At 70.6% G+C, this 228,278-nt stretch carries 199 protein-coding genes and 3 tRNA genes (1 of these 202 running past the window's edge); 110 read left to right on the forward strand and 92 right to left on the reverse strand.

Annotated elements, in window-relative coordinates; all coding sequences use genetic code 11:
• Positions 1–398 precede the first annotated feature (398 nt).
• Positions 399–1,226 (reverse strand): aldo/keto reductase, encoded by an 828-nt coding sequence (locus ACFVTX_RS09520; protein WP_386899426.1) that lies wholly within the window; start codon positions 1,224–1,226, stop codon positions 399–401.
• Positions 1,227–1,314: 88 nt separating this feature from the next.
• Here ACFVTX_RS09520 and hrpA point away from each other — a divergent pair, with 88 nt between their 5' ends.
• Positions 1,315–5,373 (forward strand): ATP-dependent RNA helicase HrpA, encoded by a 4,059-nt coding sequence (gene hrpA / locus ACFVTX_RS09525; protein WP_386899428.1) that lies wholly within the window; start codon positions 1,315–1,317, stop codon positions 5,371–5,373.
• Positions 5,374–5,504: 131 nt separating this feature from the next.
• Here hrpA and ACFVTX_RS09530 read toward each other — a convergent pair whose 3' ends face one another.
• Both ACFVTX_RS09530 and ACFVTX_RS09535 read right to left on the reverse strand, forming a co-directional pair.
• A complete protein-coding gene (locus ACFVTX_RS09530) occupies positions 5,505–6,890 on the reverse strand; it encodes a glycine--tRNA ligase (protein WP_386899430.1) in 1,386 nt (461 codons plus the stop codon).
• Positions 6,891–6,993: 103 nt separating this feature from the next.
• Complete coding sequence (locus tag ACFVTX_RS09535; protein ID WP_386899432.1) at positions 6,994–8,304, reverse strand: alpha-hydroxy-acid oxidizing protein; 1,311 nt, start codon at positions 8,302–8,304, stop codon at positions 6,994–6,996.
• Between the two features lie 77 nt (positions 8,305–8,381).
• Here ACFVTX_RS09535 and ACFVTX_RS09540 point away from each other — a divergent pair, with 77 nt between their 5' ends.
• Both ACFVTX_RS09540 and ACFVTX_RS09545 read left to right on the forward strand, forming a co-directional pair.
• Positions 8,382–8,786, forward strand: coding sequence for an NUDIX domain-containing protein (locus ACFVTX_RS09540; RefSeq protein WP_386899434.1), 405 nt, complete (start codon positions 8,382–8,384; stop codon positions 8,784–8,786).
• 20 nt (positions 8,787–8,806) lie between these two features.
• On the forward strand, positions 8,807–10,333 hold the full coding sequence (locus ACFVTX_RS09545; RefSeq protein ID WP_386899436.1) for an alpha/beta fold hydrolase: 1,527 nt from the start codon (positions 8,807–8,809) through the stop codon (positions 10,331–10,333).
• On the opposite strand, the gene ACFVTX_RS09550 is transcribed toward ACFVTX_RS09545, so the two are convergent.
• The 4 genes from ACFVTX_RS09550 to ACFVTX_RS09565 all read right to left on the reverse strand — a co-directional run bounded on the left by ACFVTX_RS09550 (position 10,299) and on the right by ACFVTX_RS09565 (position 14,860).
• Positions 10,299–11,204, reverse strand: coding sequence for a hypothetical protein (locus ACFVTX_RS09550; RefSeq protein WP_386899438.1), 906 nt, complete (start codon positions 11,202–11,204; stop codon positions 10,299–10,301). The two genes, ACFVTX_RS09545 and ACFVTX_RS09550, sit on opposite strands and share 35 nt — an antisense overlap.
• Before the next feature lie 121 nt (positions 11,205–11,325).
• Entirely contained in the window at positions 11,326–11,853 is a 528-nt protein-coding gene (locus tag ACFVTX_RS09555; protein WP_386899440.1) for a GNAT family N-acetyltransferase, read from the reverse strand.
• Between the two features lie 13 nt (positions 11,854–11,866).
• A complete protein-coding gene (locus ACFVTX_RS09560; protein WP_386899442.1) occupies positions 11,867–12,775 on the reverse strand; it encodes a serine hydrolase in 909 nt (302 codons plus the stop codon).
• Between the two features lie 96 nt (positions 12,776–12,871).
• Positions 12,872–14,860, reverse strand: coding sequence for a M13 family metallopeptidase (locus tag ACFVTX_RS09565; RefSeq protein WP_386899444.1), 1,989 nt, complete (start codon positions 14,858–14,860; stop codon positions 12,872–12,874).
• Between the two features lie 44 nt (positions 14,861–14,904).
• Here ACFVTX_RS09565 and ACFVTX_RS09570 point away from each other — a divergent pair, with 44 nt between their 5' ends.
• The 5 genes from ACFVTX_RS09570 to ACFVTX_RS09590 all read left to right on the forward strand — a co-directional run bounded on the left by ACFVTX_RS09570 (position 14,905) and on the right by ACFVTX_RS09590 (position 20,260).
• Positions 14,905–15,276, forward strand: a complete 372-nt coding sequence (locus tag ACFVTX_RS09570) for a YccF domain-containing protein (protein WP_386899446.1) — start codon at positions 14,905–14,907, stop codon at positions 15,274–15,276.
• A 136-nt stretch (positions 15,277–15,412) separates the two neighbouring features.
• The gene (locus tag ACFVTX_RS09575) at positions 15,413–17,143 is read left to right on the forward strand and encodes a sensor histidine kinase (RefSeq protein WP_386899448.1); all 1,731 of its coding nucleotides are present in this window, start codon (positions 15,413–15,415) and stop codon (positions 17,141–17,143) included.
• Entirely contained in the window at positions 17,131–17,787 is a 657-nt protein-coding gene (locus ACFVTX_RS09580; RefSeq protein ID WP_386899450.1) for a response regulator, read from the forward strand. The genes ACFVTX_RS09575 and ACFVTX_RS09580 overlap by 13 nt, the downstream gene beginning before the upstream one ends.
• A 116-nt stretch (positions 17,788–17,903) precedes the next feature.
• Positions 17,904–18,824 (forward strand): alpha/beta fold hydrolase, encoded by a 921-nt coding sequence (locus tag ACFVTX_RS09585; protein ID WP_386899452.1) that lies wholly within the window; start codon positions 17,904–17,906, stop codon positions 18,822–18,824.
• 44 nt (positions 18,825–18,868) lie between these two features.
• The gene (locus ACFVTX_RS09590) at positions 18,869–20,260 is read left to right on the forward strand and encodes an MATE family efflux transporter (protein ID WP_386899454.1); all 1,392 of its coding nucleotides are present in this window, start codon (positions 18,869–18,871) and stop codon (positions 20,258–20,260) included.
• A 21-nt stretch (positions 20,261–20,281) separates the two neighbouring features.
• On the opposite strand, the gene ACFVTX_RS09595 is transcribed toward ACFVTX_RS09590, so the two are convergent.
• The 9 genes from ACFVTX_RS09595 to ACFVTX_RS09635 form a co-directional block, all read right to left on the reverse strand.
• A complete protein-coding gene (locus ACFVTX_RS09595; protein WP_386899456.1) occupies positions 20,282–21,394 on the reverse strand; it encodes a LacI family DNA-binding transcriptional regulator in 1,113 nt (370 codons plus the stop codon).
• Between the two features lie 154 nt (positions 21,395–21,548).
• The gene (locus ACFVTX_RS09600) at positions 21,549–22,736 is read right to left on the reverse strand and encodes a glycine C-acetyltransferase (protein WP_386899458.1); all 1,188 of its coding nucleotides are present in this window, start codon (positions 22,734–22,736) and stop codon (positions 21,549–21,551) included.
• A 2-nt stretch (positions 22,737–22,738) separates the two neighbouring features.
• A complete protein-coding gene (tdh, locus tag ACFVTX_RS09605; protein WP_386899460.1) occupies positions 22,739–23,782 on the reverse strand; it encodes an L-threonine 3-dehydrogenase in 1,044 nt (347 codons plus the stop codon).
• Between the two features lie 127 nt (positions 23,783–23,909).
• Positions 23,910–25,100, reverse strand: coding sequence for a Gfo/Idh/MocA family protein (locus ACFVTX_RS09610; RefSeq protein WP_386899462.1), 1,191 nt, complete (start codon positions 25,098–25,100; stop codon positions 23,910–23,912).
• Positions 25,101–25,200: 100 nt separating this feature from the next.
• Entirely contained in the window at positions 25,201–27,009 is a 1,809-nt protein-coding gene (locus ACFVTX_RS09615; RefSeq protein ID WP_386899465.1) for a beta-galactosidase family protein, read from the reverse strand.
• Positions 27,006–28,115, reverse strand: coding sequence for a LacI family DNA-binding transcriptional regulator (locus ACFVTX_RS09620; protein WP_386899466.1), 1,110 nt, complete (start codon positions 28,113–28,115; stop codon positions 27,006–27,008). The genes ACFVTX_RS09615 and ACFVTX_RS09620 overlap by 4 nt, the downstream gene beginning before the upstream one ends.
• 3 nt (positions 28,116–28,118) lie before the next feature.
• On the reverse strand, positions 28,119–29,021 hold the full coding sequence (locus ACFVTX_RS09625; RefSeq protein WP_386899468.1) for a carbohydrate ABC transporter permease: 903 nt from the start codon (positions 29,019–29,021) through the stop codon (positions 28,119–28,121).
• A complete protein-coding gene (locus tag ACFVTX_RS09630) occupies positions 29,014–29,985 on the reverse strand; it encodes a carbohydrate ABC transporter permease (RefSeq protein WP_386899470.1) in 972 nt (323 codons plus the stop codon). The genes ACFVTX_RS09625 and ACFVTX_RS09630 overlap by 8 nt, the downstream gene beginning before the upstream one ends.
• Positions 29,986–29,989: 4 nt before the next feature.
• The gene (locus ACFVTX_RS09635; RefSeq protein WP_386899472.1) at positions 29,990–31,264 is read right to left on the reverse strand and encodes an ABC transporter substrate-binding protein; all 1,275 of its coding nucleotides are present in this window, start codon (positions 31,262–31,264) and stop codon (positions 29,990–29,992) included.
• Between the two features lie 414 nt (positions 31,265–31,678).
• On the opposite strand from ACFVTX_RS09635, the gene ACFVTX_RS09640 reads away from it, so the two are divergent.
• The 5 genes from ACFVTX_RS09640 to ACFVTX_RS09660 all read left to right on the forward strand — a co-directional run bounded on the left by ACFVTX_RS09640 (position 31,679) and on the right by ACFVTX_RS09660 (position 39,935).
• On the forward strand, positions 31,679–33,991 hold the full coding sequence (locus ACFVTX_RS09640) for a M9 family metallopeptidase (RefSeq protein WP_386899474.1): 2,313 nt from the start codon (positions 31,679–31,681) through the stop codon (positions 33,989–33,991).
• A gap of 133 nt (positions 33,992–34,124) precedes the next feature.
• The gene (locus ACFVTX_RS09645) at positions 34,125–35,375 is read left to right on the forward strand and encodes an MFS transporter (RefSeq protein ID WP_386899476.1); all 1,251 of its coding nucleotides are present in this window, start codon (positions 34,125–34,127) and stop codon (positions 35,373–35,375) included.
• 9 nt (positions 35,376–35,384) lie between these two features.
• Entirely contained in the window at positions 35,385–36,080 is a 696-nt protein-coding gene (gene nucS / locus ACFVTX_RS09650; RefSeq protein ID WP_386899478.1) for an endonuclease NucS, read from the forward strand.
• An 81-nt stretch (positions 36,081–36,161) separates the two neighbouring features.
• Positions 36,162–36,836: an HAD hydrolase-like protein gene (locus ACFVTX_RS09655; protein ID WP_386899480.1), complete on the forward strand. Its 675-nt coding sequence runs from the start codon at positions 36,162–36,164 to the stop codon at positions 36,834–36,836.
• Between the two features lie 231 nt (positions 36,837–37,067).
• A complete protein-coding gene (locus tag ACFVTX_RS09660) occupies positions 37,068–39,935 on the forward strand; it encodes an immune inhibitor A domain-containing protein (protein WP_386899482.1) in 2,868 nt (955 codons plus the stop codon).
• A gap of 96 nt (positions 39,936–40,031) precedes the next feature.
• On the opposite strand, the gene ACFVTX_RS09665 is transcribed toward ACFVTX_RS09660, so the two are convergent.
• Complete coding sequence (locus ACFVTX_RS09665) at positions 40,032–40,988, reverse strand: DUF389 domain-containing protein (protein WP_386899484.1); 957 nt, start codon at positions 40,986–40,988, stop codon at positions 40,032–40,034.
• Between the two features lie 51 nt (positions 40,989–41,039).
• On the reverse strand, positions 41,040–41,666 hold the full coding sequence (locus tag ACFVTX_RS09670; RefSeq protein ID WP_386899486.1) for a TetR/AcrR family transcriptional regulator: 627 nt from the start codon (positions 41,664–41,666) through the stop codon (positions 41,040–41,042).
• 135 nt (positions 41,667–41,801) lie between these two features.
• On the opposite strand from ACFVTX_RS09670, the gene ACFVTX_RS09675 reads away from it, so the two are divergent.
• A complete protein-coding gene (locus ACFVTX_RS09675) occupies positions 41,802–43,355 on the forward strand; it encodes an SPFH domain-containing protein (protein ID WP_386899488.1) in 1,554 nt (517 codons plus the stop codon).
• Positions 43,356–43,569: 214 nt separating this feature from the next.
• On the opposite strand, the gene ACFVTX_RS09680 is transcribed toward ACFVTX_RS09675, so the two are convergent.
• The 5 genes from ACFVTX_RS09680 to ACFVTX_RS09700 all read right to left on the reverse strand — a co-directional run bounded on the left by ACFVTX_RS09680 (position 43,570) and on the right by ACFVTX_RS09700 (position 49,007).
• Entirely contained in the window at positions 43,570–44,103 is a 534-nt protein-coding gene (locus ACFVTX_RS09680) for a GNAT family N-acetyltransferase (RefSeq protein WP_386899491.1), read from the reverse strand.
• Positions 44,100–44,801 carry a tyrosine-protein phosphatase gene (locus ACFVTX_RS09685; RefSeq protein ID WP_386899493.1) on the reverse strand — a complete coding sequence of 234 codons (702 nt, stop codon included), beginning with the start codon at positions 44,799–44,801 and terminating at the stop codon, positions 44,100–44,102. Before ACFVTX_RS09685 ends, ACFVTX_RS09680 begins: the two co-directional genes overlap by 4 nt.
• Before the next feature lie 44 nt (positions 44,802–44,845).
• Positions 44,846–47,827 carry an AAA family ATPase gene (locus tag ACFVTX_RS09690; RefSeq protein WP_386899495.1) on the reverse strand — a complete coding sequence of 994 codons (2,982 nt, stop codon included), beginning with the start codon at positions 47,825–47,827 and terminating at the stop codon, positions 44,846–44,848.
• Between the two features lie 43 nt (positions 47,828–47,870).
• The gene (locus tag ACFVTX_RS09695) at positions 47,871–48,056 is read right to left on the reverse strand and encodes a hypothetical protein (protein WP_386899497.1); all 186 of its coding nucleotides are present in this window, start codon (positions 48,054–48,056) and stop codon (positions 47,871–47,873) included.
• Between the two features lie 261 nt (positions 48,057–48,317).
• Positions 48,318–49,007, reverse strand: coding sequence for a pyridoxamine 5'-phosphate oxidase family protein (locus ACFVTX_RS09700; RefSeq protein WP_386899499.1), 690 nt, complete (start codon positions 49,005–49,007; stop codon positions 48,318–48,320).
• A 77-nt stretch (positions 49,008–49,084) separates the two neighbouring features.
• Here ACFVTX_RS09700 and ACFVTX_RS09705 point away from each other — a divergent pair, with 77 nt between their 5' ends.
• From ACFVTX_RS09705 to ACFVTX_RS09715, 3 genes are read left to right on the forward strand one after another with little or no spacing between them, the layout of a single operon-like run.
• Positions 49,085–50,614 carry a PLP-dependent aminotransferase family protein gene (locus ACFVTX_RS09705; protein ID WP_386899501.1) on the forward strand — a complete coding sequence of 510 codons (1,530 nt, stop codon included), beginning with the start codon at positions 49,085–49,087 and terminating at the stop codon, positions 50,612–50,614.
• A 48-nt stretch (positions 50,615–50,662) separates the two neighbouring features.
• Positions 50,663–51,130: a LysM peptidoglycan-binding domain-containing protein gene (locus ACFVTX_RS09710; RefSeq protein WP_386899503.1), complete on the forward strand. Its 468-nt coding sequence runs from the start codon at positions 50,663–50,665 to the stop codon at positions 51,128–51,130.
• 11 nt (positions 51,131–51,141) lie between these two features.
• A complete protein-coding gene (locus tag ACFVTX_RS09715) occupies positions 51,142–51,537 on the forward strand; it encodes a hypothetical protein (protein WP_386899505.1) in 396 nt (131 codons plus the stop codon).
• A gap of 30 nt (positions 51,538–51,567) precedes the next feature.
• Here ACFVTX_RS09715 and efeB read toward each other — a convergent pair whose 3' ends face one another.
• The 3 genes from efeB to efeU are packed head-to-tail and all read right to left on the reverse strand — an operon-like array spanning position 51,568 to position 55,079.
• On the reverse strand, positions 51,568–52,968 hold the full coding sequence (gene efeB, locus ACFVTX_RS09720) for an iron uptake transporter deferrochelatase/peroxidase subunit (RefSeq protein ID WP_386899506.1): 1,401 nt from the start codon (positions 52,966–52,968) through the stop codon (positions 51,568–51,570).
• A gap of 1 nt (position 52,969) precedes the next feature.
• Entirely contained in the window at positions 52,970–54,175 is a 1,206-nt protein-coding gene (gene efeO, locus ACFVTX_RS09725) for an iron uptake system protein EfeO (RefSeq protein ID WP_386899508.1), read from the reverse strand.
• 34 nt (positions 54,176–54,209) lie between these two features.
• On the reverse strand, positions 54,210–55,079 hold the full coding sequence (gene efeU, locus ACFVTX_RS09730) for an iron uptake transporter permease EfeU (protein WP_386899510.1): 870 nt from the start codon (positions 55,077–55,079) through the stop codon (positions 54,210–54,212).
• Between the two features lie 176 nt (positions 55,080–55,255).
• Here efeU and ACFVTX_RS09735 point away from each other — a divergent pair, with 176 nt between their 5' ends.
• Complete coding sequence (locus ACFVTX_RS09735; protein ID WP_386899512.1) at positions 55,256–57,391, forward strand: S9 family peptidase; 2,136 nt, start codon at positions 55,256–55,258, stop codon at positions 57,389–57,391.
• A gap of 49 nt (positions 57,392–57,440) precedes the next feature.
• Here the strand turns inward: ACFVTX_RS09735 and ACFVTX_RS09740 are convergent, their stop codons facing one another.
• Positions 57,441–58,049, reverse strand: coding sequence for a dihydrofolate reductase family protein (locus tag ACFVTX_RS09740; protein WP_386899514.1), 609 nt, complete (start codon positions 58,047–58,049; stop codon positions 57,441–57,443).
• 123 nt (positions 58,050–58,172) lie between these two features.
• Here ACFVTX_RS09740 and ACFVTX_RS09745 point away from each other — a divergent pair, with 123 nt between their 5' ends.
• Complete coding sequence (locus ACFVTX_RS09745; RefSeq protein WP_386899516.1) at positions 58,173–59,489, forward strand: FAD-binding oxidoreductase; 1,317 nt, start codon at positions 58,173–58,175, stop codon at positions 59,487–59,489.
• 31 nt (positions 59,490–59,520) lie between these two features.
• Here ACFVTX_RS09745 and ACFVTX_RS09750 read toward each other — a convergent pair whose 3' ends face one another.
• Genes ACFVTX_RS09750 through ACFVTX_RS09760 form a run of 3 tightly spaced genes read right to left on the reverse strand, consistent with a single transcriptional unit; the run spans position 59,521 to position 61,640 of the window.
• Positions 59,521–60,132, reverse strand: a complete 612-nt coding sequence (locus ACFVTX_RS09750; protein ID WP_386899518.1) for a DUF1349 domain-containing protein — start codon at positions 60,130–60,132, stop codon at positions 59,521–59,523.
• Positions 60,133–60,141: 9 nt separating this feature from the next.
• Positions 60,142–60,948, reverse strand: coding sequence for a type II CAAX prenyl endopeptidase Rce1 family protein (locus ACFVTX_RS09755; protein ID WP_386899520.1), 807 nt, complete (start codon positions 60,946–60,948; stop codon positions 60,142–60,144).
• Between the two features lie 23 nt (positions 60,949–60,971).
• On the reverse strand, positions 60,972–61,640 hold the full coding sequence (locus ACFVTX_RS09760; protein ID WP_386899522.1) for a hypothetical protein: 669 nt from the start codon (positions 61,638–61,640) through the stop codon (positions 60,972–60,974).
• Positions 61,641–61,759: 119 nt separating this feature from the next.
• Here ACFVTX_RS09760 and ACFVTX_RS09765 point away from each other — a divergent pair, with 119 nt between their 5' ends.
• The 3 genes from ACFVTX_RS09765 to ACFVTX_RS09775 all read left to right on the forward strand — a co-directional run bounded on the left by ACFVTX_RS09765 (position 61,760) and on the right by ACFVTX_RS09775 (position 63,605).
• Positions 61,760–62,350 (forward strand): GIY-YIG nuclease family protein, encoded by a 591-nt coding sequence (locus tag ACFVTX_RS09765; protein WP_386899523.1) that lies wholly within the window; start codon positions 61,760–61,762, stop codon positions 62,348–62,350.
• A gap of 92 nt (positions 62,351–62,442) precedes the next feature.
• Positions 62,443–63,096, forward strand: coding sequence for a DedA family protein (locus ACFVTX_RS09770; RefSeq protein WP_386900370.1), 654 nt, complete (start codon positions 62,443–62,445; stop codon positions 63,094–63,096).
• A 41-nt stretch (positions 63,097–63,137) separates the two neighbouring features.
• Positions 63,138–63,605, forward strand: coding sequence for a MarR family winged helix-turn-helix transcriptional regulator (locus ACFVTX_RS09775; protein WP_386899525.1), 468 nt, complete (start codon positions 63,138–63,140; stop codon positions 63,603–63,605).
• Between the two features lie 6 nt (positions 63,606–63,611).
• Here the strand turns inward: ACFVTX_RS09775 and ACFVTX_RS09780 are convergent, their stop codons facing one another.
• Positions 63,612–64,535: an NAD(P)-dependent oxidoreductase gene (locus tag ACFVTX_RS09780; RefSeq protein WP_386899527.1), complete on the reverse strand. Its 924-nt coding sequence runs from the start codon at positions 64,533–64,535 to the stop codon at positions 63,612–63,614.
• Between the two features lie 75 nt (positions 64,536–64,610).
• Positions 64,611–65,441, reverse strand: coding sequence for a DNA/RNA non-specific endonuclease (locus ACFVTX_RS09785; protein WP_386899529.1), 831 nt, complete (start codon positions 65,439–65,441; stop codon positions 64,611–64,613).
• 69 nt (positions 65,442–65,510) lie between these two features.
• On the opposite strand from ACFVTX_RS09785, the gene ACFVTX_RS09790 reads away from it, so the two are divergent.
• The 3 genes from ACFVTX_RS09790 (at position 65,511) to ACFVTX_RS09800 (ending at position 69,363) form a co-directional block, all read left to right on the forward strand.
• A complete protein-coding gene (locus ACFVTX_RS09790; protein ID WP_386899531.1) occupies positions 65,511–67,280 on the forward strand; it encodes a cation:proton antiporter in 1,770 nt (589 codons plus the stop codon).
• A gap of 88 nt (positions 67,281–67,368) precedes the next feature.
• Positions 67,369–67,638 (forward strand): hypothetical protein, encoded by a 270-nt coding sequence (locus tag ACFVTX_RS09795; RefSeq protein WP_386899533.1) that lies wholly within the window; start codon positions 67,369–67,371, stop codon positions 67,636–67,638.
• A gap of 213 nt (positions 67,639–67,851) precedes the next feature.
• The gene (locus ACFVTX_RS09800) at positions 67,852–69,363 is read left to right on the forward strand and encodes an amino acid permease (protein ID WP_386900372.1); all 1,512 of its coding nucleotides are present in this window, start codon (positions 67,852–67,854) and stop codon (positions 69,361–69,363) included.
• A 39-nt stretch (positions 69,364–69,402) separates the two neighbouring features.
• Here ACFVTX_RS09800 and ACFVTX_RS09805 read toward each other — a convergent pair whose 3' ends face one another.
• Genes ACFVTX_RS09805 through ACFVTX_RS09820 form a run of 4 tightly spaced genes read right to left on the reverse strand, consistent with a single transcriptional unit; the run spans position 69,403 to position 73,334 of the window.
• Entirely contained in the window at positions 69,403–69,732 is a 330-nt protein-coding gene (locus tag ACFVTX_RS09805) for a DMT family transporter (RefSeq protein WP_386899535.1), read from the reverse strand.
• Between the two features lie 35 nt (positions 69,733–69,767).
• A complete protein-coding gene (locus tag ACFVTX_RS09810; RefSeq protein ID WP_386899537.1) occupies positions 69,768–70,334 on the reverse strand; it encodes a TetR/AcrR family transcriptional regulator in 567 nt (188 codons plus the stop codon).
• A gap of 46 nt (positions 70,335–70,380) precedes the next feature.
• Positions 70,381–72,594 carry a YhgE/Pip family protein gene (locus ACFVTX_RS09815; RefSeq protein WP_386899539.1) on the reverse strand — a complete coding sequence of 738 codons (2,214 nt, stop codon included), beginning with the start codon at positions 72,592–72,594 and terminating at the stop codon, positions 70,381–70,383.
• The gene (locus ACFVTX_RS09820) at positions 72,594–73,334 is read right to left on the reverse strand and encodes an ATP-binding cassette domain-containing protein (protein ID WP_386899541.1); all 741 of its coding nucleotides are present in this window, start codon (positions 73,332–73,334) and stop codon (positions 72,594–72,596) included. Before ACFVTX_RS09820 ends, ACFVTX_RS09815 begins: the two co-directional genes overlap by 1 nt.
• 253 nt (positions 73,335–73,587) lie before the next feature.
• Here ACFVTX_RS09820 and ACFVTX_RS09825 point away from each other — a divergent pair, with 253 nt between their 5' ends.
• Both ACFVTX_RS09825 and ACFVTX_RS09830 read left to right on the forward strand, forming a co-directional pair.
• Entirely contained in the window at positions 73,588–74,967 is a 1,380-nt protein-coding gene (locus tag ACFVTX_RS09825; RefSeq protein ID WP_386899543.1) for a pyridoxal phosphate-dependent decarboxylase family protein, read from the forward strand.
• Positions 74,968–75,026: 59 nt separating this feature from the next.
• A complete protein-coding gene (locus ACFVTX_RS09830) occupies positions 75,027–75,470 on the forward strand; it encodes a hypothetical protein (RefSeq protein ID WP_386899545.1) in 444 nt (147 codons plus the stop codon).
• A 31-nt stretch (positions 75,471–75,501) separates the two neighbouring features.
• Here ACFVTX_RS09830 and ACFVTX_RS09835 read toward each other — a convergent pair whose 3' ends face one another.
• From ACFVTX_RS09835 to ACFVTX_RS09850, 4 genes are all read right to left on the reverse strand, one after another.
• Positions 75,502–77,976 (reverse strand): HAD-IC family P-type ATPase, encoded by a 2,475-nt coding sequence (locus tag ACFVTX_RS09835; RefSeq protein ID WP_386899547.1) that lies wholly within the window; start codon positions 77,974–77,976, stop codon positions 75,502–75,504.
• Between the two features lie 80 nt (positions 77,977–78,056).
• A complete protein-coding gene (locus ACFVTX_RS09840) occupies positions 78,057–79,163 on the reverse strand; it encodes a phosphatidylserine/phosphatidylglycerophosphate/cardiolipin synthase family protein (protein WP_386899549.1) in 1,107 nt (368 codons plus the stop codon).
• 96 nt (positions 79,164–79,259) lie between these two features.
• On the reverse strand, positions 79,260–80,252 hold the full coding sequence (locus tag ACFVTX_RS09845; RefSeq protein WP_386899551.1) for an acetylxylan esterase: 993 nt from the start codon (positions 80,250–80,252) through the stop codon (positions 79,260–79,262).
• Positions 80,253–80,278: 26 nt separating this feature from the next.
• On the reverse strand, positions 80,279–81,199 hold the full coding sequence (locus ACFVTX_RS09850) for an SMP-30/gluconolactonase/LRE family protein (protein ID WP_386899553.1): 921 nt from the start codon (positions 81,197–81,199) through the stop codon (positions 80,279–80,281).
• 136 nt (positions 81,200–81,335) lie between these two features.
• On the opposite strand from ACFVTX_RS09850, the gene ACFVTX_RS09855 reads away from it, so the two are divergent.
• Both ACFVTX_RS09855 and ACFVTX_RS09860 read left to right on the forward strand, forming a co-directional pair.
• Positions 81,336–82,229, forward strand: a complete 894-nt coding sequence (locus ACFVTX_RS09855; protein ID WP_386899555.1) for a dihydrodipicolinate synthase family protein — start codon at positions 81,336–81,338, stop codon at positions 82,227–82,229.
• Complete coding sequence (locus ACFVTX_RS09860; protein WP_386899557.1) at positions 82,226–82,945, forward strand: SDR family NAD(P)-dependent oxidoreductase; 720 nt, start codon at positions 82,226–82,228, stop codon at positions 82,943–82,945. Before ACFVTX_RS09855 ends, ACFVTX_RS09860 begins: the two co-directional genes overlap by 4 nt.
• A 58-nt stretch (positions 82,946–83,003) precedes the next feature.
• Here ACFVTX_RS09860 and ACFVTX_RS09865 read toward each other — a convergent pair whose 3' ends face one another.
• A complete protein-coding gene (locus ACFVTX_RS09865; RefSeq protein ID WP_386899559.1) occupies positions 83,004–87,035 on the reverse strand; it encodes a hypothetical protein in 4,032 nt (1,343 codons plus the stop codon).
• Between the two features lie 110 nt (positions 87,036–87,145).
• On the opposite strand from ACFVTX_RS09865, the gene ACFVTX_RS09870 reads away from it, so the two are divergent.
• A complete protein-coding gene (locus ACFVTX_RS09870) occupies positions 87,146–88,111 on the forward strand; it encodes an acetylxylan esterase (RefSeq protein WP_386899561.1) in 966 nt (321 codons plus the stop codon).
• 104 nt (positions 88,112–88,215) lie between these two features.
• Here ACFVTX_RS09870 and ACFVTX_RS09875 read toward each other — a convergent pair whose 3' ends face one another.
• From ACFVTX_RS09875 to ACFVTX_RS09885, 3 genes are read right to left on the reverse strand one after another with little or no spacing between them, the layout of a single operon-like run.
• Positions 88,216–89,523, reverse strand: a complete 1,308-nt coding sequence (locus tag ACFVTX_RS09875; protein ID WP_386899563.1) for an extracellular solute-binding protein — start codon at positions 89,521–89,523, stop codon at positions 88,216–88,218.
• A gap of 52 nt (positions 89,524–89,575) precedes the next feature.
• On the reverse strand, positions 89,576–90,433 hold the full coding sequence (locus ACFVTX_RS09880) for a carbohydrate ABC transporter permease (protein WP_386899566.1): 858 nt from the start codon (positions 90,431–90,433) through the stop codon (positions 89,576–89,578).
• Positions 90,430–91,263 (reverse strand): carbohydrate ABC transporter permease, encoded by an 834-nt coding sequence (locus ACFVTX_RS09885; RefSeq protein WP_235511284.1) that lies wholly within the window; start codon positions 91,261–91,263, stop codon positions 90,430–90,432. Before ACFVTX_RS09885 ends, ACFVTX_RS09880 begins: the two co-directional genes overlap by 4 nt.
• Positions 91,264–91,597: 334 nt before the next feature.
• On the opposite strand from ACFVTX_RS09885, the gene ACFVTX_RS09890 reads away from it, so the two are divergent.
• Genes ACFVTX_RS09890 through ACFVTX_RS09900 form a run of 3 tightly spaced genes read left to right on the forward strand, consistent with a single transcriptional unit; the run spans position 91,598 to position 94,537 of the window.
• Positions 91,598–92,401: an IclR family transcriptional regulator gene (locus tag ACFVTX_RS09890; protein WP_386899569.1), complete on the forward strand. Its 804-nt coding sequence runs from the start codon at positions 91,598–91,600 to the stop codon at positions 92,399–92,401.
• 58 nt (positions 92,402–92,459) lie between these two features.
• Positions 92,460–93,644 (forward strand): mandelate racemase/muconate lactonizing enzyme family protein, encoded by a 1,185-nt coding sequence (locus tag ACFVTX_RS09895; RefSeq protein WP_386899571.1) that lies wholly within the window; start codon positions 92,460–92,462, stop codon positions 93,642–93,644.
• A gap of 17 nt (positions 93,645–93,661) precedes the next feature.
• Entirely contained in the window at positions 93,662–94,537 is an 876-nt protein-coding gene (locus ACFVTX_RS09900; RefSeq protein WP_386899573.1) for a carbohydrate kinase family protein, read from the forward strand.
• A gap of 71 nt (positions 94,538–94,608) precedes the next feature.
• Here ACFVTX_RS09900 and ACFVTX_RS09905 read toward each other — a convergent pair whose 3' ends face one another.
• Together ACFVTX_RS09905 and ACFVTX_RS09910 are read right to left on the reverse strand one after the other, a co-directional pair.
• Positions 94,609–96,939 carry an LLM class flavin-dependent oxidoreductase gene (locus ACFVTX_RS09905; RefSeq protein WP_386899575.1) on the reverse strand — a complete coding sequence of 777 codons (2,331 nt, stop codon included), beginning with the start codon at positions 96,937–96,939 and terminating at the stop codon, positions 94,609–94,611.
• A gap of 183 nt (positions 96,940–97,122) precedes the next feature.
• Entirely contained in the window at positions 97,123–97,575 is a 453-nt protein-coding gene (locus ACFVTX_RS09910) for a hypothetical protein (protein ID WP_386899577.1), read from the reverse strand.
• Between the two features lie 138 nt (positions 97,576–97,713).
• Here ACFVTX_RS09910 and ACFVTX_RS09915 point away from each other — a divergent pair, with 138 nt between their 5' ends.
• Positions 97,714–98,550 (forward strand): flavin reductase family protein, encoded by an 837-nt coding sequence (locus ACFVTX_RS09915; protein ID WP_386899579.1) that lies wholly within the window; start codon positions 97,714–97,716, stop codon positions 98,548–98,550.
• The gene (locus tag ACFVTX_RS09920) at positions 98,547–99,587 is read left to right on the forward strand and encodes an NAD(P)H-dependent flavin oxidoreductase (protein ID WP_386899581.1); all 1,041 of its coding nucleotides are present in this window, start codon (positions 98,547–98,549) and stop codon (positions 99,585–99,587) included. The genes ACFVTX_RS09915 and ACFVTX_RS09920 overlap by 4 nt, the downstream gene beginning before the upstream one ends.
• A gap of 28 nt (positions 99,588–99,615) precedes the next feature.
• Here the strand turns inward: ACFVTX_RS09920 and ACFVTX_RS09925 are convergent, their stop codons facing one another.
• Entirely contained in the window at positions 99,616–100,533 is a 918-nt protein-coding gene (locus tag ACFVTX_RS09925) for a DNA-3-methyladenine glycosylase family protein (RefSeq protein WP_386899583.1), read from the reverse strand.
• Between the two features lie 87 nt (positions 100,534–100,620).
• Here ACFVTX_RS09925 and ACFVTX_RS09930 point away from each other — a divergent pair, with 87 nt between their 5' ends.
• Entirely contained in the window at positions 100,621–101,217 is a 597-nt protein-coding gene (locus ACFVTX_RS09930) for a GNAT family N-acetyltransferase (protein WP_386899585.1), read from the forward strand.
• Between the two features lie 98 nt (positions 101,218–101,315).
• Positions 101,316–101,852 (forward strand): YbaK/EbsC family protein, encoded by a 537-nt coding sequence (locus ACFVTX_RS09935; RefSeq protein ID WP_386899587.1) that lies wholly within the window; start codon positions 101,316–101,318, stop codon positions 101,850–101,852.
• Positions 101,853–101,869: 17 nt separating this feature from the next.
• Here the strand turns inward: ACFVTX_RS09935 and ACFVTX_RS09940 are convergent, their stop codons facing one another.
• Complete coding sequence (locus ACFVTX_RS09940) at positions 101,870–102,313, reverse strand: DUF2871 domain-containing protein (protein WP_386899589.1); 444 nt, start codon at positions 102,311–102,313, stop codon at positions 101,870–101,872.
• Positions 102,314–102,400: 87 nt separating this feature from the next.
• Positions 102,401–102,763, reverse strand: coding sequence for an EamA family transporter (locus ACFVTX_RS09945; RefSeq protein ID WP_386899591.1), 363 nt, complete (start codon positions 102,761–102,763; stop codon positions 102,401–102,403).
• A 44-nt stretch (positions 102,764–102,807) separates the two neighbouring features.
• Here ACFVTX_RS09945 and ACFVTX_RS09950 point away from each other — a divergent pair, with 44 nt between their 5' ends.
• Positions 102,808–103,011 (forward strand): hypothetical protein, encoded by a 204-nt coding sequence (locus ACFVTX_RS09950; protein WP_386899593.1) that lies wholly within the window; start codon positions 102,808–102,810, stop codon positions 103,009–103,011.
• 495 nt (positions 103,012–103,506) lie between these two features.
• On the opposite strand, the gene ACFVTX_RS09955 is transcribed toward ACFVTX_RS09950, so the two are convergent.
• The 3 genes from ACFVTX_RS09955 to ACFVTX_RS09965 form a co-directional block, all read right to left on the reverse strand.
• The gene (locus ACFVTX_RS09955) at positions 103,507–105,027 is read right to left on the reverse strand and encodes a flotillin family protein (RefSeq protein ID WP_386899595.1); all 1,521 of its coding nucleotides are present in this window, start codon (positions 105,025–105,027) and stop codon (positions 103,507–103,509) included.
• A gap of 103 nt (positions 105,028–105,130) precedes the next feature.
• Positions 105,131–106,165, reverse strand: a complete 1,035-nt coding sequence (locus ACFVTX_RS09960; RefSeq protein ID WP_386899597.1) for a hypothetical protein — start codon at positions 106,163–106,165, stop codon at positions 105,131–105,133.
• Between the two features lie 167 nt (positions 106,166–106,332).
• A tRNA-Leu gene (locus ACFVTX_RS09965) sits at positions 106,333–106,416 on the reverse strand.
• Positions 106,417–106,652: 236 nt separating this feature from the next.
• On the opposite strand from ACFVTX_RS09965, the gene ACFVTX_RS09970 reads away from it, so the two are divergent.
• The 9 genes from ACFVTX_RS09970 to pknB all read left to right on the forward strand — a co-directional run bounded on the left by ACFVTX_RS09970 (position 106,653) and on the right by pknB (position 118,882).
• On the forward strand, positions 106,653–107,444 hold the full coding sequence (locus ACFVTX_RS09970; RefSeq protein ID WP_386899599.1) for an HAD family hydrolase: 792 nt from the start codon (positions 106,653–106,655) through the stop codon (positions 107,442–107,444).
• A complete protein-coding gene (locus ACFVTX_RS09975; RefSeq protein ID WP_386899601.1) occupies positions 107,441–109,960 on the forward strand; it encodes a glycoside hydrolase family 65 protein in 2,520 nt (839 codons plus the stop codon). The genes ACFVTX_RS09970 and ACFVTX_RS09975 overlap by 4 nt, the downstream gene beginning before the upstream one ends.
• A 65-nt stretch (positions 109,961–110,025) precedes the next feature.
• Positions 110,026–110,772, forward strand: coding sequence for an FhaA domain-containing protein (locus ACFVTX_RS09980; RefSeq protein ID WP_386899603.1), 747 nt, complete (start codon positions 110,026–110,028; stop codon positions 110,770–110,772).
• Positions 110,769–111,311, forward strand: a complete 543-nt coding sequence (locus ACFVTX_RS09985) for an FHA domain-containing protein (RefSeq protein ID WP_386899605.1) — start codon at positions 110,769–110,771, stop codon at positions 111,309–111,311. Before ACFVTX_RS09980 ends, ACFVTX_RS09985 begins: the two co-directional genes overlap by 4 nt.
• 3 nt (positions 111,312–111,314) lie before the next feature.
• Positions 111,315–112,547, forward strand: a complete 1,233-nt coding sequence (locus ACFVTX_RS09990) for a PP2C family protein-serine/threonine phosphatase (protein ID WP_386899607.1) — start codon at positions 111,315–111,317, stop codon at positions 112,545–112,547.
• 91 nt (positions 112,548–112,638) lie between these two features.
• The gene (locus tag ACFVTX_RS09995; RefSeq protein WP_386900374.1) at positions 112,639–113,973 is read left to right on the forward strand and encodes an FtsW/RodA/SpoVE family cell cycle protein; all 1,335 of its coding nucleotides are present in this window, start codon (positions 112,639–112,641) and stop codon (positions 113,971–113,973) included.
• Complete coding sequence (locus tag ACFVTX_RS10000) at positions 113,970–115,424, forward strand: peptidoglycan D,D-transpeptidase FtsI family protein (protein ID WP_386899609.1); 1,455 nt, start codon at positions 113,970–113,972, stop codon at positions 115,422–115,424. The genes ACFVTX_RS09995 and ACFVTX_RS10000 overlap by 4 nt, the downstream gene beginning before the upstream one ends.
• Positions 115,421–117,127, forward strand: coding sequence for a protein kinase (locus tag ACFVTX_RS10005; RefSeq protein ID WP_386899611.1), 1,707 nt, complete (start codon positions 115,421–115,423; stop codon positions 117,125–117,127). The genes ACFVTX_RS10000 and ACFVTX_RS10005 overlap by 4 nt, the downstream gene beginning before the upstream one ends.
• 60 nt (positions 117,128–117,187) lie before the next feature.
• The gene (gene pknB / locus ACFVTX_RS10010) at positions 117,188–118,882 is read left to right on the forward strand and encodes a Stk1 family PASTA domain-containing Ser/Thr kinase (RefSeq protein WP_386899613.1); all 1,695 of its coding nucleotides are present in this window, start codon (positions 117,188–117,190) and stop codon (positions 118,880–118,882) included.
• Between the two features lie 72 nt (positions 118,883–118,954).
• Here the strand turns inward: pknB and ACFVTX_RS10015 are convergent, their stop codons facing one another.
• The 3 genes from ACFVTX_RS10015 to ACFVTX_RS10025 are packed head-to-tail and all read right to left on the reverse strand — an operon-like array spanning position 118,955 to position 120,571.
• Positions 118,955–119,596, reverse strand: a complete 642-nt coding sequence (locus ACFVTX_RS10015; protein ID WP_386899615.1) for an anthranilate synthase component II — start codon at positions 119,594–119,596, stop codon at positions 118,955–118,957.
• Positions 119,593–119,751 (reverse strand): hypothetical protein, encoded by a 159-nt coding sequence (locus ACFVTX_RS10020; protein WP_386899617.1) that lies wholly within the window; start codon positions 119,749–119,751, stop codon positions 119,593–119,595. The genes ACFVTX_RS10015 and ACFVTX_RS10020 overlap by 4 nt, the downstream gene beginning before the upstream one ends.
• A gap of 1 nt (position 119,752) precedes the next feature.
• Positions 119,753–120,571: a class E sortase gene (locus tag ACFVTX_RS10025; protein ID WP_386899619.1), complete on the reverse strand. Its 819-nt coding sequence runs from the start codon at positions 120,569–120,571 to the stop codon at positions 119,753–119,755.
• Between the two features lie 71 nt (positions 120,572–120,642).
• Here ACFVTX_RS10025 and ACFVTX_RS10030 point away from each other — a divergent pair, with 71 nt between their 5' ends.
• Positions 120,643–120,885 carry a cell division protein CrgA gene (locus ACFVTX_RS10030; RefSeq protein WP_386899621.1) on the forward strand — a complete coding sequence of 81 codons (243 nt, stop codon included), beginning with the start codon at positions 120,643–120,645 and terminating at the stop codon, positions 120,883–120,885.
• Between the two features lie 219 nt (positions 120,886–121,104).
• On the opposite strand, the gene ACFVTX_RS10035 is transcribed toward ACFVTX_RS10030, so the two are convergent.
• A complete protein-coding gene (locus ACFVTX_RS10035; RefSeq protein ID WP_386899623.1) occupies positions 121,105–121,977 on the reverse strand; it encodes a rhomboid family intramembrane serine protease in 873 nt (290 codons plus the stop codon).
• A 7-nt stretch (positions 121,978–121,984) separates the two neighbouring features.
• Positions 121,985–122,524, reverse strand: a complete 540-nt coding sequence (locus ACFVTX_RS10040) for a peptidylprolyl isomerase (RefSeq protein ID WP_386899625.1) — start codon at positions 122,522–122,524, stop codon at positions 121,985–121,987.
• 120 nt (positions 122,525–122,644) lie between these two features.
• Between ACFVTX_RS10040 and ACFVTX_RS10045 the strand changes: the two genes are divergently transcribed.
• Positions 122,645–123,157: a DNA helicase gene (locus ACFVTX_RS10045; RefSeq protein WP_386899627.1), complete on the forward strand. Its 513-nt coding sequence runs from the start codon at positions 122,645–122,647 to the stop codon at positions 123,155–123,157.
• An 84-nt stretch (positions 123,158–123,241) separates the two neighbouring features.
• Here the strand turns inward: ACFVTX_RS10045 and ACFVTX_RS10050 are convergent, their stop codons facing one another.
• From ACFVTX_RS10050 to ACFVTX_RS10070, 5 genes are read right to left on the reverse strand one after another with little or no spacing between them, the layout of a single operon-like run.
• On the reverse strand, positions 123,242–124,906 hold the full coding sequence (locus ACFVTX_RS10050; protein ID WP_386899629.1) for a dipeptide ABC transporter ATP-binding protein: 1,665 nt from the start codon (positions 124,904–124,906) through the stop codon (positions 123,242–123,244).
• The gene (locus ACFVTX_RS10055) at positions 124,903–125,763 is read right to left on the reverse strand and encodes an ABC transporter permease (protein WP_386899631.1); all 861 of its coding nucleotides are present in this window, start codon (positions 125,761–125,763) and stop codon (positions 124,903–124,905) included. The genes ACFVTX_RS10050 and ACFVTX_RS10055 overlap by 4 nt, the downstream gene beginning before the upstream one ends.
• Positions 125,760–126,797, reverse strand: coding sequence for an ABC transporter permease (locus tag ACFVTX_RS10060; RefSeq protein WP_386899633.1), 1,038 nt, complete (start codon positions 126,795–126,797; stop codon positions 125,760–125,762). The genes ACFVTX_RS10055 and ACFVTX_RS10060 overlap by 4 nt, the downstream gene beginning before the upstream one ends.
• A complete protein-coding gene (locus tag ACFVTX_RS10065) occupies positions 126,784–128,427 on the reverse strand; it encodes an ABC transporter substrate-binding protein (protein ID WP_386899635.1) in 1,644 nt (547 codons plus the stop codon). The genes ACFVTX_RS10060 and ACFVTX_RS10065 overlap by 14 nt, the downstream gene beginning before the upstream one ends.
• Before the next feature lie 32 nt (positions 128,428–128,459).
• Positions 128,460–130,190 carry an amidohydrolase gene (locus ACFVTX_RS10070; RefSeq protein ID WP_386899637.1) on the reverse strand — a complete coding sequence of 577 codons (1,731 nt, stop codon included), beginning with the start codon at positions 130,188–130,190 and terminating at the stop codon, positions 128,460–128,462.
• 162 nt (positions 130,191–130,352) lie between these two features.
• On the opposite strand from ACFVTX_RS10070, the gene ACFVTX_RS10075 reads away from it, so the two are divergent.
• Together ACFVTX_RS10075 and ACFVTX_RS10080 are read left to right on the forward strand one after the other, a co-directional pair.
• Entirely contained in the window at positions 130,353–131,090 is a 738-nt protein-coding gene (locus ACFVTX_RS10075) for a TetR/AcrR family transcriptional regulator (protein ID WP_386899639.1), read from the forward strand.
• Between the two features lie 495 nt (positions 131,091–131,585).
• Positions 131,586–131,834, forward strand: a complete 249-nt coding sequence (locus ACFVTX_RS10080; protein WP_386899641.1) for a hypothetical protein — start codon at positions 131,586–131,588, stop codon at positions 131,832–131,834.
• Between the two features lie 183 nt (positions 131,835–132,017).
• On the opposite strand, the gene ACFVTX_RS10085 is transcribed toward ACFVTX_RS10080, so the two are convergent.
• A complete protein-coding gene (locus tag ACFVTX_RS10085) occupies positions 132,018–132,461 on the reverse strand; it encodes an NUDIX hydrolase (RefSeq protein WP_386899643.1) in 444 nt (147 codons plus the stop codon).
• A 66-nt stretch (positions 132,462–132,527) separates the two neighbouring features.
• Positions 132,528–132,917, reverse strand: coding sequence for a PLD nuclease N-terminal domain-containing protein (locus tag ACFVTX_RS10090; protein WP_386899645.1), 390 nt, complete (start codon positions 132,915–132,917; stop codon positions 132,528–132,530).
• 150 nt (positions 132,918–133,067) lie between these two features.
• Here ACFVTX_RS10090 and ACFVTX_RS10095 point away from each other — a divergent pair, with 150 nt between their 5' ends.
• Positions 133,068–133,715, forward strand: a complete 648-nt coding sequence (locus ACFVTX_RS10095; RefSeq protein WP_386899647.1) for an IMPACT family protein — start codon at positions 133,068–133,070, stop codon at positions 133,713–133,715.
• Positions 133,716–133,799: 84 nt separating this feature from the next.
• On the opposite strand, the gene ACFVTX_RS10100 is transcribed toward ACFVTX_RS10095, so the two are convergent.
• From ACFVTX_RS10100 to dnaA, 9 genes are all read right to left on the reverse strand, one after another.
• A tRNA-Ala gene (locus ACFVTX_RS10100) sits at positions 133,800–133,872 on the reverse strand.
• 43 nt (positions 133,873–133,915) lie between these two features.
• Positions 133,916–133,989, reverse strand: a tRNA-Ile gene (locus ACFVTX_RS10105).
• Between the two features lie 66 nt (positions 133,990–134,055).
• Positions 134,056–134,460 carry a DUF3566 domain-containing protein gene (locus ACFVTX_RS10110; protein ID WP_386899649.1) on the reverse strand — a complete coding sequence of 135 codons (405 nt, stop codon included), beginning with the start codon at positions 134,458–134,460 and terminating at the stop codon, positions 134,056–134,058.
• Entirely contained in the window at positions 134,453–137,017 is a 2,565-nt protein-coding gene (gene gyrA / locus ACFVTX_RS10115; protein ID WP_386900376.1) for a DNA gyrase subunit A, read from the reverse strand. The genes ACFVTX_RS10110 and gyrA overlap by 8 nt, the downstream gene beginning before the upstream one ends.
• A 64-nt stretch (positions 137,018–137,081) precedes the next feature.
• The gene (gene gyrB, locus ACFVTX_RS10120; protein WP_386899651.1) at positions 137,082–139,109 is read right to left on the reverse strand and encodes a DNA topoisomerase (ATP-hydrolyzing) subunit B; all 2,028 of its coding nucleotides are present in this window, start codon (positions 139,107–139,109) and stop codon (positions 137,082–137,084) included.
• Positions 139,110–139,232: 123 nt separating this feature from the next.
• Positions 139,233–139,724 carry a DUF721 domain-containing protein gene (locus ACFVTX_RS10125; protein ID WP_386899653.1) on the reverse strand — a complete coding sequence of 164 codons (492 nt, stop codon included), beginning with the start codon at positions 139,722–139,724 and terminating at the stop codon, positions 139,233–139,235.
• Positions 139,717–140,943 (reverse strand): DNA replication/repair protein RecF, encoded by a 1,227-nt coding sequence (gene recF, locus ACFVTX_RS10130; protein WP_386900378.1) that lies wholly within the window; start codon positions 140,941–140,943, stop codon positions 139,717–139,719. Before recF ends, ACFVTX_RS10125 begins: the two co-directional genes overlap by 8 nt.
• Positions 140,944–141,135: 192 nt before the next feature.
• On the reverse strand, positions 141,136–142,287 hold the full coding sequence (dnaN, locus tag ACFVTX_RS10135) for a DNA polymerase III subunit beta (RefSeq protein ID WP_386899655.1): 1,152 nt from the start codon (positions 142,285–142,287) through the stop codon (positions 141,136–141,138).
• A gap of 670 nt (positions 142,288–142,957) precedes the next feature.
• A complete protein-coding gene (gene dnaA / locus ACFVTX_RS10140) occupies positions 142,958–144,391 on the reverse strand; it encodes a chromosomal replication initiator protein DnaA (protein ID WP_386899657.1) in 1,434 nt (477 codons plus the stop codon).
• A 439-nt stretch (positions 144,392–144,830) separates the two neighbouring features.
• Here dnaA and rpmH point away from each other — a divergent pair, with 439 nt between their 5' ends.
• From rpmH to ACFVTX_RS10190, 10 genes are all read left to right on the forward strand, one after another.
• The gene (gene rpmH / locus ACFVTX_RS10145; protein WP_022889115.1) at positions 144,831–144,968 is read left to right on the forward strand and encodes a 50S ribosomal protein L34; all 138 of its coding nucleotides are present in this window, start codon (positions 144,831–144,833) and stop codon (positions 144,966–144,968) included.
• A 7-nt stretch (positions 144,969–144,975) separates the two neighbouring features.
• Entirely contained in the window at positions 144,976–145,332 is a 357-nt protein-coding gene (gene rnpA, locus ACFVTX_RS10150) for a ribonuclease P protein component (protein ID WP_386899661.1), read from the forward strand.
• Between the two features lies 1 nt (position 145,333).
• Entirely contained in the window at positions 145,334–145,786 is a 453-nt protein-coding gene (gene yidD, locus ACFVTX_RS10155) for a membrane protein insertion efficiency factor YidD (RefSeq protein WP_386899663.1), read from the forward strand.
• Positions 145,787–145,795: 9 nt separating this feature from the next.
• A complete protein-coding gene (gene yidC / locus ACFVTX_RS10160; RefSeq protein ID WP_386899665.1) occupies positions 145,796–146,764 on the forward strand; it encodes a membrane protein insertase YidC in 969 nt (322 codons plus the stop codon).
• A 2-nt stretch (positions 146,765–146,766) separates the two neighbouring features.
• A complete protein-coding gene (locus ACFVTX_RS10165; protein ID WP_386899667.1) occupies positions 146,767–147,261 on the forward strand; it encodes a protein jag in 495 nt (164 codons plus the stop codon).
• A 22-nt stretch (positions 147,262–147,283) separates the two neighbouring features.
• Complete coding sequence (gene rsmG / locus ACFVTX_RS10170; RefSeq protein ID WP_386899669.1) at positions 147,284–147,922, forward strand: 16S rRNA (guanine(527)-N(7))-methyltransferase RsmG; 639 nt, start codon at positions 147,284–147,286, stop codon at positions 147,920–147,922.
• Between the two features lie 166 nt (positions 147,923–148,088).
• On the forward strand, positions 148,089–148,451 hold the full coding sequence (locus tag ACFVTX_RS10175; RefSeq protein WP_386900379.1) for a pyridoxamine 5'-phosphate oxidase family protein: 363 nt from the start codon (positions 148,089–148,091) through the stop codon (positions 148,449–148,451).
• Positions 148,452–148,984: 533 nt separating this feature from the next.
• The gene (locus ACFVTX_RS10180) at positions 148,985–149,425 is read left to right on the forward strand and encodes a hypothetical protein (RefSeq protein ID WP_386899671.1); all 441 of its coding nucleotides are present in this window, start codon (positions 148,985–148,987) and stop codon (positions 149,423–149,425) included.
• Between the two features lie 1,229 nt (positions 149,426–150,654).
• Positions 150,655–151,548, forward strand: coding sequence for a ParA family protein (locus tag ACFVTX_RS10185; RefSeq protein WP_386900380.1), 894 nt, complete (start codon positions 150,655–150,657; stop codon positions 151,546–151,548).
• Positions 151,549–152,547: a ParB/RepB/Spo0J family partition protein gene (locus tag ACFVTX_RS10190; protein ID WP_386899673.1), complete on the forward strand. Its 999-nt coding sequence runs from the start codon at positions 151,549–151,551 to the stop codon at positions 152,545–152,547.
• 112 nt (positions 152,548–152,659) lie between these two features.
• Here ACFVTX_RS10190 and ACFVTX_RS10195 read toward each other — a convergent pair whose 3' ends face one another.
• The 6 genes from ACFVTX_RS10195 to ACFVTX_RS10220 all read right to left on the reverse strand — a co-directional run bounded on the left by ACFVTX_RS10195 (position 152,660) and on the right by ACFVTX_RS10220 (position 160,735).
• Positions 152,660–153,625 (reverse strand): D-alanine--D-alanine ligase, encoded by a 966-nt coding sequence (locus ACFVTX_RS10195; protein WP_386899675.1) that lies wholly within the window; start codon positions 153,623–153,625, stop codon positions 152,660–152,662.
• 61 nt (positions 153,626–153,686) lie between these two features.
• The gene (locus tag ACFVTX_RS10200) at positions 153,687–155,012 is read right to left on the reverse strand and encodes a PLP-dependent aminotransferase family protein (protein ID WP_386899677.1); all 1,326 of its coding nucleotides are present in this window, start codon (positions 155,010–155,012) and stop codon (positions 153,687–153,689) included.
• A 165-nt stretch (positions 155,013–155,177) separates the two neighbouring features.
• Positions 155,178–155,501 carry a thioredoxin gene (gene trxA, locus ACFVTX_RS10205; RefSeq protein ID WP_022889105.1) on the reverse strand — a complete coding sequence of 108 codons (324 nt, stop codon included), beginning with the start codon at positions 155,499–155,501 and terminating at the stop codon, positions 155,178–155,180.
• Between the two features lie 72 nt (positions 155,502–155,573).
• Entirely contained in the window at positions 155,574–156,563 is a 990-nt protein-coding gene (trxB, locus tag ACFVTX_RS10210) for a thioredoxin-disulfide reductase (protein WP_386899680.1), read from the reverse strand.
• A gap of 163 nt (positions 156,564–156,726) precedes the next feature.
• A complete protein-coding gene (gene murJ / locus ACFVTX_RS10215; protein WP_386899682.1) occupies positions 156,727–158,352 on the reverse strand; it encodes a murein biosynthesis integral membrane protein MurJ in 1,626 nt (541 codons plus the stop codon).
• Complete coding sequence (locus tag ACFVTX_RS10220; RefSeq protein ID WP_386899684.1) at positions 158,345–160,735, reverse strand: DUF6049 family protein; 2,391 nt, start codon at positions 160,733–160,735, stop codon at positions 158,345–158,347. The genes murJ and ACFVTX_RS10220 overlap by 8 nt, the downstream gene beginning before the upstream one ends.
• 112 nt (positions 160,736–160,847) lie before the next feature.
• On the opposite strand from ACFVTX_RS10220, the gene ACFVTX_RS10225 reads away from it, so the two are divergent.
• From ACFVTX_RS10225 to dnaB, 6 genes are all read left to right on the forward strand, one after another.
• Positions 160,848–162,284: a CCA tRNA nucleotidyltransferase gene (locus ACFVTX_RS10225; RefSeq protein WP_386899686.1), complete on the forward strand. Its 1,437-nt coding sequence runs from the start codon at positions 160,848–160,850 to the stop codon at positions 162,282–162,284.
• A gap of 170 nt (positions 162,285–162,454) precedes the next feature.
• On the forward strand, positions 162,455–162,826 hold the full coding sequence (gene rpsF / locus ACFVTX_RS10230) for a 30S ribosomal protein S6 (RefSeq protein WP_386899689.1): 372 nt from the start codon (positions 162,455–162,457) through the stop codon (positions 162,824–162,826).
• A 5-nt stretch (positions 162,827–162,831) separates the two neighbouring features.
• A complete protein-coding gene (locus ACFVTX_RS10235; RefSeq protein WP_386899690.1) occupies positions 162,832–163,344 on the forward strand; it encodes a single-stranded DNA-binding protein in 513 nt (170 codons plus the stop codon).
• Between the two features lie 45 nt (positions 163,345–163,389).
• Complete coding sequence (gene rpsR / locus ACFVTX_RS10240; protein WP_022889097.1) at positions 163,390–163,650, forward strand: 30S ribosomal protein S18; 261 nt, start codon at positions 163,390–163,392, stop codon at positions 163,648–163,650.
• Positions 163,651–163,661: 11 nt separating this feature from the next.
• Complete coding sequence (gene rplI / locus ACFVTX_RS10245) at positions 163,662–164,114, forward strand: 50S ribosomal protein L9 (RefSeq protein WP_386899692.1); 453 nt, start codon at positions 163,662–163,664, stop codon at positions 164,112–164,114.
• 570 nt (positions 164,115–164,684) lie between these two features.
• Entirely contained in the window at positions 164,685–166,058 is a 1,374-nt protein-coding gene (dnaB, locus tag ACFVTX_RS10250; protein ID WP_386900382.1) for a replicative DNA helicase, read from the forward strand.
• A gap of 1 nt (position 166,059) precedes the next feature.
• Here dnaB and ACFVTX_RS10255 read toward each other — a convergent pair whose 3' ends face one another.
• Positions 166,060–167,247, reverse strand: coding sequence for a TetR/AcrR family transcriptional regulator (locus ACFVTX_RS10255; protein ID WP_386899694.1), 1,188 nt, complete (start codon positions 167,245–167,247; stop codon positions 166,060–166,062).
• A gap of 86 nt (positions 167,248–167,333) precedes the next feature.
• On the opposite strand from ACFVTX_RS10255, the gene ACFVTX_RS10260 reads away from it, so the two are divergent.
• Positions 167,334–168,596 (forward strand): MFS transporter, encoded by a 1,263-nt coding sequence (locus ACFVTX_RS10260; RefSeq protein ID WP_386899696.1) that lies wholly within the window; start codon positions 167,334–167,336, stop codon positions 168,594–168,596.
• Between the two features lie 77 nt (positions 168,597–168,673).
• Positions 168,674–174,334, forward strand: a complete 5,661-nt coding sequence (locus ACFVTX_RS10265; RefSeq protein ID WP_386899698.1) for a family 1 glycosylhydrolase — start codon at positions 168,674–168,676, stop codon at positions 174,332–174,334.
• A 321-nt stretch (positions 174,335–174,655) separates the two neighbouring features.
• Here the strand turns inward: ACFVTX_RS10265 and dinB are convergent, their stop codons facing one another.
• Positions 174,656–175,852 (reverse strand): DNA polymerase IV, encoded by a 1,197-nt coding sequence (gene dinB, locus ACFVTX_RS10270; protein ID WP_386899700.1) that lies wholly within the window; start codon positions 175,850–175,852, stop codon positions 174,656–174,658.
• Positions 175,853–176,103: 251 nt separating this feature from the next.
• Positions 176,104–177,075 (reverse strand): hypothetical protein, encoded by a 972-nt coding sequence (locus ACFVTX_RS10275; protein WP_386899702.1) that lies wholly within the window; start codon positions 177,073–177,075, stop codon positions 176,104–176,106.
• A 203-nt stretch (positions 177,076–177,278) separates the two neighbouring features.
• Here ACFVTX_RS10275 and ACFVTX_RS10280 point away from each other — a divergent pair, with 203 nt between their 5' ends.
• The 6 genes from ACFVTX_RS10280 (at position 177,279) to ACFVTX_RS10305 (ending at position 180,979) form a co-directional block, all read left to right on the forward strand.
• Positions 177,279–177,617: a PadR family transcriptional regulator gene (locus ACFVTX_RS10280; protein ID WP_386899704.1), complete on the forward strand. Its 339-nt coding sequence runs from the start codon at positions 177,279–177,281 to the stop codon at positions 177,615–177,617.
• A 2-nt stretch (positions 177,618–177,619) separates the two neighbouring features.
• Positions 177,620–177,985 (forward strand): DUF1048 domain-containing protein, encoded by a 366-nt coding sequence (locus tag ACFVTX_RS10285; RefSeq protein ID WP_386899706.1) that lies wholly within the window; start codon positions 177,620–177,622, stop codon positions 177,983–177,985.
• Complete coding sequence (locus ACFVTX_RS10290; RefSeq protein WP_386899708.1) at positions 177,982–178,764, forward strand: ABC transporter ATP-binding protein; 783 nt, start codon at positions 177,982–177,984, stop codon at positions 178,762–178,764. The genes ACFVTX_RS10285 and ACFVTX_RS10290 overlap by 4 nt, the downstream gene beginning before the upstream one ends.
• Positions 178,764–179,528, forward strand: coding sequence for an ABC transporter permease (locus tag ACFVTX_RS10295; RefSeq protein ID WP_386899709.1), 765 nt, complete (start codon positions 178,764–178,766; stop codon positions 179,526–179,528). The genes ACFVTX_RS10290 and ACFVTX_RS10295 overlap by 1 nt, the downstream gene beginning before the upstream one ends.
• A 156-nt stretch (positions 179,529–179,684) precedes the next feature.
• Positions 179,685–180,395, forward strand: a complete 711-nt coding sequence (locus tag ACFVTX_RS10300) for a VOC family protein (protein ID WP_386899711.1) — start codon at positions 179,685–179,687, stop codon at positions 180,393–180,395.
• Positions 180,386–180,979, forward strand: a complete 594-nt coding sequence (locus ACFVTX_RS10305) for a GNAT family N-acetyltransferase (RefSeq protein WP_386900384.1) — start codon at positions 180,386–180,388, stop codon at positions 180,977–180,979. The genes ACFVTX_RS10300 and ACFVTX_RS10305 overlap by 10 nt, the downstream gene beginning before the upstream one ends.
• Positions 180,980–181,072: 93 nt before the next feature.
• On the opposite strand, the gene ACFVTX_RS10310 is transcribed toward ACFVTX_RS10305, so the two are convergent.
• Entirely contained in the window at positions 181,073–181,438 is a 366-nt protein-coding gene (locus ACFVTX_RS10310; RefSeq protein WP_386899713.1) for a cupin domain-containing protein, read from the reverse strand.
• Between the two features lie 64 nt (positions 181,439–181,502).
• Here ACFVTX_RS10310 and ACFVTX_RS10315 point away from each other — a divergent pair, with 64 nt between their 5' ends.
• From ACFVTX_RS10315 to ACFVTX_RS10350, 8 genes are all read left to right on the forward strand, one after another.
• Complete coding sequence (locus ACFVTX_RS10315; RefSeq protein WP_386899714.1) at positions 181,503–181,946, forward strand: YdeI/OmpD-associated family protein; 444 nt, start codon at positions 181,503–181,505, stop codon at positions 181,944–181,946.
• Between the two features lie 33 nt (positions 181,947–181,979).
• The gene (locus ACFVTX_RS10320; RefSeq protein WP_386899716.1) at positions 181,980–182,510 is read left to right on the forward strand and encodes a putative immunity protein; all 531 of its coding nucleotides are present in this window, start codon (positions 181,980–181,982) and stop codon (positions 182,508–182,510) included.
• Positions 182,503–183,429, forward strand: coding sequence for a methyltransferase family protein (locus ACFVTX_RS10325; protein WP_386899718.1), 927 nt, complete (start codon positions 182,503–182,505; stop codon positions 183,427–183,429). The genes ACFVTX_RS10320 and ACFVTX_RS10325 overlap by 8 nt, the downstream gene beginning before the upstream one ends.
• 162 nt (positions 183,430–183,591) lie before the next feature.
• Positions 183,592–185,103, forward strand: a complete 1,512-nt coding sequence (locus ACFVTX_RS10330) for an MATE family efflux transporter (RefSeq protein ID WP_386899720.1) — start codon at positions 183,592–183,594, stop codon at positions 185,101–185,103.
• A 92-nt stretch (positions 185,104–185,195) separates the two neighbouring features.
• The gene (locus tag ACFVTX_RS10335) at positions 185,196–185,567 is read left to right on the forward strand and encodes a hypothetical protein (RefSeq protein ID WP_386899722.1); all 372 of its coding nucleotides are present in this window, start codon (positions 185,196–185,198) and stop codon (positions 185,565–185,567) included.
• Positions 185,568–185,666: 99 nt separating this feature from the next.
• The gene (locus tag ACFVTX_RS10340) at positions 185,667–186,065 is read left to right on the forward strand and encodes a PadR family transcriptional regulator (protein WP_386899724.1); all 399 of its coding nucleotides are present in this window, start codon (positions 185,667–185,669) and stop codon (positions 186,063–186,065) included.
• Positions 186,062–187,591, forward strand: a complete 1,530-nt coding sequence (locus ACFVTX_RS10345) for an HAAS signaling domain-containing protein (protein WP_386899726.1) — start codon at positions 186,062–186,064, stop codon at positions 187,589–187,591. Before ACFVTX_RS10340 ends, ACFVTX_RS10345 begins: the two co-directional genes overlap by 4 nt.
• 127 nt (positions 187,592–187,718) lie before the next feature.
• Positions 187,719–189,632: an FAD-binding monooxygenase gene (locus ACFVTX_RS10350; protein ID WP_386899728.1), complete on the forward strand. Its 1,914-nt coding sequence runs from the start codon at positions 187,719–187,721 to the stop codon at positions 189,630–189,632.
• 48 nt (positions 189,633–189,680) lie between these two features.
• Here ACFVTX_RS10350 and ACFVTX_RS10355 read toward each other — a convergent pair whose 3' ends face one another.
• Positions 189,681–190,121, reverse strand: a complete 441-nt coding sequence (locus ACFVTX_RS10355) for a hypothetical protein (protein WP_386899731.1) — start codon at positions 190,119–190,121, stop codon at positions 189,681–189,683.
• Positions 190,122–190,270: 149 nt separating this feature from the next.
• Positions 190,271–190,984: an IclR family transcriptional regulator gene (locus tag ACFVTX_RS10360; protein WP_386899733.1), complete on the reverse strand. Its 714-nt coding sequence runs from the start codon at positions 190,982–190,984 to the stop codon at positions 190,271–190,273.
• A 408-nt stretch (positions 190,985–191,392) separates the two neighbouring features.
• On the opposite strand from ACFVTX_RS10360, the gene ACFVTX_RS10365 reads away from it, so the two are divergent.
• The 4 genes from ACFVTX_RS10365 to ACFVTX_RS10380 all read left to right on the forward strand — a co-directional run bounded on the left by ACFVTX_RS10365 (position 191,393) and on the right by ACFVTX_RS10380 (position 195,423).
• A complete protein-coding gene (locus ACFVTX_RS10365; RefSeq protein WP_386899734.1) occupies positions 191,393–192,964 on the forward strand; it encodes a Re/Si-specific NAD(P)(+) transhydrogenase subunit alpha in 1,572 nt (523 codons plus the stop codon).
• A gap of 70 nt (positions 192,965–193,034) precedes the next feature.
• Positions 193,035–194,378 (forward strand): Re/Si-specific NAD(P)(+) transhydrogenase subunit beta, encoded by a 1,344-nt coding sequence (pntB, locus tag ACFVTX_RS10370; RefSeq protein ID WP_386900386.1) that lies wholly within the window; start codon positions 193,035–193,037, stop codon positions 194,376–194,378.
• A 161-nt stretch (positions 194,379–194,539) separates the two neighbouring features.
• Positions 194,540–195,133 (forward strand): HdeD family acid-resistance protein, encoded by a 594-nt coding sequence (locus ACFVTX_RS10375; RefSeq protein ID WP_386899735.1) that lies wholly within the window; start codon positions 194,540–194,542, stop codon positions 195,131–195,133.
• Positions 195,130–195,423, forward strand: coding sequence for an ABC transporter ATP-binding protein (locus ACFVTX_RS10380; protein ID WP_386899736.1), 294 nt, complete (start codon positions 195,130–195,132; stop codon positions 195,421–195,423). Before ACFVTX_RS10375 ends, ACFVTX_RS10380 begins: the two co-directional genes overlap by 4 nt.
• A 78-nt stretch (positions 195,424–195,501) precedes the next feature.
• On the opposite strand, the gene purB is transcribed toward ACFVTX_RS10380, so the two are convergent.
• Positions 195,502–196,884 (reverse strand): adenylosuccinate lyase, encoded by a 1,383-nt coding sequence (gene purB / locus ACFVTX_RS10385; protein WP_386899738.1) that lies wholly within the window; start codon positions 196,882–196,884, stop codon positions 195,502–195,504.
• A complete protein-coding gene (locus ACFVTX_RS10390; protein ID WP_386899740.1) occupies positions 196,881–197,408 on the reverse strand; it encodes a low molecular weight protein-tyrosine-phosphatase in 528 nt (175 codons plus the stop codon). The genes purB and ACFVTX_RS10390 overlap by 4 nt, the downstream gene beginning before the upstream one ends.
• A gap of 74 nt (positions 197,409–197,482) precedes the next feature.
• Between ACFVTX_RS10390 and ACFVTX_RS10395 the strand changes: the two genes are divergently transcribed.
• The 3 genes from ACFVTX_RS10395 (at position 197,483) to ACFVTX_RS10405 (ending at position 200,479) form a co-directional block, all read left to right on the forward strand.
• Complete coding sequence (locus ACFVTX_RS10395) at positions 197,483–198,391, forward strand: aminoglycoside phosphotransferase family protein (RefSeq protein WP_386899742.1); 909 nt, start codon at positions 197,483–197,485, stop codon at positions 198,389–198,391.
• A 142-nt stretch (positions 198,392–198,533) separates the two neighbouring features.
• Positions 198,534–198,968, forward strand: coding sequence for a hypothetical protein (locus tag ACFVTX_RS10400; protein WP_386899744.1), 435 nt, complete (start codon positions 198,534–198,536; stop codon positions 198,966–198,968).
• Positions 198,965–200,479: a hypothetical protein gene (locus ACFVTX_RS10405; protein WP_386899746.1), complete on the forward strand. Its 1,515-nt coding sequence runs from the start codon at positions 198,965–198,967 to the stop codon at positions 200,477–200,479. The genes ACFVTX_RS10400 and ACFVTX_RS10405 overlap by 4 nt, the downstream gene beginning before the upstream one ends.
• Here ACFVTX_RS10405 and ACFVTX_RS10410 read toward each other — a convergent pair whose 3' ends face one another.
• Entirely contained in the window at positions 200,480–200,863 is a 384-nt protein-coding gene (locus ACFVTX_RS10410; RefSeq protein ID WP_386899748.1) for a phage holin family protein, read from the reverse strand.
• Between the two features lie 52 nt (positions 200,864–200,915).
• Here ACFVTX_RS10410 and hisC point away from each other — a divergent pair, with 52 nt between their 5' ends.
• The 4 genes from hisC (at position 200,916) to ACFVTX_RS10430 (ending at position 205,727) form a co-directional block, all read left to right on the forward strand.
• On the forward strand, positions 200,916–202,025 hold the full coding sequence (hisC, locus tag ACFVTX_RS10415; RefSeq protein WP_386899750.1) for a histidinol-phosphate transaminase: 1,110 nt from the start codon (positions 200,916–200,918) through the stop codon (positions 202,023–202,025).
• Positions 202,026–202,041: 16 nt separating this feature from the next.
• On the forward strand, positions 202,042–203,175 hold the full coding sequence (locus ACFVTX_RS10420) for a thiamine pyrophosphate-dependent dehydrogenase E1 component subunit alpha (RefSeq protein WP_386899752.1): 1,134 nt from the start codon (positions 202,042–202,044) through the stop codon (positions 203,173–203,175).
• Positions 203,176–203,288: 113 nt separating this feature from the next.
• Positions 203,289–204,248 (forward strand): alpha-ketoacid dehydrogenase subunit beta, encoded by a 960-nt coding sequence (locus ACFVTX_RS10425; protein WP_386900388.1) that lies wholly within the window; start codon positions 203,289–203,291, stop codon positions 204,246–204,248.
• Positions 204,249–204,305: 57 nt separating this feature from the next.
• On the forward strand, positions 204,306–205,727 hold the full coding sequence (locus ACFVTX_RS10430) for a dihydrolipoamide acetyltransferase family protein (protein ID WP_386899754.1): 1,422 nt from the start codon (positions 204,306–204,308) through the stop codon (positions 205,725–205,727).
• 23 nt (positions 205,728–205,750) lie between these two features.
• On the opposite strand, the gene ACFVTX_RS10435 is transcribed toward ACFVTX_RS10430, so the two are convergent.
• A complete protein-coding gene (locus ACFVTX_RS10435; RefSeq protein WP_386899756.1) occupies positions 205,751–206,239 on the reverse strand; it encodes a GNAT family N-acetyltransferase in 489 nt (162 codons plus the stop codon).
• A 146-nt stretch (positions 206,240–206,385) separates the two neighbouring features.
• On the opposite strand from ACFVTX_RS10435, the gene ACFVTX_RS10440 reads away from it, so the two are divergent.
• Genes ACFVTX_RS10440 through ACFVTX_RS10460 form a run of 5 tightly spaced genes read left to right on the forward strand, consistent with a single transcriptional unit; the run spans position 206,386 to position 210,551 of the window.
• The gene (locus ACFVTX_RS10440; RefSeq protein WP_386899758.1) at positions 206,386–207,498 is read left to right on the forward strand and encodes a metal ABC transporter substrate-binding protein; all 1,113 of its coding nucleotides are present in this window, start codon (positions 206,386–206,388) and stop codon (positions 207,496–207,498) included.
• A gap of 5 nt (positions 207,499–207,503) precedes the next feature.
• Complete coding sequence (locus tag ACFVTX_RS10445; protein ID WP_386899760.1) at positions 207,504–208,289, forward strand: metal ABC transporter ATP-binding protein; 786 nt, start codon at positions 207,504–207,506, stop codon at positions 208,287–208,289.
• A gap of 47 nt (positions 208,290–208,336) precedes the next feature.
• Positions 208,337–209,290 carry a metal ABC transporter permease gene (locus ACFVTX_RS10450; protein ID WP_386899762.1) on the forward strand — a complete coding sequence of 318 codons (954 nt, stop codon included), beginning with the start codon at positions 208,337–208,339 and terminating at the stop codon, positions 209,288–209,290.
• Positions 209,290–210,132 carry a metal ABC transporter permease gene (locus ACFVTX_RS10455; protein ID WP_386899764.1) on the forward strand — a complete coding sequence of 281 codons (843 nt, stop codon included), beginning with the start codon at positions 209,290–209,292 and terminating at the stop codon, positions 210,130–210,132. Before ACFVTX_RS10450 ends, ACFVTX_RS10455 begins: the two co-directional genes overlap by 1 nt.
• Positions 210,129–210,551, forward strand: a complete 423-nt coding sequence (locus tag ACFVTX_RS10460) for a Fur family transcriptional regulator (protein WP_386899766.1) — start codon at positions 210,129–210,131, stop codon at positions 210,549–210,551. The genes ACFVTX_RS10455 and ACFVTX_RS10460 overlap by 4 nt, the downstream gene beginning before the upstream one ends.
• A gap of 22 nt (positions 210,552–210,573) precedes the next feature.
• On the opposite strand, the gene ACFVTX_RS10465 is transcribed toward ACFVTX_RS10460, so the two are convergent.
• Positions 210,574–213,438 (reverse strand): hypothetical protein, encoded by a 2,865-nt coding sequence (locus tag ACFVTX_RS10465; protein ID WP_386899768.1) that lies wholly within the window; start codon positions 213,436–213,438, stop codon positions 210,574–210,576.
• A 229-nt stretch (positions 213,439–213,667) separates the two neighbouring features.
• Here ACFVTX_RS10465 and ACFVTX_RS10470 point away from each other — a divergent pair, with 229 nt between their 5' ends.
• The 3 genes from ACFVTX_RS10470 to ACFVTX_RS10480 all read left to right on the forward strand — a co-directional run bounded on the left by ACFVTX_RS10470 (position 213,668) and on the right by ACFVTX_RS10480 (position 217,639).
• Complete coding sequence (locus ACFVTX_RS10470; RefSeq protein WP_386899770.1) at positions 213,668–215,044, forward strand: glutamate decarboxylase; 1,377 nt, start codon at positions 213,668–213,670, stop codon at positions 215,042–215,044.
• Positions 215,045–215,056: 12 nt separating this feature from the next.
• Positions 215,057–216,604 (forward strand): amino acid permease, encoded by a 1,548-nt coding sequence (locus ACFVTX_RS10475; protein WP_386899772.1) that lies wholly within the window; start codon positions 215,057–215,059, stop codon positions 216,602–216,604.
• A gap of 342 nt (positions 216,605–216,946) precedes the next feature.
• Complete coding sequence (locus tag ACFVTX_RS10480; RefSeq protein ID WP_386899774.1) at positions 216,947–217,639, forward strand: hypothetical protein; 693 nt, start codon at positions 216,947–216,949, stop codon at positions 217,637–217,639.
• Positions 217,640–217,666: 27 nt separating this feature from the next.
• Here ACFVTX_RS10480 and ACFVTX_RS10485 read toward each other — a convergent pair whose 3' ends face one another.
• Positions 217,667–219,385, reverse strand: a complete 1,719-nt coding sequence (locus tag ACFVTX_RS10485) for a hypothetical protein (protein WP_386899775.1) — start codon at positions 219,383–219,385, stop codon at positions 217,667–217,669.
• Between the two features lie 304 nt (positions 219,386–219,689).
• Between ACFVTX_RS10485 and rpmB the strand changes: the two genes are divergently transcribed.
• The 6 genes from rpmB to ACFVTX_RS10515 all read left to right on the forward strand — a co-directional run bounded on the left by rpmB (position 219,690) and on the right by ACFVTX_RS10515 (position 225,720).
• Positions 219,690–219,926, forward strand: a complete 237-nt coding sequence (gene rpmB, locus ACFVTX_RS10490) for a 50S ribosomal protein L28 (RefSeq protein WP_157423720.1) — start codon at positions 219,690–219,692, stop codon at positions 219,924–219,926.
• On the forward strand, positions 219,926–220,093 hold the full coding sequence (gene rpmG / locus ACFVTX_RS10495; protein WP_157423719.1) for a 50S ribosomal protein L33: 168 nt from the start codon (positions 219,926–219,928) through the stop codon (positions 220,091–220,093). The genes rpmB and rpmG overlap by 1 nt, the downstream gene beginning before the upstream one ends.
• A 3-nt stretch (positions 220,094–220,096) precedes the next feature.
• Positions 220,097–220,402: a 30S ribosomal protein S14 gene (gene rpsN / locus ACFVTX_RS10500; RefSeq protein WP_022889040.1), complete on the forward strand. Its 306-nt coding sequence runs from the start codon at positions 220,097–220,099 to the stop codon at positions 220,400–220,402.
• Positions 220,403–220,556: 154 nt separating this feature from the next.
• Positions 220,557–223,079, forward strand: coding sequence for a collagen binding domain-containing protein (locus ACFVTX_RS10505; RefSeq protein WP_386899778.1), 2,523 nt, complete (start codon positions 220,557–220,559; stop codon positions 223,077–223,079).
• A 238-nt stretch (positions 223,080–223,317) separates the two neighbouring features.
• Positions 223,318–223,605: an HU family DNA-binding protein gene (locus ACFVTX_RS10510; RefSeq protein ID WP_386899780.1), complete on the forward strand. Its 288-nt coding sequence runs from the start codon at positions 223,318–223,320 to the stop codon at positions 223,603–223,605.
• 105 nt (positions 223,606–223,710) lie between these two features.
• Positions 223,711–225,720, forward strand: a complete 2,010-nt coding sequence (locus ACFVTX_RS10515; RefSeq protein WP_386899782.1) for a cytochrome c oxidase assembly protein — start codon at positions 223,711–223,713, stop codon at positions 225,718–225,720.
• Positions 225,721–225,915: 195 nt separating this feature from the next.
• Here ACFVTX_RS10515 and ACFVTX_RS10520 read toward each other — a convergent pair whose 3' ends face one another.
• Positions 225,916–226,962, reverse strand: coding sequence for a hypothetical protein (locus ACFVTX_RS10520; RefSeq protein WP_386899784.1), 1,047 nt, complete (start codon positions 226,960–226,962; stop codon positions 225,916–225,918).
• Between the two features lie 191 nt (positions 226,963–227,153).
• Between ACFVTX_RS10520 and ACFVTX_RS10525 the strand changes: the two genes are divergently transcribed.
• Positions 227,154–228,278, forward strand: the 5' portion of a protein-coding gene (locus ACFVTX_RS10525; protein WP_386900389.1) for an ATP-dependent RecD-like DNA helicase. The gene runs 183 nt beyond the window's last position; 1,125 of the gene's 1,308 nt are visible here — the first part of the coding sequence; it begins with the start codon at positions 227,154–227,156; its stop codon lies beyond the right edge, outside the window.

Consider the following 228,278-nt stretch of genomic DNA (forward strand, 5'->3'; position numbering starts at 1 on the left):
GGAATCCCACCGGACCAAAAGGACCAGTTGGGGTTCAATAAATTGGCATTGAACATAGTGCACGCTGTTGAGTTCTCAAGGAACGGACGCACCCGAGTCAGACACCCGAACCAAACGCCGGGCCCGCCCTCAGGGCAACCAAAACACGCCACCACCAGCGCCGAAAACCGACGAAAACTGGAAGGGGCTTCTCATCCTAGACTTGAAATCACCGAGTCGCAAATTGCTGCGCCTTCGAGGTTATTTGGCTAGAACCACCACCACCCGACCAGACCCGCTCTCTCGCGCTTCCCGGCCGCCGTGGCGACAAGAGAAGAATCTACGCCACCACACACCACCACACAAATCCAACCCACAACCCGGGCGTGTCGCGAGTCACGAGGCGATGAAACCCCTGATCAGTTGACCTCATCGGGGTGCGCGCTCACACGCCCCTCGCGCTCCAGTGCGGTGATCGCCTGCATCTCGCCCTCGGAGAGCTCGAAGTCGAAGACCTCGAAGTTCTCGACCATCCGCGCGCGGCTCGACGACTTCGGGAAGAGGATGTGCCCCCGCTGCAGATGCCAGCGGATGACGACCTGAGCCGGCGTCCTGCCGTGCGCGGCGGCGGCCTCGGCCACCTCGGGCAGCTCGAAGAGCGGGTACTTGCCCTGCCCGAGCGGACCCCACGCCTCGATGGCGATCCCGTGCTCCTCCGCGAATGCGGCGGTGGCCGGCTGCTGATGGGCGGGATGCAGCTCGATCTGGTCGACCGCCGGCACGACCTCGGTCTCCTCGAGCAGCCGCTCGAGGTGCGGCACGAGGAAGTTGGAGACCCCGATCGAGCGCACTCGACCCGAGCTGCGCAGCTCGGCGAACTCGCGCCAGCTCTCGACGTAGAGGTCGCGTGCGGGGCTCGGCCAGTGGATCAGGTAGAGGTCGACGTACTCGAGGCCCAGTCGCTCGAGGCTGGCGTCGAAGGCGTCGCGCGTCCGCTGCGCACCCTGGTCGTCGTTCCAGAGCTTCGTCGTGATGAAGAGCTCCTCGCGCGGGATGCCCGACGCGGCGATCGCACGGCCCACGCCCTCCTCGTTGCCGTAGATCCGCGCGGTGTCGAGATGCCGGTAGCCGACCTCGAGCGCCTCGCTCACGATGCGCTCGGTCTCGGCGGGGTCGACCTTGAAGACCCCGAACCCGAGCTGAGGGATCGAGTGGCCGTCGTTGAGCTGGATGCGGGGAACCGTCATCCCGCCATCCCATCACGACGCACCCGCGGCACGGCACCCGTTCGCTCCCCGCGAATCGGGTGCCGTGCCGCAATACGATGAAGGGCTGATGACTTCGCCGCTTCCGATCCCCGTGATCACGTACCCCGCCGAACTGCCCGTCTCCGCGCAGCGCGAGGAGATCGCGCGCGCGCTCGAGTCGCACCAGGTCGTGATCGTCGCGGGCGCCACGGGCTCGGGCAAGACCACGCAGCTGCCGAAGATCTGCCTCGAACTCGGCCGCACCTCCATCGCGCACACGCAGCCCCGCCGCATCGCGGCGCGCACGATCGCCGAGCGCATCTCGGAGGAGCTCGACGTCGAGCTCGGCGGGCTCGTCGGCTACCAGGTCCGCTTCACCGACCAGGTGAGCGAGGCGACCCGCATCAAGGTGATGACCGACGGCATCCTGCTGAACGAGATCCACCGCGACCGCGAACTGCGCCGCTACGACACGATCATCATCGACGAGGCGCACGAGCGCAGCCTCAACATCGACTTCCTGCTCGGCTACCTGAAGCGGCTCCTCCCCCGCCGCCCCGACCTCAAGGTGATTGTCACGAGCGCGACGATCGACCCTGAGAGCTTCGCGAAGCACTTCGCGACTGTGCCGGCTGAGGGTGGCACGGGCACGCCCGCTCCCGTCATCGAGGTCTCGGGGCGCACCTACCCCGTCGAGGTGCGCTACCGCCCCCTCGTCGCCGAGGCGTCGGGTGCGACCGGCGAGGACGCCGACGACGAAGGGGCCGCCGCCGAGGACAAGGACGTGCAACGGGGCATCCTCGACGCCCTCGACGAACTCGACCGCGAGTCGCGCGGCGACGTACTCGTCTTCCTCTCGGGAGAGGGCGAGATCCGCGACGCCGAGCAGGCGGTGCGCGGGCACTACTCGAGCACCGGCAGAGGCGGCGGCGAGACCGAGGTGCTGCCGCTCTACGGCCGGCTCTCCTCGGCCGACCAGCACAAGGTGTTCGAGCCGTCGAAGGTCGCGGGGCTCCGCCGCCGGGTCGTGCTCGCCACGAACGTCGCCGAGACCAGCCTCACGGTGCCGGGCATCCGCTACGTCGTCGACGCGGGTACCGCGCGAATCAGCCGCTACTCGGTGCGTTCGAAAGTGCAGCGCCTCCCGATCGAGGCGATCTCGCAGGCCTCGGCGAACCAGCGCTCGGGCCGCTCGGGCCGAACCAGCGACGGCATCGCGATCCGCCTCTACTCCGAGGAGGACTTCGAGCGCCGGCCCGAGTTCACCGACCCCGAGATCCTGCGCACGAACCTCGCGGCGGTCATCCTGCAGATGGCCTCGCTCGGGCTGGGGCCGATCGAGGAGTTCCCGTTCCTCACGCCGCCCGACAGCCGCGGCATCCGCGACGGGCTCGAGCTGCTGCGCGAGCTGGGGGCGCTGGAGGGTCTCGAGACGCGTCCTCCTTCGTCGGGCGCTCCTCGACCGGCGGATGGGGGGCCGCGGCTCACGAAGGTGGGGCGCCAGCTCTCGAGGCTGCCGATCGAGCCGCGCTTCGCGCGCATGGTGCTCGAGTCGAAGGCGCAGAACGTGTCGCGCGAAGTACTCGCGATCGTCGCCGGTCTCACCGTGCAGGACCCGCGCGAGCGTCCGCTCGACCGGCGCGAGCAGGCCGACGGCTTCCACGCCCGGTTCGTCGACCCGACGAGCGACTTCCTCACCCTGCTGAACCTCTGGAACCACCTCGAGGAGAAGCAGCGCGAGCTGTCGGGCAGCGCGTTCCGCCGCATGTGCAAGTCGGAGTTCCTGAACTACCTGCGCGTCCGCGAGTGGCAGGACCTGTACCGCCAGCTCGTGCGGCTCGCGAAGCCGCTCGGCCTGCAGGTCGCGCGCGAGGCATCCGAACCGAACCCCGACGGCATTCACAAGGCGCTGCTCTCGGGCCTCCTCTCGCAGCTCGGGCTCCGCGACGACTCGAAGACGAGCAGCGGGCGCGGCGGCGCAGGGGCCGCCCGCGACGCCGAGCGCCGAGGGCGCCGCCCGCAGGCCGAGTACCTCGGCGCCCGCAACGCGCGCTTCGTCGTGTTCCCCGGGTCGGCGCTCGCGAAGAAGCCGCCGGCCGCGCTCATGAGCGCCGAGCTCGTCGAGACCAGCCGCCTGTTCGCCCGCACCAACGCGGCGATCGACCTCGCCTGGGCCGAGCCGCTCGCAGGCGCCCTGGTGAAGCGCAGCCACAGCGAACCGCACTGGGAGAAGCGCCAGGGTTCGGCCGTCGCGTACGAGAAGGTCACGCTCTACGGGGTGCCGATCGTCGAGCGCCGACGCATCCAGCTCGCCCGCATCGACGCGCCCTACGCACGCGAGCTGTTCATCCGCCACGCGCTCGTCGAGGGCGACTGGCCGAACGAGACCCGGCGCGACCCGCTGTTCGAGTTCGACCGGCGCAACCGCCGACTGCGCGCCGAGCTCGAGGCGGTCGAGGAGCGCAGCCGTCGGCGCGACATCCTCTTCGACGACGAGGCGGTCTTCGACTTCTACGACGCTCGCATCCCGGCCGACGTCACCTCGACGCGGCTCTTCGAGACGTGGTGGCGTGACGCGAAGAAGGTCGACCAGGGCCTGCTCACGATGACGGCCGAGACGCTCGCGCCCGACGACGCGCCCGCGATCGACGACGAGGCGTTCCCGCCGACCTGGCAGCAGGACGACCAGACGCTGACCCTCCGCTACCGCTTCGAGCCCGGGGCATCCGACGACGGCGTGACCGTGCAGGTGCCGCTCGTGCTGCTCGCGCGCCTCCGGCCCGAGGGCTTCGACCGGCAGGTGCCGGGGCTCCGCGCCGAGCTCGTGACCGCGATGATCAAGGCGCTGCCGAAGGTGATCCGGCGCAACGTCGTGCCCGCGGCCGACTGGGCGGCGAAGATCGTCGGCGAGCTCGACGGGCAGGATGCCACGGCGCAGGCCTCGTTCGCCGACGAGGTCGCCGGCGTCATCAAGCGACTGACCCACACGCCGGTCACGGGCGCCGACTTCGCGATGGACCGGATCCCGCCGCACCTGCAGATGTCGTTCCGGGTGGTCGAGGGCCGCGGCAGGCAGCTCGGCGTCGGCAAGGACCTGCGGGCGCTGCAGGCGCAGTTCTCGGAGAAGGCGCGCGACGCGGTCGCCGGCACCTTCGCGGGCGGCGCCGACGGCCCGGGCGGTCGCCGCCGCGGCCCGCGCCAGGTCGACGTGGCAGGTGGACAGGGGCCGATCTCCCCCTCCGCACTCGGCGTCGGAGCCGGCACGACCGGCGGCGGCCTCGAGCGCAGCGGGCTCACGAAATGGGACTTCCCCGAGCTGCCGCGGCACGTCGACACCGACGTCGGCGGCAACCGCGTGCGCGCCTACCCGGCGCTCGTCGACGATGGCGAGACGGTGAGCATCCGGCTGCTCGCGACGCCCGAGGACCAGGCGCGGGCGATGCCCGGCGGCATCCGCAGGCTGCTCATGCTCGCGACCCCGTCACCCGTGAACTACGTGCAGCAGCACCTGACCGGCAACGAGAAGCTCGTGCTCGCCACCAGCCCGTACCCGAACACGGCGGCGCTCTTCGCCGACTGCCTCGTCGCGTGCGTCGACGACGTGCTCTACCGGGTGAAGCCCGACGGCATGCTCTTCACGAAGCTCGAGTTCGACACCGTGCGCGACCGGGTCTCGGGCGTCGTCATGAACACCATGTTCGAGACCGTCTCGCTCGTCGCGAGCGCCCTCGTGGCGCTGCGCAACGCCGAGAAGGCCGTGAAGTCGGCGACGAGCCTCGCCCTGCTGCCCGCGCTGGGCGACGCCCGGGCGCAGCTCGACGGGCTCGTCTTCACGGGCTTCGTCTCGCGCACCGGGCTCGAACGGCTGCGGCACGTGCCCCGCTATCTCGAGGGCGTCACCATGCGCGTCGCGAAGCTCGAGCAGAACCCCGGCCGCGACCGCGTCTGGATGAACGAGGTGCAGGCCGCGCTCGGACGCTTCGCCGACGCGGGCGGCACGATCCCCCTCGCACCGGATGCCCCGGCCCACCTCGTGCGGGCGCGCTGGCTCATCGAGGAACTGCGGATCAGCCTCTTCGCACAGGAGCTGCGCGCCGCCGAGAGCGTCTCGCTGCAGCGGATCACGAAGGTGCTCGCCGGGAAGTAGAGCCCGGCGGTCGAGGAGCGGAGCGTCTCGAGACCCGGTCACCAGGTCTCGAGACGCGTGCTTCGCTCGCTCCTCGACCAGCGGTGGGGTCGCGTGCTTCGCTCGCTCCTCGACCAGCGGGGATGCGTGGACTACGCGCCGAGGAGGCGCGCCGCGAGGAAGCCCTCGAGCTCGGCGAGCGGCACCCGCTGCTGCTCCATGGTGTCGCGGTCGCGCACTGTCACGGCGTTGTCGTCGAGCGAGTCGAAGTCGACCGTGATGCAGAACGGGGTGCCGATCTCGTCCTGACGGCGGTAGCGGCGCCCGATCGCGCCGGCGTCGTCGAAGTCGACGTTCCAGTGCTGGCGCAGCGACGCGGCGACCTCGCGGGCGAGCGGCGAGAGCTTCTCGTTGCGGCTGAGCGGCAGCACCGCGGCCTTGACCGGCGCCAGGCGCGGGTCGAGCTTCAGCACGGTGCGGGTGTCGACGCCGCCCTTCGCGTTCGGCACCTCCTCGACGTGGTACGCGTCGACGAGGAACGCCATGAGCGAGCGGGTGAGGCCCGCCGCGGGCTCGATGACGTACGGGATCCAGCGCTCGTTCTTCGACTGGTCGAAGTAGCTCAGCTCCTTGCCGGAGTGCTCGGAGTGCGTCGAGAGGTCGAAGTCGGTGCGGTTCGCGACGCCCTCGAGCTCGCCCCACTCGCCGCCGGTGAACCCGAAGCGGTACTCGATGTCGACGGTGCGCTTCGAGTAGTGGGAGAGCTTCTCCTGCGGGTGCTCGAAGCGGCGCAGGTTCTCGGGGTCGACGCCGAGGTCGACGTACCAGTTCCAGCGGTAGTCGAGCCAGTACTCGAACCAGTGGTCGTCGGTACCGGGCTCGACGAAGAACTCGAGCTCCATCTGCTCGAACTCGCGCGTGCGGAAGATGAAGTTGCCCGGCGTGATCTCGTTGCGGAACGACTTGCCGATCTGGCCGATGCCGAACGGCGGCTTCATGCGGGCGGCCTGCAGCACGTTCGCGAAGTTCGTGAAGATGCCCTGCGCCGTCTCGGGGCGGAGGTAGTGCATGCCGCTCTCGTCCTGCACGGGGCCGAGGTAGGTCTGCAGCATCATGTTGAAGTCGCGGGGCGGGGTCCACTGGCCGCGCGTGCCGCAGTTCGGGCAGGCGATGTCGCCCATGCCGTTCTCGGGGGCGCGGCCCTTCTTCTCCTCGAAGGCCTCGAGCAGGTGGTCCTCGCGGAAGCGCTTGTGGCAGTGCAGGCACTCGACGAGCGGGTCGGTGAAGACGCCGACGTGGCCCGAGGCGACCCAGACCTGCTTGGGCAGGATGACGCTCGAGTCGAGGCCGACGACGTCGTCGCGGCGGGTGACCATGTAGCGCCACCACTGGCGCTTGATGTTCTCCTTGAGCTCCACGCCGAGGGGGCCGTAGTCCCACGCCGAACGGGATCCGCCGTAGATCTCCCCGGCCTGGAAGACGAAGCCCCGGTGCTGGGCGAGGGCGATGACGGATTCGAGACGGCTGGGTGCGGCCACGGTGGCTCCAATGGTCGGGGGTGTGGAGATCTCGGGCGGACAGCCCGGCGGTGCCACCATCCTACGGGCGGTCGCGCATCGGCTCGAACGGATGCCGCAGCCGTCAGGCGGCCTCGCGCAGCGAGTCCGGCCCGATCTCCGCGACCGAGCGGTGGCCCGCCAGTCCCATCGTGAGGTCGAACTCGGCGATGTGATTGCGCACGACCTCGCGGACTCCCTTGGCTCCCGCGACCGCGAGCCCGTACGCGTAGGGGCGGCCGATGCCCACCGCGGTCGCTCCGAGCGCGAGCGCCGTGAAGGCGTCGGCCCCGCCGCGCACCCCGCTGTCGAGGATCACGGGCACCCGCCCGCCCACCCGCTCGACGACGCCGGGCAGCGCATCGAGCGTCGCGACCGATCCGTCGATCTGGCGACCGCCGTGGTTCGACACCACGAGACCGCCGACGCCGTGGTCGAGGGCCTTCGCCGCGTCATCGGGATGCATGACGCCCTTGAGGAGCACCGGCAGCGAGGTCCACTCGCGCAGCTTCGCGAGCGACTCCCAGGTGAGCGACGGATCGCTGAAGACGTCGAGGAAGGTCTCGACCGCTGCGCGCGGCAGCGGCGAGCGCAGCGCCTCCCGGACGCCGCCGTCGACGAGCCGCGTGTGCGCGCCCGAACGCGCGATCGCGAACGCCGAGGCGAGCAGGGTCGGGGTGACCTTCGGCCTGGCCGATCCGCCTCCCGAGCCCGCTCGGGCGACCCGCTCGCGCACGAGCTCGGCGAAGACCGGGTCGCTCGTGTATTGCGCGATGCCCTGCCCGCGCGTGAACGGGAGGAACGCGGCGTCGAGGTCGCGCGTGCGCCACCCGAGCAGGTGGGTGTCGAGGGTGACGACGATCGCCTCGCAGCCGGCCGCCTCCGCGCGCCGCACGAACGATGCGTTCAGCTCGTCGGAGGCGCTCCAGTACAGCTGGAACCATCGCGAGCGCGAACCCATCGCCGCAGCGACCTCCTCCATCGGGCGGGACGCCTGGTTCGAGAGCACGTACGGCACGTCGAGGGAGGCCGCCGCGCGGCCGACCGCGACGTCGGCCTCCGCGTGGGCGAGTTCGGCGACCCCGATCGGCGAGAGGACGAACGGGGTCGCGCGGCGCCGCCCGAGGAGCTCGATCGACAGGTCGCGGGTCGACACGTCGCGGAGCACGCGCGGCCAGATCTGCCTGCGGGCGAATGCGGCACGGTTCGCGGTCATGGTGGACTCGGCGCCGGCGCCGCCGGCGAGGTACGCGAAGGCCTCGGCCGAGAGGGCCTTGCGTGCGGCACGCTCGAGCGCCTCGGCGTCGACCGGCACCGCGGGCCGGATGCCCGAGAGACCCGCCCGGTACACCTCGGACTGCCGCGCGCGCCCGTACCCGCGATCGTCGTCTGCCATCGGTTCGCTCCTTCGCGATCGTCGACGCCCTGCACGTGCGAGTCAGCGTAGCGGCGGCGGCGCCTAGGGTGGAACCGATGCTGCTCCCAGATCTCCTCGTCTCGGCCGTCGCGCTCGTGCGCGATCGGCGGGTGCTCATGGTGACCGCGCGCGACCGCGAGGTCTACTACATGCCGGGCGGCAAGATCGACCCTGGCGAGACCGCCGCACAGGCCGCCGCCCGCGAAGCGCACGAGGAGGTCGCGCTCCGGCTCGACCCCGATGCGCTCGACGAGCTCTTCGAGGTCGTCACTCAGGCGCACGGCGAACCCGACGGCCGGCTGGTCCGCATGACGGTCTTCCAAGCCTTCACGGATGCCTCGCCGGCACCCTCCGCGGAGGTGGGCAGCCTGCACTGGGTGACCACCGCCGACCTCGACCGCTGCCCACCCGCGGGCGCCGAAGTGCTGCGCCGCCTCGCGGCATCCGGCCTCATCGACTGAGCCGCGCTTAGACTTCGGTCATGTCGCCGACCCGCGAATTCCGCCGCGGCGAGAACGTGGTCGTGATCCACGAGTCGGGCCGTCCCGACGGTCCCGACTACGTGCTCGTGCACGGGCTCGGCATGGCGCACGACTACTGGTCGGATCTCGCCGCCGTGCTCGAGCCCACCGGCACCGTCCTCGCCCTGGACCTGCCGGGATTCGGAGATGCGCCCGAACCACGCGCACCGCTGAGCATGCCCGCGGCCGGCGAGCTCCTCGCCGAGCTCCTCGTCGCCGAGCGGATCGACCGGGCGGTGCTCGTCGGCCACTCGACGGGGGCGCAGGTCGTCGCAGAGACCGTGGCGCGGCATCCGGAGCTCGTCGACCGCCTCGTGCTCATCGCCCCGACCGTCAACCCGCGGGAGCGCACCCTCGCGAAGCAGACCATGCGGTTCATGCAGGACCTCGCCCTGGTGCATCCGAAGGCCCTGGGCTACGGCATCGCGCTCTACGCGAAGGCCGGCCCGCGCTGGTACGCGGCGAACCTGGTCCCGATGCTCGACCACCGCATCGAACTGGTCCTCCCCGAGATCACCGCGCCCACGCTCGTCATCCGCGGCGAGCACGACCGCATCGTGCCCCGCGACTGGGCGGAGGAGGTGGCCCGCCTCGTGCCCGACGGCCGCTACGCCGAAGTGCCGGGTCGCGGGCACGAGACGATGATCCGAGCGGGTCGCCGCGTCGGAGAGCTCATCGTGCGCCATGCCAAGGGGCTGCCTGCTGGCCGACCGGTCTCGCTCGTCGACCCTCAACCGACCGGGCTTCCGCTCGGGCCCGTCTCCGCACTCGGCACCATGGCGCGCGACTACGCGTATGCGGGCCTGCATCAGTTGGCGCTCCTCACCACCCGTCGAACGCCGCACGCCTGGCGGAACGGCGAGCCCGGTGCCGCGCAGGTCGTGCTGCTGCCCGGCGTCTACGAGCACTGGTCGTTCATGCGCCCCATCGGCGACGCCCTCAGCGCAGCCGGCCACCGCGTGACCGTCGTGCACGGTCTGCGTCTGAACCGCCGACCGATCGCCGAAACCGCGGCCCGCGTCGCGAAGGCCCTCGCGCGCTCGGCACCGCCCGCCGCGGGGCGCGTCATCGTCGCGCACAGCAAGGGCGGGCTCATCGGCAAGCACCTCCTCATCGACGACGAAGGCGAGCAGCTCGGCGTGCGCGGACTCGTCGCGATCTGCACGCCGTTCGCCGGCGCGCGCCGCGCACGGCTCTTCGGCGACCCGAGCATCCGCGCGCTCCTCCCGAGCGATGCGACGATCGTGCGGCTCGAGGACGCGGCATCCGTGAACGCGCGCATCGTGTCGGTCTTCGGCACCTTCGACCCGCACGTGCCCGACGGCAGCGCGCTCGAGGGCGCGATGAACGTGCAGGTGCCCGTCGCGGGCCACTTCCGGGTGCTCGGGGCTCCCGAGACCGCTGCGGCGGTGCTCGCCGGCATCGCCCGGCTCACCGACGACGCCCGCGGGGCTACGGGATCAGCACCTTCGTCGTCGACACGCTGATGCTGTGCACCGTGCCGAGCAGCGACGACCAGAGCTTGATGTCGTCGCCCGGCTGCTTGACGTACGGCGCGCCGCGCCGGTCGAGCAGGGTGTGCCCCATCTGCACCTCGAAGCTCACCCCGACGGCGTAGACGTGGCCGCCCTGCAGCTGCACGGTGGCGCCGAGGTCGGCGAAGGCGTGCTTCGTGCTCACGATCGCACTGCCGCCCTGGCCCTGCTGGCTGAGCGCGAAGAGGGTGCGCACGCCGAACGGGCGCACGAGCTCCCAGCGCCCGGTGACGAGGTCGATCTCCCACACCGCGAGGTACGCCGTGCCGCGGTAGTCGACATTCGAGTAACCCGCGTCGGTGCCCGGCAGGTACCACCATCGCCGCTCGGCGACGAGATCGATGTCGGCCCCGATCCGCACGTACGACAGGCTCGAGGTCGGCGCGAAACGGACCCCGGTGCCGGCGTAGCCCGTGTACCCGGGAGCGAGCCCCGAGACGTTGACCCAGGCGAAGAGGCGGCCGTCCTTCTCGGAGGCGTGGCTGCCGGCGGGCTGCCCTCCGATCGTGTTCGCCCAGCTGTAGCGGTAGCGGCGGTCGGCCGGGGCCTCGGTGAACCAGTACTTCCTCGAGTCGGCCTCCGACGGGATGTAGAGGCCGTCGGGCCAGGCGAGCGTGAAGACCGGCCGGTCGGTGAAGTAGTCGCGGAAGATCAGGTCGCGAAGCTCGGCGAGCTGGTCGAGCGGGATCTGCTCGTCCATGACGGCCAGCTCGAGTCGGTCGTGGAGGGCCGCGACACCGGGCGGCGGCGAGAAGGTGAGCGGCCCGATCGGCTTGCCGTCATCGGCGCCCGCCGCCGTTCCGTGCTCTGCGGAGATGGACATGGTGCCCCCTGTTTCCGCTCACGCCGAAGAACGCGAGCAATACTCGGTTCGATTCGGGTTCAGCGTACGGCGGGCCGCCGCCGGCCGACAGGGGGCAGGCCCTGAGCTTCGCGCCGACGGCTCAGAGCTCGGTGAACGGCGTGGCGTAGCGGAACGCGCCGACCGGCGCCTCGGCCTCATCGAGCCGCACGGCCTGGAAGTACGCACCCCAGGCCGGCTCGGGCGCCACGATGCCGAGCTCGGTGCTCGGCACGAAGCCGAACCGGCCGTAGTACACCGGGTCGCCGAGCAGCGCGACGACCCGTTCGCCGCGCCCGGCGGCGAGCCGCAGGGTCTCGCGCACGAGCGCCGACCCGATGCCGCCGCCCTGCACCGACGGGTCGACCCCGATCGGCCCGAGTCCGAGCGCCGGGGCGTCGCCCACCCACGCGCGCGTCGTGATGCAGTAGCCCGCGACCGCCTCATCGGCCAGGGCGACGAGCGCGAGCTCGGGGATGAACTCGGCCGATGCGCACAGCGCCGAGTTGAGTCCGACCTCGATCGGCGGCGACGCCGCCGGCGACCCGTCGGGCTGCGGCCCCGAGAACGCCTCGGCGAGCAGCCGGTCGACGACCTCGCGATCGGCTTCGCGGAACGCTCGGATCAGCATCTCGCCCGGAGGTTCAATGCACGAACTCCAACAGGTCCATCCCGACCTGGCGCATGCCGTCGAGCACCGCGAGACGCGACGAGAGCGCCGTGTCGGCGTAGTACATCGACACCGCGTACGCGACGCTCGCGCGCGGGCCGCGCAGCACGCCCACCTCGCTGCGCACCCCGCCGTCGGTGCCCGTCTTGTTCATGAGCAGGATGCCGTGGTCGGGCGTGCGGTGCGCGAGCGGGTCGAGCCCGAACGCCGACGCCACCATCGACAGGTCGGCGTTGAGCGAGAGCCACGCGACGACGCGCTGCGACACCTCGGGCGACACGATCTCGCCGCGCGCGAGCGAGGCGAACAGCCACGTCAGCTCTTTCGCCGAGCCGATCGAGAGCTGCGGGGCGTCGTCGGGGCCGCGGTGGTCGCGCACGAGGTCGAGCAGCGCCGTGCGGGTCAGGCCGAGGGCCTCGGTGCGGGCACGCACCGCCTCGAGGCCGATGTGGCGCAGCAGCACGTTCGTCGCGAGGTTGTCGCTCGTCGCACCGATGAGGGCCGCGAGATCGGCGATCGGCAGCGACGGCGACTGCAGGTGCTGCCAGATGCCCGAGTCGCCGACGGCGTCGCGAGGTGCCCGGTCGAGTACGGTGAACGACTCGGCGCTCGCCCCGACGAGCCGCGAGGCGACCTCGACGAGCAGGAGGACCTTGCCGATCGACGCCGTCGGCATGACGACGTGGTCATCGACCGAGAACAGGACCTTGCCGGTCGCGAGATCGGTGGCCCGCGCCGAGACCTGCACCCCGGCGAGCGCGAGCTCGCCGAGCGATGCGAAGCCGCGGGCGAAGTTCTCGTTGGGCTCCTCCGTGCGGTGCTTGCCCTTGCGGAGGTCGGCATGACGTGCGCGTCGCTCTGACCCTTGCGACGACGTCACCACGGTGCTTGCACGCTCTTCCTCGGACGGTCGGCGCTCCCCCACCGCGGATCGCGGCGCGCACGAGTTTGTTCGGATACTCGGACTTCGGATCTGTGATTACCAGATGGTCACGCGCTCGGCAGGGTCGAGCCAGAGGGCATCGTCGGCAGTCACTCCGAACCCAGTGTAGAACTCATCGATGTTGCGGACGATCTGGTTGCAGCGGAACTCGTTCGGCGAGTGCGGGTCGATCGCGAGCAGGCGCACCACCTCTTCGTCGCGGCCCTTCATCTGCCACGCCTGCGCCCAGGAGAGGAAGAAGCGCTGCGCCGCGGTCAGCCCGTCGATGACGGGCGCGTCGTCGACGCTGCCGCCCTGCGAGATGACGTACGCCTTCCACGCGATGGCGAGCCCGCCGAGGTCGCCGATGTTCTCGCCGATCGTGAGGGCGCCGTTCACGTGCGGCTCGTCGCCCGTAGCATCCGCGCCGCCGAGCTGGGCCGGGACGAGCGCGTCGTACTGCTCGATGAGCGCCTTGGTGCGCGCCTCGAACGCGGCGCGGTCGTCGGCCGTCCACCAGTCGGTGAGCCGGCCGTCGCCGTCGTACTTCGAACCCTGGTCGTCGAAGCCATGGCCGATCTCGTGCCCGATGACGGCGCCGATCGCGCCGTAGTTCGCGGCCGAGTCGCGGCCCTCGTCGAAGAACGGGTACTGCAGGATCGCCGCGGGGAACACGATCTCGTTGAACCCCGGGTTGTAGTACGCGTTGATCGTCTGCGGCGTCATGAACCACTCGTCGCGGTCGATCGGCTTGCCGATCTTGCCGAGCTCGCGGTTGAACTCGAACTCGGCCGTCGCACGCACGTTGGCGACGAGGTCGGCGGCGTCGATCTCGAGCACCGAGTAGTCGCGCCACTTCACCGGGTAGCCGATCTTCGGCGTGAACTTCTCGAGCTTGTCGAGCGCCTTGGCACGGGTCTCCTCGCCCATCCACTCGAGCGCCTCGATCGACTCGCGGTACGCGAGCACGAGGTTCGCGACGAGCTCGTCCATCGCCTCCTTCGCGGCGGGCGGGAAGTGCCGTTCGACGTAGATGCGGCCGACGGCCTCGCCCATGGCGCCCTCGACGAGCGAGACGCCGCGCTTCCACCGCTCGCGCATCTGCGGGGTGCCGGTGAGCGTACGGCCGTAGAAGTCGAAGTTCGCCTCGACGAGGTCGCTCGAGAGGTACGCGGCGCTCGAACGCACGACCTGCCAGGCCAGCCAGTCCTTCCACGCGGGGAGGTGCTCGTCGGTCAGGAGCGCGCCGAGACCGGCGAGGAACGAGGGCTGACGCACGACGAGCTCGTCGAAGGCGTAGGCGGGCACGCCCATCGCGTCGCGCCAGATCGCGAGATCGACGGATGCCTCGTCGACGACGCCCTGCCAGGGCTTCAGGTTGTAGGTCTTCTCGCTGTCGCGGGACTCCACGTTGTTCCAGTGGACGGCGGCGATCGCCGTCTCGAGCTCGAACACGCGGGCCGCGCGCTCGGCCGGCTCGTCGAGCTGCGCGAGCCGCAGCATCCGCTCGAGGTGCGAGGCGTACGCCTCGCGAACGCTCGCGAAGCGCTCTTCGCGGAAGTAGCTCTCATCGGGCAGGCCGATGCCGCCCTGCTCGACGAACACGAGGTAGCGCTCGGGGTCGCCCGGGTCGTTGTCGACGTAGAGCTGGGCGAAGCCCGCGACGCCCTGGCGCTCGAGCCGGCCGAGCGTGTCGAGGAGGCTCGGCACCGAGTCGACGAAGGAGACCTCGGCGAGCTGGGCGGCGATCGGGGTGACGCCGAGCATCTCGGCGCGCTCCTCGTTCATGAAGCTCGAGAACAGGTCGCCGACCTTGCGGGCCTCGGTGCCCTCCTCGGCCTCCTGCGACTCGTGGATGATGTCGCGGACCGCCCGCTCGGCCTCCTCGTGCAGCTCGATGAAGGAGCCGTAACGCGCCTTGTCGGCCGGGATCTCGGTGCGTGCGATCCACTTGCCGTTGACGTGACGGAAGAGGTCGTCCTGCGGCCGCACCGCCGCATCGAGTTCGTCCTGCTTGATTCCGGAGGGGAGCGCGACGTCGGTCATCCCCCCAGCCTAAGCCGGGGCGGACGTGCTTGGATGTTCCCGACATGAACACGCTGCTCAACATCATCTGGTTGGTGCTCTCCGGCATCTGGCTGTTCCTCGGCTACGTCCTCGCCGGCGTCATCATGTGCGTCCTGATCGTGACGATCCCCTGGGGCATCGCCTCGTTCCGCATCGCCGGGTACGCGCTCTGGCCGTTCGGGCGCACCGTCGTGCAGAAGCCGACCTCGGGCGCCTGGTCGTTCATCGGCAACGTCATCTGGGTGATCCTCGCGGGCTGGTGGCTCGCGCTCGAGCACCTCGTCGCCGGGGTGCTGCTCTGCATCACGATCATCGGCATCCCCCTCGGCATCGCGAACTTCAAGCTCGTGCCCGTATCGCTCGCGCCGCTCGGGAAGGAGATCGTCGACGCCTAGATCGCCGCCGACGTGGCGACAGACCGCCGGGCGACACCCGACCTGGGTCCATATCGCTCGGGCCGCGACTCGGCCAGAATGGGCCTGAGCCGCGTCACCGGGGGTCGGTGGCACCGGCGCGCGTGAGCGAGGCGGCATGGCACATGGGTGGTCGGCACCGCCGCTCGCGCGCTCGCTCGGCGCGGCGCTCTCCGTCATGTTCGTCATCGGCACCCTCCTCGCCGCGCTCGAGTTCGCGCTGCTCCTGCCGATCCCGCCCGAGTTCTGGGTCATCGGCATGTTCCCCGCCGTCGCCCTCGTGTGGTTCATCGCCGGCACGATCGCGTGGCGTCGCCGACCGAGCAGTCGCACGGGCCTCCTGATCTGGGTCGGCGGGGTCGCGATCCTCGCCGCGGGCCTCATCAACACCGAACTCCCGTTCGGCGTCGTCATCGGCTACGTCTTCTCGACCGCGATGGTCGCGGTCACCGTGCACCTGCTCCTCGGGTTCCCGAGCGGGCGCCTCCCCGACACGCGTTCGCGCGTGATCGTCGTCGCCGCCTATCTCGTCGCCCTGGTGCTGCAGGCCCCGCGCTACGTCTTCGGGTCGGGGCTGTTCGCGCCGACGATCCCGGCGAACCCCGGGCTCGCCGCCGTCGGCTCGGAGGTGCAGCGTTGGACGGGCTACGCCGTCGTCTTCGCCACGGCCGTGCTCCTCGGCCTCCGGCTGCGGGCCGCCTCCCCCGCGCGACGGCGGGTCCTCGCCCCGCTCTACGGCTACGGCATGGCCTCGGTCGTGCTCATCCCGTTGATCCCGACCCTGCTCCGATCCGCGCCGATCACGGTGATCGTCGCCGTGCAGCTCTCGCTCATCGCAGGGGTCGCGATCGCCTTCACCGTGGGTGTGCTCCTCGGCGGCTTCGAACGCACCGCCGAGCTCGAAGAGCTCGCCGCCTGGCTCGGCACCGAGTCGGGTCGCGAACCGCTGCGCTCGGCCATCGCGCGAGCCCTCGGCGACCCGAGCGTCGAACTCGTCTACTGGCTGCCGGTGCGCGACGGCTTCGTCGACGAGCGCGGCGTCGGCGTCGACCCGCCCGACCCCGGCGAGCGTGGCTTCGAGGTGATCGAGTCGGAGGGCGCCCCGATCGGGGCGATCGTCTACGACGCGAGACTCGTCGCCGACCCGTGGCGGGTGCGGGCCGTCGGCCGGGTCGCGGCCATCGCCCTCGCCCGCGAGCGGCTCACGACCGAGCTGCGGACGAGCCAGACAGCACTACGGCACTCGCGCGTGCGGCTCGTCGAGGCCGCCGACCGGGAGCGTACCCGGATCGCGAAAGACCTGCACGACGGCCTGCAGGTGCAGCTCGTCCTCCTCGCCCTCGAGGCGGGCCGCATCGAGGAGGACGCCGGCTCCGACGCCGAACGCGAGCGCGCGATGCGGCTTCGCCGGGGCATCGAGGAGGCTGCCGACGAACTTCGCCGGCTCGTGCACGAGGTCATGCCGTCGGCGCTCGTCGAACGCGGGCTCGTGCTCGCCGCCGAGGACCTCGTCGACCGGATGCCGATCCCCACGACCTTCACCGCCGACGGGCTCGAGGCCGAGCTCGCCCCGACGATCGCGAACGTCGCGTACTTCGTCGTCGCCGAGGGGCTCGCGAACACCGTGAAGCACGCCGGCGCCGTCTCGGCCTCGGTCCGGCTCGCGCGCACCGGCGACGTGCTCACGATCGAGATCGCCGACGACGGCGTCGGGGGCATCTCACCCCGCAACGGCCGGGGGCTCTCGGGCCTCGCCGATCGCATCGATGCCGTCGGCGGGCGGATGTCCCTGGACAGCACGCCGAGCGGCGGCACCCGACTCAGCGCGGAGCTGCCGTGCGGGTCGTGATCGCGGAGGACGAGACCCTGCTGAGGCAGGGTCTGCGACTCCTGCTCGAAGAGGGCGGGTTCGAGGTCGTCGCCGCCGTGCCCGACGCCGAGCTCCTGCTCGCGGCGGTCGGCGAGCACCGGCCCGATCTCGTCATCACCGACATCCGCATGCCGCCCGACCATCGCGACGAAGGGCTGCACGCGGCCCTCCGAATCCGGCACGAGCACCCCGACATCGCGATCGTGGTGCTCTCGCAGTACGTGCAGCGGCGCTACGCGATCGAACTCATCGGCGGCCGCGCCGCGAGCGTCGGCTACCTCCTCAAGCAGCGCATCGCCGATGTCGGGGCGTTCCGCGGCGACCTGCGCCGGGTCGCGGGCGGCGGCACCGCGCTCGACCCCGAGGTCGTCGCGGTGCTCATCTCGCGGGCGGGTCGCGGCGACGGCGTCGTGCGCGGGCTCACCCGCCGCCAGCAGGAGGTGCTCGCCTTCATGGCCGAGGGCCGCAGCAACGCCTGGATCGGCCAGCGGCTCGTGCTCACCGAGAAGGCGATCGTGCAGCACACCTCGGGCATCTACGACGCGCTCGGCCTGCCCGTCACACCCGACGACCACCGTCGGGTGCTCGCGGTGATCCGCTACCTCGACGGCGCGGCCGACTGACCCCCGTTCTGGGACCCGGCGAGCGCGCGAAGGGCGACATGGGTCCATGTCGGCGCCCGCCAGGCGCGGCCAGAGTGAGGATGCCCCTGACCGGGCCCACACCGGAAGGATCACCCATGGCTCTGTCGACCTCCGTCACCCTGCGCCGCACCACGGTCGGTGCGGTGCACGCCGCCGATCGCCTCTCCCCGGCCCTCGCCGCGGCCCTCTCCGCCCCCGTCTTCGAACGTGCCCGCCCGCCCCGCGAGGTCCGGCCGGGTGAACAGCCCGTGCACCTCGCGGCCTCCCGCAGCCGGCTGCAGCTGCCGCACGGCGACGGCGTGCTCTACGAGTGGGGCGCCGGCCCCCGCACCGTGCTGCTCGTGCACGGGTGGCGGGGACGCGCCTCGCAGTTCGCACCCATCGTCCGCGAGCTGCGCGCATCCGGATGCCACCTCGTCGCCTTCGACGCGCCCGCCCACGGCGACGCCCCCGGGCACCGCACCGACATCCGCTCGTGGGTGGAGGCGATCAACCGCCTGCACCTCGAGTTCGGCCGCTTCGAGGCGATCGTCGGGCACTCGCTCGGCTCGCTCGCGGCGATGGCCGCCGTGCGCGACGGCGTCTCCGTCCGAGGCATCGTCGGAATCGCGCCGATGGCCTCCGGGCGTTACCTCTTCGACGCCTTCGCCGACGGCATGGGGCTCAGCGCCGCCGCCGCGGCCGCGCAGCGGGAGCAGTACACGCGACGCGTGTTCCCGCACGCCGTCGACCCGTGGCGGCGGTTCGACTCGATCGCCGCGCCGCTGCCGCGCGACGTCGGGCTGCTCCTCCTCCACGACCGCGACGACCGAGAGATCGACGCCGCCCAGAGCGAACTGCTGCACGCCGCGCACGGCGAACGTTCACGGCTGATCGTGTCGACCGGCTCGGGGCACTCGCGGCTGCTCGCCGCCGATCGCACCCTCGACGCGGTCGCCGCGTTCGTGGACGGCGGCGTCAGCGGCATCGACCGGCTCGAGCGGGGCGAGGAGCGGAGGGTCACGACGGCGGCCTGAACGGGCGCCGTCGCGTCGGCGGCGAGGCCTACGCTCGAAGGGACATGAGCACCGAGCCCACCGCACCCGAGTCCGAGCCCGCGCCCGCCGCACCCGCCGCCGCGCCGACGTCCGCGAACCGCACCGTCGACCGCGACATCCTGCGGCTCGCCGTGCCCGCGCTCGGCGCGCTCATCGCAGAACCGCTCTTCCTGCTCGCCGACACCGCGATGGTCGGCCACCTCGGGGCGACCTCGCTCGCCGGGCTCGGGCTCGCGAGCGCGGTGCTGCAGACGATCATCGGGCTCATGGTGTTCCTCGCCTACGCGACCACGCCCGCGGTCGCCCGACGGGTCGGCACGGGCGATCTGCGCGGCGCCGTCGCGGCCGGCATCGACGGACTCTGGCTCGCGCTCGGCATCGGCGTCGTGCTCGCCGTCGCGGGCTGGTTCGCGGCGCCCTGGCTCGTCGACGCGTTCGGGGCGACGAGCGAGGTCGCGGCCGAGGCATCCGTCTATCTCTCGATCTCGATGCTCGGGCTGCCGGCCATGCTCATCGTGTTCGCCGCGACCGGCCTGCTGCGCGGTCTGCAGGACACCCGCACCCCGCTCTGGGTCGCGGGCATCGGCTTCGCCGTCAACATCGTGCTCAACTACCTGTTCATCTACGTCGCCGGGTGGGGCATCGCGGGCTCGGCCGTCGGCACCGTCGTCGCGCAGTGGGGCATGGTGCTCGTCTACCTCGTCGTCGTCCAGCGGCACGCGGCGCGCGCCGGGGCGAGCCCCTGGCCGCACCACGCCGGCGTGCTGCGCGGCGCCGCGTCGGGCGGGTGGCTGCTGCTGCGCACCGCGAGCCTGCGCGTCGCCCTGCTGCTCGCCACGTGGGCGGCGACCGCGCTCGGTTCGAACGAGCTGGCGGCGTTCCAGGTCGCGATGACGATCTACTTCACCCTCGGCTTCGCCCTCGACGCCCTCGCGATCGCCGCGCAGGCACTCATCGGGCGGGCGCTCGGAGCCGGCGACGTCATCGTGGTGCGGCAGATCCTGCGGCGCTGCATCGAATGGGGAATCGGCTCGGGCGCCGTGCTCGGCGCCGTGCTCGTCGCGAGCGCCTGGGTGCTGCCCGGGCTGTTCACGAGCTCGGCCGAGGTCGCCGCGCTGCTGCCGCCCGCGCTCGTCGTGCTCGGGCTCTCGGCCCCGCTCGGCGGGCTCGTGTTCGTGCTCGACGGCGTGCTGATCGGCGCGGGCGACGCCCGCTACCTCGCGTGGACGGGCCTCGTGAACCTCGCCGTGTTCGTGCCGCTCGCGCTCGGCGTCGTCGCCGTCGCTCCGCCCGGCGCGGCCGGCCCGGCGTGGCTCATGGCGGCGTTCGCGATCGGGTACCTCGCGGCCCGCGCCGTGACGCTCTCGCTGCGCGCCCGCGGCGACCGCTGGCTGGTCACCGGCGCCCCGGCCTGAGCCGCCCCGGCGGCCGAGTGCTCAGCGCGGGGGCGCGGCCGTCGTGTCGCCGACGTGGAGCGTGCTCGTGAAGCACACCGAGTCGGGCTGCTCGCCCGCGAGGAGGCTCACCACGGCCTCGCCCGCAGCGCGACCCTTCGCGACCGAGGGCTGCACGAGCGTCGTCAGGTCGTGCTGGAGCCCGTCGACGCGGATGCCGTCGAAACCGACCACGCTGAGCTCGGCGGGCACGGCGATGCCGAGCTCCTCGGCGGCGAGGATCACGCCGGCCGCGAGGAGGTCGCTCTGCGCGATGATCGCGGTCGGCCGTGCCGACGGGTCGGCGAGCAGGGCGAGCGCCGCGTCGCGCCCCTCCTCGATCGAGCTCGCCCCTGCGACCTGTGCGGGAGCCTCGGGGAACACCGTCCGGGCGCCCGCCAGCCGTTCGCTCGTCACACCCACGGCGCAGTCGCGCTCGAGCTCGGGCGTGAGCGGGCCGCGCGTGCGCGCCGCATCGACGGGGAGGGTCACGATCGCGACGCGGGTATGCCCGAGCTCCCGGAGGTACTCGGCGCCGCGCCGCGTCGCCGGCAGGTTGTCGATCGAGATCTCGGGAACCCCGTCGTCGGCGGCTCCCTCGATGGCGACGGCCGGGATGCCACGCCGCCGGAGCACCTCGACCGACTCGGCCAGCCGCGGGCTGCACCCGACGAGCACGACCGCGTCGACGGGCGCGCTCTCGATGCTCACCGCATGCTCACCGGCGCCGCCTGCCCCGCCCGAATCGGTGAGCAGCAGCAGCCCCGCGCTGAGCGGGGCGATGCCCTCGGCGATGCCGTCGAGCATCTGGATCTTCACCGGGTCGAGGAACGCCGTGCGCACCCGCTCTTCCAGCACCACCCCGACGATGCCCGAACGACCGCGCCGCAGTGAGCGGGCGCGCGGGTCGGGGCCGCCGTAGCCGAGTGCGGCGGCGGCGTCGAAGACGCGCTGCTTCGTGGCATCCGACACGGGACCCGAACCGCTGAAGGCGAGCGAGGCCGTCGACGCGGAGACGCCGGCGTGCGCGGCGACGTCGGCGAGCGTCGGACGCGACGGGGGCTGCGCCGGCGCGGTGACCGGTGCGGAGGCTGGCTCGGCAGGTTCGGGCTGCATGCGCCCGATTCTAGGCCGAATCGATTCGAATGGGGTGCGGGGGTTTCGAGACGCGCGCTCCTGCGTCGCTCGCTCCTCAACCAACGGGAACGGGCGCCGGGTTTCGAGACGCGTGCTCCTGCGTCGCTCGCTCCTCGACCAACGGGAACGCTCCTCAGGCGACGGGGACGACCGCGTCGCGCGCCTCGACGAAGGCCGCGACGCAACGCCGGATCTCGTCCTCCGTGTGGGCCGCCGAGAGCTGCACGCGGATGCGGGCGGCCCCCTTCGGCACGACGGGGTACGAGAACGCGGTGACGAACACGCCGCGGGTCTGCAGCTCGGCTGCGATGCGCGCGGTGAGGGCGGCGTCGCCGAACATGACCGGCACGATCGGGTGCCGGCCGGGCAGCAGCTCGAAGCCCGCGGCATCCATCAGCTCGCGGAACAGCGCCGCGTTCGCGTTCAGCCGCGTGCGCAGCTCGCCCGACGACGAGAGCAGCGACAGCGCCTCGATCGTGCCCGCGACGATCGCGGGCGCGAGCGTGTTCGAGAAGAGGTACGGGCGCGCGCGCTGGCGCAGCAGGTCGACGATCTCCTGCCTCGCGGCCACATAGCCGCCGGATGCCCCGCCGAGCGCCTTGCCGAAGGTGCCGGTCGTGATGTCGACCCGCCCCTCGACGCCGCAGAGCTCGGGGGTGCCGCGGCCGTTCGCGCCGACGAAGCCGACCGCGTGCGAGTCGTCGACGAAGACGAGCGCGTCGTAGCGGTCGGCGAGGTCGCAGATCTCGGCGAGGGGGGCGATGTAGCCGTCCATCGAGAAGACGCCGTCGGTGACGATCACGCGGCGGCGCGCATCGGCCGCGGCGACGAGCTGCGCCTCGAGGTCGGCGAGGTCGCGGTTCTTGTAACGGAACCGGCGAGCCTTCGACAGGCGGATGCCGTCGATGATCGAGGCGTGGTTCAGCTCGTCGGAGATGATCGCGTCGTCGGGCCCGAACAGGGTCTCGAAGACCCCGCCGTTCGCGTCGAAGCAGGAGGAGAAGAGGATCGTGTCGTCGTAGCCGAGGAACTCGGAGACGCGCTGCTCGAGCTCGAGGTGGAGCTCCTGCGTGCCACAGATGAAGCGCACGCTCGCGAGCCCGTACCCCCACTCGTCGAGCCCGTCGTGCGCCGCCGCGATGATGCGCGGGTCGTTCGCGAGCCCGAGGTAGTTGTTGGCGCAGAAGTTCAGCACCTCACGGCCGGCGACCGCGATCTCGGAGGACTGCGGACCCTGGATGCCGCGCTCGCGCTTCGTGAGGCCGGCGGCCTCGATCTCGTCGAGCTCGGCGCGCAGCTGATCTCTCACCGTTCCGTACATGCTCAGACCTCCGTCCAGTCGAGGATGACCTTGCCCACGCCGCCGGAGGCGGCCACGTCGAACGCTTCGCGCCAGTCGCGCGCGGCGAAGCGATCGCTGATGATGGATGCCACGCGCTCGCGCAGCACCTCGCTCGTCTGCAGCATCGCGCTCATCGAGTTCCACGTCTCGAACATCTCGCGTCCGTAGATGCCCTTGAGCGTCAGCATGTGCGTGACGACCTTGCCCCAGTCGATCGCGTAGGGCTCGCTCGGCAGGCCCAGCATCGCGATGCGGCCGCCGTGGTTCATGTTCTCGATCATCTCGGGCAGCGCCTTCGGCGCCCCGCTCATCTCGAAGCCGACGTCGAAGCCCTCGCGCATCCCGAGCCGGGTCTGCGCCTCGCGCACGCGCTCCGTCGAGACGTCCACGACGTCGTCGGCGCCCAACTGCCGGGCGAGCTCGAGGCGCGCGGGCGAGACGTCGGAGGCGACGATGAAGCGAGCGCCCACGTGACGGGCGACCGCGATCGACATGAGGCCGATGGGGCCGCAGCCGGTGACGAGCACGTCCTCGCCGACGACCGAGAACGCGAGCGCCGTGTGCACGGCGTTGCCGAAGGGGTCGAAGATCGCGCCGACCTCGGGGTCGACCGGCGAGTGGTGCACCCACACGTTCTGGCCCGGGATGACGATGTACTCGGCGAAGGCGCCGTCGCGGTGCAGGCCGACGCCGAGGGTGCGGATGCACATCTGCCGGCGGCCGGCGCGGCAGTTGCGGCACATGCCGCACACCACGTGGCCCTCGCCGGAGACCCGGTCGCCGACGGCGACGTCGTGCACCAGGGGGCCGACCTCGACGACCTCGCCGTAGAACTCGTGCCCGGCGATGAGCGGCGTCGCGATGTTCGACGCGGCCCAGTCGTCCCACTTCTCGATGTGCAGGTCGGTACCGCAGATGCCGGTGCGCAGCACCCGGATCTTCACGTCGGCGGGACCGGGGGTCGGTTCGGGCCGTTCGACGAACTCGAAACCGGCGCCGGGGGCGGCTTTGTAGAGGGCCTTCATCGCTGGAGAACTCCGTTGTTTCGGCGCACGAACCGCTGGGTGCGGCGGTTCATGCGGTTGGTCCGGTGGGTGCGCCGGATGACTCGAACATCGTATCGGCGCGAGGCGGTGGATCGCCTCGGATGACTCAGGCTCGCGCCGCGGCGGGCTCGACCTGCCCCGCGTCGAAGTACGCGACGAGCTCGGGGTCGAGCTGCGGCACCTCGAGGGTGCCGGCCTCGCCGCGCAGCGACTCGGTCGCGCGGATGCCGACGGCGACGGCCTCGCGTGCGGCGACCGGCGACGTCTCGGTCAGCCCGCCGTCGCGCACGAAGCGGAAGAACTCGGCCACGAGCAGCGCGTCGGCGCCGTCGTGCCCGACGTCCTCGGGCGATTCGGGGACGATGAAGGTCTCGTCGGCGGGCGCCGCGCCCTGGTGCCGGCGGTTCCAGAGCCGCACCTCCGACCCCGAGACATCCCCGAAGTTCTCGATGCGGCCCTCGGTGCCGATGACCGTGTAGTTGCGCCAGTAGTCGGGCGTGAAGTGGCACTGCTGGTAGCTCGCGAGCACTCCGTTGCCGAGCCGCATGTTCACCATCGAGATGTCCTCGACGTCGATGACCGGGTTGAGGCCGGTCTGCGCCGTCGGCGGCCAGTTGTCGAGACTGAACCAGTCGCGCATGCGCTCGCCCGAGCGGTCGCGGCGGTCGTCGATGTCGCCGTAGACGCTGAGCGAGCCCATCGCCTGGACTTCGGTCGTGTAGGCGCCCGCCAGCCAGTGGATGACGTCGAGGTCGTGCGCGCCCTTCTGCAGCAGCAGGCCCGTCGTCTTCTCGCGCTCGGCGTGCCAGTCCTTGAAGTAGTAGTCGCCGCCGTTGCCGACGAAGTGGCGGCACCAGACCGCCTTCACCTCGCCGATGCGCCCCTCGAGGATGAGCCGGCGCATGAGCAGCACCACCGACATGTGACGCATGTTGTGGCCGACGTACAGGCGCGTGCCGGTGCGGCGGGCGGTCTCGAGGATCGCGTCGGCGTCCTCGACCGTCACGGCGAGCGGCTTCTCGCAGAAGACGGGCACCCCCGCCTCGAGCGCCGCGATCGCGACGGGCGCGTGCTGGTGGTCGGGGGTGAGCACCATGACCGCGTCGATTCCGCTCGCGAGCAGCTCGTCGAGCGAGTCGGTGACGGATGCCTCGGGCAGCGCCTCGCGGGCTTCGGCCCGCGAACGCTCGGAGAGGTCGCAGACGGCCGTGACGCGGGAACCGCGACCCGGACGGTGGGCCTCCTTCGCGAGCGTCGCGCGGGCGCCGTAACCGACGATGCCGATGTTGAGATCCACGGGTGACTCCTTGCAGATGGTGAGAATGTTCGTTCGCGGCGCAGCCTGCCGGCCGGGTGAGTGACGGGGCCGGCGGGTGCGGCGGCAGGATGGGTGAGGGTCAGCGACCGGCTTCGGGGGCCGGTTCGGGTGCGAGGACGGGGTTCGGGGTGAGCACGACGGTGCCCGGGGTGCTTCCGGGACCCGCCCCGTCGAGGTCGAGCAGCACGATCTCGTTGACGCCCTCGCGGAGCACCGTCCACGGGACGTACAGCGAGAGCTGCGGCCCGCGCTCCCAGTAGCGGCCGAGGCAGAAGCCGTTGACCCAGGCGTAGCCCTTCGACCAGCCCGAGAGGTCGAGGTGGCCGTCGCCGGCGGCGGTGAGCTCGAGGGTGCCCCGGTGGAAGGCGGGGCCGGGCCGCGACGGGCTCGCCGACGCGGAGCCGGCGTGTGCGCCCCAGTCGATCGCCGGGAGCTCGGGGAGGGGCAGCGCGTCGACGACGAATCCGCCGAGCTGCTGCTCCCGGTGCCGCACGGCGCCGAGGCCCTTCGTCTCGCCGAGACGCGGGCCGTAGTTCACCCGCCCCATCGACTCGACGACGATCTCGAGCTCGGCGGGCCCGGCGACCCCGTCGACGACCGGGGCGTCGCCGTCGACGATCGCCCGGAGCTCGCCGTCGACGAAGACGTGCGCACGATCGCGCAGGCCCTCGAGGGTGAGCGGTCGCGGCGCCCGCGGGCCGGGGATGGTCGTGCGGTACCGCACGAGCCCGTGGTCGAGGCCGAGCTGTTCGAAGCTCGGCGGGTAGGCCCACGAGCCCCCGTCGAGGGTGAACTCGAGCGGTGCGCGCGACGTCATCGCGACCTCGGCGCGCTCGACGAGCGGCGGCAGCTCGGGCAGTGAGGGCAGCTCCCCCGGCCGGCCCGTCTGCCGTGCCCCGTCGCCCGCGGCGAGCGCGGCGACGGCGGCGAACTCGCGGCGGAACGCGAAGAACTTCTCGGTCGGCGCCCCCCGCTCGTCGAGCGGGGCGTCGTAGTCGTAGCTCGTCACCGTCGGCTGGAGGCGCTCCCCGCCACCGGGCGCGGGCACGTGGTTCGCCCCCGCCCAGGTGCCGAAGTTCGTGCCGCCGTGCGCCATGTACAGGTTCACGGAGCCACCGCGTTCGAGGATCTCGCGCAGCGACGCGGCGGCATCCTCGGGGTCGCGCGTGACGTGACCGCCGCCCCAGTGGTCGAACCATCCGCACCAGAACTCCATGCAGAACGGCGGGCTGTCGGGGCGGATCGCGTGGAGGGTGTCGAAGGCGCCGGCGGCGTTCGAACCGAAGTTCACGGTCGCGAGGTGCTGCGGGCGCGAACCGCCGGTGAGGGCGACGTCGCTCGGCCCGTCGCTCGTGAACAGCGGCACGTCGACGCCGCGGTCGACGAGTGCTGCGGCGAGCGCGTCGAGGTACTCGGCGTCGGCACCGTACGAGCCGTACTCGTTCTCGATCTGCACCATGAGGAGGCTCGGGTGAGCGGCGAACCGGGGCACCACCCGGTCGAGGTACCGCCGGACCGGCGCGAGGAAGGACTCGTCGCTCGTGCGGAGCGCGCGGCCGACCCGGCCGGTCAGCCACGACGGGAACCCGCCGTTGTCCCACTCCGCGCAGATGTACGGGCCGGGGCGCACGATGGTGCGGAGCCCGGCCTCCCCCGCGGCGTCGAGGAAGCGGTCGATCCGATCGAGGTTCCGCCAGACGCCTTCCTCGGGCTCGTGGAAGTTCCACGCGAGGTAGGTCTCGACGGTGTTGAGGCCCATCGCCCGGAGCGACTGCATGATCGCGGGCCACTGCTCGGGCTGCGAACGGAAGTAGTGCGCGGCGCCCGAGAGGACGCGGAACGGCTCGCCGTCGAGGGAGAACCCGCCGGCGGAGATCGAGAGCGTCATGCCGTCGACCCCTGCAGCCCACGCGGCGGCGCGTCGAGATCGGTCGACCCGCCGGGAACGAGCGACCACGGGAACTCGTGGACGCTCGGCTCCGCCGGCGACTGCTCGAGGGCGCGCCCCACGATGATCTCGGCCTGCCGCTCGTAGAAGTCGGTCGGGCCCACCGTCGTGAGCGACGGCGCGACGAGCTGCGCATCGGGGGTGTTGCCGACGCCCATGATCGCGACGTCGTGCGGCACCCGCAGGCCCAGCATGTGCGCCGCGTTGATCGCCGCGATCGCCGCGAAGTCGGTCGTCGCGTAGATCGCGGTCGGGCGGCGCTCGCCCGAGAGCAAGGCCACCGCCGCCGTGAACGCGCTCGCCTGCGTGTCGGCGAAGGTCTCGGTGAGCGCGGGGTCGGGCTCGATGCCGTGCGCACGCAGCCGTTCGAGGTACGGGGTGTAGCGGGTGACCCCCGTCGTGCTCCCCGCGAAGGACGCCTCGGAGGCGAGGCATCCGATGACCGTGTGCCGTTCGAGCAGGTGCTCCATCGCGAGCTCGCAACCCGGGATCGCGTCGGAACGGATCACGTCGTAGCCCTCGGCGTCGAGCGTCTCGGAGAAGACGACGAGTCGCTGGCCCCGGTCCACGAGGCTCGCGAGCCTCGCACGCGATTCGGGCGAGTCGCCGACGAGGTCGAGGTACGCCACGTCGCTCTCGACCCGGTCGAGCGCCGTGTGCCAGTCGCCGTCGGCGAGGATGAGCGTGGTCAGCCCGTGCCGGTTCGCCTCGACGTTCACCGCGTCGGCCACCGCGAGCGACCACGGGTCGCTCAGCATGTGCAGCGCGAGCTGGACGGTATCGCTGCGGCCGGTCCGCATGGTGCGCGCGGCGCGGTTCGGCCGGTAGTTCAGCTGCTCGGCCGCGTCGAGCACGCGGCGGGCGGTGGGCTCGGCGACCCCGGAACCCGACTCGCCGCCGCCGCGCCCCGAGAAGACGTACGAGACCGTCGCGGTCGAGACCCCGGCGAGCTCGGCGACCATTCGCAGGGTCGGCCGACGGCGCCCGGCGCGGGTCGCCCCGCCGTTCCCGCCGGCGTCGCCGTTGGCATCAGCTGTGCGTGGCATCCGTCACCCCTTCGATCCCGAGAATGCGATGCCCTGGATGAACTGCTTCTGCAGGATCATGAACGTGACCAGCATGGGCAGCGTCGCCAGCAGTGCGCCCGCCATCAGCACAGGGTAGTCAGTGCCGTGCATGCCGACGAGCTGCGACAGGCCGACCGAGAGCGGCATCTTCTCGGGATCGGTCGTGACGACGAGGGGCCACAGCAGGTCGTTCCACGACCAGAGGACCGTGAACACCGTGAGGGCGATGATGCCCGGCTTCGCGAGCGGCACCATGACGCGCCAGAACGTCTGCCACGGGTTCGCCCCGTCGATGCGCGCCGCCTCCTCGAGCTCGGCCGGCATCGACATGAAGAACTGCCGCATGAGGAAGGTGCCGAACGCGCTGAAGATGCCGGGCACGATGAGCGCCTGCAGCGTGTTCAGCCAACCGAGCGACTGGATGATCTCGTACTGCGGCAGCAGGTAGAGCTGCGAGGGCACCATGAGCACCGAGAGGAACACCACGAACAGGGCGTTGCGCCCCCGGAAGGGGATGCGTGCGAACGCGTAGCCCGCCATCGTGCAGAGCACGACCTGGCCGAGCGTGCGGCCGACGGTGAGGAGCACCGAGTTCAGGAACATCTGCCCGAACGGCATCGTCTCGAAGACCTCGGTGAAGTTCGTGAACACCCACGGGTCGGGGAACACGATCGGCGGCACCTGCACCGAGTCCTGGAAGGTCTTGAACGCGGTGAGTGTCTGCCACACGAACGGGAAGATCATGAGCACGGCGCCGCCGGCGAGCAGCAGGTGCACGAGCCAGTGGCCGCGGTTGCGGCGGCCGGGGCGGCGCGCCGGGCGAGGGGCGGATGCCTCGGCCGGAGCCCCGGTCATCGCCCGGGTGTCGAGGGAGACGTCACTCATAGTGCACCCACTTCTTCTGCAGCCGGAACTGCACGACGGTCAGCACGAGGATGATGATGAGCAGGAGGAACGCGATCGCGGCCGCGTAGCCCTTCTCGTTGTCGATGAAGCCCGCCTCGTAGAAGAGGTACACGATGGTGCGGGTGTTCGGCATCGCCGGGTTGGCCGTGCCGAGCATCATGTAGATGAGGTCGAACACCTGCAGCGCACCGATCACGCTGATGACGCTGACGAAGAAGATCGACGGCGAGAGCAGCGGGATGGTGATCGAGAAGAACTTGCGCACCGGGCCGGCGCCGTCGAGGTCGGCGGCCTCCATGACCGTGTCGGGGATGCCCTGGAGCCCCGCGAGGAAGATCACGATGTTGCTGCCGAGGCCGGCCCAGATTCCCACCACGGCGATCGCGATGAGGGCGGTGTTCGGGTCGGTGAGCCAGCTCTTGCCCTCGATGCCGAAGACGCCGAGCACCTCGTTGAGCACGCCGTAGTCGCCGTTGTAGATCATGCGCCAGACGAGCGCGATGGCGGCCGGCATGGTCACGACCGGGATGAAGTAGAGGGTGCGGTACACACCGCGGCCGCGGAGACCGGCGGTGTTGAGCAGGGCGGCGATCCCCACGGCGAGGGGGATGCCGATGAGCGCGACCACCGTGTAGATCGCCGTGTTGCGGAGTGCGCCGAGGAGCTCGGGGTCCTGCGCGAGGCGCACGTAGTTGTCGAGCCCGACGAACTCGGAGCCGCCGAAGGGGCCCGACTCGGTGAACGACATGAAGAAGGTGCGCACCGTCGGCCAGAGGTAGAAGGCCAGGATGCCCACGGCCGTGGGGCCGATGAAGAGCAGCGCCCACCAGGACGACTGCCCGGGGCCGCGGCGACGGCGGGCCCGCCCGGGGGCGGCGCTGGGCCGCCCCCGGTCGAGCTCGGAGATCGGCGCGGCGGCGCGCTGCGCGATCAGGTCGGTCATGTGCTTACTCCGACTCCGCGTCGAGTGCTGCCTGCATCTGCTCGGCGAGCTGCTGCAGTCCGTCCTTCGGCGAGACCGTGCCCGCCCAGACCTGCGAGAGGATCTCGCTCTCGATCGAGGTCCATGCGGCCGTGTTCTTCGAGACCGGGTACGGCACGGCGGTCTCGAGGGCGTCGATGTAGACCTGCAGGTCGTACTGCGGCAGGGCGTCGACCCACGCCTGCTGCTTGCCGTTGAACGCCGGGATGACGGCGCCCGACTCGGCCATGATGTCGGCAGCCTCTTCACCGCTCAGGAAGGCGGCGAACTCCTGCGCGAGCTCGGGGTGCTCGCTCTTCGCGTTGACGACGTTGGCGAGGCCGTGGATGACGCTCTGGTTGCCCTCGGGGCCCGCCGCGAGCGGCGCCACGTCCACCTTGTCGGCGATGTCGGGGTTCTCGGCGTACGCGCCGGCCGCCCACGAGCCGTTCTGGAACATCGCGACCTTGCCCGAGAAGAAGAGGTCCTGGGCGCTCGTGTCGGTCATCTGCTGCGCGGTCGGCGAGGAGCCGGCCGCGATCAGGTCCGTCCAGAGTTCGATGCCGGCGAGGGCCTCGGGGGTGCCGTAGCCCGACTCGGTGCCGTCGGCGTCGATGACCTCGCCGCCGGCCTGCGCGATGGAGTTGTAGTAGTTCTCTTGGCCGGCCTGGGCGGCAGCGATGCCGTACTGGCCCTTCGCGGGGTCGGTGAGCTTCGCGGCGGTCGCCTTGAGGTCGTCCCAGGTCCATCCGGCCTCGGGGTACGCGACGCCCGCGGCGTCGAAGAGCTCCTTGTTGTACCAGAGCGCGATGGTGTCGAAGTCCTTCGGGGCGCCGTAGAGCTCGCCCTCGTAGCTGTACAGGTCGATGAGGCCCTGCGAGTAGTCGGCCGGGTCGACGAGCGTCTCGTCGATCGGCGCGAGCATGCCGTTGGATGCGTAGAGCTGGAAGTTCGGACCGTTCATCCAGAAGACGTCGGGGGCCGAACCGCCCGAGACCGAGGTCTGCAGCTTCGTGAAGTACTCCTTGTACGGAGCGATGACGGGCTTGACGGTGACGTTGGGGTGCTCGGCGGTGAACGCCTCGGCGAGCTTCTCCATCGTGTCGTCCTGGGTCTGGTCCCAGTAGCCGTACTCGAGGGTGACGGTCTCGCCGTCCTCGCCTTCCGAGCCCGTTCCGCTGCAGGCGCTGAGCGCGAGGGCGGCCGTTGCGGCCAGTGCCACAGCGGCGGCACCGCGACGGGTGAGTGCGCTTCGAAGCATCCGATCCTCCTTTGGATCTGTCACTTGGTGTGGGGTGGGCGGTGTGGGGGCCGCCAAGTGTTAATCGTTTAGCTAAACGATTAACACGAGACTGTAGCGGCGGATCGCATCCGACGCAAACGCGCGTTCGCGGCGTCGGCCGACGGGGTACATCGCGCGCCGGAGGGCTCGTCGCGAACCCTGCGAATGCGGGCCAGGCAGGGGTGCCGATACGGAAGGGCGAGTTCGACGCCACCCATTCGGGGGACATTTTTGTGTTCAATATGTAGCGCGTGATGTGTAATACATGACAGTATGTCCGCGGCGCACCGAGGAAGACGCGCCGTCTCCGGCTCTCGCCGGAGTCCGCACAGGGTCGGGAACCCGCAGTGCCGGTTCTCCGACCGTCAGGCAGACAACCGATGGAGGTCAACGATGACCACGACGTTCCGACGACGAGGCGGGGCGGGGGCGGCAGTCGCACTGTCGCTCACGCTCATGTTCAGTCTCTGCACCCCGCTCGCGGCGAACGCCGCACCCCCCGCGACCGCGACCACGACCAACTCCGGGCCGGAGTCCGAGATCGGCGCCGCCGACTCCGTTGGCGCAACCGACTCGACGGGCACCGACGCCCTCGAGGCGACCGCACCGCTGACGGCCAACGAGGCCGTGCACCGCACCGAGGTCGGCCAGGCGGTCGAACTGCCCGAGCGCCCCTCCGCGGCGACGGCGAGCCGGTCGACGGCACGCGCCGCAGCGGCCGAGTGCTCGGCCGCCGCATTCGCCGCGGTGCAGGGCCAGGCGCTCGTCGACCTGCTCCGCGCCAGCGCGACCGACTGCGTGAACCAGCTGTTCACGGTGAAGGGCGCCGAGGCGAAGGCGATCTTCGCGGAGTCGCAGATGATCACGGTCGCGAACGCACTGCGCACCGTCGCGCAGAGCTACCCCGGCGACAACTCGACCTCGGCGGCGCAGCTGGTGCTGTTCCTCCGCGCCGGCTACTACGTGCAGTACTACGACGCGGCGAACGTCGGCGACTACGGCAGCGCGCTCTCGGACGCGACGGCCGGGGCGCTCGACGCCTACTTCGGCAACGCCCGCTCGCGCGACGTCACCGACGCGAACGGCGAGATCCTGGGTGAAGCGGTCATCCTGATCGACAGCGCCGAACTCAACGCGCGCTACCTCGACGTCGTCGAGCGGCTGCTCACCGGCTACGACGCCGAGTACGAGGCATCCTGGTGGATGCGCAACGCCGTGAACAACACCTTCACCGTGATGTTCCGCGGGCACCAGGTGCCGGCCTTCGTCTCGACCATCGCCGCCGACCCCGGCGTGCTCACCACCCTGCGCGACTTCGCCGTGGCGCACCTCGACCTCGTCGGCGGCGACTCCGGCTTCCTGCCGACCAACGCCGGCCGCGAACTCGCGCGCTTCCTCGGCGACGACGCGATCCGCGACACGGCCCGGCGGCTCGTCAAGGACCTGATGAGCCGCACCTCGCTCGACGCCCCGACCGCGCCGCTCTACGTCGCACTCGCCGGCATGGTGAAGTACTACGAGCCCGACTCCTGCGCCGAGTACGGCATCTGCGACATCGCCGAACGCGTGGCGGCCAAGGTGCTCACGGTGAACCACGTGTGCTCCCCCACGATCACGATCCGCGCCCAGCAGATGACCGCGGCGGAGCTCGAGTCGAGCTGCACGAGCCTGCTCGGCCAGGACCGCTTCTTCCACGCTGTCGCCAAGGACCCGGGTCCGGTGCCCGACGACATCAACTCCGAGATCGAGGTGGTCGTCTTCGACTCGAGCAGCGACTACCAGGGCTACGCCGGGATCATCTTCGACATCGACACGAACAACGGCGGCATGTACCTCGAGGGCGACGACCCCTCTGCGGCCGACAACGTCGCGCGCTTCATCGCGTACGAGGCCGAGTGGATGCGCCCGAGCTTCGCCGTGTGGAACCTCAACCACGAGTACACCCACTTCCTCGACGGCCGGTTCAACATGCACGGCAACTTCGAGGACGGCATGCGCACCCCCACCATCTGGTGGGTCGAGGGCTTCGCGGAGTACATCTCGTACCACTACCGGGGCGAGGCGTACACGGGCGCCCAGGAGGCGGCGGCGCGCGGCACGTACAAGCTGAGCGAGCTCTTCGACACCGTCTACGGCGACCAGGAGCGGGTGTACCGCTGGGGCTACCTCGCGGTTGCGTTCATGCTGAACGAGCACCCGGCCGAGCTGCAGACGGTGCTCGGCTCGTATCGGGCCGGCCAGTGGGACGAGGCGCGCACCACCCTCACCCAGACGATCGGCACGCGCTACGACGCCGAGTTCGCGGCGTACCTCGAGCGCTGCGCCGCCGGCGACTGCAGCGCGGACCTCGGCGGCGGCGGCACCGGCGGGCTGCCCGAATGCGATGCGGCCGACCCGCGCACGCTCGACAACGGCTGCGTCCGCTCGGCGCGTGCGGGCTCGGCGGGCCAGACCGACCACCTCTTCATCTGGGTGCCGGCCGGAACCCCGCGCGTGACGGTCGAGACCTCGGGCGGCACCGGCGACCTCGACCTCTACTACAACTGCTACGGGTGGGCCGACCGGAACGCGCACGTCGCGCGATCGACCGTGCCGGGCAGCACCGCGGAGCGGGTCGTCGTCGAGTGGCCGCAGGCGGGCTGGAACTACGTCGGGCTCACCGGCGTGACCGACTTCTCGGGGGTGAGCGTCACGGCGAGCTTCTGAGTCGCATCCCATGAGACCCTCGTGCGGCCCGGACCTCCGGGCCGCACGAGCGGTCTCGGGGGTGCGTCGCCTCGACGGCTCGGGTACAGTGATCGAATCGATTCGACTCCACCGTGACACCGACGAGGACCCCATGGCACAACCGACCGCCGCCCGCCCCGCACGCGAACTCATCGCCTGGCGCAACGCCGTCTTCGCCATCTTCTTCCTCAGCGGCCTCAGCATGGCGAGCTGGGTGGCGCGCATCCCCGCCATCCGCGACGACACCGGGCTCTCGACGCAGGGCGTCGGCCTCGTGATCCTCGCCGGCTCGGCGGGGTCGATCGTCGGCCTCGTCTCGGCGCCGTGGGCGCTCGCCCGCCTCGGCGCCCGCCGCGGCATGATCGGCGCACTCGTCACGGTCTCGGCCGGGCTCGTCTTCGTCGGTATCGGCGGTTCGCTGGTGCCGTCGGTGCCGCTCGTCGTGATCGGCCTCGCCCTGTTCGGCTTCGGCAACGGCGCGGTCGACGTGATGATGAACGTCGAGGGCGCCGAGGCCGAGCGCGAACTCCGCAAGACCGTCATGCCGATGATGCACGCCTTCTTCTCCTTCGGCACGGTGACCGGTGCCGGGATCGCGGCGGGGGCCTCCGCCCTCGACGTGCCCGTGTCGGTGCACCTCGGCGTGGTCGCCGCGCTCATCGCCGTCGGCATCGTCGTCGCCGTGCGCTTCGTGCCGCTCCGCGCCGAGGTCGGCGACGACACGCACAGCGGCGCCCCGCGCCCGCCGTGGCGCGAGCGGCTGAAGGCGAACCTCGCCGTCTGGGGCGACGTGCGCCTCCTCCTCATCGGCGTGATCATGCTCGGCATGTCGTTCGCCGAGGGCTCCGCCAACGACTGGCTCGCCCTCGCGGTCGTCGACGGCCACGGCTACGACGAGACGACCGGTGCGCTCATGTTCGGCGTGTTCACCGTGGCGATCACGGCCGGCCGCGTGCTCGGCGGGCCGGTGCTCGACCGCTTCGGGCGGGTGCCGGTGCTGCGCACCCTCGCGGTCGTCGGCATCGCGGGGCTCAGCCTGTTCATCTTCGGCACCGAGCCGTGGATGCTGATCGTCGGCACGGTGCTCTGGGGCGTCGGCTCCTCGCTCGGGTTCCCGGTCGGCATGTCGGCCGCCGCCGACCACCCGACCGATTCGGCGGCGCGCGTGAGCGCGGTGGCGATCATCGGATACTGCGCGTTCCTCACCGGCCCGCCGCTGCTCGGCTTCATCGGCGAGCACTTCGGCATCCTCAACGCCCTGCTCGTCATCCTGGCGCTGCTCGTGCTCTCGGCCATCGCGGCGCCCGCCGCGCGCGAGCGCGACCGGGCCGAGGCCGGCCACGTGGCATCCGACCGCACGTAGACTCGTCGGGTGCGTCTCGTCATCGCCCGCTGCTCCGTCGACTACGCGGGGCGGCTCCAAGCCCATCTTCCGCTCGCGACCCGCCTGCTCATGGTGAAGGGCGACGGCAGCCTCCTCGTGCACTCCGACGGCGGCAGCTACAAGCCCCTCAACTGGATGAGCCCGCCCTGCACGCTCGCGACGGGCGAGCCCGACGACGAGCAGCGCGAAGCCGGCGTCGTCGAGCTGTGGACGGTCACGCACAAGAAGACGGCCGACCGGCTGATCGTCTCGATCCACGAGGTGCTGCACGATTCGGCGCACGATCTGGGCATCGACCCCGGCCTCCAGAAGGACGGCGTGGAGGCGCACCTGCAGAAGCTGCTCGCCGAGCAGATCGAGCTGCTCGGCGACGGGCACCGGCTGGTGCGTCGCGAGTACATGACGGCGATCGGCCCGGTCGACATCCTCGCGACGGATGCCTCGGGCGCGAGCGTCGCCGTCGAGCTGAAGCGGCGCGGCGACATCGACGGCGTCGAGCAGCTGACCCGCTACCTCGAGCTGATGAACCGCGACCCGCTGCTCGCGCCCGTCACGGGGGTGTTCGCCGCGCAGGAGATCAAGCCGCAGGCGCGCACGCTCGCCGAGGACCGGGGCATCCGCTGCCTCGTGCTCGACTACGACGCGATGCGCGGCGTCGACGACGCCGACTCCCGGCTCTTCTGATCGCTGAACGCGCACTGCGCATTCACTGAGCGACCCTGAAGTTCGAGCATCGCTCGCATTTGCGCATCCTAGGATGTCACGGTGACTTCCCCGACCCTCTCCCCCACTCGTACGTGGTCGGCCGTGCTCTTCGACCTCGACGGCACCATCATCGACTCCGCCACCGACATCACCGGCTCGCTCGCCCACATGTTCGCCGAGATGGGCGCCCCCGTGCCCTCCGACGAGGAACTGCGCGCCTACGTCGGCCCGCCGCTGCTCGACAGCCTGCGCATGACCGCGGGCTTCAACGACGCCGAGGCGTGGGAGGCACTGCACGTCTACCGCGACCACTACGGCGAGCACGTATTGCGCTCGCCCGTGTTCCCGGGGGTCGCCGGCGTGCTCGAACGCCTGCACTCCGCGGGCGTGCCCGTCGCCCTCGCGACCTCCAAGCCCGAGACCATGGCGCGCAAGGTGCTCGACCACGCCGGTCTCACCGAGTACTTCGACGTGATCACCGGTGCCAGCGACGACGAAGCGCGCAGCACGAAGGCCGACGTCGTCGCCGAGGCGCTCCGCCGACTCCAGGCGCAGGGCGTCGACACCTCGCACTCCGTCATGGTCGGCGACCGCGGCTACGACACCCTCGGTGCCCTTGCGAACGGCGTGCCCACCATCCTCGTCGAGTGGGGCTACGGCTCGCCGGCCGAGGCCGGCGACGCGATGGCCGTGGTGCACTCGGCCGATCAGCTGCGCGGGCTCCTGCTCGGCTGACTCCCGCTGTCGTAATCGCGCCATCTGGCGTGAATACGACACCCTTTCGGGTGGCATCCCCGGAGATCCGCGCCGTTTCACGCAACGCTCGTGCGGCCTTCTCCACAGTTTCGTCACAGCTCTTCCATAGGACGGCAACCCCACGGCAGTATGCCGTTTACGTCCGTCTACCGACGGGCGCCGTGCGTGGTTCGGTGGTCACACTCCACCGAGTCACTCGAAGGGAGAAGCATGTCTGGATTCACCAGCCGCGCGCGCAAGCGTGCGGTCGCGGTCGTCCCGGTGCTCGCACTCGCCGCCACCGGAATGGTGTCGTTCGGCGTGAGCACCGCTGCCGCAGCTGAATCACCGGTATCGCCGCCGGTGATCAGCGACTCGGAGTACTACATGAACTACGTCGCCCCGCGTGCCGAGGCCGTGGTGGGCGCCGATGACGAAGCCGTCTTCGACATCCACGGCAACAAGGTCGTGGCCCCGAGCGCCGAGACCGCCCTCGAGACCGCGATGGAGGTCGACGCGAAGTTCGCCGCCGGCAACCCGATCGCCGCGAGCGGTCTGGCGAAGCTCGAGAACAAGTCGAACGAGACCGGCAAGAGCCCGAAGCAGCTCAAGCAGGAGCAGCTCAAGGCCGACAAGAAGGCGAAGAAGCCGAAGAAGGCCCCCAACTACAAGCAGGCCGACGTCACCCAGGAGGCCAAGCTCCTCACGATCCTCGTCGAGTTCAACGACGAGGCGAACGACGACTTCACCGGCAGCTATGTGCCGACCGAGTTCGGCGCCACCACCTGCAAGCCCGGCAACGTCCAGAACGGGCCCCTGCACAACGGCATCCCGAACCCCGCCGACTACGACCTCGAGGACAACAACTCGATGTGGGTGCCCGACTTCTCGTCGGAGCACTTCAACAAGATGCTCTTCACCGACGAAGGCATCACCGAGCGCGTCCGCACCGACCTCACCGGCCCCGACGGCAAGCCCGGCTTCGACATCTCGGGCTACACGATGAAGTCGATGTACGAAGAGATGTCGCACGGCGCCTACACCGTCACCGGTGAGGCGACTCCGTGGATCACGGTGCCCCACTCCGAGGCGTACTACGGCGCGACGGTGTGCCACCAGAACGACCAGGGCGTCTACGTGGCCGGTCCCATGCAGGACCAGCAGGGCCACCCCGACAACCCCAAGGGCCCCGGCCAGCTGCCGATCGACGCGGTCGCAGCCCTCGCCGCGGCACAGCCCGACTTCCCCTGGGCCGACTACGACATCGAGGACCAGGGCGACCGCGACGGTGACGGCAACGTCAACGAGCCCGACGGCGTGATCGACCACGTCGTGCTCGTGCACGCCGGTGAGGACAAGTCCGGCGGCGGCGGCGCTCAGGGCACCTACGCCCTCTGGGCGCACTCCTCGGCCGTCCTCGGCGGCGCGACGATCCCCGGCACCGACCTCCAGCTGTCGAACTACATCGTGCAGCCCGAGGACTCGGGCGTCGGCGTGTTCGCTCACGAGTACGGCCACGACCTCGGTCTGCCCGACCTCTACGACACCTCGAACGCCGGCAGCAGCGACATCGACTTCTGGGACCTCATGAGCTCGGGCTCGCACGCGGGCCCCATCTTCCAGTCGATGCCGTCGCACATGGGCCTCTGGGACAAGTGGGTGCTCGGCTGGGCCGACCCCGTCGTCGTGAACCCCGGTGACGACGAGACGACCGTCAAGGTCGGCCAGAACTCGCGCCCCCTCAAGGGCAGCGAGGACGGCGTCAAGGTCAACCTCCCCGACAAGCACATCACCCTCGCCGAACCGCACGGCGGCGAGAACATGTGGTTCACGGGCTCGGACCAGGACTGGGGCGACATCCGCATCGAGCGCACGCTCGACGTGGGCGCCGACGCGAAGTTCTGGATGTGGAACAACTTCGTGATCGAGTCCGACTGGGACTTCGGCTTCGTCGAGATCTCGACCGACGGCGGCACCACCTGGACCGACCAGAAGGTGTTCAACGAGAACGGCACGGAGGCGACCACCCCCGACGGCTACGCCGACCCGAACGGCAACCTGCACGGCTTCGGCGACCGTAAGTACGGCCTCACCGGTGACTCGGACGGCTGGCAGCACCAGTACGTCGACCTCTCGGCCTACGCGGGCCAGACGATCGGCGTGCGCCTGCGCATGGCGACCGACGCCGCCTTCCAGGAGCGCGGCTGGTTCGCCGACGACTTCTCGCTGACGAGCGGCGCCACCACCACGTGGAGCGACGACGTCGAGTCGGGCGAGAACGGCTGGACCCCGAAGGTCGGCAGCTTCGCCGACACCACGGGCCCGGGCTGGCGCATCGACACCGGCTCGTCGGTGAAGGCCCAGTACTACCTGGTCGAGTGGCGCAACTTCGACGGCTTCGACGAAGGCCTGAAGTACGGCTACAACTCCGTCTACAGCGACGGCGCCTGGAAGGTCGAGAAGCTCGCGTACAACGCGCCGGGTGCCCTGATCTGGTACCGCGACACCACGTACGGCAACTCGAACCAGATCCTCTCGAACGAGGCGGCGCTGCCGAGCTACGGTGCGAAGGGCGGGCTCCTGCTCGTTGACAGCCACTTCAACCCGCTGCAGCGCACCGGTGCCGCGGCCGACGCCGACCCGTCGACGCTGAACATCATGCCGTCGCGTGCCCAGTCGTCGAACGCGTCGTTCGGTCTCACCAAGACGTACCCGTTCACGGAGTGCTTCATCGGTGGCACCGGTGACGAGTACTGCACCGACGTCGCGGCCCAGGACGCGGTGAGCACCTTCACCGACGACCGCGGCTGGGTGCCCGGCTTCGCCCTGCGCGAGTCCGACGGTGCGCTCTTCTACCGCGACCGCGACGCCTCGACCGTCGTGCCCTCGGTCGACAACGGCCTGTACAGCACCCCGCTGTACGACCTCGCCGGCAACCGCCTGCCCGCCTACGACGGTCTCGACATCGGAGTCGGGCCGTTCGGCTCGGGCAACCCCGCCGACGCCGGCGTGGGCTACGGCACCGTCATCTCGGTGAAGAAGGCCTTCAAGGGCAACACCGCCGCGCTCATCAGCATCATGCCCCCCACGGCAGGCTGATCGGCAACGCACCAACGCAACATCGACGAGGCGTCGGCCCTTCCGGGGGTCGGCGCCTCGCCGCGTTCGGGGTACCTCAGCGGCTCGACGATTCGGTCAGGCCGCTGTGCGACGAGCCGCACGACGCCGACGGTCGTTGCGGCGGACGATCGCGATCTGCACCGCGAGCGTGACTGCCCCGCCCGTGACGATCGCGACGAGGTTCACCCCGAGCTGCACGAGCGAGGTTCCGGCCGTCGCCCACTCGCCGGAGGCGAACGCCACGGCCGCGGCCCCCGCCGCCGGCACCGTGGTCACCGAGATGAGCACGCCGACGAGCGCACCCGACTTGGCGGACGTCAGCGAGAGGACCCCGGCGATGCCGGCGAGGAGGCCGACCACATAGCTGAGCACGTTCGGCTGCCAGATGAATCCGGTGTTCGGATGTTCGGCGTCGAGCGCGTCGGGCGGAAACCACCCGACCGCCATCATCAGCAACGAGAACGCGACGGTCACAAGGATGGCCGACACGTACCCGATGACGATCGCGACCGCCGAGCGGCCGACGACGAGCCACCGCCTGCGGACGATGCCGACGGCCATCGCCGCGAGGGGACCGAAGTCGGGGCCCACGACCATGGCACCGACGATGAGGATGGGCTGGTCGGTCACGACTCCGACTGCCGCGATCATCGTGGCGACCGCCATGAAGACGAGGAAGGTCGCGGAGAGGCGGACCTCGTCGCCCGCTCGGGCTTCGACCTCCTGCCAGACCACGGCGTCGTCGTCCCCGCCGAACGCCCCCGTGGCCGAGCGCGTCTCCGTGCGCGAGAGCGCCAGGTCGACCGACTCGACCGCGATCGATCCTCGACGATCCAGTCCGACGGCGTGCAGTTCGGCGAGCACGTCGCTCGCGGTGCCCCGCGCGACGTCGCACAGGAGCAGGTCGCCGTCCGGGTGACTCGCCACCCCCGGGAAGCGGATGATGTTCGAGATGTCGTCGCCGTGTTCGGCCAGCACCGCATCGACCCTCGCGGCCAGCTCGATCGGGACGATCATCCTGAAATGCAGCACCCACTCAGTGTGACCGAGACACCACGTCGCAGCGGGGCGACGCGCGCCGGGTCAGGAGACGACGGCGGGCGCGAAGCCGTCGATCACACGACCGAGGGCAGCGGCGAACTCGGCGTCGTCACCGCCGTCGAGCGCGAGATGCTCGGTCTGCTCGACGAGCGGATGGCGCGAGTCCGACCAGAGGGGCTGCGGTGCGGATGCCTCGACCGGCGCCGCACGACGGGCCGCCTCGAGCGCCGACTGACCGACGACGAACGCCCGCACGACATGCGCGGCGCGTGCGGCATCGTCGACCGCGAGCCCGGCCTCGACGAAGCTCTCGATAAGGCGTTCGGCGAGCGAGAGCGCGTTCGGGCCGTCGAGCGGGCCGCTCGTGACGAGCACCATCGCGCCGGAGTGCTCGGCGAGCTTCGCTCGCAGTGCGAGCGCGATGGACACGACCCGGTCGCGCCAGTCGGGCTCCGTGGCATCCGCGACGCCCGTGAGCAGGTGTTCGACCATCGCCTGGAGCAGTGCGTTCTTCGACGCGAAGTAGGTGTACATCGCGGTCGGGGTGAGCCCGAGCGCACCGGCGACGCCGCGCACCGAGACGGCGGCGACGCCCTTCTCCTCGAGGATCTCGAAGGCGGCGTCGACGATGTCGGACTGGCTGACGCTGCGCCTGGGGCCGGGCTTCATGTGCGGTGCTGCTCCTCTGGGTCGACGATCAACGGTACTCGACCGTGACCATGAGCGCCCCCGATGTCTGGCAGGGTGGGAGGCGATCGTGCAGGCGCGAGACCGCGCCGCACGGCGATCATGGGAGGTCGTTCAATGGAGTTCGCCGGAGCCGTCGGCATTCTGGTCATCATCGGCCTCGCGGTGGTCATCGCCATCGTGCTGCTGCTCATCCTGGCGCTGTTCGCCCGCAGCTGGATCAAGGTCGCCCGCGCCGACGAGGCACTCGTCATCTCGGGTCGCAAGCAGAAGGTGCAGCGCGCCGTCATCGCCGCCGACGGCACGAGCAGCTCGCAGCTCGAGGAGTCGCCGGTCACGGTCATCGTCAACGGCAAGTCGATCGTCAACCCCATCACGCAGCGCCACGAGATCATCTCGCTGCGGTCGCGTCAGGTCTCGTTGAACGCCGAGGCGCAGTCGCTCGACAACGTCACACTCAACGTCGACGGCGTCGCGATCGTCAAGATCGGCTCGGACCCGCTGTACGTGCGCCGCGCCGCCGAGCGCTTCGCCTCGCAGGACGCCGCGATCGAGCAGTTCACGACCGAGCAGCTCGAGGGTGCCCTCCGCGGCATCGTGGCGACCCTGTCGGTCGTAGAGCTCATGCGGGAACGCAAGAAGTTCTCCGACCAGATCGCGGCCGACGTCTCGCAGGAGCTCGCCGAGCAGGGCCTCATCCTCGACTCGTTCCAGATCAAGGGCATCACCGACAAGGTCGGGTACATCCAGTCGCTCGGCGCCCCCGAGATCCAGGCGAAGCGTCAGTCCGCCGAGATCGCGCAGACCAATGCCGACCGCGCCATCAACCAGAAGAACATCGCCAACAAAGAGGCGAACCTCATCGAGCAGACCGCGCTCGACACCAACACCGCCAACGCCGACGCCGGCATCGGTCGCGCCCGCGCCGAGGCCGAGCAGGCCGAGCAGCTCGCCCGCGCGCAGGCCGAGCAGGCCGTGCTCCAGCAGCAGGCCGAGAACAAGCAGGCGCAGCTCGACGCCGACGTCAAGCGCGTCGCCGACGCGCAGCGCTACGAGGCCGAGACGCGCGCGCAGGCCGAGCTCTACACCCGCGAGCGCGCCGCCGAGGCCGCCGCGATCGAGCAGGTCAAGCAGGCCGAGGCCCGCACCCGCATCGCAGAGCAGCAGGCGCAGGCCGACAGGGCGCGCGCCGCGGGTGAGGCCGCCGCCATCGAGGCGAAGGCCACCGGTGAGGCGAACGCGCTGCGCGCGCAGGCCGAAGCCGAGGCCGAGACGCGTCGGCTGCTCGCGAACGCCGAGGCGGAAGCCATTCGCGCCGAGGGCGAGGCGCGCGCCGCGGCCGTCGAGGCCGAGGCCAAGGCCATCGCGTCGAACCAGGACGCCTTCCTCTCGCAGCGTGTGCTCGAGGTGCTGCCGTCGATCATGGCGGAGTTCTCGAAGGGCTACGCGGCGATCGGGAGCGTCTCGATCGTCGGCGGTTCGGGCGACGGCGCCTCGGAGGTCGTCGGTGCCGACAGCGCCAAGGCCATGAAGTCGGTCTTCGACAGCGTGAACGCCGCGACCGGGCTCGACCTCGCCGCGATCATCCAGGGCCAGGCCCTCGGCCGCGGCATCGGCGAGGGCGCTGCGGAGGCCACGCAGTCGGGCCGCCGGGCGCGTTCCGCCGAGTAGAAGCGGCGCCGGCCTGTTCGACGGCGCCGACGGCCGGCCGGTGCCGTCTCGACGGGCACTACGTCACTGATATGCCACCGGCATCACGGGCACGACGCGCACGTGATACCAAGCGCGTCTCAGTGACGTAGTCCATGCGAGTCGAGCTCCGCGCACGAGCGACCGTGCTCACCGAACGAGTCGCACCGTGCTCACCGAACGAGTCGCACCGTGCTCACCGAACGAGTCGCACCGTCATGATCGCCCAGGGTTCGAACGGCGCCTCGGCGCCGTCGGGCTCGAAGCCGTTGCGACGGTAGAACGCCCGCGCCCGCGTCTCGCCCGCCATCGCCCACAGGAAGGCGGGCCGGGTACCGATGGCGGCGTCGAGCAGCGACTGGCCGAGGCCGCCGCCCTGATACTCGTCGAGGAGGTAGAGGCCCTTCAGCTCGAGCGTACGCGGCGCGTCGGGCTCGCGGGCGGGGTCGACCACGCCCGCGTCGGCGAAGCCGATGATCCGGTCGCCGTCGACGGCGACGACGACCGTGCGCTCGGGGCCGGTGGTCTCGAGCACCTGCCGCCACCCCTCCAGACGTTGCTCGAGGGTCCACGCCTCGATGCGCTCGCGCGCCACGAACCCGGCGTCGATGTACGTCGTCTGGTGGCTCTCCCAGTGCATGCGGGCGATGTTCGGCGCATCGTCGACCTGCGCCGCGCGGATGATCGGTGCGGTGCGGGGAGCGGAGCGCTCGTCGGAGTTCGTCGTCACGGGGTTGCGCCTCGGTCGAGCAGGCGAGCACGCACGCGGTCGAGGTCGGACGCGGTGAGCCCGTTGTCGAGGAGGAATCCGGCGACGTCGACGCCGTCGAGGAACTCCTCGAGTTCGCGCACACGACGCCGGTCGAGGTCGCCGGACTCGGCGGGCGCGGCCTCCTCGCCTCCAGCGGCGAGGTGTTCGGTGATCGCCTCGACGGCGGCGAGGTAGTCGGCGACGATCGCGCCCCGTTCGACCTCGCAGAGCTGCAACAGCATCGCGGTGATCATGCCGGTGCGGTCTCGGCCGTGCGCGCAATGGACGAGCACGGCACCGGTCGGAGCCGGGTCGGCGGCGAGATCGCGGAACACCGCAGCGACGAGCTCGGGCCACCGCTCGAGCACCTCGGGGTAGTACCCCGGCGAATCCAGCGTCTCCCAGCGCGACATGAACTCGGCGTCCGACTGGTCTTCGACGGGGCGATGCAGCCGGACGAAGGGCGCGTCGACCGCCGACGCGACCTCGTCGGCGTTGCGCAGGTCGATGACGGTCCGCACCCCGGCCGCGTGCAGTTCGGCGCGGCCGTCGGCATCGAGCCCGTCGAGCTGCGCCGAGCGGTAGACCCGACCGTGCGCGGTCGTGCCGAGCGAGCCGCTGAGCCCGCCGAGATCCCACGTGTTCGGCAGCCCGGCCCAGCTCATTCGACGCGTCATGCGATGACGCTACCGGAGGGCACGGCCTGGTTGCGCCACAGCGCTCAGCGCATCGCCCCGGCGCGGTACGCCGCCTCGGTGCGGGTCGCCGCACCGAGCTTGCGAAGGATCGCCGAGACGTGCACGCTCGCCGTCTTGCCGCTGATGAAGAGGCGTTCGCCGATCTGCCGGTTGCTGAGGCCTTCGGCGATGAGGTCGAGCACCTGTCGTTCGCGCGCGGTGAGCTCGGCCATCGCTGCGGCGTCGGCGTCGGATGCCGCGGCGCCGGCGATGCCCGCGACCTCGCCGCCGACCGGGCGGCGCGAGCCGTCGAGGGCGAGCGCCGCCGTCGCCGCGACACGTTCGACGCGCTCGCGTACCGCGATGACGCCGCCGGCCTCGGCGCGATCGAGGGCGAGTTGCAGGGTCGCTCGGGCGGCCGTGCGGTTCGCCGCAGCCAGCTCGGCCTCGGCGAGCCGCAGCAGGGAGTACGGGTGGAGGTAACCGGGGACGCCCCCGCGTTCGATGGCGTCGACCGCCCGCCTCCAGGCCTCGGGATCGGTCCCCGGAACCTGGGCGCCGGCGCCTTCAGCCGCCTCTGCGAGTTCGGCCTCGATCAGCGCGACCCAGGTCTCGTGATGCGGCCAGAACGACCCCGCCTCGAGGAGCCGGTCGATTTCGGCGACCGATGCGGCGACCTCGGCGACGACGGCCTCTGGCACCGCGTGCGGCCGTACAGCGATCGCAGCGGCCACGCGTGCGGCGACCCAGAAGCCCGGGTGCGCGTAACCGGGGTGCAGCGCGCGCTCTTCGTGGAAGATGCCCCGGATCTCGACCCAGGCGCCGGCGAGGTCGTCGTTCGCGAGTGCGACCTCGGCGGCCATCTGGCCGACCGCGAGCCGGGTCTGCATCTCGACCGCCTGCACCCCGGCCATCATCGGCCGCACCCGGCGCAGCGCCTCGGCGGCCCCGACGGGGTCGCCGCGCCACAGCTTCGAGGAGATTCGGGCGCGGTGGAGGTAGACGGTGAACGGCACCGGCGGGTCGAGCGACAGCGCTCGTTCGATGATCTCCTCTCCGCGCTCCCACTCGCCGAGCGCGAAGAGCGGGTCGACGGCGTTGGAGGCGAGGATGACGCCGGTGCTCCGCTCGACGCCTTGGGCCCGAGCGCGCCCCAGCCCGTCTTCGGCGAGGCGCACGGCCTCGGTGTAGTCGCCGATCAGATAGGCGAGGTCCGAGGAGTTGACCCAGTAGCGCAGGAGGGCCGCACCGTCGCCCTCGGCCAGCTCGCGGGCCTCGGCGAGCATCTCGAGCCCGCGCTCGACTTCGCCGCCGACGGCGCGGCCGGCGGCCGCGATGTTCATCGAGATCGAGGCCGAGCGCGGCAGGTCGTGCTCCAGGGCGACGGCCAGGCCCTGCTCGGCCGTCTCCACCGCCTCGCCCGTGCGCCCCTCGATCAGGAATCGTCCGGCGAGGGTTGCGAGCGACCCGGCCCTGATCTCGGGGTCGCCGTCGTCGCCGAGCACCTCGAGCCCCTCTTCGAGGAGCGGGATGGAGCCGGGCTTGCCGATCGCGGCGAGATAGAGGGCCTTGTCGCGGAGGAACCGGGGGTACTGCGGCTCGTCTCGCGGGCACTCGGCGAGCGCGGCCTTCACCAGGGCGAGCCCGCGTTCGATCTCGCCCGCGTTGCGCAGGTGCGAGGCGGTACGGCCCATGAGCTCGAGCTTGCCCATGCCGGCGGCGGCCTCGGGGTCGGGCACCACGTCCCACAGTTCGAGGGCGCGTTCGCCGAGCTGTGCGGCGGTCGCGTACGCGGCGGCGGCGCGCGCCTCGCGCATGGCCTGCATGGTCGCGGGAAACGCACGCACGGCGTCGTGCGCGCCGAGCCAGTGGAAGGAGATCTCGGCGGCGAGGCGTCGCGAGCCCGCTGCGGCCGCCGCCTCGTAGGCCTCGGCGTACCGCGCGTGGAACCGCGCACGCTCACCGGGCAGCAGGTCGTCGAGGATCGCCTCGCGCACGAGCGCGTGCCGGAACGCGTAGTCGTCGCCGTCGATCGAGATGACGCCGTAGTACACCGACTGGCGGGCGGCGGCGTCGAGCTCGGCCTCGTCGCCGCGGTAGACCTGCGCGAGCAGCGCGTGCGAGACCCGCACGCCCCCCGTCGAGATGAGTCGCAGCAGCTCTTGCGCCGGCTCGGGCAGCCGCTCGTAGCGGGCGAGCAGCAGATCGCGCAGGGTGTCGGGCACGAAGCCGTCGTCGCGGCAGCCGTCGATGCCGACGAGCTCTTCGACGAAGAAGGGGATGCCGTCGCTGCGCCGGAACACCGTCTCGAGCACGCGTTCGCTCGGCGCCTCGTCGACGATGAGCGACTTCACGAGGCGCTTGACCTGCGGCTTCGAGAGCCGGCCGAGCTCGAGGCGTTCGACCCATCGATCGCGTTCGGCCTCGGAGAGGAAGGGGCGGAGCGGGTGCCCGCGGGTGACGTCTTCGGTGCGGTAGCTGAGCACGGTGAGCACGCGGCTCGAGCCGAGCGCGCGGAGCAGGAAGCGCAGCAGCGCGAGGCTGGCCGCGTCGATCCAGTGGAGGTCTTCGATCGCGAGCACGATCGGGCGCTCGCGCGAGAAGGTCTCGAGGAGCACCGCGATGCCCTCGTGCAGCTGCCCTGCGGCGATGCCGGCCCCCGGAGAGCCCACCTCGCCCGACTCGGCGGCGAGCTCGGGCAGCAGCGCCACGAGCGCGGCGCGCCCTGGGCCGACGGCGTCGAGCACGGGCGCCGCGCCGACCTCGGCGACGAGCGCCCGCAGCGCCGTCTTGACGGGGGCGTAGGGCGCCGCGACGCTGCCGAGGTCGACGCACTGGCCGGCGAGCAGCAGCACGTCGGCGGGCAGATGCTGCTGGAACTCGCGCAGCAGCCGGGTCTTGCCGATGCCCGCCTCACCGCCGACGATGACGGTGAACGGCGCGCCGGCCCGCACCTCGGCGAGGCGCTCGTCGAGGCGGGAGAGGTCTGCGCCTCGGCCGATCATGGCCGTTGCTGACGTGGTCACGAACTCATCGTGCCACGCACCGCCGACAGCCGCAGGCGGCGCCTCAGCCGGCGAGCGCGGCACGGTGCCAGAGGTGCCGGCGGTGCCGGGCGGCCGGCTCGGGCGCCGCGGTGCGGTCGCCCGAGCTCCGGCGCACCTCGGCGGCGAGTCGACGGGCGATCCGCCGCTCGGCCTGCAGCACGTTCGCACGAAGCGTGTGCACGGTGAGGAGTTCTGCTGAGAACTGCATGGTCTTTCCTTCGGTCGGGGTTCGATCTGGTGCGATCGGATGTCTCGATGGTGCTCGCTAAGGCACCTGAGGCTCATCGGGTGATCGCCCTATTTCTGCTGCGGGTGCCTCGGAAGGGCGCCTGCGCACCGCCTCAGTTGGGCAGCGTCGGCGTACGGTGCAGGCCGTCGCGGCGGAACTGCACGAGCGCGGCGGCGACGGCCGCGGCGCCGATGAGCCCCAGCATGAGCATGGTGGCGAACATGGCGAACCCCCTTTCCGTCAGATGATGCTTCCGTTGCGCGGGGCGCGCGTCGTCAGCGCGAGCACGGAATCGGGCAGGGGCGTGCCCGCCGGGGTCAGCCCGGAGGGCTGCGGCTCGCCCCACACGCGTTCGAGCGGCACGACCCCGGCCCACCGCGTGTGGTCCTCGCCGTCGTCGGGCGATTCGGATGCCCCGTGCGCACGTGTCTTCATGACGACGTCGTCCAGGGCGAGCCGGAGCACGCGGGTGGCGGCCACCTCCTTGCGGCGCATCGGGCGCACCTCGGCGGAGCGGCCGGGCATGAGCCGTTCGGAGAGGGCGAGCAACGCGGCATCCGCCTCGTCTCGCTCGACCTCGTCGAGCACGCCGTACGCGACCGCGCTGCGGTAGTTCATGGAGCTGTCGAAGAGGGAGCGCGCGTAGACGAGCCCGTCGAGCGCGGTGACCGAGAACGCGACGGTCGCGCGCTCGGCGGCCGCGCGGAGGGCGAAGCCGCCGCCGGTCGAGCCGTGCACGAAGATCGCGTCGCCGATGCGGGCGTAGCCCATCGGCACGACGACGGGGACGCCGTCGGCGACGGCGGCGAGGTGGCCGACGAGTTCGCCGTCGAGCAGTTCGAAGAGCGCGTCGCGGTCGGTGGTCTGGCGCTCCGCGAGGCGGCGGATGCGTCGGGCGGGGCTTTCGGCGGGGGCGTCGAGGGTGGTCATGGTTCGAGTTTCGGACGTACACTGGCCTCGCCTGCAGTCCAGTTGCTGCAGTTCCGACCAGTCCAGTGAGGAGCCCGATGGACGGCCCGCTGCTCGTGCTCGACCGCCGCGACGGGGTGCCGCTCGGGGCGCAGCTCGTGGACGGCGTCCGGCGGGGCATCCTCGGCGGGCTCCTCGCCCCCGGCGATGCGGTTCCCTCCACGCGGGCCCTCGCGGCCGAGCTCGGCGTCTCCCGCAGCTCGGTCGTCGCGGCGTACGAGCAGCTCGCCGGCGAGGGGTACCTCGAGCTGCGCCAGGGCGCCCCGACCCGGGTGGCCCGCCTCGTCGTCGAGCACGAGGCATCCGCGCCGCCGCCCGACCGGATGCCCGCGAACCCGAGCGGTCGGGCGGCGCTCGGCGAACACCCCGTGCACCGCATCGACCTGCTGCCCGGCAGCCCCTCGACCGCGCGCATCGACGAACGGGCCTGGCGCTCCGCATGGCGGCAGGCCGCCGCGGCGCCGATCCCGCGGCTGTCGCCCCCGCGGGCCGGGCTCACGGGATTGCGCGAGGAGATCGCCGACCACCTGCGGCGGGCCCGCGGCGTCGCCTGCACGAGCGACGACGTCGTCGTCACCGCGGGGACGAGCGACGCCGTCGCGCTCCTCGGCGCGGCGCTCCTCGAGCTCGGCCGCGACCGCGACGCGCGGCACGGCACGGCCAGCGGCCCGCCGGTCGTCGCCGTCGAGCACCCCGGCTACCCGTCGGCGCGGCGCCTCCTCGAACGGCGCGGCCTCGAGATCGCCCCGCTCCCCGTCGACGCCGACGGCCTCGACCTGGCCGCGCTGCAGCGTCTCCCCCGGCCGCCGCAGGCGGTCATGATCACCCCGAGCCACCAGTACCCCCTCGGCGGGCGGTTGCCCGTTGCATCCCGCCTCGAACTCATCGACTGGGCTCGCGGTGCCGGCGCGCTCATCATCGAGGACGACTACGACAGCGAGTTCCGCCACCTCGGGGCGCCGCTGCCCGCGCTCGCCTCGCTCGACCGGCTCGGCGCGGCGAACCCGGCGAACCCCGACGACGGGCCGCGCGCCGCCGCCCGCACCGTGCTCGTCGGCAGCTTCTCGAAGGTGCTCACGCCGTGGCTGCGGATCGGCTACCTCGTGCTCCCCGGCGACCCGGCGCTGCGGGCGGCGATCGACCGGATCCGCGCCGACGAGACCTGCCCCGTACCGGGCGTCGCGCAGGAGGCGATGCGGGCGTTCCTCGCCTCGGGCGCCCTGCGCCGGCACATCGCGGCGACCCGGCGGGACTACGCGCACCGACGGCGCATGGTGCAGGACGCCCTCGACGGACTGCCCGGCGCACCGCTCAGCGGGCTCGACGGCGGACTGCACGCGGTCGTCGGACTGGCCGACGCCGAGACCTCCGCGAGGATCGTCGCCCGACTCGCCGACGACGGCGTGGCCGTCGCACCGCTCGCCGACTACTCGGCGGTCGCGGGCGTCCGGCCCGGCGGCCTCGTGTTCGGGTACGCGGGCGTGGGCGATGCGCTGCTCGGCGAGGGGCTCGCCCGCATCCGCGCCGCACTCGTCGAAACCCTCGACCTGCGCGGTGACGCGGACTAGGGTGGGGCCGATCGGCGCGAGCGCGCCACCCTACGATCGGAGCCGCCGTTGCGTCGTGTTCCCCTGGTCGCCGCATGCGGCACCGCCCTCGTCGTCGTGCTCCTCAGCGCCTGCGCGCCCGCCGAACCGAGCGCTCCCCCGACCGTGACCGTCATGGCGACGGTCACCGCGACGCCGACGCCCACCCCGACGCCCGCGACGACACCGCCGCCGGCGGCCGCACCCGCGCCCGCGCCGGCCCCAGACCCCGTGCCGAACGCCGCCGCCCCCGTCGTGGAACCCGGCCCCGCCGTCGACCTCGGCTCGCGCGACGGTGCGACCGGGACGCCCGTCGTCGACGGCAGCGGCATGCCCGTCAGCTACGTGGTCGTCGTCGGCGACAGCTTCTTCGACATCGCCCAGCGCTTCGATCTGCCGCAGCAGCAGTTGCTTCGCATGAACCCGCAGGTGCATGATTTTGGTGAGGCCGTGTACATCGGGGACGTCATCAACCTCGATTGGACGAAGACCGGCTGACGAGGCATCTCGTGAATGAGATCGTCACCATCGAACCGTGGAACCCGTGGCCGCTCGCGATTCCCATCGTGATCGCCGTGATCGGCGTCGTCGTCTCGAGCCGCGGCACCCGGCGGCACTCCCGGCCGGTCCGCGAACTCGGCACCGGGCTGTTCCTGCTCTCGCTCATCGCGCTCGCGGCGATGTTCGGCGTGATGCCGGGCTCGTGGGACCAGAGCGTGCGCGCGGAGGCGCTCCTCGCGGCCGGCTACGACTCGCCGACGTTCTCGGCCGAGCAGGTCGTCGGCCCGGGTGAGCCCGCGGTGGTCGGGTTCCAGGCCGAACGCGACGGCGAGCGCGTGCGCGGGGTGCTCCGGCACCAGGGCGGCGCCGAGTGGCGGATCGCCGAGGTCGAGCACGACGAGTGACCGGATGCCACGGGCGAACCCCGCGTGCTGTCAGTCGCCGTCGAAGAGTCGCTGACCCACGTATTCGCCCTCCGCGATGCCGCCCGGCACCGCGAAGATCGCCGAGCCCACGTGCTTGAGGTATTCGTTGAGCCCATCGGTCGCGAGCGAGGTCTGCACGTCGATGAACTGCTGCGGCGACCGCTGGAACGACAGGAAGAACAGTCCCGCGTCGAGCCGGCCGAGCTCGTCGTTGCCGTCGACGAAGTTGTAGCCGCGGCGCAGCATCCGCGCGCCCCCGTTGTTCGAGGAGTGCGCGAGGCGCACGTGCGCGTTCGTGTCGATGAGCGGCGCACCCGTCGCCCCCTCGGCCGCGAAGTCGGGCTCGGTGAACTCCGTGCCGCCGGAGAGCGGAGCGCCCTCGCCCTTCGAGCGACCGACGAGCATCTCCTGCTCGCCGAGCTGCACGCGGTCCCAGTTCTCGATGATCATGCGGATGCGTCGGGCGACGAGATAGGAGCCCCCCGCGAGCCACGCCGGGTCGTCGCCGTCGGCGACCCAGACCTGCTCGTCGACCTCGCTCGTCTCCTCGGCCTTCACGTTCGCCGTGCCGTCCTTGAAGCCGAAGAGGTTGCGCGGCGTCGCCTGCGCGGTCGAGGTCGAGGAGGTGCGGCCGAATCCGAGCTGCGACCAGCGCAGGGTCGCCCGCCCGAAGGCGATGCGACTGAGGTTGCGGATCGCGTGCACCGCGACCTGCGGGTCATCGGCGCACGCCTGGATGCAGAGGTCGCCGCCACTGCGTTCGGGCACGAGGGCGTCGCCCTGGAATCGCGGGAGCTGCTCGAGTGCCGTGGGGCGGCGCGCGGCGAGCCCGAAGCGGTCGGCGCCGTCGGCGTTCTCGAAGAGGCCGGGCCCGAAGCCGAAGGTGATCGTCAGCCCGGCGGCGGGGAGACCGAGCGCCTCGCCGGTGTCGGCGGGCGGCGCGTAGTCCGAGCCTCCGACCGCGCCGCCTTCGACGACGTCGAGCCCCTGCGTGAGGCGTGCGGCCGCATCGGTCCACTCGGTGAGCAGGGCGATGAGGCCCTCGCGGTCGAGCGTGTCGCTCACATCGAAGGCGGCGAAGTGCAGTCGGTCCTGCGCGGGCGTCACGATGCCCGCCTGGTGCGCGCCGAAGAACGGGTACGAGGATGCCCCGGAGCCGGAGCCCGCGGCGTGCGCCTGGCCGGTCGACACCGCGACGCCCACGGCCGCCGCCCCGCCCGCGAAGCCGACCGCTGCGCCGGCCGCGCCGGCGCCGAGAAGGCCGAGGAGCCCGCGACGGGACACCTCCGCGGGTTGAGGAGCGCCCGACGAAGGAGGACGCGTCTCGAAACCCTCCGACCGTTCGTCGGGGTCTCGAGACGCGTCGCCGCTTCGCGTCGGCGCTCCTCGACCCCCGGACGTGTCACTCATGTCAGACCCCGAGCACCGTGGCAGTGAGCTGCGAGAGCGGCTCGGCGAGGGCGTTCACCCGGTCGCTCAGCGCCTTCTTGTCGGCATCGGTGAGCTCGGCGTAGTTCACGAAGCCAGCGTCGAGCGAGCCGTACTTCGCGAGCTCGGCCTCGAGGGCGGCGAACTCCTCGTCGATGGTCGACGCGAGCTCGGCGCCCTCGTCGCCCTTCGACTCGGCGAGCGCGCGCACCGCGCCGAACGCGACGCCGGCGCCCTGCACGTTCGCGGCGAAGTCGGAGAGGTCGGTGCCCGACCACCAGTCCTCCTCGCCCGTGATCTTGCCCGCGGCGACCTCGTCGAGGAGGGCGATCGCGCCATTGGAGATCGCGTCGAGGGTGACCGCGACGTCGTCGGCCGTCACGAGCCCGTGGAGCTCGGTGACATCCGCGACGAGGCCGTCGGCGTACGCCTGCCGCTCGGCCGGCGTCGACGGCGCCCAGTCCGCCAGCGCGTCCTGGCCGTCGGAGTTCAGGGCGCCCGCGGCCGGCGGCCAGAGGTCCTTCTCGATGCGGTGGAAGCCGGTCCACTCGAGGCCGTCGGCGACGGCGTCGACCTCGCGGAAGTCGATCTTCGGGTCGAGGTCGCCGAAGGCCTCGGCGGTCGGCTCGATGCGCTCGTAGGGCACGCGGGTCGCGGCGAAGAGCGAACGGGCGGTCTCGTCGTCGCCCGCGGCGTAGGCCGCGGCGAACGCCTCGACGAGCGGCAGCAGCTCGGAGGCCTGCGAGCGCACGTAGGCGAGGTACTCGGTGACGGCCTGGTCGGCGAGCTCCTGCTCGCCGGCCGAGACGCCGGATGCCTCGCCGGTGACCGTGAACTCGGCGAGCCCGACCGGCGCCCCGACCTGCTGGAACTTGCACGCCGTGTAGTACGTGCCCGGTTCGAGCTGCGCGGTGAAGTCGACATTCTGGCCCGGGGTGACGTTCTCCTTCTCGCCGACGATGCGCAGCTGGTCCTCCGCGAGGATCTCGAACTCGTTCACGTCGCTGCCGTTGTTCGCGAGGGCGAAGGTCACGGCGCCGGCGGTCGCGGTGTCGACGGCGACGGCGCAGCCGTCGTCGGTGATGTCGACGCCGATCGCCGAGGCGAGGTCGGACTTGGCCACGCAGCCGGTGAGGGCGAGCGCGAGTGCGGTCGCGGCAGCGGAGGCCGCGAGGGCACGACGGGTCATGTGGACTCCTGGGTCGTGAGGGGTGGGGTGGTGGTCAGTGGGCGGGGGCGGACGCGGGGGTCGCGGTGCCCGGCGCCGCGGCGGGGGCGGCGGACGGGCGGGAGCGGCGCCGGAGCATCCGCAGGTACAGCGTCGTGGTGACGGCGACGTAGAGGACCCAGCCGACCACCTGCGCCCAGGTGGGCTCGGGGGTGAAGTTGAACATGCCGCCGAGCACGGTGTCGATCGGGCTGCCGGGCGGCACGAGGCCCGTCAGGCTGTACGCGTGGACGCCCCAGCCGGGGATGACCGAGGCCTCCTGCAGGTCGCCGATGCCGTACGAGAGCACGCCGGCGGCGACGAGGATGAGGAAGAGGCCCGTCCACGTGAAGAACACCGAGAGGTTGATGCGCACGAGGCCCTTCGAGATGCCCCACGAGATGGCGACGGCGGTGAGGATGCCGAGGACCGCGCCGAGCGTGCCGAGCACGGGGTCGCTGCCGCCCGAGACGTTCGCCCAGACGAAGAGTGCGGTCTCGATGCCCTCGCGGCCGACGCTGAGGGCGCCGAGCAGCACGATCGCGAACCACGAGCGGTCGACGGCGGCGTCGACCTGGCTGCGCAGCTCCTTCGAGAGACCGGCGCCGTGGGTGCCCATCCAGAAGATCATCCAGGTGACCATCGCGACCGCGATGAGCGAGAGCACTCCCCCGAGGAGCTCCTGCGCCTGGAAGGTGAGGGCGTACGGCCCCCAGGTGAGGAGGGCGCCGACGCCGAGCGAGACGGCCACGGCGAGCGCGATGCCGGCCCAGAGCCGGCCGTACAGGTCGCGGCGACCGATCTTGCCGAGGTACGCGATCAGGATGCCGACGATGAGACCTGCTTCGAGGCCCTCGCGGAGGCCGATCAGGTAGTTGGCGAGCACGCGTCTCCAGGGGTGGAAATGAGGTGGGGTTGAGCTAAGGCTAACCTAACCGCGGCGCGGAGCATACTTCAGTTTCCTTCCTCACGATCGCTCCCGACCCTCGAACCGTTCCAACCGCCGGACCGTTCCCGAAACGCGCACGACCACGTAGCGTTGAGAAGGTGCTGACTCCTCCCATGCCGAAGAAGCGACCGATCGAACGCGAGCACCACGGCGACGTCGTGGTCGACGACTACGAGTGGCTGCGCGACAAGGACGACCCCGAGGTGCTCGCGCACCTCCACGAGGAGAACGCCTTCACGAAGGCGCGCACCGAGCACCTCGCCATCCTGCAGGAGCAGATCTTCGAGGAGATCAAGCACCGCACGAAGGAGACCGACCTCTCGGTGCCCGCCCGCGAGGGCGACTGGTGGTACTACAGCCGCACCGTCGAGGGGCAGCAGTACGGCATCCACTGCCGGGTTCCCGCGAACGGCGCCGACGACTGGGAGCCGCCCGTCACCGACGAATCCGGCGCGCCGCTTTCAGGCGAGCAGATCCTCCTCGACGACAACGTCGAGGCCGAGGGGCACGAGTTCTACGCGCTCGGCAGCTTCGACCTCACCGCCGACGGGCGCACGCTGCTCTACGCCGTCGACACCGAGGGCGACGAGCGGTACACGATCCGCCTCCGGTCGCTGGACGACTCGGGCCGCGAGCTCACCGACGTGATCGAGGGCACCGCCGCGGGCGCGATCTTCGACCCGAGCGGCCGCTACCTCTTCTATGCGACGGTCGACGACGCGTGGCGCCCCGACACCATCTGGCGGCACGAGATCGGCACCGAGGCATCCGCCGATGTCGAGGTCTTCACCGAACCCGACGAACGCTTCTGGCTCGGCGTCGGGCTCACGCGCAGCCGCAAGTACCTCGTCATCGAGGCGGGCTCGAACATCACGAGCGAGACGCGCCTGCTGGATGCCACGGACCCGACCGGCACGTTCGAGATCGTGTGGCCCCGCAAGGACGGCGTCGAGTACGACGTCGAGCACGTCGTGGCAGGCGGCAAGGACCGCCTGCTCATCACCCACAACGACGGCGCCGTGAACTTCGAGCTCGTGTCGGTCGCGGCCGACGACCCGCAGGGACCGCGACGCATGCTGCTCGCGCACAACCCCGCCGTGCGCATCGAGGGCGTCGACGCGTTCCGCGACTTCGTCGCGCTCGAGTACCGCCGCGACGGGCTGCCGCGGGTCGCGGTCGCGAAGGTGCCCGCCGCCGGGCTGCCGGCCGGCGCGACCGTCGACGACACCCTGCACGAGCTCGCCTTCGACGAAGAGCTCTTCTCGGTCGGGCTCGGCGGCAATCCCGACTGGGAGCAGCCGACGCTGCGGCTCGGCTACACGAGCTTCGTCACCCCTTCGACCGTGCTCGACCTCGTCGTCGCGACCGGCGAACGCAAGCTGCGCAAGCGCCAGGCCGTCCTCGGCGACTACGACTCGACCCGCTACGCGCAGCGACGCGAGTGGGCGGTCGCCGACGACGGCACCCGCATCCCGATCTCGCTCGTCTACCGGCACGACCTCGTCGACCTCGGGGTACCCGCACCGACCCTGCTCTACGGCTACGGCGCGTACGAGCACTCGATCGATCCCGGCTTCGGGATCCCCCGGCTGTCGCTGCTCGACCGGGGCATGGTGTTCGCCGTCGCCCATGTGCGCGGCGGCGGCGAGATGGGCCGCCTCTGGTACGAGCACGGCAAGAAGCTCGAGAAGCGCAACACCTTCACCGATTTCGCGGCCGCGGCCCGGCACCTCATCGATCAGGACATCACGGCACCCGACCGGCTCGTCGCGCAGGGCGGCAGCGCCGGCGGCCTCCTCATCGGCGCCGTGGCGAACCTCGCCCCGCGGTACTTCTCCGGGTTCCTCGCCGAGGTGCCGTTCGTCGACCCGCTGACCTCGATCCTCGACCCCTCGCTGCCCCTCACCGTCATCGAGTGGGACGAGTGGGGCAACCCCCTCGACGACGAGGAGGTGTACGCCTACATGAAGTCGTACTCCCCTCTCGAGAACGTGCACGACGGCGCCCACGGCGGCCGGCACTACCCGCCGATCCTCGCGGTCACCTCGCTCAACGACACCCGCGTGCTCTACGTCGAGCCCGCGAAATGGGTCGCGCGCCTGCGCGAGGTCGGAGCCGACGCGCTGCTGAAGATCGAGATGGCGGCCGGGCACGGCGGCGTCTCGGGCCGGTACGCGGCCTGGCGCGAGCGCGCATTCGCGTACGCGTGGATCATCGACGCGGCACGGGCGCACCCGAGCGGGGAGTAGCGGCGGCCGAGCCGCGCCGAGCCGAGCGGCAGCGGCAGCGGCAGCGGGCTCAGCGCGGTACGTCGTAGGTGATGTGCGTCACGAGGTCGGTCTGCAGCACGTCGATCGGCGTGAGCTCGAGGTCGAGGCCCTCGAACAGGCGCTCGCCCGAGCCGAGGCTGATCGGCGAGACGCTCACGATGATGCGGTCGATGAGGCCGGCTGCGAGGTACTGCCGCACGGTGCTCGCGCCGCCCGCGACCGAGATGCGGCTCGTCTCGCCGACGGCGGCGCGCGCCTGCGCCAGGGCGTCGTGGATGCCGGTCGTCACGAAGTGGAACGTCGTGCCGCCCTCCATCTCGATGGGCTCGCGGGCATGGTGCGTGAGCACGAAGACGGGGCCGTGGTACGGCGGCTCGTCGCCCCACCAGCCCTTCCAGTCGTCGTCGGGCCACTCGCCGCGGATCGGTCCGAACATGTTGCGGCCCATGATGTAGGCGCGCGGCGCGAGGATCTGCTCCACGATCGGCTGCGCCCGGTCAGGCTGCTCGAACATCCACCGGTGCACCGCCATGCCGCCCTCGCCGAGCGGGTCGTCGAGCGTCTGGTTCGGGCCCGCGACGAAGCCGTCGAGCGAGAGGGAGAGGTTGGCCGTGACGAGGCCGTCGTCGAACGTCATGCGGTGCACCCTACGCCGCGGCGCCGACACTCGCCACGGTTCGCAGCGCCCCATGCGCGCGCATCGATTCCGCGCTGAGCGAGCACTGTTCCGGATGTCACGGGCCGCTGCGAGACTGACGAAATGTCTCTTCTCACCGAACTGAGCGAGCAACTCCCAGGCCGGGCCTTCGGTCCCGGCGCATCCGAATACGACACCGGCCGCACCGTCTTCGCGGGCGCCGGCGAGCCCGAGGCCGTCGTGCGGCCGCACACCGTCGACGAGGTCGCGACCGCGGTGGCGCGGGCCGCAGCCGACGGTCTCTCGATCGCGGTCCGCAGCGGCGGTCACGGCCTCCTCCCCGTCGACGACGGGCTCGTCATCGACCTGGCCGAGTTCGACACGATCGAGGTCGACGACGCCGGCCTCGTCACCCTCGGGCCCGCCGCCCACTGGGGCGACGTCGCGGCCGCACTCGCGCCGCGCGGCCTCGGCATCAGCTCAGGCGACACCCGCCAGGTCGGCGTCGGCGGCCTGCTGCTCGGCGGCGGCATCGGCTGGCTCGTGCGCACCCACGGCCTCACCATCGACGCGCTGCGCGAGGTCGAGCTCGTCAACGCGGCCGGCGAGGTCCTCACCGTGAACGCCGAGTCGCACCCCGAGCTGTTCTGGGCTCTGCGCGGCGGCGGCGGCAACTTCGGCGTCGTCACGCGCTTCACCGTGCAGGCGAGCCCCGTCGACGGGCTCGCCGGCGGGTCGATCCACTTCGACCGCAGCGACGTGGCGACCGTGCTGCGCGCGTGGCGCGAGGTCATGCGCGCGGGTGGCGACGAGCTGAACTCGTCGATCATGCTCATGCCCCCGATGGGGCCCGAGATGCCCGGCGGCCCGCAGGTCGGCGTCGCCCTCCACGGCACCGAGGGCGAACTGCGCGAGCTGCTCGCACCGCTGCTCGCCCTCCCGTCGGTCACCGAGGTCGACCTCGCGCCGATCGCCTACGGCGACCTGCTCGAGGACGCCCCGCCCGGCCGGCCGCCGTTCCAGTTCGTCGGCGGCAACGGCTTCGCACCCGAGGTCACCGACGAGCTGCTCGAAGCGGTCTCGGCGGCGTACGCGCGCGACGTGCCGACCATGGTGCTGCTGCGTGCGCTCGGCGGCGCGTTCTCGCGGGTCGAGGCCGATGCGACGGCGATCGCCCACCGAGATGCCGAAGCCCTGGTCCTCGTCAACGGCGTGCTGCCGACCGACGCCGAGCCCGAACTCGTCGCGGCCGTGAAGGCCGGCAGCGACGTGGCGCTCGCGTTCACGACCGGCCCCTACGGCGGCTTCGAGGCGAACCGCAGCCCAGAGATCACGGCGTCGATGTACCCGCCGGCGACGCTCGAACGGCTGCGTCGCGTGAAGGCCGAGGTCGATCCCGGCAACTCGTTCCGGCGCAACCACAACATCACGCCCGCTTGACGCTCCGCCGGCTGGGGGCGTGAGAGCGCCCTCAGTCGAGCGGCGGATCCTCGTGCAGATCGGCGTCGGCCTCGGTCACGGCCCACCGCGTGAACCGCACCGCGAGGTCGACCCGCAACGGCGCGCAGATCATCGGCCCCGCCTGCGCCGGGCCCGCGGTGAACGGCGCGACCCGCAGGGTGCGCCAGCCGCTCGATGCGGTGCGGGCGCGCAGGGTGACGGCGTCGCCCGCCTCACCGCCGCGGCTCGCACGGATCGTGACGAGCTCGCCGGCCCACTCGGGCACCGGTGCCATCGACCAGTCGCTGACGCCGTTCGTGACGACGGCGCCGAGGTGCAGCACCCCGTCGGAGACCTCGAGACCCGCCTTCACCCACTGCTCCCCGCCCGCGAAGAGCAGGATTCCGGCCTGGTCGTACAGGCCGGTCAGCGAGGAGGCGTCGAAGGTCACCTCGACGGCGGTGCCGGCGGCCCAGTCGGCGAGCAGGCCGTGGCCGTCGTCGTGCACGAAGCCGTAGTGGGTGGTGCGCCAGTAGTCGCTGCCCTCGGCCGCGGTGACGACGATCGCGTCGCCGTCGCCCACGATCGCCGCGGGCTCCCGCGTCCAGCGGCCAGCGTTCCACTCCAGTGCGCGTGCAGTCATGGCCTCACGCTAGCGCGGCAGCGCGGGAGCGCCCACCGCAACCCCGACGACCGCCGCCGTGATGAACACCCAGTCGTTGATGATGTGCGCGCCCGCCGCGACCCAGAGGTTCTTCGTGCGGATGTACGCGAGCGTGAACGCGATGCGCGCCGAGCCGATGATGAGGAACGACTGCGCGAAGTTCCAGTCGTAGGTCGGCAGGTGCGCTGCCCCGAACCACAGCGCCGACGCGAGCCAGGCGAGCAGCACCGCGGCCCGGCGGGAGAGCCCCGCCTTCGCGAAGAGGAGGTACAGCACCGCGAGGAAGGGCAGCAGCGTGAACACCTCCTCGCCGACGAGCTGGATGCCGCTGCCGAGGTAGAGGGCGACCGTATCGAGCAGCCCACCGTCACCGGCCGCCGCGACCGTGGTGTTCGCGCTCACCGGGAAGAGCAGTGCCACGATCGCGCCCACCGTGAACGTGACCGCGATGTTCAGCAGGGCGAACAGCACCATGGCGAGCACGTCGCGCACCCCGACGCGGCGGAAGACCGCCGCCCAGTGGCGGCCGGCGACGAGCGCGAGCGCGATCAGCGGGATCGCGATGAACAGGGTGCGGGGCACGACGGCGATGAGGTTGTCGGGCTGCGGGAACCAGGTCAGCACGACGAGCCCCACGAGACACGACGCCCAGACCGCGACCCAGCGCCACGGCGAGATCTCGAGCGGGACGCCGTCGTAGAACGGGAAGTCGACGCCGTCGCGCCGCTCGATCGCGCGACCGAAGCGGTCGCGCTCGGTGAGGGGGCGGATCCGCCCCCGCTCGGTGAACCCCACGGACATCACTCGGCCCCCCGCCGTCAGCCCACGAACCCCCGGAACGGGTCGTTCGCCTCGGCCCGCCGCTCGCGTTCGCGCTCGGCGGCCCGCAGGTCTGCATCGAGGTCGAGCAGGAGACCTGCGAGCCGGGTCTCGCGCTCGGCCTCATAGGTCTCGTCGACCTCGATCTCGGGCCAGCCGCCGCCCCACTCGCGGGCGAGGCGCGCGTCGATCGCGCCGGCCACGTCGTCCCACGCCTCGGTGCGGGCGCGCTCGGCGAAGGCGGCGAGGTACTCGGGGTCGCTGCGGCGGGTCCACAACTCTTTCGCGACCGCGGCGTAGACCTGTTCGCGACGGCGGAGGTTCGCGGCGTCGGCGCGCCGGTAGTCGTGCTCGTTCGAGGCGCGACCCTCGCGCTTGGCGGCGGTCGCGCGGTCTTCCGCGGTGCGTTCGGCGACCTCGTCGGCCTCCTGCACGAGTTCGTAGAGGACCTCGCGCGCGGCGGCCGCGGCGCGCTCGGCGTCGAAGGGCTCGTCGCTCCGGAGGGCGTGCATGACGAAGCGGTTGCGGAGCGCCATACGGCCGGCGGCCTCAGCGACGAGGAGGCCTTCGGCGAGCATCTCGTCGAAGGTCGGCGGGGTGACCTCGGGCAGGGCGCTGCGGTCGAACGGCTTGAACCGCTTCGCTCGCTTCTTGCGCCAGAACGGCATGCTCCCACCCCGTGAACGTCGATGTCCGACGCCGTTCGGCGTCGGAGAAAAAGCCTATCGCGGGCGGCTGACGCGCGGCCCGTTCCGACCGTGTCGCCGGTCGGGCGTAGCATCCGGACATGCCTGCAGACCCGCCGCACGCCGCACCGCGCTGCGGGCTCGTCGACTCCGACGGGCGCGCCTGCGCGAAGCCAGCCCAGCCGGGCGCACCGCTGGCGCTCTGCGCGGGGCACCTGCTGCTCGCCCACGACTGGGTCGAGCGCGAGGTCGGGCAGACCGACCTGCTGCCCGGGCCGTGCCCGGCCTGCGGCTCGCGGGTGGGCGTGCGCTACCCGAGCGGGTGGTTGTGCGCCGCGTGCGAGTGGCGCTACGGCGAGCTGCCCGATCGCTCGCTCGACGACGACCCGGTCGAGGTCGTCTACTACCTGCGCTACCGCGAGCAGGTGAAGATTGGCACCTCGGCGAATCCGCGGCGCCGCATCGCGAGCCTGCCGCACGACGAGGTGCTCGCGTTCGAGCAGGGCGGTCGCCTGCTCGAACGCGCCCGGCACGAGCAGTTCGCCGCGTTCCGCGGCGCGGGCACCGAGTGGTTCGAGGTGCACGACGCGCTGCTCGAGCACATCGCGCGCCTGGCCGAGGGGGTGGATGACCCGTGGTCGCAGTACGCCCGCTGGGTGAGCCGGCGGCTGGCCGGGCCCGGGTCGCGCTGAGGCTCTGCACGTCGTTCCCAGCCTCGCGTCAGTAGCGTTTCAGGGTGGAAACCGCGAACCTCGACTCGATCGCCCAGTGGGCCGTCTCCCTGATGGAGTGGCTCGGCGCCCCAGGCGCAGGCCTCGCCATCGCCGCCGAGAACCTGTTCCCGCCGTTGCCGAGCGAGATCATCCTGCCGATGGCGGGCTTCACGGCGAGCCAGGGCAGCTTCGGCCTCGTCGAGGTGCTGATCTGGACGACGCTCGGCTCGATCGTCGGCGCGCTCGCGCTGTACGGACTCGGCGCGTGGCTCGGGCGCGCGCGACTGATCCGCATCGTGGACCGCATGCCGCTCGTCAACGTGGCCGATGTCGAACGCGCAGAGGCGTGGTTCGCGAAGCACGGCGACAAGGCGATCTTCTTCGGCCGCATGATCCCGCTGTTCCGCAGTCTCATCTCGGTCCCTGCGGGCATCGAGCGGGTGCCGCTCCTGCGGTTCACCCTGCTGACGGCCGCCGGCAGCGCGATCTGGAACACGATCTTCGTCGTCGCGGGCTACCTCCTCGGCGAGAACTGGCACATCGTCGAGCAGTACGCCGACGTGTTCAAGTGGGTCGTCATCGTCGTGGGCGCCGTCGCGGTGGGCTGGTTCCTCATCGTCCGCGTCCGCCGGATCATGCGCGATCGCGCGGCGCGAGCCGCGGCATCCGAGGCCGCCGGCTCCCCCGAGGCCCTCGACGCGGCCCCCTCCGACGTGGCAAGATAGTTAGGGTACGAACCAATAGCCCACTCGGAGACGGCGGACCCATGACGGTGCTGAGCGACGAACTCGAAGGCGACGCCGTCGACGTCCTCGCCCTCGAGAACCAGGTCTGCTTCGCCCTCGCCGTCGCGGCCCGCGGAGTCATCGGCCTCTACCGGCCCATCCTCGAACCGCTCGGCCTCACCCACCCGCAGTACCTCGTGATGCTCGCGCTCTGGCAGCGCAGCCCGCGCACGGTGCGCGACCTCGGCGAGGCCCTCCAGCTCGAACCCGCGACGCTGTCACCGCTGCTCAAGCGGCTCGAGGCGCAGGGCTACCTCACGCGCGAGCGCAACGAACGCGACGAACGCGCCCTCGACATCGCGCTGACCCCCGCGGGCGTCGCACTGCGCGAGCAGGCGCTGTCGATCCCGCCGCAGGTCGTCGACCGGCTCGGCATGAGCCTCGACGAGCTCGGCTCGCTGCGCGACCGCCTCACCGAGGTCATCTCGGCGGTGCAGCACAACGGCTGAACGCGCTCACCCCTCCGCGGGCGGGGTGAATCCCTCGAGCTCGGCGTCGGGGTGCACGTACTTCACGACGAGACTGCAGTCCTTGCCGGCGTAGCCCTCCGCCATGAGCCGTTCGAACTGCTCGAGCGCGATGCGCGCGGCGGGCATGTCGAGTCCCGCCGGTTCGGAGGCGGCGAGCGCGAACCCCAGGTCCTTCTGGGCGAGCGCGACGCTGAAGGTCGCGTCGAAATTGCGGTTCGCGGGGCTCGTCGGCACGACCCCGGGCACCGGGTACCAGGTGCGCAGCGGCCACGACTCCCCCGACGAAACGGATGCCACGTCGAAGAACTTCTTCGCGTCGAGCCCGAGCGAGGCGGCGAGCTGCGCCCCCTCCGAGACGCCGAGGAGCGAGACAAACAGCATGAGGTTGTTCGCGAGCTTCGCCGCGATCCCCATCGTCGGGCCGCCGAGATCGAACACGTGGCCGGCCATGGGTTCGACGATCGCGCGCGCCCGCTCGACGTCGGCAGGGGCGCCGCCGAGCATGAACGTCAGGCTGCCCGCTTCGGCGCCCGCGATCCCGCCCGAGACGGGCGAGTCGACGAACGCGAAACCGCGATCGGCGGATGCCTCGTGGCAGAACGTCGAGGTCTCGACATCCACGGTCGACGTGTCGAGCAGGAGCGCCGTCGTCGGGGCCGTCGCCCACACGCCGCCGTCTCCGCCGTACACCTCGCGCACGTGCTCGTTGCGGGGCAGGCTCGTGATCACGGCGTCGGCGCCGGCGACCGCCTCGGCGATCGAGCCGACCACCTCGATGCCGCGTTCCGCTGCGGCCGCCCGGGCCTCGGGCACGGGGTCGACCCCGCGAACCGTGTGGCCGGCGGCCACGAGTCGCGCCGCCATGGGGGCGCCCATGTGCCCCAAACCGATCCAGGCGATGCTCGCCATGCTGTGACCTCCGACCTCGTCGACGTGAAGCACTCGCTCACACCATACGCGCGGCAGCGGCCGCACTTCGAGGGGTCAGCGACTCGGCGACAGCAGCACGTCCTCGAGCGAGCCGAGGAGTCGCGGCCCCGCGGCGATCGCCGTCGGGGGCAGCACGTCGGCGGCGACGAGCTCGGGCATGTCGAGGCCGGTTGCGAGCGCGACCTCGCCGACGGGCACCTGGAAGGTGCGGAACGGCCCGAGCGGCGGCACCGCCGCCCCGCCCGAGCCGGCGCCGGCCCCGCGCAGCTCGCTCGTGTCGACGAGCGGCGACTGGTCGAGCACGAACGCGGTCGTGGCGAGCGCGGCGCCCGCGTTCCACGCGACGACCTTCCAGAAGCGGAGCGGCACGCGGATGCCGCGGTACTCGGGGTCGGCGTCACCCAGCACGGGTGCGGTGAACACGCTGAGCCGTTGCGCCGTCGTCTCGGCGTAGGCGAGCACGTGGTCTTCGAGGCCGAGCCACAGCGCTTTCGACTGGTTGAACCCCGCAGCCTGGGGGGCCGCGTTCGTGTAGTGGAAGGTGTCGGCGTTCGCCCGCGCGGCGACGGCCGGCGCGCCCCACACCGGGTCGCGGCGGCGCACGAGGTGCCCGCGGTCGAGGTCGTTGCGGGCGTACACCTCGGGCCCGGCCTGCCAGTCGGCGGGCACGCGTTCGTCGAGCCGCCACTCGTCGCCGCCGCGCGCGAGGTCGATGAGGTATGCGCCGTCGACGTTCACCCCGGTCACCCGGGCGAATCGGCGCACCGGGTCGAGCAGCACCGAGAAGTGCACGTACGCGAGGTCGACGCACTCGGATGCCCCGGCGTCGGCCCTCACTCGCGGCATCGCCGCCGTCACTCCGAGGAACTGCGCGTCGAATGCCATGCGCACAGCACACCACACCCCACCGACGCGGATGCCCCGCATCGGCCGGGAGAGGGCCAGAATGGGCGAATGGACCTGCTGCTGGCCGGCGTGCTCGCGCTCCTCGCCATCGCCGCCGCGACCGCGATCGGCCCGAAGCTCGGGGTCGCGGCCCCGCTGCTGCTCGTCGTCGCGGGCCTGCTCGTGAGCCTGCTGCCGTCGGTGCCGCCCATCGAGATCGACCCCGAGTGGATCATCGCCGGCGTCCTCCCGCCGTTGCTGTACTCGGCGGCGGTGTCGATGCCGGCCATGGAGTTCCGCCGCGACTTCGGCGCCATCGGCGGCCTCTCGGTCGTGCTCGTCGTGCTGAGCTCGGTGCTGCTCGGGCTGCTGTTCCACTGGATCATCCCCGGGGTCGACCTCGCGCTCGGCATCGCCCTCGGCGCGATCGTCAGCCCGACCGACGCCGTCGCGACCTCGATCGTGAAGCGGCTCGGCGTCTCGCCGCGGGTCGTCGCGATGCTCGAGGGCGAGAGCCTGCTCAACGACGCGACCGCGCTCGTGCTGCTGCGCTCCGCGATCGCCGGCGTCGCGGCATCCGTCACGATCTGGGGCGTGACCGCCACCTTCATCTACTCGGTCGCCGTGGCGGGCGCGATCGGCGCGGTCGTCGGCTGGGTGAGCCTGCGGGTGCGCGCCCGCATCTCGAACCCGACGGTGGCGACCGTGGTCTCGTTCACGATGCCGTTCCTCGCCTCGATCCCTGCCGAACTGCTCGGCGCCTCGGGGCTCGTCGCCGCCGTCGTCGCCGGGCTCATCACGGGGCGCGGTGCGGCGAAGTTCCTGAGCCCGCGCCACCGGCTCTCCGACGTGGCGAACTGGCGCACGGTCGAGCTCGTGCTCGAGGGGGCCGTGTTCCTCGTGATGGGCCTCGAGCTCACGGCGCTCATCGACGACGTCGAGCGGGGGCACTCCGGCACCTGGAGCGCGGTCGGCATCGCGGCGATCGCGCTCGTCGCGGTCACCCTCATCCGGGCGGCGTACGTGGCGCCGCTCATCCGCACGCTCGGGCGGCGCGCGCAGCGCGGTGCGCAGGTGAAGGAGCGGCTGCAGTCGCTGCCCACCGACACCGCCGCGCTCGCCCTCCGCGCCGGGCGCGCGCCCGACCACGCCAGGTCGGCACGGTTCCGCACGATGCTCCGCCGCCGCGTCGCCGACATCGACTACTTCGTCGACGAGTCGCTCGACTGGCGCGACGGCACGATCATCGTGTGGGCGGGCATGCGCGGCGTCGTCACCCTCGTCGCCGCGCAGACCCTGCCCGCCGACACCCCGAACCGGTCGATGCTCGTCTTCATCGCGTTCCTCGTCGCGGTCACGTCGCTCCTCGTGCAGGGCAGCACCCTCCCCTGGCTCGTGCGCTGGCTGATCCCCGCGCGCGACCCGGGCGCGGGCGCCGCCGAACGGCGCGAGCTCCGCGAGCTCCTGCGGGCGGCCGCGATGCACGAGCTCGCCGAGTCGGGCGATGCCCAGTCGCGCCTGATCGCGGAGCGCATGCGCGCCGCCTGGCAGATCTCAAACGACGAGGGCGCCGGTGAGACGGATGCCACGGACGAGTCCGACGCCGTCGCCGCGGGCGTCGACGGCGAGACGCGGAGCAGCCGCCCCGAGGCATCCGAGCGCCGAGTCGACCCCGAGACGGTGCGCCGCCTGCGGCTGCGCATGATCGAGGCCGAGCGCGCCGCCCTCCTCGACGCGCGCGACGAGGGGCGCTTCAGCGCAGCCGCCCTGGGTGCCGCCCTCGAAGACCTCGACGCCGAGCAGATCAGCGTCGAACTCAAGGGCCGCGACGGCGCCTGAACGGATCCCGCCGACCCGCGTCATGATCGGCCCCGGCGCGCATCTCTCATGCAGAGCCATCTGTTCTGCGTCAGGAAGGGGAAGCGCCATGGCCCGCCATCTCGAATTCGTGTTCGGCCCGCTCGGCGAGGAGACCCGCCTGGCGTGCGTCTGCCCGCGCGAGTCGAACCACCTGCGCCCGAACTCGACGAGCCGCCGCATCGCCGACGAGTTCGAGGCGCCGGTCGTCACCGCGCTGCCGCCCCGGTCCGAGCGGGTGCGCGCCCGCAGCCGCGCCCAGCACCGCGCTGCGGATCGCACGCACGACCGCATGCGCGCCACGTTCGCCCAGCCGGCACGCGCGCGTCGCGCCGCCTGACGGCTCGAGGGAACCCGCGCGAAACTCTCGCGCACGAAACCGTCGCGAGCGTATCGTGTGACCAAGCCGGAGGTCGCAGACGTGACGAGTCCGTCACCGTGACCGCCCTGGTGGAGGGGGAGCACGATGACGACGCAGCACACGCCCGACCACATCCCGGAGCACGACCCGGCCGACGACTTCGAGAACTATCGGGAGCGTGTCGGCGACGAGATGCTCGCCGTGCAGGACTTCTCGAACGAGGAGCACGGCTACCACAAGACGCTCAAGGCTCGGCAGATCCAGATGATCGCGATCGGCGGCGCGATCGGCACGGGCCTGTTCATGGGCGCGGGCGGGCGTCTGAACAGTTCGGGTCCTTCGCTGCTGATCGTCTACGCCGTGTGCGGGTTCTTCGCGTTCCTCATCCTGCGGGCGCTCGGCGAACTGGTGCTGCACCGCCCGAGTTCGGGTTCGTTCGTCTCGTACGCCCGCGAGTTCTACGGCGAGAAGATGGCGTACACCGCGGGTTGGCTGTACTTCCTGAACTGGGCGTTCACCTCCATCGTGGATGTCACGGCTGCGGCCCTGTACGTGAAGTTCTGGGCCCAGTACTGGCCGCCGCTGCAGGCCGTCCCGCAGTGGGTGATCGCCCTCATCGCCCTCGTCGTGGTGCTGTCGCTGAACCTCGTCTCGGTGAAGATGTTCGGCGAGATGGAGTTCTGGTTCGCCCTCATCAAGGTCGCCGCCCTCGTGCTGTTCCTCGTCTTCGGCATCGTGTTCATCGTGTTCGGCGGGCAGACCGACGTCGGCCCGACCGGGTTCTCGGTGATCGCGGACAACGGCGGCTGGTTCCCGATGGGCGCGGTCGCGCCGATCCTCGCGATCTCGGGCGTCGTGTTCGCGTACGCGGCGATCGAGCTCGTCGGCACGGCGGCCGGTGAGACGGCCGAGCCTCGCAAGGTCATGCCGAAGGCGGTCAACACGGTGGTCCTCCGCATCGCCGTCTTCTACCTCGGCTCGATCCTGCTGCTCTCGCTGCTGCTGCCGTACACGGTGTACGAGGCGGGCGAGTCGCCGTTCGTGACGTTCTTCTCGCACCTCGGCTCGGAGGAGGCGGCCGCGGTCTCGGCCTCGGTCATGAACTTCGTGGTGCTGACGGCCGCGCTCTCGTCGCTCAACGCCGGCCTGTACTCGACGGGTCGCATCCTCCGCTCGATGGCGGTGAACGGTTCTGCGCCGCGCTTCACCGAACGGATGAGCGGCTCCGGTGTGCCCTACGGCGGGATCCTGCTCACCGCGGTCATCACCCTCCTCGGCGTCGGGCTCAACGCGATCGTGCCGTCGCAGGCGTTCGAGATCGTGCTCGAGGTCGCGGCGATCGGCATCATCGGCGGTTGGGCGACGATCATCCTCTGTCAGATGCAGCTCGCCCGGTGGGCGAAACAGGGTCGGATCGAGCGGCCCTCGTTCAGGCTGTGGGGTGCTCCCTACACGGGATACCTCACGCTCGTGTTCCTCGCGTTCGTGCTCGTCACCATGGCGTTCTCGGAGACGGGCCGCTGGGTGCTGCTCTGCAGCCTGGCGCTGCCGCCGTTGCTCGTCATCGGCTGGTTCGCGTTCCGCGGGCGCATCGCCGCGGCCGCGAAGGAACGCGAGGGGCACACGGGCGCGTTCCCCGTGGTGGCCGAACGCCCCGCGGTCGACAACCCGCCCCGCTTCGGCAGCCGGAACGACGACGAGTAGGCACTGCAGACGCCCGGGCGCCGGAGGCGCCCGGCTCGCTCAGCCGTGCGCCGGCGCGGCGAAGACGTTGAGGACGATCACGCCGGCGACGATGAGCCCGATGCCGAAGAGCTTCGCCACGGTCAGGCTCTCGCCGAAGAACAGCACGCCGATCGCGACGATCGCCGCAGTGCCGACGCCCGACCAGATCGCGTAGACGATGCCGATCTCGAGCTCGCGCACGGCCTGCGCCAGGAACGCGAAGGAGACGGCGTAGGCGCCGAGCACCCCGATCGTCCACCAGAGCTTCGTGAAGCCCTCGGTCTTGCCGATGAAGCTGGTCGCCGCGACCTCGAAGGCGATCGCGAGCGAGAGGAAGAGCCAGGCCATGGGAAGAAGTCTGGCAGGGGTCTCGACCCGCTTCGCTACTCGACCGCCGAAGGGCCGTGCAGCGTCGCGAGGATGCCCGCCGTCACCTCGTCGCGCGAACGCTCGGGCTCGAAGACGAGCCATTCGAGCCCGGCGAGGAGCACCGCCCCGAACACGCTCGACGCCATGATGCCTGCGCGGCCCTCCGGGACATCCGTCTCGTCGATCGCGGACTCGAACACCGCGAGCGCCTCGTGCCGGAGCGCGAACAGCGTCTCCTGCCAGGCCCGGTCGGTGCGGAAGATCTCGGACGCCATGAGCTTCGCGAGCGAGGCGTTCGCCGCGATGCGGTCGAGCAGCACCCGCACGAGCGCCTCGATCGCGGGCCAGCCGCGCAGTTCGCCCTTCGCCGCCCGGAGGGAGTCGGCGAGCGCGCCGACCCCCTCCTGCAGCATGGCTTCGAACAGCTGGTCCTTCGAGCTGAAGTTGTAGTAGAGGCTGCCCTTCGCGACCCCGGCGAGCTCGGCGACCTCGTCCATCGTCGTGCCGGTGATGCCCTTCGTCGCCGCCAGCTCGAGCGCGGCGTCGAGGATGGCGCGCTTCGTGGTGTTCGCGCGGGCCATGATCACTCCTCGGGTCGGAAGGTCGGAAGGTCGGACAGTCGCTCGCTCAGATGGCGAGCTCGGGGTGCAGGCGGCTGACGCTCCACATCCGCTGCTTGCCGGCGCTCCACGCGCTGATGGCGAGCGAGCCGACGAGGATGCCGACCATCACGAGCACCGAAAGCCACAGTCTAGAGTCCACGCCCCCGGTGATGAGCTCGCGCAGACCGCTGACCACGTAGGAGGCGGGCATGAACGGGTGCAGCGCCTGGAAGAACTCGGGCGTCGTCTCGACGGGGTAGGTGCCGCCCGACGAGCTCAGCTGCAGCATGAGCAGCACGAGGCTGACGACGCGGCCCGCGGCCGTGCCGAGCACGATGATGAACATCTGCTGCAGCGCGAGGAACGCGAGCGTCACCAGGTAGATGAACGCACTCGTCGCGAGCCAGTACTCGGGTTCGAGGCCGATGCCGTAGACGAGCACGAGCACCATGATCACGACCTGGCCGAGGCCGATCGCCATGGCCGGGAGGAACCCGGTCATCACGGCGCGGAGGCCCGTCGCCGAGGCGGCGAGCGCCCGGGTGGGCAGGGCGCGGAGGATGAGCCACATGATGAGCCCGCCGACGAAGGTCGCGAGGGCGATGAAGAAGGGGGCGAAGCCCTCGCCGAAGCTCGTCGCCTCGTTCTTCGCGCTCTCGTCGAGCTGCACCGGGGCCGACATGACCTCGGCCTTCGCGTCGATGTCGGCGTCGCTCATCGAGGGCGCCAGTTCGGCGCCCTCGTCGAGCTTGTCGGCCAGGGTGCGGCTGCCGTCGGTGAGCTTGCCGGTGCCGTCGGCGAGGGCGGTGCCGCCCGCGGCGAGCTGCGAGGTGCCGTCGACGAGGTCGCCGGTGCCGCTGCTGAGCTGGGCGGCGCCGGCCGCAAGGGTCGAAGCGCCTGCTGCCGCGTCGCCCGACTTTCCGGCGAGGGTCGCGGCACCGGCCGCGAGGGTCGATGCGCCGGATGCCGCATCCCCCGACTTCTGGGCGAGGGTGGTCGCGCCGCCGCTCACCTGGGCTGCGCCCGCGGCGAGTTCGGCGGCCTTGGGGGCGCCGGCGTTGAGACCGGCGGCGAGCTCGTCGACCTTGCCGGCGAACGCGGTCGAGTTCGCGGCGTAGCCCTGCACCTTCGGCAGCGCGGCCTGGGCGCCGTCGTTCAGCGCCACGGCGCCGCTCTCGATCTGCTGCAGCGAGGCCAGGTAGGCGCTCGCGGGCACCTCGGGGTGGGCCTCCATCGCGGCGACGAGCTTCGCGAGCGAGTCGGAGAGCTCGGCGCTGCCGCCCGCGAGGGTCGCGGTCTCGGCGGCGAGCTGATCGGCTCCGGTGGCGAGCAGGTGCGAACCCTGGGCGAGCTGCGTCGAGCCGGATGCCGCGCCGCGGATGCTGCCCGAGAGTTCGCCCGCTCCTGCGGCGACGCGGCTCGCGCCGCTCGAGAGGTCGCCGGCTCCGGCGCTGAGCTGGCCGAGGCCGTTCGCGAGGGTCGCGGTGCCGTTCGAGAGCGTGCCTGCACCTGCGGCGAGCTGGTCGAGCCCGTCGGCGAGGGTGCCGGAGCCGTCGGCGAGGCGGATCGCCCCGGCGTCGAGTGCGCCCGCACCGGTGGTGAGGTCGCCGAGCCCGACGACGAGCTTGCCCGCTCCGTCGTTCGCGGTCGCGACGCCGTCGGCGAGGGTGCCCGCGCCGTCGGCGGCCTGGCGGACGCCGTCACCGGCTTCGCCGATCGCGACGAGCATGGTGTCGGCGGTCTGCTTGCTCACCTGTTCGGCGACGGTGTCGCGCAGCTGCACCATGGCCTGCTTGCCCATGGTCGAGGCGAGGAAGCTGTTCGCGTCGTTGTACTCGACCTCGACGGTCGCGGGCGTCGGCTCGTCGTCGGCGACCGAGACGGCATTCGCGGAGAAGTCCTTCGGGATGGTGACGGAGAAGTAGTAGTCGCCGTCCTGCACGCCGGTCGAGGCATCCGCCGCGTCGGTGAGCTGCCAGCCGAGGTCGCCGCGGTCGGTGAGTTCCTCGACGAGGTCGTCGCCGGCGTTGAGCCGCTCGCCCGAGATCGAGGTGCCCGCGTCCTCGTTCACGAGTGCGACGGGCAGGTTCTTGAGCTCCTGGTCGGGTGCCCAGAACGCCCAGAGGTAGAGGGCGCCGTAGATGAGCGGGATGAAGAGCAGCACGACGAGCGCGATCTTGGGCAGCACGCCCTTGCGGAATCGGCGCAGCTCGGTGCCGGAGGAGAGGAAGGCGAACATCAGGCGTGCTCCAGGATGAGGTCGGTGGCGAGCGTGTCGCCCTGCGATGAGGAATCGGATGCCTCGCCCGGCGCCGCAGTGAGGTCGACGATGTGCGGGGCGAGGCCGAGTTCGGCCCAGAGCTCGAGGTCGGGGGCGGCCGCCGAGGCGACGACGGCGGTGCCCGCGCGGGTGATGGCGTCGAGCCGGTGCCAGAGCGTGCGGCGCGCTTCGGGCGACTGCAGCTGTTCGATCTGGTCGAAGAAGAGGGCCTCGGGTTCGCTCATCATCGCGAGGGCGATGCGGAGGAGGACGGTCTGCACCTCGTCGAGGTCCCAGATGAGGGTGTCGACGTCGGGCAGGGGCACCTCCCCGAAGACGGGGCCGAGGACGCGGCGCAGCTCGGCCTCGTCGGTGCGGCGGATGAACGCCCACCACGGCGAGAGCCACGCGGCGCGCTCGCGGATCGCGGCGCCCACGGTGACCGACTCCTCGAGGGTGTCGATGCCCTGGAAGCCGGCGATCGCGGTGGCGCGCTGGACCGGCCGTGCCCGGCGGGGCAGATCGTAGCCGAGGGTCTCGAGGTGGCCGCTCGAGGGCTTCATGCGCCCGGCGAGGGTGAGCAGGAGGCTCGTGCGACCGCTGCCGGCGGGGCCGGCGACGACGGTGAGGCCGGAGTCGGCGACGAGCGAGACGGGCCCGTAGACGGGGCCGCGCTTGGAGTGGAGGGCGAGTTCATGCGCCCGCACGATGATCGGCACGTTGCATCCTTCGTTTTGTACTGACCAGTCAGTTTAGATCGGTGGATGGCATCTCGCAAGCAGCCCCACTCCCCTGCTTGCGTGCATCGCGCGCTGAGCGCATGTTTCATGCGCAAGGATGCCTCAGGCGCACGAATCGCGCGAGAATCCGTGACAGCCTGCCGAAAGTTTGCGAAGTCGCGCATCGGTGTTCACACTTGATTCGCCGGTGAACGCCGGCCGTCCACCGCAGGCCGTACCGCCGGAGACCGCCATGACTCTCGACCCCACCCGCATGCACGCCGTCACCGGCGAGACCGAGGCGATCGTCGACCTCGTGCTCGACTACTCACGGCGCCGGCTCCTCTCGACCGACACCCCGCTCGACAAGCCCGAGACCGAGGCCGAGCTCACGCGCCTCGCCGGCCGCACCATCGACGAGCAGGGCATCGGTGCCACCCGGGCGCTCTCGATCTTCGAGCACGTGCTCGCGCCCGCCTGCATCACGATCGACCACCCGCAGTACCTCTCGTTCATTCCCGCGGCGCCGACGAAGGCGGCCATGGCGTTCGACCTCGTCGTGTCGGCGTCGAGCCTCTACGGCGGCAGCTGGATGGAGGGCTCGGGCGCCGTGCACGCCGAGAACGAGGTGCTCACCTGGCTCGCCAACGAGTTCGGGCTGCCCGCCGGCGCCGGCGGCGTGTTCGTGCAGGGCGGCACGATCGGCAACCTCTCCGCCCTCGTCGCCGCACGCGAGGCCGCGCGCGACAAGCGCACCGCTGCCGGGCGCGAGATGCCCGCCCGATGGAAGCTCGTCTGCTCGAGCGAGGCGCACTCCTCGAACAAGTCGGCCGCGAAGGTCATGGACGTCGACGTCGTGCTCGTCCCCGCAGGCGACGACGGGATGCTCCGCGGTGACGCCGTGCGCGCCGCCCTCGAGGAGCACGGCGACGACGTGTTCGCCGTCATCGCGACCACCGGCTCGACGAACTTCGGCATCGTCGACGACGTCGCCTCGATCGCCGCACTGAAGGACGAGTTCGACTTCTGGCTGCACATCGACGGCGCCTACGGCCTCACCGGCATGCTCTCGCCGGTCGCCCGCGCCCGGTACGCGGGCGTCGAACGAGCCGACTCGGTCATCGTCGACCCGCACAAGTGGCTCTTCGCCCCGTTCGACGCGTGCGCGCTCATCTACCGCGACCCCGAGATCGGCCGTCGCGCGCACACCCAGCACGCCGAGTACCTCGACACCCTCACCGGCAAGCCCGACTGGAGCCCGTCGGACTACGCCGTGCAGCTCACCCGTCGCCCCCGCGGCCTGCCGTTCTGGTTCTCGCTCGCGACCTACGGCGCCGCCGCGTACCGCGCCGCGATCACGAACGCCCTCGAGCTCACGCAGCGCATCGCGGCCGAGATCCGCACCCGCCCCGAGCTGAAGCTCGTGCGCGACCCGCAGCTCTCGATCGTCGTGTTCGAGCGCGAGGGCTGGACGATGGACGACTACGAGCGCTGGTCGGCGAAGCTCCTCGACGAGCAGCGCGCCTTCGTCACCCCGAGCTCGCACGCGGGGCGCCCGAACACGCGATTCGCGATCATCAACCCGATGACCACGTTCGAGCAGTTGGTGGGGATCCTCGACAGCATGCGCTGATCGCGGTCCGCGCTCATAGGCTGTATCCGAGCGCCGTCGCCGGCGCGGGGGGAGGCGAGATGAGCGAGCAGGCTCGACGACCGCGCATGCCGAAGCGGATGATCGCCATCGTGGTGCTCGCCTACATCTCGGGCATCCTCGACATCCTGGCCGGGCTCGTGCTGATCCTGCTGCGGTACGACGACGAGATCCACCGCTCGGGCGACGCCTTCGCCATCACGCTCTGGGGCACGCTGATGATCCTCATCGGGCTCCTGACGATCGCGATGGGCTCGGGTCTCACGCGCGGCCGCAACTCGGCCCGGATCTTCGTGACGGCGCTCGTGTCGCTCTCGGTGGTCGTCTCCGCGGTCGACTTCGCGCTCCATCCGACGGATGCCTCGTCGATGTGGACGCTCGTCGTCGGCGGCGTCGTCGCCGCCCTCGTCGTCCTCGCGATGTGGGCCGGACGCGGCGCGGCGTTCTTCCGTCACGCGCGGCGCGCGTCACCGCCGCCCGCCTGACGACGGCTCGCCGCGCGCCCGAGTCTGCGCGTCACGCCGCCGTGCGGCGATGCACGAACCGCACCACCTCGATGCCGGCGATCGCGAGCACGGAGGCCCCGATCACGAGCAGCGCGGTGGTCAGCGACAGGTCGACGAACTCGAGGAAGTCGGCCACGACCGGGATCGCGTAGATCAGTACGAGGCCGACCATCATCGCGCCGATGATGACGATCTTCAGGCCGTCGATCGGACGCGAGAGCACGATGAGCACCCACAGCCCGACGATGCCGAGGATGAGGGTCGAGCCCGAGCGCAGCTCGGCCTGCGAGATGCCCGCATCGAGGGCCATCCGGCTGTAGAGCGCGAGCACGAGCGCGATCACGATGCCCGCAGGGATCGCGAAGCTCAACGACCGGCGCAGGAACCCCGGACGGTAGCGCTGCCGGTTCGGCATCAGGGCGAGGAAGAACGCGGGGATCCCGATCGTGAGCCCGTCGGTGACCGAGAGCTGGCGGGGCAGGAACGGGAACTCGAGGAGCATCACCCCGAAGATCACCGCGAGCCCCGTCGCGTATGCCGTCTTCGTGAGGAACAGCATCGAGACGCGCTCGATGTTCGCGATGACCTGGCGGCCTTCGGCGACGACTCCGGGCAGTCGCGAGAACCGCCCGTCGAGCAGGATGATGCGCGCCACGGCCTTCGTCGCGGCCGAACCCGAGTCCATCGCGATGCCGATGTCGGCCTGCTTGATGGCGAGCGCGTCGTTCACGCCGTCGCCGGTCATGGCGACGGTGTGGCCGCGCTTCTGCAGCGCGGTGACGATGTCCTTCTTCTGCGACGGGGTGACCCGGCCGAACACGAGGTGTTCCTCGAGCACCTCGCCGAGCTCGTCGGGGTCGGTCGGGAGCTCGCGGGCGTCGAACCCCTGCGCCGCGTCGACGCCGACCTCGCGAGCGATCGCGGCGACGGTCTGCGGGTTGTCGCCCGAGATGATGCGCACCGCGACCCCCTGCTCGGCGAAGTACTCGAGCGTCTCGGCGGCGTCGGATCGCACGCTCTCGCGGAAGGTCAGGAGGGTCACCGGCGTGAGCGCGCCCGGCAGCCGCTCCGCCTCCGCCCGCTCGGGCGTGAGCTCCTCGGGGCTGTGCGCGAGCACGAGGGTGCGGCGACCGGTGGCGGCCAGCTCGGCGGCCCGCCGGCGGAGCTCGGCGTGCGGTGCGGCATCCGCCGTCGTGGCATCCGCCGTCGTGGCATCCGCCGTCGTGGCATCCGCCGTCGTGGCACTCGCGGAGGGCGCCGACGCCGATCGCGCGTCGTCGGGCGCCGCGAAGACCATCTCGGGTCCGCCCAGCACCCAGGTGCCGGCGCCCGGGAACCCGACCGCGCTCCACTTGCGCCCCGAGGAGAACGCGATGCGCGCCTCGGGTTCGAGCACCCGTTGCACGGGATAGGGCTCGACGAGGCACCGCGCCGTGGCGTTCGCCTCGGGCTCGGCGCCGTACCAGGCGAGCACGTCCTCCCACGCCGAGGGCGGGGCGACGCCGAGCGGGTGCGCCGCGTCGAAGACGATGTCGCCCTCGGTCAGCGTGCCGGTCTTGTCGAGGCAGACGAGGTCGACCCTGGCGAGCCCTTCGACGGCCGCGAGCTCCTGCACCAGCACCTTGCGGTTCGCGAGCTTCACCGCGCCGACGGCGAAGGCGATGCTCGTCATGAGCACGAGGCCGAGCGGGATCATCGCGACGATCGCCGCGATGGCCGCGACCGCCGCATCCTGCCACGCCCCGCTCTCGATCGCCTCGGCCCACCCGCCGCGCGACACCATCTGCGCGTTCAGCACGAGGAGGCTCACCGGCCCGATGATCCACGCGACCCAGCCGAGCACCCGGTTGATCGAGCTGCGCAGCTCGGAGGCGACGAGCGAGAACTGCTTGGCCTCGCTCGAGAGGGTGTTGGCGAACGAGTCGGCGCCGACCTTGTCGACGACCGCGGTGCCGCCGCCGCCGATCACGATCGACCCCGAGAGCACGGCGTCGTCGACGCCCTTGTCGACGGGATCGGACTCCCCCGTGAGCATCGACTCATCGAGCTGGAGGCGCTCGGATGCCTCCACCCGGGCGTCCGCGGGGACCTGGTCTCCGGCCCGGAGCACGAGCAGGTCGCCGAGCACCACCTCGGCGAGGGCGATCTCCTGCTCGGCGCCGTCGCGCACGACCCGCGCGTGCGGCGCGTGCATGAGTGCGAGCCGGTCGAGCGCGCGCTTCGCGCGGAACTCCTGCACGGAGCCGATGATCGTGTTCGCGAGGGCGCTGAACCCGAACAGCGCATCCTGCCAGCGGCCGATCAGCAGCAGCACGAGGAAGCAGGCGAGGATGATGCCGTTGAAAAGCGTGAACACGTTCGCGCGCACGATACTCCACACGCTCCGGCTCGTGGGACTCTCGAACGCGTTCGTCTCGCCCCGGGCCGCACGCGCGGCGACCTCGGCCGCCGTGAGTCCGGTGTTCGTCGCCGTCGTGGGGTCCACGTGGCCATCCCACCACACGCGACCGCTCGCCACCCGGCGGCGCGCTCCCGGGTCAGGCGATCGGGATCCCGCCCGGCGGATCAGGGCACGACGACCGGCGTCGCGAGCTCGTCGACGATTCGCTCGATCTCGGTGAGCGCGTACGCGGCGAGCTGGCGCTGCGCGGCCTCCGCCGCGGCATCCTGCTCCTCGAGGTCGCCGATGACGATGATGTTCTCGTCGTTCAGCGTGTTCGCGGGCTCGGTGTAGTTGAAGCTGCCGACGATGAGCAGCCGCTCGTCGATGACCATGAGCTTGTGGTGGAGCTTGCGCACGCCCGTGCCGCGCTTGTTGGCGAACAGCTCGACGTCGCCGTGACCGAGGTCGCTCGTCGCCGCCCACTTCGCCGCGCCCTGGTCGCGGTCGAGCACGCCGCGGATCCGCTGCACGAGCGGCCGCAGTCGGATCATGGTGTCGTCGATCCCCGACGACTGCGCGAAGGTGAACATCGCGAAGTCGATCGACTCCCGCGCCTTCAGCATCTGCTTCATGATCTCCATCTCGGGCCCGTGGCGCGGTGCGAAAAGCGGCTTCACGCGCACCGCCGGCAGGCCGAACTCCTTCGGCCTGGGCTCGACGCGCTCGTGGAGCTCGCCGAAGGTGCCCGAGCGCATCCGCTCGAACTCGCGCAGGTACTCGGTCGCGGCGCGCTGCCCGTGCAGCACGACGATGTGGTTGAGGTTCTGGCCGCTCCCCCGGCCCGAGGTCGCGTTCGTGCCGGTGTCGGTGTGCGTGAAGTTCGTCGAGCCGGTGAGCACGGCGGCCTTGGTCTTGCCGGAGTCGCGCACGATGAACTTCTGGTGGAAGATCTTCGGATTCAGGTCGCTGATGACGTCGACCTTCGCCTTCAGGAGCGCGCCGTGGATGGTGCGGTTCTCCTCGTGTGCGCCGAGGCTGTTCCACGGGTCGGCGAGCGCCGTCTCCTCGGTGAGGTAGTCGCCCTCGAGGATGACGCGAACACGCACGCCCCGTTGCTTCGCGTCGAGGATGGCCTGGGCGATGGGCCTGGAGTCGATCTCCTGCACCGCGATGGCGAGGCTGTGCTTCGCACCCGCGATGAACTCGCGGATCGCGAGGTCGAGATCGTCGGGACCGCCGACCGAGCTGGGCCCCATGAACAACTCGATGCCGCCGATGCGCAGAGGCATGACGCACCCCCTTCACTGAGGTTCACTCAGCTTCCGGTGTACTCCTCGCCTCGGCGCACCGGATCAGGGATGCCCCGGATCCCTCGAAGGCGGCGCTCAGCCCGCGAGCCTCGCCGCGAGCCAGGCCGCTTGACGCTGCCACTGCACGCCCTGACCGCCCTCGTGCTCGTTGAACGGGTACTCGACGATCTCGGCGACGGCGACGGTCGCCTCGTCGGCGGCGCCCCAGTGGTTGCGCGCGGCGTACACCGTCGACGGCGGGCACACCGGGTCCATGAGGGCGACCGAGAACAGCGCCGGCACCCGGGCGCGCTTCGCGAAGTTCGCGCCGTCGAAGTACGAGAGCGTCTCGAACACCCGCGCGGATGCCCCTCGGTGCACGGCGAGGTACCGCACGATCTCCTGGTACGGGTCACGATCGGTGAGGCCGACCGCCCGCTCGAAGTGGCAGAGGAACGGGACGTCGGGCATCGCCCCGACGAGCCCCTCGGCGAGCGCGGCCGCGGCGATCGAGATGCCGCCACCCTGGCTGGCGCCCGTGACGGCGACCCGCGCGGCGTCGACACGATCGAGGCTGCGCACGGCGTCGATCGCGAGCACCGCGTCGGTGAACACGCGCCGGTAGTAGTACGCGGCGGGGTCGTGGATGCCCCGCGTCATGAACCCGGGCGCCGACGAGCCGGTGCCGTGGGGATCGGGCGTCGCACCGCCGGTGCCCCACACCGACCCCTGCCCGCGTGTGTCCATGAGCAGGTAGGCATAGCCGGATGCCGCCCACCCGAGCCGCTCGTGCGGCAGGCCCCGCCCGCCGCCGTACCCGAGGTACTCGACGACCGCGGGCAACGGACCCTCGGTGCCCGCCGGCACCAGGAACCACCCGTGCACGGGGTCGCCCGCGAATCCGCTGAACTCGAAGTCGTACACCTCGACCGCGGTGAGCGGCGATGCCACCCGCTCGAGCCGCGGCGGGCGGGCCAGTGCGCGCGACTCGGCGATCGTCGCCGCCCAGAACGCGTCGAAGTCGGCCGGCTCGGCGATCGCGGGGCGGGAGTCGCGCAGCTCGTCGATCGGCGCGTCAAGTCGTGGCACGGGGCATCCTTCGCTCGGCGGAGAGTTCAGCGTATCGAAGCCGCGTCGCGCGACGATCGGGCATCGATCGTCGGCGGCGCACCTCGCCACGGGAGCGCCGGCGCCCCGCCGACCTCGACCTCGACGCCGAGCAGCGCCCCGTCCGCCGCGGTCGGCCGATCGAGGCCCACGCTCGCCGTCGTGATCACCAGCAGCCGGCCGACGAGCGCGACGGCCGTGGGCCGCTTCGCGGGAAGCGCGATCGTCTCGAGCAGCTCGCCGCTCGGCGAGTAGCGGCGCACCTCGGCGGCATCCCAGACCGCCACCCAGAGCATGCCCTCGAGGTCGATCGCGAGGCCGTCGGGGTTGCCGCCCTCGACCCGGCACACCGTGCGCCGATTGCCGAGGCGGCCGTCGGGCGCGACGTCGAAGGCCTCGATGCTCCGGTTCGGAAGGGTGTCGATGTAGAACAGCGTCTCGCCGGTGCGATCGAAGGCGAGCCCGTTCGAGACCGTCACGCCGTCGAGCCGCTCGGTGGCCACTCCCTCGGCGTCGATGCTCCACAGCGAGCAGTGCGGCCGGCGGGGCATCGACTGGCTGCCCACCCAGAAGCGGCCGGCTGGGTCGCCGCCGCCGTCGTTCATGTAGTCGTCGCCCGACGCGATGTCGACGGCGATCGGGGTGACGGCCCCGTCGTCGGCCACGTGCACGACACCACGGTCGACGGCGACCGCCCACCCCGCTCCCGGCGCGGCGAGCGGCACGGGAGCCCCGATCCGGGCGCCGACGTGCACGACGGGCCCGGGCACCACCCTGCCCGCCTCGAGGCGACCGCGGTGGAAGCACCCCGTCGACATGTCGATCCAGGCGAGGCTGCCGTCGCGTCCGTCCCACCGGGGCGACTCGGCCTGGACGTATCGCTCGTGAGAGATGATCTCGACGGTTCGTGAGGGCGTGGAACTCGACATCCGTGTCATCCTTCGGTGGTGGCTGTACCCGATATGTGGCAGGCTATCTCACAATATGAATGTCAGTTGCGAGACTGACGGAAGCAACGACGCTGAAGTGAGGAACTGGCCGATGGCCCCGACGCTGCATGGCTTGATGCCGATTCTTGCCACCCCGTTCGACGAATCAGGCGCACTCGACCGCGCCAGCCTGCGACGACTGGTCGAATTCCAGCTCGCGTCCGGCGTCGACGGCGTGGCCGTCTTCGGCATGGCGAGCGAGGGCTTCGCGCTCACGGCCGACGAGCGACGGATCATCCTCGCCGACGTCGTCGAACTGGTCGCCGGCCGCGTGCCCGTCATCGCCGGCGTCAACGGCACCTCGACCGCGACGTCGATCGAGCAGTCGCACATGGCCCAGGAGGGCGGCGCAGACGCACTCATGGTGCTGCCGCCGTTCATGGTGAAGCCGCCGGCTGCCAGCCTCATCGACTTCTACGGCGAGGTGGCCGCCGCAACGACCCTCTCCGTGATGGTGCAGGATGCCCCGGGCGTCACCGGGGTCGCGATGCCGCCCGCGCTCATCGCCGAGCTCGCCCGCCTCGACGGGGTCGACTCGGTGAAGATCGAGGCGCCGCCGACCGCGCCCAAGGTGGGCGCCGTCGTCGACGCGATCGGCGACGCGGACTTCGCGGTGCTCGGCGGGCAGAACGCGCAGTTCTGCCTCGAGGAGTACGCGCGCGGTGCCGTCGGCACGATGCCGGCGTGCGAGTTCGCCGACCTGCTGGCCCCGGTCCTCGAGCAGTTCATCACCGGGCGCGTCGACGAGGCGCGCGCCGGGTTCCGCCGTATGCTCCCCCTCGTGCTGGTGGGTCTGCAGGGCGGCATCGCGTGGGCGGTGCACAAGGAGGTGCTCGTGGCGCGCGGCATCATCGACCACGCCACCGTGCGCTACCCGGCCGCCCGGCTCGACGCCGGCAGCAGGGCCGCCGTCGATCTGGTCATCGACGAGCTCGAGCTCCCGCGGCTGCCGACCGCGGTGCGCGTGTGACCCGTCGCGGCGTGCTGCTGATCGGCGGCACCTCCGAGATCGGGCTCGCGATCGCCAGCGCCTTCGCCGAACAGGGCGACGCCGTCGTCGGAGTGGGGCTCGAGGCATCCGCCGACCCGGCCTTCGAGCGGTACGTCATCGCCGACTGCAGCCGCGCTGACGCCGCGGACCAGGCCGTCGCCGACGCCGCCGAGGTGCTCGGCCGGCTCGACATCGTCGTGCTCGCCGCCGCCCGGATGCCGATCGACCGCGCCGACGCCACGAGCGACGAGGACTGGCACGGCGCCCTCGGGGCGACGCTCGACTCGGCGTTCTTCGTGTCCCGCGCCGCGTTGCCGCGGCTCGCGCACGGCTCCTCGATCGTCGCGGTCACCTCCGTGAACGCGTCGCTCGCGGCTCCGGGAGTACCGGCCTACGCGGCGGCGAAGGCCGGCGTCGAGGGCCTCGTCCGGCAGCTCGCGCTCGAGTACGGCCCGCGTGGCATCCGCGTCAACGCCGTCGCGCCCGGGAGCATCTCGGCGACCGACACCGGCGAGAGCGAGGGCTACCCGCTCGGCCGGATCGGCCGGCCCGAGGAGGTCGCCGCCGTCGTGGCCTTCCTCGGCTCGCCGGCTGCCTCGTTCGTCACGGGGACGACGATCCCGGTCGACGGGGGCCTGTCGATCTCGTCCCCCGCCGCCTGGCTGAAACCGGCGCTGCGGGACCGCTGGATCTGAGCCTCCGCGACCGCCTGCCGGCCGAGTGCTCGAGGCACCCGACCGGCAGGCATCGCCGTCAGTTCCCGACGCGGACGAACTGCGCCGCGCTGACGCGGTGGATCGCGGTGCTGCGCACTTCGAGGCGCACGACCCCGACCGCGCCCGCGGCATACCGGAAGGTGCCGAGCGGGCGCCAGGCCGCGGCCCCCTCCTGCTGGTTCACGACGACCTCGGTGCTGCCCGCCTGATGCTCGACGACGTAGGCGGCCGAGGTCGTGGTCGCCGGATTCGTGGGGTACCAGACGGAGACCCGGTACTCGCCCGCCTCCGGCAGGTCGACCTGCCAGGTCACGGTGCTGCCGACCGACCCGGTGTCGCTGTAGCGCGTCCGGGTGCCGTTCCAACCCGTCAGTCCACTCGGGAACCACAACCCGGTCTCGAGGTACCCGGGCCACGGCGACTGGGTGTGGGCGATGACGCCCTCGTCGGCGACCCGCACCAGCACGCCCCGGCGGAGGGTGCCGTCGAGCCGCGCCTCGAACCGGCTCGTCGACCCCGGCACCACGGCCGCTCCGGCCGTGGCCGTCCACGTGTGGGTCAGATCGGAGCGCGGGGGCACCTCGATCACCACCTCCTTCTGGCCGACGCTCCACCCGGTCACGCCGAAGAGGGCCAACTTGGCCCGCAGCGGCGTGACGCCGGTGTTGATCACCAGGGCGGTCAGTCGTGCCGTCGCCCCCGGGCCGCTGACGATCGCGGTGTCGCTGGTCAGCGACACGAGCCGGCGACTGTCGATCACGTCGATCGCAGCCGGCCTCAGCTCCACCGGTTCGCCGTCGGCGGGCGACACGGCCGCCTCGATGCGGACCTCGCCGGGCGCGGCGCCCGCCGCGACGATCGCTGCGGCCTCCACCCTGGCGATTCCGTGCTCGGGGACCGAGACGGTCGGCGCGCCGCCGTCGAGCTGCCAGCCGTCGGGCAGGGCCAGGGCGACCTCCCCGGCGAACGGCTCGTCGGTGGCATTCCGCACCTCGATGACGAGCGGCACGCGGTCGCCGGCCGTGCTCGTGGCCTGGGCGACCACGTCGCCGGTCACGCCGGAATCGGCGCCGCTGATGCGGCCCGGCACACGCAGCGTGACCTCATCGGTGGTGACCGATCCGACCGTGATCGCGTAGCTGAACGCGTCGGCCGACGAGTCGACGGGAATCGTCCACTCGTACGGGTAGCCCTTCGGCGCCGCCTGCTGCACCGCCCCGTCGCCGATCCGGTAGCGGAGAGTGGCCGGCTGCTCGGTGTCGATCTGCACGTAGGCGTCGTAGCCGGGGCGCCCGGGTCGCACGAGCAGCACGCCGCGGGCGAGGCCGTAGTCGGTCCCCGGGTCGGTGTCGACCTCGTGGAAGCTGTCTGAGCCGTGGTCGACGATGTCGTCGAACGGCAGCGCCGGGCGCTCGACCGTCACGCCCCTCACGACCAGTGCGACGAGCCCGTGTCCGGGCACGCGGACCTTGATGCGCCCGCCCGCGGCGGTCGTGGACGAGCGGGTGCCGTCGGCGGCCACCACCTCGACGGCCGGGGCATCGCCCGCCGAGAGCCCGGTGAGGTCACCGGTGAGGTCGACGACGACGAATTGCGCGTCGGCCGAGGAGTTGGTGAGGCTGACGTACAGGGCGTCGTCGCCCACCCCCGCCATCCAGTTGATCAGGGGGTTGTCGAGGGAGATCAGGCCCGCCGGGAAGTACGGCCAGACGCCCTCCTCGCCGAAGAAGCTGCCGGGGGCGTGCCCGTAGGCGAAGTACTTGAAGTAGGCGAAGTCGGCCTCGAAGGCGTGCGGGAAGTCGATCTGCCCCGAGCTCCGGTAGAAGCTCTCGCTGATCAGGTAGTCCATCGCGAGGCCGAGCTGCGCGGGCGCGTGGTGGAAGTAGTAGCCGGTGATGCCGACGGGGCCGCTCGTGGCGAAGTCGGGCTTCATCTGCGCCACCTGGAACTGCCGGCTGTAATAGCCGGGATAGGTGGTGAAGCGGCCGATCACCATGTTGTGCGCGACGTCGGCCAGCAGCGGGTCGCCGGTGTGATGCGCCAGGCGCAGCAGCGCTCCGGCCCAGCACGGGTTGAAGACGTATCCGCCGCCGGGATCGGTCAACGAGCTCACGCCGAGCTTGAACGACGACAGCGCCTCGAAGGTCAGCCCGGTCGGGGAGACGTACCACGCGGGCACGGTCTCGGTGGCGACTCCGGTGGTCGGATAGGACGGCAACGACGATCGCGTCTCCCAGTCGTACTGCTGCACGACCACGTGGCCCTCGGGCACGGTGACGGTCTGGTCCGGCACCGGCCGGACGGCGGTCTGGGTGATGAATCGCTGGGCCTCCCGATACGCCCCGTCGAGGAACTCGGCCTCCCCCGTGAGCTCGAACAGCACCAGCAGGTCCACCCAGTACTTGGAGAAGCTGTAGGCGAAGCCGCCGGGCGGCTGCCCGTTGCCGCGATACGGCGTGAGGATCTCCTCCTGCACGTATCGCTTGCCGATCAGCGTCGCCTCGGCCAGGTAGGCCGGGTCTCCGGTCACCTGATAGGTGGCCAACGCGGTGGCGAAGGGTGCCCGGCTCTGCCCGACGACCCCCGCCTTGGTGGCTTGCACGGCCAGTCGTTGGATGCCCGCGTTGCGGCCGTGGGTCAGTTGCGAGAGCGCAGCCAGGTTCACCGCATCGGTCGGGATCCTCCCGATCCGGTACTGCGTCTTGTCGTTGTACACGGAGCCGCCGATGACGGGCGAGTGCCCGATCCCCTTGCGCGACAGCTGGAACTCGAGCGCCGGTCGGGCGCGACGCTCGTAGAGCGTCCCCTCCGAGGTGCCGGTCAGGTAGTGGGCGGAGAGCAGCACGCCGCTGGCCGCAGCCCGGACGGCGTCCTCGTTCTCGACATCCGCGAACCCCTTTGCCCGGTTCCACCACCCGGAGTAGGACGGGATGTAGTCGACCGAGTCGTCGCCGTCGGGCTCGATGGCGATCAGTTCCGTGATCGCGTGCACGGCATCGGTCAACGATCGCTCGTAGACGTTCTGCCGGTACGCCGTCAGGCCGTACTCGCCCCGGCACAAGGCGGTGTACGTCTCGTACAGGGTGCCGGCGCGTGCTGCGAGGCCGAACGCAAAGCCCCGTTTCTCGCCCGCCGCCATCGCCGTCCGCAGGCCCGGCTGCGGCGCGTAGATGCTCGGCACGACGTCGAGGCTGTCGTTGCGCAGGCTCATCCCGTAGGGCTGCCGATCGGACATCAGCTGTCGTTCGTGCACGAACTCCGCCACCTCTGCCGGAAGGTAGATCCCCGAGGTGACGGCGACGTCGGCGACGTCGTACTGGGTCAGCGCCATGGGCGCGAACAGCTCCCATGCGCCGAGCGGAGCCGAGCCGTCGAGCACCGAGAGCGCGTGCTGGTACGACCCGCAGAGCACCTCGTCGAGATCGTCGAGACCCCGTGCATCCTGGCTCTGGTAGCCGACGAGGTAGTCGCCGGCCGTCTTCGCCGTCAGCACGTAGTGCGCCTCGGGCTGGTCGCCGTCGAGCCGCCAGTTGACGACGAGCTCCACGTCGTCGGTGCTGGTCCGAAGCTCGATCGCCTTCGGGCCGAGGCTTCGGAACGAGGTGAAGCCCAGCCAGCTCGGCTGCAACGGCCCGTACAGCTCGGGCGCGCTGCCCGAGGGCAGCGTCCCGGCCAGCACGACCCACTGCTCGTCGAAGCGGTGCTCGGGGTCGGTCAGCGACAGCCACCGGCCGTCGTGCTTGATCTCGAGATCGCGGACGATGGTCTCTCCACCGTCCCACTTCGCCTGGAAGAAGGTCATCCGATGGCGAGGCCCGGTCAGGCGCCCGACTCGGGTGAGCGAGAGGTTCGGCTTGTCCAGTCGGCGCAATGCGTCGGCGTACGCCCCGTTCGCGCTGCTGAACCCGGGATCCGCTGCGGCCGCCTCGGGATGGCCGCCGAAGACCGCGGGCAGCACGCCAGCGACCAGCAGCAACCGGAGCGCGGAGCGCCGGCTCCACAGACCCGAGTCGTCGTGGACCCGTGATTCCTCCTCGGCTGTTGCGTCGTCGTCGGCCGCTGGGCTCATCCTTGAATCCATGATGCAAATGATGCATGCGTTATGCGAGAGTGTCAATGGCCATGCTGTCAGCGGTGGCGCTAGCGTCGAGCATGCACTCGCCCTGAGAGGAACACGCGGTGACCCAGAACCGACCAGAAGAACTGACCGAGTATTCGCTCACCGCCCTGATGACCGCGCCCGAACCGCCCGAGGAACCGGCGGACTTCGACCGGTTCTGGCGGAGCACGTTCGACGAGTTCGGCGCCGGGCCCGTCGCGTGGGAGCCCGAGCGGCAGCTTGCCGGCACCGCGACGCATGACGTGACGGAGATCCGGTTCGACTCGTCCGCGGCCGAGCGGGCGGTGGCGTTCCTGGTGGTGCCGCGCGACGGAGGCCTCGTGCGGCGCGGCCTCGTGATCGGACACGGCTACGGGGGCCGCAGCGCCCCCGACCTCGACCAGGTCCCCGCCGACACGGCCGCGATCTTCCCGGCGGCGCCGGGCACGCCGCCGAACACCTCCAGCCGCTTCCCGGCGCTCCCCGACGAGCACGTGCTCGCGGGCATCGCGCACCGCGACACCTATTCGCACCGCTTCGCCGCGGCCGACGTCTGGCGCGCCGCGACCGTGCTGCTCGACGCCGCGCCCGCGGCCTCCGGTGCCCTCGACTTCAGCGGCGGGAGCTTCGGCGGCGGCATCGGGGCGATGGCCCTGCCGTGGGACGCACGCTTCCGACGCGCCTCGTTCGACGTGCCGAGCTTCGGGCACCACGCGATCCGCCTCACCCGCCGTTGCACGGGCAGCGGCGAGGCGGTGCGCCGGCACCTGCACGGGCACCCCGAGGCGCGCGCGGTGCTCGGCTACTTCGATGCGGCGGTGGCGGCGCGGCGCATCCGCATCCCGGCGCATGTGGCGGCTGCGGTGCTCGACCCCGCCGTCGACCCGCGCGGACAGTTCGCCGTCTACCACTCGCTCGCGGGCGAGAAGCGACTCACCGTCCGGGCGAACGGGCACCTCGACGGGCCCGTCGCCGCAGCCTCCGAGCGAGCGGCGCGGCTCGATGCCGCCGACTTCTTCGCCCTCCCGGACGACCGACTGGCCTGAGCGAACGGCGGTCGCCGAGGCATCCGTCTCGAAGCGGATGCCTCGGGGCGCGCCGAATGCCGGCGACCTGCGGGTCCCTCCGCAGGCCGCCGGCTCTCACGGCATCACGTGTTCGCGTCGAGCAGGTCCTGCACTTCCTTCTTCAGGGAGTTGAGGCCGGACTGCACGTCGACCTGGCCCGCGAGGATGTTCGCGACGCCGGCGCCGATCGCGGTGTCGATCTGCGCGGTCACGGGCACGCGGTCCCACGCGGCACCGCGCGCGTGCTCGGAGACCTCGGTGCGGAACGCGGTCTGGAACTTGTCTGCGGCGAGCTCGGGGATCTGGTCGGCGACCGACTTGGCGGCCGGCGCGACGGCCGACTGCTTGTAGAAGGCCGTCGCGGCCTCGACGTTCGTCGCCGCGTAGGTGATGAAGTCGCGGCTCGTGAGCTCGCCTTCGCCGGCGCTCGCGAAGAGGCCGCTGCCCCAGGCGCGGTTGTACGACTCCTTGCCGCCGGCGGTGGGCCGTGAGATCGCGCCGATGTTGTCGATGATGTTCTGCGCGGCACCGTTCGTCTTCACGAACGTCGAGGCGAGCGGGGCGTCGTCGTAGAGGGCGGCGCGCCCGCTCGCGAAGAGGATGCGCGCGTCGCTGCGGGCGACGTTGGCCTGGGTCAGGCCCTCGTCCTGCAGCGACTTGTACCAGGTGATCGCCTTCACGCTCTCCTTGTCGCCGATCGTGCACTCGAAGTCGTCGGTGACGACCGGGCTACCGAAGCCCCACATCCAGTGGGTGGCGTCCTTCAGGTCGGGGTTCTTCGTGACCGCCGCGTACGGGATCAGCGAGGAGTCCTGCGACTTGATCTTCTCGAGCGCGGTCGCGAACTGCTCGATCGTCATGCCCGACTTGATGCCGACGCTCTTGGCGATCTCACCGTTCGTGATGATGCCGATGCCGGCGGCCGTGAGCGGCATCACGAGGAGCTTGCCGTCCATCGTGTACGCGTCGAGCACGCCCTGCGGGATGCCGAGCCCCTTCGCGAGGTCGGTGAGGTCGGCGAGCACGTTCATCGGCGTGAGCACCTGCCATCCGCCCGACTGGCCGACGCCCAGCAGCTTGCCCGAGCGACCGGTGAGGGCGAGCTGGGTCGCCGCCTGGTCGTAGGGGTAGGTGACGGGCGAGACCGTGACGCCCTCAGCAGCGGAGAAGTCCTTGAGCACCGCCTCCCACGCGGGCTTCAGCGCCTCTTCGCCGAGCGAGTTGCCGTAGAAGTTGATGGTCTTGGCCTTCGTCGCGGCGTTCGCGCCGGCGGTGGCTCCGGGCGCGGCCGGTGTGGCGCAGCCGGCGAGGGCGAGCGCGCCGAACGCGGCGAGTGCCGTGCCGCCGCCGAGGAAGGCGCGGCGGCTGAGCTGCGTGGTCGAGAGGTTCATTGGGGATGCTCCTTCGTCGTGGTGTGGGTCGAATCGGTTCGGTGGATCTTCGCTAGCCCTTGACCGCCCCCGACGCGAGGCCGGAGACGAAGTAGCGCTGGAGCAGGATGAAGATGATCGCGAGCGGCAGCGAGGTGATGAGGGATGCCGCCATGAGCGCGGGCCAATCGGCCGTGCCGTCGCGGATGAACGCCTGGGTGAGGCCGGCCGGCAGCGTCTGCTTGTCGGGGCCCGCGAGCGTGAGCGCGAAGAGCAGGTCGCTCCAGCCGCGCATGAAGGCGAACATCGCCGCCGTGATGAGGCCCGGCACGATGAGCGGCGCGACGATCTTGAACATCGTCGCGACGCGCGAGAGGCCGTCGACCTTCGCAGCCTCGAGGATGTCGTCGGGCAGGCCGTCGATGATGCCCTTCAGGAGGAACACCGTCAGCGGCAGCGTGAACGTCGTGAACGAGATGATCAGCGCCGTGTAGGTGTAGAGCAGGTTGACCGAGCTCAGCATCAGGTAGAGCGAGATGAGCAGCAGCGCCCCGGGGATGAGCTGCCCGATGAGGAACATGAACATGATCGCGTTGCGCCCGGAGTAACGGAACTTCGAGAGCGAGTAGGCCATGAAGGCGCCGACGATCACGGCGAGCACCGCGGTGCCCGTCGAGACGATGAAGCTGTTCCTGAGGTTCTGCAGCAGGGCGTCGTTCTGGAAGAACCCGATGAAGTTCTCGAGGGTCGGGTCGACCGGGAAGAGCGGCCGGTCGAGTGCGAAGACGGCCTCCTTCTTCATGAACGCCGTGGACGTCAGCCAGTACACCGGCAGCAGTCCGAAGAGGGCGAGGAGGATCAGCCCGACGCGCCCCGGGATCGACAGCCTCGGGCGAACGATCGCCTCTCCGATGTCGCGGCCGTGACTCATCGCTTCTCCAGACGTCGGTTGAGCAGCAGGTACGCGCTCGAGATGATCGCGAGCAGGATCAGCCAGAGCACGCCCATTGCGGAGGCCTTGCCGAGCTCGTAGCTGCCGAACGCGAGTTGATAGAGGCTGACGGCGAGCGTCGTGGTCGAATCCCCGGGTCCGCCGCCCGTCATCACGAAGATCGTGTCGAAGTTGCCGAAGTTGTAGATGAACTCGAGCGTCGCGACGAGGGCGACCGGGCCGACGATGTGCGGCAGCGAGATGTAGCGGAAGCGCTGCGAGCGCGTGGCGCCGTCGATGGTCGCGGCCTCGAGCTGCTCGCTCGGCAGGGTCTGCAGCACCGAGAGCGCGACGACCATGATCCAGGGGAACGAGTGCCACGTCTTCGCGATGACCACGGCGGCCATGGCCCCCGTGGGATTGCCGAGCATGCTCACCTCGGGGAGTCCCACCATGGTCAGCAGGTGGTTCAGCACGCCGTAGCTGTCGTTGAAGATCCACGCCCAGAGGAACGAGACGACGACGCCGGGCAGGAGCCACGGCAGCATGAGGGTGCCCCGCAGGATGTTGCGGCCGCGGATGCGCGCGTTGAGGAGCACGGCGAGCGCCACGCCGAGGAGCACGGGGAAGATCGTCGCGAGCGTGGCGAAGGTGAGCGTCGTGCCGAGGCGGGCGACGAACTCGCCGAAGATCGCCGTGTAGTTGTCGAATCCGACGAAGGTGCGCTCGGGGCGCAGCAGCGACTGGTCGTAGAGGCTCGTGCCGATGCTCGAGACGAGCGGGTAGATCGCGATCACGAGGAAGAGCAGGACCGCGGGGAGTGCGATCATGAATCCGAACGTGCGATCTTTCGCACCGAGTGTCGAGCGCCGCCCGGATCGCGGCTCGGTCGTCTCGCGTGTCGCGGGCCGGTCGAGGATGGCTTGCTGCATTGCGTTCACTTCCCGAGAGGTGGCGACCCTGTCTCAGGGCCCCTGTGCGTCGTCGTCACAGTCGTCAACGCTGACGTGCGGCCAGTAAACCACAATGCGGATGTGAAATCCATAAAATGCATGACTCACCCATATTTGGATTGCCTCTGCTGATTCCGCTCACTACACTGACGGCAACGGCGCAGCCCGAGTGGGCACTCGCGACGCGGCACTGCATGGAGAAGGAGTCCCGATGGCAGCGGAATCGGTGGGCGGCACACAGACCGTCGAACGGGCTATGTCCCTGCTCGCGTGCTTCACAGAAGAGGCCGGCGAGCTCCGTGTGTCCGAGCTCTGCGCGCTCACCGGGCTCGGCCAGTCGACGGTTTCGCGCATGATGTCGGCGCTCGACCGCATGAAGTTCGTCGTCCAGGACGACCGGACGGGCCTCTACCGCCTCGGCCCCGCCGCCGTCGCGCTCGGCACGATCGCCATCAACGGCTCACCGATCTTCCGCGCCTCGCGCCAGATCGCCCAGAACCTCGCACATCGACTCGGCATCGGCGTCAACGTCGCCGAGCTCAGCGGCTTCACCTTCACCTACCTCTGCAACTTCGAGGGCGCGCTCGCCCCCAAGTCGTTCGCGATGGCGGGTCGCACGGCACCCCTGCACGCCACCGGCCTCGGCAAGGCACTGCTGTCGGGCATGAGCTCCGACCGCGTCGACGAGTACTTCGCGAAGACCCCCCAGCGGTACACCCCGCACACGATCGTCGATCGCGACGTCATGGAGGCGGCCCTCGAGGAGACCCGCAGCCGCGGCTACGCGACCGAGATCGAGGAGCTCGCATTCGGGCGGGCCTGCATCGCCGCGCCCATCCGCGACCGCGCGGGCGAGATCGTCGCCGGCCTCTCGGCGAGCGGGCCGCTGTCGGTCCTCGACCTGCAGGCCCCCCACCAGGAGCTCGCGCTGCAGGTGATCGAGGCCGCCGACGAGATCTCCGTCGCCCTCGGTTACAGCCCCTCCCATTCCGCGACGGCGTTCGCGGCCCTCTGAGCACACGCCGCGGCATCCGTCGACGGCCTTCCCGATCACTCAAGTCACCGGAGACCCTGTGAGAATCGCGCGCGTCCAGACCTTCCCGCTCTTCATCTCGAAGGAGGATGCCGAGGACTCCTACGCCGGCGAGGCCGCGGTCGAGCACCGCGGCTACATGATCCGGCCGCCGTGGCGGAGCCTCTACTCCCCCGGCTACGAGACGCTCATCGTGAAGATCGAGACCGACGACGGGCTCGTGGGCTGGGGCGAAGGGCTCGCACCCGTCGCCCCCGAGGTCGCGGCGGCGATCGTCGACCACCTGCTCACCCCCCTCATCCTCGGCGAGGACCCCCGGTCAGTGCGCACGCTCTGGCACCGCATGTCGGAGTCGATGCGCGAACGCGGACACCTCACCGGCCACCAGGCGGATGCGATGGCCGCCGTCGACATCGCCTTGTGGGACCTCTGGGGCAAGGCGACCGGTCTCTCGGTCTCCGAGCTCGCGGGCGGGCGGTTCGCCGAGGTGCTCCCGACGTACGTGTCGGGGGTCCGCGGCGTCGACGACGCGGAGATCGCCGAGAAGACCGCCGTGCTCGTGGAAGCCGGAGTGCGCCGGTTCAAGATGCACCTCGGCACCGATCTCCGTACCGACCTCGCGACCTACGACGCCGTGCGCGACGTCCACCCCGATCTCCAGGTCGCGCTCGACGCGCACTGGAGCTACCGCCTCGGCGAGGCGAAGGCGCTCGGGCGCGAACTCGACGAACGCCACGCGTGGTTCTTCGAGGCGCCCCTCGCTCCCGAGGACGTCGAAGGGCATCGCGATCTCGCGGCTTCCATCGAGACCCCCGTCGCGGTCGGCGAGGCGATGCGCAGCCGGTTCGAGTTCACCGACTGGCTGACCCGGCGAGCCGTCGGACTCACCCAGCCCGACATCGGACGTACCGGCATCACCGAGGGGCTCGCGATCGCGGGCATCGCCGACGCCTTCCACGCCCAGGTGGCACCGCACCACTCCGCCGCGTTCGGCATCGCGATGGCCGCAGGCGTGCACGTCGCCGCGAGCTCGCCGTCGCTCCTCGCCTTCGAGTACCAGCCCCTCACCCTGCCCGTCGCGAACCGGATCCTCACGACACCCCTCGAGGTGAGGCCCAACGGCGACTTCGTGGTGCCGACGGGGCCCGGCCTGGGTGTGACCGTCGACGAGGCCTTCGTGCGGGAGTTCGTCCGACGCGAGCACCGCGAGCCGATCTCGGCCTGACCCGCCAGAATGGGCGGGTGAGCGAACACGTCTTCATCTCAGGGCCCGCCTCGTGGAACCGCATCGTCGTGCTCGATCATCTGCCCGAACCGGTGCCGCACATGCAGTTCGCGCTCGAGGAGTACGAGACGGTCGGCGCGACGTCGGCCGGCAAGGCGCTCGGCCTCGTGGGGCTCGGGCGGCGGGTGCGCCTGCACGCGCTCTTCGGCGCCGACGCCGACGGCGCGCGGGTCAAGCGCCTCCTCATGCAGGCGGGGGTCGCGCTCATCGCCGGCGACGGCGGAGTCACCGAACGCCACGTCAACCTCATGACCCGTGCGGGCGAGCGGGTGTCGCTGTTCCTCTCGACGCCGAGCGACCCGGGCGAGGGCGCCGACGCCGAACTCGACGCCGAGGTCGCGCAGGCGATGGCGGATGCCTCGGCGCTGGTGCTCGACCTCTCGGAGCTCTCACGACGACTCCTCCCGACGGCGGTCGCGAGCGGTCGGCCCATCTGGACCGACATCCACGATTACGACGGCCGGAGCGAGTTCCACCGTCCCTTCATCGAGGCGGCCGACGCGATCTTCATGAACGCCGACCGCATCGGCCCCGACCCGCTGCCGTTCATGCGCTCGTGCATCGACCGCGGCGCCTCCCTCGTCGTCTGCACGCTCGGCGCCGCAGGCGCCGTCGCGGTCGATGCGAGCATGACCCGCCACGAGGTCGACGCGGTCGCGGTCGACGTGCGCGACACGAACGGCGCCGGCGACGCGTTCATGGTGGGCGTGCTCGATGCGACCCTGTCGGGCGCCGAGCTGCCCGCGGCGCTCGAGGCGGGCGCCAGCCACGCGGCATCCGTGCTCGTCACCCGGCACCTGCACCCGAGCCTCGACGCGCTGCTCGGCGCGTAGCGAAGCCCTCGCGTCGGTCGAGGAGCGAAGCGTCGCGAGACCCGGGGCGAGGTCTCGAGACGCGCTTCGCGCTACTCGACCGACACGGTCGCGGGCTCGATGTTCGCGTTGTCGCGGAACAGGTTGCCCGGGTCGACCTCGGCCTTGATCGCCCGCAGCCGTTCGAGCGTCGCCGGCGGGAACGCCGCCCGCAGCGTCGCAGCGCCCTGCACCGTCTCGAAGCTGAGGTACGCGCCCTCGGCGTGCGGGGCGACGAGCTCGTCCCACCGCTCGCTCGTGCGCATCGCCGCGGTGCCGAATGCGACGACCGAGAACTCGCCGTCGCGGTGCGCGAACGCCGTCGCGTCGGCGGGCACGTCGTGCACGGCACCGCCCATGGCTCGCAGCTGGAAGAAGTAGGAGGAGCCCTCGTCGAGGAACCGGGCGGCGTCGCGGGCGAACTCGGGTGTGATGCGGCCGACGATCCCCGAGCGCGAGGTCGGTTCGCCCTCGGCCGCGTGGCTCTCGTCGGAGGCGTTCGCCAGCACGGCGTCGTAGGTGGTGAGGCGCACGTCCTGCCCGAGGAGCGGGGCGACGTCGGCGAGCGGCTGCAACCTGGCGAGCACCGTGTCGGGGTCGTCGGAGTCGACCATCGCCATGACGCTCGCGATCGGCGGTTGACCGGGCCGCGCACCGCCCATGATGAGGAAGCTCGTCACATCGCGCGGCGACTCGACGACCCAGCGACCCCACGCCTCGAGGAACCCCGCGCGGTCGCTCGCATCGAAGGCGAGCTGCGCGAATCCGACGACGCCGACCTCGTCGACCTCGAACTCGAAGGCGGTCGCGACGCCGAAGTTGGCTCCGGCGCCGCGCACGGCCCAGAAGAGGTCGGGATGCTTCGCGGCGTCGGCCCGCACGATCGAACCGTCGGCCAGCACGAGCTCGACGGCGCGCAGGTGGTCGATCGTGAGCCCGTGCTCGCGCGCGAGCCAGCCGATGCCGCCCGCCGTCGCGAGCCCGCCGACGCCGACACCGCCGTAGTCGCCCGAGCTCAGCGCCCACCCGTGCGGGGCGAGGAACGCGGCGACGTCCTTCCAGCGGGCGCCCGCCTCGATGCGCACGAGCCGTGACGCCTCGTCGAGCACGGCCATGCCGTGCATGCGCGAGAGGTCGATCACGATGCCGCCGTCGTTCGTCGAACGCCCGCTGATGCCGTGCCCGCCGCTGCGCACGCCGAACGGCACCTCGGGGTGGCGGCTCGCGAAGCGCACGGCCTCGGCCACCTCGTCGGCGTCGCCCGGCTGCAGCACGAGGCCAGGGGCGCCGCCGCGCAGGTACGTCGACTTCACGCGCGCGTAACCGGCGTCGCCGGGCTCGATCGCGTGTGCGGCGAGCGCGGGCGGCAACCCGTCGTAGCGGATGCCGTCGCGCCGCTTCGCGCGCACCGCGGTGCTGCGGGTCGGGGCCGAGCCCGTGGCATCCGCGCCGTCGACGTCGCCCGCATCGCTTCGCCCGCCGAGCCCGCCGAGTTCTCGCGCCGCCGCGTCGCGGAGCGCGGGCGCGACCTCTGCGGCGAAGTGCTGGATCGTGCCTGGGTCGTCGCTCGCGAGGATGAACGTCGAGATGCCGTCGTCGACGACGAAGGGCAGCAGCTGCTCGACCCACTGCCCGGCGGGGCCGTCGAGCATGCGGCCCGCACCGCCGGCGGCGCCCGCCGAGAAGCGGCCGCCGATGTTCAGCATTCGGCGGATCTCACGCGGGTCGCGCCCCGCGGCGGTCGCCGCCTCGTCGATCGTCGCGTTCGCGCGCTGCAGATCGCCGGGCTGCAGGTAGGCGAGCGAGGGCAGCCAGCCGTCGCCCTTGCGGCCGATGAGGCGCAGCATGCGCGGCTTCAGCGCGCCGATCCAGATGGGGATGTTGTGCGCGGGCGCGGGCCCGCGCTTGGCGCCGTCGACACGGTAGTACTCGCCGTCGAGCTGGAATCGGGCTCGTTCGCCCTGGTCCCACACGCCGCGGATCACGTCGATCGCCTCGGAGAGCGCGTCGACCGCCTGACCGGGCGTGAGGCGGCGTCCGCCCATCGCCTCGATCGCGTCCCAGAATCCGCCGGCGCCGAGCGCGAGCTCGAAGCGGCCGCCCGAGAGCAGGTCGAGGCTCGCCGCCGAGCGGGCGAGCACGGCGGGCGGGCGCAGCGGCACGTTCGTCACGTTCGCGGCGATGCGGATGCGTTCGGTGCGGGCCGCGACCCAGGTCATGAGGGTCTGCGTGTCGTGGAACCGAGGCTGGTACGGGTGGTCCTGGAAGGTGACGAGCTCGTAGCCCGCGGCCTCGCTGAGCTCGGCGAGACGCACGGGCGCCTGCGGCGGGTCGTTCGTCGGGGTGATGAAGGTGCCGAACTCGAGTTCATGGCCGTAGTGCATCGTGCGCGTCCCTTTCCACGTCTCCCCCGGGCTGCAAGACGGATGCCATGGGCGAGTCACTTACTCGTAGTAACCGACTCGAGGTGCTCGAACATTCCGCACGGCGTCGCGTACTCGGAGCGGGAACGACAGCGGCCGAGCGCTCTCTCGAGCGCCCGGCCGGCTGAATCCCTGCTTCGGGGGTTACTTCGCGTCGGTCGTGTCGGGCTTCGACTCGGAGGCCGGGGCGGACTCCGCAGCCACTGCGGCCTCGTCGGGCGCGGGGGCCTCGACGACCTCGACCGTCTCGACGACCTCGGGCTCGTCGGCGAACTCGTCGTCACCGTCGAACCCGGCCGGCACCGCGGCATCCGCGGGTGCCGTGTGGCGACCGATCGCGAACGCGACGGCCCATGCAGCGGCTGCGACGACGATCGCGAGCGCGCCGACGGCGATGAGCAGGCCGCCGACCGTCGTGCCCGTCTGCGCGCCGAGGTAGGCCGCGTAGTCCTGCGACTGCGCCGTGTAGAGCTCGACCTGGGTCGCGTTCGACGAGTTCAGCAGCCAGAGGCCGACGCCGAGCAGTGCGAGGGCGGCGACCCCGGTGCCGATGAGCGGCAGGTTCGGGAGGGCTCGGGTCGGGGTGTTCGAGGTCATGTCTTCCTTCGATCGGGGTGCGGCGCGGGGTCGCCGCCCTGATGACCGTAGGGGACGAAGGTATGAGTTGGCTATGCCTCGGCCGTGAACGGTGTCACAGAGGCGCGCACCCGTCGGGGCGGGCGTAGCGTGAGGCGCATGGATGCCACGACCGACGATCACCTGGTCATCGAGCCGAGCGTGCTCTACGTCGGCACGCCGGTCTACCTCGTGGTGACCGAGAACGCCGACGGCTCCCCCAATCTCGCGCCGGCGTCGTCGCACTGGGCGCTCGGCCGCATGCTCGTGCTCGGGCTCGAAGCCGACGGTCAGACCGCGACGAACCTCGCCGAGCGGCCGCAGCTGACCGTGAACTTCCCCGCCGCGTCGCAGTGGCGCCGCGTCGAGCGCCTCTCGGCGGTGACCGGTCGCGACCCGGTGCCGAAGGCGAAGACCGGGCAGTACCGCTTCGAGCCCCGGAAGTTCGAACTCGCGGGCTTCTCCCCGAAACCCTCCGAACTGGTGTCACCCCCGCGGGTGCGCGAAGCGCCGCTGCAGTTCGAGGGCGAGGTGCGGCGCATGACGCCCGGCGTCGACCCCGGCTACTACATGGTCGAGGTCGAGGTGGTGCGGGTGCACGCACTGCCCGAACTCGTGGTGCCCGGCTCGAACCACATCGACCCGCGCGCGTGGCACCCGCTCGTCTACAGCTTCCGGCACTACTTCGACCGCGGAGCCGAGGTCGGGTGGACCCGGAAGTCGGCGATCGCGCCGGGTCCGCCCGACACGGGCGAGACGGCCTCGTGCCTCTCCTCGCCGCTCGACGAGATCGACCGGTGGGAGGGCTTCGGCGGGACGTGGGCGCTGCGCCGGCTCGACGTCGACGGCGCCGTGGTGAGCCTCTGCCGCTGCGACGGCGGCGAAGAGGTCTCGCGCATCGAATCGGCCGATCCCGCCCTCCTCGAGTGGGCCGCCCGACAGGAGCTGCAGCCATGACCACGCCGACCCCGACGCTCTCGACCCCGTGGTCGGCCTCGCTCGGGCTCGCGACCCCGATCGTCGCCGCGCCCATGGGCGGGGTCTCGGGCGGACGCTTCGCGAGCGCCGTGTCGCGCGCCGGAGCGCTCGGCATGATCGGCATGGGCAGTGCCGGATCGGCCGCGAAGCTCGCCCTGCAGCTCGCAGAGCTCGACCGCGGCGACGCCCCGTTCGGCATCGGCATGGTGCAGTGGGGGCTCGAGCGCGACCCCGCGATGCTCGACGTCGCACTCGCGGCGTTCCCGTCGCTCGTGTCGGTGAGCTTCGCCGATCGCTTCGACTGGGTCGAGCGGGTGCACGAGGCCGGGGTGCTCACGGCGACGCAGGTGTACACGGCCGCCGAGGCGGCGCGTGCGGCCGACGGCGGTGTCGATGTGATCGTCGCCCGCGGTGCAGACGGCGGCGGCCACGGCGACCCGCGCATCGGCACCCTCGCCCTCCTCGACGCGGTGCTCGAGGTCGTCGCAGCGCGCGGCGGCGATCCCGCGGGCGGCGGCGCGGGGCCGGTCGTGCTCGCCGCCGGTGGCATCGGCTCGGGCCGAACCCTCGCCGCGGTGCTCGCCGCCGGAGCGGCCGGCGCCTGGATCGGCACCGCCCTCTCGGCCGCGACCGAGACGCTCACGCCGCCCGCGGCGATCGAGGTGCTGATCGCCGCGACCGGCGACGACACGGTGAACACGAGCGCACTGGATGCCGCGCTCGGACTGCCGTGGCCCGAACGGTTCCCCGAGCGGGTGATCCGCAATGCCTTCGTCGACGAATGGGCGGGCCGCGTCGACGAACTGCGTTCGGCCTCGGTCACGGCCGGCGGCACCGACCTCGAGGCGCTTCGCGCCGCGATCGTAACGGCGAACCGCGACGGCGACCACGCCCTCGTGCCGGTCGATGCCGGTCAGGGCGTCGGCCTCCTGCGGGAGGTGCGCCCGGTCGCCGAGATCATCGCCGAGTTCACCCGCGAGGCCGCCGCCCGTCTCGCGACCCACCGCTCGCGCTGACCCCCGCGTGCGCTGACCCTGCGCCCGCTCAGATCGCCCGATAGTCGACGAAGGGCATCCGCGGCCCGCGCCGCGGCCGCCCGCGCACCCCCGCCGCACCGAGCAGCCGCACCACCCGGTAGCGGTGCCCCGCCCAGGGGGCGAGCGCCTCGAGCATCTCCTCATCACTCATGTCGCGCCCGGCGAGCGCATGCCCGATGTAGTTCGCGAGGTGGTAGTCGCCGACCGAGACGGCGTCGGCGTCGCCGAGGGCGCGCTGCGCGACCTCAGCGGCCGTCCACGGGCCGACGCCGGGCATGAGGGTGAGGCGCGCCGCGGCATCCGCCGAGCTCATGCCGACCGCCTCTTCGAGGCGACGCGCGTGACGGGCCGCGTTCTGCACCGTCGCCGCGCGCCGCGGGTCGACGCCGGCCTTGTGCCACTCCCACGTCGGGATGGCGCGCCACACCTCGGCGGGCGGCACGATCCGCATCGGCCGCGGCGTCGGGCCGGGCGCCACCGCGCCGAAGCGCGTGACGAGCCGTCTCCACGAGTCGTGCGCCTGCTGGGTGATGACCTTCTGCTCGAGGATGGACGCCGCGAGCGCCTCGAACACCTGCGCCGTGCGCGGCACCCGCAGCCCCGGATTGCGCCGGTGCGCGTCGTCGAGCAGGGGCAGCAACGGCACGAAGCCGCTCGGGTCGTCGCGTTCGCCGAGCAGTTCGGGGGCCTGCGCCACCGCCGCTCCGGCACCGGGCCCCCACCCCTGGCAGCGCAGCACACCGTCGGGCAGCTGCGTCAGACGGATCGTCGCGTCGCCCTCGACGGTGCGTACGGTGCGCCAGACGGCGCCGCCGGGCTCGGCATGGAAGGCGGGGTCGCCGAATCCGCGCCGCAGGCTGCCGACGGTCTGCCTGAGATCGGTCGGATGCCTCGGCCGCCACTCGAGGGCATGGTCGGCGTTCACGCCCCCAGTGTGCCCCACCCGGCTGACAGCGCCGCGACCCGAGCGGACGGGGCCGGCGGCAGCACGCCGCCGTGCGACGATGATCGCGTGCACCTCAGACTCGCCGACGACGCCGACGTCCCCGCTCTCGCCGCAACCCTCGCCCTCGCTTTCGCCGACGACCCCGTCTGGGGTCCGGTTCTGCGCCGCCCCGACCGGGACACGAGCCATCTCGAGCCGTTCTGGCGACGGTTCGTCGAAGGTGCGCTGCCCTACGGGATGGTGTACCTCGTCGACGACGGCGACGCCGTCGCGGTGTGGCTGGATTCAGGAGCGCCCGAGATGACCGACGAGCAATTCGCCGCCGTCGAGGCGATCGTCGCCGAACGGCTCGATCCGACGCAGCGCCGGGCATTCGACGGGCTCATGGCGGCGTTCGACGCCAACCACCCGCACGACGAACCGCACCGGTACCTGAGCCTGCTCGCGTCGAACCCGGCGCGACGCGGTGAGGGGCTCGGGCAGCGCATGCTCGCCGAGAATCTTCGGACGTTCGCCGCAGCGGGTCTTCCGGCCTATCTCGAATCGACGAATCCGGCGAACGACCGCCGGTACGAGCGCGCGGGCTTCCGCCCGATCGGCGGATTCGTCTCGCCCCTCGACGATGCCCCGATCACGACGATGTGGCGCCCGATCGACGCGTGACCCGCGGGGGCCGACGCGCGCGCCGACCTCCACCGCCCCGATACCAGGCGCATCTCAGTGACGTAGTCCTCGGCGGGCATCCCCGTAGCCTGAGCACCATGCATTTCGGAACCCTCGAATTCAGCCCGGCCGTCGACCATCCCGACCTCCTTGCGGCACCGACCGCCTCGGCCCTGACGGCATCGAGCGACCCGAGCGGCGCACTCGTCGCGGCGATCGACCCCGGGCTCGCCGACACCGCCGAGTTCTGCGCGCACTACGAGATCTCGCCGGCCGACGGCGCGAACTGCGTCGTCGTGCAGGCGCGCCGCGGCGAGCGCACCTGGTTCGCCGCGTGTCTCGTGCGCGGCGCCGACCGCCTCGACGTCAACGGCGCCGTGCGACGGCACCTCGATGCCCGCAAGCTCTCGTTCGCGCCCATGGATCAGGCGGTCGATCTGACCGGCATGCAGGTCGGCGGCATCACCCCGATCGGCCTGCCCGAGGGCTGGCCGATCCTCGTCGACGAGGCCGTCGCCGCGGGTGAGCGCCTGATCATCGGCAGCGGCACCCGCGGCGCCAAGCTCCTCGTCAGCGGTGCGCTGCTCGCCGGGCTGCCCGGCGCCGAGGTGCTCCCGATCGCGCTCCGCAGCTGAGACTCCGCCGCTGAGGCCTACGCGGCTGAGGCGGCGACCGTCTTCGCACCCTTCGCGGCGACGAGCCGGTTCCGCAGTGCGAGGAACAACAGCACCATGCCCGCCGTCAACGCGATGTGCCCGAGCCCGGCGATGCCGGAGATCGCGGCGTTCGACTCCTGGCCGAGCACGGTGAGCGTGCCGTGCCAGATCAGCATGGCCGAGGTCAGCACCACGCCCGCGTTGTAGACCCAGAAGAACCAGCCGAACAGGCGGCTCTCCGACAGCGCGAACACCTTCTCGAGCACGAGCACGATGAGCAGCACGATGAACCCGAGGGTCAGCAGGTGCGTGTGCGCGAGCCCGAGCTGCGTGAAGTCGCCCTCGGGGAATCCCTGCGACTTCGTGAGCTCGCGGTAGTAGAGGCCTGACAGCACGCCGACGACCATGTACGCGAACGACGCGTAGAACAGCTTGAACATCGAGTTCCCTTCGATCTTCCTTCCAGCATCGCCCGGATGCCACGCGCTCGGCATCGATCGAAGGATTGAACCGCGCGACGCGCTCGCCTAGGCCGTCATCAGCAGGATGCCCGCCAGCACGACCGCCGACGCCGCGATGCGCGCGCCCGCTCGGCCCTCGCGCAGCACGAGTGCACCGAACACGCTCACGAGGACCACGCTGATCTCCCGCAGGGGTGCGACGAGCGCGACCGGTGCCATCGTGATCGCCGCGAGCACCAGGATGTACGCGAGCGGGGACAGCACGCCGAATGCCGCGATCCTCCCCCAGTGAGCCCGGCCCACCGCCCCGATCTCGCGCCACCGACCGCCGAGCCCGATGCTGAACAGCACGATCTCGCCGACGGTGCACCCCACCATGAACGCGACGGGCGCGACCTCCCACTCCCGCACGGCGTGCGCGTCCCACACGGGTGTACGCCGCGATCGCGACCCCGGTGACGAGGCCCCAGGCGATGCCCGGGTCGAGCCGCCTGCGAGCCGGAGCGCGCGAGCCCGTGGCATCCGAGCCGTTCGGTCGATCGACGAGGCCGATCGCGACGACCGCCGCGATGATCGCCGCGATGCCGACCAGTGCCGACGGTGACGGGCGCTCCCCGAGCAGGGTCACCGCCACGAGCACGGTGATCGTCGGCCCGGTGCCGCGTGCGACCGCGTAGACGGTCGAGAGGCGGCCGGTCGCGTAGCCGCGCTGCAGCACCAGCATGTAGGCGCAGTGCAGCACCGCCGAGACCGCGGCCGCGAGCGCGAACTCGGCGACCGAGGCTCCGCCGAGGCCGCCGGCCAGGGGCACGGCCGGCAGCCAGATGACCGTCGATGCGACCGCGCCCCACCAGAGGAAGGGCATGCCGATCCGGCTGACGCCGTGGGCGACGATGTTCCAGGCGGCGTGGCAGACCGCAGCTGCGAGGACGAGGACGAGTGCCGTGGACGACATGCTGAGGACCTTCCGTCCGCCGCGGGCGCGACGAACACGGTCCTCCGGGCTTTTGTCCTGTCAGATGACGGTCGTCGTTGGCGACGGCCGTGGCGCCGCTCGGACCAGTCGGGCGCGCTGCCCCGGAACCCTAGGCGCTATCGCGATCGACGCTAGCACGATGCCGAGCGCCCGACGGGGCGCTCGGCATCGTTCGTGCGGACGGGACCGCGACCGGTCAGGACTGCGTCGGCTCGCCCGCACCGTCGAGCTGCGACTGCAGCCCCTCGAGCCGGTCGGCGACCGGCGAGATCGCCTCGGAGACGCCGACGCCGACGCTCGCACCGAGACCGGCGGCGATGCCGGAGACATCCGCCCCATCGCGCTCGGAGGCGCGGGCGGCCGCACCGCCGGCCGCAGCGCCGCCGATGATCGAACCGAGGAGTTCGCGCAGTCCCACGCCCATCGTCGAGCTCAGCATCGCGTCGACCTCGGTGATGCCCGAGACGGCGTTCTTCGCGAGCTGCGAGGCGCCGTCGGTCGAGACGACGGTGAGCTGGTCGATGTTCGACATCGGCGCGGCGAGCTCGCGGGCGATGAGCGGCAGCGCGTCGATGACCCGCATCTGCAGCAGCGCCTCGGACTGCTGGGCGACGGCCTCGGCGGCGGCCTTCGTCGCTGCGGCCTCGGCGGCGCCCTTCGCGTGGATCGCGTCGGCCTCGGCGAGACCCTCGGCCTTGAGCGCCTCGGCGGAGGCGGTGCGGGCGATGCGGTCGGCGTCGGCGGCGATGCGCACTGCCTCGGCGGAGGCCTCGGCCTCGACCTTCACCTTGTACGCCTGCGCGTCGGCGACGGCCTTGACCTCGGAGTCGAGCTCGGCGGCGCGGAGCGCGGCCTTCTTCTGCGCGGTGATCTCCTGCTGGGCGACGACCTCCTGCTGCGAGAGCGCCTCGGCGAGCGGGCGGGCGGCGGCGGCCTCGGCCATCGCCTTGTCGGTCTCGCGCTGCAGGGCGGCCTTGCGCTGGGCGAGCTCCGCCTCGCGCTCGGCGACGGTCTGCTCGGCGGCGATCACGGCCTCGCGGGCCTCGCGCTGGGCGACGGCCTCGGCGATCTCGGCCTGCTTGCGCACCTTCGCCTGCTCGGCGCGGCCGAGGTCGTCGATGTAGCCGTTGGTGTCGGAGATGCCCTTGATCTCGAACGAGTCGACGTCGAGGCCCTGGTTGACGAGCGACTCGCGCGCGACGCCGAGCACCGCGGCCGAGAGCTCGTCGCGGCGGTTGATGATCGTGAGCACGTCGGTCGCACCGATCGAGGCGCGCAGCGAACCCGACAGCACCTCCTGCGCGAACATGTCGATGTTCTTGTCCTGGCCGAGGAACCGCTGCGCGGCGGCACGGATCGACGCGGCGGAGTCGCCGACCTTCACGATCGCGACGGCGTCGACGTGCACGGTGATGCCGTTGTTGGTCTGCGCCTCTGCGCGGATCTCGATCGCGCGCGAGCGCAGCGAGATCTTGTGCGCCTTCTGGAAGAAGGGCATGATCCACACGCCCTGGCCGTGCACGACGCGCTGGCCCGACTCCTCGGTGTCGACGCCGTCGACCACGCGGCGGCGCGAACGCTTGCCGGTGACGACGATCGCCTCGTCGGGCGAGACGTTGCGGTAGAGCACCTTCGCCCAGATCCACAGGATGATGGCGACGACGATGATCAGGGCGATGATGCCGATGATCGGGGCAGCGGCGAGCAACTCGAACACGGGGGTCCTCTCGGGCGGGGATTCGGGTAGGGCTCCGTCAAGGATGTCGGCCCGTGTCTGCCCGCGCAATCATTCCCGGGTACTGGATGTCACGGGGTCGACGTCAGGGCATCGACGCCGTGATCGGGCGGAGTTCGACGCCGAGCGAGGCGTGCCAGTCGCGCACCGCCTGCCGCTGCTCGGCCGAGCACTCGACGCCGTAGCCGACGTTGACGTCCCAGTACTGGGTGCCGCTCGTCCAGACCCGGTGGTCGAGCTTCCAGCCGTCGAGGAAGGTGAGCGCGAAGCAGTCGGCCATCACCTCGACGTCCCCGCCGAACCCGGCCAGCGCATCGCTCGTCTGCGTCGGGTTCGTGAGCTGCAGCACGTGGGCGAACTCGTGGTACGCGATGCCGGTGCGGATCTCGTCCGTCATGTACGGTGCCCCGTTCGCGGCCGCGTCGAAGTGCACGAGATAGGGGTCGTCCGAGATGACGCACGCGAGCACGTCGACGTCGCCCTGGTCGCACAGCAGGTCGGCGTCGTCGATGACGGATGCCACGAATCCGCCCGACAGGCGGTCGATCACCGATTCGTACGTCGTCCCGGTCGAGTTCGAGGCGGCGTGCTGCTGCGCGGCGTTCCACCGCTCGTCGAGCTGCGTCGCGGCGACATCGACGGCGAGGGTCTGCGCGGCGAGTTCGTCGGCATTCCAACGACTCATCCAGGCCTGGTCGGCGAGCGTGAGGTAGTCCTCCCAGGGCACGACGTCTCCGGTGAGCACGCCGTCGAACCTCGCGGCCGAGTCGAGCAGGCCGGTCATCGCCGCCCCGAAGACCTCCTTCTCGTCGATGAGCTCCTGCTGCTCGTCGATCTGGTGCTGCTGCTCCTCGAGCTGCTCCTGCTGGTCGACGACGTGCGCCTGCACGGCGGAGAGCTGCAGAAAGAGCCACACCCCTCCCGCGGCGGCCGCGAGGAGCGCGACGACGAGCAGCGAGATCGCGACGATCGCGCCCCGGGGCCTGCGTCGCTCGGGCTCGGGCGCGTCGGGCGCGGGTCCCCACCCGGGAGTCGGCATCGGCTCGGGTGCCGCGGCATCGACGCCGGGCTCGACGCTCGGGACACGGACGCCGTATTGCGGGGGTGCAGGGTCGGTCACTCATCACCTCGGGTAGGGTCGGCGCGCCTTCGGGGGGGCACCGGGGACGGTCGGGTGATTCATCCAAGCACCTCGAGGATCGGCGGGCCGAGGTCGATTCCGAATCGTGACCGCCCGTTCCGGGAAACGCGAAAGGCCCCCGACGAATCGGGGGCCTTGCCGTGTTGTGCGCGAGGGGGGACTTGAACCCCCACACCCTTGCGAGTACTGGCACCTGAAGCCAGCGCGTCTGCCAATTCCGCCACTCGCGCGTGTGTGGCCGCACCGAAGTGCGTCCAGCCCGGAGAGCCTAACATCTCGCAGCCCACAACTCCATTCGAGCCCTCGATGGTCGAGGAGCGGAGCGTATCGAGACCCCTCGCCACGCCGCAAACCCTCCGCATCCCCTCAGAGTCGCTCCGACATCTCGCGCCGGCCCGCCCCCCGGGAATAGCATCGAGACCCGGGTACCGGCGCCCACGACCGACGCGACGAAAGGAGCGCCCACGTGACCCATTCCCCCGACCCGCGGCACGATCGCGCAACCCCGCCCCGTGACATCCGCGGCTGGCTCTTCGACCTCGACGGCGTGATCACGCCCACCGCCACCGTGCACATGCACGCCTGGGCGCGGCTGTTCACCCCGTACCTCGAGCAGCACGGCGCGGCCCCCTACACCGAGGCCGACTACTTCGCCCACATCGACGGCAAGCCACGGTACGACGGCGTCCGCAGCCTCCTCGCGAGCCGCGGCATCCGCATCGACGAGGGCGACGTGACCGATGCGCCCGACTTCGAGACCGTGCACGGCCTCGGCAACCGCAAGAACGCCGCCTTCAACGAGACCCTCGCCGAGGAGGGCGTGGCCGCCTACCCGGCGAGCGTCGCGTTCCTCGACGCGGTGCAGGCGGCCGGATGCCACGTGGCGGTCGTCTCGAGCTCGAAGAACGCGCCGGCCGTGCTCGCGGCCGCGGGGCTCGCCGATCGATTCGAGGTCGTCGTCGACGGCGGGTACGCCGCAGCCGAGGGGCTGCCCGGCAAGCCGTCGCCCGAGACCTTCGAGCGCGCCGCCGAACTGCTGGGCCTGCCGACGACCGCGTGCGCCGTCGTGGAGGACGCGGAGTCGGGCGTGCAGGCGGGCGCGGCGGGCGACTTCGGCCTCGTCGTCGGAGTCGATCGCGGGGTCGGGCGGGCGGTCCTCGAACGGCTGGGCGCCGATGTCGTGGTGGACGAGTTGGACGAGTTGATTCCGCTCCTCGGGGCGGGGGGTCGAGAGACGAACGAAGGGAGCGACGCATGAGGTTCGCCGACAGCGACCCGCTGAACCGCAGCCGGTTCCCGATCGACGAGTGGGCGCTCGTCGAGACCGAGTTCGGCACCGACGACATGGGTCGCACCGAGACGCTGTTCGGCGTCGGCAACGGCTACCTGGGCCTGCGCGGCAACGTGGAGGAGGGCCGCGACGGCCACATGCACGGCACCTTCGTGAACGGGTTCCACGAGACGTGGCCGATCCGTCACGCCGAGGAGGCGTTCGGGTTCGCGAGGGTCGGGCAGACGATCGTGAACGCACCGGATGCCAAGATCATCCGTCTCTACGTCGACGACGAGCCGCTCGTGCTCACCGAGGCCGAGCTGGTGTCGTACGAGCGCCGCCTCGACTTCCGGCTGGGGGCGCTCAGCCGCTCGATCGAGTGGCGCACCCCTGCGGGCAAGCGAGTGCTCATCACGAGCCGGCGCATGACGAGTTTCACCGACAGGCACCTCGCGGTCATCGACTACGAGGTCGAGCTGCTCGACGCCGACGCGGCGGTGACGATCTCGAGCCAGATCCTCAACCGTCAGGACGGCCGCGACGAGTACCGCAGCGGGGTGATGCAGGAGGCGCAGACGCCGGGCGCGTTCGACCCCCGCAAGGCCGAGCAGTTCACCGAGCGCGTGCTGCAGCCGCGCCTGAACCGCGCCGAGGGCGGCCGGTACGTGCTCGGCTACCAGACCACGAACTCGGGCATGACGCTCGCGGTGGGCGCCGAGCATCACATCACGACCGACAACCCGTTCACCGAGACCGGCACGATCGCCGACGACCTCGCGAAGCACGTGTACCGCGTGCAGGCGAAGCAGGGCATGCCGATCCGCATCACGAAGACGGTGAGCTATCACACGGCCCGCAAGGTGCCGGCGCGCGAGCTCGTCGACCGCTGCGACCGCACCCTCGACCGGGCCGCCGAGCTCGGCACCGGCGAGCTGTTCGCGCAGCAGCGGGCGTGGCTCGACGACTACTGGACCCGCTCCGACGTCGAGATCGCCGGGCAGCCGGCGCTGCAGCAGGCGACCAGGTGGAACCTGTTCGAGCTCGCCCAGGCGACGGCCCGCACCGACGGCGGCGGCGTCGCTGCGAAGGGCGTGAGCGGGTCGGGGTACGGCGGCCACTACTTCTGGGACAGCGAGGTCTACGTCCTCCCGTTCCTCAGCTACACGGCGCCGATCGTCGCACGGAACGTACTGCGGTTCCGGCAGCGCATGCTCGACGCGGCGCGGGCCCGCGCACTCGAGCTGAACCAGCGCGGCGCCCTGTTCCCGTGGCGCACGATCAACGGCCTCGAGTCGAGCGCCTACTACGCGGCGGGCACGGCGCAGTACCACATCGACGCCGACGTCTCCTATGCGCTGTGCCAGTACGTGGCGGCGACGGGCGACGAGGAGTTCCTGGCGCGCGGCGCGATCGACATCCTCGTCGAGACGGCGCGCATGTGGGAGGACTTGGGGTTCTGGCGGTCGAACGCCGACGACGTCTTCCACATCCACGGCGTGACCGGGCCCGACGAGTACACGACCGTCGTGAACGACAACCTGTACACGAACGTGATGGCGCGCGCGAACCTGGCGTCGGCGGCCGCCGCGATCGACACCCTCCAGGTGCACGACGCGCCCGCCTACCACCGGCTCGTCGAGCGCCTCGGGGTGACGCCGGGCGAGGTCGCGAGCTGGCGTCGCGCGGCCGCGCACATGCACATCCCGTACGACGCCCAGTTGGGGGTTCACCCGCAGGATTCGGCGTTCCTCGAGAAGGAGCTCTGGGACCTCGAGCACACGCCCGACGACCGCCGGCCCCTGCTGCTGCACTACCACCCGCTCGTGATCTACCGCTTCCAGGTGCTGAAGCAGGCCGACGTGGTGCTCGCCCTCTACCTCCAGGGCGACCGCTTCACGGCCGAGCAGAAGCGGGCGAACTTCGAGTACTACGACCCGCTGACGACGGGCGACTCGACGCTGTCGGCGGTCGTGCAGTCGATCATCGCGGCCGAGGTCGGGTACCACGAGCTCGCGATGCGGTACTTCCGGTCGGCCCTGTTCGTCGATCTCGCCGACCTGCATCAGAATGCGGCCGACGGCGTGCACGTGGCATCCACCGGTGGCGTCTGGGCCGCGCTGGTGTCGGGTTTCGGCGGCTTCCGCGACCACGGCGGCCGCTTCACCTTCGACCCGCGCCTGCCCGACGACTGGTCGGCCCTGACGTTCCGACTGACGCTGCGCGGCACGCGCGTGCGCGTCGTGCTCGAGCCGGCCGCGATCACGTTCACGATCGAGGAGGGCTCGGAAGCCCGGGTCCGGGTGCGCGGCACCGAGGTCGACATCACGGCGGATGCCCCGGTGACGGTGCCGCTCGACGGGCAGGGGCCGCGGCTCCACGGCTCGCCGACGATGCGGGATGTCACGGGCACCCGACGGGCGGACGGTACCCTGCTCACGGCGTCGATCCCGACACTGTCGCTCGACGCCGACGACATCGAAACGGTCATCCCGATCGACTGATCCGGGGTGTTACCAGCCGCTCGCGCTAACATGACGCGAAGTCAGACACCGGAATCGGGAGACCTGTGGGCCTACTGGACAACTTCGAGAAAGGTCTCGAGCGCGCCGTCAACGGCGCGTTCGCGAAGACCTTCCGCTCGGGGCTGCAGCCGGTCGAGATCACCTCGGCGCTGAAGCGCGAGATCGACACCAAGGCTGCGGTCGTGTCGCGCGACCGCGTGCTCGTGCCGAACAACTTCACGGTGCGCATGTCGCCCGACGACCACGCCCGCATGGCGGGCCTCGGCCCGGCGCTCGTCGACGAACTCGTCGACCTCGTGCAGCGGCATGCGGCGAGCCAGCACTTCCAGTTCGCGGGCGGCATCACGATCACGCTGCGCCCCGACGAGAGCCTCAGCCTGGGCATGGTGCAGGTCGACTCGCAGAACGTGAAGGGCCAGGTCGCCTGGACCCCGGTGCTCGACGTCGACGGCAAGCGCTACCCGATCATCAAGGGGCGCACGGTGATCGGCCGCGGCAGCGAAGCCGATGTGACGCTCGACGACTCCGGCGCTTCGCGCCGCCACGCCGAAGTGCAGTGGGACGGCTCGCGCGCCCGAGTGCGCGACCTCGGTTCGACGAACGGCACCCAGCTGAACGGCGCGGCCGTGAAAGAGGCGATCCTCGAACCCGACTCGGTCATCACGATCGGGCGCTCGCGTATCGTGTTCCGGGTGCTCGCGCAGGCCGCGGGCGGTGCGGGCGAACCCCGCCGCGCCGCACCGGCCACGCAGCGCCACGACATGGGCGGATTCTGGGGGGCGGCCGAATGAGCGAACTGACCCTCGTCGTCCTGCAGCTCGGCTTCCTCATCCTGCTGTGGGTGTTCATCTTCTCGATCGTCTACGCGCTGCGCAGCGACCTGTTCGGCCAGCGGGTGCGCAAACTGCAGCCCGAGGCGGCCGCTGCGGCGCCCGCCACCGCATCCGCGTTCCCGAGCTCCCCCGTGCCGTCCGCGGCGCCGACGGCGCCCGTCTCCACACCCGGCGGCGGCATCCCGGGCGGCCTCGCCTCGAGCAGCAACGCCTCGCGGCTGGTCATCACGAACGGAGCCAAGTCGGGCGTCGAGTTCCCGCTCGGGCGCGACGAGATCACGATCGGCCGTTCGAGCGACTCGGCGATCATCATCCGCGACGACTTCACCTCGACCCACCATGCCCGGCTGATGCTCTGGAACGACCGCTGGATGATCCAGGATCTCGACTCGACGAACGGCACCTTCCTCAACGGCTCCCGAGTGACCGTGCCGACGCCCATCCCGCTCGGAGCCACCGTCAAGGTCGGAGCGACGACGTTCGAGCTGCGCGGGTAGCCCATGCCCACGGTCAAGGCGAGCGCAGCGGTCTCGCACGTCGGGCGGGTCCGCTCGAACAATCAGGACTCCGGTTATGCCGGACGCCGGCTGTTCCTCGTCGCCGACGGCATGGGCGGGCACGCGGGCGGTGACGTCGCGAGCGCGATCGCGACCCGGCGCATCGCCGAGGCCGACGTCGACTACGACAGCGCCCCCGAAGCGGCGGCCGCGCTCGAGGGCGCCCTCATCGCCGCGAACCGGCGCCTCGCCGAAACGGTCGCCGAGCACTCCGAACTCACCGGCATGGGCACGACCGTCAGCTCGATGGTCCACCTCGGCGACCGGGTCGTCATCTCGCACATCGGCGACTCGCGCATCTACCTCCTGCGTTCGGGCGAGCTCAGCCAGATCTCGACCGACCACACCTTCGTGCAGCGCCTCGTCGACGCCGGCCGCATCACCGCCGAAGAGGCCATGGTGCACCCGCGCCGCTCGGTGCTCATGCGCGTGCTCGGCGACGTCGAGGCCTCCCCCGAGATCGACCAGATGGTGCTCGACACCCGTGACGGCGACCGGTGGATGCTCTGCTCCGACGGCCTCTCGGGTGTCGTCTCCTTCGACGACATCCACGAACTCATGTCGGCCGACGTCGGTGCGAAGCAGGTCGCAGACCGGCTGGTGAAGGCCTCGCTCGACGGCGGCGCGCCCGACAACGTGACGGTCGTGCTCGTCGACATCGGCGAGCCCGCAGCGCCCGCGACGCCGCCGCTGATCGTCGGTTCGGCCGCGGCACCGCTCGCGTTCGGCGTTCCCACCGAACCGGCCCGGCCCCGTGGCATCCGTCTGGCGCCGTTCAGACCCCACCCCGTCCAAGAGACGCACTTCGAACCCGACTCGGCCGACTACTTCGACGAGCTCATCGAAGAGGACGCCCGTCGTCGTCGCCGACGCCGCTGGGTGTGGGGCTTCTGGATCGTGCTGTTCGTCGCCGCGATCGTCGCGGCCGTGGTGCTCAGCTACCAGTGGACCCAGACCCGCTACTACGTGGGCGAGTCGAACGGCCGGGTCGCGATCTACCAGGGCATCCAGCAGAACCTCGGGCCGATCTCGCTGCACGAGCTCTACACCGAGACCGACATCGACGTCGCCGACCTCCGCACCTACGACCAGCAGCGCGTGGAGCAGACGATCAGCGCGGGTTCCCTGACCGAGGCCTCCCAGATCGTGCAGCGCTTGGAGGAGTCCCTTGAATGACCACGCCGCGACCGGTCGCGTGACCACCGCCGGCGACGGCGGGGCCCAGGCGCGCCCGGCGACGCCCCCGAGCGGGATCCGGCGCATCCGGATGCCGCAGAAGCTCCGCAACCTCGAGTTCTGGCTGCTCATCGTCGCGTGCTTCATCAACGCGTCCTCGATCGTCCTCGTGCAGCTCGGCGCGCTCGGGCGCATCGACACGCAGCTCGTGCTGCTCGGCGCCGGGCTGTCGCTGCTCGTCTTCGGCCTCCACATCGCGATGCGCTTCGTCGCACGCGACGCCGACCCGTTCCTGCTGCCCATCGCGACCGTGCTCAACGGCCTCGGCATCGCGATGATCTACCGCATCGACATCGCCGAGGGCGACGCCGGCTGGGAGAGCGCGGCGGTCCGTCAGATCGTGTGGAGCGCGATCGCGATCATCTGCGCCATCGCGACGATCATCGTGATCCGCAACCACCGAGTGCTGTTCCGCTACACGTACCTCGCCGGCCTCCTGGCGATCATCCTGCTCATCCTGCCGTTGGTGCCGGGCATCGGGCAGTCCCGCGGCGGCGCCCAGGTCTGGATCGGCATCGGCGACATCGCCACCTTCCAGCCCGGTGAGATCGCGAAGATCGCCCTCGCGGTGTTCTTCGCGGGCTACCTCGTGCGCAACCGCGACTCGCTGTCGATGGTGGGCAAGAACTTCCTCGGCATGAAGTTCCCGCGCGCACGCGACCTCGGCCCGCTCCTCGTGGTCTGGGCGCTGTCGATGGGCGTCATCGTCTTCCAGCGCGACCTCGGCACCGCGCTCCTCTACTTCGGCCTGTTCCTCGTGATGCTCTACGTCGCGACGAGCCGGCTCTCCTGGGTCGTGCTCGGGCTCTCGCTGTTCCTCGCGGGCGCGCTCATCGCGAGCCAGACCCTCGACTACGTGAACAACCGCTTCCAGAACTGGCTCGACCCGTTCAGCGACGGCCGCTACAACGCCGACCCGGGCGGCAGCTACCAGCTCGTGCAGGGCCTGTTCGGGCTCGCGAACGGCGGACTCATCGGCACCGGCTGGGGCCAGGGCCGACCCGACCTCACGCCGGTGCCGCAGAGCGACTACATCATCGCGAGCCTCGGCGAGGAGCTCGGTCTCGCCGGCATCTTCGCGATCCTCGCGCTCTACGTGCTCTTCGTCGCCCGCGGGTTCCGCATCGGCTTCGCCGGCCAGGACGACTTCGGGAAGCTCCTCGGCGTGGGCCTCGCCTTCGTCGTCGCGCTGCAGGTGTTCATCGTCGTCGGCGGTGTGACCCGGGTCATCCCGCTCACCGGCCTCACGACGCCGTTCCTCGCAGCGGGTGGTTCATCGCTCGTCGCGAACTGGATCATCGTCGCACTGCTGCTCCGGCTCTCCGACACCGTCCGCAACCATCCGAGGCTGGTGATCGACGGATGAACCGCGAACTCAAGCGCGTCTCGATCGTCGCCCTCCTCATGTTCGTCACGCTCCTCGTGTCGTCGACGATCATCCAGTTCGTGCAGGCCGACGAGCTCTCGGCCGACCCGCGCAACTCGCGCACGCTCTACGAGAGCTATTCGGTCGAGCGCGGCCCCATCCTCGTCGACGGCACCCCCATCGCGTACTCGACCGCGAGCGACGACTTCTACCGCTTCCAGCGCACCTACGCCAACGGCCCCCTCTACGCCCCCGTGACCGGGTACATCCCCGTCAACGGCGAGGCCACGGGGCTCGAGAGCTCGCTCAACGAGTACCTGAGCGGCCAGTCGTCGAGCCAGTTCTTCGACCAGCTCAACCGGCTGATCTCCGGCCAGGACCCGGTCGGCGCCTCGGTCGAGGTCGCGATCGACCCCGTCGCGCAGCAGGCTGCCTGGGACGCCCTCGGCGACTACAGCGGCGCCGTGATCGTGACCGAACCGGCCACCGGGCGCATCCTCGCGATGGTCACGAAGCCGACGTTCGACCCGAACGTGATGGCCGTGCACGACGGGGAGCAGGTGCAGGCGACGTACGAGGGCCTGCTCGCCGACCCGGGCGACCCCCTGTTCAACCGTGCGACAGGCGGCGACATGAACCCGCCCGGCTCGGTGTTCAAGCTCGTCGTCACCGCGGCCGCGCTCGAGTCGGGCCGCTACACGCCCGACTCGACCTTCCCGAACCCCGCCGAGTTCACCCTGCCGGGTTCGACCTCGGTCGTGCGGAACTCGGGCGGAGGCACCTGCGGCGGCGGCTCGACCGTGACCCTCGCCGATGCGCTGCGCCTCTCGTGCAACATCCCCTTCGCCGAGCTCGGCATCGAGCTGGGCGACAATGCGATCCGCGATCAGGCCGAGAAGTTCGGCTTCGACCACGAGTTCCTGATCCCCACCGGAACCGAGCCGAGCACCTACCCGCGGGGCCTCGACGACGCGCAGACCGCGCTGTCGGCGTTCGGCCAGGGCTCGGTCCGGGCCACCCCGCTGCAGATGGCCTTGGTCTCTGCGGCGATCGCCAACAAGGGCATCGTGATGAACCCCAACCTGGTCGACCAGATCACTGCGCCCGACCTGCGACCGCTCGAGGAGTTCGAGCCGAGCGAGTTCGGCCGCGCGATCAGCGAGCAGACGGCCGACACCATGGTGCAGATGATGGTCAACGGCGTCGAGAACGGGGCCGCGAGTAATGCAAGAATAGACGGCGTCAGCGTGGCCGGGAAGACCGGAACAGCGGAGAACGGCGAGGATGACCCGTATACCTTGTGGTTCACCGGATTCGCCCCCGCGGACGACCCTCAGTATGCAATCACGGTGCTCGTGGAGGATGGCGGGGGACTTGGTCAGGAGGGGTACGGCAATCTCATAGCCGCACCCATCGCAAAGCAGGTACTAGAGGCGGTGCTGAACAAATGAGACCGAGCGCAGGGCTCACCTTCGGAGGGCGCTACGAGCTGCAATCCCGCATCGCGATCGGCGGGATGGGCGAAGTGTGGCAGGCCACCGACCTCGTCATCGGCCGACAGGTCGCGATCAAGATCCTGAAAGACGAGTACCTCGGCGATCCGGGCTTCCTCGAGCGCTTCCGCGCCGAAGCCCGCCACGCGGCACTCGTCAACCACGAGGGCATCGCGAACGTCTTCGACTACGGCGAGGAAGAGGGCAGCGCCTACCTCGTCATGGAGCTCGTGCCCGGCGAGGCGCTCTCGACCATCCTCGAGCGCGAGCACGTGCTGTCGACCGACAAGGTGCTCGACATCGTCGCGCAGACCGCGTCAGCGCTGCAGGCCGCGCACGCCGCCGGCCTGGTGCATCGCGACATCAAGCCCGGCAACCTGCTGATCACGCCCGACGGGCGCGTCAAGATCACCGACTTCGGCATCGCCCGGATCGCCGACCAGGTGCCGCTCACCGCCACCGGCCAGGTCATGGGCACGGTGCAGTACCTCTCGCCCGAGCAGGCCTCGGGTCACCCGGCGTCGCCGACGACCGACATCTACTCCCTCGGCATCGTCGCGTACGAGGCCCTCGCCGGCCGCCGCCCGTTCACGGGCGAGTCGCAGGTCGCGATCGCCATGGCGCAGATCAACGAGACGCCGCCCGACCTGCCGGTCACGGTCTCCGAGCCGGTGCGCAACCTCGTGTACTCGTGCATCGCGAAGAACCCGGCCGACCGCCCGCAGACGGCGGCGCACCTCGCCCGTGCGGCGACCGCGCTCCGCCGCGGCGACGTCCAGGCCGCGTCGGCGGCAGTCCCCGCCGTGCTCGGCGCAGCCGGCCTCACGGCCGCGACGATGCTCATGCCGCAGGCCGGCGCGAACGCGACCGCCGCGACGACGGTGCTGCCGACGGCCGGCGCGGCCGCCGGCGCCGGTGAACTCGCCGAGGGCGAGCTCGACGAAGAGGGCAAGAAGAAGCGCAGCCCCTGGACCTGGCCGCTCATCGTGCTCATCGCGCTGCTCGCGCTCGTGCTCATCGGCACGATCATCGCGCTCGCGGTGAACTCGGGCGGCGACGAGCCGAAGGCGTCCACGCCCTCGACCTCCGCGACGACGCCCTCGAAGACTCCCACCACGCCGCCGCCTCCGCCGACGACCGAGGCGCCGACGACCGCGCAGATCAACGGCGGCGACTTCATCGGCCTCTCGGTCGACGAGGCGCGGGCGAAGCTCGAGGGCCTCGGAATGGTCGCGAACGCGGTCGAAGGCAGCGCCGCGACCGACCCGTCGCAGGCCGGCGCCGTCTACGAGGTGAACCCCACCGGACCGGTCAAGATCGGCAGTGAGGTGACGATCACGTACTACGCCTCGCCCGAGACGCCGGCGGCTCCGGGTTCCGCGCCGACCGTGACTCCCGCCGAGGTCAAGCCCGGTGCGTCCTTCGTCGTCAAGTGGCCCGCCGCCCAGTGCCCCGCCGGTCAGACCCTGTCGGGCTACCAGGTGAACGTCGACGGCCCGGCGGCCGCGGCACCGCCGCTCGGCGCCGGTGCGACGAACGTCACCATCACGGTGAACGCCGACGCCGCGGACGGTGACACGGTGAACGTCAGCTACCTGTACTTCTGCGGCCAGCTGAGCTCGCCGGCGTCGCCGACCGCGACCGTCACCGTCGCCCCCTGAGCTTCGCGCAAGCACCGCACCGAATCTCGACCTCCAGCCGAATGAAAGGATCCGCCCACCGTGAGCGATGAAGGACGCGTGCTCGCCGGACGCTACCGCGTGGGCGCCCTCATCGGTCGTGGCGGAATGTCCGACGTGCACGTCGGCACCGACACCCGGCTCGGCCGTCAGGTCGCGATCAAGCTCCTGAAGCCGCAGCTCGCGACCGACCCGGCCTTCCGCATGCGCTTCCGCCAGGAGGCGCAGTCGGCCGCGCGCATGGCCCACCCGACCATCGTCCGCGTCTTCGACGCCGGCGAGGAGACGGTGGTCGACGCGGCGGGCCAGGAGGTGCAGCTGCCCTTCATCGTGATGGAGTTCGTCGAGGGGCGCCTGCTCAAGGACATCATCCACGACGGCCCGCTCGAGCCCGCGGCGGCCGTTCGGGTCATCGACGGCGTGCTGACCGCGCTCGAGTACTCGCACCGCGCGGGTGTCGTGCACCGCGACATCAAGCCGGGCAACATCATGATCACCACCACCGGCCAGGTGAAGGTGATGGACTTCGGCATCGCGCGTGCGGTCTCCGAGTCCTCGACCACGGTCGCGCAGACGACCGCGATCCTCGGCACGGCCTCGTACTTCTCGCCTGAGCAGGCGAAGGGCGAGACGGTCGACGCACGCACCGACCTCTACTCCACGGGCGTGGTGCTCTTCGAGATGCTGACGGGCCGTCCGCCGTTCCGCGGCGACACCCCCGTCGCGGTCGCGTATCAGCACGTCAGCGAGCGCCCGGTCAAGCCGAGCGTCATCAACCCGAAGGTCTCCCCCGCGCTCGACGCGGTCGTGCTCCACGCACTCGCGAAGAACCGCGACCAGCGGTATCAGACGGCCGTCGAGTTCCGCGCCGACGTCGATACGGCCGCAGCCGGTCGGGTGCCGGTGCACCGGGAGCCCGACCATGCGACGATGCTCTTCGGCGCCCCCACCGCCTCGCTGTCGAGTTCCGAGCTCGCGCTCCGCCAGCTCACCGAGGACGAGACGATGACCCGCACCCAGCGCCGCCCGCCGGCGATCTGGATCTGGTCGGGCATCATCGCCATCGTCGTCATCGTGATCGCGGTCATGTACTGGGCTTTCAACCTCCAGCCGAAGGACGATCTGCCCTCGAACGCCCGCGAAGTCCCCGTGCTCACGGGCATGACCTACGAGCAGGCGGTCGAAGAGCTGCAGGCCCTCGGCCTGCCCGCGACACCGGTGGAGGAGACGAACGAGACGGTTCCGGCCGATCAGGTCATCCGCACCGACCCGGGCTCCGGCGAGATCGTCAACGCCGGCACCGCCGTTACCGTCTACATCTCGACGGGCCGCGAGGCGGTCACCGTCCCCGACACGGTCAACATGTCGCTCACGGATGCGAAGGCGGCGCTCGAGGCAGCCGGACTCGTTGCCGGAGCGGAGACGCGGCAGAACTCCCCCACGATCGCCGCCGACATCGTTCTGCGGACCACTCCCGAGGGCGGCGCTTCCGTCCAGGCGGGCTCGACGGTCGAGTTCGTGCTCTCCAACGGGCAGGTCACCCTGCCCGACGTCACCGGTCAGACCATCAAGGCGGCCTCCGACTTCCTGACCTCCGACGAGCTGCAGCTGAACCCGATCCCGAAGCCCGACAATCAATGCCCCACGGCACCGGGGTCGCCGGTCACGCGCCAGTCGCTGCCGCCGGGCAGCGTGCCGCAGGGTTCGGACGTCGAGCTGACCTACTGCGCAGGCTGATCGCCGGCAGCCGCCGTGCAGACCGGCGGGCGCAGCGGGAGCGCGCGGCGACCTCGGGCGTTCGCGCCGACTTCAGGCGTTCGCGCGAACCAGCGGGCTGAGGTGTCGGGCGCGCTCGCGCGCCTCGGGGAGGCCTGCGACGGCGAGCCAGTTGCCGAGCATGCGGTAGCCGCCCTCGGTCAACACCGATTCGGGGTGGAACTGCACACCGAAGATCGGCGCACTCTCGTGGCGCAGGCCCATGATGACGCCGCCCTGAGTCCGGCTCGTCACGACGAGCGACGACGGCACCGTGTCATCCACCACTGCGAGCGAGTGGTACCGGGTCGCCGTGAAGGGCTGGGGCACACCCTCGTAGAAGTCGCTGCCGTCGTGCTCGATGCTCGAGGTCTTGCCGTGCATGAGCTCCTCGGCATTCGTGACGACGGCGCCGAAGGCCTCGGCGATCGCCTGGTGCCCGAGGCACACGCCGAGGATCGGCTGCCCGCTCGCGAGGGCCGCCTCGACGACGGGGATGGAGACGCCCGCGTCGGAGGGCTTCCCCGGGCCGGGCGAGATCAGCACGGCGTCGTACTTCGCGATGCGGTCGGCGACCTCGGCGACGGGGATGTCGTCGTTGCGGATGACGTCGGTCTCCGCGCCGAGCTCCCGCAGGTAGCCGTTCAGCGTGTAGACGAAGCTGTCGTAATTGTCGATGACGAGGATTCGGGTCATTCTTCCACCGTGACGTTGATCGGGTTGAGCTGCAGGTCGACCCAGGGGAACACCCAGGTGAAGAGCGCGAAGACGGCCGCTGCGATGAGGATCAGCAGCAGGATGATGCGGAGCCACACCGGGCCCGGGAGGATGCGCCAGAGTGCGCCGTACATCTCAAGCACCCCATTCTGCGACGACCGAGGCGATCTCGGCCGGCGGGTTCGCGGCTCCGGGCTGCCACGACTCGAGCACGCCGTAGGCGATGATGCGCTCGGCGGTCGAGTAGAGCGGGTTGCAGCTCGTGAGCGTGATGATGCGATCGGTCGGCTGGAGTTCGGGGTGGTGCGGCACGGGCGAGAGCACTCCGGTCGTCGCCGGCGTCACGTACTCGAAGTCGCGGAAGCGGTACGTGTACCAGCCGTCCTTCGTCTGGATGTAGATCGCGTCGCCGAGCTGGAGCTGCTCGATCTCGTGCATGCCGCCGCCGTAGGCGCTGCGGTGCGCCGCGATCGCGAAGTTGCCGACCTCGCCGGGCATCTGGGTGCCCGGGTAGTGACCGACGCCGAGGTCGAAGCTGTTGAGCACGTCGAGCCCGTAGCCCTCGGCGATGTTGCGGGCCGAGTCGTGGGTCCCCGGAGTGTCGAATCGGGGCACGTACATGACGGCGAAGGGCTCCGCGTTGGCGTACTCGGTGGTGTCGACGACGGGGTCGCCCACCTCGGCCGGGGCCGGCGGCAGGGTGTCGCCGCGCGCGGCGCGGTCATGCTCGGCCCACTCGCCGCTGAGCTCTGAGGCGGCCTGCGACTGCTGGCCGGCCATGATCGCGTCGTTCCACCAGAGCTGCCAGCCGAGGAACAGCAGGATGAGCACGCCCGCGGTCAGGAGCAGCTCGCCGATGATGCCGACGAAGCTCACGCGCGGCCGCTGCCGCGGGCTCGGGGCGGCCTCGGCCGCGCGTCGCGCGCGCCGACCGTCGGGCAGCGACTCGGACATAGGGGCGATTCTATTCCGCCTGAGCGACTTCTCGCTGTGAGTGCTCGGCCGCCTCGGCTAGAATCACGGGCATGGCACGTACGAAATCATCGAAGCCGGCGCGCGCTGAAGTCGCAGCGAGCGGCGAGGAGGCCCCGAACCCGGTGTGGTTCAAGCCCGTCATGTTCGGCTTCATGCTGCTCGGCCTTGCGTGGATCCTGGTGTTCTACATCAGTCAGGGTCGCTTCCCGATCGCCGACCTCGGCTCGTGGAACATCCTCATCGGCTTCGGCATCGCCTTCATCGGCTTCCTCATGACCACCCGCTGGCGCTGACGCCGGCACTCGAACACGCGAAAGGGCGGATGCTGCGGCATCCGCCCTTTCTGCATGTTCACCGCCGGCCATCGGTCAGCGCCGCGATTCCACAGGGTTCTCCACAGTTCTCCACAGTTGTGCACAAGTGGAATCCCGCATGATCACAGGGATCTCGGGAATCACACCCCTGTAGTTCTTAACAACTGTGGACAGTGTTGTGGATAAGTTCGACCCGGCTCAGAAGATCGGGAAGAAGAAGTACCGCAGGCTCAGCACGAGCAGCACCGCAACGACGCCCACGAGCAGCCAGACCTGCAGCGCCTGCTGCGAACGCTTGCGCGTCTCGACGAAGATGAAGCCGATGAGCGCGCCGACGACGAGTCCGCCGAGGTGGGCCTGCCACGCGACGTTGAAGCCGGGTACGAAGCCGATCACGAGGTTGATGCCGACGAGGATGAACAACTGCGTCGTCTGCCCGCCGAGGCGCCGCTGGATGACGAGGAACGCACCCATGAGGCCGAAGATCGCGCCGGATGCCCCGACGACGCCCACGCGCGGATCGGAGAGCCAGAGCACACCGATCGAACCGCCGAGCCCCGAGATCAGGTACAGCGCGAGGAACCGCCAGCGGCCGAGGAGGCCTTCGAGCAGTTGCCCGAAGATCCACAGCGTGTACATGTTGAGCGCGACGTGGAAGATGAGCCCGGTCGAGTGCACGAACACCGACGTCAGCATGCGCCACGGCTCGAAGTTGCCGGGAAGCGAGTAGACACCCGCATAGAGCAGGCGGTCGGTGATCGCGAGCCCCGGGATCAGCTGCAGCACGAACACCGCGAGCGTGATGCCGATGAGGGAATACGTAACGACCGGTGCGCCGCGACCCGCGGCCGCGCGCGCCCGGGTGAGCACCGCCGGCTTCGTGCGGGGCATGCTCGCGCGCTGCTCGCGCATGCACTCGGGGCAGATGACGCCGACGGGCGCCTGGGTCATGCACTCGGGGCAGATGGTGCGCCCGCAGCGCTGGCACAGCACGAAGCTCTGCCGGTCGGGGTGCCGATAACAGTAGTTCGAGCGATCGGCGGCCCCGCCGGCAGATGCAGCTGTGCTCACCGGAGGGTCAGACCTGCTCGACGGTGATGCTCTCGATCACGACGTCCTCGAGGGGCTTGTCGCGACCGTCGGTGGCCACCGAGGCGAGCTTGTCGACGACGGCCTGGCTGGCCGGGTCGGTCACCTTGCCGAAGATCGAGTGCTTGCCCTGAAGCCACGTGGTCGGGCCGACGGTGATGAAGAACTGCGAACCGTTGGTGCCGCGGCCCATCTGGATGCCGGCGTTCGCCATGGCGAGCACGTAGGGCTCGGTGAAGTCGAGCTCGGGGTTGATCTCGTCGTCGAACTGGTAGCCGGGGCCGCCGACGCCCTGACCGAGCGGGTCGCCGCCCTGGATCATGAAGCCGGGGATGATGCGGTGGAAGATGACGCCGTCGTAGAGCGGGTCGTTGGTCTTCTGACCGGTGGCCGGGTGCGTCCACTCGATCTCGCCCGTGGCGAGACCGACGAAGTTCTTGACCGTCTTCGGCGCGTGGTCGCCGTAGAGGTCGACCTTGATGGGGCCGTAGTTGGTGTTGAGCGTCGCGACTGCGGTGTGAATCGGCATTTTCATATTCTGTCATGCACGGATTCGCAAGGCGGCATGCCGGAATCAGACTCTCACCTCGCTTCCAGCCGGTTCGGTGGCAAGATGGAGGGGTTCGCTGCACATCGATGGAGGGTCGAGATGAGCCTGTCACGCAAGCGCCGGAAGGAACTGAAGCGACTGCAGAGCAGCGCGGAGGACCTGTGGGGGAACCAGCAGATCGTGCTCGAGCACGCGAATGCCGTCGCACGGGAGGCCAGCCGTCAGCTGGGTCACCTCACGCGTGAAGAGGTCGTGCCGCGAGTGCGCTCGGGCTACGACAGCTATGTCCGGCCGAACGTCGCACGCGTCGGCCAGGCCGCGAAGGTCGCGGGCGACGGCGTCGAGCAGGGGCTCGGCAACGTGCTCGGCTCGATCCTGTCGATCGGCGACATCGCCAACGACGCCCGGGTTCGTCGCGCCGTCGAGCGGGTCTCGCCGCGTGCGGTCGCGGTCGTCGAGCAGAAGAAGGGCCGCGGCGTGGGCACCTACCTCGCGATCGGCGCCGGCATCGTGGCGGCCGCGGGCGTTGCGTACGCCGTCTGGCAGACGTTCCGCGCCGACGACGAGCTGTGGGTCGCCGACGACGAGCCGAACGGCACCACGGGCGTCTGAGCCCGCGCACGCACTTCAGCGCAACGCGCACGGAGAACGGCCCCGCTTCCGCGGGGCCGTTCTCTGTCGATCGGGGCGGCGCGCTCAGGCGCTCGCGCGCTCGTCGTCGCGCTCGTCTCCCCACTCCGCTCGCGGCACCGAGTCGATGAGCAGCTGCGTGTAGGGATGCTTCGGGGCGGCGAGCAGCTCGGCCGTGCGGCCCTGCTCGACGATCCGGCCGCGTCGCATCACGACCGTCTCCTCGCAGACCCGTCGAACGACGGCGAGGTCGTGGCTGATGAACAGCACGGTGAGGCCCCGCTCGCGACGGATCTCGGCGAGCACGTCGAGCACCTGCGCCTGCACCGAGACGTCGAGCGCGCTCGTCGCCTCGTCCATCACGAGCACGTCGGGGTCGATCGCGAGCGCACGGGCGATCGCGACGCGCTGTCGTTGCCCGCCCGAGAGGGTGCGCGGGCGGGCCTGCGCGTGCTTCTCGCCGAGGCCGACCTGCTCGAGCAGCGCGAGCACCCGCGCGCGGGCGTCGCTCGTGGAGAGCTTCGCGTGCAGCCGCAGCGCGTCTTCGATCGAGCGGCCCGCGGTGATGCGGGGGTCGAGCGAGAGGTACGGGTCCTGGAAGACCATCTGCACGCTGCGGGCGTGCGCGAGACGGGCCGCCCTGCCGTTCGGCACCGCGGTGCGCTCGCGACCCGCGATGCGGATGTCACCGGCATCGGCCTGCTCGAGACCGACGATCATGCGCGCGAGCGTCGACTTGCCCGACCCCGACTCGCCGACGACGCCGAGCGCGTCGCCGCGGGCGATCGAGATGGAGGCGTCGACGACGGCGTCCACGGTCCGCTTGCCGCGCAGGTGGTAGGTCTTCGAGATGCCGGTCGCCTGCAGCATCGGTGCGGCGTCGGTCGTGGCATCCGTGGAGGGAAGCGAGGCGACCGACGCAACCGACGCGACCGACGCATCCGAACCGACCGGCTCGACCGCGATCGTCGGCGTCGCCGCGACGAGGCGCTTCGTGTAGTCGGCCTTCGGCGCGCTGAAGACCCGTCGGGCGTCCCCCGTCTCCTCGACGCGTCCGGCGCTCATCACGACCACCCGGTCGCAGATGGATGCCGCGAGGTTGAGGTCGTGGGTGATGAAGAGCATGCCCATGCCGCGGTTCGAGCGCTGCTCGATGAGCAGGCGGATGATCTCGGCCTGCGTCGTCACGTCGAGCGCGGTGGTCGGCTCGTCGCAGATCAGCAGCTTCGGCGAACTCGTCAGGGCTCCGGCGATCATCACCCGCTGCAGCATGCCGCCCGAGAACTCGTGGGGGTACTGCTTCAGGTGCTCCTCGGGGCGGGGCAGCTGCACCGAGGCGAGCAGTTCGAGCGCGCGCGTCGTCGCCTCGGCGGCCGACTTCCCCTCGCAGAGGCGCAGGGTCTCGGTCATGTGGTCGCCGATGGTGCGCATCGGGTTGATGCCTGCCCTCGGGTCCTGGAAGATCATGGATGCCGCGTGCCGCCGCAGGTCGAGGATCCGCCCTCGATCGGCGCCGATCACCTCGTGCCCGTCGAGCTCGACCCGTCCGCCGAGGCGGGCGCCGTCGGGGGTGAGCCCGAGCACGGTGCGCGCGGTGAGCGACTTGCCCGAGCCCGACTCCCCGACGAGTCCGACGGTCTCGCCGGCGTCGACCGAGAGCGAGATGCCGTCGAGCAGGCGGGTTCCGTTCGGCAGGTCGAGCGTGAGCTCGGAGATGTCGAGCAGGCTCATGCGGGGGCCCCTCCGATGCGGTCGGAGAGTTCTTCTCCGATGATGTTGACGGCGACGACCACGAGCACGACCGCGACGGCGGGCACGATCGCCGGCAGGAAGAATCCGCCGACGATACCGGGCTGAGCCTCGTTGATCATGGCTCCCCAGTCGGGCGTCGGCGGTTGCACGCCGAGGCCGAGGAACGAGAGGCCGGCGAGCTCGGCGAGCACGTAGCCGAAGTTCAGCGTCGACTGGGCGCCGACGATCGGCGTGACGTTCGGGAGCACCCGGCGCAGCGCGATCCACGGCCCGCTGAATCCCTGCACCCGGTACGCCGAGACGTACGGACGGGTGCGTTCGGCCTTCACGAGCTGCCGGGTGAGGCGGGCCACGAAGGGCGCGTAGGCGATGCTCATCGCGATGACCGGGGCGACGAGCCCCTTGCCGAAGAGCGCGACGGCCATGATCGCGAGCAGCAGCGACGGGAAGGCGAAGAGCACGTCGAACACGCGGCCGAGCACCGCGTCGATCCAGCCGCCGCGCCATCCGGCGAGGAGACCGAGCAGCATGCCGATGACGGTCGAGCCGATGACGACGAGCAGCGGGCCGAGGAGGGCCGTGCGGGCGCCGTAGATGAGTCGCGACAGGAGGTCGCGGCCGAGGCTGTCGGTGCCGAGCCAGTGGGTGGCGCTCGGCCCGGCGTTCACCGCGGCGAAGTCGAGCTGGTCGGGCGGGTAGGGCGCGATGAGCGGCGCGAAGATGGCGGCGAGCGTCATCGCCGAGACGATGCCGATCGCGATGCCGAACGTCACGCCGGCGGGCCGCAGGCGCGGCGCCCGCATGACCTCGACGAGGGTGGGGGTCGGGGTGGTCATCGGGCACCAGCTCCTGCGGCGGACCGGGGGTCGATCCAGGGTTCGGCGATGTCGATGATCGCGTTGACGACGACGAAGGCGGTGACGACGAACATGACGATCGCCTGCACCACCGGGAAGTCGAGGCGGTCGACCGACTGCACGAGGAGCGACCCCATGCCCGCGAGACCGAACGCGGCCTCGACGATGGTCGACGCGACGAGGAGGCCGGCCACGAGGATGCCGCTCACGGTGAGGATCGGACCGAGGGCGTTCCGGAACACGTGGCGGCGGATCACGGTGCCGCGCTTCAGCCCGCGACTCATCGCGACCTCGACGTGCTCGCGGTCGAGCTGCTCGACCATCGACGACCGGGTGACCTTGCCGACGAGCACGACGAACACGATCGCGAGCGCGATCGACGGCAGCACGAGGTGGTAGACCATGTCGCCGAAGCCCTCACCCGAACCGAACGTCGGGAACCAGCCGAGCTGCACCGCGAAGATCGCGATGAGCACGATCGAGCCGACGAACGACGGAATGGCGCTGAGCATCGTCAGGCCGATGAGCGTGAAGCGGTCGAGCGCCTTGCCCCGGTTGAGCGCGGCGAGGACGCCGGCCGAGAGCCCGACGATCGCGATGAGGATCGCGGCCATCACGACGAGCATGAGCGTGACCGGCAGCCGGTCGCCGAGCACCGTCGAGACATCCTGCCTGTATTGCAGCGAACGCCCGAAGTCGCCCTGCAGCGCACCGAACAGCCAGTTCAGGTACTGCTGCCACGGCGGCAGGTCGAGGCCGTACTGCTCGGTCACCTGGGCGACCGCCTCGGGGCTCGGCTTGCGGCCGCGGAGGAGGAAGCTCACCGGGTCGCCCGGAACGAGGAACCGGGAGAAGAACACGAGCAACGACGCGAGGAAGAGCGTGAGGACCAGACTGCCGAGCTTGCCGGCGACCCGCCGGAGACCGGCGGCCGTGAACCGGCCGCCTCCCCCGGGGTTCGCGGCCGCCGCGTCCTGAGCGGCGACCGCGACGGTCGAACTATCGAGCGCCAATGGTGGCCGCCCACGGGAAGTAGAGGTAGTTGACCGAGGGTGCGACGCCGGTGATGCGCTCACCGAGGTAGAGGGTCGTCGGGCCGGCGAACAACGGCAGCCACGGCAGCTCGGCGTTCGCGATCTTCTGCAGCTCGGCCGACTTCTGCGCACGCTCCTCGCCGTCGAAGGTCCCGACCGCCTCGTTCGCGAGCGCATCGAACTCGGGGTTCGACCATTCGCCGTAGTTGCTGAACTCGCCGGTGCGCAGCACCCCGTACATCTCGAGCGGGTCGGGCGTGGAGAGGTACCAGACCGTGTAGAACAGGTCGATGCCCTCGCGAGCGCTCGGGTCGCTGAAGAGCGCCGTGTAGGCGCTCGGCGTGACCGTCTCGATCTCGGCCTCGAGGCCGATCGACTGGGCCGCGGCGACCGTCGCCTGCGAGATCACCGCGAAGTCGTTGCCGAGCGGTGCGGTCTTGATGACGATCTTCTCGCCGGCGACGCCGGCCTCCTCGACGAGCTGCTTCGCCGCCTCGAGGTCGTACGGGTACTCCTCGAGCCCGCCGAACGCATCCTCGCGCGTCGCGTCGCTCGCCCCGCCCCAGACCGACTCGGTCGTGAGGGCGCTCGTGACCTCGCCGTAGCCCTTGCCCGCTGCCTCGAGGATGCCCTCGCGATCGAGCGCCATGAGCAGCGCCTTGCGCACGTTCACGTCACCGAGCGGACCGTCGAGGTTCGACACGATGAGGCTCGACACGGCCGTGTTGAGGCCGAAGTAGACGTCACCGCTCGTCTGCTGGAGCTGTGCGATGCCGTCGACCGGCAGCATCCAGCCGCCGTCGACGTCGCCCGACTTCAGCGCGTTGACGCGCGCGGTCGCGTCGCCCATGAAGACGAACTTCACCTCGCCCGACTTCGCGGCGAGCGAGTCGTCCCAGTAGCCGTCGTAGCGGGTGAGCGTGACCGACTCGCCCGACTGCCATTCGGCGAGCTCGAACGGGCCGGTGCAGTTGACGAGCCCGGTCGAGTTGCCGTAGTCGAGGCCCTTCTCCGCGAGGGTCGCGGCCGACTCGATGACCCCGGCCGAGCCCGCCATGCCCTGGCTGAACTGCGAGTCGGGGATGCCGGTGGTGACCGTGACCTCGAGGTCGCCGGTCGCTTCGATGGAGACGACGTTCTGGTACACCGAGTACCAGGAGGAGCCCACCTCGGGGTCGAGGTGGCGGCTCATCGACGCGACCGCGTCGGCGGCGGTGAGGGGCGTCCCGTCGTGGAAGGTGACGCCCTCGCGCAGCCGGTACACCCACGTGGTGGGGCTCGTCTGCTCGTACGACTCGGCGAGACCGGGGCTCAGCGAGTAGTCGGCGTTGAGTCGCAGGAGCGATTCGCAGACGTTCGCGAGCACCTGGTTGTCGGCGTAGTCGAATGCGTAGGCGTAGTCGAGGGAATACGGCTCGGCGTAGCTCACCCAGCTGTACGAGTCGATGTCCCCCGACGGCGCGGGGGTCTCGGCCGAGAGCTCCCATTCGGCGGTGGGCTTCTCCTCGGCGGGGTCGGAGGTGCAGCCGGTCAGCGCGAGCAGCGCGACGGCGCCGCCGGCGACGAACGCGACGGTGCGTCGGCCGGCGGGGGTGCGGAGCGTGGACATGCGGGGTTCTCCTCGGGGGTCGGGCGGTGGGATCAGGCAGTGGTGGTGACGGTGCCGGCGGTGTCGGCGGTGACCGCGTCGGCGCCGGATGCGGGAGCGTCGGGCAGGGCGCCGCGGCGGTAGACCGCCTCGCCCTCGATCCAGGTCGAGACCACCGTGGTGCGGTGGATCTCGTCGGCGGGAACGGTGAAGGGGTCGGGATCGAGCACGACCAGGTTGGCGAGGTAGCCCTCGCGGATCGAGCCGGTGTCGTGGTCGCGGTGATTCACGTAGGCGGTGCCCGAGGTGTACGCGGCCATCGCGGTCGCGAGGTCGAGTCGCTGCTGCGCCCCGGCGAGCGGGTCGGCCTCGATGCCGGGGGCGACGCGGGTCACCGCGATGTGGATTGCGGCGAGCGGGTCGGCGGTCGACACCGGCCAGTCGCTGCCTGCGGCGAGGCGGGCGCCGCGTTCGGCGAGCTCGCCGAACGGGTACTGGCGGGCCTCCTGGCCGTCCTGGAGGAACGGGAGCGTGAGCTCGTCGATCTGGTCCTCGTGCGTCGCCCACAGCATCTGCAGGTTGGCGACGGCGTCGACCTCGGCGAAGCGAGCGGTGTCGGCCTCGGCGACGATCTGGAGATGTGCGAGGTGGTGTCGGCCGTCGCTCGGGCCGTTCGCGGCGCGTGCCGCGGCGATGGCGTCGAGCCCTTCGCGCACGGCGCGGTCGCCGAGCGCGTGCATGTGCACCTGCTGCCCGGCGGCGTCGAGCGCGGTCACGGCCGCGCCGAGGAGTGCCGGGTCGATGAAGGAGAGCCCGTGATTGTGGGTGTCGTGGCCGTGCGCGTCGCGGTAGGGGGTCAGCATCGCCGCGGTCTGGTTCTCGGCGACGCCGTCGACCATGATCTTCGTGGTGCCGAGCGTGAAGCGGTCGCCGTGGCCGCGTGCGAGGAGCTCGTCGCGCCGCCGCACCATCTCGTCGACCTGCTCGAGGCCTCCCGCGCGCTCCCACCACTGCGCGCCGACGACGTGCACCTTGAGGGTGCCCTCTTCGAGTGCGCGGAGATACGCCTCGGTGGCGTCGGGCACGCCCGCCATCGCGCCGATGAGGGCGTCCTGCCAGCCGGTGACGCCGAGGGCGATGAGCTCGTCCTGCGCACGGAGGAGCCCGCGGTAGACGAGTTCGGGATCGCTCGACGGCCGCACCTCTGCGAAGAGTTCGGCGGCGCCTTCGTGGAAGGTGCCGGCAGGGTGCCCGTCCGCTTCGCGTTCGATGCGGCCGTCGTCGGGATCGGGGGTGTCGGCGTCGAGACCGGCCGCGCGCATCGCGGCGGTGTTCGCCCAGGCGCTGTGGTGGTCGCGGCTCGCGAGCAGCACCGGCCGCTCGGGCACGACGGCGTCGAGCAGCGCCCGCGCGGGCGCGCCGCCCGGGAAGTGGTCCATCGACCAGCCGCCTCCGAGGATCCACGGCTCGTCGGGGTTCGCGGCTGCGTAGGCGGCGATCTTCGCCACCGCGTCGTCGGCGTCGACGGCCTCGGTGAGGTTGCACTGCAGCAGCTCGACGCCGCCGCCGACCGGGTGGATGTGCGCGTCCTGGAATCCGGGGCTGAGCAGCGCCCCGTCGAGGTCGATGACCCGGGTCTGCTCGCCGATGAGGGCGGATGCCTCGGGGTCGGGCACGACCGCCGAGATCCGGCCGCCCGTGACGGCGACCGAATGGCCCTCGAGCGGCAGGCCGCTGCCGGTGAACACGGCTCCCCCGGTGAACAGCACGTCGGCGACTGACACGTCACCCTCATTTCTTCGTCGAATGGGTCGGACGAGGCGAAGGTAGCCCGATCGGCGGCATGTTGTCAACGGTGTTGACATCATTGGTGATGAGGTCGTTATGCTGACCGGGATGCCACGCCTGCGAGGTCATCGCGACACAGGGGTCGTGGGCGTGGCAGCATGAAGAGACGCACCACCGACGAGAGGACGACGATGTCGACGACGAGCACTCCACGCCGTCGCGACGCCTCCCGCACCGGCGGCAAGGCGCGCCTCGACCGCGACACGATCATCGCCACGGGGCTCGAGCTCGCAGCCGACTCGGCCTCGGCCACGCTCTCCGTACGCGAACTCGGCACCCGCCTCGGCGCCGACCCGACCGCGATCTACCGGCACTTCCGCAACAAGGAGCAGCTGATGGAGGCGCTCCTCGACGCCCTCATCCGTCGCAGCGTCGACGCCGTCACCGCGGAACCCGACGATTGGCGCGCGCGTCTGCGTCAGCTCGCGACCGCCACGCTCGACGTGTTCGCAGCGCACCCGGCGGTCGGCGTCGAGGCGACGGTGCTGACCACGCACGGCACGGGCGAGCTCGACGCCGTCGAACTCATGCTCGACGCCCTCACCCGCGCCGGACTCGACGGCGACGACCTCGTGCGCCACTACGCGCTCTTCGCCGCCCACGTGCTCTCGAGCTCGGCCGGCATCGCTCGCGCGCGCGGCGAACGCCGCAGCCAGGGCTTCGCCGATGAGCCGACGAGCCCCTGGTTCGACGGCCCCATCCTCGCCGACCCCCGCAAGTATCCGTTGATCACCTCGATCAACACGCGTCTCGTCGAGCTCGAGGACCGCGAGCTGTTCACGCTCGGAGTGGAGTCGATCATCCAAGCCGTCGAGCGCACCGCCGCCGGCGACTGAACCATCCCCGGCACTCAGTGCCTCCACTGATCTTCGAACCAATCTGAGAAAAGTGCTTGCGGTCGGTGCGAGTTCGCCGATAGTGTCTGTTTCCGGTGCGAATGCGCCAGAGCCCAAGAGAGGAGTTGATCCCAATGATGAAGCACATCTTCACCCCGGCATTTACCGCCGGCCGCACGGTGATCCTCCTCGCCGCTCCGGCCTGCTAGTTCTCCGCCCCGGCGTGACGCGCGTGCTGCGCGACCGCCATCCGGCCCTCGTGGTCCGAGCACACGGCTCCCCCGTGGCATCCGTTCTCGCCTGATCGATTCAGGCGCTTCGGGCGCTTCGGATGCCGCTTCTGCTCGCCCCGGCCCGCGGCTCCGCCGCGCTCCCCCGGTGCCTCGCACGCCACGTGCGCGCACCGGATCGTCACCACCACTCCGCAGACGACGTCGTCGGCGCCCGCCGGCGACGCCCGCACCGAACGGTGCACCCTCCAATGAAGGAAACACAGTGAACACCAGTTCTCTCGCCCTCGGTCAGTCCACCTCCGGTCAGACCATCGCCATGCGTGCCCAGGCACGCCGACTGCACGAACGCGTCGCACTGCGCGCCGGCCTCGCCCTCATCGCGTGGAGCCGCAAGCAGAGCGAGCGCCTCTCGCACGAGAACGTGATGCTGCGCCAGCAGAACACCGCACTCGCGCACCGGGTCCGTGCCGGCGACCTGCAGCAGGTCGCCCTCTTCGGGTCCAGCCTCTGAGCGTGATCGCATGAACGCCATCACGACCACCCCAGCACCGAACGGCGTCGTCGCCTTCGCGGCGACGCCGTTCGCGCGGCCCTGCGTCTCCCCCGCCCCCGCCCTCGTCGCCGACGGTTCGACCGCCCTCGCGGTCGCAACGCCGACGTCGGGGGCGGGTGCGCGGGTGCGGGCTCGCGCCGCCTACGCCTTCGGGGGCACCCCGTCGGCAGGCTCGGCCGCGTTCAGGCGCAGGCCGATGTCGAGCAGGCTCACGCGGTGCAGGCTCGACACCTCGTCGAGCGGCACCCAGCGCGCCTCGTCGCTCGAGCCCCCGACCTCGTCGCGCAGTTCGCCGCCGATGACGCTCGCCCGGTAGATCACGCGCATCGCATAGAGCGGCTCGCTCCCGGTGCGGCGCTTCGCCGCCGGGATCACCATCGTGTCGATGCCGAGCAGACGATCGACGGATGCCTGGTAGCCGGTCTCCTCCGCGATCTCGCGGCGGGCCGCCTCGATCGGGTGCTCGCTGCCCTCGATCCCGCCGCCCGGCAGCGTCCAGCCGGAGCGGCCGTGTTCGTTCCAGTGGGCGAGGAGGATCTGCTCGTCACGGATGATGACGCCATACGCGGCGATGCGGATGTCCATTCCGTCACCCTACCCGCGCACGCCGTCGCGACGGGCACGGGATGGGCGCACGGCGTGCGGTGAAGCTCAGCCCTCGCGCATCGAGTCGCGCTGCACCGCGTCGTACTGTGCACCGCTGATCGTCGGGTCGCCGCCGAGTCCCTGCGCCCGCGCGACCTCGTCGTTCGGGTTGTAGTCGGAGACGTCGCCGTGGTCGTCGACGTACTCGTGGTAGACGCCGCGTCGCGCGTTCTCGCGCTGCGCGAAGCCATGGCCGCGCGCGATGAGGTAGACGAGCACCGTGATGAACGGCACGAAGATGAGGAAGAGCAGCCAGACCGCCTTCGCCCACCCCGCGAGCGTCGTGTCGCGGAAGAGATCGGCGATCACCGAGAAGAGCGCCACCAGATATGCGATGAAGACGAAGAAACCGAACAGACCGCTGAAGACATCCCAGAAGTTGGTATCGAAAGCCATTGCCGCTCCCCCTGAAAGGCGACTCCGCGGTGAGATCACCGGGATGAGCCCACAGTATCGGAATCAGGCCACCCGGCGGGAGAGGAATCTCCGGGGAGCACGAGCTTTCATGATCCCTGCGCGCCGAGGCCGATCGGTATCGTTGCGAGCATGACCCGCGCCTACCCCGCCACGATCGCGGCGGCCGTGGAGCATGAGCTCGTCATCAAGAAGTCGCGATTCATCGCCCGTGTCGAGCCGGTCGCCTCTGTGCCGGACGCCGAGTCGGTCATCGCCGACGCCCGCAAGCGGCACTGGGACGCCCGACACCACTGCAGCGCGATGGTCACCGGACTGCTCGGCGACCAGGCCCGCTCCTCCGACGACGGCGAGCCATCGGGCACCGCCGGCGTTCCGATGCTCGAGGTGCTGCGCCGTCGCGAGCTCACCGACGTCGTCGCCGTCGTCACCCGATACTTCGGCGGTGTGAAGCTCGGGGCCGGCGGACTCGTGCGCGCGTACTCCTCGGCGACGTCCGAGGCGCTCGACCGCGCCGCGCTCGTTCGGCGGGTGGCGCTCACCCAGGCGACGATCGAGGTGCCGCACGCCGAGGCGGGCCGATTCGACCACCTCCTCCGCGACTGGGCGATCCACCACGGCGCCACCCTCGGCGACCCGCACTACGGCGCGGTGGCGACCCTCGAGATGTGGGTGCCGGCGGCCGAGCTCCACTCCCTCACCGCGGACCTCGCCGCTGCCTCCGGCGGCGGCGTCGTGCCCCTGACCGGCATCGAGCGGATCGTCGACGTTCCGGCGTGACGGGCATCGGGCACCCCGTGCTCGGGCAAGGCCGCACCTCGGGAAACGAAAGAACCCCCAGCCGAAGCTGAGGGTTCTGGGTTGTGGAGCCTAGGAGATTCGAACTCCTGACATCCTGCTTGCAAAGCAGGCGCTCTACCAACTGAGCTAAGGCCCCGAGCCGGGTGGCGGGCACCCGATGTGTTGTGGAATTTTCAGAGTGGGGATACGAGGACTTGAACCTCGGACCTCTTCGTTATCAGCGAAGCGCTCTAACCGCCTGAGCTATATCCCCGAATTTCGGCCGAGAAGAAGACTACCTGAGACTTCAGGATTCTCCCAATCGAGCCGAACTCGGCGCCTAGTTGTTGGTGAAACCGACCAGGATGCCGCCGGTGATCTTCACGCTGAGGTTGTAGAGCACCGCCACGATCGCGCCGAGCGCGGTCGTCACGACCAGGTTGAGGAGGGCTGCGACGATCGCGAAGCCCATGACGTTGCCGAGCGAGAGGATCGACGACAGGTCTCCGCCGGTGCCGGCGACGTCGCGCACGAGCTCGTTGAGCTTCGAGAACACGCCGGTCGAGTTGAGCACCGTCCAGATGAGGAAGGTGGCCACGACCGAGACGACGGCGAGGCAGACGGCCACGAGGAACGACAGCTTCACCGCCGACCAGAAGTCGACGTAGACGAGCCGCAGGCGCACCTGCTTGGCCGGGGCGCGCTTGCTCGACTTGCGGGCCAGCTTCTCGGCGACGCTACTCATTGACGATTACTCCCTCTCCCGCGGGCTCGGCCGCCTCGGACTCGGCGGCCTCCTCCACGAGATTCCGTTCGGAATTCTTCGCGATGGCGATGATGCGGTCGTCCTCGGCGAACTTCGCGAAGACGACGCCCATCGTATCCCTGCCCTTGGCAGGAACCTCGGCGACATCGGAGCGTACCACCTTGCCGCTGGCAAGAACCACCAGCACCTCGTCGTCGGATCCGACGATGAGTGCGCCCGCGAGGTCGCCGCGATCCTCGCTCAGCTTGGCCACCTTGATGCCCAGACCGCCGCGGTTCTGCAGGCGGTATTGGTCGACCGAGGTGCGCTTCGCGTAGCCGCCCTCGGTGACGACGAACACGTACTGCGCGCCCTCGACGTCGGCCGCGGCATCCTGCTCATTCTCAGCGATCTCACCGGCGACACCCGAACCGGGCACGACCGAGGCCTCGAGGAGCGCGTCGCCCGAGCGGAAGCTCATGCCCTTCACACCCGAGGTCGAACGGCCCATGGGACGCAGCGCCTCGTCGGTCGCCTCGAAGCGCAGCGACATGCCCTTCTTCGACACGAGCAGGATCTCGTCGTGCTCGTCGGCGAGCATCGCCGAGACGAGCTCGTCGCCCTCGCGGAGCTTGATCGCGATCACGCCGCGCGAGCGGTTGGTGTCGTACTCGTCGAGCGCGGTCTTCTTCACGAGGCCGTCGCGGGTCGCGAGCACGAGGTACTTCGCGACCTCGTAGTCGCGGATGTCGAGGATCTCGGCGATCTCCTCGTCGGGCTGCATCTCGAGCAGGTTCGCGACGTGCTGGCCCTTCGCGTCGCGGCCGGCCTCCTGGATCTCGTACGCCTTCGCCCGGTACACCCGGCCCATGTTCGTGAAGAACAGCAGCCAGTGGTGGGTCGTCGTGACGAAGAAGTGCTCGACCACGTCGTCGGCGCGCAGCTGCGCGCCCTTCACGCCCTTGCCGCCGCGGTGCTGCGAGCGGTAGTTGTCGCTGCGCGTGCGCTTCACGTAGCCGCCGCGCGTGACGGTGACCACCATCTCCTCTTCGGGGATGAGGTCCTCGACCGACATGTCGCCGTCGAAGCCGGGCATGATGTGGGTGCGACGATCGTCGCCGTACTTGTCGACGATCTCGGCGAGCTCCTCCGAGACGATCGTGCGCTGGCGCTCGGGCCGGGCGAGGATGTCCTTGAAGTCCGTGATCTCGGCTTCGAGCGCCTCCGCCTCGTCCATGATCTTCTGGCGCTCGAGGGCGGCGAGACGACGCAGCTGCATCGCGAGGATCGCGTCGGACTGGAGGTCGTCGATGTCGAGCAGGTCCTTCAGGCCCGCGCGTGCGTCGTCGACCGTCGCCGAGGCGCGGATGAGCGCGATGACCTCGTCGAGCGCGTCGAGCGCCTTGAGGTAGCCGCGCAGGATGTGCATGCGCTCCTCCGCCTTGCGGAGACGGTACTGCGTGCGCCGCACGATGACGTCGATCTGGTGGTCGACCCAGTGCGCGATGAAGCCGTCGATCGAGAGCGTGCGGGGCACGCCGTCGACGATCGCGAGCATGTTCGCGCCGAAGTTCTCCTGCAGCTGCGTGTGCTTGTACAGGTTGTTCAGCACGACCTTCGCGACCGCGTCGCGCTTCAGCACGATCACGAGGCGCTGACCGGTGCGGCCCGAGGTCTCGTCGCGGATGTCGGCGATGCCGCCGATCTTGCCGTCCTTCACGAGGTCGGCGATCTTGATCGCGAGGTTGTCGGGGTTCACCTGGTACGGCAGTTCGGTGACGACGAGGCAGGTGCGACCCTGCAGCTCTTCGACACTCACGACGGCGCGCATCGTGATCGAGCCGCGGCCCGTGCGGTACGCGTCGGTGATGCCCTTGACGCCCAGGATCTGCGCGCCGGTCGGGAAGTCGGGGCCCTTGATGCGCTGCAGGAGGGCCTCCTGCAGTTCTTCACGGGATGCCTCGGGGTTCTCGAGGTACCACTGGGCGCCCGAGGCGACCTCGCGGAGGTTGTGCGGCGGGATGTTCGTCGCCATGCCGACCGCGATGCCGACCGAGCCGTTGACGAGCAGGTTCGGGAAGCGCGCCGGCAGGATCGCCGGCTCCTGCGTGCGACCGTCGTAGTTGTCCTGGAAGTCGACGGTCTCCTCGTCGATGTCGCGCACCATCTCGAGCGCGAGCGGAGCCATCTTCGTCTCGGTGTATCGAGGGGCGGCCGCGCCGTCGTTGCCCGGCGAACCGAAGTTGCCCTGGCCGAGCGCGAGCGGGTAGCGGAGGCTCCACGGCTGCACGAGACGTACGAGCGCGTCGTAGATCGCCGTGTCGCCGTGCGGGTGGAACTGACCCATGACGTCGCCGACGACACGGGCGCACTTCGAGAACGCCTTGTCGGGGCGGTAGCCGCCGTCGTACATCGCGTAGATCACGCGACGGTGCACCGGCTTCAGGCCGTCGCGCACCTCGGGCAGGGCACGACCCACGATCACGCTCATCGCGTAGTCGAGGTACGAGCGCTGCATCTCGAGCTGCAGGTCGACCTGGTCGATCTTGCCGTGGATGCCGGGGCCGTTCTCGTCGGCGCCGTTCGCCGCGTTCTCGGCGTTCGCGCCGGGCTCGATCACATCAGATGTCAAGGAAACGCACGTCCTTCGCGTTCTTCTGGATGAAGTTGCGGCGGCTCTCGACGTCTTCGCCCATCAGGGTCGAGAAGATCTCGTCGGCGGCGGCCGCGTCGTCCATGGTGACCTGCAGCAGCGTGCGGGTCTCGGGGTTCATCGTGGTCTCCCACAGCTCCTGGTGGTTCATCTCGCCGAGACCCTTGTAGCGCTGCACGCCGTTGTCCTTCGGGATCCGCTTGCCGGCGGCGAGGCCGGCGGCGAGCAGCGCGTCGCGCTCCTTGTCGGAGTAGACGTACTCGTGGTCGGAGTTGGTCCACTTCAGGCGGTACAGCGGCGGCTGGGCGAGGTACACGTAGCCGAGCTCGATGAGCGGCCGCATGTAGCGGAACAGCAGCGTGAGCAGCAGCGTCGTGATGTGCTGGCCGTCGACGTCGGCGTCGGCCATGAGCACGATCTTGTGGTACCTGGCCTTCTCGGTGTTGAAGTCCTCGCCGATGCCGGCGCCGAACGCCGTGATCATCGCCTGCACCTCGTTGTTCGCGAGGGCACGGTCGAGTCGGGCCTTCTCGACGTTGAGGATCTTGCCGCGCAGCGGCAGGATCGCCTGCGTCTCGGGGTTGCGACCCTGCACGGCGGAGCCGCCGGCCGAGTCGCCCTCGACGATGAAGATCTCGGAGACCGACGGATCCTTCGAGGAGCAGTCCTTCAGCTTGCCCGGCATGCCGCCCGACTCGAGGAGCCCCTTGCGACGGGTCGCCTCTCGCGCCTTGCGCGCCGCGATGCGGGCGGTCGCCGCCTGGATCGCCTTGCGGATGATCTCGCGGGCCTGCGTCGGGTTGCGCTCGAACCAGTCGCCGAGCTGCTCGCCCGTGACCTTCTGCACGAACGACTTCGCCTCGGTGTTGCCGAGCTTCGTCTTGGTCTGGCCCTCGAACTGCGGTTCGCCGAGCTTCACCGAGATGACGGCGGTGAGCCCCTCGCGCACATCGTCGCCGGAGAGGTTGTCGTCCTTCTCCTTGATGATGTTCTTCTCGCGCGCGTAGCGGTTGACGAGTGTCGTCAGCGCGGCACGGAAGCCCTCTTCGTGGGTGCCGCCCTCGTGCGTGTTGATGGTGTTCGCGTAGGTGTGCACCGACTCGTTGTACGCCGTCGTCCACTGCATCGCGACCTCGAGCGAGATCCGCCGCTCGGTGTCCTCCGCCTCGAAGGAGATGATCTCGTCGTTCACGAGGTCGGCGCGCTTCGACTTGTTGAGGTACTCGACGTAGTCGGTGATACCGCGCTCGTACATGAACGTGTCGGTACGGGGCCCGCTCACGGCACCTTCGGCGTCGGCTGCTGCGGCGGCCGCGGTGTCGTCGGGGTCGACGACATCGTGCCCCGCACGTTCGTCGGTCAGGGTGATGCGCAGCCCCTTGTTGAGGAACGCCATCTGCTGGAAGCGGGTGCGGAGCGTCTCGTACTCGAACTCGACGGTCTCGAAGATCTCGGGGCTCGGCCAGAACGTGATCGTCGTGCCGGTCTCGTCGCTCGCCTCGTCCTGCGAGAGCGGCGCCTCGGGCACACCGATGTTGAACGCCTGACGCCAGGCGTGGCCCTCGCGCTTGACCTCGACCTCGAGGCGCGTCGACAGCGCGTTCACGACCGAGGAGCCGACGCCGTGCAGGCCGCCCGAGACCGCGTACCCGCCGCCGCCGAACTTGCCGCCGGCGTGCAGCACGGTGAGCACGACCTCGACGGTCGAGCGACCCTCGGTCTTGTGGATGCCGACCGGGATGCCTCGACCGTTGTCGATGACCCGGACTGCGCCGTCGGGCAGGATCGTCACGTCGATGTCGGTGGCGAAGCCGGCGAGCGCCTCGTCGACGGAGTTGTCGACGATCTCGTAGACGAGGTGATGGAGGCCTCGTGGCCCGGTCGAGCCGATGTACATGCCGGGCCGCTTGCGTACCGCTTCGAGGCCCTCGAGAACCTGGATCGCGTCTGCACCGTATTCGGGCGCGCTCTCGGGCTTCGTCGGTTCCGCTGTCATTGGTGAATCAGGCTCCAAACCGTCGCACTGGCGACGCTCGATCCTATCAAACGGGCGGTGCCGCAACGCCGTGAACGGCCGCTCTCGCGCAACGAATCGGGTTCAGTGACCGTTTTGGTCTTCTCAGCCGTAGGTATCGCGCGGACCGCGCCCTGGAACCGATCTGGGGCCCTTTTTCCAGGTGGGGGCGTCTGGCCCTTGGAAGCGGATGGTCTCGACCCCCGCGCCCGGGTACCTCGACATGATCTCCGTGACGAGCTGCGTGCGCATCAGCCGAAGCTGCGTCGCCCACGCGGTCGACTCGCAACGGACCTGCAGGACACCGCCCTCGATCGCGATCGCCTCGGAGTGGCGAGCCGTGTCCTCGCCGACGATCTCGGCCCAGGAGGCGAGCACGTCGTGCTGCGAGAGCGGGCCCGTCCAGCCGAGCTGCGCACTCAGCCCATCGAGCGTCGCGCCGAGCGCCTTCGGGTCGCGCCCGGGGGTGAACGGTTGGTTCTCGCCGTCGTCGCGGGTGCGCACCCGCGACGCGCGGCCGCTGCGCAACCGCGGTTCGCCGCCGAAGATCTCACGGAAGTGGCGGTAGACGCGGGAGGCCTCCGACTGCTCAGACATCGGCCGCCCCGCCTGCATCACCGGATGCCTCGAGCTCGACGGATGCCTCGGGCTCGACGATGCGCCCCGAGTCGATGTGCACGATCCGCGCGACGAGCGGCGCCGGGACGTCTTCGAGCACCGCGGCGGTGACGAGGACCTGCTCGAACCCGGCGATCGCAACCGCGAGCCGTTCGCGCCGCAGGCGGTCGAGCTCGGCGAACACGTCGTCGAGCACGAGCACCGGGTCGCCGGTGTACGAGTCGCGCCGCAGCAGCTCGGCCGAGGCGAGCCGCAATGCGAGCGCGAACGACCACGACTCGCCGTGGCTCGCGTACCCCTTCGCCGGGAGCCCGTTGAGGAGCAGGAGCACGTCGTCGCGGTGCGGGCCGACGAGCGTCACCCCCCGCTCGAGCTCTTTGCCGCGCAAGTCGCGCAGCGCGGCTGCGAAACGCTCGGCGGTCGTCGTCTCCGCTGGTCGAGGAGCGTCCGACGAAGTCGGACGCGTCTCGAAACCACCACCCTCCCCGTCCACATCGGCACCGTCGATCGAGAGCACCGCACGCAGCTCGGGCCCGTGATCGGCGTCGACGATCGCCCGGTACGCATCGGCCACGGGCGACGCGAGTTCGGCGACGAGTGCAACCCGCTGGTCGATGAGTTCGGAGCCGAGGGCGATGAGACGTTCGTCCCAGATGTCGAGCGTCGTGAGCCTGTCGGCCGCGAGACCGCGCGCCCGCGCACTCTTCAGGAGGGTGTTGCGCTGCCGCAGCACTCGCTCGTAGTCGGCCATGACGCCGCCGAGGCGCGGCGTGCGCTGCACGAGCAGCTCGTCGAGCATTCGACGCCGCACGCCGGGTTCGCCGCGGACGATCGCGAGGTCTTCGGGGGCGAACAGCACCGTGTGCGCGTAGCGCGGGAGCTCGCGCGTCTTCACCGGCGAGCGGTTGAGCTGCGCCCGATTCGCACCCTGTCGGTTGAGCTGCAGCTCGACGAGGAGTTCGCGGTCGCCGTGCGCGAGGAGCGCACGCACGATCGCCGCGTCGGCGCCGGCGCGGATGAGCGCCTGGTCGCTCGAGACCCGGTGCGAGCCGAGTGTGGCGAGGTAGCCGATCGACTCGACGAGGTTCGTCTTGCCCTGGCCGTTGCGACCGACGAGCACCGTCGCGCCCGGGCCGAGCTCGAGTTCGGCCCGCTCGTAGTTGCGGTAGTCGGTGAGGGAGAGGCGGGCGACGTGCACGGGCACCACTCCTCTCGTTCGACCACGACAACGCTACCGGCGGCGGCTGACACGAAGTTCCGCGGGTTGAGGAGCGCCGACGCGAAGCAGCGACGCGTCTCGAAACCATATGGGCCGGTCGTCAGAGGTGACCACCGGGGTTTCGAGACGCGTGCTCCTTCGTCGCCCGCTCCTCAACCACCGAGGGACGGCTCAGCGCAGCAGCAGGTTCGGCTGCAGCAGGTAGCGGTAGCTGTCGGCGCCGGCCTGCTCGCGCGAGGTCTGGCTCGTGATGAGCACGGGGCCCGGCTTGTTCGGGTTCTCGGTCTTCGTGAACGAGATGCGCACGAACTCGGAGTGCACCGCGCCGAGGCCGTCGAGAAGGAACTGCGGCTTCAGCGAAACCACGGTGTCGTCGCCCGTGAGGATCGCGTCGATCGACTCGGAGGCCTGCGCCTGCTCAGAACCGATCGCCTCGAGGGTGAGTCCGTCGGCCGTGAAGCTGTAACGCAGCGCCGCCTCGCGCTCGAGGACGAGGGCGACACGACGGGTCGCCTCGATGAGGTCGGCGGTGTTCATGACGGCGTAGTTGTCGACCGTGTCGGGGAAGAGCCGCCGTACGGGCGGGAAGTTGCCCTTGATGAGGAGCGAGGTGACGGTCTTCTTGTCGGCGCTGAACGCGATGAGCTCGCGGTCGTCGCGGCTCGTGATCGACACCGAGATGTTGCCGGCGTTGCCGAGGGTCTTGCCGACCTCCTGCAGGGTGCGGGCGGGAACCAGGGCGGTGACGGCTTCGTCGCCGGCCGCGACGTTGCCGCCGTCCCAGTCGATCTCGCGCACGGCGACGCGGTAGCGGTCGGTCGCGACGAGGCCGAGGCTGTTCTCGCGCACCTCGAGCTGCACACCGGTGATGACGGGGGTCACGTCGTCGCGCGATGCGGCGACGGCGACCTGAGCGACGGCGGAGGCGAACTCCTCGGCGGGGACGAGACCAGACTGCTCGCCGATCTCGGGGATCGACGGGTACTCCTCGACCGGCATGGAGAGCAGGGTGAAGCTCGCCGAACCGCAGCTCACCGAGATGCGGCTCTCTTCGGTCGCGATGCGCACGGGAGCGTTCGGCAGGCGACCGGCGATCTCGGCGAGGAGCCGACCGGAGACGAGCACGGTGCCCGGCTCTTCGACATCGGCCTGGATCTCGGTCTGCGAGGACACCTCGTAGTCGAAGGAGGACAGCACGAGTCCGTCGTCGGTCGCCTTGATGAGGACGCCGGAGAGGATCGGCAGCGTCGTGCGCTGCGGCAGCAGCTTCACGGCGAAGGACACGGCCTCACTGAAGACGTCGCGGTTGACCTGGAACTTCACGGTTCTCCCGTCGTGGATGTCGCTTGGTGGCTCCCATGCTAGCCGCACCGCCGTTCGCGGCGCGGGAGAATCCGCGCCGCAGGCGCTCGTCCGACGCCGATTCCACGCTCGAGCGACCCGCGTTCGACGCGAGCCGACGACGAGGTTGTGGATTCGCCCCTTAATCCATATCTCTCTTAACGGTGTTAACCGTTGTGGAAACTGTGGATGGTGTTCGGAGACCCGCGGAACGACGCCGATCGCGAGGCATCCGATCTGTGCACGGTGTGTGGATTCGACCGCGAACCCCTCTCGGCCGAATCGAACGCAGCACACCGTTCTGCACAGGCCGGCGTCGCGCCTCAACAGCCGTGGCGCGGTTACTCGTTAACAATCCACAGGTTCTCCACATCTGTGGGAAGCGTGCTGAGATCGGTCTGCAGCGGCTGTGCAGATGCGGATTTCGGGCGCGTCGGAGGGCTTCTTTCGGTGGTTGAGGAGTGCCGACGCGAAGCGGCGACGCGTCTCGAAACCGGGTGAGCAGATCTCGAAGGCAGGGTCGCGGGGTTTCGAGACGCGTCCGACTTCGTCGGGCGCTCCTCACCCACCGGGGTCCGACTTCGTCGGGCGCTCCTCAACCACCGGGGGCCGACTTCGTCGGGCGCTCCTCAACCACCGAGGGCGGCGCCGCTCAGCGGTAGCGGGTCGTCTGCTTGATGCGCGCGGTCAGCTCGGTGACCTGGTTGTAGATCGAGCGGCGCTCCTTCATGAGCTCCGAGATCTTCTTGTTCGCGTACATCACCGTCGTGTGGTCGCGGTTGCCGAACAGCTGGCCGATCTTCGGCAGCGACAGGTTCGTGAGCTCGCGGCAGAGGTACATCGCGATCTGGCGGGCCGTCGCCACGGCCTGCGAACGGCTCGAACCGTAGAGGTCGTCGACGGTGAGCTTGAAGTAGTCGGCCGTCGCCGTGATGATGTCGACCGGCGCCACCACATTGTCCGAGTCGTCGGTGATGAGGTCCTTCAACACCGTCTGCACGAGCGGCATGTCGACGGGCGTGCGGTTCAGGCTCGCGAACGCCGTCACGCGGATGAGCGTGCCCTCGAGCTCGCGGATGTTCGACGAGACCTTCGACGCCATGTACTCGAGGATGTCGTCGGGCACCTGAAGACGTTCGGACTGCGCCTTCTTGCGGAGGATCGCGATGCGGGTCTCGAGGTCGGGCGCCTGCACGTCGGTGATGAGGCCCCACTCGAAGCGGCTGCGCATGCGGTCTTCGAAGCCCGTCAGGTGCTTCGGCGGCACATCGCTCGTGATCACGACCTGCTTGTTGTGGTCGTGGAGCGTGTTGAAGGTGTGGAAGAACGCCTCCTGCGTCTCCGCCTTGCCCTGCAGGAACTGGATGTCGTCGATGAGCAGGATGTCGATGTTGCGGTACCGCTGCTGGAACAGCGAACCGCGGTTGTTCGCGATCGAGTTGATGAAGTCGTTCGTGAACTCCTCGCTCGACACGTAGCGCACCCGGATGCCCGGGTACAGGCTCATCGCGTAGTGCCCGATGGCGTGGAGGAGGTGGGTCTTGCCGAGGCCCGAGTCGCCGTAGATGAAGAGCGGGTTGTACGCCTTCGCCGGCGCCTCGGCCACGGCGACCGCCGCCGCATGCGCGAAGCGGTTCGACTGACCGATGACGAAGCTCTCGAAGCCGTACTTCGGGTTCAGCCGGGTATCGCGCGACGAGACGGGGCTCGTGTTCTCGAACACCGACTGGGGCGAGGCCGGCAGCTCGACGGGATCGAGTTCGTTGCCGTACGCGCCGTGCCCGCCGGGCTGCGGTTCGGTGGGCCGCGCGGCCTCCTCGAGCTCGGGGTTCACGACCACGTAGAACGAGGTCACCGGCGACGGCGCCTCGACGGCGCTCATCGCCGACAGCAGCGAGACGCGCATGCGCTGATTGAGCATGCTCGCGGTGAAGTCGTTGGGCACCTCGAGATAGAAGGTGCCGGCCGCGATGCCCTTGGGTTCGACCAGGTTCAGGAAGCCCTGGAGCATCGGGGTGATCGCATCGTCGTCTGACAGTCGATCGAGGATCGTCGCCCACGTGTCGGAAATGGGCTGTTCTGTCATCGTTCCCCGCAATCAAGTTCGGTGGTCTCGTGTGCCGCTCATCGATCCCCTATCGACGAAGCAAGCGGCGCGAGGCGAGTGTTCACAGTGTTATCCACGGCCTGTGGGGAGATTCGGGGACTCGCCCGTGATTCCGCGCACGAAGCTGGGGATAACTGGTGTCAAACGCTATCCGAGGAAGGCCCCGCCGACAAATGCCGATTCGAGGATTCGTTGCCGGCGGCGTGTCGTTCCACAGGTGATGTCGAGGTTCACGGGATACTGTCGGGTTCGCACTGCGCCTCGACTCCACGCGTCTCGGTTTGACCGGACGCGCGCGAGGCCGTAGTTTTAATCAGTTGACCCAGCCCTTTCGGGCACCCAGTTTTCCCGCCGCCGAGCTGCAGCACCTGTCGCAGCCATTTCCCGGCGAGGAGATTCGACCAGCCGGAGAAGAAGAATGAGCAAGCGTACGTTCCAGCCGAACAACCGTCGTCGTGCCAAGAAGCACGGCTTCCGCCTTCGCATGCGCACCCGCGCGGGCCGTGCCATCCTGTCGGCACGTCGCGCCAAGGGCCGCACCGAGCTCTCCGCGTAACTCCTCGGTGCTCGCCAAAGCCAATCGCATCACGAGCGCCGACGACTACCGAGTCATCGTGCGCCGTGGAGCGAAGGTCGCCGGTGCCCACACCGTGAGCTATGTGCGCTCACGGGAGTCGGGCACCGACGCGCGCTTCGGCTTCATCGTTTCGAAGAAAGTCGGCGGCGCCGTTCGCCGCAACCTCGTGCGCCGCAGGCTGAAGGCCGCGTGCCACGAGGTGCTCGGCGACGGCTTCGGCGGAGTCGACATCGTCGTGCGTGCGCTGCCCTCCGCGGCCGCCGCCGACTGGGAGGCACTCCGCTCCGAAGTCATCGGCGCCTGCTCGGATCGCCGCGTCCGAGACCGGGTGAAGGGCGGATGACATGCGCGACGCGTTGTTGTTCGTCGCGCTCATCCCGCGCAATGCCGGTGTGCTGCTCATCCGCGGCTACCGCAAGCTGATCTCCCCCCTCTACGGCGACGTCTGTCGCTACTACCCCTCGTGCTCCGCCTACGGACTCGGCTCCGTGCAGCAACGAGGCCTCCTGGTGGGCTCCGTGCTCACCGCGTGGCGCATCCTGCGCTGCAATCCCTGGTCGCCCGGCGGCATCGATGACGTGCGCGCCGCCCGCCACCAGCGCTACCGCGTCACCCCGTTCGGTTGGGTCGTCCCCGCAGGCTTCGGCAATGCGGATGCCACGGGCCCCGCGCCGCACGCAGCGCATCACGATCACGTCCACCACGTGGCATCCACCGGTCTCGAACCGGATCAGTCTTCGACCCGCGACGACGCGGCCGTCGGTACCGCCTCCCCCACCATGTCCCGGAAGGACTGACACCGCCAAATGGACATCATCAGCCTGATTCTCTGGCCCATCAAATGGGTCATCGAGCTGATCCTCGTTGCGTTCCACTCCATGTGGACGTTCTTCGGCATGGACCCGAACGCGGGCACCACCTGGGTGCTCTCGATCGTCGGACTCGTGCTCGTCGTGCGCGCCGCGCTCATCCCGATCTTCGTCCGCCAGATCAAGAGCCAGCGGCGGATGCTCGAGGTCGCGCCGCAGCTCAAGAAGATCCAGGATAAGTACAAGGGCAAGAAGGACCAGTACTCCCGCGAGGCCATGTCGCGCGAGACGATGGACCTCTACAAGAAGACTGGGACCAATCCCCTCTCCTCGTGCCTGCCGTTGCTGCTGCAGATGCCGATCTTCTTCGGCCTGTTCTCGGTGCTCAACGATGCGCAGCACGACAAGGCCGGCGTCGGCGTGTTCACTCAGGAACTCGCGAACTCGTTCGCCAACGCCGAGATCTTCGGCGCACCGCTGAAGGCGACCTTCATCGGCGAGTGGAACCTCATGATCGCGGGCCAGGAGTTCAGCATCAACGTGATGATCATCGCGCTCACGATGATCGTGCTCATGACGGCATCGCAGTTCATCACACAGCTGCAGATCGTCTCGAAGAACATGTCGCCTGAGACCAAGGCGAGCCCCATGTTCCGTCAGCAGCGGATCCTCCTCTACCTGCTCCCCCTCGTCTTCGCGTTCTCGGGCGTCGCGTTCCCGCTCGGCGTCATGTTCTACTGGCTCGTCTCGAACTTCTGGACCATGGGCCAGCAGTTCGTGGTCATCCGCAACATGCCCACGCCCGGAAGTGACGCGGCGAAGGCGCGCGAGGCCCGCCTCGCGAAGAAGGGCAAGCTCGTCGTCGAGGACAAGGCGGCCGAAGGCGCCATCGCGATCGAAGAGCCCAAGAAGACTCAGCGCCAGCAGCCGATGGGCAAGTCGCGCGCCAAGAAGCAGGGAAAGTAGACATGACCGACGTGCAGAATGACGCCGAGCGTTCGACCTCGCAGCTCGAAGAAGAGGGCGACATCGCCGCCGATTACATCGAGGAACTCCTCGACATCACCGACCTCGACGGCGACATCGACATCGACGCGCGCAACGGCCGCGCGTACATCTCGGTGAACGCCGGCGACGGCGCCAACCTCAACCTGCTCTCGAAGCCCGACACGGTGAGCGCGCTGCAGGAGCTCACCCGTCTCGCAGTGCAGACGAAGACCGGCGTGTTCTCGCGGCTCATCCTCGACATCGGCGGCTCGCGCGATGCGCGTCGTGACGAGCTCGCCACGCTCGTGACCCGCGCGGTCGAGCGCATCGAAGGTGGAGCGGCCGAGGCCTCCCTCCCCCCGATGTCCTCCTACGAGCGCAAGCTCGTGCACGACCTCGTCGCCGAGCAGGGCTTCCACTCGGAGTCGCGCGGTGAAGGTGCCGACCGGCACACCGTGATCACCCGTGGCGCCTGAGCGCGACGTTTCACGTGAAACGATGACCGACGCACTCGAAGTCGAACCCGCGGCCGCGGCCGCGCTGTTCGGCGAGCACCTCGCCAAGGGTCGCGCGTTCACCGAGGCGCTCGCTCGTCACGGCGAAGAGCTCGGCCTCATCGGACCGCTCGAACTCCCCCGGCTGTGGACGCGCCACATCCTCAACAGTGCGCTCGTCGCACCGCTGCTCCGCTCGGGCGGTCGCATCGGTGACGTCGGTTCGGGCGCAGGCCTCCCCGGCATCGTCCTCGCCATCATGCGACCCGACGCGGAGTTCGTGCTGATCGAGCCGATGGAGCGCCGGGTCGCGTGGCTCGAGCGGCAGGCAGACGAACTCGAACTGTCGAACGTGACGGTCGTGCGTGCACGCGCTGAGGAGTCGAAGCTCGGTGACTCACTCGACCAGGTCACGGCTCGCGCGGTCAGCGCGCTCCGCACACTGATCCCCGTCACCGCTCCCCTGGTCCGTGCTGGTGGAGAGCTCGTGCTCATGAAGGGCGCGGGCGTGGACGGCGAGATCGGCGCAGCGCAGAAGGCGATCCGCAAGTTCAGGCTGAGCGACGTCGAAGTGCTCGTGCTCGGTGAGGGCGTCGTGCCCGACAGTGAAGTGACCCGTGTGTTCAGGGCGAAGGTCGACTGAGTCGAGCCGTCGCCGGTGAGTTGCTCGAGGGGCACTGTTTCACGTGAAACGGTGCCCCTCTTGCGTTTCTGTGTCGGGGTGTCGTGGCGACGTCGGTTCTCCAGACTCTCGGCGAGGAGCACCTGGTGGTGACCAGGTGTCAGCTCGCGGCAGTAGCATCGCTCGAATGCGGCATGGATGGATCACGACCCTCCGCCTCGACGGCAGCCCGCGCGCCTCACGCGTCTGGTTCGTCGAGAGCGGTGGCAGCGTGTGGATCGCGACAGCTGAGGCGAATCGCAAGGTCGCCGATATCCGCCGCGATCCCCGATCGACATTCGCGGTCGAGGGCCGTCACGGCGCACGGACGATGACGGCGAGCATCCAATCCATCGACTCCGAGCCGGGCGTCCTGGCCTCCTTCACGCGGGACTACGACGGATGGGATGCATCCGATCCGACTGCCGACGGACCGCGCGTCCTGATTCGCCTCACTGCGCCGGAGCAACAGTTCTCGGACGAGTCGCGGCAGCCGCCGGCCGGCGAGTGAAGCATCGTGAGGAGGAGGCCAGGTCGCGCCGGCGTGGTGCACGGTCCTCGGTCCGGCCGGGCGAGCTGTCGGGTTCCGTCGCCGTACTCGACCACGTTGGATGTCCGACTTCTCACGCCCTGGAAACCGCCCGCCCCGCGGTCGCCGCGAGACGCCATGTTCCCTCGATGTACGACGTCGCTATCGCCGTGCGGATGGCGAGGGCACTCGGGAAGGTCCGCGGCGTGGTGCCCGTGTGCGTGAGACCACGACTCAGCGGACCCCTCCCCGCCACCGCAATGTTTCACGTGAAACACCGCGAGCCCGCGCCGCGCATTCTTCGCTGCCGCGGAGTTCCCGACGGGCAGGGTGGCGGAGGCGATCGCTGAGGCTGCTGGGGCCCGCAGCCGAGGTCACGCCGGTGATCGCGCGGAGCCCCCACGCCGCCGTCCTCTCGCTGCCCACCTCGGCTTGGGCACCTCCTAGTCTGAGGAGATGCGCCGTCTAACCAAGACTCTCGTTGCCGACCCACTTCTCTCACGGGTGGGCGTCGCGTGACTCTCGACGCGCACGCTCACCACGCCGGCGCGCCGGGCAGTGGCTGGCGCAGCTGGCTGTGGATGCTTCTGGGCTTCCTTCCGGTTGCGCTGGGCTTCACGCTCGCCGCGCGCCAGTTCATCCCGAGTTCGGTCCGCTCTCCTGAGGAGCTCGCGCTGGTTGGATTCGGCTGGCCACTTGTGTGGACGGTTCAGGATCACACCACCGCCACCTCGCCCGCGAGCTATCCGACTGAGATTCGGTACGTGGGAGACGGGCGCGGCTCGGCGGTGGAGGTGCCGCCGACTGAGACCGACTGGGGCTTCTTCCTGATCGACAGCCTCCTGCTGTGGGCCATGATCGCGGTGGTGGTGATCTCCGCGGTCATCACGCTCCATCGACTTCGCGGCGATCGGTCGGCGGAAACTGCGCCCGTGATCACCCGTGCCGAGTCCTGATCACGTGAGCACCGCGGTGGCCTGTATCGGCACCCGCCGAACCGCGAGCCGTGGGCGTCGCTGTCCAACGATGTTTCACGTGAAACGCCAGCGGCCCGTATCCATCATCTGATCGCCGGCGGATGCGTTCGCAATGTTTCACGTGAAACGCAGCCGATCCGCGCGCGTTCTGGCGACGCACCCGGCGGGACAGCCCGCGACTCGCAGAATGCGGGCATCAACAGAACTCCGCGCGCTGAGAACGGTCATTTCACACGGTGGAAGACAGCCGTGGCAGTTAGGCTTATCTCTCGGGTCGCTCCCCGAATCGGGGGCCGACGCATCAGCGATTTGGAGCAACGGGCATGACACCTGGCGGGGGACGTGGATGGTTCCATCGCAAGCGTCCCCAGCAGAGTGAGGCTGCGCCCGCCGCTGACAATGCCGCTCCCCAGGTCGACCCAGGAGACGCGCTCGCGGCCGCGAGGCAGGCTCAAGCCATGGATTCCATCGCTGCGGGCCAGGCCGTCGGAGACGAGGGTGGTGCCGTCGTGCACGCCGAGCAGAGCGCGAGCCCGGCCATCCCGGCTGCACCTCAGGTGCCGGCACGCCCCTCCCCCGGGATCGACTGGGACGCGGAGACCGCCGCGGCGCTTTCGGACGAGCCCGCCATCGAGGCGCCAGAGCGGCCTCACCATGTCGGCAACGTCGGCCCCGATCGCTTGCTCGAAGATCTGATCCGCGAAATCGTCGGCGACGCCGCCGTCGATACGGCGACCGCGTTGCAGACCGCCCCAGTCGCAGTGGCCCCCGCGTCCGGCTCCAACGACGCACCCTCGCCTACCGAGGCGCCCGCGGGAGTTCCTCCAGTGGTCGTAGCCCTGCCCGAGGAGACGCCGGCCTCGATCCCCGCGGTGGTGGATCCGCAACCGCATGCCGATGCAGCTCAGCTCGCGCCCGAGCTCGCTCCCGCTCCCGCGCCCGCTCCTGCGCCCGGAGCCACTCTCGCGTCGGCGGCGTCGACAGTGCCGGCGTCGTCGGCGGCTGCGCCCGAGCCGGCCCTCGCGGCACCATTCACCCCTCCGGCACCGGGTGCAGTGAACTTCGCGCTTCCCGCGGACGGCTTGAGCGACACCGTCGACGCATCCACAGAAATTTCTCCGGCTTCGCCGGAATCGACATCCATCGAGTCGGCCGCAATGCGAACGAGTGCGCCGACCGCAGCACCAGATGTTTCACGTGAAACATCGATCGATCACGGAGGAACTCCCCTGGCCTACGAACTTGCCGACGAGACGCGTCGGCGCATCGCGCTCGAGGAGTCGGTGCTCCCGCTCCCTCCCGCAACGCGCGTGCTCACCATCTCGAACCAGAAGGGCGGCGTCGGCAAGACGACCACCGCGGTGAACCTCGCGGCGGCGCTCGCACGCTCGGGCGCGAAGGTCCTCGTCATCGACCTCGACCCCCAGGGCAATGCCTCTACCGCTCTCGGTGTCGACCACCGCTCCGAGCAGCAGAGCGTCTACGAGGTGCTCGTCGCCGATCTTCCCCTTTCAGGGGTCATCCGCCCGTCGACCGAGCACGAACAGCTCGACTGCGTGCCGGCCACCATCCACCTCGCCGGCGCCGAGATCGAGCTCGTCTCGCTGGTCGCTCGCGAACAGCGGCTGCGTCGAGCGCTCGATACGCACCTCGCATCGATGGAGCGCCCCTACGACTACGTGTTCATCGACTGCCCGCCGTCGCTCGGCCTGCTGACGATCAACGCCTTCGTCGCCGCTCGCGAGGTGCTCATCCCGATCCAGTGCGAGTACTACGCCCTCGAGGGCCTCTCGCAGCTGCTCAGCAACATCGAACTGATCGAGAAGCACCTCAACCCCGAGCTCCGCCTCTCGACGATCCTGCTGACGATGTACGACTCGCGTACGAACCTCGCGCAGCAGGTCGCGCAGGAGGTGCGCGACCACTTCCCCGTGCAGACGCTCTCGACGATCATTCCGCGCTCGGTGCGCGTCTCCGAAGCCCCGAGCTACGGCCAGAGCGTCATCAGCTACGACTACGCGTCGAGCGGGTCGTTGTCGTATCGAGAAGCCGCCGCTGAGATCGCCCGTCGTGGTGCGGCAACCCCTGAGGAGTCGAAGTAAATGGCAAGCAAGCGAACCGGACTGGGCCGTGGCATCGGCGCACTGATCCCGAGCGGCGACGACGCCACGCGATCGGCGAGCCGCCCGGTCGATGTGTTCTTCCCCGAAGCCGATGCAGCCTCCTCCCCCACGACCACTGCCGTCGCGGTCGTCGAGCAGGCCGCCGAGGCGGAGGCGCTCATCACGGTGCCGGGTGCGCGTCTCGCGCGACTCGACCCGAACGACATCGTGCCGAACGCGGTGCAGCCACGAAGCGTCTTCGACCCCGACGACCTCGCTGAACTCGTCCACAGTGTGCGCGAGTTCGGCGTGCTGCAGCCGATCGTCGTGCGCCCGCACCCCGATCAGGTCGGCAAGTACGAACTCGTCATGGGTGAGCGTCGACTCCGAGCGACGAAGGCGGCCGGCCTCGACACCATTCCGGCGGTCGTGAAGGACACCGCCAACGAGGACATGCTCCGCGACGCGCTGCTCGAGAACCTCCATCGCTCGCAGCTCAACCCGCTCGAAGAGGCCTCCGCCTACCAGCAGTTGCTCGCCGACTTCGGCATCACGCAGGAGGAGCTCGCGAGCCGCATCGGCCGTTCGCGTCCGCAGATCTCGAACACGCTCCGTCTGCTGAAGCTCCCCGAGCCGGTGCAGCTGCGCGTCGCCTCGGGTGTGCTCAGCGCGGGCCACGCCCGGGCGATCCTGTCGGTCGGTGGCGATCACGATTCGATGCAGCGCTTCGCCGACAAGATCGTGAACGAGGAGCTCTCGGTGCGTGCCGCCGAGTCGATTGCGACGAACGAACCGAAGTCTGCGGCACGGGTGAAGCCGTCGGCGGGCAAGCGGCAGGATTTCCTCGATGATTTGGCGACCCGGCTGGGCGACCGGCTCAACACGCGGGTCAAGATCGCGCTCGGCGCGCGAAAAGGCCAGATCAGCATTGATTTCGCCACCGTCCAGGATCTTCGTCGGATTCTGACGGAGCTGGGTGAGGAACTCGACGGCGTGTGATTCGGATTTCGTCGGAGAATGGCTCCTGACGAACCGAAATCGACCGTTTCAGCGCAGGCTGAAGACGAAAACGGGGAGTGGCAGACGCCACTCCCCGTTCACGTTCGCGCGATCAGTCGGCGGTCGCCCGAGCGTGAGTCGACCGGACGAGCGACCCGTAGACCGTCGCGGCGTCGGAGCCGGCGGCCTCGATCGCGAGCGGGACGAGCGAGGTCTCGGTCAGCCCCGGAATGACGTTGGCTTCGAGGAACCAGGGGGTGCCCGTGGCATCCACGATGAAGTCGACGCGCGAGAGATCGCGGAGGCCGAGCGTCTGGTGCGCGACGATCGCCGCGTCGGACGCGGCCGCGAGCTCGGCAGCGCCGAGGCGCGACGGTGCGTAGAAGGTGGTCTCCCCCGCGTTGTACCGCGCCTGGAACCCGTAGGTGCCGGCGGTCGGTTCGATCTCGACGGCGGGCAGCGCGGTCGGGCCGTCGCCGGTGTCGACGACGGTGATCGCGAGTTCGGTGCCGACGATGCGACGCTCGACCACGGCGACGTCGGCGTAGGTGAAGGCCTCGACCATCGCGCGCGGGAGGTCTTCGATCTGCGTGACGACGGTGACGCCCTGCGCCGATCCGCCCGAGGCGGGCTTCACGACGACTTCGCCGTCGAGCTTCTCGCGCACGACCTGCAGCACACTCGCTGCGCCGAGCTCGCGGAACGCCTCGTGCGACAGCACGATCGACTCGGGCACGGCGACGCCGGCTTCGGCGAGCAGCGAACTCGCCACCGGCTTCGACCAGGCGCGGCGTGCGGCGGCACCCGAGGACCCGACGGTCGGAACGCCGAGTGCGGCGAGCAGATCGAGCAGGGATCCGTCCTCCCCGCTCGAGCCGTGCAGTGCGGGAAACACGACGTCGGGTCGCTCGCTCGCGAGGAACGGCAGCAGCGCGGCATCGGGGTCGCGCAGTACCACCCGGTGTCCGGCCGCGGTCAGGGCATCGGCCACGCGGCGACCCGAGCGGAGCGAGACATCTCGTTCGTGGGAGATGCCGCCGGCGAGAACGACGACGTACAGACCTTCGGATTCGCTCATGATCAGGGATTCTCCACTCGTCGAGTCGTATCGTGCGAAGCGATTGCCACGATCGCGGCGTTCACTTGAGATCGGAGGGCGGGGCCGAGTCGAACCCGTTGTCGCTCGCGGGCAGCTGCAGCGTGCCCGTGCCGGCGAAGGTGTCGAGCAGGTCGAGCTCGCCGTTGACGACCGTCGCGAGTCGGCGGATTCCGAGTCGGATCGCCTCGGGGGTCGGGTAGCAGAACGACAGGCGCATCGCGTGGCGGCCGCGGCCGTCGGCGAAGAACGCGGTGCCGGGCGTGTACGCGACCAGCTCCTTCACCGCTCGTGGCAGCATCTGCTTCGAGTCGAGCATGTCGGGCAGGGTCACCCAGACGTAGAAGCCGCCGTTCGGGTTGGTCCACGAGAGCTGGGGAAGGTACTCCCCCAGTGCCTCGATCATCGCGTCCTTGCGTTCGCGGTAGACCCCGCGGAAGGTGTCGATCTGTGCGCGCCAGTCGGCGGTCGCGAGATACTCGGACACCACGAGCTGGCTGAACGACGACGGCGAGAGAATCGCCGATTCGGCGGCGAGGATGAGCTTCTCGCGGATGGCGTGCGGCGCGAGCGCCCACCCGACGCGGAACCCGGGGGCGAGCGTCTTCGAGAACGAACCGAGGTAGATGACGCCCTCGGGGTCGAGCGAGCGCAACGCGTTGGGCGCAGGCTCGTCGAAGTGCAGCAGCCCGTAGGGGTTGTCCTCGAGGATGAGGATCTCGTTCGACCGGCAGATCTCGAGGATCTCGGGCCGCCGCTCGGCCGAGAGGGTCACGCCGGCCGGGTTGTGGAAGTTGGGGATCGTGTAGAGGAACTTGATGCGTCGACCCTGGCCGCGCAGGTGGGCGATCGTCTGACGGAGCGCCTCGGGCACGAGGCCGTGCTCGTCCATGGCGACGTGCACGACGTTCGCCTGGTACGAGCGAAACACACCCATGGCCCCGACGTACGACGGCGCCTCGGCAAGTACGACATCGCCCGGGTCGAGGAAGAGCTTGGCGACGAGGTCGAGTGCCTGCTGCGAGCCGGTCGCGGTGACGACGTCGTCGACGTTGCCGCGGATTCCCTCGATCGCCATCACGTCGAGGATCTGCTCACGCAGAGCGGGAACTCCCTGACCAGAGCCGTATTGCAGTGCTGTCGGGCCCTGTTCGCGCATGACCTTGTCCATCGAGGACACGATCAGGTCCTGTGGAAGCGCGGAGACGAACGGCATGCCGCCGGCGAGGGAGACGACCTCGGGGCGGGAGGCGACGGCGAAGAGGGCTCGGACTTCGGAGGCGGCGAGGCCGGAGGCTCGCTCGGCGTAGTTCGCGTACCAGGGGTCGAGATTGTTGCCGGTCCGCTGGGGGACGCCGTCAGAAGTCACTGCGATATCCGTTCTGCTCAGTTTCTCAATGCTAGTTGCCGCTTCGGCGGTGAAATGACCGATGCCCCGTGGCACCCGCCGTTCGAAGCCCGCGTGTCGCCCGCCGGGATGCAGAAGACCCGCCCGGCTTGCGCCGGACGGGTCTTCGTACGATTCGACCGCCGACTACGCGATGTAGGCGGCGAGGTCGGCCTCGAGGGCCGGCTTGGGCTTCGCGCCGACGAAGCTCTGCACGACTTCGCCGCCCTTGAACACCTTGAACGCGGGGATCGCGGTGATCTGGTACTTCATGGCGAGGTTGGGGTGCTCGTCGACGTTGAGCTTGACGATGTCGATCTTGTCGGCGTGCTCGGTCGCGATCTGGTCGAGGATCGGGCTGACGGCGCGGCACGGGCCGCACCATTCGGCCCAGAAGTCGACGATGACGGGCTTGTCGTTGTTGAGGACCTCCTGCTCGAAGGTGGCCTCGGTCACTGCGCGTGCGGACATTGCGTTCTCCTTAGGGGAAGTCGGGGTGAAACCAGATGAGGTGGTGTCGGGTCGGATGCCGCGTGGCGGACGCTACTCGGCCGCGACGCCGGCGAGCTCGGGCTCAGCGGCTGGCGCCGCCTCCTGGTCGTCGTCGCCCGCCTCGAGCGCGGCGAGGTAGTGCTCGGCGTCGAGTGCGGCGGCCGCACCCGAGCCGGCGGCGGTGATCGCCTGGCGGTAGTTCGGGTCGATGACGTCGCCGGCGGCGAAGACGCCCTCGAGCGAGGTGCGCGAGCTGCGGCCCTCGACGGCGACCGTGCCCTCGCTGGTGAGGTCGAGCTTGCCGTGCACGAGGTGCGTGCGCGGGTCGTTGCCGATCGCCACGAACAGGCCGTCGAGCGCGAGGTCGCGCTCGTCACCGGTGACCGTGTCGCGCAGGGTGACACCGGTCACGGCGGTTTCGCCGAGGAGTCGGGCGACCTCCGCGTTCCAGATGAACTCGATCTTCTCGTTGTCGAAGGCCCGCTGCTGCATGATCTTCGACGCCTTGAGCGAGTCGCGGCGGTGGATCACGTAGACCTTGTCGGCGAAGCGGGTGAGGAACGTCGCCTCCTCCATCGCCGAGTCGCCGCCGCCGACGACCGCGATCGTCTTCTGACGGAAAAAGAAGCCGTCGCACGTCGCGCACCACGAGAGGCCGTGACCCGACAGCGTCTCTTCTTCGGGGAGACCGAGCTTGCGGTACGCGGAACCCGTCGCGTAGATGACGGTGCGCGCCTCTTCGACGCCGCCGTTGCCGAGCTTCACGCGCTTCACCGGGCCGTCGAGCTCGAGCTCGACGACGTCGTCGTAGACGACCTCGGTGCCGAAGCGCTCGGCCTGCTGCTGGAAGTTCGTCATGAGGTCGGGGCCCATGATGCCCTCGGGGAAGCCCGGGTAGTTCTCGACCTCGGTCGTGTTCATGAGCTCGCCGCCGATCTCGACCGAGCTCGCGATGAGCAGGGGGTTCAGCTGCGCGCGGGCGGCGTAGATCGCGGCGGTGAAGCCGGCCGGGCCCGAACCGATGATGATGATGTCGCGCAACGATGCTCCTTGATGCTCTCAGCGGTGCGTCAGTGATGCGGCCCCCGGAGATTCCGGAGGTCACGCCATGGTCAACACAGTCTAGGCGGACGGTATTCCGGCCGGCTGAGCGCGCGCAGTGTGTGACGGGATGCCCTCGAGCCGGGGCTGGTCGCCGCCCGACTCAGCTCCGGCGCAGGCGACGCAGCAGCGGCTCGGCGAAGCCGCGCAGCTCGGGGGTGCGGATGAGCCAGAGCACGCCGAAGTAGACGGCCGACATGGCGACGCCGATGACGGTCATCGAGATGAGCGACGGGATGAGCCCCGACATCGCGAAGCCGTCGGGCGAGATGCCGCCGAGCAGCACGAGGGCGACGAAGCCGACGATGAGGGCCGGGATGGCGCCGAGCGTGTAGCGCACGAAGCTCGATGCGATGTGCCAGCCGTCGATCGTGCCGAGGCGACGCCGAAGCAGGACGGCCGCGAGGACGAGCTGTGCGCAGCACGCGAGCGAGGTGAGCAGGGCGATGCCGATCGCGACGAACTCGGGCAGCACGTTGAGGAGGAGGAGCGCGCCCGCGCTGAAGAGCACCACCTGGAAGAGCGTGAAGAAGAACGGGGTCTTCGTGTCGCCGAGGGCGTAGAAGGTGCGCTGCACGATGAACAGCAGGCTGAACGGAAGCAGTCCGATCATGTAGGCGACGACCACGTTGCCGAACTCGATGTGCGTCTCGAAGGAGGCGGTGCTCGCGAATGCGGTCGCGAAGGGGTAGCTGCACATGACGAGCACGCTGGCGGCGAGCACGATGATGAGGCCGACACCGCGGGCCGCGCTCGAGAGATCGGCGCGCACTCGGTTGAGGTCGCCGTTGGAGGCGTGCTCGCTCATCCTTGTGAAGTAGGCGGTCGCGATCGAGACCGTGATGACCGAGTGGGGCAGCATGAAGATGAGCCAGGCGTTGCCGAGCGCCGCAACGGAGGCGCCCTGACCCGACGCGGTACCGACCACGATCGTCTCGATGAGCCCGGCGAAGGTCGTGAGCAAGAGCATGCCGAAGGTCCAGCTCGCCATGCGGCCCGCATCGCCCAGCCCGACGCCGCGCCAGCGGAAGTCGGGGCGGTAGCTGAGGCCGATCCGACGCCAGAACCAGAACAGCACGAGCGCCTGCACCGCGATGCCGAACGTGGCCGAACCGGCCAGCACGGCGATCATCGCCGGATCCCAGGCCTCGGGAGCGCGGAGCCCGTTGGGGTCGCTGCCCCAGATCGCCATGAAGACGAGGAGGCCGGCGATCGCGACCACGTTGTTGAGCACGGGCACCCAGGTGAACGGGCCGAAGCTGCGTCGGGCGTTGAGCACCTCGCCGAGGAGCGTGTAGAGGCCGTAGAAGAAGATCTGCGGCAGGCACCAATAGGCGAAGAGCGTCGCGAGGTTGCGCGTCGACTCGTCGAGCTTGAGGCCGTAGAGCATCGTGAGCAGCGGCGCCGCGAGCGTCGCGAGGATCGTGATGCCTGCGAGCACGACGAGCGCGAGCGTGAGCAGGCGGTTGATGTAGGCCTTGCCGCCGTCGGCGTGCAGTCCCGCCCGGACGATCTGCGGTACGAGCACCGCGCTCAGCACGCCGCCCGCGACGACGACGTACACCGTGTTCGGCAGCTGGTTCGCGACCGCGAACGCGTCGGCGCTCGGCGACTTCGTGAGACCGATCGCGCTCACGAGCACCGCGGCCTTCACGAAGCCGAGCACCCGTGACACGATCGTGCCCGACGCGAGGAACAGGCTTGCCCGGCCGATACGGTCGTCAGTCACGTGTCGGTTCCTCGGGGTCGGCGTCAGGGGTCTCGTCGGCGTCGACCGGCTGCTCCGCGGCATCCGTCTGCTCATTCGAGGCGGGAGACGCTGCGTCCGCAGCCGTCTCGTCGGCAAGTCGCTGCTTGCTGCGCCGGCGGATGTTGCGCCAGATGCCGAAGCCGAAGAAGAGGACCAACGCGGTCGCGAGGATGCCGGCGCCGAGTCCCTCCCAGTCGGCCTGCACGTTGCCCGTGACGAAGACGGTACGGCCGATGGCGACGCCCGTCGTCGAGGCGAGCGAGATCGCGATCGTGACCTCGCCGCGGCCGACGCCGGCGGTGATCGGCACCTGCACCGTGCTGCGGGACTCGGCGGGGATCTGCGCGGTGACGCTGTCGTCGACGACGAGGCGACCGTTCGACGGGTTGGCCGAGACGACCACCGTCACGGGGTAGGGCAGGGCGTTGAGCACCGTCACGGGCAGCGGGGTCTCACGGGCGAAGATGTTGACGCTCGACGACGGCACCACCGAGACCGAGTCGGTCGTCGCCTGGCGCGCGGCGAGCCATTCGGCGACCGCGGTCTCCCACGCGGCACGGTCGGCGAGCCAGGAGACGTCGAGCATCGCGAGCAGGTCGCGGCGCACGGGGTCGGTGAGCAGCGTCGGGTCGTCGATGACGCTCGCGAACGAGGAGACGGAGTTCTCGGCCACGAGCATCCGTCGGGCGGAGTCGACGCGGGCGGCGTCCTCGGGGAGGTCGACGAGCGTGCGGGCCGTCGGCGGCGCACCGATCGCGTCGGCGAGGCCGGCGGCGGCCACCGACGCCGAGGAGGCGAGTTCGTCGAGGGTGGTCGACACCCGTGCCGAGTGCACGCCGGCGTCACGGCCGAAGGTCGCGAGCAGGGCCGCAGGAGTGCCGCCCGCATCGAGGGAGAGTTCGGCGAGCAGCCGGCCCGTGGCCGAGCGCCACTCGGTCTCCGAATCGGCGAGGGACGCCTCGCGCAGCGGGGTCGTGAGGCGCTCGTCGGCGACGACGGCGGTCGAGCCGTCGACCGAGGCCGCCGCGCCCGCGCGCTCGTCGAGCGGGGCGACGTTGCCCGGCGAGAGGATGGCGGTCGTGAGCCCTGAGCCGTCGAAGACCGCGAGGTTGCCCGCGGTCACGGTGTCGTCGGCGGGCCACGCGATGTCGGTGCGGGTGTAGGGCCAGTCGAGCAGCATCTCGGTGCTCGGCACCTCGCCGGGCGTCGGAGCGGTGGGTGCGGGCGACGCGGTCTCGCCGGGGGCTGCGGTGGGCTCATCGACGGGAGCGGCCGCTGCGGTGAAGTTGGCTGGGTCGAGCTTGTCGTCGAAGCCGCTCGGCGCGAGCAGCTCGGTGAGGCCGAGCTGCGCCTGCAGCGCGACATCCGCATCTGCATACGCGAGCGGGAATATCTCGTTGCCCGAGCCCGCGAGCCGGCCGAGCCAGTCGAGCGTCGAGGCCGGAGCCGAGCTGCCGAGCACCCGGATGGACGCGATGATGCGCGGGTCGATGCCGATCGCGACGGGGCGACCGGCGACGGCGTCGAGCTGGCGGTCGAGGAGGCCGAGCGGCGCCGTCCACGTCTCGAGCGTCGCGGCGTCGAACAGGCCGGTCGAGGCGGCGGGCGCGGTGAGCGGGTAGACGAGCGTCAGCGAGGTGGTGCCCGTCGCGGGAGCCAGCGAGGTCGAAAAGGCGTCGGCGCCCGAGGCGACGAGCATGTCGTCGACGACGAGCTCGGCGCCGAGGCCGAGCACGGGGGTGTCGCCGGCGTCGGCGACGACCGAGGCCGGCACCGAGAACGAGACCACGAGCTCGGAGCCCGCGGCCACGGGACGGGTCTCGGCCTCGCCGAGCACGACGCCCTCGGGCGCGGTGCGGGCGTCGACCGAGCCGGAGCTCGCGAGCCACGCGTCGAGCTCGGCGGTCTCGTCGATCGCGCCGTCGGCCCTCGTGAGCCGCAGCGTGCCCGCTGCGAGGGCCTCCGCGGTCGCGTTCTCGACGGCGACCTCGATCGTCAGGGGTTGACCCGCGATGATCGTGGTGGCGTCGACGGGGGCGAGATGCAGTTCGACGCCATCGCCCTCGGCTGCGCCGGCGCTCGACTGCACCGCGGTGGTCGCCGCACGGGGGTCGACGGCGGGAGCGCCGCCCACGGCCAGTGCACCGAACGGGGCGGCGACGACGCTGCACACCGCGGCCGCGGCGATGCCGAGCGCGACTCCGCGGCGACGACGGTCGCGGCGGGACGCATCTGCCGCAGGGCCGCGCCCCGTGGCATCCGCACCGCCCGATGACGCAGCGAGCGACGCAGCAGACGCCGCCGAAGCCGTCGCCGGAAGCCGATCGCCGCGCGCGCGCGCAGGAGTCGGGTCGGCTGCCATGCAGGCGATTCTACGGTGAGCGGGCCGAGCATCCGATCGATGCGAGCGAGCGGGGCCGGCCGCGATGCCCTGCGCTGCTGCTCCGAGTCGGGCGCCGCTTAACATGGGAGGCATGCAGAGTGTCGCGGCAGCCCTCGGTCGTCTGTCCGAGGCGGCGGCTTCGCCGACCGTCGCGAAGCTCGCCGCGGCGTTCGAGTCGGCCGGTCACGAACTCGCCCTCGTCGGCGGTCCGGTGCGCGACGCGTTCCTCGGCCGGCCGATGAACGACCTCGATTTCACGACGGATGCCACGCCCGACGAGATCCTCGCGATCGTCAAGCCGATCGCCGAGGCCCACTGGGACATCGGCCGTGCCTTCGGCACGATCGGCGCGAAGATCGCCGGCGAGACGGTCGAGATCACGACGTACCGCGCCGACTCCTACGACGGCGATTCACGCAAGCCCGAGGTGGTGTTCGGCGACTCGCTCGAAGCCGACCTCACCCGTCGCGACTTCACGGTGAACGCGCTCGCGCTGCGGTTGCCGAAGCTCGAGCTCGTCGACCCCTCGGGCGGCGTCGAAGACCTCGTCGCGAAGGTGCTGCGCACGCCCTCGACGCCCGAGCAGTCGTTCGGCGACGACCCGCTGCGCATGCTGCGGGCCGCCCGCTTCGCCTCGCAGCTGGGCTTCGAGGTCGAGGAGGGCACGCGGCAGGCGATGACCGACCTCTCCCCCGAGATCGACCGCATCTCCGCGGAACGGGTGCGCGACGAGCTCACGAAGCTGCTGCTCACCGCCGAACCGCGTGCGGGCCTGCGGCTGCTCGTCGACTCGGGTCTCGCCGCCCGGGTGCTGCCCGAGCTGCCCGCACTGTGCCTCGAACGCGACGAGCACCACCGCCACAAGGACGTCTACGAGCACAGTCTCACCGTGCTCGACCAGGCCATCGACTACGAGCGGTCGCGGGGCGTGCTCGAGGCGCCCGACCTCGTGCTCCGGCTCGCGGCGCTGCTGCACGACATCGGCAAGCCGGCAACCCGCCGGTTCGAGCCGGGCGGGGCCGTGAGCTTCTACCACCACGACGTGGTCGGGGCGAAGCTCGCCCGCAAGCGCCTGCGCGCGCTGCGCTTCGACAACGACACCGTCGCGGCGGTCTCGCGCCTCATCGAACTGCACCTGCGGTTCTTCGGCTACACCGAGGGCGCCTGGACCGACTCGGCCGTGCGCCGCTACGTGCGCGACGCGGGCGACGCCCTCCAGCTCGAGCGGCTGCACATCATCTCGCGGGCCGACGTCACGACCCGCAATCGCCGCAAGGCCGACCAACTCTCGTTCGCCTACGACGACCTGGAGGAGCGCATCACCGTGCTCGCCGAGGAGGAGGAGCTCGCCGCGGTGCGCCCCGAGCTCGACGGGCAGCAGATCATGCGACTGCTCGACATCAAGCCCGGCCCCGTCGTCGGCGAGGCGTACAAGTACCTGCTCGAAGTGCGCCTCGACGAAGGCCCCATCGGTGAGGATGCCGCGGCGGAGCGCCTGCGCACCTGGTGGGCCGCCCGGGACGCGTGAGCCCGACGTCGAGGGTTCCTCGCTGACGAATGGCGCTGGCGCGTGGCATCCGTTAGACTCGACAGGTTGCCCGTGCGCCTCGATTGCGAGGCCTCCTCGGCGCGACGTATGCACAACCCTCCTGTTACAGAGATCCTGTAGCCGCTGAGTCCGAAGGAGGTGGGTTAGTCATGCACCAGTACGAGCTGATGGTCATCCTCGATCCCGAGATCGACGAGCGCACCGTTGCTCCCAGCCTTGACAAGTTCCTCAACGTCATCCGTAACGATGGCGGCACCGTCGACAAGGTCGACATCTGGGGTAAGCGTCGCCTGGCTTACGAGATCAACAAGAAGAACGAGGGCATCTACGCCGTCGTCGACTTCACCGCCGAGTCCGCGACCACCAACGAGCTCGACCGCCAGCTGAACCTCAGCGAGGCCGTCATGCGCACGAAGGTGCTCCGCGCAGAAGAGGCGATCGCCCAGGTGGCCGCGCACGCCAAGGCCCAGGAGGCCAAGGCTGCCAAGAAGGCTGCCGCTGCCGCCAAGAAGGACGCTTAGTCCCGATGGCCGGCGAGACCATCATCACCGTGGTGGGCAACCTCACTGCAGATCCCGAGCTGCGTTACACGCAGAACGGTCTGGCGGTTGCCAACTTCACCATCGCCTCCACTCCTCGTACGTTCGACCGTCAGGCGAACGAGTGGAAGGACGGTGAAGCGCTGTTCCTGCGCGCGAGCTGCTGGCGTGAATTCGCCGAGCACGTCGCCGGATCGCTTACCAAGGGTTCACGGGTCATCGCTTCCGGGCGTCTCAAGCAGCGTTCCTACGAGACGAAGGAAGGCGAGAAGCGCACCACCATGGAGCTCGAGATCGACGAGATCGGTCCCTCGCTCCGGTACGCGACCGCCCAGGTCACTCGAGCGCAGTCGAACCGCGGTGCGGTCGGCGGCGGCGGCTCCTTCGGGGGCGGCCAGTCCGACGACGCGTGGGCGCCCAGCGCTCCCGCAGCCCAGCAGGGCGGCGGGGATGTCTGGAACACCCCCGGCACCGGTTACGGCGACGAGACTCCCTTCTAATATTCGGCGGGCCTCGCGGCCCGCATCTTCAAGACAGGAAAACCAATGGCTGGAAAGAGCAGCGGCGATCGCCGCAAGCCGAGCCGCGGGAAGGGCGCGAAGAACGCCGCCCCGGCGAAGTCGATCAAGGTCGGCATCATCGACTACAAGGACGTTGCGACCCTTCGCAAGTTCATCTCGGAGCGTGGAAAGATCCGCGCCCGTCGCATCACCGGTGTCTCCGTGCAGGAGCAGCGCCTCATCGCCCGCGCAGTGAAGAACGCGCGCGAGATGGCCCTCCTGCCCTACTCGGGCTCCGGCCGCTAAGGAGCACGACAATGGCAAAGGTTATTCTCACGCACGAGGTCACCGGCCTCGGCACGGCCGGCGACGTCGTCGAGGTCAAGAACGGCTACGCGCGCAACTACCTGGTTCCCCAGGGCTTCGCGACGCCGTGGACCCGCGGTGGCGAGAAGCAGGTCGAGCAGATCAAGGCCGCTCGTGCGGCTCGCGCCCTGCACTCGCTCGAGGACGCACAGGCCCTCAAGGCCAAGCTCGAAGCGGGCAAGGTCAAGCTGGCCGTCAAGGCCGGCCTCGGCGGCCGCCTGTTCGGCTCGGTCAAGACGGCGGATGTCGCGGCTGCGGTCGAGGCTGCCGGCCTCGGCTCGGTCGACAAGCGCAAGGTCCAGATCCCCACGCCGATCAAGTCGATCGGCGACCACGAGGCGACGGTTCGTCTGCACGACGAGCTCACCGCGACGATCACCCTTCAGGTGGTCGCGGCGAAGTAATCGCCCGAGAGATCGCGAAGCGGCGGTCGGGAGCGTTCAGCTCCCGGCCGCCGCTTTCGTCTGTCCGGGTACCGGCGGGTCCGGTTCGGATGCCGCGGCGTGGGCGTTTCGGCGTCCGTCGGCGTCTCTCGGGCGTCGCTCGGCGCGATGCTTCGCAGGGCATGCGCTGTACACCCGTGCGGCGTGGCCGCGCAACCCCACATCCGGGTTTCCTGTGGGTGTTGTACACAGGTGGAGAACTCGGTGGGGAAAGGTGCCGAAGAAGTTTTTCCCCACAGGTGTGTATAGATAAAACACCTGATCATTACAGAATTCAATTCGTGTAATTCACACGATTTCCACAGTTCTCCACAGGTTGAATACACATGTTGAACGGTGTTTCGCCCAGATTCTCCCCAGAGTTATCCACAGGCTGGCTTGTGCTGTGGACGAGGCTTCCATATCGTGAAGCAGCGTCCCTCGAACAGTGGATTTCCTGGCGTCGATGAGCCCGTGTCAGAGGCTCCGACGACACTGGAGTGCGGGCGCGGGTCGCTCGCCCGCACGAGCTGAAAATCGGAGGTCATGGAGTTGTCGATCGCGCACATCGGGCTCGCAGAACCGGTCGACGGTGAAGAGACCCGACGGGGCGAACGCGTTCCCCCGCACGACCTCCTCGCGGAGCAGAGCGCCCTCGGCGGCATGATGCTCTCGAAGGACGCCGTCGCCGACGTCATCGAGACCGTCCGCGGCATCGACTTCTACGTGCCGAAGCACGAGGTCATCTTCAACGCCGTGCTCACCCTCTACTCGCACGGCGAGCCGACCGACGTCATCGCCGTCACCGACGAGCTCACCAAGACCGGCGACCTGCAGCGCGCCGGCGGCGTCGAGTACCTCCACACGCTCACGAGCCTCGTGCCGACCGCCGCGAACGCCGGCTTCTACTCCTCGATCGTCGCCGAGCGCGCCCTGCTGCGCCGCCTTGTCGAGGCCGGCACCCGCATCGTGCAGATGGGCTACGCCGGTGAGGGCGAGGTCGTCGACCTCGTCAACAACGCCCAGGCCGAGATCTACTCGGTCACCGGTTCGGTCGAGACCGAAGACTACGTGCCGCTCTCGGAGGCCGTCACCGTCGCGATCGACGAGATCGAGGCGGCCAAGCACACCGACGGCAAGTTCACGGGTGTGCCGACCGGCTTCGCCGACCTCGACGACCTGACCAACGGGTTCCACCCCGGCCAGATGATCATCGTCGCCGCCCGACCCGCGATGGGCAAGTCGACGCTCGCGCTCGACTTCGCTCGCGCCGCATCGATCACCAACGGGCTGCCCTCGGTGTTCTTCTCGCTCGAAATGGGCAAGAGCGAGATCGCCATGCGTCTGCTCTCCGCCGAGTCGAACGTGCCCCTGCAGAACATGCGCAAGGGCACTGTCGACTCCCGCGACTGGACGACGATCGCCTCGACCCGCGGCCGCATCGACAACTCCCCGCTCTACATCGACGACTCCCCCAACATGACCCTCGTCGAGATCCGTGCGAAGTGCCGACGCCTCAAGCAGAAGGTCGGGCTGAAGATGGTCGTCATCGACTACCTGCAGCTCATGACGAGCGGCAAGCGCGTCGAGAGCCGCCAGCAAGAGGTGTCGGAGTTCTCGCGTGCGCTCAAGCTGCTCGCCAAAGAGCTGCAGGTGCCCGTCATCGCCCTCTCGCAGCTGAACCGTGGCCCCGAGCAGCGCGCCGACAAGATGCCCGCGATCAGCGACCTGCGCGAGTCGGGCTCGATCGAGCAGGACGCCGACATGGTGATCCTGCTCCACCGCGAAGCCGCCTACGAGCGCGACAGCCCCCGTGCCGGCGAGGCCGACCTCATCGTGGCGAAGCACCGTAACGGTCCGACCCGTACGATCACGGTCGCGTTCCAGGGCCACTTCTCCAAGTTCGCCGACATGGCGCCGATGTAGGTCACGTCGGCAGGTTCCGCGTCGACGTGACAACCCGATCCGACGAGGCCGCTTCGCCCAGGATGCGCGCCTTGACGGCGTCGAGCACTGCGTCGGGGTCGATGCGGTCGGGCTCGTACAGCCACGCGATCATGCAGCCCAGGCCGACCGCGACCTGCCAGTCGGCACCGGCCGCAGCGTCGGCTCCGGTGACTCCCTGCGACTCGAGCAGCGCCGCAAGCTCCCGGCGAGTGGACTCCAGTTGCTCGGCGGACCGGTCGTGCAACGGATGGGCCGGCACCGTCGCCTCGCAGAGCAGCACGATCTCGGCGGCGGTCACCCAACGAGGCAGGCGGTCGAGGCGCAGCACCCAGGGGTCGTCGACGACGCGACTGTAGAGCGCGGCCACGACCAGCTCGAGCAGTGCCTGCTTCGTGGGTGCGACGTGGATCACCGCCGCGCGGGTCATGCCCGCCTCGTCGGCGACCGCCTGCATCGACGTCTCGTAGTAGCCGTGCGCGGCGTAGAGCTGCGCGGCCGCCGCGACGATCCGCGCTCGAGCGTCGTCACCGGCGAGTGAGGGCGGGAGGACCGGCTCGGACTGCGCAGCAGCCGTTCGCGGACGCGAGGATGCCGCCACGAGGTGCGGGACCCGCCGTTCGAACGCCTCGAGCTGCGCCGGGATGTCGATCCGGCCGGGGAAGTACAGCGCGAGGATCTGCAGCCCCTCCCAGCCCGCCACGACCTCCGTCATGGCCAGGGCGGCCTCGACGGCCGAGAGCCCGTGCGCCTCGAAGAAGGCGCGGCCCCGACGCTGCGCCTCCTGACGGCGCTCCAGCATCATCGGGTGGCCCGGGTGGCCAGGGCTCGTCGCCTCGCCGAGCAGCGCGGTGAACAGCTCGATCCAGCCCGGGACGGCCTCGCTGCCTCGGGCGACCGCAGCCGCGCTCGGGACGACCCGATCGGACCATTCGCCCTGACCCCAGATGCGCTCCGACTGCGCGTCGAGTCGGGTGATCAGCGCGGTGAGGATCTCGCCGCGGGTCGCGAAGTAGCGCAGCACCGCCGGGTGCGAGATCCCGGCCTCCGCGGCGATGTCGCGCAATGACGTCGCGCGGTAACCGTTGCGGACGAACAGCATGTGCGCGGCGTCGAGGATCGACTCGATCCGATCCCGTCCCGTCCGATACGTCCCGCGCTTGCTCGTCATGCCCACCAGTATCTCGAATCGCTTGGTCACGCGAAGTGTTACCGCTATGGTGGTCAGTCTACAGCCCCCACCGCTTGGAGACACCGATGTCTGACCACGCCGCCGACACCCTCGTGCAACCCGATCAAGCCGGGACGAAGCTCCCGCCCTCGCTGCGACGACTGTTCCGCGTCGCACCCCTCGCCGCCGCGGCCGCACCGCTCGCCTACGGCGTCACCGCCTTCTTCATGGCGATCCAGGTGCAACTGTTCGACGCCGAGACCAAGGTCGAGAACCTCGCCCTGATCAACACGCTCTCGGCCGTCGCCGCGATGCTCGCGCAGCCGATCTTCGGCGTGCTCTCCGATCGCACCCGCACCCGCTGGGGCGCCCGCCACCCGTGGATGCTCGTCGGCGCCGCGATCGGCACGGTCGCCCTCGTCTCGGCCGGATTCGCGACGAACGTGGCGATGCTCACGGTCTGCGTCATGCTCGTCCAGTTCGGCTACAACGCCTGGCAGGGTCCGTTCTCCGCCCTGCTCCCCGATCGCGTCCCCGAGCGGTTCCGCGGGCGCTACTCGACCGGCGTCGGGCTCGGCGTGCTGCTGGGCGCCGTCCTCGGCCCGATCCTCGCGTCGCCCTTCGCCGAGAGCATCCCCGTCGGATACGCGTCGCTCGCCGGGGTCGCGATCCTGCTCATCCTGCTGTTCATCGCGCTCGTGCCCGGCGCCGACAACCGCAGCGAGTCTCGCAAGCCGTTCTCCATCACGGCCTTCCTCTCCGCGTTCTGGGTGAACCCGATCCGCTACCCCGACTTCTTCTGGGGATTCACCGGGCGGTTCCTGCTGTTCGGCGGCTACACGATGATCAGCGCCTACAGCCTCTACATCGCGCAGGACTACGTCGGCCTCAGCCTCGCCGAGGCCACGTCGATCGTGCCGCTGCTCGGCCTCGCCGGACTTCCGGGCCTCATCATCGCGACCGCCGTGGCAGGGCCGCTCTCCGACCGGCTCGGGCGGCGCAAGCCCCTCGTCCTCATCTCGGGCCTGATCATCGCCGCCGGCGCGGTCATCCCCTTCCTCATGCCCTCGGTGCTCGGCCTCGCCCTGCAGACGATCGTCGTGACGATCGGATTCGGCGCCTTCGCCGCCGTCGACCAGGCGCTCATGGCCTCTGTGCTGCCCGACCCGGAGGACTTCGGCAAGGACCTCGGCGTGCTGAACCTCGCGGCGACGCTGCCCACGACCGTCGCACCGGTCGCCGCAGGCGCCGTCGTGCTCGCCGTCGGCTACGCGCCGCTGTTCCTGCTCGTCGGCGGCATCGCCGTCCTCGGCGCCCTCGCCGTGCTGCCGATCCGTTCCGTGCGCTGACGCGGAGGCATCCGCGCACCTGCCCGCCTCACCGTCGCACCCGGCGATCCAGCCGTCGCACCCATCGAAAGGACGAGATGACCTCCACCACCGCGCTCCAGCGCATCCTCCCCGTGCCCCGCACCATCGAAGAGCGACCGGGCCTCGCCCGTATCCGGCCCGGCGCTCCGCTGACCGTCGCCTGCGCCGAACTGCTCCCGTCGGCGCGACTGCTCGCCGACCGGCTGGCGGCCTGGTCGGGCATCGCCGTGGCCGCCCCCGTCGTCGGCGAGGCTGCCCGCGACGGCATCCACCTCCTCGTCGACCCGCACGACGAACTGCTCGTGGCCGTGCCGCCGGCGACCGGCGTCGCGGCCGACGGCGCCGACCTCGGCGACGAGCGCTCCTCTCTCACGCTCGCGGCCGACGGCATCCTGGTCGTCGGCGCGGCGCCCGCGGGCGTTCATCGCGCGGCGACCACGCTTGCGGCGCTCGCCGAGCAGAGCGAACGGGATGCCGCGGGGCTGGCGCTGCCCGCGGCCGTGATCGCCGACGGCCCGAACCTGGCTTGGCGCGGCCTCTCGTTCGACGTCGTGCGCGCGACCTTCACGAAACAGGAGGTGCTCCGCGTCGTCGAACTGCTCGACCGGTATCGCATGAACGTGCTGCACCTGCACCTCACCGACGACCAGGGCTGGCGGATCGAGATTCCGTCGCGGCCCGAGCTGACCCCGCCCGGCAGCGCGCACTTCACGCAGGCGGAGTTCCGCGAGATCGTCGAGTTCGCGCAGGAGCGGTTCATCACCGTCGTCCCCGAGATCGACCTGCCCGGGCACTCGTCGGCGGCGCTCATGGCGTACCCCGAGCTGACACGGTCGGGAACGGCGTGGGCATTCCCGAGCGACCCCCTGGAGGCCATCGCCCTGCTCGCGTCGGGAGAGCACCAACCGCAGTACCTCGACCCCGAGAAGGAGGAGGTGTGGGCCTTCGTCGACGAGGTCGTCTCCGCCGTCGCCGCGCTGACCCCCGGCCGCTTCCTGCATCTCGGCGGCGACGAGGCATTCGGGATGCCGCACGAGGAGCAGGTCGCCTTCGTACAGCGCGCCCGCGAGGTCGTCCGGCGGCACGGGAAGGAGCCCGTCGGCTGGCAGGAGGCGATCCGGGCCGACTCGGCGCCCGGCGAGCTCATCCAGCTCTGGATCGACGGCGACGGCGCCATCGACGGCGAGAGCCCGTTCCTCGCCGCACTTCCGCCCCAGATCGCGGAACTCATCGCCGCCGCCTTCGCCGACTCCGCCGCCGATCCCGAGCGGGTCGTCGAGAAGCGCGCACGCGTGATCATGTCGCGCACCGGACTCGCGTACCTGGATGCCCCGTACGCCGAGCCCTCGACCGACGAGGAGGGTGAGGCCCGGCGCGCCCGCGTCGGCATGCCCGGGTATCCGGCGGTCACGATCGAGGGCTCGGCCACTGCCCCGATCCCGGGCATCGACGCGCCCTCCGAGCTCGACGTCGTCGGCTTCGAAGCGGCCGTCTGGTGCGAGACGGTGCAGGACTTCGACGACCTGAGCTTCCTGCTCCTCCCACGACTCCCGGGGCTCGCGCAACGGGCCTGGGCGCACGGGCCCGCGCGCGACTGGTCGGACCTCCGCGAGCGCCTGGGCGCGCAGGCGCCCGCCTGGCGGCGCGAGGGCCTCACGTTCCACCACACCTCGTCCATCGACTGGCGCGGCGAGCCCGCGCAGAAGGAGACCTCCATGTCACGCGTCCCCGACGGCTTCCTCTGGGGAGCCTCGACCTCCGCCCATCAGGTCGAGGGCAACAACGTCTCGAGCGACATCTGGCGGATGGAGGGAAGCGGGCCGATCATGGCCGAGTACTCGGGCGATGCGGACGACAGCTACCACCGCTACCCCGAGGACATGCGGCTGCTCGCCGACGCGGGCCTGAACGCCTACCGCTTCGGGATCGAATGGGCGCGCATCGAGCCCGAGAAGGGCCGCTGGTCGAACGCGCAGCTCGCGCACTACCGCCGCATGATCGACACCGCGCGGAGCCTCGGACTCGAGCCGGTCGTGACGCTGCACCACTTCACCTCGCCGTATTGGTTCGCCGAGGCCGGCGGCTGGATGGGCGACGACGCGCTCGAGCGCTGGGGCCTCTACATCGAGAAGGTGTCGGCGATCCTCGGCGACGTGGAGTGGGTCTGCACGATCAACGAGCCGAACATGGTCGCGCTCATGCAGATGTTCCTCGGCGCCGAAGCCGATGCGCTGACGGGCGGCATCACCTTCGCCCAGGACGGCCCGCTCATGCCTGATACTGAGCTCGGCGAGCGACTCGTCGAGGCGCACCGCGTCGCGACCCGGATCCTCCGCGAGCGCACCTCCGCGAAGGTCGGCTGGACGATCGCGCAGCAGGCCTTCACCCCCACCGAGGGCAACGAGGCGATGTTCCAGAAGGTCAACTGGGCCTGGGAGGACCTCTTCCTCGAGGCATCCCGCGACGACGACTTCGTCGGCGTGCAGTCGTACACGACGCAGCCGGTGGGGGCTGATGGCCCGGTGCCGCACCCGCCGCACCCCGACAACACGATCACGGGTTGGGCGTACCGCCCTGACGCACTCGGCCTCGCCCTGCGTCACGCCCACGAGGTGACCGGCAAGCCGCTGCTCGTCACTGAGAACGGCATCGCGACCGCCGACGACGCCCGCCGCATCGAGTACACCCGCGAGGCCCTGCGCCACCTCACCGCGGCAGTCGAGGATGGGATCGAGGTGCTCGGATACCTGCACTGGTCGGCCCTCGACAACTACGAGTGGGGGCACTGGGCGCCCACATTCGGGCTCATCGCCGTCGACCGCGAGACGTTCGAGCGCCGGCCGAAGCCCAGCCTCGCCTGGCTCGGCGAGGTCGCCCGCTCGAACGCCGCGGAGATCCCGGCAGGCACCGCGTCATTCGCGCCGGGGTCGACCGTCGACGGCACGGCCTCCCGTCACACGGGCGCCGCCGCCCGCCTCACCCTGGAGCAGAAGGTGCGACTGCTGACCGGCGCCTCCGCCTGGTCGCTGCACGAAGAACCGGCCGTAGGACTGCGGAGCATCGTGGTCTCCGACGGGCCGACGGGCGTGCGCGGGCAGGCCCTCGACGACCGCGACCCTTCGGCGAGCCTGCCTTCGGCGAGTTGCATCGCAGCGAGCTGGGACCTCGACCGGCTGCGCACCCTCGGCCGGCTCATCGCCGCCGAGGCGCGCTCGAAGGGCGTCGACGTGGTGCTCGGGCCGACGATCAACCTGCACCGCAGCCCGCGCGGCGGCCGCCACTTCGAGGCGTTCAGCGAGGACCCGTGGCTGACCGGCACCCTCGCGTCGGCGTACGTGGAGGCAGTCCAGGCCGAGGGCGTCGGCGCGACGCCGAAGCACTACGTCGCGAACGACAGCGAGACCGACCGGCACACCGTCGACGTCCGCGTCGACGAGCGCACCCTTCGCGAGCTCTACCTCGCCCCGTTCGAGCGCGCCGTGGCATCGGGCGCCTGGATGATCATGTCCTCCTACAACCGGGTCAACGGGAACCCCGCCACGGCGAACGAGCTGCTCGCCTCGCCCCTGAAGGACGAGTGGGGCTTCGACGGGGTCGTGATCTCCGACTGGGGCGCTGTCACCGATACGGTCCGGTCGGCGGCGTCGGCTCAGGACCTCGTGATGCCGGGCCCAGACGGGCCGTGGGGCGACGCCCTGCTCGCCGCGGTCCGCGCCGGCGAGGTCGATGAGCGAACCATCGACGACAAGGTGGTCCGTCTGCTCCGGCTCGCCGAGCGCGTCGGAGCCCTCGACGCGGCACCGCACACCGAGTCCCCGCAGCCGTGGGTCGACGAGGACGTCGCAGAGATCCTGCGCGAAGCGGCTGCCGACGGCATGGTCCTCGCGCGCAACACCGGCCTCCTCCCGCTCGCCGACGAGGGGCAGCGCATCGCCGTCATCGGGCACCACGCACTCGCCGGGCGGGGCCAGGGCGGCGGGTCCGCGAGCGTGTTCCCGCCGTACCAGGTCAGTCCGCTCGATGGCATCCGGGCGGCGTACGCGAACGTGACGTCCACCGTCGGCGTGCCGCCCGCGAGCGACCTCACGCGCCTGCCGGGCGCATCGCTGAGCCACGCCGGTGAGCCCGGCGTCGACGTCTCGTACCTCGACGCCGACGGGACGGTCTTCGCCTCGGAGGTGTTCCCGAGCGGGCGGTTCGCCTGGTTCGGCGACGCGAACCTCGCCATGGCCGCGCAGATCCGCTTGCGGACCACCTACATCGCCCCGGGCGGTGGCCCGCGGCGTATGGGCGTCTCAGGTCTCGGCGACCTCGAGTGGAAGGTCGACGGGAACGTCGTCTTCTCCGGAAGAGTCGACCCGGTCGACGGCGCCGACGTGGTCGAGGCGGTGCTGCACCCGCCGGTGCAGCGCGCCGAGTTCGAGTTCGCCGAAGGCCAGCACGTGCAGCTCGAGGTGCTGCTGACCCCCTACCTCCCGAATGGAATCCCGTTCGCCGCGCTCACCCTGGGCGAGGAGCAGATCTTCGACGCGCCCGAGCTCGAGCTGGAGCGCGCCGTGGCCGCCGCACGGGAGGCCGACGTCGCGGTCGTCGTCGTCGGCACCACCGAGGTGATCGAGTCGGAGGGCTACGACCGCGCCACGCTCGCCCTGCCCGAGGGCCACGACGAGCTCGTCCGCCGGGTCGCCGCCGTCAACGACCGCACGATCGTGGTCGTCAATGCCGGCGCCCCCGTGCTCATGCCGTGGTTCGACGAGGTCGCCGCGGTGGTGCTGACGTGGTTCCCCGGGCAGGAGTTCGGCAACGCCCTCGCCGACGTCATCCGAGGCGACCGCGAGCCCGGCGGTCGGATGCCGACCACCTGGCCGCGCGCCGAGGCCGACGTCCCGGTGTGGACGGTCGAGCCCGACGAGGGCGTGCTCGAGTACGCCGAGCGCGGCGACATCGGCTACCGGGCCTGGACTCGCCCCGGGCATCCGGCGCCGCTGCTCGCCTTCGGCTCCGGCCTGGGCTACACGACGTGGACGACCACGAACGCGGGCGCGGAGACGCTCGCCGAGGGCGGCGCACGCGTCACCGCAGAGGTCGAGAACACCGGGACGCGCGCAGGCAAGCAGGTCGTGCAGGCCTACCTCTCGCGGACGGGCGCCACGGCGGTCGACCGGCCCGAGATCTGGCTCGCCGGCTACGCCGTCGTCCGCGCCGAACCGGGAACGGTGACGGAGATCTCCATCGACCTCGAGCCGCGGGCGTTCGCGCACTGGTCGGTCGAGTCGCACGCCTGGGCCGTCGAACCCGGAGGCTACGCCGTGCGGCTCGGCAGCGGCGTCGACGCCCTCGGCGATGCCCTGCCGCTCGAGATCACGAGCTCGGCGACGGGGCTGCGCGTCGCCGGGCCCGACGACGTCGCCTTCGGGATCCGCAGCGACTTCGTGCCGCGCACGGTCGTCCCAGCGGACGCGGCGGTCCCGGCCGGCGCGGTGCGGGATGCCGCGGCCTGCCCGGTGCCGACCGCGGCGAGCACGCTCGGCGATCTGCTCGACCACCCCGTGACCCGGACCGTGATCGAGCAGACCGTGCCCGACCTCGCCACCCACCCGATGCTCGGGATGATCAAGGCGATGCCGCTCGCGACCGTGCTCACGATGGCGGCCGGCCAGATCCCCGCCGAGACGGCGCAGCTGCTCACCGACCGCCTCGCGGCCGTCGCCGAGTGACCCGCTCGTGCGGGGCTGCGAGAATTCGCAGCCCCGCACGGCCGCCGCGAGGCATTCCCGTCGGGGCAGCCCGCCACCCCGCCGCTGAACACGCGCTCGGATTCACCGCGAGGCCGCTGCACGGTCGAGTGCGGTCCGCCCCTCGAGCGCTCCCGTCTCCGAGTGCACGCCCAGGCATCCGCCGCTGCGCGTGGCTGAACGGCTCGCCTCCGAACCCCTTCTCTCTAAGTCCGCCGACATGGCGCCGATGCAGATCCGCCCCTCGAGCGTCGCCGTGTCGGCCCTGGGTCGAGTGCCCCGCCACCCGAGATGAAAGGCTCGCTACTCGTGCTCGGGCAGCAGCGGCGCCTCGATCCCGGGGTTGCGGCCGAGCTGGGCGGCGCGGGAGACCGATGTCGCACCGAAGCGGTCGCGCACGCTGTCGAGTACGGTGTCGAGGCGGTGCCCGTCGCCCCAGTCGATCGGGAGTTCAGGGGGCATCTCGTCGACGCGGGACAGCTGCGAGAAGGACACGCCGATCAGGGTGATGCCGCGGGCGTCGATCTGCGGCTGCGCAGCGTCGAGGAGACCCCGGGCGAGGCCCAGCAGCACCGAGGTGCGGTCGGTCGGCGTGCGCAGGCTGCGCGAGCGCGTCGCCCTCGTGAAGTCGCCGAAGCGGAGGCGGAGGACGACCGACCGGCAAGCGCGGTCGCGGTCACGCAACCGGCGCGCGAGCCGGTCGATGATCTGCGTGAGGATGAGGTCGAGCTCCTCGGGCGACCTCGGATGCGAGCCGAGGGCTCGCTGCGACCCGATGGATCCGCGGCGCCGGGTCGTGTCGACGGGTCGGGGGTCGCGCAAGCGGGCGAGTGCGTGGAGGTGCGCGCCGACCGCGCGACCCAGCAGCCGTTCGGCCGTCGCGGCCTCGAGCTCGGCGAGTTCGCCGACGGTTCGGATGCCGAGCCGGTGAAGCTTCTCGGCCGTGACGGCACCCACGCCCCAGAGACGTTCGACCGGGAGGGGGAGCAGGAACTCCTGCTCGCGCTCGGGCTCGACGATGAGCAGCCCGTCGGGCTTGCTCACGGCGCTCGCGACCTTCGCGAGGAACTTGGTTCGCGCGACGCCGACCGAGATAGCGAGCCCTGCCTCAGCGCGGACGCGGGCCCGGAGCCGCATGGCGATCTCCTCGGGCGTCCCCGAGAGCCGGCGCAGTCCGCCGACCTCGAGGAAGGCCTCGTCGATCGAGATGCCTTCGACGAGCGGGGTCGTGTCGCGGAAGATCGCGAAGACCTCCTTGCTCGCCGCCGAGTACGCGTCCATGCGGGGCGGCACCACGATGGCGTCGGGGCAGAGCTCGCGCGCCTGCCGCCCGCCCATCGCGGTACGCACCCCCCGTGCCTTCGCCTCGTAGCTCGCGGCCAGTACGACGCCACCGCCGACGATGACGGGGCGGCCGCGCAGGGCAGGCGCGTCGCGTTGTTCGACCGAGGCGTAGAACGCGTCGAGGTCGGCGTGCAGCACGGTCGCCTCGCCTCGCATGGCGTCTCCCGTCGCTCGATCCGCCGTTCGGACGTCGACCGATCACTGTGAGCCGGGCCGCGATCGCGCCCCGATCGCGGCCTCGATCAACGGGAGGATCGTCGCATGGGCCGCCGACATACTGCGCCGTCGCCGTTTGCCACCCGTCTCCAAGCGTTCGCCGAGGCATCCGCAGCCGGCATTGGCGCCGATGTCGTCATCCGTCGCCGTCGAGTCAGGCTCGGTGCTCGCTCGAGACCGGATGTTCTTGTTCAATCGGACGCGTCGGCGAACAGCAGCTCGTCGTCTGAAACGAGCACGGAACGATCGCCGCGCACATCGACGAGGGCGAACTTCGAGCCGCCCCGGACCGGTGCGATCTCCTCGAGCGATCCATCTGCGAGTCCGATGAGGCGTTGCCGTCCGCCCCAGTCCCCGGTGCGGAACACGGGCGTCAAGATCGCCGAGGTCCCATCCGAGGTGAATCGCGCCCGGACGCCATGCTTGCCGGGCTGCTTCTTCCAGCCGCGCTCCTCGTAGAGGCGTCGCGCGACGCGCCCCTCGGCGTCGAGTTCCGCGAGGGTGAAGAAGTCGGATCCGTACTTGAGCAGGCTCGCCGTGTCACTCCCCTGGGCGGCGACGAAACGGGTTCCGGCGACGTCGATCACATCGCCGATGATCGGGGCTTTCGTACCGCCCGGCGCAGTCGTCATACGCCCGCCCGCCATCGGGTATTCGCTGCCGGTGAGCAGATCGACCGCTTCCCAAGCCGGAACCGCGTCGTCGATGCGGAGTTCAGCGATCGTGCGCGCGTTCTGGAAGGTCCCCGGATCGGTCAGAACGACCAGCCAGTTCCCGTTCTCCGCCCGGCGAGCGATACCGCCCGCGGTGAGCTGGCGGTCGCGACCCGCCACATTGACGCGGTCGAGGATCTCGACTGTCTGGGACGACGTGAACGCCTCGTCGAACATCACTGCCGTTCGGTCGTCGATGAGCACCACGATCCCCGAGTCGCCACGGTCGATGATCACCGGCTGCGCACCGAACGAGCCTTCGAGGAGCGGCATCCGTACCTGTTCACCGGACGCACTCACGTGGACCAGCGCCGTCTCCCAGCCGGCACTCGTTCGCAGAGTGGCGACGCAGAGCGCTGAACCATCGGCGCGGAGGCAGACCGTCGGCGGCTTCGGGAACGCGAGAGCACCCTCCCCGAGATCGACACGGACAGCAGCGAGAGCTTTCATGACCCGAAACTACCAATCTCGCGGCACGCGCTCAGCGGCATCCGTTTCGCGCGCGCGAACACCGGCTGCTCACCCTTCGCAACGACTTCGAAGAATTTTGGTATTCGGTGTTGCTAAGTACCGGTAGTCAGTGTTACTTTGTAGTGGTAGTCAGCAACACTGATTACCAGTAACACTGAATAGCAAGCAGAAGGGAGCGTTCCATGGGCAAGCAGATGACCGAGATGCTCAAGGGCACGCTCGAGGGCATCGTCCTCGCGATCCTCGCCGAGCAGCCGGCCTACGGCTACGACATCACGGCGCGGCTGCGAGAGCGCGGCTTCACCGACATCGCCGAGGGCACGATCTACGCCCTCCTGGTGCGGGTCGAACAGCGCGGTCTCGTCGACGTCGAGAAGGTGCCTTCCGAGAAGGGCCCGCCGCGCAAGGTCTTCACGCTCAACGAGCAGGGCCGAGGCGAACTCGCAGAGTTCTGGAGGACATGGAGCTTCCTCGCAGAACGTATCGAACAGCTCCACCACACCAACGAACTGGAGAACTGATCATGGCTGCAAAGTGGATCGAAACGCTGACCGGCTCGCTCGAGCAGAAGAAGCAGTACAAGCAGTACAAGGCCCGCATCGAGGCCCTCCCCGAGCCCTACCGCGGCAGCGCCAAGGCGCTCGACCGGTACTTCATGTACGCCGGCGGTATCACCGACGGCGAGACCATGGTGAAGATGCTCGAGGACTTCGCCGACCTGTGGGAGCGCGCGGCGATCGACGGCACGCCCGTCAGCGAGATCGTCGGCGACGACCCCGTCGCCTTCGCCGAGGAGTTCACGCAGGCGTACGGCGGCAAGCAGTGGATCGACAAGGAGCGCGCTCGCCTGAACACGGCGATCGACGAGGCGAAGAAGGAGCAGTCATGACCACCGTCACCGAGCCCGCCATCCGGGTTCAGGGCATCGAGAAGTCGTTCAAAGACCTCCAGGTGCTGAAGGGCGTCGACTTCGACGTCGCGCGGGGCAGCATCTTCGCCCTGCTCGGCTCGAACGGCGCCGGCAAGACCACCCTCGTCCGCATCCTGTCGACGCTGCTGAAGTCCGACGCCGGCACCGCGACCGTGCACGGCTTCGACGTCGCCGGTGCGCCCGGCGACGTCCGCGAGTCGATCAGCCTGACCGGGCAGTTCGCCGCGGTCGACGAGGTGCTCAGCGGTCGCGAGAACCTCGTGCTCATCGCGAAGCTGCGGCACCTCAAGAACCCGGGCGCGATCGCCGATGACCTGCTCGAGCGCTTCTCGCTCACGGAGGCCGGCGGCCGCAAGGCCGGCACGTACTCGGGTGGCATGCGCCGCCGGCTCGACATCGCGATGAGCCTGATCGGCAACCCGCCGATCATCTTCCTCGACGAGCCGACGACCGGGCTCGACCCGCAGGCGCGCATCGAGGTGTGGCAGACCGTCAAGGAGCTCGCCGACCGCGGCACGACCGTGCTGCTCACGACGCAGTACCTCGACGAGGCCGAGCAGCTCGCCGACCGCATCGCCATCCTCCACGAGGGCACGATCATCCAGAACGGCACCCTCGCCGAACTCAAGCAGCTCCTCCCGGCCGCCACGGTCGAGTACGTCGAGAAGCAGCCGACGCTCGAAGAGGTCTTCCTCACGCTCGTCGGCGCAGGGCCCGACAACGGAAAGGATTCATGATGACCACCCACGTCCTGAGCGACACCCGGGTTCTCACCGGCCGCTCGCTCACCCACATCCTCCGCAGCCCCGACACGATCATCACCACCGCGGTCACCCCGATCGCGCTGATGCTGCTCTTCACCTACGTGCTGGGCGGGGCGATCAACACGGGGTCCGACGAGTCGTACATCGACTACATGCTCCCCGGCATCCTGCTCATCACGATCGCGTCGGGTATCGCCTACACCGCGTACCGGCTGTTCCTCGACATGCAGGGCGGCATCTTCGAGCGGTTCCAGTCGATGCCGATCGCCCGGTCGAGCGTGCTCTGGGCGCACGTGCTCACCTCGCTCGTCTCGAACCTGATCTCGGTCGCGATCGTCATCGGCGTCGCGCTGCTCATGGGCTTCCGCACCGGGGCATCCGTGGCGGTGTGGCTGGCGGTGGCGGGCATCCTCGTGCTCTTCACCCTCGCCCTGACCTGGCTCGCCGTGATCGCCGGCCTCTCGGCGAAGACCGTCGACGGCGCGAGCGCCTTCAGCTACCCGCTGATCTTCCTCCCGTTCATCAGCTCGGCCTTCGTGCCGACCGACTCGATGCCCGCCCCGGTCGCCTGGTTCGCCGAGAACCAGCCCGTGACCTCGATCGTGAACTCGATCCGGGCACTGTTCGCGGGCCAGCCCGTCGGCAGTGACATCTGGGTCGCGCTGGCCTGGCTCGTCGGCATCCTCGTCGTCGCCTACGTCTGGGCGATCGCGATCTACAAGCGCAAGATGAGCTGACGGCTCCTCGAGCGAAACACCTCGAACACCGCCCGGCCCCTCAGGGGTACGGGCGGTGTCGTCGTTGCGGGGTGTCCAGGTCGACGCCGGCGGGCCTGATGAGGTCGTGAAAATCAATCGAGCGGCACGCCTGAATCCCAGATAGGGTCTCCGAGCATGGACATGCTGAAGGGCGAGGAGATCGCTGCGGCGCAGCTGGCCGATTGGCGGAAGCTGGCCCAGGGGCTGCATGCCCGCTACCTGGTCACCGACTTCGGCACCGGCGCAAGGTTCGTCGTGGCGGTCGGCGAAGCGGGCGATGCGCTCGGTCACCACCCGAGCGTGTCGATCGGCAGCGGATACGTCGATCTCAAGCTGGTCAGCCCCGACGCCGTCTACCGCGACGACGAGGGCACCGAACACGTCGTCGAATGGGTGACCCGGCAGGATGTCGACCTCGCGCGGCGGATCACGGAGATCGCTGCCGACCACGAGATCGAGGCCGACCCGGCTTCGGTCAGCGTCGTCGAGCTCGGCCTCGACACGGGGCGATCTGCGACCATCGCCCCGGTGTGGGCCGCCCTGCTGACGGGGCACGCCGACTCCCAGGGGCACGGTTCGCCCAGCGATGAGATCCGGGATGCCACGGGGCGCGTGCCGAACCTGTGGTTCGGGGAGGCCGATGAGCACGAGACCCCGCGTCAGCGCCTCCACATCGAGGTCTACGTTGCACCCGAGGTGGCCGAGCAGAGGATCGCCGCTGCCGTGGCTGCGGGCGGGACCATCCTCGACAACAGCGACGCGCCGTCGCTCACCGTGATCGCCGACCCCGACGGCAACACCGGCGTCCTCTGCGTCGCCCAACCCCCTGCGACGCGATCCCCGTGACGACCTCGCACGTGATCAGGCCGCTCACGCCCGAGACCTTCCCGGCGTGGCTGGCGCTCGCGCAGAAGCACAACGGAGTCTGGGGCGGGTGCTACTGCTCGTACTTCCACGACGACACCGAGCAGACCGTGAAGGACGAGCACGATCGGCCGACGTTCAAGCAGCGTCTTGTGGCGGAGGGGGTCGCGCACGCCGCGCTCGTCTTCGACGGCGATGACGCGATCGCGTGGTGCGAGTTCGGCAGTCCGCTCGAGCTGCCGAACATCTACCACCGCAAGCAATACGACGCGGGCGAGATGAAGCCGGCACCGTGGCGCATCACCTGCTTCTTCGTCGACCGCGACCACCGACGAACGGGGGTCGCCCGCGAGGCACTGGATGGCGCGCTCGAGCTGATCGCGGAGGCCGGCGGGGGTGAGGTGGTCTCGTTCCCGAACGAGCTCGCGCCCGGCAGGAAGACGTCGTCCTCATTTCTCCACAACGGCACGAGGGCCATGTTCGAGAAGGCCGGGTTCACCTTCGAGCGTCACATCGGCAAGAGCAAGACGGTGATGCGGAAGACGGTGCACCCGGCCCACGGCTGAGGCCCGGGGCGTCCGATCCGCACCCGCCGGGTGGCATCCGCCCGGCCTCTCACCGGGTGCGGGCGGCGTCGTCGTTCCACCTGGTGAAACCGGTCAGTCGAGCTCGCGCAGCGGCGAGGTCCGCTCACCCCCGGCGTCGCCGGTGTTGACGGTGCCGCGGCGCTCGATGAGCACGGCGTGCACCTCGGCGTCGGCGCGCGGGCAGTGCTCGACGCCCTTCGGCACCACGAAGACGTCGTCGGGGCCGAGCACGACATCGCGGTCGCGCAGTTGGATTGTGAGCTCGCCGCTCAGCACCAGGAACAGCTCGTCGGCGTCGGGGTGGGTGTGCCAGACGAACTCGCCGAGGAGCTTGACCACCTTGACCTCGGTCTCGTCGACGCTCGCCAGCCGGTGCGGCTGCCAGGGCTCGGCGATCGAGTCGAGGGCCGTCTTGAGATTGCGCACGTCTTCGCTCACGGGGTCGAGCCTACGAGGGCGGGTCGGATGCCGCGAGGGGTCGCCCTCCGGGCAGGATGGGCCCATGGCAGAGCAGTTCACCGCGATCGTCGAACCGCACGAGAAGATGCGCGGCCTCGAGGTGCCGCCCGAGGTCGTCGAGGCGCTCGGCGGCGGGGCGCGCCCGAGGGTCGTGGTCACGATCGGCGATCATTCGTGGCACACCCGCATCGCGATCATGCGCGGGCGCGACCTCATCGGGTTCAGCAACGCGAACCGCGCCGCGACCGGCGCGCAGGTCGGCGACGAGGTCGTGATCGACCTCGAGCTCGACACCGCGCCGATCACCGTCGACGAACCGCCCGAGCTCAGCGAGGCCCTCGAGGCCGACCGGGCCGCGCGCGCCGCGTTCGACCGGCTCACTCCGAGTCAGCGACGCCAGCACGTGCGCGTGATCGAGCAGGCGAAGGGCGCCGACACCCGCGTGCGGCGCGTCGAGAAGCTGCTCGCCGAGCTGCGAGGCGCCTGATGCCGAGATCCGCGCGGTGGTAGGAATGGCAGGGTGCCGATCCTTCCGAAAGAACGCGATCCGCGGCTTGTCACGATCCGTCGTGGCGGAACCCTGAGCGACGACGACCACCGGCGGCTCGCCGAGTGGGCGATCGCCTGCGCCGAGCACGTGCTGCCGCTCTTCGAGCGCGCCCGGCGCGACGACCCGCGTCCGCGGGAGGTGCTCGAGGTCGCCCGCGCGTGGGTGCGGGGCGAGGTGCCCATGCGCGAGGCGCACCGCGCGGCGTTCCACGCGAACGCCGCCGGGCGCGACCAGCCGGCCCCGGTGAAATTCGCCGCCCTGTCGGTCGGGCAGGCCGTCGCAGTTGCGCATGTGGCCGAGCACGAGCTCGGTGCCGCGGCGTACGCGATCAGGGCGGCGGCCGCGGCGGCGACCGAGCAGGGCGGGGCGGATGCCGCGGGGCCCGCGCGGCTCGCGGAGCGCGACTGGCAGCGCGCCCAGCTGCCGACCGAGATCCGCGAACTCGTGCTCGAGGACCAGCTGCGTCGGAGTCCGATCTGCTGGCACGTCTTCGATGACTGAACGGCTCGGCCGGGCGTACTTCGGCGTGCAGGCCGTCGCCGGTCTGGCGTGGTGGATCGCAGTGTTCACGGTGCCCTTCGTGCGGGAGGCCACCCTGGGCGGGCTCGACCCGGTGGTCGTCGCCGTGCTCGACCTGCCGCTCTTCGTCGGCGCCTCTGCGATCGCCGCGTGCGGCGTGCGTGCGGCGGCGTTCGTCGCGACGGGGTGGACGTTGATCGTCACCGGGGGTTTGGCGGTGCATGCGACCGTCGCAGGCGAGGCCGGTTGGGGCGTGTTGCTCATGGCGGCGGCGTCCGTGGCATCCGTGGTGGCGCTCTGCCTGATGGCGCTGGGGCGGGTGCCGACCGAGTGGATGCTCGTCGGGCCATTCCGATTCCACCGCGCGGACGCGACGGCGAAGCCGGGCGCGCACCTCGCCGCGACCGCCCTGCAGCTCGTCATCTTCTGGGGACTCCTCCTCGGGGTGGTGCCGGTGGCGATCGCCTGGTTGGAACGGCGATGGGGTCTCGCCGTGCCCGTACCCGACTGGCTGCTGCCGTTCGGCGCCGTCATGTTCGGGCTCGCGAGCGCCCTCGGCATCTGGTCGGCGGTCGCGATGTCGACCCGCGGCGCCGGCACCCCCCTGCCCGCGGCGACCGCGAACCTCCTGGTGATCGCGGGGCCGTATCGACTCGTGCGCAATCCGATGGCGGTGGCGGGCATCACTCAAGGCGTCGCGGTCGGGCTCATGCTCGGTTCGTGGCTGGTCGTCGTGTACGCGGTCGCGGGCGGCCTGTTCTGGAACTTCGTGGTGCGCCCACTCGAGGAATTCGAGTTGGAGGCCCGATTCGGCGACGAGTTCCGCCGGTATCGCGCGGCGGTGCGGTGCTGGGTGCCGAGGTTCGCGGGGGCCGGCAGGCTCGGGACGCCCCGCGCCTGACGTGCTCGTCGCAGTGGGGGTGGATCCTGTGACAGGTGCACGGGGCGGTGCGATTCGCGTGCGGTGCGCTCCCGATTCGGGCGTCATGCATCGAATCGGTTCGATACACTCTTTGGCAACGCAAACATCTGAAGCCCCCGCAGAGACCCGCCGAGAGTTCACATGACCACCTCCCTCACGACCGGCGCCCCTTGGCGTGTCATCCTCGTCTTCGCGACCCCGCTGCTCATCGGGAACATCGTGCAGCAGCTCTACCAGGTCGCCGACGCGGTCGTCGTCGGGCGATACCTCGGCATCGACTCGCTGGCCGCTGTGGGCGCGACCGGCTCGCTGCTGTTCCTGCTGCTCGGGTTCGCATGGGGTGTGACCTCCGGATTCGCCATCCCCACGGCACAGGCGTTCGGCGCGGGCGACCATGACGCCGTGCGCCGTTCGGTGGCGACGGGCACGATGATCACCGCGGTCATGAGCGCAGCGCTCACCGTCGGCGCGCCGTTCCTGGCCGAGCCGACGCTGCGGCTCCTGCAGACCCCTGAAGAGCTCGTCGCCGAGGCGACCGTGTTCACGCAGGTCAGCTTCCTCGGGGCATCCGCCGTGATGTTCTTCAACTACCTCTCTGCGGTGATCCGGGCGCTCGGCGACTCGCGCACCCCCCTCGTCTTCCTCACCGTCGCGTGCGGGCTGAACGTCGGGCTCGTCGTGCTCATGGTGGGTCCGCTCGGCTGGGGCGTGGCCGGCGCCGCCTGGGCGACGGTCGTCGCCCAGGGCGTCTCGGTCGTGCTCTGCCTGGTGTACGTGCGTCGGCGCCTGCCCGTGCTGCGCCTTCGCCGCACCGACTGGCGGGTTTCGGGCGGCGAGGTGCGCGAGCACCTGCGCATCGGCATGGCGATGGGCGTGCAGACCTCGATCATCGCGATCGGCACCCTCACCGTCCAGGTGGCGCTGAACGAGCTCGGCGCCGACGCGGTCGCCGCCTTCACGCTGGGCTCGCGGGTCGAGTCGATCGCGGTCGCCCTGCTCTCCTCGCTGGGCCTGGCCGCCTCGATGTTCGCCGCGCAGAACCTCGGCGGCAAGCGGCCCGACCGGGTCCGTCGCGGCGTCGTGCAGGCGACCTGGATGGCGATCGGCGCCGCCGTGGCGGTCGGCGCCCTGCTCATCCTGTTCGGCGAGCAGCTCGTGCGCCTCTTCGTCGGGGAGGGGTCGGATGCCGTGGTCGAAGCCGCGACCCTCATGCTCTCCATCGACGGCTTCACCTACTCGCTGCTCGGCGTGCTGTTCATCCTGCGTGGGGTGCTGCAAGGCCTCGGCTACACCGTCGTGCCGACGGTGACGGGGGTCATCGAGCTCGTGATGCGGGTCGTGGCCGCCGTCGTGCTGGGCACGATGTTCGGCTTCGTGGGGGTCGTGCTGAGCAACCCGCTCGCCTGGCTGGGGTCGGTCGCACTGCTCGTGCCCGCCTACATCCGCGAGCACCGGCGCCTCGGGCGGCTGCCGGTCGAGCCGCTCGCGCCGACGCCGACCACTCCGATCGCGGTGATCGGGCCGGTCGACGGCTCGATGACGGTCGATGCGGTCGTGACGGGATCGGTGCCGGTGCAGCGGCCCGATGCGGCGGCCCTGTCGATCGAAGACGACCAGGACCCCGACCTCACGCCGAGCGTCGAGCGGGGCTGACGGGCGGCTGACGGGCGGATCGCGGCGCGCTGCCGCACAGCGCCCCGTGGTGGGGATAGCCGCGAGCGGGCAACGAGCGTACCGTCGAGCGCATGACCAAGCTCATCGAGAACCTGGCGGATTCGGTGCCCAGGTGGGGCGCCAAGGTGGCGTACGGCGAGAAGACGACGATCGACGGGCGCGAGTTCGTCCCGGTCGCGCTCGTGGCCTTCGGCTTCGGCGGGGGTGAGGGCTCCGGTGACATGCCGGAGACCGAGAAGACCCCGGGCGGTCGGGGTGAAGGCAGTGGTGGCGGTGGCGGTGGCTACGCCGTGCCGATCGGGGCGTACATCGCCGGACCCGACGGACTGAGGTTCCGCCCCAACACGATCGCGCTCGCGGTGGCCGCGGTGCCGCTCGTGTCGGCGATCGGCGCCGGCCTGGCGATGATCATCGGCGCAAGCCGATTCACCCGCGCCCGCTGAGCGGCAGCTCGACCTGACGCGACGGGTGGCCGGGGCCGGCACGTCGTGCCGGGACATTCGACTGTTCGGTACCTTGCGTCGACTGCTACCATGCATCGCATGCAAGCTGATGCGAGGACGCAGGCGAACCTCCGGAAGGGGGTGCTCGAGGGGTGCGCCCTCGCCGTCATCGGCCACGGGGACATCTACGGGCGCGACCTCGCGAAGCGGCTCTTCGAACTCGGCCTGCTCGCGAGCGAGGGCTCGCTGTATCCGATGCTCGCGCGCCTGCGCGAAGCCGGGCTGGTCGAAACGCAGTGGCGCGAGTCGGCCGTCGGCCCGCCGCGCCGGTACTACCGCCTGACACCGGCGGGCACGGAGGCCGTCGGCGTCTTCGAGGCGGGGTGGCAGGCGCTCGCCGTCTCGGTGGGCCAGGCGCTCGCGCCGCCGCACACGACGACCGACGAGGCATCCGACGAGGCGCTCGACGATGAGCGCGATGAGAGGAACCCGCGATGAGCACCAGGCCCACCGATGTCCGTGTGGAGGCGTACCTCGAGGCGGTCCGCATCGCCGTCGCGGCCGTCGACCCTGCCCGCGCAGCCGACATCACCGCGGAGATCGCCGAGCACCTCGACGACGCCGACGCCGATGCCGCCGAGCGCGGCGAGGCATTCGATGTCGAGCGCGCGATCAGCGAACTCGGCGACCCCGCGGTGATCGCCGCGGCCGTGGAGCCGGTCGACGAGGCACCCGACGCGCTGCCGGTCGCGCCGTCGATCGAGACCTCGGCCGCATCGCCGTGGGTGCGGGTGCTCTCGTCGCGGCCGGTCGTCGTCATCACGCTCCTGGCGACCGCGCTCGGCCTCTTCATCTCGCCGATCGTGGTCGTCATCGCTCTCGTACTGGTCTGGTGCAGCCCGCGCTGGGGTCTCGGCGACAAGATCGTCGCCACTCTCGCCAATCCGCTGTTCATCGTCTTCGCGCTGCCGATGCTGAGCCTCGGGCGGCTCGGTGCGTTCGGCAACTGGTCGCTCGTGTTCTTCGCGGCGCCCGTGGTCGCGGGCTATCTGCTGCTCCGCCTTCGGCGACCCGACGGGCAGCGACGGATGCGGGTGCCACGCGCCGACGTAGGACGCCCGCCGCGCAGCGGCGCACTCGGTTCGTTCGACGGGCGGTTCGCGGGTGTCGTCGCGACCGTGGCGACGCCCGTCGCGCTGCTCGTCGTGACGGTGCCGACGCTCGTCGCCGGCGACTGGCGCGCCCTCCCGGTCACGGCGGGGGTCGCAGGTGCGGTGCTCGCACTCGCGCTCGTCGTCTTCATCGCCTCGACGAGTTGGAGCATCGCCGAACGCGCGATCGGCGCCGTCGCGCTCGTGCTGTTCGGCGTCGTCCTCGCGTTCGTCGTGATCGACGTCACGCGCGCGGTTCCGCTGCTCACCCGTTGCGCCGGCGACGTCTGCCGGACGCTTCCGGCCGAACTGCACGACCCTGCGACGCTCCTCGACCCGGTCGCCCGATGGGTGCTGCCGATCGCGCTGTTCTCTGCCGGCTGGGCCGCGGCGAGATTCGTTGCGCCGGGCGGTGTGAACGCGAAGGCATCCACGCCGAACGCTCGACGGGCGCCCCTCAACGCGGCCGCCCGTTCGCTCGTGGGTGCGGTCGCCGCACCGGCGGTGATTCTGATGAGCGGCGGGAGCCTGACGGGCACGGCGTTCGCCTTCGCCGGGCTGGCGGTGTGGCTCACCGTAGCGGTGCTCGTGCAGCGATCGCCCCGATGGGCGCCGGTCGATCGCTGGCTCACCTCGCTCGCGCTTCCCGTGATCACCTGGTTCGCGCTCGCGTTCTTCGTGGCCGATCCCGAACAGCTGCGAGAGCTCGAACTGGCCGAGGCGGGCGGGGTGTACGACATCGCAGCCGCGCACTCACCGGCGATCGAGGTGGTCCCGATCGTCGCGGTGGTCGCCGGGCTCGTGCAGCTCGCGATCGCCGTGAGGCTCCTCCTCGCTGGTCGGCGCCGACCGCTCGGGTCCCCCGCCGAATAGCGCCCGCCACGTGGCATCCGGTCGGTGACTTGTGCGTCCGGCGCGCCCGGCCTACCATTGCCTCGCGCGATAACCGAATAGCGCGTTCGATTATCGAACTCTCCACGACGATGTGAGGAGCCCAACCGTGCAGTTCCACCACCACGGCTACGTGTCCGGCGATCCCCGGGTGCAGCCCGCAGCGGGTATCGGCCTCGACCGCCCCGAGGAGCTGCCCGACGAGGTCGACGTACTCATCGTCGGCTCGGGCCCCGCCGGCATGCTGCTCGCCGCACAGCTCTCGCAGTACCCCGACGTCGTCACCCGCATCGTCGAACGCCGCGACGGGCGGCTCGTGCTCGGGCAGGCCGACGGCATCCAGCCGCGCAGCGTCGAGACCTTCCAGATGTTCGGCTTCGCCGAGCGCATCACGGCCGAGGCGTACAACATCGGCTACATGAACTTCTGGGGGCCCGACCCCGAGGCGCCGCAGAACATCATCCGGACCTCGCGCACCGAGGACTACGGGTACAAGATCAGCGAGTTCCCGCACCTCATCGTGAACCAGGCGCGCGTGCTCGACTACTTCGCCGAGGCCGCAGCGCACGGGCCGGGGCGCATCGCGCCCGACTACGGCATCGAGTTCCTCGGGCTCACCGTGCACGAAGACGGCAGCGAGGCGGCAGCGTCGGGCTACCCCGTCGAAGTGCGCCTCCGCCACACCGCGGGCGAGCGCACCGGCGAGGAGCGCACCGTGCACGCCAAGTACGTGGCCGGCTGCGACGGCGCCCGCAGCGCCGTGCGCGAGGCCATCGGCCGCAAGCACCTCGGCGGCATCTCGGCGCACGCCTGGGGCGTCATGGACGTGGTCGTCAACACCGACTTCCCCGACTGGCGCACCAAGTGCGCGATCAACTCGGCGGCGGGCAACATCCTGCACATCCCGCGCGAGGGCGGCTACCTCTCGCGCATGTACATCGACCTGGGGGCGGTGGCCGAGGACGACGACCACGAGGTTCGCAAGACCCCCATCGAGGCGATCATCGCGAAGGCGAACGACATCCTCCACCCGTACACGCTCGACGTGCGCGACGTGGCCTGGTTCAGCGTCTACGAGGTCGGGCACCGGGTCACCGATCACTTCGACGACCGTTCGAGCGATGGGGCGGATGCCACGCCGCGGGTGTTCCTCACCGGTGACGCGTGCCACACGCACAGCGCGAAAGCGGGTCAGGGCATGAACGTCTCGATGCAGGACGGCTTCAACCTCGGCTGGAAGCTCGGCTCGGTCGTCTCGGGGCAGGCCCCGGCGTCGCTGCTGTCGACGTACTCGGCCGAACGGCAGCCCGTCGCGCAGCAGCTCATCGACTTCGACCGCGAATGGTCGAGCCTCATGGCGCGAAAGCCCGAGGAGATCAGCGACCCGCAGGAGCTCGCGACCTTCTACCTCGGCACCGCCGAGTTCCCGTCGGGGTTCATGACGACCTACGAACCGTCGATGATCGTCGGGCAGGCCGCGCATCAGGCGCTCGCAACGGGGTTCCCGATCGGCAAGCGCTTCAAGTCGGCGCAGGTCTCGTTCGTCTGCGACGGCAACGTCGTGCACCTCGGCCACCACGCCAAGGCCGACGGCCGCTGGCGCATCTACGCCTTCGCCGACGCACCGGGTGCGGGCGAGGCATCCGCCCTGAGCGACTGGGCCGCGTGGATCGCGAGCTCGCCCAACTCGCCCATCGTGCGCTTCACGCCCGACGGCGCCGATCTCGATGCGGTGTTCGACGTGAAGGCGATCTACCAGCAGCCGCACGACGAGGTCGACGTGACCCGCGCGCCCGAGCTGTTCCGCCCGCAGACCGGGCCGCTCGGCCTCATGGACTGGGAGAAGGTGTTCGCCGCAGGCCCGAGCTACTGGTGCCCGAGCGACATCTTCGAGGAGCGCGGCATCTCGCGCGACGGCGCGGTCGTCGTGGTGCGCCCCGACGGGTACGTCGCGCACGTGCTGCCGCTTCGCGCGACCGCCGAGCTCGGCGAGTTCTTCGCGGGGCAGATGCTCGAGCGCTGAGCCGCGGGCGCCGGGTGCCGAGCTGCACGCTCGGCACCCCGGCGGACCTCAGACCCCTGCGGCCTTGCGGATGTGCGCGGTGATCCGCGCCTCGGTCTCGGGCGTCAGCTTCAGCAGCGCGAACGAGGTGACCCACAGGTCGCCGTCGTCGAGCTGCGCCGCCTCTTCGAACCCGAGCGTCGCGTAACGGGTCGTGAACTTCGACGCGGCCTTGAAGAACAGCACGATCTTGCCGTCGTCGTCGGTGTACGCCGGGAACCCGTACCAGGTCTTCGGGAACAGGTGCGGGGCGACGTCCTTCACGATGCGGTCGATGCCCTCGGCGAGTTCGCGGTCGTCATCCGGCATCTCCGCGATCGCCGCACGCAGCGCCTTCTCGCCCGCCTCGCGGGTCTTGCCGGCCTTCGCCTGCGCCCGGAGTTCGGCGGCGCGCTGCTTGACGGCGGCGCGCTCGTCGGCGGAGAGTCCATCGTTCGTCGTGACAGCCATGTCGTTGCTCCTTCGGTGCGTTCCGTGGTGTTGAGATCTGGGTCCCACGCTACGGGTGCGGGCCGTCGGTGCGCTTCTCGAATCCTGATCGATCGACTGATCGACTGATCGACTGATCGACTGATCGACTGCGTCGAGGCGGCAGGGATTCACCCGCCCGAGGCGCGCTGCAGGTTCGCGGCAGCGGCCTGCAACCGCTCGGCGAGCTCGGCCTCGGGCCGGGGGAACGAGACGTGGATCACCGCGATCGCCGCCGGCGGCTGCCCGGGCAGCGTGAGCGGCACCGCGACCGAACGCAGCGACTCCACGACCTCGTCGTGGCTCACCGTGTACCCGCGGGTGCGGCTCGCGTCGATCTCGGCGCGCAGCGACTCGGGGATGTCGGCGGGCCAGCGCGACTCGGGCAGCCCCAGCAGGATCGCCTTGCCCGGCCCGCCGCGGGTGATCGGGTGCCGGTGGCCGGGGCGGTACGACACGGCCGCGGTGCGGCGCGGAGAGGCGCTCACGAGGGTGACGGCCTCGTCGCCGTCGAGCAGCACGGCGAGGAGGCAGGTCATCCCGAGTTCGTCGGCGACCTCGGCGAGCTCGGGCAGTGCGAGCTGCTGCAGGTCGCGCTGCACCCCGGCGGCGAGGGCTGCGAGCCCCGCGCCGAGCGAGATGCGGCCGGCGGCGTCGCGCGCGGCGAGTCCGTGGTGCTCGAGGGTGCGCAGCAGCCGATACGCGACCGAGCGGTGCACGCCGAGCTCGGCCGCGACCTCGTCGATCGAGAGCGCCCGGTCGGCATCGGCGAGCACTTCGAGAATGCGGATGCCACGGCTCAGCGTCTGCGAGCCGGCGTTCGCCGCCGTGGAGTCTGCCGCCATGCGTCCGATACTAGAACGCCCTGCTCGACTTTCGGATGCTGCGCCGGCGCCCCGCTCCACCCCAGTGCGCCGACTGGGCGGCCGGGGGCGCGCCATGCGAGGCCCCGGCGCCGGTCCCGAAGTTCCGCCTCGCGAAAGAACCGCGAATCCTTCGCGGCGATTCGTCGACATTTCCGCCCTGACCTTCTCGTTCGCGCCCTACGCTGAGGCCAGCACCACCTCGGATCACAGACCCGCAACGATTCCGCATAACGGAACGTAACTTTCGCATGAAGGAAGTTCTGTGCCCCTACAGTGGTGCCGACATGCAGCACCGTCGCCGCAACCGGCTCGCCGGCTCCGCGACGAAGGTGCCGCACGCTGAGAGCGCCGCGCACGGCGGCCGCTTCGACGAAGAAGGAGAGCCGCATGACGCGCATCGGTGTCGTCACCGAGCAGCCGCCCGAGACCAGGGTCGCTGCGACACCCGCGACGGTGAAGCAGTTGATCGCCCTGGGGTACGAAGTCGTGGTCGAGGCCGGTGCGGGTCGCGCATCGTCGTTCGCCGATGACGCGTACCGCGAGGCGGGGGCCACGATCGTCGACGGCGCCGACGCGCTCGCAAGCGGCCTCGTGCTCAAGGTGAACGCCCCCACCGAGGCCGAGATCGCCGGGCTCGCGCCCGGCACGACGATCGTGGGCCTGCTCGCCCCGGCCTTCAAGCCCGAACTGCTCGAAGCGCTCGCCGCGCGCGGCGTGACGGCGCTCGCGATGGACGCGGTTCCGCGCATCTCCCGGGCCCAGTCGATGGACGTGCTGAGCTCGATGGCGAACATCGCCGGCTACCGCGCGGTGGTCGAGGCGGCGCACGAGTTCGGCCGCTTCTTCACCGGGCAGGTCACGGCGGCGGGCAAGGTGCCGCCCGCGAAGGTGCTCGTCGCGGGCGCCGGCGTCGCCGGTCTCGCCGCGATCGGCGCGGCATCCAGCCTCGGCGCCATCGTGCGCGCCACCGACCCGCGCCCCGAGGTCGCGGACCAGGTGAAGTCCATCGGCGGCGAGTACCTCGCGGTCGAGGTGGAGGTCGAGCAGTCGACCGACGGCTACGCGAAGGCGACGAGCGAGGCGTACGACCGCCGGGCCGCCGAGATCTACTCCGAGCAGGCCGCCGACGTCGACCTCATCATCACGACGGCGCTCATCCCGGGCCGCCCGGCGCCGAAGCTCATCACGGCGGCCGACGTCGCGAGCATGAAGTCGGGCAGCGTCATCGTCGACATGGCGGCCGGCATGGGCGGCAACGTCGAGGGCTCGGTCGCGGGCGAGAAGATCGTCACGCCGAACGGCGTCACGATCCTCGGCTACACCGATCTCGCCTCGCGCCTGCCGACGCAGGCCTCGCAGCTGTACGGCACGAACGTCGTGAACCTCGTCAAGCTGCTCACGCCCGGCAAGGACGGCGAGCTCACCCTCGACTTCGACGACATCGTGCAGCGCTCGGTGACGGTGACGCGCGACGGCGCGGTCACCTGGCCGCCGCCGCCGGTCCAGGTCTCCGCCGCGCCCGCGGCATCCGCGAACGCCGCATCGGATGCCGCGCCCGCCCCCGAACCGAAACGGCCCATGTCGGCCGCGAAGAAGGCGGCGCTCGTCGCCGTCGGCATCGCTGCGCTGTTCGCGGTGAACGCGATCGCTCCCGCGCCGCTGCCGCAGCACTTCACGGTGCTCGTGCTCTCGGTCGTCGTCGGCTTCTACGTGATCGGCAAGGTGGCGCACGCGCTGCACACTCCGCTCATGAGCGTGACGAACGCGATCTCGGGCATCATCATCGTCGGCGCGATGGTGCAGATCACGAGCGACGTGCTCGTGGTGCAGATCCTCGCGGCCGTCGCCGTGCTGCTCGCCAGCATCAACATCTTCGGCGGTTTCGCCGTGACCCGACGCATGCTCGCGATGTTCGCGAAGGGTGCGCCCGCCGCCAAGACTGGAGCCGACCGTGGCTGAAACGACCTCGCTGCTCACCCCCGCGTCGATCGCGGGTGCCGCGTACATCGTCGCGGCGCTGCTGTTCATCATGAGCCTCGCGGGGCTCAGCAAGCACGAGACCGCCAAGTCCGGTGTCAGCTACGGCATCGCCGGCATGACGATCGCGCTCATCGCGACCGTCTACGCCACCTTCGCGAGCACCTGGGGCGAACCCGCCACGACGACGGGGCTCATCCTGCTCGTCGCGGCCGTCGCCATCGGCGCCGCGATCGGCCTCTGGCGGGCCCGCCGCGTCGCGATGACCGGCATGCCCGAGCTCATCGCGCTGCTGCACAGCTTCGTCGGCCTCGCCGCCGTGCTCGTCGGCTGGAACGGCGCCCTCGAGGAGACCGGCATGACCGGTGCCCTCCTCGACATCCACCACGCCGAGGTCTTCATCGGCGTGTTCATCGGCGCCGTCACCTTCACGGGCTCGATCGTCGCGTTCCTGAAGCTCTCTGCGCGCATGAAGTCGGCTCCGCTCATGCTGCCGGGCAAGAACGCGCTGAACCTCGGCGCCCTGGTCGCGTTCGTGGTGCTCACCGTCTGGTACGTGATCACCCCCGAGCTGTGGCTCCTCGTCGTGGTGACGGCGCTCGCGCTCGCGCTCGGCTGGCACCTCGTGGCATCCATCGGCGGCGGCGACATGCCGGTCGTCATCTCGATGCTCAACAGTTACTCGGGCTGGGCGGCCGCGGCAGCGGGCTTCCTCCTGAACAACGACCTGCTCATCGTCACCGGCGCGCTCGTCGGCTCCTCGGGTGCGTACCTCTCGTACATCATGTGCAAGGCGATGAACCGCTCGTTCATCTCGGTGATCGCGGGCGGCTTCGGCATCGCAGCGCCCACCTCCTCGGGCGAGGTCGAGGGCGAGACGCGCGAGGTCACCGTCGAGGATGCCGCGGAGCTGCTGCGGGGCGCATCGTCGGTCATCATCACGCCCGGCTACGGCATGGCGGTGGCGCAGGCGCAGTACCCGGTCGCCGAGCTCACGGCGAAGCTGCGCGAGCGCGGCGTCGAGGTGCGCTTCGGCATCCACCCCGTCGCGGGCCGCTTGCCGGGCCACATGAACGTGCTGCTCGCCGAGGCGAAGGTGCCGTACGACATCGTCGAGGAGATGGACGAGATCAACGACGACTTCGGCTCGACCACCGTCGTCCTCGTCATCGGCGCGAACGACACCGTCAACCCGGCCGCCGCCGAAGACCCCGGCAGCCCCATCGCCGGCATGCCCGTGCTCAAGGTGTGGGAGGCGCAGAACGTCATCGTGTTCAAGCGCTCCATGGCCTCGGGCTACGCGGGTGTCGCCAACCCGCTGTTCACCCGCGACAACGCGCAGATGCTGTTCGGCGACGCGAAGCAGCGCGTGGAGGACCTGCTGCGGGTGCTGTAGTGCGACCGGTGGTCGAGGAGCGAGCGACGAAGGAGCACGCGTCTCGAGACCTTGGGACGGGTCTCGAGACGCTCCGCTCCTCGACCACCGGTGCGGCATCCGCTCAGCCCGCTCCCGCGTAGGATGGATCGGTAACCCCCTCCGATGTGAAAGAGGTCGCCGTGGCCACCGCCCGCGATGCATCCCCGGAGCGCCCGCAGTACTGGGTCGTCCCGGTCGTCCGCGGTCTCCTCGCGATCGCCCCGGCGGTCGTCATCACCTTCTCGCCGAACCACTCGCCCGAGCTCGGGCTGCTCGTGTTCGGCATCTGGGCCGTCGTCTCCGGCCTCGTCGTCGGGGCGCTCGGCCTGCGTCTCCTCGGCGGCCGTGGCATCCGATCGCTCTTCGCGATCAACGCCGTCGTCACGGTCGCGGCCGGCCTCCTCGCCCTCTCGGTGCCGGGCGGCCTGCCCTTCCTGCTCTACCTCGTGAGCGTGTGGGCCGCCGTCACCGGCTTCGTCGAGCTCTACGCCGGCCTGCGCTCGCGCGGCCGCACCGCCGCGGCCCGCGACTGGATCGCCGTCGGCGCCTTCACGGCCGTGCTCGCGATCGTGTTCCTGCTCCTTCCGCCCGATGCCGTCACCGCCGTCGGCCTCCTCGGCGGCTATCTCGTGATCCTCGGGGTGTTCCTCGTGATCGGCGGCCTCTCGCTCAAGTGGGCCGCGAACCAGACCGCCGACGGCACCGCCGCGGCAGGAGCGGAGCAGCAGTCGTGACCCAGCCTTCCGGTGAGTACCAGCCGAGCCGGCAAGACAGGCTCCGGCCGGCCGAGTACGTCGGCGGCGCCGCGATCGCCGCGATCTTCGTCGGCGTGATCTGCCTCGTCGCCACCCGCGACTGGACCATCACCCTCATCGGCACCGGCGGCGTCTTCATCATCGTGCTCGTCGTGCTCGCCCTGCTGCAGATGGCGATCAAGCCGAACGCCGAGGAGCAGGCCGAGCTCGGCGAGGGCGGCCCCGACGGCTCCGAGCCCGACGCGCCCCAGGGCCCGACCCGGCACTGAGCGCGGGCGCGCCGCGCAGACAGCGAAGGCCCGCACCGCGAACGGTGCGGGCCCGGTGCGAGCGTTGCGCCGGCCGCCTTACGGCAGCCGGTCGACGAGCTCGTCGGCGATGCCGACGTACGTGGCCGGGGTGAGGGCCAGCAGTCGGGCCTTCGCCTCGTCGCCGATCTCGAGCGCCTCGACGAACGAGGCGAGGTCTTCAGCGCCGACGCGCTTGCCGCGCGTGAGCTCCTTGAGGAGTGCGTACGGGTCGGCGATCGTCGAACGCCCGGCGACGACCTCGGCGCGGATCACCGTCTGGATCGCCTCGCCGAGCACCTCCCAGTTGTGGTCGAGGTCGTCGAGGAGGAGCGCACGGTCGAGGTCGATCTCGCCGAGGCCGCGCTGGATGTTGTCGAGCGCGAGCATCGAGTGGCCGAAGCCGACGCCGATGTTGCGCTGCGCCGAGGAGTCGGTCAGGTCGCGCTGGAGGCGCGAGGTGACGAGCGTCGCGGCGAGCGAGTCGAGCAGCGCGCTCGAGAGTTCGAGGTTCGCCTCGGCGTTCTCGAAGCGGATCGGGTTGACCTTGTGCGGCATCGTCGACGAGCCCGTCGCCCCGGCCGCGGGGATCTGCCGGAAGTAGCCGAGCGAGATGTAGGTCCAGATGTCGGTCGCGAGGTTGTGCAGGACGCGGTTCGCGTGCGAGATCTTGCCGTAGAGCTCGGCCTGCCAGTCGTGCGACTCGATCTGCGTGGTGAGCGGGTTCCAGGTGAGGCCGAGCGACTCCACGAATTCCTGCGACACGGTCGGCCACGAGACATCCGGCGCGGCGACGAGGTGCGCCGAGAACGTGCCCGTCGCGCCCGAGAACTTGCCGAGGTACTCGGTCGCCTCGACCTGCGCGGCGATGCGGCCGAGCCGGTAGACGAAGACCGCGAGCTCCTTGCCCATGGTCGAGGGGGTCGCGGGCTGGCCGTGCGTGCGGCTGAGCATCGCGGCATCGCGGTGCTCGACCGCGAGCGCCTGCAGGGTCGCGATGACCGAGCGGTACTTCGGCAGCCACACCTGCTGCACGGCGTCGCGCACGGTGACCGCGTACGAGAGGTTGTTGATGTCCTCCGAGGTGCACGCGAAGTGGGTGAGCTCGGCGATCGCGTCGAGGCCGAGGTCGGAGAGTCGGCGGCGCACGTAGTACTCGACGGCCTTCACGTCGTGGCGGGTCGTCGCCTCGAGGGTCGCGAGCTCGTCGATGTCGGCCTGGCCGAAGTCGGTGACGACCTGGCGCAGCGCCGACTTCTGGTGGTCGCTCAGCGGGGTCGAGCCGAAGAATCCGCGGTCGGTCTGGGCGATGAGCCACTCGACCTCGACGTGGACGCGCGCCCGGTTGAGGCCCGCCTCGGAGAGGTGCTCGCCGAGCTCGCCGACCGCCGAACGGTACCGGCCGTCGAGGGGGCTGAGCGGCTGGGGAGGCAGCGAAGTCATCGGATTCCTTGTCTGAGAGCGGGTGCGAGTTGGCGGAAGAGCGCCTGGGTCGACCTCTCAATCATCTCAAGTACTCGATCGAACATCGCATCGTCGGAGTAGTAGGGGTCGGGGACGTCCTGCTGCTCCATGAGGGAGGGCTCGAAATCGAGCAGCATGCGCACCTTGTGCTGCTCGGCACCGGCCGCCGCCCAGTTGCGCAGGATCCGCGCCTGACCCCGGTCGAACGCGACGACGAGGTCGAGCTCGGGGAAGTCGCCGGCGTCGAACTGGCGCGCGCGGTGGTGGCTGCCGTCGTACCCCGCCCGGGCGAGCGCTTCGACCGTGCGCTGGTCGGCGGGTTCGCCGACGTGCCAGTCTCCGGTCGCCGCCGATTCGATCGAGAGCGCGCTCGACAGCCCCGCCTCTTCAGCGAGGGAGCGCAGCACGACCTCGGCCATCGGCGACCGGCAGATGTTGCCGGTGCACACGAACGAGACTCTGAAGGGCTGCGCAGCGTCCCCCGCGGGTTCCGCTCGCGTCATGGCTTCCATTGTGGAGGAGAATGCCTCTTTCAGGAATGGGTACGGCGACCAGAAACACGAAAGGTTCGAGAACGATGGCGGATGCTCCGGCGGCCGAGTTGCACGTCGACGCCGAACTGGTGGCGCGGTTGCTCGCGAGCCAGCACCCCGACCTCGCCGGACCCGTCGAGTTCGTCGCGAACGGGTGGGACAACGCGATCTACCGGCTCGGCGCCGCGTACGCCGTGCGTCTTCCGCGTCGCCGAATCGCCGTGCCGCTCATCGAGCACGAACAGCGCTGGCTGCCCGCGCTCGCCGCCCGGCTTCCCGTCGCGGTGCCCGCACCGGTGCGCATCGGCCGTCAGGCGCCCGAGCTCGGCTTCGACGCCCCGTGGAGCATCGTGCCCTGGTTCGACGGGGCGAACGCGGCCACTCGCGCTCCGGTCGAACGGGCGGGTCTCGCGCCCGCGCTCGCCGGTTTCGTCGACGCCCTCCACGCGCCGGCGGCCGCCGGCGCCCCGCGCAATCCGTACCGCGGGGTGCCGCTCGCCGCCCGCGACGACTCGGTGCGCGAGCGTTTCGCGCGCGGGCGACTCGATGCGGCACTCGGCACCCCTGCGGGCGTGCGTCTCCGCGAGATCTGGGACGACGCGCTCGCCGCCCCGGCCTGGGCGGACGCCCCGGTGTGGCTGCACGGCGACCTGCATTCGGGCAACCTCGTGCTCGAGGCATCCGGCGCCCTCAGCGCGGTGATCGACTTCGGCGACCTCACTGCGGGCGACCCGGCGACCGACCTCGCGACCGCCTGGCTGACGTTCGAGGCCGAGGGGCGCGCCGAGTTCGTGCGCGAGATCGAGGCGCGCCGCGCGATCGACGCGGCGACGTGGCGGCGCGCCCGCGGCTGGGCGCTCGTCTGGGGCAGCTCGGTCGTCGACACGGTCGAGGGCGACGGTCCGATCGCCCGGCTGGGCCGGTTCGCGCTCGAGCAGGTGCTCGCGGGTTGAGGCGGTGGTCTCCGCCGCTTCCTTCCCAGTTTCTCCTCACTTCTCCTCTCACTTCTCCTCCACAAACGGGGATGCGCGGCGTTCGCCCCACGCGCGGCTGCTCGATGGCGGAAGGCCCCGTCGGGTTCGGCAGGCTGGCCGGATGGATGCCTCAGACGCGGTCGTCGCGGCCCTCACCGGTCGCGCCGCCACCACCGAACGGATCGACTCCGCCACCGCGGTGCGCGTGCGCCTCTCCGCGCTGCGCACGGACATCGGGCAGACGGCGGCGCTGCTGCCGTCCGACGGGGGCACGTGGCGGTCGGAGGCGGCCGACCGCTACGCCGAGAGCTTGCACGACCTTCGCGCGCTGGTGCTCGCCGGGGTCGAACGGCTCGACGCGGCGTCCGCCGAACTCGATGAGCGGATCCGTCGCATGCAGACGGAGCTCGCGGCGTTCGAGCAGGCCGCGCGCGACGCGGAGGAACGGGCGCGCGCCGACCGCGAGGCGGCCCTCGCCGAGGAGGCGAGGCTCGTGAGCCGTGCCGCAGAGCGTGCGACGGTGGGCGTCCGCAGCGTCGCGGGAGGCCGCTCGTGAGCGACACCATCACGATCTCGGGCGGTGGCTCGACCGCCGTCGCCACCGACGAACTCCTCGGCGACGCGATCCGCCTCGGCGGAGCAGCGAGCGCCCTCGTTGCAGTGCGCGGCCAGGTGGGTGCGCTCGCCGCCGAACTCGATGCGATCGGCGCCGACCGCGGCGGCGGGTGGGCCGAACCCAGACCTGCCGCGATGCTGCACGAACTCGACCGGCACCTGCAGCGCTGCGAATCCGACGGCGACGAGCTGCGGGCCGCGCTCGTCGCGAGCGCCGAACGGTACGGGGCGACGGAGCGGTCGATCGACGGGCTCTGGCAGGCCGGCGGCGGGCTCGCGGCGTTCCTGCTCGGCTCCTTTCTCACCTCTCCGACCGGGCTGGTGGTCGCCGGCACCGCGGCGCTCGGGCTCGGCGCCAACGCGGGGCTGGCGAAGCTCTGGGGTTCGACCCCGCTGAACGACTGGATCGCCGCCAACCGGCATCTGCTCTCCGATCCGAATTTCGTGCGTGCGGTGCGCGTAGCTGTCGACTCGGCCGACGAGTTCGCGCTCGGCGCGTCGCACGTCCCCGGTGCGGGCGCGCTCGCGGCGACGCTCGGGCAGTCGGCCAAGGCGCCCGAGAACGCGTCGATCCTGCTCGCCCTCGCAGCGATCGTCGGCTCGAGGGCGCTCGTCGAGACGCCGGTCACGGTGCGGCGCGCCGAGGGCGCCGATCGCGACGGCGACGGGAGTGCGCCCGCGGGCCACCCGAGTGAGGGCCCCGAACGCACCGTGCAGGCACCGGCGAGCTTCGCCGAGCTCGCGTCGCGCATCCCGGGCGGCGAGGGGCCGCAGATCCGAATCGAGCGCTACGGCGAGGGCGACGACCCGCGGTGGATCGTCTACATCAGCGGCACCGTCGACCCCGCGATCGTCGCCGACCGCGAACCGTTCGACATGACCTCGAACACCACCGGCATCGCCGACGACTCGGTGCTCGACGCCCTCCGCACCGCCGGCGCCGAGTCGGGCGCCGGCGAGCGCGCGGTGCGCGCGGCCATGGCGGCGGCGGGCATCGCCCCGGGCGACCCGGTGTACGCCGCAGGCCACTCGGGCGGCGGCATCATCGTGCACGAGATCGTGCGCGACCCGGCGGTCAACGCGGTCGGCGGGGCGAACTTCGGCGGACCGGGCGACTCGGCCCCGACGCATCCGGGGCGTCCGGTGCTCGACGTCGCCCACGACGAAGACGTGATCCCCGCCGTCGGCGGCTCGGGTCACGCCTCCCCCGAGCGCACGACCGTCACGCGCAGCGTCGCCGACGAGCTGCACCGCTATGGCGGTGCGTTGCCTGCGCATACCCTCGAGAGCTACCGCGAGACGGCGGCGCTCATCGACGAGGCCGAGGCGGCCGAACTCGTGCGACTCCGCGAGCTGCTCGCGTTCACGGGCGGCGGGCAGGGCGCCGTCAGCGAGTGGATCGCGGAACGTGCGCCCGAGGAGCGCGAGCGCGAAGAGTCGGGCGGGTTCTGATCAGTCGCGCGAGGGCCGGACGACGAGCCCGATGAGCCAGCTGATGAGCCCGAGCACGAGTGCGCCGAGCACGCCCCACCAGAAGCTCTCGACCACGAGGCCGAAGCCCATGAGCCCGCTGATCCAGTCGACGAGCAGCAGCAGCAGGCCGTTGACGATGAACGAGATGAGACCGAGCGTGATGACGTAGATCGGGAACGCGACGACCCTGATGAAGGTGCCGACGATCGCGTTCACGAGCCCGAAGATGAGAGCGACCAGGAGGTAGGTGAGCACGGTCGCGACGTCGGTGTCCTCATACGGCACCACACTGACGCCCGACACGATGAGCGTCGTCAGCCAGAGTGCGAACGCGATGACGATGACCTTCACGATGAATCGCATGCACCCACTCTGTCAGACGGGCCCACGAAGGCGAAGGGGTACGGTGGATCGCGTGAACGCACCGGAGTCGCCCCGCGCAGCCGTTCGTCTGCGCCCCGAGATCGCCGCCCTCCCGCCGTATCGACAGGGCCGCCCGGCGCCCGCCGACGGGTTCAAGCTCTCGAGCAACGAGAACCCCTTCGACCCGCTGCCCTCGGTCGCCGCTGCCGTCGCCGCCTCGGCGACGAGCATCAACCGCTACCCCGATGCCACGGCGCTGGCCCTGCGCGAAACGCTCGCCGCCCGCTACGGGGTCACCGCCGACGAGGTGCTCGTCGGGGCAGGCTCGGTGGCGCTGCTCGCCGCGCTCATCCAGGCGGCCGCCGCACCGGGCGACGAGGTCGTCTACTCGTGGCGTTCGTTCGAGGCCTACCCGGGCCTCGTGACCGTGTCGGGTGCGTCGAGCGTGCAGGTGCCGAACCGCGCCGACCACGGGCACGACCTCGATGCGATGGCCGCGGCGATCACCGACCGGACCCGCGTCGTGATCGTCTGCTCGCCGAACAACCCGACCGGCACCGTCGTGACGGCCGCCGAGTTCGAGGCGTTCATGGCGAAGGTGCCGGCCGACCTCCTCGTGCTGCTCGACGAGGCGTACATCGAATTCGTCCGCGATGGGGCGTCCGTCGACGGCGCGACCCTGCTCGGCCGCTACCCGAACCTGGTGGTGCTGCGCACCTTCTCGAAGGCGTACGGGCTCGCGGGCCTGCGCGTCGGCTACGCGATCGGGCCCGAGGCGATCCTCGATGCCGCGCGCGCGACGATCACCCCGTTGAGCGTGACGGCCGCCTCGACCGCGGCGGCGATCGCCTCGCTCGAGCCGGTCGCCGAGGCCGAGCTGCAGTCGCGCGTGCAGGTGATCGCCGAGCGCCGCGACCGCGTGCGGGCGGCGCTCATCGCGCAGGGCTGGCCGATCCCGGTGGCGCAGGGCAACTTCATCTGGCTGCCCTCGGGCGAGGCGACGACCGAGGTCGCCGACCGGCTCTTCGACGCCGGTCTCGTGACGCGGGCGTTCCCGCCGGCCGGCATCCGGGTGTCCATCGGTGAGGAGGAGTCTGTCGATACCCTCCTCCGGATTCTCGGCGAGCTTGTACCGGCTTCACAAGAAGGGCGTCCCGTCTAGCGGGTAGCGTGGAACGGTGGCAGCCCGCGAGAGAGACTTCACCGCGCCGACGGTTCAGCTCCTGACCCCTGAGGGCGAGTTGCGCCCGAGCCCCGAGGCCGAGGAGTATCTGCCGATCGTCGAAGCACTCGACGACGCGATGCTGCAGCGGTTCTACCGCGACATGACGGTCTCGCGGAGGCTCGACACCGCCGGTGCGAACCTGCAGCGCCAGGGCCAGTTGGCGCTCTGGGTGCCGAGCTCGGGCCAGGAGGCCGCGCAGGTCGGGTCGGCGCACGCCGCCCGCCCGCAGGACCACCTGTTCCCCTCGTACCGCGAGCACATCGTCGGCATGATCCGCGGGCTCGACCCGGTGCGCATCCTCGCGCTGCTGCGCGGCGTCACCCTCGGCGGGTGGAACCCCGAGGAGAACGGCAACTTCCACCTCTACACGCTCGTGCTCGCCTCGCAGACGCTGCATGCCACCGGCTACGCGATGGGCCTGCAGTTCGACGGCGCGACGGCGACGGGCGACCCTGAGACGGATGCCGCGGTGCTCGTCTACTACGGCGACGGCTCGACCTCGCAGGGCGACGCGAGCGAAGCGCTCGTCTTCGCCTCGAGCTACGCGGCCCCGCAGGTCTTCTTCGTGCAGAACAACCAGTGGGCCATCTCGGTGCCGGTCTCGCGCCAGTCGCGCAGCCCGCTGTCGCTGCGCGGCGGCGGGTTCGGGATGCCCGGAATCCGCATCGACGGCAATGACGTGCTCGTGAGCTACGCCGCCACCCGCAAGGCCCTCGAAGAGGCTCGCGCGGGCGAGGGGCCGAGCCTCATCGAGGCGCTCACCTACCGCATGGGCGCCCACACCACGGCCGACGACCCCACGAAGTACCGCACCGACGACGAGGTGGCGTACTGGGCCGAGCGCGATCCGATCGCCCGGTACCGCACCTGGCTCGAGAGCCGTGGCGCTTCGGCCGCGTTCTTCGACGAGGTCGACCAGGAGGCATCCGACGTCGCCGCCGATGTGCGCCGCCGCGCACTCGACATCACGGGCCCGACGCGCGAGACGATCTTCGAGCACGTGTACAGCGAGCCGCACCCGCTCATGACCGCGCAGCACGCATGGCTCGACGAGTTCGAGAACTCGTTCGACGGAGACGCCGCATGACCGGCCGGATCGACGAGGAGGTTCGCGTGAGCGACGCACACGACGCGCCCGAGGCATCCGCCCCTGCAGCGGCGCAGCCCGACGACGCCGTGCGCGGCGTGCAGACCCTGTCGATGGCGAAGGCCATCACCGCGGGCCTCCGCGACGCGATGCGCGCCGACGAGAAGGTGCTGCTCATGGGCGAGGACATCGGCCCGCTCGGCGGCGTGTTCCGCGTCACCGAGGGGCTCTCGGCCGAATTCGGCGCGAAGCGGGTGCTCGACACCCCGCTCGCCGAGTCGGGCATCGTCGGCACGGCGATCGGGCTCGCGATGCGCGGCTACCGGCCGGTGTGCGAGATCCAGTTCGACGGCTTCATCTTCCCCGCGTTCGACCAGATCACGACGCAGCTCGCGCGGCAGACCCTGCGCCACGACGGTTCGCTGTCGATGCCGATCGTGATCCGCGTGCCCTACGGCGGGCACATCGGGTCGATCGAGCACCACCAGGAGAGCCCCGAGGCCTACTTCGCGCACACCCCCGGGCTGCGCGTTGTCAGCCCGTCGAACCCGCACGACGCGTACTGGATGATCCGCGAGGCCATCGAGTCGCGCGACCCGGTGCTGTTCTTCGAACCGAAGAGCCGCTACTGGCCGAAGGGCCCCGTCGACCTCGACCACGCCGGCCTTCCGCTGCACGCGAGCCGCGTCGTGCGCCAGGGCACCGACATCACGGTCGTCGGGCACGGCGCGATGGTGTCGACGCTGCTGCAGGCCGCCGACGTCGCCGCGGAGGAGGGCACGAGCATCGAGGTCGTCGACCTCCGCTCCCTCTCCCCCATCGACTACGGCCCCCTGCTCGACTCGGTGCACCGCACCGGCCGGCTCGTCGTCGCCCAGGAGGCGTACGGCAACGTCTCGGTCGGCTCCGAGATCGCCGCGACCGTCGCCGAGCGGGCGTTCTACTCGCTCGAGGCGCCGGTGCTCAGGGTGTCGGCCTTCGACACCCCGTTCCCGCCGGCAGCGCTCGAGACCGAATACCTTCCGAGCCCCGACCGGGTGCTCGAGGCCGTCGACCGGGCACTGGCGTACTGACACCACACGATTCAGACATGCAGCTGACGGCATGACTCGACTGCGAGGGTAAGACTGATGAGCGAGATCCGATTCCCCCTTCCCGATGTCGGCGAGGGCCTCACCGAGGCCGAGATCGTGCAGTGGCGTGTCGCGCCCGGCGATCGCATCGTGCTCGACCAGGTGTTCGTCGAGATCGAAACCGCGAAGTCGCTCGTCGAGCTGCCGAGCGCGTTCGAGGGCGTCGTCTCCGAGCTGCTCGTCGAAGAGGGCAGGACCGTCGACGTCGGCACGCCCATCCTGGTGATCCAGACGGATGCCGCGGGGGCCGCGCCTGCGGCCGGCGCGGGTGGCGGCGGGGTCGCTGCCGCCGTCGCTCCGGCTCCTGCGGCTGCGGCTGCCCCGGCGGCTGAGGAGGGCGGCGGTGCCGTGCTCGTCGGCCACGGCGCATCCGGCCCCGCGGCGACCCGCCGCCGTCGGCACCCCGCCCCCGGCGGCGCGCACGAGAAGCTCGCGACCCCGCCCGCTCCCCCGGTCGTCGCTCCCCCGGCGCCCGCCGCGCCGGTCGCAGCGCCCGCGGTCAGCGGCGCGCCCGTGGCATCCGCCGGTCTCGCAGGTGCGCAGCGCGCCGAATCGCGCGTGCCCGTGATCGCGAAGCCGCCGATCCGAAAGCTCGCGAAGGACCTCGGCGTCGACCTCTCCCGGGTCGCGCCCACCGGGCCGATCGGCGACATCACGCGCGACGACGTGATCCGCGAGGCGAGCCAGGCGAGCGTGTTCCGCAACATCCAGACGCCCGAGGCGCCCGCCGACCGCGAGACCCGCATTCCCGTGAAGGGCGTGCGCAAGGCGATCGCGAACGCGATGGTGCAGAGCGCATACTCGGCGCCGCATGTATCGGTGTTCGTCGACGTCGACGCGACCCGCACGATGGAGTACCTCAAGCGCCTCAAGGCCTCCCCCGACTACGCCGGCATCAAGATCTCGCCGCTGCTCATCATGGCGAAGGCGATGCTGTGGGCGGTGCGCCGCAACCCCACCGTCAACGCGCAGTGGACCGATGACGAGATCATCGTGAAGCACTACGTGAACCTCGGCATCGCCGCGGCGACGCCCCGCGGACTCATCGTGCCGAACGTGAAGAACGCGCAGGACATGTCGATGGTCGAGCTCGCGACCGCGCTCGAGCAGCTCACCCTCACGGCGCGCGAGGGCAAGACGCAGCCCGCCGAGATGCAGAACGGCACCATCACGATCACGAACATCGGCGTGTTCGGCATGGACACCGGCACCCCGATCCTCAACCCGGGCGAGGTCGGCATCGTCGCGCTCGGAACGATCAAGCAGAAGCCGTGGGTCGTCGACGGCGAGGTGCGTCCGCGCTTCGTGACGACCATCGGCGGCTCGTTCGACCACCGCGTCGTCGACGGCGACGTCGTCTCGCGCTTCGTCGCCGACGTCGCCTCGATCATCGAGGAGCCGGCGCTGCTGCTCGAGTAGCGCCCACCGCCGAGCGGCGGTCGTCAGAGGCGGTACTCGTACGTGATCGAGTCGGGGGTGCGGCTCGCCTCGACGAAGCCGGTGCGCTCGAGGGTTCGGCGCGCCGGCAGGTTCGACACCTCGGCGGAGGCGCGCACGATCCGGGCGAGCCCGGTCGATCGGGCGAGGTCGACGGCGGCGATCACGGTGTGCAGCGCGAGGCCCTGGCCGCGCACGGCGGGCACGAGGCCGAAGTCGAACTCGACGGCGCCGTCGGCGTCGGGCGGGCCGAAGAGGTTCACTCCCCCGATGGCGGGGCCGTCTTCGCCGCGGCGCACGAGATAGGGGCCGAAGGGCCGGGGGTCGCCGTTCTGCGCGACCGCGCGCACGTACTCGGCGAGGAGCTCGGGTTCGTCGGTGAAGGCGTACGCCCCCTCCCAACCGTCGTGGGGATCGACCGTGCCGGAGAGCACGCGCTCGGCGTCGGCGACGGTGAATGGGTGCAGCGTGATCGGGGCCGTCGTCGTATCCACGTACTTCACTCTCCCATGCGGCGCCGACACCGCCAAGTGCTGAGCGCAGCATGACGGGGAATGGCGGGTGAACGGTTCTGGTTGGAAGAGGCGGCAGCACCCCACATGGTTTTGACAATCATTATCAATAAGCGTAGGTTCGAAGCATGGACGCCAGCACTCGACCGACCCGCCGCACGCGAACCCTGATCGGCGCCGGTGCCGCCGCGACGGTCGGCGTGCTCGCCCTCGCGGGCTGTGCGGGCCCTGCGGCATCCAGTGAGAGCACCGGGCCGCAGATCGTCGCGACGACGACCCAGGTCGGCGACTTCACCCGCGAACTCCTCGGCGGCGACGCCGAGCTCACGCAGCTCCTCTCACCCGGCCAGAGCGCACACAGCTTCGACCCGTCGGCCGCGCAGCTCCTCGCGCTCAGCAACGCCGACGCACTCGTCGTCAACGGCGGCGGCCTCGAGAGCTGGCTCGACGACGCGATCGACGCCTCGGGCTTCGACGGCGTGCTCATCGACGCGAGCACCGGCATCGAGATGTTCGGCACCGACGACCACGATCACGACGAGGCGGAGGCCACGGAGCACGAGCACGCCGACGAGGCGAGCGATGACGCGGCCGACGACGAGCACGAGCACGCGCACGACGAGGCCGAAGCCGACGACACCGACCATGCTGGTCACGACCACGGCGACGGCAACCCCCATATCTGGACGGACCCCGAGCTCGCCGAGGACATGGTCGAGAACATCGCCGACGGACTCGAGACGGTCGACGGCATCGACACGGTGCAGCTCGAGGCGAACGAGACCGCGTACCTCGCGAAGCTCGACGCGCTCGACGCGTGGATCGAGGAGAACGTCGAGCAGGTTCCGGCCGCCGACCGCCTGCTCGTCACGAACCACGACGCGTTCACCTACTTCGTCGATGCCTACGACGTGACCTTCGTCGGCAGCATCATCCCGAGCTTCGACGACAACGCCGAGCCGAGCGCCGCCGAGATCGACGCGCTCGTCGCGAAGATCGAGGCGACCGGCGTGCAGGCGGTGTTCTCGGAGGCGTCGATCTCGGCGAAGGCAGCCGAGACGATCGCCGCGGAGTCGGGCGTCGCGGTCTACTCGGGTCCTGACGCGCTCTACGGCGACTCGCTTGGCGCGGCCGGCAGCGGGGGCGAGACGTACCTCGGCAGCCAGATCCACAACGCGCGGCTGATCCTCGAATCGTGGGGCGTCACGCCTACCGCGCTTCCCGCGCTGCTGCAAGGATGACTCGCATGACCCACTCCCCCGTGCTGCGGCTTCGCGGGGCCGCCTTCACCCACCCGGGCGGCTCGGGCGTCTCGGGGCTCGACCTCGAGATCGCGCCGGGCGAGGCGGTCGCGCTCATCGGGCCGAATGGCGCCGGCAAGTCGACGTTGCTCAAGGGAATCCTCGGGCTCGTACCGCGGACCGCGGGCATGGTGGAGCTCGGCGGCGTCGAACTCGGCATCGGACGGGCATCGCTTACCGCGAGCGGCATGGTCTCATTCCTCCCCCAGTCGGCCGACCTCGACCCCGACTTCCCGATCAGCCTCGAGCAGGTCGTCATGCAGGGCCGGTACCGCGGACTGGGGCTCTTCCGCTGGCCGGGGCGCAGCGATCGGTCGGCCGTGGCGCAGGCGCTCGAGACGGTGGGGCTCGCGGCGCTCGCGAAGCGACCGTTCGGCGAGCTGTCGGGCGGGCAGCGCCAGCGCGGACTGCTCGCGCGCGCGCTCGCCTCCGACCCCGCGCTGCTGCTGCTCGACGAGCCGTTCAACGGGCTCGACCAGGTCAACCGCGACGCGCTCATCGAGACCGTTCGCGAGCTGAAGGGCCGCGGCGTCGCGGTGCTCGTCTCGACGCACGACCTCGAACTCGCCCGCCAGGTCTGCGATTCGGTGCTCTTCGTCAACGGGGTTCAGCTCGCGTTCGGGCCGGTCGACGAAGTGCTCACGCTCGGCAACGTGCAGGAGTGCTTCGAGGGCGTCGAGGTCGAGATCGACGAGCACACCGTCGTCGTGCCGGGCCACGAGGGCCATTGAATGCAGTTTCACGCATATGAGTTGCTTCGGCGGGGGAGGGGCGACGGATGTCACTGAGCGACGCCCTGTTCGGCGCGTTCGCGCTGCCCTTCATGAGCCGGGCCCTGCTCGTCATGCTTGTGCTCGCGGTCGTCGCCGGAGTCGTCGGGGTGCTCGTGAATCTGCGCGGACTCGAGTTCATCAGCGACGGGCTCACCCACGCGGTGTTCCCGGGGCTCGCGATCGGGCTCGCAGTGGGCGGCACGAGCGGTCTCCTGCCGGGCGCTGCGGTCGCGGCGCTCGCCGGTGCGCTCGCACTCACCTGGCTCGACCGGGCCGGGATCACCTCCGACGCGGCGATCGCGATCGTGCTCACGGCGACCTTCAGCATCGGCGTGATCGTCGTCTCGAAGAGCGACGACTACGCCGGTGAGCTCGAGGCGCTGTTGTTCGGGCGGGTGCTGACGATTCCGCCCGAGCAGGTGCTGCCGCTCGTCGTGGTGAGCCTCGTTGCGCTCATCGCAGTCGGGCTGACGCTCAAGCAGCAGCTCTTCCGGGCCTTCGATGCGCGCGGCAGTCGCGCCGCGGGCGACTCGGGGCTCGTGCTCGACCTCGTGCTGAACTGCGCGATCGCGCTGGTCGTCGTCGCGGCGGCGAGCACGGTCGGCACGCTGCTCGTGCTCGCGCTGCTCATCGTGCCGGGGGCGGTTGCGCGGCTCATCACGCGGCGGATGTGGTGGCTGTTCCCGGTGGCGGCCGTGTTCGCGGCGGCCGGGGCGTGGCTCGGGCTCGCGGCCGGGTTCGCCGTGTCGGTCGGGGCGGGGGTCGATCTGCCGGCAGGTGCGACGATCGTGGCGGTGTTCGTCGTCGGGTACGTCGTGGTGCTCGCCGGGTTCGGGATCGGGCGGTGGGTGCGGGGTCTCGAGACGCGTCCTCCTGCGTCGGGCGCTCCTCGACCGGCGGGGAGTCCTCCTGCGTCGGGCGCTCCTCGACCGGCCGGAACCGTGGGGGAGGGGCGCTGATGGGGTACTTCGAGCGAGCCCTTCTCGCCGCCATCGTGATCGGCGTCGGCGCTGGCTTCGTCGGCGCGCTCGTGGTGCTGCGCAAGCGCACCTTCTTCGCCCAGGCGCTCACGCACGGCACCTACCCGGGGGCGGTCGCCGCGGCGGCGCTCGGGGTGAGCATCCCCGCCGGTGCGGCCGTGGCATCCGTCGTGCTCGTCGTGATCATGGCCGGAATCTCGCGGGTGCGACGGCAGGGTGCGCAGGTCGCGGCCGGCATCGTGCTGACCGGCGGTTTCGCCGCCGGAGCGCTGCTGCAGGCGCTCATCCCCGGGCTTCCGGTGCGCGCCGAGAGCCTGCTCGTCGGCTCGATCCTCACGGTGAGCGACCAAGACATTCTGCTTGCGGCATGCGTCGCCGTCATCGCGATGGCCGCCGTGGCGCTCTTCGGCAAGGAGATCGCGCTATCGACCTTCGACCCCGCCGGATTCAAGGCGATGGGGTATCGCGAGTGGCCGATCGAGGTGCTCGTGCTCGGGCTCACCGCCGCGTCGGTCGTGAGCTCGCTGCCCGCGGTCGGCGCGATCCTCGCGATCGCCCTGATCGCGGCGCCCGCGGCGGCGGCGCGTCTCGTCGTCGGCTCGTTCCGGGGCGTGCTGTTCGCGGCCCCCGTCATCGGTGCGGCTTCGGGCGTCGTCGGCGTGCTCGCCTCGCGCGCATTCGCCATCGCCGCGGGTCCGTCGATCGCCCTCGCGGCGACGGCGTTCTTCCTGCTCGCACTCGGGATCTCCAAGGTGCGCGCGCTACCGTTGAAGCGCACCGACATTCCCGTCGAGACCGCGGAGGGCGCACGACTCGCATGAAACGCAACACCTGGCAGCGTGAAGCCGTTCGAGAGGCGCTCGACTCGACCGAGGGCTTCATCAGCGCACAGGCGCTGCACTCCGCGCTGCACGCCAGCGGTTCGCCGATCGGCCTCGCCACGGTGTACCGCGCGCTCGGCGACCTCGCGACGAGCGGCGAGGCCGACTCGCTGCAGTCGCCCGACGGCGAGGCGCTCTACCGTGCGTGCTCGACGACCGGTCATCACCACCACCTCATCTGCCGCAACTGCGGACTGACGGTCGAGATCGCCGCCGACGAGGTCGAGGCGTGGGCGAAGGGGGTCGCGGCCGAGCACGGGTTCACCCAGGCGGCGCACGTCGTCGACGTGTTCGGGCTGTGCGCGAACTGCACCGAGCTCGCGGCGCGCGAGCGCGAGGCGTCGGCCCCGGGGGAGTAGCGCGGAGCCGGCTCGGGGGGAGTCAGGCGCGTCGTCCGCGCCGCGCGATCGCCAGCAACCCGAGGCCGGCGGCGAGGGCGAGGAGCGCCGTCGCGGCCGGCGCCAGGACCACCGCCCCGGTCGTTGAGAGCTCACCGCTCGCGGACGGCGTCGGCTTCGGCGGGGCCGCTGCGTCGACCTCGATCTCGACGGTGGCGCTCGCGGTGCCGAGGGTCGCGGTGATCAGATGAGGGCTGGCGTGCGGGAACGTCACGGTCAGGCCGTCGACGACGTCGCTCGTCACGGAGCTCGTCAGCACGACCGCGCGTGTGTCGACCGGTGCGCCGTGGCGGTCCTCGCCGGCGACCGTGAAGCTGAGCGATCCGCCCTGGGCGACGGTGTCGGCCGACGCGACGAGGGTGAGCACCGCGTCGGTCGCGGCGTAGAGGGTCGTGTCCGCCGTGACCGGCGTCGTCGCGTCGAACCAGGCCCCGCTGCCGTCGGCCGCGGTGTTCCAGGCATCGGGCGCGTCGAGCGGCGGGACGGTCCGGTAGCCGCTCGCGAAGTCGGGGGCGAACAGCCGAACGGATGCGTCGGGGGCCACATCTCGCCCGTCGAAGTCGACGGCGTAGTCGTGGTCGTGCACGGTCACCGTCGTGGCCACGAGCGCGCCATCGAGCGCGATGACACCGTGGTTGTCGATCTGCCCGTCACCGGTGACGGTCGCACCCTGGGTCGGTGCGCCGCCGGGCCCCGCGAGCAGTCCGCCCGCCTCGATCACGACCTCGCTGCCTGCGGGATTCGAGTCGGGCACGATGAGTGCACCCGTGGGCATCCGAAGCGTCCCCGCCAGGGTGAGCGATCCGAATGCGGCCGCTGCGTCGCCGCCGCCGATCGCCGAACTGTTCGCACCGATGGCCGTCACCTCGCCTCCGAGGATCGAAGTGGCCCCGCCGGCGCCGCCCACGCCTCCGGGTGCCCCCGAGCCGGACCCGCCGCCGATGCCCGCTCCGACGCCCGTCGCCGTGACGGTGCCGCCGGTGATCATGGTCGTGCCGCCGTCGCCGGCCGGAACGCCGCCGCCGCCGCTCGACCAGGCGGACCCGCCGCCGATGCCTGCGCCGCCGAAGTCGCTCGTCGCCGTGACCGTGCCCCCCTCGATGCTCAGCACCCCTCCGTCGCCGCCGCCCGAGAACCCCTGCCCGCCGCCGATGCCGGCGCCTCCATACGTGGCCGTGGCGGTCACCGTGCCGCCGGTGATCGTGATCGCGCCCGCCGACTCGCCGATCTCACCGCCGCCGCCGATGGCGGCGCCGCCATCGCCCTGTGCCGTGACCTCGCCGGCGCGCACAGTGAGCGCGGCCCCCGGCGGCACGTGGATCCCGGCGCCGCCGAAGGCGCCGGGGAGGGTGGCGAGGAGCCGGCCGCCGCCGACCGTGTCGTCGATGGTGAGGTGGGCGCGCACGTCGACGCTGGCGGGCTGGAACAGGTGCCCGGCGAGGTCGAGGGTGAGGATGCAGCCGATCACGACCGCGGCACCCGCGGCATCGGCGGTCAGCGTCACGGTGTCGCCGTCGGTGCAGTTCTCGAGGAGCTCGGAGAGCTCGCGGTAGGCGGCGTCGACGGCGTAGACGGTGAGATCGGCCTCGATGGGGGAGTCGGCGTTGAACGCGTCGCCCGTGCCGTCGGGCAGGGTGTTCCAGACGCTGCCAGCGGGTGGCGTAGGCAGAGTGCGGAATCCCTCGGCGAGGCTCGCGGCGAACACTCTGACGGATGACGCGGGTGCACCGTTCTGCGGGTCGAAGGCGACGTCGAAATCGCGGTCGGCCACCGGCACCAGCACGAGTTCGCCGGCGAGGCCGATGACGCCGTGGTTGTCGATCTGCCCGACTCCGGCGAGCTCGACGTCTCCCTCGATCTTCGCACCGGCGGTCGGGTCGGCCTCGGTGCCGAGGAGGCGGCCGCCGTCCTCGATCACGACCTCGGCCGCGCTCGGATCCGAGTCGGGGATCAGGAGCCGGCCGCTCGGGAGGTGCACCGTCGCGGTGCCGCCGATCGTGAGCGAGCCGAATCGGCCGGTGCCGGTCTCGTCGCCGTACTTCTCGCCGGCCGCGCCGCCGCCGATCGCGGTGAACTGGCCGGCCGCTGTGACGACTCCGCCCGTGATCACGACCGCGCCTCCGTCGCCGAAGTGCCCGCCGCCGATCCCGACCTCCGGTGACGCTGCGCCGACCGCCGCGGTCGCGTCGACCTCGCCGCCCGTGATCGTGACCGACGGCGTCTGCCCTCCGCCGATCGCGGCAGCGCCACTGCCGCCGATCGCGGTGACCGTGCCGCCCGTGATCATGATCGGTCCCGAGACGGAGTTCACATCGCACGCGCCGATGCCCGCGCAGAGCCCGCCGCCTTCGGCGGTGACGTCGCCGCCGTTGATCGTCACGGCTCCGTGCGCCGCGCCGGGGCTTCCCGGGCCGACGCTGCCCGCGCCGATGCCCGCGGCGTCGCCGTTCGCCGCCACGGTGCCGCCGTCGATCACGAGCCCGGCGGTCGGGTCCACGTAGATCCCGGGTTCGTAGACCGAACTCGACTCGGCCCGCAGCTCTCCGCCGCCCGCCGAGTCGTCGATGGTCAACGTCGATGCGCCTCCCACCAGCCACGCAGTCTGCAGCAGGTGGCCGTGCAGGTCGAGCACGAGGTCGCAGCTCACGGCGACGCTGCTCGACCCGTTGCCGTCGATGTCGGCGTCGATCTGCACGACGGTGCCGTCGGCGCAGCCGTTGACGGCGGCGAACAGTTCATCCATGTCGGTGACGGGCACTGCTGCCGCGAACGCCGCGGGGGCGACCACGACGGCGGAGGCGACCACGCCGAGGACGGCGCCGACGATGACGGAAATGGAGCGCTGCATGGGGTCGACCCCTCACGAGCGGGCGACTTCGCCCACCCGATCGGAGTCTTCCACCGCCCGGGTGCGGTGGAAATCCCTCATCAGGGGGGTCTGCGATGCCGCCGTAGACAGCGGATGCCGCCCCCAATAGGGTCGGTAGCGGATGCACGTGGGGAGCATCTGCTCCGCGCGCCGCATTCGCGGCTGGCGCATTCGCGCGGTCGCGCACCGTCAGGCATCGGGGGAAATGATGACCGAATCGCAAGCCGACAACGAGTACACGCCGAGGTTCGCACGACCCGGTGAGGCGACGATCGTCGACCGCCACCGCATTCCGCCGGGGGAGTCGCTGCCCCAGACCGCCTACCAGATCATCCGCGACGAGGTCATGCTCGACGGCAACGCCCGCCTGAACCTCGCGACCTTCGTCACCACATGGATGGACGACGAGGCCAAGGCGCTCTACACCGAGGCCTTCGACAAGAACATGATCGACAAGGACGAGTACCCGCAGACCGCGGCGATCGAGGAGAAGTGCTGGCGCATGCTGGCCGCCCTCTGGAACTCGCCCGACCCCGAGACCACGATCGGCACCTCGACGATCGGCTCGTCGGAGGCGGCCATGCTCGGCGGCCTCGCGATGAAGCGCCGGTGGCAGCAGGCGCGCCGCGCCGCAGGCAAGGACGCCTCGAAACCCAACATGGTGATGTCGAGCGCCGTCCAGGTCTGCTGGGAGAAGTTCTGCAACTACTTCGACATCGAGCCGCGCTACGTACCGGTGAGCGACGAGCATCCGATGCTCGACGGTTCGCAGCTCGAACCGTACATCGACGAGAACACGATCGGCGTCGTGGTGATCATGGGCGTCACCTACACGGGCGCGTACGAGCCGGTCAAGGAGATCTCCGAGGCGCTCGACGCGCTGCAGGCCAAGACCGGGCTCGACGTGCCGATCCACGTCGACGGAGCCTCGGGGGCGATGATCGCCCCGTTCCTGCAGCACGACCTCGAGTGGGACTTCCGGCTGCCCCGGGTGCACTCGATCAACACCTCGGGGCACAAGTACGGCCTCGTCTATCCGGGTCTCGGCTGGGTCGTCTGGCGCACCGCCGATGTGCTGCCCGACGACCTCATCTTCCGGGTCAGCTACCTCGGCGGCGAGATGCCGACGCTCGCGCTCAACTTCTCGCGACCCGGGGCGCAGGTGCTGCTGCAGTACTTCCTCTTCCTCCGTCTCGGCGTCACGGGCTACACGGCGGTGCAGCAGGCCTCGCAGGACGTGGCGCTGTACCTCTCGAAGGGGATCGCCAAGATCGGCGCGTTCGAGCTCATCAGCGACGGCAGTGACATCCCGGTGTTCGCGTGGCGGTTGAAGGCCGGCCACACCGACAACTGGAACCTCTACCACCTGCAGGACCGCCTCCGGCAGAAGGGCTGGCTGGTGCCGGCCTACCCGCTGCCCGACGACCTCAGCGACCGCACGGTGCAGCGCATCGTCGTGCGCAACGGGCTCAGCATGGACCTCGCCGCCGAGCTGCTCCGCGACATCGAGACCGAGACCGCGTATCTCGACGCGCTCGAGTCGCCGATGCCCGTCGAGGGGCAGCGACCCGGCTTCCACCACTAGTAGGCGGGTGAGATGACCAAGCAGGCGACCGAGTCGCCCAGGCTCGGAAAGAACCATCCGCTCGCGCCCAAGACGGCGCACACGGCGTACCTCGGTGCCGGCCAGCTCGCCCTGCTCACCGTCGTCGTCGTCGCGAGCCTGCGCTCGCTGCCGGCGATGGCGGTCTACGGGCTCGGCAGTGTGACGCTCTACATCATCCCGGCGATCTTCTTCCTGATCCCGACCGCGCTCGTCGCGGCCGAGCTCGCGACGGGGTGGAAGGGCGGCGTGTACGTCTGGGTGCGCGAGGCCTTCGGCAACCGGTGGGGCTTCACCGCGGTCTGGCTGCAGTGGATCCAGAATGTCGTCTGGTACCCGACGCAGATCGCCTTCATCGCGGCGGCCATCGCGTTCGTGTTCATGGATCCGTCGCTCGCGAACTCGGGTCTCTACACGGCGATCATCATCCTGCTGCTGTACTGGGGATCGACGCTCATCGCCCTGCGCGGCGGCAACCTGTTCGCGAAGCTCGGGTCGTGGGGCGGCATCCTCGGCACGCTGTTCCCGGCGGCGCTGCTCATCGTGTTCGGCTTCATCTGGCTGGGCACCGGTGAGAAGAGCGAAGTGCCGCTCGGCGCAGCGAACATGATCCCGCCGTTCACGGGCATCGCGTCGATCGTGCTGATCGTCTCCAACATCCTCGCGTACGCGGGCATGGAGGTGAACGCGGTGCACGTCAACCAGATGAAGGACCCGGGCAAGGGCTATCCGCGGTCGATCCTGCTCGCGTCGGTGCTGATCCTCGCGGTCTTCATCCTGCCGACGATCGCGATCGCGATCGCCGTGCCGAACAAGGACCTCGGGCTCACGAATGGCATCATGCTCGCCTTCCAGCAGTACTTCGACACGTTCGGCATGTCGTGGGCGACGCCGATCATCTCGGCGCTCATCGCGGCGGGCGCGCTCGCCTCGGTGCTCACGTGGATCGCCGGTCCGTCGAAGGGCCTGCTCGCGGCCGCCGAGTCGGGCCTGCTGCCCCGGGGACTGCAGAAGCGCAACAAGGAGGGCGTGCAGTCGGGCATCCTGATGCTGCAGGGCACGATCGTCACCCTGCTCGCGGCGATGTTCATCTTCATCCCGAACGTGAACTCGGCCTTCATCGCGCTCGTCGACATGGCCGCGGCGCTCTACCTCGTCATGTACATGATGATGTTCGCCGCCGCGATCCGGCTGCGCCGCAAGGAGCCGAACGTCAAGCGCACCTACCGGGTGCCGGCGATGGGCTTCATCGCGGGCGTCGGCTTCGTCGGATGCCTCGCCGCGTTCTGCCTCGCGTTCATCCCGCCGGACGGTTTCGACTCGATGTCAGCCGGCATGTACGCGCTCGTGGTGCTCGGCGTCATCCTGCTCCTCGGCCTGCCGCCGCTGCTCTTCTACGCGTTCCGCAGGCCCAGCTGGGACCTCCGGTCCGATGCGGAGAAGGCGAGCCGCGGCACCCACGAGGAGGACGAGGCGACACCGGCCGCCTCGACCGCGCCCGCGCCGTCCGCACCGCCGGGCGACGCCCCGACGAGCGGCTGAGCGTGCCCGTCGAACGGCCCACGGGAGCATCCCCGTGGGCCGTTCGCCACCCACCGACCGGAACATGCACAGAGGGCCGTCATGCCGTTCGTCATCGGGTTCACCGCGCGCGTGCTCGCGCTCTACCTCGGCTGGGAGGAGCCCCTCGCGAAGGGGCCCACAGGCGTCTACCAGCACAGTGACGGCCGGCCGGGCTGGGCCGCAAGCTCGCCGGAAGGTCCGCGCGCGAGATGCGCGACCTCGGCCTCGTCGTGGAGACGGCATCGCCGGCGGGCGGCGCTCCGGACGATGGGAAGTAGGTCGACGATCGCCCCGGTGAGGGGGATGGGCCAAGATGAGGGAATGGCAAGCGACGCGCCCTCGCCGGAACGGCCCGCCCGCCCGACACCCTCGGGCGATCGTCGCCTGCGCCGCGAAGCATGGGGCTTCGGGCTCGGATCGATCTGCTTCTTCGTCGGCCCGCTGCCCGCCTACGGCGCGTGGGCGGGCGACGTCGGTGTCGCGGTCACCTTCTTCATCGGTTCGCTGCTGTTCACGACCGCGGGGTTCATCCAGCTGAGCCTCAGCGGGCGGCGCCCGCCGCGCAGGGGCATGAACGCCGCCGATCGCGCCGACTGGTTCGCTGCGGCGATCCAGTTCGTCGGCACGCTCTTCTTCAACGTGAGCACCGGGCAGGCGCTCGTCGCGGCGGTGCAGCATCCCGACGCGGTCGGCGTCGGTTGGCGGCCCGACGCGCTCGGGTCGATCGCCTTCCTCGTCTCGAGCGGACTCGCGGTCGTCGCGACGAGGGACCGGGGCCGCTTGTGGGACCGCGACGCGCGTACCTGGCACGGCACCGGCCTCAACATGCTCGGGTCGATCGCCTTCGGCGTCTCGGCGGTCGCCGCATACGTCGTCCCCACGACGGGCGACCTCGTGAGCCTCTTCTGGACGAACCTCGGCACCGTCATCGGCGCGCTCTGCTTCTTCGTCGCGGCGGTGCTGTCTCGGCGCACGGTGCTTCGCGAGGAGCACGAGTCGGCCGCCACCTCCTGATCCGGCACGGGATGCCTCTCCGGAGACTCAGGAGCGCCGTCGTCGCCGGGCTGTCGCGACGAGCAGCCCGATCCCGACGAGGCCCGCGAGGGCGGCGACCGTCAGCGCGCCGGTCGGGTCGGCGCCGGTCTCCGAGAGCTCGGTCGGCGGCATGGGCGTCGGTGTGGGCGTGGGGGTCGGCGTGGGGCCCGGCTGCACGTCGACGGTGACGCTCGCCGTGGCCTGCCCGAGCGTCGCCGTGATGACGTGCGGGCTCGCGTGCGGGAATCTGACCGTGAGCCCGTCGACGACGTCGCTCGCGACAGAACTCGTGAGCACGGCCGCACTGGTGTCGACCGGCTCGCCGAGGTGATTCTCGCCGGTGACAATGAATGTGAGAGAGCCGCCCTGGGCGACGGTGTCGTCCGGTGCGACGAGGGTGAGCGTGGCGTCGGTGACGGCGTACGCGGTCGTGTCCGTCGTCACCGGCGTCGTCGCGTCGAACCACGTGGCCGAGCCGTCGGCCGCAGTGTTCCACCACTCTCCCGCCGGCGGCGTCGGCAGCACGCGATATCCGCTCGAGAAGTCGGGTGCATAGAGGCGAACGGATGTCGCAGGGGCGCCGGTCTGGGCGTCGAACGAGACCAGGAAGTCGTTGTGCTGCACCTCGACGCCGACGTGCGACTCGTCGAGCGCGACGACGCCGTCGTTCAGGATCTGCCCGGCCCCCGTGAGGTCGGCGCCCGCCGTGGGGTCGGCCTCGGTGCCGAGCAGGCGCCCGCCCGCCGCGATCGACACCTCGGGCAGGCCATCAGGGTCGGAGTCGGGGATCACGAACGGACCGGAGGGGACGCGCAGGGTCCCCGCCGCCCCGATCACGAGCGAACCGAAGTCCGAACTGCCAGAGCCGGCGCCGATCGCGGTCGAGCCGCCCGTCGCAGTGACCGTGCCTCCTGTGACGGAGACCTGTGCGCCGGGCGCGCCGTCAGTCCCCCCGATCCCTGCGCTGCCCGTGCCGCCGGTGGCGAGGACGGTCCCTCCGGTGACCTCGACCTCGAACCCCGCGATGCCGCCGATGCCGGGCCCCCATGGGTCTTCGCCGAGGAATGTGCCGCCGATGGCGGTGACGCTGCCGCCGTTGACGATGACCTGCCCGCCCGAGGAGGTCGACCCCGATGCCGCACCGATCCCGGCCGCACCGCCGCCGGTGGCGAGGACCGCGCCGCCGATGGCGGTGACCGAGCCGCCGTTGATCGTGACGGTGCCGACACCGGTCTCGACGAGATCACCCTGGTCGTCGAGCAGGGCTCCGCCGCCGATTCCGGCTGCGGCGATCGAGGGGAAGACGTCGCCGTCCCCGCGAGCCTGGATCTCGCCGCCGTCGATGACGACGCCGGCGCCCGTCGGGACCATGATGCCCGCTCGCGCGGCGCGACCGTTCGACACGAGTGATCCGCCGCCCGTCGCCGCGATCGTGAGGATCGTGTCGGGAGCGATGACCACGCCCTCGCCGGTCAGGGTGTGGCCGTTGAGGTCGAGTGTGACGTCGCAGACGACGACGATCTCCCAGTCCGCCGGCGGAAGCGGCGCCGTGATATCGGCGCCGAGCGCGATGGTGTCGCCGTCGGCGCACGTCTCGAGCGCGGTCTCGAGTTCGGGAAAGGTGGTCGGGGTCCACGTGGCCGCGAATGCGGTCGCCGTGCCGACGCCGCAGAGGATCAGGACCGCCGCAGCCGTGCCGGCGGCGAGGAACTTCGAGCGCATCATCGGGCTACCGTTCTCTGGTGAGGCGCCCCGAGCAGTCGGGCGGCCTCGATCGGAGTCTTCCACCGCGACGGCGCAGCCGGAATCCCTCATCAGGGGGTGACGCCGGCGCAGGGGCATCCGACTGCCGGATTTCGGCCGCGACCGGCCGGTCTGGTAAGCTGGCTCGTTGGCTGGGTACATCCACTGCCCAGACCGCGACAATCCCTTTCGACTTCCGCGAGAAATCGCGGGTTTCGGCGTGGGGAGCGTCAGCAGACAAGAGACCTTGGGAGGGGCATCCGCCCCTCGGTATTGGAGGAAACCAATGGCAGCAGTGTGCCAGGTGACCGGAGCCGTTCCCGGCTTCGGACACAACATCTCGCACTCGCACCGCCGGACGAAGCGCCGCTTCGACCCGAACGTGCAGAAGAAGACGTACTTCGTTCCGTCGCTCCGTCGCAACATCACGATCAACGTGTCCGCCAAGGGCATCAAGGTCATCGATGCTCGCGGCATCGAGGCGGTTGTTCGTGACATGCAGGCTCGTGGGGTGAAGTTCTAATGGCGAAGCAGCAGGACGTCCGTCCCATCATCAAGCTCCGTTCGACGGCAGGCACCGGGTTCACCTACGTGACCCGCAAGAACCGTCGCAACAACCCCGACCGTCTCGTGCTCAAGAAGTACGACCCGGTGATCCGCAAGCACGTCGACTTCCGAGAGGAGCGCTAAATCATGGCGAAGAAGAGCAAGATCGCTCGCAACGAGCAGCGCAAGGTGATCGTCGACCGCTACGCCGAGAAGCGTCTCGAGCTGAAGAAGGCGCTCGTCGACCCGAACGGCACCGACGAGAGCCGCGAGGCCGCTCGCGTGGGCCTGCAGAAGCTGCCCCGCAACGCGTCGCCCATCCGCGTGCGTTCGCGTGACGCCATCGACGGCCGCCCCCGTGGCGTCCTCACCAAGTTCGGTGTCTCGCGTGTCCGCTTCCGCGACATGGCGCACCGTGGCGAGCTGCCCGGCATCACCAAGTCGAGCTGGTAAGCAGTAGCTTCACGCTTCACGAGAGGGGCGCTCCGGAGAGATCCGGGGCGCCCCTTTCGCATACCCGGGGCGGGTGGGGGAGTCCTCCCCATGGCGGGTGGTGGTGGTGGCTTCGTAGCGTGCAGGTGTTCGCGATGTCCACGGAAGGATCACCATGCACTTCACCACAGGAACACCGCCGGCTCGCCGCCGGCGACGACTCGTCGGCACGCTCGGTGCCTCGGCGGTGCTCGTCGGGCTCGTCGGCGTCGCCGGGATCACGGCGCCCGCCGCATCGGCAGCGGAGCCCGAGACCACCGGCTCGATCACGGGCGTCGTGACGGGCGAGGCAGGCGCCGCGCTCGAGGGCGTGCGCGTGCAGCTCTTCTTCTGCGACCCCGAATTCGACCCGCTGATGCAGCGCGACTGCTGGAACCTGCTCTGGGGCGAGGGCAAGGAGGGGAGCACCGGGGCCGACGGGTCCTTCTCGATCGAGGGCCTCGCGCCGGGCACCTACCGGGCCGGGATCGCTCCGCAGTACCAGACCGCGCAGTACATCCACGAGTACTGGGACGGCGCCGACTCGTACGAGACCGCGACCGACATCACGGTGACCGCGGGCCAGGCCACGAGCATCGCACCGACGCTCGAGATCGGCGCGAGCGTGACGGGGCGCGTGCTCGACGACGCGGGGCAGCCCGTCGCGGGCGGCTACGTGTACGCCTTCGACTCCGACGACCTCACCGGCACCCGGGGCGGCGCCTCGGTGGCCGACGACGGCAGCTACTCGATCACCGGCCTGCCGACGGGCGAGTACGTCTTCAAGGCGGGCACCGGCTGGGGCAGCGACTCCGAACTCCTCGACGAGTACTGGCAGAACGCCTACAGCGCGGATGCCGCGGCGCGGGTCTCGCTCGTCGCGGGCGAGTCGTTCGCAGCCGACTTCGAACTCAACCCCGGCGCCGTCGTCGAGGGCACCGTCTCGGGCGACGGGGCACCCGCTGCGGGCGTCCAGGTCACCGCGACCTTCGTCGGCGAGGCCGACCACTGGGTCGAGCCCGTGAAGGCGGTGACGGCGGCCGACGGCGGCTACCGCCTCGGCGGCCTCGAGCAGGGCGAGTACCTCGTCGAGTTCTCGGACTTCGACGGTCAGTGGGCGCGCCAGTACTGGGAGGGCGCGAGCGACAAGGCCTCTGCGACCCGCCTCGACCTCACCGCGGGTGAGCGGGTCGGTTCGGTCGACGCAGAACTCGTCGCCGGCGGTACGCTCACCGGAGCGCTGACCGAGCGCACCGCCGACGGCAGTGCGCCGTCGGCCGGCGCCTACTTCGAGGTGCTCCGCAAGGACACGACGGGCGCGTGGGAGCACGTCGTCGCCGAGCAGGCCGACGACGCCGGTGCGTACGAGGTGGCGGGCCTCCCGGCCGGTGAGTACACGGTGCTGTCGCACGGCTCGCGCAACGCGATCTGGGCGAAGACCTATCTCGGTGGCGTCTACTTCTCCGACGAGGCGTCGACGACCGACGTGACGGCGGGGTCCACGATCTCGGGCGTCGACGTCGAGGTCGCACTGGGCGTGCGGATCGCGGGCACCGTGATCGACGAGCACGGCGGACCCGCGACGGGTGTCGGCGCGCGAGTGCTGTACGAGCGTGCCCCCGGCGTGTGGGCGACGCCCGAGAACCTCAGCGGCGCGGGCGACGACATGTCGTACCGGGTCGCTGCCATGCCTCCGGGCGACTACATCGTCGAGTTCGCCGACCGCAGCGGCTCGGCGGAGCCGTACGTCACCCAGTACTGGGAGAACGCGGCCACGCAGGCGACGGCGACGGTGCTCTCCGCGCCGAACGGCGGCTCCTTCGACGGCATCAATGCGGTCATGACCCGCACGGCTCCCGAGCCCGAGCCCGCCCCGACGCCCACGATCGACGGGGTCGCGCAGGTCGGGCAGACGCTCACCGCGGTCGCGGGCGACTGGGGCCAGGGCGCCGAGCTCGCGGTCCAGTGGCTCGCCGACGGCACGCCGGTCGAGGGTGCCGCCGGCACCGAGTTCGTCCCCGGCGACGAGTTCGCGGGCGCCGCGATCTCGGTCGCCGTCACCGGGACCCGCCCGGGCGCAGCGCCGCTCACCGCGACCTCGGCGGCGACGGGGGCGACGCTCGCCCGCTTCGTCGACGTGACCACGGGCGGCCACGCGAACAACGTGCGCTGGGCGGGCGCCGAGGGCGTCATCGACGGGGTCCGCGGCGAGGACGGCATCGTCCGCTTCGACCCGACGGCGCCGGCGACGCGGGCCGTCATGGCCACCGCGCTGTACCGCCTCGCGGGTTCGCCCGAGTTCGCGCTGCCCGCGACGCCCACGTTCACCGACGTGCCCGCCGATCACCCGGCGTACACGGCGATCGAGTACCTCGTGAGCGTCGGCGGCACGGCTGCGAGCACGAAGTTCGGTCCTGGTGACGCGCTCAAGCGCGACCAGCTCGCCGCGTTCCTGTTCCGGGCGTCGTCGCCGTCGTTCACGGCGCCGAAGACGGCCACGTTCCGCGACGTGCCGGTGGGGTCGACGTACTTCCGGTCGATCGAGTGGGTGGCCTCCGAGGGCCTCACGACCGTGACCGGCGCGTACCGGCCGGCTGCGGTGTCGACGCGCGAGGAACTCGCCACCTTCCTCAAGCGCTGGGACGCGCTCGAGGGGTGATCGACGGGGCCGACGGCCCCTCGAAATGAGCCGAGCGGATGCCCCGTGGTGGGCATCCGCTCGGTCCTCATGTGCGACACGCCGGGCGAAGGTGCTCGAAATCCCCGGAAATCCGCGGATTTCCGGGGAATTCTGTTACATTCGAGGCGGCCTCAACGGCCACGGGGGCGGCGCAAGCTCGTTCCCGAATCTTCAACAAAGTGCTGTACATACAGCGAACGTCCGAGGAGGACATTCAATGGCTGACAAGTCGCTGAACAAGACCGAGCTCGTCGCGAAGATCGCTGCGTCGACCGGCCAGAGCCAGGCCACCGTCGACGCCGTGCTCGGCGGTCTGTTCGACGCGCTCGCCGAGTCCGTGGGTTCGGGCACCAAGGTCTCCATCCCGGGCTGGCTCGCCGTCGAGCGCACGCACCGCGCTGCGCGCACCGGCCGCAACCCGCAGACGGGCGCGACCATCGAGATCCCGGCCGGCTACTCGGTCAAGGTCTCGGCCGGTTCGAAGCTCAAGGCTGCTGCCAAGTAAGCAGGGTCTTCCCGGAGGGGCGTACGGCGTGAGCCGTGCGCCCCTCCGTCGTTTGCCGCGGGTGCACCCGTGAGGCATCCAGCCAGGGCCGTCTAGGCTGGTTCGGTGCCCCGCTCCGTCCGAGTGCTCGGCCCTGCCGTGCTCACCGCCGTCGCCCTTCTGGCGACCTTCGCCGCACTCGCGTACGGCGGGGGCGCCGCCGAACAGCTGATTCAGGACCCGGGGCCGATCGCGCGCTACGGCGTCCCGGTGTCGAAGCTCTTCGTGAACCTCGGCGCCGCCGGCATGATCGGCGCGCTCGTGCTCGCCGTGTGGGCGTTGAGCCCGAAGCGCCGCGAGTTCGGGCTCGCGCTCGACGTCGCCGCGGCATCGGCCGCGGTGATGACGGTCGCGAGCGCCGCGACGGGGCTGTTCACCTTCCTGCTCGTCACGGCGGTGCCGTTCGACCTCAGCGACGCCTTCGGCCAGAAGCTGGGGCAGTTCGTCACGACCATCGAACTCGGTCAGTCGTGGCTCATCACGACCCTCGCCGCCGCCGCGGTGACCGTGCTCTGCTTCGCGGTGCGCAACCACACCGCGCTCGTGTTCGTGACGGTGCTCGCGGTCGCGTCGCTCGTGCCGATGGCGCAGCAGGGGCACGCGGCGGGCGCTGCGGGGCACGCGGCCGCAGTGACGAGCCTCGGCCTGCACCTCGTGTTCGCGGCGGCCTGGCTCGGCGGCCTGCTCACGATCGTGCTGCTCAAGGGCGAGCTCGGGGCGAAGCGCCTGCCGGTCGTGCTCGCGCGTTACTCGACGGTCGCCCTCATCTGCTTCATCGTCGTCGCGGTCTCGGGGTACGCGAGCGCGGCGCTGCGCATCGGCACCTGGGACCAGCTGGCGACGCCGTACGGCGGGCTCGTCGTGGTGAAGGTCGCGGCGCTCATCGCCCTCGGGCTGTTCGGTGCGGCGCAGCGTCGGTTCCTCATCGGGCGGATGACGCGGGGTGCTGGTCTCGAGACGCGTCCGACTTCGTCGGGCGCTCCTCGACCGGCGAAGTACTTCTGGTGGCTCGTCGTCGCCGAACTCGCGTTCATGGGCCTCGCCTCGGGTGTCGCTGCGGCGCTCGCGCGCACCGCGACCCCCGTCGCCGAAGAGGCCGGAGAGCTCGCCCGCACGCCCGCCGAGATCCTGACGGGCGTGCCGCTGCCGCCGTGGCCCGAGACGTACCGCTACTTCACCGAGTGGAACCCCGACCTCATCTGGCTGCTCGCGTGCGGCTTCGGCATCTTCTTCTACCTCGCGGGTGCCTGGCGCCTCCGCAAGCGCGGTGACAAGTGGCCGATCTACCGCACCGTGCTCTGGGTCTCGGGCCTGCTGCTGCTCGCCTACGTCACGAACGGCGGCGTGAACGTCTACGAGCAGTACCTGTTCTCGGCGCACATGCTCGCGCACATGGTGCTGACCATGGCCGTCCCGGTGCTGCTCGTGCCGGGTGCGCCGGTCACGCTCGCGGCCCGGGCGATCAAGCCCCGCAAGGACGGCTCGCGCGGCGGCCGCGAATGGATCATGCTCGCGGTGCACTCGAAGTTCGCCGGGATCATCGCGAACCCGATCGTCGCCGCGGTGCTCTTCGCCGGATCGCTCTGGGTGTTCTACTACTCGCCGCTCTTCCGCTGGACGATGTTCGACCACATCGGCCACGAGTGGATGATCGTGCACTTCCTCATCACGGGGTATCTCTTCGTGCAGTCGCTCATCGGCATCGACCCGGTGCCGTACCGGCTGCCGTACCCGTTCCGGCTGCTGCTCCTGCTCGGCACGATGGCGTTCCACGCCTTCTTCGGCCTCGCGATCATGACCGGCACGGGGCTGCTGCTCGCGGACTGGTACGGCGCGATGGGCTGGGGCACCGACGCGCTCGTCGATCAGCAGCTCGGCGGCGGCATCGCCTGGTCGATCGGCGAGATCCCGACGGTGGCGCTCGCGATCACGGTCGCGTTCCAGTGGTCGCGCAGCGACGAGAAGGAGTCGAAGCGTCGCGACCGTCATGCCGACCGCACGGGCGACGCGGAGCTCGAGGAGTACAACGCCCGGCTCGCTGCGATCGCGGCCCGCGACAACGACACCGCAGGCTGAGGGGCCGGTAGCGGGGGTTTCGAGACGCGTCGGCGCTGCGCGCCGGCGCTCCTCAACCCGCGAGGGCACTCCGGTGGTTGAGGAGCGCGCGACGGAGGAGCACGCGTCTCGAAACCAGGCGACGGGTTTCGAGACGCGTCGCCGCTGCGCGTCGCCGCTGCGCGTCGGCGCTCCTCAACCACCGGGCGGTTCGGGCTACTTGAGCTGGATCGCGATCGACCCGTCGGGGCGGATCGAGGCTGCGAGCGCCAGCGTGAAGCGGCGGTCTTCTTCGAGCGTGTAGTAGTGCCCGTCGAACAGGTCCTGCACCTCGACCGAGATGTGCGCGACGCCCTCGGTGGGCGGCATGTCGAACGCGGTCTCGCCCGCCGTCAGCGTCACGACGGGCGAGGTCACGATGGTCCACACGGGCTCGCTCGTCACCCGGTCGTCGATCTCGATGCCGAAGGGGCAGTCGGCCGGCTGCAGCACGGGCTGTGCCGCGCACGCGGCGAGGTACTCGTCGACCTTGGTCTGCACGCGTTCGACGAATGCGGCGGTCGGCTGGGCGTCGACGGTGACGGCGACCTGCTCGCCGGCGCTCGCCGGCACGGTCACGTGCGGGGCGGCGAGGAGCACCGAGTCGTACTCGAACTCGTAGACGGCGGGGGCGATCGCGAGGTAGGGGGCGACCTGCGTGAACGCGGCGAGCTCGTCGCCGGTCTTCGTCGCACGCGTGTCGAGGGTGAGCGTGCCGACGGTGAAGAGCGGGTTGTGCGCGGCGGTCACCTCGACGACGGCGAGCGGGCTGTCGGCGAACTCCCACCGCGAGAGCACCCCGTACAGCGGTTCGATGGGGCGCACCTCGAACGTCGACTGGGCGATCTCGGTGCCGAGGCGGTAGCTCGCCGTCACCGAGTGGCCGCCGTCGGGGTTCGTGATGTCGCTCACGATGGTGATGTCTTCGGGGGCTGCGCTCACGACGCCCGAGCGCAGCATGGCGGTGGAGATGTCGGCGGGCAGCCCGAGCTCTTCGAGCTCGGCGTCGTCGAGCGCGACGCCCGGCGTGGTCGACGCCGTTCCGATGTCGTCGTCGGCGATGGCCTGCAGGTAGCCCTGCACGAAGCTCGACGCGCCGTAGATGGTCTGGTTGAGGCCGCCCAGGGCGGCGAGGAATGCCGAGACGAGCAGCACGGCGAGCCCGGCCCACCCGGCGACGGCGAGCGGCGAGACCCGCCCCTGCACCTCACCCGCGTTCCCCACCCGCACAGTCTATGTTTCGCGGGTCGCGTGACGCTCCGCATCTCCACAGGTGTTCGCAACCGCTCGGATGCCACGGAGCGGCGCTCTCGGCCGCCGTGCACCCCGCTGCGCGGTTACAGTGGGAGCGCCGCCGCGCGGCACCCCGCCGGTGCGACGCCGGCCCCGTGACATCCGCCCACCGAAAGACCGCCGTGCAGAACGTGACCCTCTCCCGCGAACAGTCCGCGGTGTTCCAGGCGATCGAGGAGACCCGTGAGCACGTGTTCGTCACCGGGCGCGCGGGCACGGGCAAGTCGACGCTGCTGAACCACCTGAACTGGAACACGAAGAAGCAGATCGTGATCTGCGCGCCGACGGGGGTCGCGGCGCTCAACGTGGGCGGGCAGACGATCCACTCGTTGTTCCGGTTGCCGATCGGGGTCATCGCCGACCACGACATCGATCAGAACGACACGGTCCGCAAGATCCTCAATGCGATGGACACGCTCGTCGTCGACGAGGTGTCGATGGTGAACGCCGACCTGATGGACGCGATGGACCGTTCGCTGCGGCAGGCGAGGCAGCGCCCGCTCGAGCCGTTCGGCGGCGCGCAGGTGGTGCTGTTCGGCGACCCGTACCAGCTCGCGCCCGTGCCGGGCGATGCCGACGAGCGCGCCTACTTCGCCGACACGTACGACTCGATGTGGTTCTTCGATGCGAAGGTGTGGCGCGAGGCCGACCTCAAGATCTTCGAGCTCGGCGAGATCCACCGGCAGCACGACGACGAGTTCAAGCAGTTGTTGAACGCGGTGCGGCACGGGCGGGTGACGGCCGAGATGGCGGGCGTGCTGAACGCGATCGGCGCCCGCCGCCCGCTGCCCGAGCAGGGCGCGATCACCCTCGCGACGACGAACAGCACGGTGAACCGCATCAACGCGACGGCGCTGAAGCGGCTGCCCGGCACCTCGAAGGCGAACGAGGCCGAGGTGAACGGCGACTTCGGGGGCCGGGCGTTCCCGGCCGACGAGCGGCTCGAGCTGAAGGTCGGGGCGCAGGTCATGTTCCTCCGCAACGACACGGCGATCGGCCCCGAGGGGCAGCGCTGGGTGAACGGCACGATCGGCACCATCACCTCGCTGAAGCGCGAGGTGCGCGTCGAGATCGACGGCGAGGAGCACGAGATCGAGCCGGTCACCTGGGAGAAGTACCGGTACAAGTGGGACCCGACGCGCAAGAAGCTCGAGAAGGAGATCATCGCCGAGTTCACGCAGTTCCCGCTGCGGCTGGCGTGGGCGGTGACGATCCACAAGTCGCAGGGCGCGAGCTACGACACGGCG

Origin of the sequence: Agromyces sp. NPDC058136 (assembly GCF_042884375.1) — a bacterium.
Taxonomy (GTDB): domain Bacteria; phylum Actinomycetota; class Actinomycetes; order Actinomycetales; family Microbacteriaceae; genus Agromyces.

What these genes read in the sequence shown, in the direction of transcription:
- ACFVTX_RS09520 (WP_386899426.1), bottom strand. Translation starts at nt 1,226, where the DNA reads ATGACGGTTCCCCGCATCCAGCTCAACGACGGCCACTCGATCCCTCAG.
- hrpA (WP_386899428.1), top strand. Translation starts at nt 1,315, where the DNA reads ATGACTTCGCCGCTTCCGATCCCCGTGATCACGTACCCCGCCGAACTG.
- ACFVTX_RS09535 (WP_386899432.1), bottom strand. Translation starts at nt 8,304, where the DNA reads ATGGCAGACGACGATCGCGGGTACGGGCGCGCGCGGCAGTCCGAGGTG.
- ACFVTX_RS09540 (WP_386899434.1), top strand. Translation starts at nt 8,382, where the DNA reads ATGCTGCTCCCAGATCTCCTCGTCTCGGCCGTCGCGCTCGTGCGCGAT.
- ACFVTX_RS09545 (WP_386899436.1), top strand. Translation starts at nt 8,807, where the DNA reads ATGTCGCCGACCCGCGAATTCCGCCGCGGCGAGAACGTGGTCGTGATC.
- ACFVTX_RS09550 (WP_386899438.1), bottom strand. Translation starts at nt 11,204, where the DNA reads ATGTCCATCTCCGCAGAGCACGGAACGGCGGCGGGCGCCGATGACGGC.
- ACFVTX_RS09555 (WP_386899440.1), bottom strand. Translation starts at nt 11,853, where the DNA reads ATGCTGATCCGAGCGTTCCGCGAAGCCGATCGCGAGGTCGTCGACCGG.
- ACFVTX_RS09565 (WP_386899444.1), bottom strand. Translation starts at nt 14,860, where the DNA reads ATGACCGACGTCGCGCTCCCCTCCGGAATCAAGCAGGACGAACTCGAT.
- ACFVTX_RS09570 (WP_386899446.1), top strand. Translation starts at nt 14,905, where the DNA reads ATGAACACGCTGCTCAACATCATCTGGTTGGTGCTCTCCGGCATCTGG.
- ACFVTX_RS09575 (WP_386899448.1), top strand. Translation starts at nt 15,413, where the DNA reads ATGGCACATGGGTGGTCGGCACCGCCGCTCGCGCGCTCGCTCGGCGCG.
- ACFVTX_RS09585 (WP_386899452.1), top strand. Translation starts at nt 17,904, where the DNA reads ATGGCTCTGTCGACCTCCGTCACCCTGCGCCGCACCACGGTCGGTGCG.
- ACFVTX_RS09590 (WP_386899454.1), top strand. Translation starts at nt 18,869, where the DNA reads ATGAGCACCGAGCCCACCGCACCCGAGTCCGAGCCCGCGCCCGCCGCA.
- ACFVTX_RS09595 (WP_386899456.1), bottom strand. Translation starts at nt 21,394, where the DNA reads ATGCAGCCCGAACCTGCCGAGCCAGCCTCCGCACCGGTCACCGCGCCG.
- ACFVTX_RS09600 (WP_386899458.1), bottom strand. Translation starts at nt 22,736, where the DNA reads ATGTACGGAACGGTGAGAGATCAGCTGCGCGCCGAGCTCGACGAGATC.
- tdh (WP_386899460.1), bottom strand. Translation starts at nt 23,782, where the DNA reads ATGAAGGCCCTCTACAAAGCCGCCCCCGGCGCCGGTTTCGAGTTCGTC.
- ACFVTX_RS09615 (WP_386899465.1), bottom strand. Translation starts at nt 27,009, where the DNA reads ATGACGCTCTCGATCTCCGCCGGCGGGTTCTCCCTCGACGGCGAGCCG.
- ACFVTX_RS09620 (WP_386899466.1), bottom strand. Translation starts at nt 28,115, where the DNA reads ATGCCACGCACAGCTGATGCCAACGGCGACGCCGGCGGGAACGGCGGG.
- ACFVTX_RS09625 (WP_386899468.1), bottom strand. Translation starts at nt 29,021, where the DNA reads ATGAGTGACGTCTCCCTCGACACCCGGGCGATGACCGGGGCTCCGGCC.
- ACFVTX_RS09630 (WP_386899470.1), bottom strand. Translation starts at nt 29,985, where the DNA reads ATGACCGACCTGATCGCGCAGCGCGCCGCCGCGCCGATCTCCGAGCTC.
- ACFVTX_RS09635 (WP_386899472.1), bottom strand. Translation starts at nt 31,264, where the DNA reads ATGCTTCGAAGCGCACTCACCCGTCGCGGTGCCGCCGCTGTGGCACTG.
- ACFVTX_RS09640 (WP_386899474.1), top strand. Translation starts at nt 31,679, where the DNA reads ATGACCACGACGTTCCGACGACGAGGCGGGGCGGGGGCGGCAGTCGCA.
- ACFVTX_RS09645 (WP_386899476.1), top strand. Translation starts at nt 34,125, where the DNA reads ATGGCACAACCGACCGCCGCCCGCCCCGCACGCGAACTCATCGCCTGG.
- ACFVTX_RS09660 (WP_386899482.1), top strand. Translation starts at nt 37,068, where the DNA reads ATGTCTGGATTCACCAGCCGCGCGCGCAAGCGTGCGGTCGCGGTCGTC.
- ACFVTX_RS09670 (WP_386899486.1), bottom strand. Translation starts at nt 41,666, where the DNA reads ATGAAGCCCGGCCCCAGGCGCAGCGTCAGCCAGTCCGACATCGTCGAC.
- ACFVTX_RS09675 (WP_386899488.1), top strand. Translation starts at nt 41,802, where the DNA reads ATGGAGTTCGCCGGAGCCGTCGGCATTCTGGTCATCATCGGCCTCGCG.
- ACFVTX_RS09685 (WP_386899493.1), bottom strand. Translation starts at nt 44,801, where the DNA reads ATGACGCGTCGAATGAGCTGGGCCGGGCTGCCGAACACGTGGGATCTC.
- ACFVTX_RS09695 (WP_386899497.1), bottom strand. Translation starts at nt 48,056, where the DNA reads ATGCAGTTCTCAGCAGAACTCCTCACCGTGCACACGCTTCGTGCGAAC.
- ACFVTX_RS09700 (WP_386899499.1), bottom strand. Translation starts at nt 49,007, where the DNA reads ATGACCACCCTCGACGCCCCCGCCGAAAGCCCCGCCCGACGCATCCGC.
- ACFVTX_RS09705 (WP_386899501.1), top strand. Translation starts at nt 49,085, where the DNA reads ATGGACGGCCCGCTGCTCGTGCTCGACCGCCGCGACGGGGTGCCGCTC.
- efeB (WP_386899506.1), bottom strand. Translation starts at nt 52,968, where the DNA reads ATGAGTGACACGTCCGGGGGTCGAGGAGCGCCGACGCGAAGCGGCGAC.
- efeO (WP_386899508.1), bottom strand. Translation starts at nt 54,175, where the DNA reads ATGACCCGTCGTGCCCTCGCGGCCTCCGCTGCCGCGACCGCACTCGCG.
- ACFVTX_RS09735 (WP_386899512.1), top strand. Translation starts at nt 55,256, where the DNA reads ATGCCGAAGAAGCGACCGATCGAACGCGAGCACCACGGCGACGTCGTG.
- ACFVTX_RS09740 (WP_386899514.1), bottom strand. Translation starts at nt 58,049, where the DNA reads ATGACGTTCGACGACGGCCTCGTCACGGCCAACCTCTCCCTCTCGCTC.
- ACFVTX_RS09745 (WP_386899516.1), top strand. Translation starts at nt 58,173, where the DNA reads ATGTCTCTTCTCACCGAACTGAGCGAGCAACTCCCAGGCCGGGCCTTC.
- ACFVTX_RS09750 (WP_386899518.1), bottom strand. Translation starts at nt 60,132, where the DNA reads ATGACTGCACGCGCACTGGAGTGGAACGCTGGCCGCTGGACGCGGGAG.
- ACFVTX_RS09760 (WP_386899522.1), bottom strand. Translation starts at nt 61,640, where the DNA reads ATGCCGTTCTGGCGCAAGAAGCGAGCGAAGCGGTTCAAGCCGTTCGAC.
- ACFVTX_RS09765 (WP_386899523.1), top strand. Translation starts at nt 61,760, where the DNA reads ATGCCTGCAGACCCGCCGCACGCCGCACCGCGCTGCGGGCTCGTCGAC.
- ACFVTX_RS09770 (WP_386900370.1), top strand. Translation starts at nt 62,443, where the DNA reads ATGGAGTGGCTCGGCGCCCCAGGCGCAGGCCTCGCCATCGCCGCCGAG.
- ACFVTX_RS09775 (WP_386899525.1), top strand. Translation starts at nt 63,138, where the DNA reads ATGACGGTGCTGAGCGACGAACTCGAAGGCGACGCCGTCGACGTCCTC.
- ACFVTX_RS09780 (WP_386899527.1), bottom strand. Translation starts at nt 64,535, where the DNA reads ATGGCGAGCATCGCCTGGATCGGTTTGGGGCACATGGGCGCCCCCATG.
- ACFVTX_RS09785 (WP_386899529.1), bottom strand. Translation starts at nt 65,441, where the DNA reads ATGGCATTCGACGCGCAGTTCCTCGGAGTGACGGCGGCGATGCCGCGA.
- ACFVTX_RS09790 (WP_386899531.1), top strand. Translation starts at nt 65,511, where the DNA reads ATGGACCTGCTGCTGGCCGGCGTGCTCGCGCTCCTCGCCATCGCCGCC.
- ACFVTX_RS09795 (WP_386899533.1), top strand. Translation starts at nt 67,369, where the DNA reads ATGGCCCGCCATCTCGAATTCGTGTTCGGCCCGCTCGGCGAGGAGACC.
- ACFVTX_RS09800 (WP_386900372.1), top strand. Translation starts at nt 67,852, where the DNA reads ATGCTCGCCGTGCAGGACTTCTCGAACGAGGAGCACGGCTACCACAAG.
- ACFVTX_RS09805 (WP_386899535.1), bottom strand. Translation starts at nt 69,732, where the DNA reads ATGGCCTGGCTCTTCCTCTCGCTCGCGATCGCCTTCGAGGTCGCGGCG.
- ACFVTX_RS09810 (WP_386899537.1), bottom strand. Translation starts at nt 70,334, where the DNA reads ATGGCCCGCGCGAACACCACGAAGCGCGCCATCCTCGACGCCGCGCTC.
- ACFVTX_RS09815 (WP_386899539.1), bottom strand. Translation starts at nt 72,594, where the DNA reads ATGTTCGCCTTCCTCTCCTCCGGCACCGAGCTGCGCCGATTCCGCAAG.
- ACFVTX_RS09825 (WP_386899543.1), top strand. Translation starts at nt 73,588, where the DNA reads ATGACTCTCGACCCCACCCGCATGCACGCCGTCACCGGCGAGACCGAG.
- ACFVTX_RS09830 (WP_386899545.1), top strand. Translation starts at nt 75,027, where the DNA reads ATGAGCGAGCAGGCTCGACGACCGCGCATGCCGAAGCGGATGATCGCC.
- ACFVTX_RS09840 (WP_386899549.1), bottom strand. Translation starts at nt 79,163, where the DNA reads ATGCCTCTGCGCATCGGCGGCATCGAGTTGTTCATGGGGCCCAGCTCG.
- ACFVTX_RS09850 (WP_386899553.1), bottom strand. Translation starts at nt 81,199, where the DNA reads ATGTCGAGTTCCACGCCCTCACGAACCGTCGAGATCATCTCTCACGAG.
- ACFVTX_RS09855 (WP_386899555.1), top strand. Translation starts at nt 81,336, where the DNA reads ATGCCGATTCTTGCCACCCCGTTCGACGAATCAGGCGCACTCGACCGC.
- ACFVTX_RS09865 (WP_386899559.1), bottom strand. Translation starts at nt 87,035, where the DNA reads ATGAGCCCAGCGGCCGACGACGACGCAACAGCCGAGGAGGAATCACGG.
- ACFVTX_RS09875 (WP_386899563.1), bottom strand. Translation starts at nt 89,523, where the DNA reads ATGAACCTCTCGACCACGCAGCTCAGCCGCCGCGCCTTCCTCGGCGGC.
- ACFVTX_RS09880 (WP_386899566.1), bottom strand. Translation starts at nt 90,433, where the DNA reads ATGAGTCACGGCCGCGACATCGGAGAGGCGATCGTTCGCCCGAGGCTG.
- ACFVTX_RS09885 (WP_235511284.1), bottom strand. Translation starts at nt 91,263, where the DNA reads ATGATCGCACTCCCCGCGGTCCTGCTCTTCCTCGTGATCGCGATCTAC.
- ACFVTX_RS09890 (WP_386899569.1), top strand. Translation starts at nt 91,598, where the DNA reads ATGGCAGCGGAATCGGTGGGCGGCACACAGACCGTCGAACGGGCTATG.
- ACFVTX_RS09905 (WP_386899575.1), bottom strand. Translation starts at nt 96,939, where the DNA reads ATGCACTACGGCCATGAACTCGAGTTCGGCACCTTCATCACCCCGACG.
- ACFVTX_RS09910 (WP_386899577.1), bottom strand. Translation starts at nt 97,575, where the DNA reads ATGACCTCGAACACCCCGACCCGAGCCCTCCCGAACCTGCCGCTCATC.
- ACFVTX_RS09915 (WP_386899579.1), top strand. Translation starts at nt 97,714, where the DNA reads ATGGATGCCACGACCGACGATCACCTGGTCATCGAGCCGAGCGTGCTC.
- ACFVTX_RS09920 (WP_386899581.1), top strand. Translation starts at nt 98,547, where the DNA reads ATGACCACGCCGACCCCGACGCTCTCGACCCCGTGGTCGGCCTCGCTC.
- ACFVTX_RS09935 (WP_386899587.1), top strand. Translation starts at nt 101,316, where the DNA reads ATGCATTTCGGAACCCTCGAATTCAGCCCGGCCGTCGACCATCCCGAC.
- ACFVTX_RS09940 (WP_386899589.1), bottom strand. Translation starts at nt 102,313, where the DNA reads ATGTTCAAGCTGTTCTACGCGTCGTTCGCGTACATGGTCGTCGGCGTG.
- ACFVTX_RS09950 (WP_386899593.1), top strand. Translation starts at nt 102,808, where the DNA reads ATGCCCGGGTCGAGCCGCCTGCGAGCCGGAGCGCGCGAGCCCGTGGCA.
- ACFVTX_RS09975 (WP_386899601.1), top strand. Translation starts at nt 107,441, where the DNA reads ATGAGGTTCGCCGACAGCGACCCGCTGAACCGCAGCCGGTTCCCGATC.
- ACFVTX_RS09985 (WP_386899605.1), top strand. Translation starts at nt 110,769, where the DNA reads ATGAGCGAACTGACCCTCGTCGTCCTGCAGCTCGGCTTCCTCATCCTG.
- ACFVTX_RS09990 (WP_386899607.1), top strand. Translation starts at nt 111,315, where the DNA reads ATGCCCACGGTCAAGGCGAGCGCAGCGGTCTCGCACGTCGGGCGGGTC.
- ACFVTX_RS09995 (WP_386900374.1), top strand. Translation starts at nt 112,639, where the DNA reads ATGCCGCAGAAGCTCCGCAACCTCGAGTTCTGGCTGCTCATCGTCGCG.
- ACFVTX_RS10000 (WP_386899609.1), top strand. Translation starts at nt 113,970, where the DNA reads ATGAACCGCGAACTCAAGCGCGTCTCGATCGTCGCCCTCCTCATGTTC.
- ACFVTX_RS10005 (WP_386899611.1), top strand. Translation starts at nt 115,421, where the DNA reads ATGAGACCGAGCGCAGGGCTCACCTTCGGAGGGCGCTACGAGCTGCAA.
- ACFVTX_RS10015 (WP_386899615.1), bottom strand. Translation starts at nt 119,596, where the DNA reads ATGACCCGAATCCTCGTCATCGACAATTACGACAGCTTCGTCTACACG.
- ACFVTX_RS10020 (WP_386899617.1), bottom strand. Translation starts at nt 119,751, where the DNA reads ATGTACGGCGCACTCTGGCGCATCCTCCCGGGCCCGGTGTGGCTCCGC.
- ACFVTX_RS10025 (WP_386899619.1), bottom strand. Translation starts at nt 120,571, where the DNA reads ATGTCCGAGTCGCTGCCCGACGGTCGGCGCGCGCGACGCGCGGCCGAG.
- ACFVTX_RS10030 (WP_386899621.1), top strand. Translation starts at nt 120,643, where the DNA reads ATGGCACGTACGAAATCATCGAAGCCGGCGCGCGCTGAAGTCGCAGCG.
- ACFVTX_RS10040 (WP_386899625.1), bottom strand. Translation starts at nt 122,524, where the DNA reads ATGCCGATTCACACCGCAGTCGCGACGCTCAACACCAACTACGGCCCC.
- ACFVTX_RS10045 (WP_386899627.1), top strand. Translation starts at nt 122,645, where the DNA reads ATGAGCCTGTCACGCAAGCGCCGGAAGGAACTGAAGCGACTGCAGAGC.
- ACFVTX_RS10050 (WP_386899629.1), bottom strand. Translation starts at nt 124,906, where the DNA reads ATGAGCCTGCTCGACATCTCCGAGCTCACGCTCGACCTGCCGAACGGA.
- ACFVTX_RS10055 (WP_386899631.1), bottom strand. Translation starts at nt 125,763, where the DNA reads ATGACCACCCCGACCCCCACCCTCGTCGAGGTCATGCGGGCGCCGCGC.
- ACFVTX_RS10065 (WP_386899635.1), bottom strand. Translation starts at nt 128,427, where the DNA reads ATGTCCACGCTCCGCACCCCCGCCGGCCGACGCACCGTCGCGTTCGTC.
- ACFVTX_RS10075 (WP_386899639.1), top strand. Translation starts at nt 130,353, where the DNA reads ATGAAGAGACGCACCACCGACGAGAGGACGACGATGTCGACGACGAGC.
- ACFVTX_RS10085 (WP_386899643.1), bottom strand. Translation starts at nt 132,461, where the DNA reads ATGGACATCCGCATCGCCGCGTATGGCGTCATCATCCGTGACGAGCAG.
- ACFVTX_RS10090 (WP_386899645.1), bottom strand. Translation starts at nt 132,917, where the DNA reads ATGGCTTTCGATACCAACTTCTGGGATGTCTTCAGCGGTCTGTTCGGT.
- ACFVTX_RS10095 (WP_386899647.1), top strand. Translation starts at nt 133,068, where the DNA reads ATGACCCGCGCCTACCCCGCCACGATCGCGGCGGCCGTGGAGCATGAG.
- ACFVTX_RS10110 (WP_386899649.1), bottom strand. Translation starts at nt 134,460, where the DNA reads ATGAGTAGCGTCGCCGAGAAGCTGGCCCGCAAGTCGAGCAAGCGCGCC.
- gyrB (WP_386899651.1), bottom strand. Translation starts at nt 139,109, where the DNA reads ATGACAGCGGAACCGACGAAGCCCGAGAGCGCGCCCGAATACGGTGCA.
- ACFVTX_RS10125 (WP_386899653.1), bottom strand. Translation starts at nt 139,724, where the DNA reads ATGTCTGAGCAGTCGGAGGCCTCCCGCGTCTACCGCCACTTCCGTGAG.
- dnaA (WP_386899657.1), bottom strand. Translation starts at nt 144,391, where the DNA reads ATGACAGAACAGCCCATTTCCGACACGTGGGCGACGATCCTCGATCGA.
- rpmH (WP_022889115.1), top strand. Translation starts at nt 144,831, where the DNA reads ATGAGCAAGCGTACGTTCCAGCCGAACAACCGTCGTCGTGCCAAGAAG.
- yidD (WP_386899663.1), top strand. Translation starts at nt 145,334, where the DNA reads ATGCGCGACGCGTTGTTGTTCGTCGCGCTCATCCCGCGCAATGCCGGT.
- yidC (WP_386899665.1), top strand. Translation starts at nt 145,796, where the DNA reads ATGGACATCATCAGCCTGATTCTCTGGCCCATCAAATGGGTCATCGAG.
- ACFVTX_RS10165 (WP_386899667.1), top strand. Translation starts at nt 146,767, where the DNA reads ATGACCGACGTGCAGAATGACGCCGAGCGTTCGACCTCGCAGCTCGAA.
- rsmG (WP_386899669.1), top strand. Translation starts at nt 147,284, where the DNA reads ATGACCGACGCACTCGAAGTCGAACCCGCGGCCGCGGCCGCGCTGTTC.
- ACFVTX_RS10175 (WP_386900379.1), top strand. Translation starts at nt 148,089, where the DNA reads ATGCGGCATGGATGGATCACGACCCTCCGCCTCGACGGCAGCCCGCGC.
- ACFVTX_RS10190 (WP_386899673.1), top strand. Translation starts at nt 151,549, where the DNA reads ATGGCAAGCAAGCGAACCGGACTGGGCCGTGGCATCGGCGCACTGATC.
- ACFVTX_RS10195 (WP_386899675.1), bottom strand. Translation starts at nt 153,625, where the DNA reads ATGAGCGAATCCGAAGGTCTGTACGTCGTCGTTCTCGCCGGCGGCATC.
- trxA (WP_022889105.1), bottom strand. Translation starts at nt 155,501, where the DNA reads ATGTCCGCACGCGCAGTGACCGAGGCCACCTTCGAGCAGGAGGTCCTC.
- ACFVTX_RS10220 (WP_386899684.1), bottom strand. Translation starts at nt 160,735, where the DNA reads ATGGCAGCCGACCCGACTCCTGCGCGCGCGCGCGGCGATCGGCTTCCG.
- ACFVTX_RS10225 (WP_386899686.1), top strand. Translation starts at nt 160,848, where the DNA reads ATGCAGAGTGTCGCGGCAGCCCTCGGTCGTCTGTCCGAGGCGGCGGCT.
- rpsF (WP_386899689.1), top strand. Translation starts at nt 162,455, where the DNA reads ATGCACCAGTACGAGCTGATGGTCATCCTCGATCCCGAGATCGACGAG.
- ACFVTX_RS10235 (WP_386899690.1), top strand. Translation starts at nt 162,832, where the DNA reads ATGGCCGGCGAGACCATCATCACCGTGGTGGGCAACCTCACTGCAGAT.
- rpsR (WP_022889097.1), top strand. Translation starts at nt 163,390, where the DNA reads ATGGCTGGAAAGAGCAGCGGCGATCGCCGCAAGCCGAGCCGCGGGAAG.
- rplI (WP_386899692.1), top strand. Translation starts at nt 163,662, where the DNA reads ATGGCAAAGGTTATTCTCACGCACGAGGTCACCGGCCTCGGCACGGCC.
- ACFVTX_RS10255 (WP_386899694.1), bottom strand. Translation starts at nt 167,247, where the DNA reads ATGACGAGCAAGCGCGGGACGTATCGGACGGGACGGGATCGGATCGAG.
- ACFVTX_RS10260 (WP_386899696.1), top strand. Translation starts at nt 167,334, where the DNA reads ATGTCTGACCACGCCGCCGACACCCTCGTGCAACCCGATCAAGCCGGG.
- ACFVTX_RS10265 (WP_386899698.1), top strand. Translation starts at nt 168,674, where the DNA reads ATGACCTCCACCACCGCGCTCCAGCGCATCCTCCCCGTGCCCCGCACC.
- dinB (WP_386899700.1), bottom strand. Translation starts at nt 175,852, where the DNA reads ATGCGAGGCGAGGCGACCGTGCTGCACGCCGACCTCGACGCGTTCTAC.
- ACFVTX_RS10275 (WP_386899702.1), bottom strand. Translation starts at nt 177,075, where the DNA reads ATGAAAGCTCTCGCTGCTGTCCGTGTCGATCTCGGGGAGGGTGCTCTC.
- ACFVTX_RS10280 (WP_386899704.1), top strand. Translation starts at nt 177,279, where the DNA reads ATGGGCAAGCAGATGACCGAGATGCTCAAGGGCACGCTCGAGGGCATC.
- ACFVTX_RS10285 (WP_386899706.1), top strand. Translation starts at nt 177,620, where the DNA reads ATGGCTGCAAAGTGGATCGAAACGCTGACCGGCTCGCTCGAGCAGAAG.
- ACFVTX_RS10290 (WP_386899708.1), top strand. Translation starts at nt 177,982, where the DNA reads ATGACCACCGTCACCGAGCCCGCCATCCGGGTTCAGGGCATCGAGAAG.
- ACFVTX_RS10295 (WP_386899709.1), top strand. Translation starts at nt 178,764, where the DNA reads ATGACCACCCACGTCCTGAGCGACACCCGGGTTCTCACCGGCCGCTCG.
- ACFVTX_RS10300 (WP_386899711.1), top strand. Translation starts at nt 179,685, where the DNA reads ATGGACATGCTGAAGGGCGAGGAGATCGCTGCGGCGCAGCTGGCCGAT.
- ACFVTX_RS10315 (WP_386899714.1), top strand. Translation starts at nt 181,503, where the DNA reads ATGGCAGAGCAGTTCACCGCGATCGTCGAACCGCACGAGAAGATGCGC.
- ACFVTX_RS10325 (WP_386899718.1), top strand. Translation starts at nt 182,503, where the DNA reads ATGACTGAACGGCTCGGCCGGGCGTACTTCGGCGTGCAGGCCGTCGCC.
- ACFVTX_RS10330 (WP_386899720.1), top strand. Translation starts at nt 183,592, where the DNA reads ATGACCACCTCCCTCACGACCGGCGCCCCTTGGCGTGTCATCCTCGTC.
- ACFVTX_RS10335 (WP_386899722.1), top strand. Translation starts at nt 185,196, where the DNA reads ATGACCAAGCTCATCGAGAACCTGGCGGATTCGGTGCCCAGGTGGGGC.
- ACFVTX_RS10340 (WP_386899724.1), top strand. Translation starts at nt 185,667, where the DNA reads ATGCAAGCTGATGCGAGGACGCAGGCGAACCTCCGGAAGGGGGTGCTC.
- ACFVTX_RS10345 (WP_386899726.1), top strand. Translation starts at nt 186,062, where the DNA reads ATGAGCACCAGGCCCACCGATGTCCGTGTGGAGGCGTACCTCGAGGCG.
- ACFVTX_RS10355 (WP_386899731.1), bottom strand. Translation starts at nt 190,121, where the DNA reads ATGGCTGTCACGACGAACGATGGACTCTCCGCCGACGAGCGCGCCGCC.
- ACFVTX_RS10360 (WP_386899733.1), bottom strand. Translation starts at nt 190,984, where the DNA reads ATGGCGGCAGACTCCACGGCGGCGAACGCCGGCTCGCAGACGCTGAGC.
- ACFVTX_RS10365 (WP_386899734.1), top strand. Translation starts at nt 191,393, where the DNA reads ATGACGCGCATCGGTGTCGTCACCGAGCAGCCGCCCGAGACCAGGGTC.
- pntB (WP_386900386.1), top strand. Translation starts at nt 193,035, where the DNA reads ATGAGCCTCGCGGGGCTCAGCAAGCACGAGACCGCCAAGTCCGGTGTC.
- purB (WP_386899738.1), bottom strand. Translation starts at nt 196,884, where the DNA reads ATGACTTCGCTGCCTCCCCAGCCGCTCAGCCCCCTCGACGGCCGGTAC.
- ACFVTX_RS10390 (WP_386899740.1), bottom strand. Translation starts at nt 197,408, where the DNA reads ATGACGCGAGCGGAACCCGCGGGGGACGCTGCGCAGCCCTTCAGAGTC.
- ACFVTX_RS10395 (WP_386899742.1), top strand. Translation starts at nt 197,483, where the DNA reads ATGGCGGATGCTCCGGCGGCCGAGTTGCACGTCGACGCCGAACTGGTG.
- ACFVTX_RS10400 (WP_386899744.1), top strand. Translation starts at nt 198,534, where the DNA reads ATGGATGCCTCAGACGCGGTCGTCGCGGCCCTCACCGGTCGCGCCGCC.
- ACFVTX_RS10410 (WP_386899748.1), bottom strand. Translation starts at nt 200,863, where the DNA reads ATGCGATTCATCGTGAAGGTCATCGTCATCGCGTTCGCACTCTGGCTG.
- ACFVTX_RS10425 (WP_386900388.1), top strand. Translation starts at nt 203,289, where the DNA reads ATGGCGAAGGCCATCACCGCGGGCCTCCGCGACGCGATGCGCGCCGAC.
- ACFVTX_RS10430 (WP_386899754.1), top strand. Translation starts at nt 204,306, where the DNA reads ATGAGCGAGATCCGATTCCCCCTTCCCGATGTCGGCGAGGGCCTCACC.
- ACFVTX_RS10440 (WP_386899758.1), top strand. Translation starts at nt 206,386, where the DNA reads ATGGACGCCAGCACTCGACCGACCCGCCGCACGCGAACCCTGATCGGC.
- ACFVTX_RS10445 (WP_386899760.1), top strand. Translation starts at nt 207,504, where the DNA reads ATGACCCACTCCCCCGTGCTGCGGCTTCGCGGGGCCGCCTTCACCCAC.
- ACFVTX_RS10450 (WP_386899762.1), top strand. Translation starts at nt 208,337, where the DNA reads ATGTCACTGAGCGACGCCCTGTTCGGCGCGTTCGCGCTGCCCTTCATG.
- ACFVTX_RS10455 (WP_386899764.1), top strand. Translation starts at nt 209,290, where the DNA reads ATGGGGTACTTCGAGCGAGCCCTTCTCGCCGCCATCGTGATCGGCGTC.
- ACFVTX_RS10460 (WP_386899766.1), top strand. Translation starts at nt 210,129, where the DNA reads ATGAAACGCAACACCTGGCAGCGTGAAGCCGTTCGAGAGGCGCTCGAC.
- ACFVTX_RS10465 (WP_386899768.1), bottom strand. Translation starts at nt 213,438, where the DNA reads ATGCAGCGCTCCATTTCCGTCATCGTCGGCGCCGTCCTCGGCGTGGTC.
- ACFVTX_RS10470 (WP_386899770.1), top strand. Translation starts at nt 213,668, where the DNA reads ATGACCGAATCGCAAGCCGACAACGAGTACACGCCGAGGTTCGCACGA.
- ACFVTX_RS10475 (WP_386899772.1), top strand. Translation starts at nt 215,057, where the DNA reads ATGACCAAGCAGGCGACCGAGTCGCCCAGGCTCGGAAAGAACCATCCG.
- ACFVTX_RS10480 (WP_386899774.1), top strand. Translation starts at nt 216,947, where the DNA reads ATGGCAAGCGACGCGCCCTCGCCGGAACGGCCCGCCCGCCCGACACCC.
- ACFVTX_RS10485 (WP_386899775.1), bottom strand. Translation starts at nt 219,385, where the DNA reads ATGATGCGCTCGAAGTTCCTCGCCGCCGGCACGGCTGCGGCGGTCCTG.
- rpmB (WP_157423720.1), top strand. Translation starts at nt 219,690, where the DNA reads ATGGCAGCAGTGTGCCAGGTGACCGGAGCCGTTCCCGGCTTCGGACAC.
- rpmG (WP_157423719.1), top strand. Translation starts at nt 219,926, where the DNA reads ATGGCGAAGCAGCAGGACGTCCGTCCCATCATCAAGCTCCGTTCGACG.
- rpsN (WP_022889040.1), top strand. Translation starts at nt 220,097, where the DNA reads ATGGCGAAGAAGAGCAAGATCGCTCGCAACGAGCAGCGCAAGGTGATC.
- ACFVTX_RS10505 (WP_386899778.1), top strand. Translation starts at nt 220,557, where the DNA reads ATGCACTTCACCACAGGAACACCGCCGGCTCGCCGCCGGCGACGACTC.
- ACFVTX_RS10510 (WP_386899780.1), top strand. Translation starts at nt 223,318, where the DNA reads ATGGCTGACAAGTCGCTGAACAAGACCGAGCTCGTCGCGAAGATCGCT.